Below are 225,077 nucleotides of genomic sequence, written 5' to 3' on the forward strand. Positions count from 1 at the left end.
TGTTCGGAAAGGACACGGCCAAGTGGCTGAAATACTTCCTTGTGGCCACCGTTTCCCTGATGGGTCTGGCGATTATTGACGCAATAACCACGCAGGCCTCGATCATGGCGCTGTTTGTTGCGTTGGCCGGGCCGTGGGCAATGGGCTGGCACATGGCGTGGCAATTGCGCGGGCTGGACACCGAGGACAACGCCAAGCTGCTGCAGCTGTTCCGCGCCAACCGCGACACCGGCCTTATTCCGCTGATCTTCCTGTGCGTGGCACTGTTGGTTTGATTGCACCTCGGCGCGGGGCTCTGTAAGAGTCCCCCCAACCACCCGAGGAGTCGTCTGCCCGCACATGCGCCTGCCCTATTTCTTAGCTGCTGCCCTGATTTTCCTCGTTTCGGCCGGGTTGTCCCTGCTGGCCGCTAGCTATGCGGTGACCGCGGTCGAGGAAGCATCGGAATTTACCGTCCGCCGCGCGCTGGACCTGAAAGGCCATGACTGGGCCGAGGTCGAATCGGACGGGTTGCGCGTGGTGCTGACCGGTACCGCGCAGGACGAGGCCACCCGGTTCAGCGCCCTGACCGCCGCCGGGACCGAGGTTGATACCTCGCGCGTCATTGATGACATGGAGGTGGCGCCGACAACGCAGCTGGCCCCACCGAAATTCTCGGCCGAGATTTTGCGCAATGACAGTGGCATCTCGGTTATCGGCCTAATCCCCGCCACCCAAGATCGCGAGGCGCTGATCGAGCGGTTGCGCCGCCTGGATGCCGACAACGTATCGGACCTGATGGAAACGGCCGACTATCCCACCCCTAAAGGTTGGGACGACGCGCTGGATTTTGCCATCGAAGCGCTGGTCCGCCTGCCCCGTGCCAAGATCTCGGCCAGTCCGGGGCTGGTCAAGATCACCGCCATCGCGGATAGTCGCCATGAAAAAGAGCGGCTGGAACAAGAGCTGACGCGCGCAGCCCCACCCAGCTTGCGGATAGGGCTTGCAATCTCGGCCCCGCGCCCGGTGATCACGCCCTTTACCCTGCGCTATTTGATCGGAGCCGAGGGTGGTCAGTTCGATGCCTGCTCGGCGCAGGATGAAGATGCCCGTACCACCATCATCGCCGCCGCGCAGGAAACCGGCATGACTGGGCCCTATAGTTGTACGATCGGACTGGGTGAGCCGTCTCCTCGGTGGTCCGAAGCAGCGATTCTCAGCATTCGGGCGCTGGCACAGATCGGTCAGGGGTCTGTCACCATGTCCGACGCAGATATCACGCTTGTGGCCGCAATGGGCACAGACCCAGGCACTTTTGATCGGGTAGTAGGCGAGCTTGAGACAGCCCTTCCCGACGTCTTTGCCCTGCATGCCGTGCTGCCCGAACCCGAAGAAGACGCCCCTGCTGGCCCGCCCGAATTCTCGGCCACGCGCAGCCCCGAAGGTTTGGTCCAGATGCGCGGACGTCTGGGTGACGAAACCCTGCGCGACATGGTCGACAGCTTTGCCCGCGCGGCCTTTGGCTCGGAACAGGTTTATACCGCCACAAGGATCGCACCGGACCTGCCTGCCGACTGGCCCGTGCGCGTGCTGGCTGGGCTGGAAGCATTGGCGCAACTACACAACGGCGTTCTGACGGTGACACCTGATGACGTCGCCCTGAGCGGCGTCACCCATGACCCCGACACACGGGCCGGGATCACCAGCCTTTTGTCGGACAAGTTGGGCGACGCCCAGGAATTTAACCTGTCGATCACCTATCAGGCCCCACCCGAACCCGAGGACACACTTCCTGACCCCGAACAGTGCGAAGAACAGATCGCGCAGGTCCAGTCCTCCAGCAAAATCGCCTTTGAACCTGGGTCTGCCACTGTCGCCGCTGACTCGCGTGATACGGTCAACCAGATCGCCGAAATCCTGCGGGACTGCGGCCCAATCCGGATGGAGATTCAGGGCCATACCGACAGCCAGGGCCGCGAGGAAATGAACCAGCAGCTTAGCCAGGCACGGGCGCAATCCATCCTGAACGAGTTGCGCGGCCGCCGGGTTCCAACCTCAAGCTATACCGCTGTGGGCTATGGCGAAACGCAACCCATCTCCGATAATGACACCGAAGAAGGCCGCGAGGAAAACCGCCGGATCGAGTTTCGCCTGATCCGTCCTGAACCCGTCGCTGCGACGGAAACCGGGCTTGAGGCAATGGAAACGGACGCCGAACCGACAGAAGACGCCGTAGATACCGGCGCGGGGGACCAATAAGTTGAACAGACTGGAATTCATCATCGCCACGGCCATCATCCTGTTCGGCGCGTTCTGTATGGGGTGGTTCGCCAATTGGCTGGCCCACCGTCTGTCCCGCGTGCGCCAAAGCGACGTGGCCGATCTGGACCGCATGAGCCAAGAGCTGCACGAGGCCGAGGAAACCCGCGATCAGGCCATAACCTATCTGCAGCAACGCGAGGCCGAGTTGACCAATCAACTGACCCAGACCGAGGCCGAGCTGTCCGCCGCAATGGAAGGCCTACGCGCCGCCCGGCAAGAGGCCGAGGAACTGCGCGGACGCATCAACAACGCGGATTAAGTCACCACCGGCTCAGCGCGTCTTCGTCTTCGTCCTTGGCGGCGACCCAATCGGCGCCTGCGTTGGTGATCTCTTTCTTCCAGAACGGCGCGCGGGATTTGAGGTAGTCCATCAGGTACTCGGCCGCCTCGAACGCATCTTTGCGGTGGGGCGAGGCGGTGGCCACCATCATGATCCGATCCCCCGGAGCCAACCGTCCGTGGCGGTGGATCACCAGCACATCGCCCAGCGACCAGCGCGATTGCGCCTCGGTCGCGATCTTGGTCAGGGCGCGTTCGGTCATGCCGGGGTAGTGTTCGATCTCCATCACGTCCAGATCGCCCGTGGCCAGGTCGCGCACAACGCCGGTAAAGGTCACGATGGCCCCGTTGGCAGCATCATCCCCAGCAGCAAAGGCGTTGGCTTCTGCCCCCATGTCAAACGGGGCTTCCTGTACGACGATCCGCATCTCAGCCGCCTGTCATGGGCGGAAAGAACGCAACCTCGCGCACGCCCGACAGCGGGGCGTCAAAGTCCGACAGTTCCTGATCCAGCGCCACGCGCAGGGCCGACAGATCAGCGAAGGCAGCAGCATAGCGGTCTTCGCGCGCGCTGAGTTCAGCGACCAGATCGCTGACCGTCGCGGCCTGCGTTTCGACCTTTTCCTTGGGCAGGCCGATGCGTTCGCGCACCCAGGCGAAATACAGCACGTCCATCGCTTAGCTCTCCTTCAGATGGGGCATGGCTTTACGTAGGTAGTCATAGCCCGTGATCAATGTCAGCGTCGCAGCAATCCACAGCAGCCACAGCCCAATACGGCCCGACCAGAACATGCCTTCCAAATGCCAGCGGAGGTGGTTGTGGTCCTCGACCTCGCCAGTCAGGACCTGATCTATGATCGTGGGGTCCATGCCGAAAGTGGCCATGACGAAATAGTGCTCGAATATCCCCTGCGAGAACAGGATGGCAATCGCCACCATCTGCGCCGTGGTCTTCCACTTGGCCAACTTGGTCACTTTCAAAGTTCCGGCTACATCGCCCAGATACTCCCGCAGACCCGAGACAAAAACCTCGCGGAACAGGATCACGGTAGCGGGCAAAACCAGCCAAGGCGTCCAGTGTTCTGTCGAATAGCCCACAAGGATCATCAGCGCGATCACCACCATCGCTTTGTCGGCAATCGGATCCAGCATCGCGCCAATCTTTGTTTCCTGCTTCCAAGCACGGGCCAAGTAGCCATCGAACCAGTCGGTGATGGCGGCGGACATGAACAGGATCAGGGCAAACCAATCGGCATAGGGCCGGGTGAAATACAAAAACATCACGGCCAGACCTGGCGCCGCCAATAGGCGAAGCACGGTCAGGATATTGGGCAGGTTCCACTTCATGGTTAAAACTTTACATCGCCGGTTCAGGACATGAAAGATGGCCCGTTGAAAATCTGCCCCGATCACAGGCGGTTGCAGTGATTGCGGTCAAAGGGTCGCAACCCCGTTTCCGCGACTTGGCGCGCACAGTGTTTGCGGCCAGATTGGCGACTGGTTCAGACAGAGCGAAACATGACAACCCACATTCAAACCGACCCACGATCGAACCTGATCGGCAGTGCATGGATGATCGCTGCGATGGCTCTGTTCGCGCTTGAGGACGCGCTGATCAAGGCCGCCTCGGCCGCAATTCCGATCTGGCAGGTGCTGGTGCTGTTCGGCGCAGGCGGCGCGGTGATCTATGCGGTGGTGGCCCTGCTGCGCGGCACGCGACTGTTTCAGCCGGATGTGTTGTCGCGCCCAATGAAAGTGCGCGTGGTGTTCGAAATACTCGGACGGTTGTTCTATGTGTTGGCCATCGCACTGACCCCACTATCCTCGGCTACGGTGATATTGCAGGCCACGCCTCTGGTCGTTGTTGCGGGCGCTGCTCTGGTCTTTGGCGAAACCGTCGGCTGGCGCAGGTGGAGCGCCATTCTGATCGGCCTTGTCGGCGTCGTCATTATCATCCAACCAACCGGAGACAGCTTCTCGGCCCTGTCCATCCTTGCGGTGCTGGGAATGTTGGGGTTCGCAGGCCGCGATCTGGCCAGCCGCGCCGCGCCCGCGTCACTGGGGACCGAGGTGCTGGGGTTCTACGGTTTCCTCTGCATCATCGTCGCCGGGCTGGCCTATCGGTTCTGGGAGGGCACACCGATGCAGCCCCTAAGCACGCAAGTCAGTCTGCATATGACCGGCGCAATCGTGATGGGCGTTATGGCCTATGCCTCGCTGATGAAGGCGATGCGAACGGGTGAGGTCTCATCCGTCACGCCTTTCCGCTATTCCCGACTGCTGTTCGGCATCGGGTTGGGTGTGGTCATGTTTGGTGAGCGGCTGGACCAGACCATGTGGATCGGGTCGGCGCTGATCGTGGCCTCGGGGCTGTATATCCTGTGGCGCGGGCGGCGGGCCTAGCCCTTGTCGTGGAAGAAATCATAGACCTTCTGCGCCAACCCGGCTGAGATCCCGTCCACCGCTTTCAGATCCGCCAGATTGGCCCGGCTGACCGCCTTGGCGCTGCCGAAATGGGTCAGCAAAGCGCGTTTGCGCGCCGCGCCCACGCCGGGGATTTCATCCAGAGGCGTCGCCCCAACCACCTTGGCCCGTTTGGCGCGATGGGTGCCGATGGCGAACCTGTGCGCCTCATCCCGCAGGCGTTGAATGAAGTACAGCACCGGATCGTTGCGCTTCAGCGCAAAGGCGCGTTGGCCGATACGGTGGAATTCCTCTTTGCCGTGGTCGCGGTCCACACCCTTGGCGACACCGACCATCGGGATGTCTTCGACGCCATGTTCGACCATGATCTCATGCACCGCACTCACCTGCCCCGCGCCGCCATCGATCAACAGCAGGTCGGGCCAATGACCCTTGTCTCGGTCTGGGTCTTCTTTTTGCAAGCGGGTGAAACGGCGAGTCAGAACCTCTTTCATCATGCCAAAATCGTCGCCGGGGGTCAGATCATCGCCCCGGATGTTGAACTTGCGATAGGCGTTTTTCATGAACCCCTCGGGGCCCGCCACGATCATGCCGCCCACCGCGTTGGTGCCCTGAATATGGCTGTTATCGTAGACCTCGATCCGCTCGGGTGGCGTGTCCAGATCAAACGCCTCGGCCACACCACGTAACAGTTTGGCCTGCGTGGCGCTTTCCGACATGCGCCGTGCCAGTGACTCGCGTGCGTTGCGCAGGGCTCCGGCGACCAGTTCTTGTTTCTCGCCCCGTTGAGGGACAAGAATTTCAACCTTGCGTCCGGCTTTTTCCGACAGCGCGTCCTGCATCAGATCGGCATTCTCGATCGCATCTGACAGGATCAACTGACGGGGCGGTTCCTTGTTGTCGTAGAACTGACCGAGAAACGCCTCCATCACCTCGGCAGGTGACACATCCGCCCCGACCCGAGGGAAAAAGTCTTTGTTGCCCCAGTTCTGGTTGGCCCGGATAAAGAACACCTGCACACAGGCCTGCCCACTATCCATATAGAGTCCGATCACATCCGCCTCGGCCACGCCGCGCGGGTTGATGCCTTGGGACGTCTGCACCTGCGTCAGCGCGCGAATACGGTCGCGCAGGCTGGCGGCGCGTTCGAACTCCATCGCCTCGGACGCGGCCATCATCTGTTTGGCCAGTTCTTCCTGCACCTTGGTTGACCGGCCCGACAAGAACCGTTCCGCATCCTTGACGCTTTCGCCGTAATCGCTTTCCGAGATCAACCCAACACACGGCCCAGAACAGCGCTTAATCTGATACAGCAGACAGGGCCGCGTCCGGCTGTCGAACATGGAATCCGAGCAGTTACGCAGCAGGAACGCTTTTTGCAGCTGGTTCAGCGTCCGGTTCACCGCTCCGGCGCTGGCGAATGGGCCAAAATAGGCGCCCTTTTCTTTCTTCGCCCCACGATGTTTCTTGATCTGCGGAAACCCATGATCCTTGGCGACCAGAATGTTCGGAAAACTCTTATCGTCGCGCAGCAGCACATTGTACTTGGGCTTGAGCTGCTTGATCAGGTTCTGCTCCAGCAGCAGCGCCTCGGTCTCGGTCCGCGTGGTCAGAAACATCATCGAAACCGTCGCGGCGATCATCTTCTCGATCCGCCCCGAATGTCCGGGCCGCGTATAGTTCGATACCCGCGCCTTCAGGTTTCGCGCCTTGCCCACGTACAGAACCCGACTGTCCGCATCCAACATCCGGTACACACCGGGCGAGCTGTCCAGCGTTTTCACATATCGCTGTATACATTCGTATCCAACGCTTTGGGTTTCGGAGTTCGATTCGTTCTGGACGGTCATGTGCCTGAAATATGATTCCCTCACCATGGCTGCAATCTTGAGCGCCTCAGATCAAGAGAAAACAAATCCACGGTTTCTGTGGATAAGTATGAAGATAAGTTTCCGGGTATCGCGATTTTCCCTTAATTCATTAAGGATTCCTTGATTTGCACAAAAAATAGGCAGTATATTAACTTCTTGTTTTTAATTGATATTTTTTCATACACAGGACAAGTGCATGAAAAACAATACATTTTTGTAACGCGTTGCTAACAGAAATGAGAGCGGTGCAAAACTTATCTGAGAATTACCTATTCAACGCCCAAAACATCCGGTGTTTGCCAACCAAGATGCTGCCCGCCATCCACGCATAAAAGCTGTCCGGTGACGGCGTGGGCATCCAGAAAATAGCCCAGCGCAGCGGTGATATCAGACGGGTTTGCGCCGCGTTCCAACACTGTGTTTCTTCGCTGCGCGCTAAAGTGATCGGCGCTTTGACGATGTCCCTGCATCGTCGGGCCGGGACCAATCGCATTGACGCGGATAGCCGGGGTCAGCGCCTGCGCAGCGGTACGAGTCAGCGCCCAGAGACCCATCTTAGCGATAGTGTAGGACATAAATTCGGGCGTCAGCTTACGCACGCGCATATCCACCATGTTGACGATCAGGCCGGTCGCCACCGGTTCTCCTGCATCGTCTTTTTCAGGTTCCAACCCTTGTTCAGCCATGGCCTGCGTCAGAACGAAGGGCGCGCGAAGGTTGCTGTCCATGTGGCGGTCCCAGCTTGTTCGAGTGGCCGTCTGAATGTTGTCATATTCAAAGATCGAAGCATTGTTGACCAGACATGTTATCGGTCCACCCAGCGCCTCAGCCGCGCGGGGCAACAAGGTCTGAACCTGCGTCTCATCCAGAACATCGGCCTGTAGGGCGATCGCGCTGCGGCCCATGGCTTGAGCCTTGGCCACAACATCCAGCGCTGGTTGTTCCGAGGTCGCATAGTGGATGGCCACATCATACCCGCGCTGTGCCAGATACAGGGCCATAGCCCGACCAAGGCGAATGCCTGCTCCGGTTACGAGGGCACGAGTCATGATTGGGTCTCCGTCAGGTTAGGCCAGCAATGTGACGATGTAGACCACATACAGCAGGGTCAACAACAGGCCCCACCCGCGGGTGATATCTTTCTTGAAAAAGACGAAGGGGATCAGCAGCAGCGAGGCCGCCAGCATCACCCACAAATCGAAATGCAAGAATTCGGGATCGACCGGGATGCGCCCGACAAGCGTGGCAATCCCCACAATGGCCAGCAGGTTGAACATGTTCGACCCGATGACGTTCCCCAAAGCAACATCCGCCTGACGGCGCAGCGCCGCCATCACGGTCGTCGCCAGTTCGGGCAGAGACGTCCCGACCGCCACCAGCGTCAACCCGATCACCGTTTCGCTGACCCCATAGGTGCGGGCAATGACCGTCGCGTTGTCGACCAGCAGATGCGCACCCATCGGCAATCCGATCAGACCCAGCACAAGATAGATCGAGATTTTCCAATAGGGCATATTCGGATCAGCCTCTTCCAGGCCGTCCAGATCATCATCGTCTGCGCAGGCGTCACCACAGGCTTTGCGGTGTGCATGCGCCTCGCGGAACGCGTTCCACAAGACTAAAGCCAGCGCCGTCAACAGGATGGCCCCGCTGAGCAAGTTGAACACGCCGCAAAAGGCCAACCCGATGAACAGCACCGTTGCCATGATCATGAAGACATAGTTCTTGCGGCTGTCACATTCGCTGGTGTGCAACGTGGCCAGCAGCGCAGGCAGGCCCAGCACCAACAGGATATTGGCCGTGTTTGAACCGACCACATTGCCAAGCGCGATCCCCGGTGCGTTTTCCTGAATCGCGCTGATCGCAATCAACAATTCAGGCGCCGAAGTGCCAAAAGCCACAATGGTCAGGCTGACGATCAGAGCAGGCACGCCCAAGCGCAGGCTGAGGTTCACGGCCCCACGCACAAGCGCATCACCCGCCAGCAGCAGGATCAGCAGCCCGAGCCCCGAAAGCAGCCATGCCGTCATGTACGGCCTCCTTTTTCGCAGGCGCAGGGGCCTTTGCCGATCCTGAACCGCCCGCAGCGCGGACACCGGGATGATTGCAGCCTCTTTTGACCCGGAAAGCGCAGCTTGCCGAACATGGCCAGCACGCCCATGGCAATCAGGAAGAGTGTGACAATCTTGATGATCACGTCACAGACCAAAACGCGCATAGGCCGCGCGCTCCTCAAGCCCTGCAATCGCGTCTTGCGCCACCGACGCACCAACCCGCGACAATAGCGGCTTGCGCAGGCCATAGCGGCGGAATTTGACCTTGTCGCCGAACCGCTCCTGCATCTTGGGTTTCAGATGCGCAATGCCGTCGATCAGACCCAATTCCTGCGCCCGCCGCGCCAGCCAGATCTCGCCAGTAAACAGGTCCTGGCTTTCGTCCAGCTTCCCTTCCCGCCGGGTTTTTACATGGGTGATGAAATTTTCGTGAATGTCGCCTAACAGACGTTCTAGACGAGCCACATCTTCTTTCTTTTCGGGCGAGAACGGGTCGAGCATGGACTTCGACGCTCCGGCTGTATGAACCCGCCGTTCGATCCCCTGCCGTTTCAGCAGCACATGCGCGCCAAAACCGGATGAAATCACGCCAATCGAGCCCAGCACCGAACTGTCGTCGGCATAAATTTCATCTGCAGCTGCCGCCAGCCAATACCCACCCGAGGCGGCGACATCTTCGACAAACGCTATGACAGGAACGTTCAATTCCTCAGATAATCGCCGAATCCGCGCCCCGATCAGTGAGCTTTGAACGGGCGATCCACCGGGCGAATTGACCTCAAGCGCGACGGCGGCTGGTTTGCCTTTTCGAAACGCTTTCTCAAGAACTGGCGCTAGCGATGTATCGGACATCGAGCCGCGCCCCGTCATTCCGATGGCGCCAGACAGGCGAATAACGGCCACACAGGGTTGTTTTTTGACGAAGGGCAGGCGCAGTTTCATGGGAGCCGATGTAGAGTGCGGCCCACCGGTAAACAAGGGACGGTTTGAACCTTGGATGCGGGAGGGTCACATTTCTCGGCGTCAATGGGCAAAAATGCAACGTCGATCATTGGCTAGCTCCGGATGCGCCAACCGGTTTTGAAAATCCACCAAATGATGCCAAGGCAAATACCTGTGAAGGCAAGAATGGCCAGCAGACTGAACACGATCGGAACGTCAGCCAAACCGTAGAACGACCACCTGAACCCCGAGATCAGATAGACCACCGGATTGAACAACGTGATCGTTTGCCACACCGGCGGCAGCATCGAGATCGAATAGAACGTCCCTCCCAGAAAGATCAGCGGCGTGACCACCAGTTGCGGCACCAGCGACATCTGCTCGAAGTTACTGGCCCAGATGCCGATGATGAAACCCAAGAGCGAGAAACTAAGGCAGGTCAGCACCAAAAAGGCCACCATGGCCAGCGGGTGTTCGATCCGTAAGTCCACAAAGAACGTCGCGGTGATCAAAATCACCACACCCACGAACAACGCCTTAGTTGCAGCCGCTCCCACATATCCGATCACGATCTCGATGAAATTCACCGGGGCCGAGAGCAGCTCATAAATCGTGCCAAGGAATTTGGGGAAGTAGATGCCGAATGACGCGTTCGATATACAAAGCATCACCACTGACAGCATGATCAGCCCCGGCACGATGAACGCCCCGTAGGACACGCCCTCGACCTCTTGAATACGACTGCCGATGGCGGTGCCGAAAACCACGAAATACAACGAGGTCGACAGGACCGGTGACAGAAAACTCTGCGCCAGAGTGCGGAAAAACCGGGCCATTTCGAACCGGTAGATGGCGGCGATGGCGGTCCAGTTCATGCAGGATCTCCTGACACAAGATTGACGAAAATCTCTTCCAGGCTCGATTGCCGGGTCTGCACGTCACGTAACACCAACCCCGCCTCGGCCACGTCGTTCAACAAGGTAGTGATCCCGGTACGGTCGGCATTGGTATCATAGGTATAGACCAGCGAGTCCCCATTGCCATTCAGCGTCAGGTTATGCGCGGCCAGACAATCTGGGATGGCCTCAATGGGTGCGGTCAGCATCACCTCGATCTGTTTCTTGCCCATCTGAGCCATCAAGGTTGCCTTGTCCTGCACCAGCAGAAGCTCGCCCTTGTCAATTACACCGACACGGTCGGCAATGGCCTCAGCCTCTTCAATGTAATGGGTAGTCAGGATGATTGTCACACCCGCTTGCTTCAACTCGGCCACGATCTCCCACATGTCTTTGCGCAGCTCGACATCGACGCCTGCGGTGGGTTCGTCCAGAAACAGCACGCGCGGCTCGTGGGCCAGCGCCTTGGCGATCAGCACCCGGCGTTTCATACCGCCCGATAATTCCTTGATGGCGCTTTTACGTTTGTCCCACAGCGACAGCTTGCGCAGAATTTCCTCAATCCGGGCATTGTCGGTGCCATAGCCAAACAGCCCGCGCGAAAACCGCACGGTGTTCCAAACCTTTTCAAACGGCTCCAGCGCGATCTCTTGCGGCACAAGGCCAATCATCCGACGCGCGGCGCGGAAATCCGTTTGAATGTCGTGACCGCCAACCGTCACACTGCCCGAGGTTGGAGTGGTGATTCCACAGACGGTGGAGATCAGCGTCGTCTTACCGGCCCCGTTGGGGCCCAACAGCGCCAGAATCTCGCCCTGCTCGATATCCAGTGACACGCCTTTCAGCGCCTCAAAACCTCCGGCATAGGATTTCCGCAAATCCCGGATCGACAGAATTGGTGTCATACATATTCCCCGTTCTGGCAGGGACAGTATCGCGCTGCGCCGGAACAGAACAGAGCCATTTCACAAGCGAGGTACAACCCTGCCCGCTCAAAATCCGCCTTGCAATTCTGCCCAGCCCCGGAAACCCTGCCCTGAAAGGGAAAACACCATGCTGACCGGAACACGCATCATCGAAATCGAAGGACTCGGCCCCGCCCCTTTCGCCGCAATGCTTCTGGCCGATCTGGGCGCCGACGTCATCACCATCCACCGCAAAGGCGGCGCAGTAACGCCAGGTATGCCCGAACAATCGCTTTTGGATCGAGGCAAGCGATCCATTGCGCTGGACTTAAAGGACCCCAACGACCTGAGCACCGCCAAACGCCTGATTGCCACGGCCGATGCCCTGATCGAAGGCTTCCGCCCCGGTGTGATGGAGAAGCTGGGCCTCGGCCCCGCCCCGTGCCATGAGGCGAACCCGACGCTGGTCTATGGTCGCATGACCGGCTGGGGCCAGAACAGCCCTCTAGCGCAGACGGCCGGACATGACCTGAACTACATCGCCCTGTCCGGCGCGCTCTGGTATGCATCCTCCCCCGGCGACGCACCGCAAACACCAGCCACCCTTGTGGGCGATATCGGCGGCGGCGCCATGTATCTGGTAGCGGGTCTTCTGGCCGGGCTGTTGAATGCGCAGAAAACCGGGCAAGGCACGGTCGTTGACGCCGCCATCTACGACGGCTCGGCCCATATGATGAACCTGCTCATGAGCTTGCGGCAGACCGGCAACCTGCATGACACGCGGGGGCAAAGCCTGCTGGACGGCCCACATTGGAGCCGCACATACGCGTGCTCGGACGCAGGATTCGCCACCGTCCAATGCCTGGAACCCAAGTTCTACGCCGAATTCTTGCGCAAACTGAACCTGTCTGACGACCCGGATTTCCAACAGCAATACAACAGGGAACTCTGGCCAATGCTCACCAATCGCCTGACCGACATTTTCGCCCAACACCCACGCGATCACTGGGCACACCTGTTCCATGGCTCCGATGCCTGCGTCGCCCCGGTCCTCAGTCCCGAACAAGCGCTCGACCATCCAATGAACCAAAGCCGCCAAACATGGACGGCGCAAGACGGCACGCTGCAAGCCATGGCCGCACCACGGTTTTCAACCCATGACTGGCGCCTTAGACCCAGCCCCAAACGCGGCGAACACAATGACGAAATCCGCGCCGAGATCGAAACACAGCCCGAATCCGCCCCTTCATCTGGCTAAAAATATCCCGGGGGATGAATTGGCCAAAGGCCAAGAAGGGGGCTGGCCCCCTTCCTCCCAACTTACCGCGCGCGCACCGTATCAATCATCAACTGAACATTCTCGGGATCCGCATCCGGCGTGATCCCATGCCCAAGGTTGAAAATATGCGGTCCCTTGGAAAACGCCTCTACGATCTTTCGCGTCTCATCCACCAAAGCCTGCCCACCTGTCACCATATGAGACGAGGCCAGATTGCCCTGCACGCAGCGATCCACTTGCACATTGGCCGCCGCCCAATCTGGCGCGACCGAGTTGTCCAGCGCCACACAATCCACGCCGGTGGCCTTGGCAAACCCAACATAGCCCTCTCCGGCCTCGCGCGGGAAACCGATGACCGGAATACCGGGATGGCGCTCCTTGATGGCCTGTGTGATCACTCGGCAGGGCTCAACCGCATATTTCTGGAATGCCTCGCCCTTCAGTGACCCGGCCCAACTGTCAAATATCTTAACCACCTCGGCCCCGGCCTCGATCTGGGCCGACAGATACTCGATCGTCGCCAGCGTGATCCGCTCGAGCACCGCCTCGAACAATGCCACATTCCCCTCGCGCAGCGCATGGGCCGGGCCTTGGTCCGGCGTGCCGCGCCCGGCGATCATATAGGTGGCCACCGTCCAGGGCGCGCCTGCAAAACCGATCAAAGTCGTCTCGGACGGCAATTCCCGCGACAGGATACGCACGGTTTCATAGACCGGCGACAAAGTCTCATGAATCGCATCCACGGGTTTCAGCGCATCAAACTCGGCCTGCTGGGTGATGGTCGACAAGCGCGGCCCCTCACCGGTGACAAACCACAAATCCGCGCCCAGCGCCTGTGGCACTAGAAGAATATCGGCAAACAGAATCGCCGCATCGAACCCATAGCGGCGGATCGGCTGCAACGTGACCTCGGCCGCCAGTTCGGGGTTATAGCACAGCGACAGGAAATCCCCCGCCTGCGCCCGCGTCGCGCGGTATTCGGGCAGGTACCGCCCGGCCTGACGCATCATCCAGATCGGCGGCACATCCTGCACTTCACCTGCCAATGCGCGCAGTATCTTCTTTGTCTCGGCCATCTTTGCCCCCAATCATCCGGTTTGCGCCACGGGTCGGCCCTCAGTGGCAATTTGTCAAGCTCTGCCCCCATTGTCAGGGCAATGTGACGCGATTAAAGCTTGCGCCATGACACTGACCCTGCCCTCCCCCGACTCACCGCTCAAGATCGGAACACGCGGATCGCCGCTGGCGCTGGCGCAAGCCCATGAGACCCGCCAAAGGCTGGGCACCGCATTTGATCTGCCCGAGGAGGCGTTCGAGATCGTGGTGATCAAGACCACCGGCGACAACCGCGCCATGATCGACGCGGACCGCCCGTTGAAAGAGATCGGCAACAAGGGGCTGTTCACCAAGGAAATCGAAGAGGCAATGCTGCGCGGCGATATCGACATCGCAGTGCATTCCACCAAGGACATGCCGGTGGAACAGCCCGCAGGTCTGGTGCTGGACACGTTCCTTCCGCGCGAGGATGTGCGCGACGCGTTCATCTCGCCAAGTTTGAATTCAATTCACGACCTGCCGCAGGGTGCGACCGTCGGCACCTCGTCCCTGCGCCGCCGGGCCCAGTTGCTGAACCGCCGCCCCGACCTGAACGTGGTCGAGTTTCGCGGCAATGTGCAAACGCGACTGAAAAAACTGGCGGACGGCGTGGCTGATTGCACCTTTTTGGCCATGGCCGGCATCCGCCGCCTGAACATGGAGGACGTCCCCGCCACCGCCATCGCGCCCGAGGACATGCTGCCCGCCATCGCCCAAGGCACGATCGGTATCGAGCGTCGCAGCGACGATTCCCGCGCAGCGTGTATGTTTGAGGCGATCCACGACGCCGAAACCGGACAACGTCTGGCGGCCGAGCGCGCGCTACTCGCGGCGTTGGACGGGTCCTGCGAAACGCCCATCGCGGGTCTGGCCGAACTTCAAGGCGGCCAATTGCGCCTGCGCGGCGAGGTGCTGCGCCCCGATGGATCCGAGGCAATTGCCGAGGAGATCTCCGGCGCGGTGGAGGACGGGGCCGAAATGGGCCGCGCCATGGCAAGTACGCTGCTTCAAAGGGCTGGCCCTGGTTTCTTCGACTGGAAAAATTGAGGAAAAATAGCGGTATGTGATCTAGTTCACTGCCAGCGCGCAGAAATCCGCGCATATTGGGATCACACCGATTGAGAGGTCGGGTTGGTCTCGAATAAGTCGAAGTTTTTTGTAAGTCTGTCCATTTTAAGTGGTATTCGAGGGGGCGAGACGCAACCCTGATATCCGATCAGTTAGGGCCGTTGTCAGCGATGACAGCGGCCCGTTTCCGTTCCATTAACCCGCGCGAAGGATCACCTCGACCGCCTTTCGCACCGCATCGCGTGTCAGCTCAAGATCGGCATCTGTCACGGCCAAAGACGGGTAAAGCTTACCCGGTGACTTGAAGACACCACTCGCCCTTAAACTGTTATTGTAGAGCGCGTTGCGCTGGGGGTCATCGTGACGGGCACTGCGATAATCACGGCAGGGGCTATCGGTGAAATAGATGTCGAACAGGGTTTCATCCCCGCAGATCTGATGTGGAATCCCCGCGTCGGTCAGGGCATCTGTCTGCATTTGCTGCAGGACAGCACCGGTCGCGCGCAGTCGGTCATAGACGCCGTCGCGCCGCAGTACCTCCATCGTTTTCAACCCTGCAACCGAGGCCACCGGGTTGCCCGACAGCGTGCCCAACTGCATCAGCCAGCCACCCTCGCCCACCTGATCTTTGTCGAAATGCTTCATGATCTCCGCGCTTGCACCCAACGCGGCCAGGGGGAAGCCGCCGCCGATGATCTTCCCCATGGTGCAGATATCAGGGGTGACGCCATATTTCTCCTGCGCGCCGCCGTAGGCTAGACGAAAACCGGTGACGATCTCATCGAAGATCAGCAGGACTTTGTGTTTGTCACACAGGTCGCGCAGCCCTTGCAGATAGCCCGGCAGAGGCGGGATGATCCGTTGCAGTGGCTCAACCATGATAGCGGCGATGTCGTCATGTTCGCTCAGCAACGCCGCGACAGCGTCCAAATCGTTGAAGGGCGCGATCAGCATCTGCTCGGCCACGCCAGCCGGAATACCCGCGCTGTCGGGCACCGCTTGCGGGAAGTTGACCTGTCGGCTGGGGGCGAGACTCATTTGCGCCTCGGCGCTCATGCCGTGATAGCCGCCCTCGAATTTCAGGATCTTGTCGCGCCCGGTATAGGCACGGGCCAAACGGATGGCGTACATATCCGCCTCACCGCCCGAAGCGACAAAGCGCACCTGTTCGCAACACGGCACGGCGTCGATGATCGCCTCGGCCAGTTCGATGCCTTTGGCGTTGTTGGCGAAAAAAGTCATGCCCTTGGGCAATTGTTCCAGCACCGCCTCCATCACCTCGGGGTGGCCATGGCCCAACAGCATGGGGCCGGATCCGATCAGATAGTCGACATATTCATTGCCATCCTCATCCCAGACACGGCTGCCTTCGCCACGGGCGATGATGATACCCGGGTCGAAATTGCCAAAACCCCCTGCGGGCAGAACAGCGTTGGCGCGGGCGATCCATTCGGATTGGGTGTTGATCTTGAGCATCTCAGGCGACCTCCAATATCGGGGAACCAAGGATTTCCAGGTCAGGCGTCACGCCCAATCCGGGGCCTTCGGGCGAGGCGATGCGACCGTCTTTGCGACTGGGGGCATCCGGGCAGAGGCGCGGGCCCACGTATGAGGACAGATCGCAGGTGTTCATCAGCGAGCCATGCGGGGTCGAAGCCGCGAAATGCAACGCGGCGGCGGTGACGATATCGGACCCCCAAGTGCATTCGGCGCAGATCACGGCCCCCAGATGCACGGTCAGATCGCGTGCGCGGCGCATTGCTGACAGACCGCCGAACTTGGACAGTTTCAACGCCACCGCATCCATGCAGCCCAGTTCATGCGCGCGGAGCAGCGAGGCCAAATCATGCGCGTTTTCGTCGATCTTCATCGGCAGGCCAGTGGCTTGCCGGACGGCGGCGCAATCCTCCAGCGTTTTGCAAGGCTGCTCCAACATCACATCCAGATGCGCCACGGCGCGGCCCGTGCGTGTGGCCTGCAAGCGCGATGCGCCGCAGTTCCAGTCTCCGTAAACGATAGGCCCTGGCCCCACAGCCTCGCGCACTTTGGTCAGGCGTTCGGCATCGGCCTGCCAGTCGGCTTCAACCCCCAGCTTGACCTGAAACTGGCGAATACCGGTCTGATAGGCGGTCTGCGCGATGCGGGCCATCTCATCGGGGTCTATGCAGGTAATCGAGTGATAGAGCGGCATGTCCTTGCGCGTGCGCCCGCCCAGCAGCGCATAGACCGGCTGGCCTGTGGCCTGGCCGAATAGGTCCCATATGGCAAGATCGACGGCGGATTTTGCGTAGCTGTGGCCCTGTAGAAATCCGTCGAGCTTGCGCATCGGGGCATCGGCCCCGAAGGGCGACATTCCGAGGATTTCCGGGGCCATTTCGGTGATCGCCGCTGGGACGCCATCGGCATAGGCGGGCAGATAGTGGGGAATCGGGCAGACCTCGCCCCATCCTTTAAGGCCAGTATCGGTTTCAAGGCAAAGCACATGGGTTTTGACGGTGGCGCAGGTTTTGCCCTCGGCCATGTGGTAGGTTTCGTGGCTGGTGAGGTCGATGGACCAGAGGGTGATGGCGGTGATTTTCATTCAGGCCGTCCTTGGGGTGTTGATGTCGTGCAGTCTGAGGGGCCAGCCCCTCTCTTGGCCTTCGGCCAATTCACACCCCGAGATATTTCTAGCCAGATGAAGGGGCGGATCATCGCGGGGCCTCGTAGGTTGCGATTGGGAGACCGAGGGTATCTTCGTCGGGGTGGACGCCAAGGCCCGGGGTTTCGGGCAGGTGGAGATGTCCGTTATTGTTGCGGGGACCGCGACCGTTGGCGATGTCGACGGTGATCATATCCTGGCAGGCCCAGACGGCATGGCAGTTCTGATCTGGGATGGTGGCGGCCAAATGCAGGGCCTCGGTATCGGCAAGAACGGTGCCTCCGGTGGCCATGACGAACATGTCGATCCCGTGGGCCAGGGCGATATCGCGCATTCGGGCTGCCTTGGTCAGGCCGCCGACGCGGTTGAGCTTGATGCCAAAGACCTCGGCCAGCCCGTCGCGGGCGATGCGGGCGGCGTCTTGCAGAGTGACGAGGCTTTCGTCCACCGACACCGGCGACGCGTGGCGGGGTGCGATCGCAGCGATGTCATCGAGGGATTCGCAAGGCTGTTCGAAGATCACCTGCAAAGGCTCGCAGGCCTTCATCACGCGCAGCGCCTGTTGGCGAGTCCAGCCCCGGTTCACGTCATAAAGGACAATTTCGCCGGTGCGGCGGAAGCTTTCAACATCTTGAATGCGGGCTATGTCGCGTTCGACGTCTCCGCCGATTTTGACCGAATGGGCGATGTAACCACGGTCGCGGTAGCGGGTCATCACCTCGCGCGTTTCTTCAGCGGTTTTGGCACCGACGGACGAGGCAATCGGGCGCGGGGTACGGGACCCGCCGCCCATCAGGTCGGCAATTGGCAGGCCCGCAGCCTGCCCGGCAATATCCCAACAGGCCATGTCGATAGGGCTTTTGGCATAGAGATGGCCGGGGAGCGCCGTATCCATGGCGCGTTCCACATCCAACACGCGACGTGGATCGAGGCCCATAATAAAGGGGGCCATGGTTTCAATCCCGGCACGGATGCCTGGGCCGTGGGCGGGGACGTAGGTATGGCCCCAGGGCGTGCCCTCGCCCCAGCCGATCAAGCCAGTATCGGTTTCAATCTTCACCAGCGTTGCGTCCAGCGTTTCGAATTTCAAACGCCCGCCAGACAACCAATAGGGATGCTCAAGCGGCAGGTCGATTTGGTAGACGGTGATGGTTTTGATCTTCATAGAGTGTACTCCGCCACGGGCGCGCCGAGGCTTTTGAAATCCGGGGTGACACCCAAACCTGGCGCATCTGGCGCGTAGAGTTTGCCGTTTCGCGACACAGCCCCGCCGCATCCGGTCGAGCGGGTGTTGTAGTTCATCAGGTCTGTGGTGTTTTGCAGGTATTCCTCGGGCGTGGAGGCGGCAAAATGGGCGACGGTGGCAGTGGTGATTTCACCGCCCCATGTATCCTCGGCCACCACTGGAATACGGTTTTCAATCAGAAAATCGCGCACCCGCCGAGCCTTGCTGAGCCCGCCGAGATTGGAAAGCTTCAGGCAGCAGATCTCGGCCCCCTGATCCGCGACGATCCGCTGCGCCATGTGCATTCCTGTCAGGCATTCATCCAGCTTCATCGGCTGTTCGGCCACGCGGCGGACCTGCTGGCATTCCTCGTACGTTCTGCAGGGTTGTTCGAGGATAAAGTCCAGGTCGCGCGTCGCCCGAGCCACCTGGATCGCGTTATCCACGCGCCAGCCCTGATTGGCGTCGGCCATGGCGATCTCACCCGGTTGCAGCAAAGGGACCGTGGCCCTGATGCGGTCGATATCCGTGGCCCAATCTGCGCCCACCTTGATCTGGAACTGACGGTAGCCCTGATCACGATAGGTGTTCATCTCGGCCACGGTCTCATCCACTGCCTTCTGAGGTGCCACCCGATACATCGGGGCACCGTCCGTCAGCTTGCCACCCAGCAACATCCAGATGGGCTGCACGCAGGCTTGCCCCAGAATATCCCAGCAAGCCGCATCGAACGGCGCCTTGGCATAGCCGTGTCCCTGCACCAGATGGTCCATCAGCTGCTCGATCCGTCCAACCTGCCGGGGGTCCTCACCCAGCAGAGATGGGGCCACCAAACGCGCCAGCGCGGGCACGCCTTGGGAATGCGCGACCATGTAGTTTTCGCCGCAAGGTGTGAACTCACCGCAACCCTGCAACCCAGCATCGGTGTCGATCACCACAATCGAGGCGATGGCCGTCTCAATCGCGTTGCCCGCACCCCAGACATAGGCCCCGCCGACATAGGGCAGCCCGGTCTGATAGATGCGGATGCGGGTGATTATCATGCGGCGTCCATTCGGGGCAAGGCGTCCAGCCCTTCGCCGCGCCACAGCACGTAGGTCAGGATGGGGCTGTCGGTGGTTGTCATGGCGTGGCTTTGCCGACTGGTGTGCAGACGAGTTTGGTTGGGTGTTAGTTCGGCGTCATTGCCAGCGACGTGAAACCTCGCACGGCCGGCGGCGATGAGGTACAGTTCTTCGGCCTGATGGCTGTGCCAATCATAGGCTAATCCCTCACCCCAAAAAGCCACGTAACCCCGCAGCTTTGTCGAGTGGAAATGGCCCGTGGGACCGAACAGTTCATAATAGCCAAAACGGTTCAGGAAGTCGGCACCGACTTCGTCTTCGGTGTAAGTCAGCTTCCAATTGGCGAGATGCGCGGTTGCGCAGATCGCCTTCGTAAGGGCTTGGGTCGGCCCGGCATCGGACTGGATCGCCTGCACGAGAGGAACCGCCGGGATCGCGTTTGGCGACACGTCAACAGCGCACAGATCATCTGGCCAATCACCGAACGCAGCCAGATCAGGATGCGTTTGGTGCAGCTGTCGCGCGGCGTTCAGCACATCAATCAAAGTCATGGGATCACCACGATATTGCCCGTGTGCTGCTTGGCGATGAAAGCTGCTTGCGCCTCGCGCAGCTCCTCCAGAGGATAAGTCGCGGCAAGAGCCGGTTTGATCTCACCCGCCTCGATATATTTCACGAGGTTCTGCATGACCTGCGGGTCAATCACGGTCGAGCCGGTAAAGGTCAGGTCGCGCAGATAGAAGGTGCGCAAGTCGAACTCAACCATCGGGCCCGCGATGGCTCCGGAGCAAGTATAGCGTCCGCCGCGCTCGAGGATGTCGATCAGGGTCGGCCAATAGGGGCCGCCTACTACGTCGGCGACTACCGTGATTTTTTCACCACCCAGCGCGGCACGCAGGTTTTCTGGTGCGCGCGGCAGGATCATGTCAGGACCAAGCTCAGCGACGTCGGCATGTTTCGCCTCGGACGCCATTGCGACAACGCGCGCGCCACGCCGTTTGGCCAGTTGCACCAAGGCGCCGCCGACACCGCCCGAGGCTCCGGGCACCAGAACCGTGTCTTTGTCGTTGACGTTAGCGCGGGTCAGCATCCCTTCGGCGGTTGAGTAGGAGCAAGAAAACGTCGCCAGTTCCGCATCCGACAAATCAGAGGTAATCGGCACTGCATTCACGGCCAGAGTGGTGGCATATTCGGCAAACCCTCCGTCCCGTTCCGAGCCGTAGTAGCCGGTTTTGTCCTTGTTGCCGGGATCATCCGGGTCCCGTAACCAGCCATCGGTGATTACGCGCTGGCCGATACGGGCGGGGTCGACACCTGCACCCACGGCTACGATATAGCCACAGATATCCGCCCCCTGGATGCGCGGGAAGGTGATCGGGTTGCCGCCCCAGGTGGGGTCTTCCTCACCCACCTCATCAAACGCGCCACCGGTTGTCGCGTCGGTGACTGTCTTGGAATACCAACCCGACCGCGTGTTGACGTCCGTGTTGTTCAGACCGCAGGCGGCGACCTTGATCAATACTTCATGAGCCGCAGGTTCGGGGCGAGGCCAGTCTGGGTGAAGCACCATCTGCTCGAGACCGCCATGGCCCATCGTGACCATGGCTTTCATTGTATCAGGCAGAGTCATTGTGCGGCCTCCAGTACGGCGTCGGTTCGTGGCAGCAGGCTTTGCGGATCATAGGCTGACTCACCCAATACGCGGGCCGCACGGGATTGACCGTGGATCACGACCTGCAATGCGGTGCCGGGCGTGGCGGCCTCGGGCTTGATGTAGGCAAAGGCGAGGATCTTGCCGACGGTATGCCCATAGACCACTGAAGCGGTCGAGCCGACCACGCGACCATTCAGCATCACTGCCTCACCGCCATGGCCGTCGATCTCACCATCCGGTTCGATTTCCAGATAGGCGCAAATCCACGGAAGGTCGGTGTTCAGGGTCATGTCCTTGCCCAGATACTCCTTGTCGGTGCGCGCAAAGCGCAGCACGTCCGCCTCGGCCAATGTGACTTCATTGGTTAGTTCACCCGCGCCTTTGAAGCCTTTCTCCATCCGCATCACGTTCATGGCAAAGCTGCCGTAGTCGGCGATGCCATGCGGCTCACCCGCACCCCAAAGTGCGTTGTAAACTTCGAGGCAAGCGGCGTTGGGCATGTGCAACTCCCAGCCCAGTTCCCCGGCATAGGACATGCGGAACGCCCAGACCTTGTGGCCTGCGATTGTGATTTCCTGCGCGGACAACCAGCGGAACCCGACATTGGTCAAATCGGCATCGGTGCAGCGCGCCAGTACGTCCCGCGATCGGGGACCGTTCAGCGACAAGGCTGACCAATCGGACGAGAGGGCGGTAATCTGAACATCCTCATCCGCCCGCTGTTGCGTCAGGTGATCCAGCAAGCGCTGTTCGAAGAACGCGGCGCATACCAGATAGAAGCGATCTTCAGCCATGCGGACAATCGTGGTCTCCAACTCGATCCGGCCCCGGCGGTTCAGCATATGGGTCAGCGTGATCGAGCCCACTTTTTGCGGCATCCGGTTGGCCGTCAGCCGATCCAGCAGGGCGTAGGCATCCGGCCCCGAAACCTCGACCTTAGTAAAGGCGGTGACATCCATGATGCCGACGCGTTCGCGCACCGCTTTGACCTCGGCCGCGACCATGTCGTCGGCGGGCGTGCGGCGGAAGGAATAATGGTCGCGCTGTTCAACCCCATCGCGGGCGAACCAGCGGGGGCGCTCGAACCCATAGACTTCCTCATGCACCGCGCCCTTGGATTTCAGCAATTCATACAGGGGCGATGGCTTGATCGGACGCCCTTCGAGACGGTTGAAATGCGGAAAGGGGATTTCGTGGCGCAGGCAGTAATCTTCCTCGGCCTTAATCACCTGCCAGTCCTTCGTGGCATAGCTGCCGAACCGGCGCGGATCGAACTCGCGCATAGAGATTTCGGCGGCCCCATGCACCATCCAGCGCGCCAACTCACGCGTCAGACCCGGCCCCCAACCAATGCCGATCTGCGTACCGCAGCAGCACCAGTAGTTCTGCACACCCGGCGCAGGCCCGATCAGCGGGTTGCCGTCCGGCGGGTGCGAGATCGCGCCGTGCACGTCACGCTGAATGCCCAGTTCGGCAAAGATCGGCATACGGTTCAGGCTTTCCTCAAGCCACGGCATCACCCGGTCGTAATCCGCGTCGAACAGCCAGTTCTCGTATTCCCACGGGCAATGATCATGCCAGACCGAGTTTGGGTTCTCTTTCTCGTAAATCCCGATCAGCCCGCGCTGTTGCTCCATCCGGATATAACCAGAGACCTTACGGTCGTCGCGGATCACCGGCAGTTCCTTGTCCAGATTCTGGAACTCGGGCACAGGCTCGGTCACGAAGTAATGGTGCGTCATCGAGGTCATCGGCAGTTGCAGCCCCGACCATTCACCCATCTGACGGGCGTAAGTGCCGCCTGCGTTCACCACATGCTCGCAGGTTATGGAGCCCAACTCGGTCTCAACTACCCACCCGCCATTCTCGGCCTGCGTGATGTTGGTAGCGCGGCAGTTGCGGAAGATGCGGACGCCTTTTTGGCGCGCGCCCGTCGCCATCGCCATGGTCACATTGGTCGGGTCCACATGGCCGTCGTCGGGTGTATGCAGCGCGCCCAACACACCGTCGAGATTGTAGAACGGGTGCAACTCGGCCACCTTCTCGGGGCCCACGAGTTCGATGTTGAACCCCAGCGACCGCCCCACCGATAGGGTATGGCGCAGCCAGTCCATCTCATCCTCGGTATAGGCCAGGCGGAAGGAGCCGCAGCCATGCCATGTCACCGGTTGACCCGTTTCGGCCTCCAGCTGACCGGAATAGAGACCGATATTGTAGTCCACGCATTTGCCCAGCCCAAAGCTTGAGGTCGAATGCGTGATCTGGCCCGCCGCGTGCCACGTGCTGCCGCTGGTCAGCTCGGCCTTTTCCAGCAGGACGGTGTCATCGCCCCACCCCTCATGCGCCAGATGATAGGCCAGACCGACCCCCATGACGCCGCCTCCAACAATGACCACGCGGGCGTGGGTGGGCAATTTCTTCTCGGACATGACATTTCCTCTTCCCGAGTCGCTTTTCTGCTCGACAGGCTAATTCCACATTTGTACCATCGTCAATCATGAATGACACAAATGTATCATCAATCGTTCTCGATCGCCTCACGGAGGAATGGGAGGCCCTGACGCCCGAGGCGCAAAAGGCCGCACGCTATGTGTTGGAAAACCCCACGGATGTTGGGGTTTCGACCGTGCGCGAGATCGCCGAGGCGGCAAAAGTAAAGCCCAACACTTTTGTCCGCATGGCCCGGCAGGTGGGGTTCGAAGGATACGAAGATTTCCGCGCGCCCTTCCGTGATGCGATTCGCCGGGGCGGCGTCTCGTTCCCCGACCGTGCACGTTGGCTGCAGGATATCGGCAAGTCGGGTGAGCTGGGCGGGCTCTATGCAGACATGATCGGTGCCGCGATCCGCAATATCGAAGAGACCTTTGCCGGAATTGACGCCGCCAACCTAAAGGCGGCGGCCGAGGATATCTGGACCTGTCGCCAGATTTTCACGCTGGGCGTGGGCGTTAATAACGCGAACGCACGGAACTTCACCTATCTAGCGTCAACGGGGATGAAGCAATTCCACGCTATTCCCCGCCCCGGATCAACCCCTGTGGACGATCTAGCCTGGGCTGATGAACAGGACGTGCTGATTGCCATCACATGCCATCCCTACCGGACCGAGGTGATCGACGCCATCAAACTGGCTCGGCAACAGGGAATGACTGTCGTAGGAATCTCGGACAGCCCGGCCAGCCCGGTCATTCTGAACGCGCAGCACGGCTTTGTCGTGGCAGCTGATACACCGCAATTCTTCCCCTCCTCCGTCTCGACCATCGCCTTGCTGGAAACGCTGCTGTCCTTTGTGGTGGCCGTCTCCAGCGACGAAATCGTCGAGAGGGTTGAGCGGTTTCATCAACGCAGACACCAACTTGGCCTCTACGCGGAGGAGCCCGAATGAACGCACCCCTGACCCATTCACTGGACGCGCGATACTATACCGACCCCGCGATTTTCGCGCAGGAGCTGCAGGGGCTGCTGGCCCGAACCTGGCAATTCGCGGGCCACGTGGCGCAGGTGCGCGAACCGGGTGATTACTTTGCGTTCGAGATCGCGGGGCAAAACCTCTTCTGCATTCGGGGTCGCGACGGGGAAATCCGCACATTCTACAATGTGTGCCAACACCGCGCGCACGAGATGGTCAGTGGCGCGGGTAATACCCGCGTGGTCGTCTGCCCCTATCACTCTTGGACCTATGAACTGACGGGCCAATTGCGCGCCGGCCCGAATATCAAATCGGTTCCCGGTTTCGACCGCAGCGCGATCTGCTTGACCTCGGTTCGGACCGAAGTGTTCAACGGTTTCATCTTCGTCAACCTCGACGATGACGCCGCACCCATGGACGACTGGTACCCTGGCGTGCGCGAGGAAATCCGCGCGTTTGTGCCGCATATCGACGCTCTGGAACCGCTGGAATGGGTCGAGATTCCGGAAAACTGCAACTGGAAGGTCAGTATCGAGAACTACTCGGAATGCTATCACTGCCCGACCAACCACCCGACTTTTGCCGAAGGCGTCGTCAAGCCCGAGACCTACGACATCCAGCCCGATGCCAGCGGCGGCTATGTCCTACGTCATACTACCGAGTGTCAGAGCCTCGACAAGATGACCTACCCTATCGACATGTCCGTGCCTCATGCGGGCGACTACCAGTCGTGGTTCCTGTGGCCGATGTTCTCGTTCCAGTGCTATCCGGGTAACGTACTCAACACCTATCACTGGCGCGCGAATGACGCCGATCACTGCACCGTCTGGCGCGGATGGTATACCGAGGGCGGATCGGAAAGCGCCGTCATCCGCCAACTGGCCGTGCAAGACCGCGAGACAACGGTCGAAGAGGATATCCGTCTAGTCGAATCCGTCCACCGCGGCCTGAAATCCCGCGGCTATCGCCCCGGACCGTTGGTGCTGGACCCCGGCTGTGGGGTTATGTCCGAACATTCAATCGCACGGTTGCAACAATGGATGCGCGACGCCATTGATGACTGACCTACCCGAGGGCGAAGAAAATTCGACGAATTTTCTCGGCTCAACACACAACAATTGTCCACGACTCCCGAGGTGAAAATGTCAGACCTGTTCAACGAAAACTTGTTTCTAAAAGGACTAGAACAACGCAAGAGCACTCTTGGCGTAGAATATGTGGAAAAGAACCTCGCGGCTGCTGACGACTTCACCCGCCCGTTCCAAGAAGCGATGACAGCCTGGTGCTGGGGTTTTGGATGGGGCGATGATGTCATCGACGCCAAAACACGGTCGATGATGAACCTGTCGATGATCGGCGCCCTGGGCAAGATGCATGAATGGGAGATTCACTGCAAAGGCGCGATCAACAACGGCGTTACGCCCGAAGAGATCCGCGCCATCATCCATGTGATCGGAATCTACTGTGGCGTACCCCAAGCCCTTGAATGTTTCCGCGTGGCGCGCAAAGTTCTGGGGCATACGTAAATCACGCCCCAAGCCCATGCGGATCCGAGCACGCGATGACCGACGAACCCCTGCCACCCGTCCTTTTGCTGACCGGAACAAATGCCGCTGCCTGGACGATGGCGCCCGTCCGCCAAGTCTTCGAACAAGCGGGTTATAGCTGTCACAGCCTGACCTATCGCCACCACGATCTGCCTCCGGGCCCGGATCGGGACGCCAAGCTGATCGGGCTTAGCATTGCCGACTATGTCGAAGATGCACGACGCGCCATCAATGAGATCGGACAAACCCCGATTGTCGTTGGCCATTCGCTCGGAGGCGTGGTCGCTCAGCTTTTGGCGGCACAAGGTCTGATACGTGCCGGAGTTCTGCTGAACAGCAGTATCGTCAATAGTGTCCTGCCCACCACCGACAGAGAGCGCGATCTTGGAAAACTGTTCATCTCTGCCGGAGCTTTCTGGGATCAAGCCTTGGGTCAGGATTTCGAGCTTTTGGCAACCTACGGGTTGAACACTCTGCCAGAGGCGCTGCAACACGACATCCACCAGCGGTTAGGCACCGAGTCCGGTCGGGTGCTGTTCGAATTCGTGTTCTGGATGTATGACAGCGCGCAAACGACCCTGATCGACCCGCACAATGTGACATGCCCGCTCTTGTTCGTTTCTGGCACGGAAGACAAGGCCGTGGCGACCAGCACGGCCAAGGCGATGGCGAACCGCTATGACTCAGCCGAGTTCATGCCCGTCGAGGGGGCCTGCCACTATATACAGTTTGACGCTCAATGGAACAAAACGGCGCAAACTGTGGTGGATTGGGTCGGGCAACTTGACGGAATTAAATGACTCTTTTCTCAGTAAGATGTTTTGTGTGCCGCGCACCAACGCGTAACCGGACTCCGGTAATCCGGTGCAACCCCAAATCGCTGACCAAAGGTATTTTTGGCCCCAATGTAAACAAATGGCGGAGACGAAGGGAGTCTAGACAAAGCGATAAAGTTCAATAATTTATATATAAAACAGATGTTTAACAAGTTACTGATCATTTTTCGCCTTAGAAGCTATGCGGGATTTAATGCGGGAAAATTTGGAAACTAAATCCGAGCACTTGGGGCCAATTAAGCTGGAAGCGTTCAAACGGCATGCCTCCAATGCCAACTGACAATAGTCGTCCTTTTAGTATTTGCTTGCCGTTCCTTCGCTACTGAAAGCTGCGATTTTGGCTCCTCTCGCGATGCGGTCTGTCAAACCGGAATTTGACCGCAGCTGCGAAGCTTGGGCGTAGATGAGCTCACACAAGGCGTACAAAGCTGTTTTTGACAGGCGCCCGATTTGCCGAAGCCCAGACTGGGGGGGCGTTTCCCGTTACAGCTGCGGGAACTTCTTTTCCTCATTTGGGGCATCGGCAGCACTGTTGAAGCGTTTGCGCCTTGCTATAGCTCTTTGGAATGTTAGGCTGAAGCCGCGCCGTCCGCTTATTGGTTGGCCAGAATATATTGTTTATTATACACGCCTGAAACCCAAGAGCTTGAGTCATGCAGCCGGGACGGCGGCAATCAAAAAAATAAGTCCAGAACCTAGCGCCAAATGTTCCGGGCAAAATTATTCTTCGCGTATGTTTCAAGCAAAGCCTGAGAAACAGTTTGCTGCCCATATCCATATATGGTCTTCAATTCACGCCTATAGCAACAAATGGGCCCCAAACTGCCGGATGTGCCAGCTGTTCTGGACCTTCGCGTTCAGCAATAGCTTTCATGGCAATTTGCAAAGCCTCAGCTGTTGAATAACCGCGCGAGTTGCCGCCAATCAGTTGCGGAGTAATAAGCAAAGACGACACGGAAAGGATGGTCCATTGGGTCGCGACGACAGATTGTGATCCGGCTTGAAAAAACGCACTTGCAAGCCCCGAGAAACCTGGCGCCCCCGCTCGTCCAGAAGACGCTCCGGTGTTGCATGCTGACAATACCACCAATCGCGCGCCAATTTTCAGCTGTGCTATTTCGCTAGCTAAAAGCAGACCGTCATCTTGCCTTGTTGGAGCGTCTGGCGGGGTCAGTATCAAAGCCGGTTCCAACAAGCCATCAAAATCGCTTGCAACGACTGCATGGGTAGCGAACACCAAAGTGTCGATGTCTTCAAATTCCATTTTCTTCAGCACGGCTTCGGAGGCTTTGTCGCCTAAGTATAATTCAGTGCTTTCGGAACCATGCATGCGTTCCATTTGCTCAAGCTCCCAGCGACTGTCCTCTAGTGGCTCAAACATCTCCTTTAGCACCGCAGGGTTGGCGAAGCCCCGAGTTGTATCGAATGCATCGTAGTAACCTCTCGCGCCAAACTCACCATCCCCACTCAGAACCGGATCTCCGAAACCGATTAACTTGTCTGCCTGCTCGCCAGCGGGAATGTTCGCGCCCATTAGCAGTTCAAGGTTTGGCAGCAAGGATATAGGGACAGTATGCCCCAAGAAATTTAGATCACGGTTACTGTTTTTGTTCTGAAGCGGACGCCCGTCCTTACGGTCAATTACCAATGTAGCAAGTGACACGGTCTGCATGGCGCCGTCCGGCATAGCATAGAGGTGCTTTGTTTCTGTCAGAGAGTCCGCAAACGCCCCGAAGTATTCCCTAAACAGGTGATGGGCGGGTTTACTCGCAAAATCTGGGAGCGGATTGTTGTTTGCAATGTCCAGGCTTTTTCGTATTTCAATAGCAAAGTCGTTTAGCTCGTCCGCGCCAATTCTTACGCGACGCATGTCTACGGTTTCCTGAGTTATCCAAAATACGTAGCTTTCATTGTCAAAAACAGCCTGCATCCAAATAGCCTGACCTTTATCCAGGGCTGCTTGGAGTTTTGATAGCGGTACGGTCTGCGGCGCGAGAAATGCCATGAGGTCGGGTCGCGAACTCCTGATTTTGGCATCTATTTCCGCAAGATCAGTTTTTCTTTTTGCAATTGAACCGGTTAGGTCAGCAACAATACTGTTGTTGATATGCTCTCGGCGATATTCATCATGAAGTCGTCTCTCAGCAGACCTGATTTCCTTGATCAACTCGTTTCGATTGAAAAGGTCTCCGTCTTGGCTGTGCATCCAGGCTCTTTTGGTCTGCATAGCCGCGCGTCCAGTTTCGTTGAGATGTAGCAACTGTGCTGCTTCAAACAATGTCGAGGCTGCCGACGATCCAGAAGTTTCCCAGACCAACCTAAAATACTGTCCGAGTTGTTGCCTCAATTGCCTGGGTTCGAATTCAGAGGTCACGCTTGACGCAAACGCTGCCTCCCTCATTTGATTTTCGGCATCGGCTTTGTTTTGTGACGCGAGTTCGAGGGCTTCGGGAATACGTTGCAAAGAAATGAGCGCTTCGGCCGTAATTCTGCGGGCTTCTGCGATGCGAGCGATGGTGGCTGCGCCAGTTTCAGTTAGTATTTTTTTAGACCTCGAAGCCAAGTCCAAAGCGTTTTCGTAGTTTCCGTGAACGATCTCTACTTGTGCTAGCGCGTTGAGCGTTGGCGGTGCATCAACCAGGCCGTAATGGCCTTCTGCCCATGCCTCAACTGCCTCTTGCAAGTGCGGCTTCGCTTGATCCAAGCGCCCTGCGCGGAAGAGATTCAGACCGAGCGCAGATACGGCTAGAAGCTTGCTTCGACCCTCCAACAAACTTGGGTCAACTTGCCGAATGGTTTCCAGCGCGTCATCATAAGATCCGGCCAAGGATTGGGCGGTGGACAGCTGAAGAGTTGTGGACAACCAAATTGGATGCTTGTTATCGAATACATTTTTTATGTGTCTTTGCGCAGCTTTGTACAAGGTTATGCTGTTCTCGAGATCTCCGGTCTCCTGAAGTAGTACAGCGCGACGGTGCGTGGTCTGCGCAATGACGTAATGGTCCGCACCCAAAGCAGCGACATAGGCGTCTTCTGCCAAAAAGTTTGTCGCTTCAGCGTTTTGGAAGTCACCAATCGCGAAGTAGACTTCTGATAAGTTGTACAGGGCGGACGCCCTAATCAATTTGGTTTCTTCATCTTGGCCGACTGCAGCGTCAGCGATTTCGCGCAAAGCGACTTCCGCTTCGTTTAACTCGCCGGTAACCAGCTGCAGGCGCGCGTTCAGCAGCTTTTCTTTCAAACCGCCTTCACCTAATTCCGCCAACTGTGAAAGCTCTTCAGAGGCCTCTGACAATTCGAACTCTTGCAAGCTCAAACCCGCTTTCAACTGTAAGATACGACGCAGTTGTTCAATTGTAGAAACTCTGGTGCGTGCCAAGACTTCTGCTTCGTTCCATGAATTTCTGGCGGCGGATGCTTCGCCTAATGATTGAAGCACAACACCATATTCCGTAAGGATGTGCATTTTGATTAAAGTAGTTTCAGCGCCTTCTAGTAATGCAAGACTTTCTATAAAGCTGAATTTTGCCATTTGGTATTTTCTTTGATCCGCGAATACAAACGCTTGATTGGCGAAATAGACCGCCAATGTAGATGCGCTTAAGTTGGAGCGGATTCCGTGAAAAATCGCGATCTCGGATGAAGTCTGGGCATACTCCAGGCGGCCCACTGCGCGGGCTTGAACGGAAATCTCATTATTCAAAAACGCAAGAAATTCATCACCTGCCAGATTGGAATTCGCGACAGATGCGAGCAAGTCCTCATAGATACCCAATGCGGTAGAGTTGTCTCCCTTTGCAGCAGCTTCTCTTGCTCTGGCAATTATCAATGCCGGATCTTCTGAGTTGGACTGTGCGTCCGCCGAAGCGCTGGAAACACTGCAAAAAAGACACAACAAAACCACCAAAAAATAACGCATAATGGCAACGTTGTTGCTTCAAATCGTAGGCACCCAGTAACATTTGAAAAAAATTTTCGTGGGGTCAAGGGGCTAATTTTCTATGCCAAATTTTCGTTTTTTCGGTCGTGCGACTGCAGTTTTGACATTAACTGCAGTGAGTTTTATGTCGCTGAACGTGCTCCCGGCCACGGCTCAAGAGAATAGAGCTTTTGAGCAATCATTGTCTCGCGTCCTCGCTAATCCGGCAGATCCCGAGGCTTCGTTTAATTTTGCTCAAGTTGCCTCACAAGAAGGTAGGTTTGACGATGCGATCGCTGCTCTGGAACGTGTTTTGATCCTCTTTCCAGAACTTGCAAACATTAAGTTAGAGCTCGGCGTGTTGTACTTGAGGGTCGGTCAAAATCGATTGGCGGAAAGCTTCATTACTGATGCATTGAATTCGCCCAGCGTCCCTCCTGAAGTGCGGCAGCGTGCACAAGAACTCCTGGCTACTGCGAATGACCGAAATGAGCGACTTACATTCAGTGGTATAGCGTCGTTCGGCCTCTCGTACGACACAAACGCAAACGCCGGACCGGAGTCTGGCGTTGTTCCTGAGGATGAAGGCGAGGAGTCTGCATCCGCGTTTTTCAGGCTTGGCGGCGAATTTTCTTATGACCTCGGTTTTCAAGCTGGCCACAGGCTCGTAGGTCAAGCGGAGTATTTTGGTCGTAGGTACAATGAAACCAGTGATATCAACTTGGATAGATACGTCGCGGGTTTAGGCGTTCTTTTTAATCTGCAGCCAACACGTGAACTACCCACAACCTTACGCCTTACTTTTGATGCCTTAAAATTTGACCGCGACGGCGAGAGTTTCCTGAATGAGTACGGTCCGACAGCGACCCTTTCATTTGCCTACTCCGCAAGCCACTTTGGCCAGGCTTTGGTGAGCTGGCGTGATCAAGACTTCAAGAACACTTCGACCGACCGTGTAAATGATTTACGCGATGGCGATCAGTTGTTCATAGGGTATTCTGGTAGATACGTTATTTCTGAGACACATTCCTTAAGATACGGAGCGTTTTATTCGCGTAAAACAGCTGAGATAGATTCAGAAGCTTATGATTTATTCGGAGTATCGTTGGGTTATACAATCTTAGGCCCGGCGCCGTTTAAACTAAGTGACAAACCGTGGGTTTATTCAATTAATGGCCGGTACGCGTGGCGCGACTACGATGGCTGCCTGCCTCAGGTGTGCGCAGCGCTCGGCATCGAAGAAACGAACAACTACAGGGTCGTTCTCAGTGCTCGTGTGCCTTTAGAGAACCGGTTTGAAGTTATAGGAGAAATCGGCACGAACGGCGCGGTATCGACTTACGACTTTAGAGAGTTTGACAATAATTTTGTGGCCGTAACGGTAAATCGCCGCTTTTGATCAAAGACTAAGTGCACGCCTTAAAAATCGCGCTCAATGGGCTCGAAAACTTAAGACTTGATTTCGAGACGCCTCAAAACCTATAATTTTAGGGAATTTTAAAAAATTAATAGCGCTAACGGATTCTAACGGCCGTTAGCCAATGAACGACTGTAAGTTCAAAAAAACAAAAGGACTTAAACAACTTAATAATTGATTTCACGGGGGATATATAATGTGTGGGTCAAAAGTACTGCGCTCCGTCTCGGCGGTGGCGCTTTTGGTTTCAATGGGCACTTCAACTCCGATTTTCGCGCAAGAGCGAGGTGAAGTCAGGCACATTGTTAATTCCTGCTATACGCCGTGCAACGTGTCGACCAACAGTGGTCAAACGGCTGAGATCATTCTACCCGATGGGACTTCGGTCATTTTCTCCCCCGGAAGTAAGGGGCGCGTATCGCGGGACGCAGACGGCAAGGTCATTGTTAACATCGAACAGGGGCTATTTCGCGTCGCGGGCGGCAAGCAGAATGATACGGTCCCCATCCTTATCAGCACGCCCCATTCAGAAATGGGGCTGTCAGATGGCTCAGCCATTATTGCCGTTGGACAGGAGGGCACGCGCAGTCATCTTTTGCATGGCCAGGAACTGGTCGTGGCAGCGGCCGGGCGCACGCAGCGGCTTTATCGTCCCGGCTTTCAGATCTTTTCGTCAGGCTCACGTGCCACATCGCCGCGTCGGATGGAGTCGTCAGCGGTCATTGCTGACCTAAAAGGCCTAAGTACCGGTTTGACCACAGGATTGCGGCCTCGTGTGACGTCTGGACGAGTGACGCCGACCGCCACTACCCCACGGGTTGCGTCGCTGCGCACAGAAGAGAACAACGCGGGGCCGGGCGAAAACCGAGACCTGCTGGCGCGTCGGGATCTCGATAACCGACCCACGCCAATACCTCCGCCTCCCGAACGGGTTCAGGTCTCATTTGGCACACCGGGCGCTGGAGCAATTGGGAACTTACCCGCCGCCTCCCTTGGTGGGAATCTTGTTTCAGTCGGCGAGTCAGAAACGTCGTCAAGTTTTGGAAACACTTACACAAGAATCCAAAACTACGATCCCCAAACGAATTTTAGAGACGGCGTACTTCCAAATGATGGCACGCCTTCTCCACTAGCAGTAGGGCCGAGCACAAATCGTATTTTGACTAAGGGAGATGGACTTTTTTCGGGGTCTTGGTCATCAGATGGCGCACTTCCGACACCTGGACAACTTCTTTACCCTTATGGTTTTTTCAATGAAGAAACCTCCGAGTTTGAATATATTGTCACTCCACAAGAAGTACGCGATGGTGATTATGACCCTGTGCCCCTCGCTTGGTTCACAAGTGGTGCTATCGATGCCCAGGGCAATGGTGGATATGGTATGTGGGGGTATCGCGCCAAGGACGCCAATGTAACATTCGGTTCCGGGGTTGATGGCGGGGTTGTGTTCGGCTTGATCACTGACGACTTAGTCAGTGACGGAGTTGGGACCACTCTGCCAAGAATTGTAACCGGGGATGGTACAAAAAAGTGGTACTTTTTTGATGCAACGAGCATCCGAGAACGTTTTCAAGACGACCCTGACGGTAGGTTAATAGGGTTTTCTCGTGTTGGTGACCCCGTAGATCTTCCTGGAATAATTTCACCGACGAATGAGCCACTAAGTAGCTTTGTCCCTGATGGGTATTTTGCGGCGATTAAACGCGAATTATCCAGCGGGAGCTCCGAAGAGACACCTGCTTTAGGTATCGGGGCCTTCGCCCAAGGGATCACTTCGTTTCGAGATGGTTCCGGTCGAGGCGAAGAGTTTTTTGACCCAAACAGCGACTATTTTCTGTTGACAGAAGTTGTACCCGCGGTCGCCATGCAGTTTTATATTTCCGACCTAGAGGCGCGATGCCTGGCGGACCCAGATTGCGGGAACTTTTCTGATCCAGAGGATCTTAGGAGAGAGTTGGAGAAGGCGCTTAACAACAGACCTGGCAATGCGGGATGGGTTACCGGCTTCGCTGATTTTGATTTTGAAGAAGGTATTTTGGTGCTTTCACGCTTTGAAGATCCAGGGTACCGCATTGTTCTCGCAACAGGCGATTTGAATGGTCTCCCCGTGTCGGGAGAAGTGGCGAATGTACTCGACGGCGCAAACACCGATCGTTTCGTTCTTGGCGGCAGCGTTGACGCTATACGAAATGCCGTTAGTGGCACGATTTTGGATCGAGCAACGCTCCCAAGTCCAACCTGGACGAACCTTGGCGGAGACAATGCGAACGCGATAAGCGAGCTTCAGGACAGCGGTGTTATCATCGCCTATCCGCAGGCCCCGGTGCTCGGCGACGGGTCCAAGCCCGTTCGGGTGTTGCATGCAGATTTTGGGCTGAAGACTGTTGGTGGGCGGCAAGTCTCATCGCTTTCAGCGACCATCGGCACGCTGAGATATGGCGCGGCGCCAACGGAAGATGGCTCTCGCGGCAGTGTCGACGGAATTATCGATGCGTATACGATCGGGACGTCTCAGGCTGGCGGAGCTTCTACAGTTTACAATGGGCCGCTGAAAAGCTCGGCAGTCGGCGGAGGCAACATCGCACTTGAAGGCGATATTGCAGGCCCTGCGTCCGATCCAACTGGTTTTGAGAGCGGTGGACGCGCCGGATTTTTTGTCTGGGAGAATGCGGGTATCATCGTCGATGACGTGAACGGAAATACCCCTCTTAACGGAGGCACAGCTGAGAACCTCAGAGGTGACACTCAGAGTTTTGGTCTGCTTCGCATAGGCGTTGGCGTAGATACGGATGACGCAAATCCACTGGGCGATAATGGAAATTTCAAGTTAACCAGTCGGACGATAGGCTATGCAACTGGCATGCTAGAGCGGTTGAACTCAGCCGGAAATGCCCAATTTTCGCGCTTCACAGTGCCATTTGGTACGACTCCAGTTCAAAGATTCAGCGATTTTCAAAGCGCGAACAGACAGGCCGCTGACGAGCAGAATATAAGCATATTGAGCTTTGCAGGAGATATCGCCGCCTTCAACAACCTCGGGCTTAAGTTTTCCAATCTGGATGTCACCGAAGTAAATCCGGAAAGCAGAACTTTCGGGATTGTGCTGGACTCGCCGGATGGCAGCAAGATTACGTTCGGCGCCGACAAATCAGCCTATGTGTCCGGCAAGGAATTTGGCGCTTGGTCCGAGGGCGAAAATGGTAACCTCGCATTGATTTCAGGCGAGGTCGGTTCGGGCGCCGACAGTGGCGGTGCGTCGATTAGCAACGCGCTCGAGGGTAAGTTCACGAAAACCAATAGTAGTGATCCAATACCCGTACCAAAGTCCTCCGAACACACCCAATGGGGCTTTTTCATGGGCGATCAAATTGTTGGCGGCGAAACCGGGCACATTCATGCCGGTGCCTTTACTGCGGGTGATCGTATCGACATGACAAATGTCACCATACCCAATGTAACGGCTGTGTATGAGGGGCATGCTGTTGGAACCGTTGTAGACAATGGATCGTCTCGCTTGGTGGTAGGAACCTACACGGACTCCTTTGACTTTGAAAACAACCAGGGCCGATTCAACATGGACTTTGACCAAAGGGTTTACTCTGGCGAAACATCCGCCTTCAACGCAGGCGCAGGGGGACTGTTGTATGGAGGAATAGGAGGAACCGCAAATGGATCTCATTCGGCAACAGTTTCGGGTGAATTCGTGCACAATTCAAACAGTTTGCCGGACAGCGGCAGCCTCGTTCCCGGTGGACTGATAGGTGCATTCGATATCACCAACGGTGTAGGAGGTTATGAAGCGACGGGATCCTTCGGTGCAAACATGATCGGAACAAGATGAACACCCCACAGCTGGCGCTATTCGAGAGGACGGCGCCAGTTTGGCCAAGATATTGCTTTGGATACTTGGCCCTCGCTTCAGTATTTTGCGTCGCTTTTGCTTGTTCCGCAGTGTTGGTCCACCCGTTTCTTCCATTAGTCCACAGGGCTTTTGAAATTCAAACTATTTTTTTGCATTACCACCTGGGGTAATCTCACCAATTCTTTAAGGAGTGAATGAGCAAATTAGAACGACTTTTCCCACCGAAGACCCGGACATGCGACAAATGCCCCAGCAAATAGTCCGTGCGCGACTGACAGGATTTGTTTTCTGCAGGGATAGAACGACGACTGTTGGACGCGCTTCGCGGCGGTGGGACTTAAGGCCAACGGCCTAACTTCTCAAGGGAGTTTTTCACTGAGTAATTTCGGAGGTGAAGATGTTAAAGGAATCAAAGGAAACAGATAAAAAGACGGCCAAAAGCAGAATAAAATTACAAGTTTCTACAGCAAAAATCTCAAATGGTTGCTACAAAATTAAATGCTCTGGCGGAAGTGTAGGATCAAAAATTGCGCTTTGTCTCGGCACAAATCGCGCGGTGATCGACATATCCAAGGGCTACAGTTATTCAAATTTGCCGAGTCTTCTGAAAGTCATTGATCAAAATAAACTCTGGTCTAAAACAGTAAATGCGTACGCGATAAACTACGAAAGCACAAAAGAAACTCCCGGAACTCGGTCGCTACCGGTTAAGATGGCACTTCCCGTGGAGCCATATAAAGGCGTTTTGTCACTTGAAGCAATCGGCAAGGACCGAAATCTTTCCTATACTGGAATTCAAACGGGCAGGATGCTTCATACAAAAAAAATCAACGGATGGCACCTTATTAAGTTTGGGGGTTTTGCAGAAACTAGCAATAAATTCCGAGGCCTGAATTGCATCACCTATGTTGGCGCTGCATTCGGCAAAGAAAATGGGATGAATGGTTATGGAACTAAGTTGGCCAATGCGCTCGGCGCCAAAAAATGTGAGATGGAATGCAAGTTCAAAAGTGAATTGATAGATTTCTTCAACTCAAAAGGAAAATCCGGCGCTTACATAATGTGGGATCAAGGACATGTCGTAGTTGTCAAAAATGGAATGGTTTACGAATTTACCAATAGAAAAGGCATCAACGGTTTCTCACGCACGCCTGTGAAAACATGGGGCTTCAGCAAGCGACCGTATTGGGTTCGAAAGCTATAGGCTTAGGACCCATTGATTTCCACAATGTGGCGTGATTCATCTCGTTCGAAACGAGCGGGGGACATGCCTGATCTTTTCTGGTTAAACGACGAGCAGATGGCGCGTCTTGAGTTCTTCTTCCCAAAGTCCCACGGCAAACCTCGCGTTGATGACAGGCGTGTCATACGAGGGATTATTGATCAATCGCAAAGGGTTACAGTAGTGCGATGCACCCAGGGAATATGGATCAAACAAGACGCTATACATTCGTTGGAAGCTACGGAGTGACAAAGGCATCTTCTTCCAGATGTTTGTCGGTTTGGCCACCAAGCGGAGCGAAGAAAAGAAGGTCTTGTTCGATGCAACGTACCTCAAAGGGCTTTGTCGCAGACTTCTCTGAAGAATAAAGGCGAGTTGGAAACTGCTGCGTTGAAGCGGTTAACTTCGCGAACTTTTTGAATGGGCAGTCTCCGACTCCGGATTGGCCCCGTCAGACAATCTGCGCAATATTTATCCCGTCAAGCGTTGCGTAGGCGACCGCAAACGATTTGAACCCGAGCATCGGGCGGACTCGACGTTTCATGAAACGGTGATCTTAGTCCACAAAATAGCTAAGGAACTTTCGTCCAACCATCTCAATCGGAACAGGACAACTAAAGCCCTTCAGCATCTTGTTGATAGTGGCCGAGTTGGCTCTGCTTTTGTCGATCACCTTCTTTCTCAAGAGCCTGTTTAGATCCAGTGCACGAGCGAAGCATTTTGTTGCTGCAGCTTTGTTCAGGCTCTCGGACAGCATGCAATCATGATTCTTTCCGTGTTTCTCGACCGCGCGATCCAGGTAGACTCACTGACCTTGGATCCGCACATAGGAATCGTCCATTCGCCGGGATCGATCGCATAAGCACTTCTTACGACGCACCCGGTCGGCGATCAGTGTCGCATACTTGACGACCCAACTGTTCATTGTCACATGATCGACCGAAAGGCCTCATTCAGCCAGGATTCCTCCGGCTCCCGGCACGGCACTAAATACCGAAGATAGAAGACGATCGCATGAAGGATCACGACTTTTCGGAAATGCACTCCCTTGAATGAAACTGTCACGGCATGCCCCTGTCTGTTTTGGGCACGCGTCTATCAAAACTTCATTCGACCTAGCAGGTATATTCAGAGTTTGCGACAAAGCCACGTGGCTGATAGACGAATGATTTAAGGGCTACCCTAATAATACTTGAATGATGACCATTTATTACATCTGTAGGCTATTGAAGCTCCCTGCCCATCCCAAGCTCTGTTCTACTAACAACACCTTGTTTCCTTAAATCCAGATTTTTGTTATGCTTGGAGCTGTTTCGTTTTTGAGTGGCTTGGAGTTCAAAATGGCTATTTCAGCAGAAATCGATGACCCGTTTGAAGGATTAATGGTATATTTGGCAAAGATTTCTTCAAAGATTAAGTCTGACAAGGCGGTTTTGTATCATGGAAAAATTAGTGGTGTCGAAGTCTGGAAGAAATTGGAAGGTATACCTACGAGAGGCTTCCCGGAGGTTGGACTTAAGCAGGGCGATAGAAAAAAAGTAGAAATGCTTTCGGACGTTTTGAGAAGAATAAAACCTCCATCCAACTCCGCTGTAAAATCGAAGAATTTGTTCGAGTACATTGAAACACTAGCTAAGAAAAACTCGAGAGGAGCAAGGCTTATTAGCCCAGATGAAGAAAAAACAATTTGGGCTTGGCTTTCGAAAAAATTCGCAGGAAACTCAAAACCTCTCATGATAATAATGGGGAACAACTTAAAGCTTCACAGCAACTTAATGGAAGTTGAGTTACCGTTGGTGTATGCAAAAAAAAACCTTAGTGAAGAAAAAAGAAAACGGTTAGGGGCAATTTTGAAAAAAAAGAATAAATTAGATAAAGAAGTAGCTGATTTTGATAAAGAGATTTATAATTTCTTGGTAAAAAGGGAGAAAATTTTAAAAAGGTATAGCATCTCTCCTAATTATGCCGGCCTCGGCAGTAGATACTGGAACTAGTTTTTCCTGTGAAATCAATCAGGCCTTGAGCGCCCAAAGTGGATTTTTGTTCCCTAATATTAACTTTCCCGCGCTCACAACTACTTCTCCGCCTTTTGATTTGGCGAAGCCGTGAGCTGTACCATTTATTGCATATCCCTGATGGTTCGCGCAGCAAATATGAAACTCGCCTGACCTCCTTCGCTTTTGACAAATTCAATAGATTCTTCTTCATCCACCAGACCTTTAGGCTGTGTTGACAATAGGGGTTCACATCGTTCAGCGGGTATAATTCAAGCTGGTATCGACGATGGAGACCAGCTTGACACGAGACTAGATCAGCTTTTGCGTTGGGCTTCCGCCTCGGCCACCTAGTCGGCGCGGATGAAATCGCGGAGCACAGCGACTAATAGCTTCGTTGTCCTCCCGTATATCAACAACCCCAATGAAAATGCCCACTCGTCAATTCCTCGAAACTGACTAACACAACACGGCGCAAACAAACCCACGTTACATCCACCGAGAAGGACCCAAACCGCTAGGCCCTCTCCTGGTATTCTTTCATCACCGTCCTAAACGCCTCCAATTCAGCTTCTTCCCTGGATAATCCCTGATCAAATTCTAGAATTGCAGCTCTCTCCTCGAATGCGTGAAGTGCAATCGGATCTAGAGCCATGTACTTTGCGACAAGCGACATTTGCGACTGGTGCTGCAAATGTCCTTGGTGATGGGCACTGTAACCGACTGTTGAGAGTGTTATCGCCGGTTTTGGGGAATTGAGTTCATTGTGAGTTTGACTGCGTACAGACGCTACACGTGGATCCAAAACATCTTCATCAAGGTCAAAGCTGAACAGCTTACTCATTGTGGCACAGCCCCCATGCTTCACGGGTCTCATGCCCATTAATCACAGTTCCGACCGGCAATTCACAAATGTGCCGATGCTCTGCCAGAATGCACAGCAGGCGTTTTACAGTCTTAGTATCCCTAATCGCGCCTGGTCCAAACCTTACGATCGTTCTCTTATCGAAAGGTTCAACTGGATACCGCGCCTTTAGCCAATCGAGCAGTTCCTGCGCCAGTTCCAAAGATTTATCGACAGGACCTGCATCCAAGAGTCGCTGAGCTTCTGCAATGTACCAAGAAGCAAGTTTGATACCGCATGCCATGTCGCGAATGGACAAAGACTCTGCGTCTGGATCAGAAAAAACCGCCAGAACACCGGCAATTCGTACTGCTTGCTCCGCTGCCTTAGATGCAAAGCCAGTTATGTGCGACAGAGATTCATTTGGAAGTTGTTGGGTTTCAACTTTGTTTGCAAATCGTATCAAGAGTGTCTTCGCATCAGGATCTAAAGGCAAAACTCTTGGCTCAAGCTCTAATTGATTTGCACCAGTATTTTTGGATCGGCGTAGAAGTGAAGCCAGCTGATTGTGGTATTTGGTAAGCTTACTTTCGGCCAAACGCCGTTTTTCTAGATAATCATCGGAAATGACAATGAGCCGTTTGCCAATTCGGCTTTGGGGCCAAACGATAAGCATGCGAGAAAGAAGCCCCTGATCTCGTAGAACGTCGTTTCGCAACACACTTTCCGCGATACCTGGTTGAATCATCAAATGAAGAGCTCCGCGCCTGCGCCGATATGTGACTTGCGGGGAACCGGCTCTGGTCCGGTTTAGGGGCGCTGCGTCCCAGAGTTTTGATAACCCGGCTGCGGTCTTGAGCTGATTGTCCTTGCCCATACCGTGTCCACCAAAGAACTGGCCACCTTCGTCGGCGAAGATACCAATCGAGGGATCGCCGTCCTCGAAATGGCGAAGAACGCCTTCAAACGTAATATCGGGCAGTAGCTTTCGAGGCACGACAGGTGGAACAGGCGATTGAGGGGCGGCGTTTTCGACGACGCAACCTTCCTCTGTCTGTGCCTTCAGCGCTTGTCGCTTCATGTTTTCGTATATGGACAACTCGAATTCGTATGCTCTTCGAGCGTCTTCATAGGCCGGGGCTTGAGCTTCTTCCCAGTCCTGAATCGGTTTGGATGCGAGTTTATCGCAAGTCGATTTTCTTTCCCCCGAGGATGCAATGGTAAGCAGAAATAGACTCAATGGAGCTGAACCAGCCAAGGTTTCTACGTCACGGATAGTCTGCGTCGCAAGTGATGCCATCGCCAAAACCGACTGGAACGCAATTTCGATTGGCGCATCAGTTAGGAATGCTATTGCCTCAGTAGCTTCCCGCAACGCACCAAGATGATCTTCGGGCAGAGCTAATCCTAGGTCTCTTTGACGTAGAAGGGGTTCCGGTGCTTCGTTTTTCGGGTGGTGTTTTGCGGCAGTCGCAAATTGGTTTGAAACAGAGGTTTCAGACACAGCTTCGCCCTTGCCTATTTTCATAGACATTTTTTGAATCCTTCAGTTTTATGCGTAGTTCGATGTGCGAATTACGTCAGCGCCCGCTGGCCACTTTGGGGAGGTGCTTTCGCCGAGACGTAAGTTCATTCAAGGTATAGACAAAACTTGAAGAACGATGCTCATCTAATGGAGAAACCAGACAGAAAGTCAGCAGGTCGATAATCGCAAGATTATTCGACTTCTGAGTTTTCTGGTCTGGGTGAGTTCTTTCGTTGCAAGTGGTGTCATGAGTGACCTCCGTGTATGTATGCAACAATCAAATAATAGCAGATTTTATTGATAATTTATTACAGTACGGTTCGTTGCCATTCTAATGGATGGCCTGATTTGACTGGTCCGACTTGATTGTTAGTGCATGACTGGCCTCGGGTCCATTTGGACGATGGTTTCAGGAGCTGGTGGCCGATAGCCGAGAGCGCTGTGGGGCCGCTTAGTGTTGTAGTGTTTCCGCCAGCCTTCGATGATAATCTGAGCCTCCCTCAGCGAGTAGAAGATCTCTCGGTTCAGAAGTTCATCGCGGAACCTGGCATTGAAGCTCTCCACATAGCCGTTCTCCCAAGGGCTGCCCGGTTCGATGAAGGCCGTCCTGGCTCCCACGGCTTCGATCCATGCTCGGACGTCTTTGGCAACGAACTCGGGGCCATTGTCGCTGCGCACAAATGCCGGCGGCCCTCTCAGGATGAAGAGATCGGTGAGAGCGTCGATCACGTCGGTCGAGTTTAGCTTCCGCTTCACTGTGATTGACAGGCATTCCCGGCTGAACTCATCGAGGATGTTCAAGGTACGGAACGCCTTGCCGTCGTCAGTGCGGCAATGCACGAAGTCGTAGCTCCAGACATGGTTGCGGTGCTCAGGCTTCAGGCGGATGCATGATCCGTCGTTCAGCCAGAGACGGCTCTTCTTTGGTTGCTTGCGTGGCACCTTCAGCCCCTCCCGCTTCCATAGCCGCTCAACACGGCCGACGCTGACCTGCCAGCCCGCATCTCTCAGCAGAACGGCGACGCGGCGGTAACCGTAGCTGCCGTATTGCCGGGCCAGTTCAATCATGTCCGCGACAAGCCGGTCTTCGTTTTCCCGGCCTCGGGGAGAGTACCTTTGCGTCGATCGATGCTGCCCCAGCACCCGGCAGATCCTGCGTTCTGAAACCTTCATCCTACTTCGGATCAGGTCGATGCAGGCACGCCGGCGGGCGGGGCTCAGAAGTTTCCCCGGGCTGCTTCCTTAAGGATTAGCTTGTCCAGGGTCAGATCCGACACGGCTTTCCGAAGCCGTTCATTCTCTTTCTGGAGCCGTTTGAGTTCCTTAAGTTGGTCGGTTCCCATACCGCCATACTGCTTGCGCCATCGGTAATAGGTCTGCTCGGTAATGCGCACTTCGCGGATCGCATCCACGCGCTGCATACCCTGGCCGACAAGCACATCAACCTGCCGTAACTTCTGAACTATCTCCTCGGGCTTGTGCCGCTTGTTTGCCATTCTCTGTCCTCCGTTCACTATACATAACGGTGGACCTAGTCAGATGAGGCATTCCACGGCCTTGGTTTCTTCGTCATTTGGCCCGAACTCTATCTTCACCACGACGATGACGGGGCGCTTATCCTCTTCCGGTGCGACCTTTGTCTTAGGCGACCAGTAAAAAAACCCTCGACCGGGTCGGGAATGTTTTTTAACTCGAGCAGCCCCGCGCTTTCGAATTGTGCTGCCAGACTGCCGCTAAGCTGTCGAAAGAGGTCTTGCGAAATCATGATGCCGCCAGGTGGTGCCTCGGCCTCGAGCCGGGCCGCAAGGTTGATCCCGGTGCCATAAAATTCGTCTTCATCCTCGGTAATTTCACCCAAATGGCCGCCGATACGTAACTTTTTCATTGGTTGTTTGGCCAGCTTACTCTGTATCTCAGTGGCACATTCCAGAGCCGCCATGATCGACCCGAATGCAATGATCCATCCGTCGCCCAAACGCTTGAGGATTTCGCCCCCATGGCGATCGCAGATCGGAACCAGCTTGGCGTCGTTGATCTCTTTGACTGTCGCTATCCCTGACTTTTCGTCGCGGGCCATCATCCCGGAATAACCGACAATGTCCGCTACGATGATCACTGCTAAACGGCTGCCCATGTTTCGTCCTCCATTTAGATGGTCGGGCTCAGCGTCAACCCACGCGGCAATTACTTATACAAATGCTGGTATGATCCAACAATCGTCGTAACCGCTTATCCAGGTCGCGGCAGGACAAAGCTGCCGTTCGCCGCTGCGCAGCGCTGGGATGTAACCTAAATATCTGGTTCGTGGACAAGGTGGCCGTTGGTTCTATAAACAAAACGGCCATTCTTGGGTTTAGAGAACCTGGATTTCGCAAAGCGGGCTGGATTACGTGTCTTCTCTTCCGTAAGCACAGTATCTCAATTGGCACCATTATTGGATGCTGAGGAGGTCGCTACCAATCGAATTTCCATCATATCTTTAGGTCCAGGCGCGGCTTCCAAAACGGGCGGAAGAGTTCAATCTTGGGGCATCGGTTCATCACGACTTTAAGGCCCGCCGCTTCGGCGAGTTGCGCTGCTTTGTCGTCGTACACACCGATTTGACCCCAAAGAACTTTTGCCCCGATTGCGATAGCCTTCTCGGCAAAGGCATAAAACTCTTCCTTCGGGCGAAAAACGTCAACCATATCAACATTTTTGTCGATCTCTTCCAGCGAGTGGTAGACCTTGAGCCCTCTAATTTCCGAAACATTCGGGTTAGGATTCACCGGTAGAATATCATAGCCGATTTCACTCAGCTGTCGCAGAACGCCATAGCTAAATTTCGTTTTGTCCGCGCTAGCCCCCACCATTGCAATGGTTTTAACCGACTGCAGGATGTCGGCGAGGTATTTGGGGTCGTAATCGTAGATGCGGTCAATATCTGCTTCGGGCATCGGTTAACCTTCCTTCGGCGTCGCAATGTCAGCCTTGAGTTCGTGGGGTTTGAGAGGGTCGAGAAACGGATTGCGGTACAGCTTGTCATGGCTCTCGACCCCGATCTCAAGCGTGATGTCGGATGTCGGACGCGCGACGCAAAGGATCACATAGCCGTTCGCGATTTGCCGATTATTCAGCGCAACCTGTCGGCGTTGATCGATCGCGCCAGTCTTTAGTTTTGCTGCGCAGGTAATGCAGCCGCCATACTTGCACCCAAAAGGCAAGTCGACGCCTTGTTCTCTCAGCGTTTCCAAAAGTGGACGCCGCGCATCCACACAGTATTGCGCGCCATCTCTGTTCGCGATCGTCACGGTATACATAGTCATAGCCAGATGTCGCTTGTGCAATCACCGCCTGGATACCGGCTCTCGTGACAGCGCGATGGACCATTCGGTTCTGCGCCAAAGTCCACAATGAAATCCTTATTGATCTTCATGCCACCGTTTTCAGGGTCGCAATCGATCATCACCATAACCCCGCCCTTTTCGCGGATCTCGGGATAGAACTGATTGTCCCAAGTCGAGAACAGCGAGGTCGTGACATAAAGCCTTCGTCCGTCGAGAGAGAGCTGGAACATTTGCGGACCACCCGCGACCTCGACCCCGTTAACGATCGGAGCTTTACCCAAAAGGCCCCCCATAAACACTTGGCCGGTCAGCTTGGGATTATGCGGGTCGGTGATGTCATACTGGCGCATATCTCCATGCAGCCAGTTGTTCAGGTACAAGTATTTGTCGTCCATCGAGATCAGGATCGCCGACATCACCCCTGGCAACGGGATCGGCCATTCGGGGTGCATCTCGTTTTCGACATCGATGATCTTTTCCCACTGCCACTTTTTAGCATCGTCTTGCCACCAATGGATCACATTGGTCGAAAGAGCTGCGCCACAGAACCCATGCGTGCTGTCGGGGTCATGGTGGAACTTGACTTCCAGTGGCAACAGCCCGTCTTCACCCAAATAGAAGCTTTCGACCGGTTCGCGCTTTTCAAAATCCCAAAAATGCAGCTCCCGCCCATATTTCAGATGGCCAACTTCTTCCAGATCGAAGCCTGGCATGAAGGTATTGGGCGCAGCCCATTCTGAACTGACCATCACGTTGTGGCGTGGTTGGTACCAGAAGTCATAGCCGAATTTGATATCGCCCATCGAGGCTTCCCAGCGACCGACGATGTTGAACTCTTTGTCGAGATGCAGATAGCCTCCAGGAGCCTCACCCTTGGCATTTCCAAGGAAGGAAATGATGATTTCCGAGCCCAAACAATGCACCGTATGCGGGCCCGATAAATCTGCCTTGGCCTTGATCTCGGCCCCGTCGATGATCTTATGCAACCGCGGCGCACGCGGGTCAGTGGCTGTATCAACGATGTGAAGGTTGTTAGAGCGTACGCCCGGCAAGATCAGGTATTTGCGGGACATCGAGCCGTCGTCGTGACAGGACGAACAGGCGTTCCACCCCATGTGGTGAAGCTCGTCCCCAATCCCCGGCATTTCCAGCCTATGTATTACCTGAGAATAGGTCGGGCTGTCAGAGTCGACATCCACTGTAGCAAGGTAATCAGGTTTCTGGATCCCTGTCCCGGTGTAGATGGCGATCGTGTAGAGTAGCTTTTCTCGGGGGGCTTTGATGGCTTCTTGCGGACTTTTGAAGCCCGGTCCACAGCATTGTCCATCCATCGAGTGCTCCTCCCTTGATTCCTCAAATTGTATCGTATATCGAAAACTTAGTTATCATAAAGTGAGAAAAATGCATCTCGGACGATTAGCGCTGATTTTGGAAATCGTGGGTCAAAAAGGACGTGCGTCCGTAGCGGATATCTGTGCTCAGTCCGATATACCTAAACCGACGGCCTACAGGCTGGTTCAAGACCTTGTTTTGTCTGGCCTCCTTGAATCACCAACCCGTGGTGAGTTCGCGATTGGGATTAGGCTAAAGCGTATCACGTTGAGCGATCACTCTGATCCCGCTCTTTTGCAAGTGATTGCGCCTGTCCTCTCTGGTGCCGCGAATGACTACGGCGCTGCGTTTTTCTTGTCTCGGCTACGGGGCCATTGGGTTGAGATTATTCATGTGGAGACACCGCAGACGGGCGTGTCTTTTCTTCATCCAGGTATGGGCAAACGACCAATGCACGCGTGCTCTTGCGCCAAGGCAATCGCCGCCGTGTCGCCTGAGCTGCTGTCTCTAGACCGATTGGATGGGCAGCTTAAGCGGTACACAGATCGCACGATTACAGACCCAAAGGAACTGGCCGCGGAACTCGATGTCATTCGAGCCAAAGGGTATGCCGAATGTGTTGAAGAGCTCGAGCGCGGAATCAGTTCTGTCGCAACAACGCTGACTAAAACTGGTGTCGGTGCGACGCTTTCAATCGGCGCTACGGCGTCTCTTCGGGTGTTTACACCTTCGAGGCGAGAAAAGATTGGGCAGACACTTACCACAATGTCACACGAACTTGCACGCGCGCTAGGATGGGGTGAAGCAGATAAAGAAAGGATACCCGCTTAGGTTCATGGGTATCGCAGTGCTGTAGGTTAACGCCATTCAGCAGGACAGGTGTGTTTTGCGACCTTCGCCGCTTTTAGATCAATGAGGGAGACAAATATGGAAGATGCAATGTTTGGTGGGTTCTTCGTGATCAACGTAAAACCTGAGTATCGGCAGCCCTTTTTGGACGCCAGCATCTTCCAAGCGCAAAATGTTGTCAGTGAAGAACCCGAAGTCTTTCAGTTTCATATTATGGTGGATGAAACAAACCCAAATCGTTTCTATTTCTACGAAGTGTTCAGGAACGAAGCCGCGGTCCAGGATCATTGGGAATCTGAAACTTTCAATAACTGGTTAAACACTGTCCGAAAGATGCTGGATGGTGAGATCGAACTTGTTGCCAGGATGCGCTCGCTTTTTCCGACGCCAAAAGGTTTCGAGGCGCAAAAAACAAGCCTGCTACTATGGTAAAACTGACCGACGTTTGAAGCTATCGCCGGTGCGAGAAAATTATGGATTTTGGTGCTGGTCTGCGTTGGGCTCGGTGCACTCGTACGCTGCATCTGGCGTGAACGACTGCTATGCGGACAAAGCCGTCGTCGTACATTGAGCACGGCGGCGATGGCTTCAGAAGTTACAAATTGCTTTTGCAAATTCTGTATGTTCCTCGCGAATTTCCAGAGTGAACCATCAGACAGGCTTGGAATGATTGGTTGGCATCCAGTCGATCTCCAGATTATTGTGGTTCGAACAGCTATGGCGCGGTTGGATGTCTCAGGAACGAGTTCGAAGAAGGCTATCGGCGATTCTTGCGGTCGACGTCGTTGGTTACGGCCGACTAATGGCGGCGGATGAAGTTGAAACATATGCCGCCCTGCTGGACTGCCAGAAGTCTATCCTGGATCCCTCGGTGTCAGGCCACAGTGGGCGCGTTGTCAAGCTGATGGGAGATGGCGCGCTCGTCGAGTTCCAAAGCGTAGTCGATGCCGTTGAGTGCGGAATTGATATCCAGGCGGGATTTTCAAGACGCAATGCCGATCTGCCCCAGGCCAAGGCCATCTTGGTTCGCATCGGCATCAATCTGGGCGACATCATCATCGATCGCGGCGACATCTTCGGCGACGGCGTCAATATCGCGGCCCGGCTTGAGGCAATCGCAGATCCGGGCGGCATATGCATCGCCGGTTCGGTCTACGACCAGGTCAAGAGCAAAGTCGACGTCAAATTCGAAGACCTCGGTGAACAGACTGTCAAAAACATCGCCGAGCCGGTCCGGGTCTATCAGGTGAAGCCAGCCGGAAGCATCACGATGCCGTTTGCGACTGCGGCGTCGGCCGTGACGGTCCGACCGTCGATCGCAATCTTGCCATTAGACAATCTGTCGGGCGATTCCGATCAGCGATATTTTTGCGACGGTGTCAGCGAGGATCTGACGACCGGGCTGTCGCGTTTTGACTGGTTGTTTGTGGCTGCGCGCAATGCCGCCTTCCGATATCAGGGCCAGCCTGTTGACGTGAAACGCGTCGGACGCGAACTTGGCGTTCGCTATGTGCTCGAAGGCAGCGTTCGCTCGGCCGACAAGCGGGCGCGGGTGAACGTCCAGTTGATCGAGACAGAGCGTCAGGGCCACGTCTGGGCCGACATGCTGGATGCAGACGTGGCAGATCCGTTCGAGGCTCAGGACGATGTCGTTACGCGTATCGCGTCGACGCTCGGACCGGAAATAATGCAAGCTGAAGTATCGAATGTCTTGCTGAAGCAAAACCAGGACCACACCGCATGGGACCGCTATCTGCTGGCACTGCGCGGCTATTTCACAATGACCAAGCAGGCGCTGGAGGAGGCGATCACACACCTCGACAAGGCAATCGAACTGGAGCCGGATTTCGTTATGTCCTATGGACTGTTGGCACTCTGCCATGGGCAGATGGCAACTCATGGCTGGACGCGGCCGGCGCGAGAGGGTTTCCGCCGGGCACTGGACCTCGCCAACAGAGCCATTCGGATGGCACCGGCAAGCCCCGAAGCGAACCAGGCACTTGGCTGTGTTCTGATGTACACTGGCAAGGCGAAGGACGCCGTGACCTCTGCCCGGCGCGCGATCGAGCTTAATCCTTACTATGCCGAGGGCCACGCCGTACTCGGACATTCGTTGATCATGTGCGGCGAACTCGAAGAGGGCATCAAGGCTTGTCAGACAGCGCTCAAAAGCACGCCACGGGACTTCCGGGGTAGCTGGTTGCTCGATGCGATTGGTCACGGTTATTTCTTCCGTGGCGAATACGAAAAGGCCATCGATCTCTCGAACCGGGGACTGCAAAGCGACCCCGGTTTATTCGGTGCGCTGGTCACTCTGGCCTGCGCGAACGCCCGGCTCGGTCGGATGGATGAGGCGAAGCGCGCCATCGACCAACTTCTGGCCGATATCCCCCGCTATTCGCTCAGTGCCGTTCGCAAGAACCCTATGTTCGTTGACCCAAAACTCGTCGACGAGTTGATTGACAGCCTTCACCTGGCTGGTCTTCCGGAATAGCGCTCAGGCCGATTGCACGCGCCCGTCCAGCCAGTCTGCCAAATGGGCAGCCAGATCGTACGCATCTTCCCCGGCCCCATCGATCAGAGAGGACTTACGTCGGCGCAGAAACTGCATTCCCATCAGGTACATTCCCGGCCAATCAACCACGCCACCGTTGTGTCGGACCCGGCCCTTGCGGTCGAAGACAGGGACATGCAGCCAGGAATAGTCGGGGCGGTAGCCTGTCGCCCAGACGATCGAGCGGATCCCCTCGGCACGCAGTTTCATGGTTAGCGGCGGACGATTCGGTACGCGGGTTGCCTCGAACCGGTGCGGAACGGGCATCGTGCTGTCCAGTCCTGCTTCGGTGGCCCATTCATCAACCGTCGTGAGAAGCCGGTTCATCTTGAGATCGGCCAACGCACAGACGTTATTAAGCGAACCGGAGAACAGCGCTGAGCCGTCGCGCAGGCCTGCAAGCTTGCCAACCAGCCTGACCCCTTCATCCGTCAGCGCATTCAGATCCAACGTGTCGCGCGTGTCTGTGCCCGTCAATTGCAGCGAGGGCACGGTGCGCGCGCGTTCGAGATCCTCGACCTCGAAATAGGTCTCGTCCTGCAGCCCGCAGGCATCCATCCACCACAGAATATCACGGCCCCGATAGACCCGTGGCAGACGTACATGTTCGCCAGTTGAAAGGACCACGGGCCGCCCGGAACGGTGAATCTCGCGGGCAAGCTGTGTGCCGGTCGCCGATCCGCCGACCACCATGACACCCCCGTCCGGCAGGTCTGAAGGTCTGCGGTAAGTCTTGGTGTCGATCGACAGGATATCATTGGGAAGGTCACCTGCCAGCTTCGGAACAGCCGGAAGGTTACAGGCGCCCGAAGCCAGGACAACGGCGCGACAGTGCCAGGCCCCGCGATCGGTCTCGACCCGAAAGCCGGGGTCTGCCTCCCGAACTGAGGTTACCGTCGTACCCGTCTCCACCGGGGCCGAGATTACAGTGGCATACTCGCCAATGAAGTCGATCACCTGAGCCATGTTCATGTAACCGTCGGGATCGTCGCCGCCATATGCGTAACCGGGCAGCCGGCTGCACCAGTTCGGCGTCAGCAGACGAAGCGAATCCCAGCGTTCGGTTCGCCAAGAATTCGCCACCTCGCCACGTTCAAGAACAACGTGATCGATACCGCGCTCGGCGACGCATCGGCTCATGGCAAGCCCGGCGTGGCCGGCGCCGATCACAACGACTGTGGTCAGGCGATCAGACATCGAATGCTTCTAAGGCCCGGCCCGCTACTTCACAGTCACCGAGACATTCGTCGGATTCGTGATGATGTCGAAGACTGCCGAGCGCTTTTGCGATTGCGCCACCAGCGCCTCGATATCCTCACGGCTTGCGTCGGCATCGATTTGATAAATCACATTGATGCCGTCAAAGCCATTTCGGACATCGGAATCGATCCCGAGAATACCCTGCACATCCATGTCACCTTCAAGTGTCGCCTTCACCGAGCGCAGCTGGATTCCTCGGTGTTGCGCAACCGCGGCTATGCCTGCAGTCAGGCAACTGGCAAGTCCCACCAGCACGTACTCAACCGGTGTCGCTCCATGGTCCTCGGAGGCGAACAGCTCCGGATGATCCGAATTGAATGTAAACACCTTGCGGTGCCGCTGCTCTTCGCCGAGGCCGAAGAAGCTTTCGACGCTTGAGTGGCTGTGCGTGCCATTCTTCCATTCGCAGTCGGCGCGCCACTTGAACCTTGCGGCTTCCGGCGTGGCAGTCAGTGCTTCACGTGCTTCGAGAAGTGCGCCAACGTTGACGCCGTTGTCCACAGTTTGCTCAATCGGTTCCATAGAGTTCCCCCGGCATTTGAAACATCCACAGTTAATAACACAAAAAACAATCTTTTGCGCGCCTTGACATTTGGATTCCGGAAGTGCGCTCGCCGACGCCACGACATGGCCCAGCAGAGCCGCAAATCTCCGGACAGCGAAATGCCTGAAGTCTGATGGGAAATGCTATGAATCGAGCATTGCAATTTACGCAACTTTTTTCTTGAATGACCGCTTCGAGCTCAGAGCAGCCGTTCGCTGCGTTCTGTCTTAATGACCGTTTTGCGGACTTTGCAGCCATCCGCATTCTTGCTCTAAAGGACCACAATCAGCCCAAAGCGGACCTTCAAAACCGAGTTTGCAATGTCCGAGAGGCGAACAAGTCCGTTCATTCGCATTTACCGCTGCAATACCCGTAACCGGCCCGGCCGGGCATTTTCGGCTAAAAGTCCATTCGAACAAACCTTAAAGCAGTTTGTTAATTGGGTTTTGAGACAAATACGCTGGTTTCAGGGTTCAGATCATCATTCGGGTCTGTCAGAATACCAGCCGGGAAAGACACCGAGATAGGTCGATCCTTTGTATCAAGGCAGAGCATGTGGTTATTGTCCCCGTCACCCAGATCGGCAAGCGCGGCGGGCGTAACTGTGCGTTGAGATCCTTCTTCGGCCTCTACGATGATACTGTACAGATCACGTTCCACATCGCCAGGTTCCTTGCCGTTCGCCAGCGTAACGCCACCCGCCCAAGTTACCCGAATGGCCTGTACGATGTTTTCACTTGGACAAAGGCTTCCTCTAGTTCGGCGTGGCCCCAAGTTTCCGACCAAAGTCCAATCCTCGACAACCTCGGCAAGGATCATTGACGGCCCGTCTTCCAGCGGAGTCACGGCGACAGTGGCACCGCGAAAATCAAGTGTTCAAACGATGGAATGAAGGTGTCCAATAACTTCGACTGCAACCGGTGGATCCTCGGAAACGTTCCCAAAATCCCCGATGAGAAGCACCGTGCGCAATTCACCGGGATCGGTAGCAGGCAACGCTGACGCGCAATGCATTGTTCCGATCTGGCCTGACTTTGTTACGACTCTGAAGTCGCCAGCCTGCAACGTTTCCAAATCTACCTCGGTTGTAAAGATGACAGGCATCCCGTCTTTGCTCCTAGAACCTCTGCAAATGAGATTTGCTACACGAGGCAACGCCTCGAGCCCGTGGAACGCGGAAAGCAACTCGGCATCTTGTCCTCCTGCTGAATTCGGCAATCCGAGGTTTGGGGTTGTATCTTCAAGTTCTCGACTTGAAACGTCTTGCGCGCGCGCAGCCGCTCCCGACAAGACAAACGCAGTGGCAAGTGCAAGCAATCTGATCGCTTGACTCCATTTCCTAAACTGCTTCAGCAATTAGGTTTTTCTCCATTTTTGGTCCGCGGTGCTGCGGGCTTTCGAGCTGTTACGTGTTGGAGTTTTACAAACACACGCAAACAAGTTTGGTCTAACTTGCTGCTATGCGGTCGCCAACAACGCATCGGAAAGCTCGTATTCCGAAAGGGCCCCTGGTGCACCTATTGCAACAAGCCTTGTTTCGGGTTTTCGGTGGCCCCATGCGCCATCCCTTGCGATGTCCATGCGTTTTCCGACGACCTGTACAAGAATGCGATGATCTGGATCCTCCTCGCTAAAAACAAAGCCCTTGAGGCGATAAACGTCGCCAGGAAGCTTTCGAATTGCGCTCCGAAGGGAAGACAAGCTTATCGGGCTTTCAGCTTTCATCATAGTTGTTGAGAAGCTGTCCGAGTGATCAGAGTGGTGGCAACCACAATCCGGTCGATGCTCGTGATGATCGGGTATTTTTGTTTCGAGCTGTTCGGCGGCAAAGCGGCCAACAGAAAGAAGAATATCCAATGGGACATCCGCGTTGACAGCTTCGACAAGACGATACCGACGGAAGCGAGACCCGAGCCAATCGTGGACCCTTTGAACAGCCGCCCTGTCGACTAGGTCGACCTTGTTCAAAATAACCATGTCCGAGAACGCGATTTGACGGAGCTTCAGTTCCATTTGTTCCGGCGCAGAAAAGAGCTGTTCCGCATCGACCAGGCACATAAGGCTATCCAAGCGGATCATGTCCCGAAACTTCTGATCGGTGAATGTCATTGCAATTGATGACGGGTCCGACACTCCGCTTGCTTCAAGCACGATGTATTCCGGTTTCTCAGGCCGGGCGAGAACGGCTTCCACTGTTTCGATCAAGTCATCTCGGATCGAGCAGCAAACGCAGCCATTTGCCAAACTCATCACATCATCTTCGAGACCGACGACCAAGTCGGCGTCTACGTTTATTGATCCAAAGTCATTCACCAGAACCGCAACCCGCAACCCGTGATTGCCTGTCAGGATGCGGTTCAAAAGTGTTGTCTTACCGGCTCCAAGAAAGCCGGTAAGGATTGTTACAGGGATTGCGGAAGTCGAACCGAATTCAATCATTGTTCAATCTCTCCTCAGTCTTCATCGCGCGAGCCGATTACATCCGAAACTTTGATGGTAAAGTCCTGTGGCCAGTCCCCGCCGGGCGCTCGAAAAACGTCGGTTGGGTAATACTCACGTGGATCAATCTCCATATCTCGATATTTCTGATCTTGCTGATCTGCTCGAGTGAGCCTTGGGTTCGGTAGTGTGACTTCATCAGGAAGCTCAATGCGCCCGGCCTCGGCTGCCGCAGCCAGTTCACGAAATGGTGGCACAGTACCGGATTTTCCGGGCAGTGCAGCTTTCCTGTACCAGATGGCATCCTTGGTCACGTTCACAACGGCTACATCGAGACCCCATTGGAACAGTCCGTCATAGTGGGCGCGAATTCCAGCCAGCATTTCAGCGTCGATGTCTTCGTCCTGAGTATAGTGTGTCACCATTCCCAAACGCGGCCTTGCGTCAGCAAAGAGCTTACCCACGGCATAGTGAGAGGTATGGTGTGTATCGATTGTGTAATTAAACAGATCCTGTGGGATACCGTATTTGTAGGTCATCAGATGACCAACATCCTGTCCCGACATTTCTGTTACAAAGACATCAACACCTTCGCCGTATTTCCGCGAAAGCTCGTCTGGTCGGCCATCGCCTGTCCATACAAAGCTCAGACCATTCCAATCCAGCCGATACCCAACTGCACCGTCCTTGGCGTGGCTGCGCGGCCAGGACCGAACAGTCACACCGTCTTGGTCGTATACGATGCCGCCTTCTTGTCGGAAATCGAACTCGTTGACCTCGATCTCATAGCCGTCACCAATTGGAAACACGTCGAATGCTTCAAGGTGCCATTTGAGCATCTGCTGCATGCCTTTGACCATCCCGGCCGTTCCAAGCTCGGGTGTCCGACCAGAGGGACCGTGAATGCGCAGCGGCGTGTACCCTCCTGACCAAGCCCGGAACGGGTAGATGTAAGGTATGTCGGCATAGTGGTCGACATGTAGGTGAGAGATGAAAATGTCGTTGATCAGCTGCCCCGGCACCTGCATGGCAATAATGTTACGGACACACCCGGATCCAAAGTCGAAAAAGAACCGTTTTCCATTTCCCAACTCCACCATGATACAAGTACCCGCCTGATCTTCGCGCGGCGGATAGGGTGTTGAACCACAGAATGAGATGCGCATCTCATCTGGCCCCAACTCCTCGCTAAGTGGGAAATAATTCGCGTTAGAACCCGTCATGTATTTCGTCGGGCGGAAGTATTCTGGCAAAGAGATGCCGCCTGCGGGCCGACCACCGTATGGGTTCCTGAGCGTTTCTCCCAGTGGGCCGTCTCCTTCATGGGCCTCGGCACTCCCCGCCGCAAACCCAGCTGCGCCCGTTGCAGCTGCTCCAGTGGCTAAACCCTTAAGAACATTCCGTCGCGAGGGGTCTTCAATTTGGTCTGTCGCTTGAACCTGTTTGTTCTCCAGGTCTTTCCCATTGTCTTCTTTTGTCATGACTGTGCCCTTAGTTGGAAATGCTACGAAGGTTGCGCTTCACCATCCGGCGAAGCTCGTTCACGAGTTCGGATCTGATGTGGGCCCATTCCGCGCGCTCTGAGGCTGTGATCGATACATCATCTAGCAACTCGGAAGCTTTCTTCAGGTCTTCGACAACCTCTTTGAGCAACGCATCCGTTTCGATACGCCCTGACAGCGCATCGGACAGTTCTGGAATCTCTTCTTTCAGGTCCACCGCCACTGGATAAATCCCGGCTCCCACTATCTATTCTCACATCGAGATGAGTGTGGTTGACCGCGCACGCCAAGTGAGTCACCGTGAGTTGGGGGTGAGTTTGCCTTGAACAAAGCTAATGAATTGCCGATAGATCAACATGTTGAGCAGCCATCGCCGGATCTTGTCCGGGAAGCTCTCGAGCGCGTTGTATCGAGCGACGAGTTTCAAGCTTCGCCCCGTCTCCAACAATTTCTTACATACGTAGTCGAGGAAGCTATCGCGGGTCGTGGTCCCCAGATCCGAGGCAAAGCTATTGCCGTAGAGGTCTATGGGCGGCGTATTGATGGCAGTGGCGGCCAAAACCTCGTTCGCGTCGAAGCAAGGCGACTGCGTCGGCTGTTGCGCGAGTTTTACGAAGATCAATGGGACGGCGAGGGTGTTCGCATTTTTGTTGATCCCGGCGGATACAAGCCGCGGTTTTCGCAAGGAAGAAACACAGGAAGCAACGACTCAACCGCTAAGGACAGCGATCTGATTGGCGAGAATCGACGTCTGGTACAACTGGTGCCAATTGGGCTGGGTTGCCTAGTGTTGATTGCGGTGACAGGCTTGTGGTTCACGCGGGATAACAAGGCGGTTTTGCCCACAACTCCATCCATCGAACAGGCTGAGCGAACTGCTCTTGGCGAGCAGTCTTTGACAAGGCTTCAAGCGGCTAATCTTGCGGATCAGGCCCGAGGCATGTTTTTTCCTGTTTTCGACGTCAAGCGCCAGCAAATAGCACTGGGAATGTTTCAGCACGCCGCGGAACTCGACCCCGCACTTTCGGACGGTTATGCCGGATCGGCACAGGTCCTGGCGACTTTGGCCATGCTGTCCCCTGATAAAGCGCAAAGAGACGACCTCTTTAGCCAAGCTTCCGAGATGTCGGAAAGAGCGCTTGATCTATCTCCCACTGATGCGTGGGCAAACGGTGCACATGGTTGGGTATTGGCTACCCAAAACCATCCAGTCGAGGCTATGAAATACGCAAGGCTATCGGTCGAGCTTGCGCCGAATGATGGTCATATTCTGGATCTTGTTGGCATCACTGCCATCATGGCGGGCACCCCAGATCTTGCGGCTGAGGTTAGCGATCCAGAAAGACTCAGGTCAGGATCGGGCCGCTTTGGCGCACGAAATATTTGGGGCGTATCGCAACTGATGCTCGGAAATTACGAAGGCGTTGTGGACGCCTTTAAAGGAGCGCCCGCAGCCGGTGCGCCTGTAAGTGCTCCTTCTCTCCTGTTCCAAGCCGTTGCGCAGGATCAGTTGGGACATACCGAAGAAGCTCAGCGACTTATCACCGAAATGCGCAAAACGTGGCCGGAGTTTCCATCTGAGTTTCTCGCCGGCAGGATCTTCCACAATAATGACGCAACGCGGCAAGCGATACTTGATACTCTGATCAGATACTGATGAAACGCGTCGCATGGTTGGGTATGCAAAGTCTGCTTTCTGCGCATTGCTGTCATTGGGGCATAGAGCAGCATCGGTCAAAGTGGGCTCGGCGCGATCTTTCGCTACGATCTGTCTGAGGGACCGCTATGCCGACAAAGCGGACTTTTGTGATTTGACAAGGCATATACGCTCAACGCCTATCTCCAACACTGGCGTCGGGGTATTTGACAGCGCGCTAAACTTAATTTGAGCTCATGTTTCCCAAGGAGGCTTTGCGCCAATCTCTGCGACGAGAAAGTCCATGAACACCCGCACTTTGGGGGACAGTACGTTGGACTTGGGATAGATCAGCCACAAGACATTGTCCTCTGCGGCTTCAAAGTTTGGAAGAACCCGTATCAAACGGCCTGATTTCAGTTGGTCATGCACGCTCCATAGAGCGTTCAAGGAAATACCGGCCCCGGCCAATGTGGCGCGGACCTGGCTTTGACCGTCGTCAATTATCAATTGACCTTTCGCCGATGCGGGGTCGAAAACCGCGTTCTCACCTTCCAGTCCTGTCAACAGGCGCGGTTGGCGGTTTTGGAAAGCAATCAAGTGGTGGTTGTTTAGATCATCAGGAGTTTTGGGCGTGCCGTGCGTGTAGAGGTAGCTTGGTGCGGCGCAAAGAATACGCTGGTCATCGGCCAGTTTGCGACCTTTGAGGCTAGTGTCGACGAGTGGCGCGTTCCTGAGTGCCAGATCATAACTTCCCTCGATCAAGTCGAACTGCACATCCGACAGACGCAGATCGATTGTGAGGTCGGGGTGCTGTTCAAGGAACTTGGGCAGAATTGGCGCGATATAGAGTTGTGCAAAACTGCTAGGCGCGGCGAAGCGCAACGTTCCTTTGATGGTTGTTCTTTGCTTGCCTAAAGCAGCAAGTGCGGCCTCTTCCTGCGCGATGATCTCTCGGGCGAAGGGCAGGAAGTCAGCACCTTCGACCGACAGTGACACTTTGCGCGTTGTGCGGTGGAGCAATTCGGAACCCAAGTTTTGCTCCAACTTGGCGAGTTTTGCGCTGGACACGGCCGGTGCCATGCCTAATGCGCGCCCCGCCGCGCTTATGTTCAGTATTTCTGCTGCCCTGACAAACAATCGCAGCGCATCTGTATCAAGTCCCATTATATAGCAAACCCGAATTATTATTCCATCGATGGGCAGTTTATATGCAAATAGATTGATGTTAAATCCCTGTAATCGATGCAACACAGCATAGACAGGAGGCGCACATGACGCGGACAGCCACAGTCAACTACCACGTCCATAAGCCCTATCGGCAAGCCTTTGAGTTAGATGCAGGCGGGATTGCAGGTAACCTGGTTTCCCCCGAATTGGGCACAACAAGCGTTACGTTGGTCGATAATCGCGCGACGACCAATACAGTTAAATTTGCGTCTGATTCTGTTGAATTCGTAGCGCTTATAACGCAGGTTCAGCACTTTACAGGAGCCGCCTGGAAACCGATATACGATGCCGAGTTGACGGCGATGCTTTCTGACAGGCTGGGCGCGCGCGAGGTTTTGGTTTTCGACCATACGGTTCGGAAAGACGACCCGAGTGCGACGCGCAAACCCGCACGTAACGTTCACAGTGACTACAGCAAGGACGGAGCGGAACAGCGGCTTGCTGACCTGCTGGGTGCCGAGGTCGCGGCGGAATGGGCGCGGGGTCACTACGCTTTTGTCAGTGTGTGGCGTCCTATTGAGCATCCGATCAATTCAGCACCTTTGGGCTTTGTTCGTCCGTCATCCGTTGATCCGTCCGACTGGATTCTGCTGGACCTGATCTATCCTGACCGCAAAGGGCAAATCATGGGGCTGGTGGGAAATCCCCGGCATGAATGGGTCTATCAATCCAAGATGACGCCTGAGGAAGTCGCGATCTTCAACATCTATGACAATCAAGGACTGCCATCAATTGCCCATAGTGCGCTGGACATGGTCGAAGATTCAAGCATCACGACCACTCGCAAAAGCATCGAGAGCCGCACTCTGGTTCGCTATTAAAGGGGTACTGACATGTTGGATGAAACGCAGCCCTCCGAGTTTGCCCAGATCAACGTAGCCTACAATCGGGTGTTCCGACCCAGGCGGTTGAGTATTGGTCTTGTGTTGCCGCTCGAAACATATGCAGTTGGCGCAGAGCCGACGCTGCGTGGGCATTTAGAAGCGGCTCATAGGGCAGAGGAACTTGGGTTTGCAGCACTTTGGTTGCGCGACGTACCCTTCAATGTCCCTAGCTTTGGAGATCCGGGCCAGATTTTCGATCCCTTTGTCTATCTGGGGGCGTTGGCAACTGCGACGGATCGGATTGCACTAGGAACGTCGAGTGTAGTCCTGCCACTGCGTCACCCCGCGCATGTAGCCAAGGCGGCGGCGACGGCGGATGTGCTCTCGGGCGGGCGGTTGTTGTTGGGCGTTGCGTCCGGTGACCGCCGCGAAGAGTACCCGGCGATGAACCGAAGTTACGATGACCGAGGTCAATGTTTCCGCGACGGCATTGATTACATCCGCGCGGTCGGGTCGGATTATCCCAAACATCAAAACGCTCAAGGTACTTTGTCTGGCGGAATTGACCTATTGCCCAAGCCGCATGGTACACGACTACCCGTGCTTATTACCGGTGGTAGCCAGCAATCCTCCGATTGGGTGGCGCAGAACGGCGACGGTTGGATGACCTATCCACGCAATACGTCTGCCCAGGGGCAGGTGATCGCGGATTACCGAAGGCGTGTGAAAGCGGCGGGCCAACCGGATAAGCCGGTCATGCAATCGCTCTACGTCGATGTCGTTTCCGACCCAGCCGCACCTCCGCGCCCGATCCACCTTGGGTTTCAGTCCGGCGCCGATTTTCTGAACAGCTACCTGCGCGAGATTGAAACGCTTGGTGTCAATCATGTTGCGCTGAACCTGAGGTTCAATCAAGCGCCGATCGACGCAACCCTTGAACACCTGGCGGACACCGTGCTGCCTGACTTTTCGTAAAGGATTCAACCGATGACCAAGACCATTCTCATCACAGGCTCAACTGACGGCATTGGCTTGCTAACGGCCAAGAAGCTGGCCGCCGACGGGCACAACGTGCTTTTGCATGGCCGCAGTATATCTAAACTGGAGAGCGCAGCTACCGCAGTCGGTGGCGATGTCGAAGTCTTTGCCGCTGATCTGAGCGACCTGTCCGCAGTGCGCGAACTGGCCGAGAACGTGCGTGCGAAACATGACAGGTTGGATGTTTTGATCAACAACGCGGGGGTGCTGAAAGCCGCGCAAACCGTACTTGAGAATGGGCAGGACATTCGCTTTGTCGTCAATACTCTTTCACCGTATCTGCTGACCGACTTGCTGTTGCCGATCATTCCGGCAAACGGGCGCGTCGTGAACCTGTCATCGGCCGCACAGGCCCCGGTGAACATCAAAGCCATGCAAGGCAAAGTGCCGCTGACGGATATGGAAGCCTATGCCCAAAGCAAATTGGCGATCACCATCTGGACCCGGGAATGGGCCAAATCCCATGCTGATGCGCCGGTGATGGTTGCGGTAAATCCCGGATCACTTTTGGCCTCGAAAATGGTGCAAGAAGGGTTTGGCCTCGCCGGGAATGACATGAATATCGGCGCGGATATCCTGATAGATGCCGCCTTGGGCGCGCGGTTCGCCGACGCGTCAGGGACCTATTTCGACAATGACAGTGCTGCTTTTGCAAACCCGCATGCCGCAGCATTGGACAAAGATCACGTTGCTGACGTCATGAACACAATCAAAGGCTTGATTGCCCAAACGGGCTAAGCAAAGCGGCGCAAAAACGCCGCGCACTTCCACCTTTAACGTTCCCCCACCCCTCGCGCATGCCGCGTCGAGGCCCAAGAAAGGACTGCCTTATGAAATACGAGAACTTTCAAACCTTCGATGTCGTCGTTGAAAATGGCATTGCCACGGTCACATTCAACTTTGGCACTGTGAATGTGCAAGGTCAGGAAATGCTGGCCGACCTGAACAGTTTGGCTATGCGGTTGGAGCGCGACCGCGACACTAAAGTCGTGATCTTTCAATCCTCCAATCCGGAAATCTGGGTCTGTCACTACGACACCGAGCTGCTCAAGGACATGTCGACCGAGGCGGTATCCCGTGAAGATGCACAGCTTTTGGACCTGCAATCGGTCTGTGAGCGGATCAGCAAGGTACCGCAGGCCACAATTGCAAAGCTGGAAGGGTTTGCCCGCGGCGGTGGACATGAATTGGCGTTGGCACTCGACATGCGCTTTGCCGCGCGGGGCAAGTACAAGTTCATGCAGATGGAGGTCGGCATGGGCATCTTACCCTGCGGTGGTGGCGCTTCGCGCATGGCGCGTCAGACCGGCCTGGGCAAAGCGCTTGAGATCATCCTGAGCGCACAGGACTATGACGCGGATGATGCCGAACGTCTGGGCACCATCAACAAGGCGCTGGAGCCGGATGAAATTGGCCCATACGTGAGCGCTCTGGCTGAACGGATCGCGCAATTCCCGGCAGAGTCGATCAATGCCTGCAAACAGATGGTCTACGAATCGATCGACAAACCAATTGATGAAGCGCTGAAAGCCGAAGCCTATTGGCTTTATCAGGCCACCAGCAAAACCCCGGCCGTCAAACGGTTCGCCATCGCGGATGAACAAGGTTTGGAGCACGACATCGAAAACCAGCGTAAATGGGGCGATCTGGTGATGCAGGTACAGGACATCAACTGACCTACCCCCAACACAAGTATCTAGTCAGGTGTGCGTTGTTTCGACGTGCCTCTGGCGTGGCGTTACAAAAGGAATACACCAATGAAAGCAATGGTTCTAAATTCATATGGACCCGAAGCACCGTTCGAGCTCGCAGAAATGCCTGATCCGGTGGCGACACCTGGACATGTGGTGGTCAAAATGGCCGCAGTCAGCGTTAATACCGTCGACACTATGATCCGAAGCATGGGTGCGGACCTGCCGCTGTCCCCCAAATTGCCCGCTTTGCTTGGCATGGATTTTGCAGGCACGGTTATCGCAATTGGTGAAGGCGTGACTAACTTTGCCATAGGCGATGAGGTGTATGGCTGCGCTGGAGGTTTGATGGATTTGCCTGGCTCTCTCGCGGAATACATTAACGCGGATTCCCGTCTGATCGCACACAAACCCAAGACGCTTAGCATGCGGGAAGCTGCAGCGCTGCCTCTCGTCGGTATCACCGCCTATGAAGGGTTGACACGCGCAGATGTGAGCGAAGGGCAAACCGTGCTCGTCCAGGGCGGCGCTGGTGGTGTGGGTCATGTTGCGGTTCAAATCGCACGCCACCTTGGTGCAACAGTGTGGGCGACAGGTCGCGGCGCAGATCAGATGTCACTGATCGAGGGTCTCGGCGCGCGCCCTCTGGATTTCACAACGCAGAGTGTCGAGGACTATGTTGCGGAGCATACCGGTGGCGTCGGCTTCGACGTAGTGTTCGACAGCGTAGGTGGGTCGAACATGACGAACTCTTTCGAAGCAGCCAAGCTTAATGGCCATGTGGCCTCAACGGTCGCGATGGTCGAGATTGATTTGACGCCTGTGCATTTCAAAGGTCTATCTCTGCATGTTGTCTTCATGCTGATCCCGATGATGCACGATGTCGGGCGGCAAACACATAGCGACATCCTGAGGATACTGGCAGATCTGGCGGAAGATGGCGCGCTCAAACCGATTGTTGACGAACATAAGTTTGGGTGGGCCGACGTCGGTGCAGCTTACGCGCATCTGACGAATGGATCTGCGGTCGGAAAAGTCGTTGTGGAATTGTGATCTGATCCGGTTGGACTTAGGGCGCGCATAATTACTTGGCACACCAAATCAGTTTTCGCTGCAGTTGACGTCGCCTATCATTGCATAGCTGGCTTTGGTGCAAATTGCAGAACAGGTTGCTTTTGGCTGGGAGCAGATGTTCGGTAGAATTCGTTGAACATCTGCTACGCGGAGCAGAGTAATCGATTAGGCGTAGGCGTGATAGCAGCTTGGATCGTCTGCTCTCAGTGCTTGGTTGAGTTCGTTTTGGCGTTATAACGCTCAACTCAGCATTCTTTCCGAAACGTCCTCAAGAAGGGTATTAAGATCGAACTCTTCGCCTTTCTCCGCAAGCCCTTTGTCATGCAGAATGAAAGACAGCCCGTGCACGAAACTCCACAACAAAAAACCACGGCGGCGAACTTCGCCTGTGATTCCCGGTTCACCGAGACACTTTGCTACCTCAGTCAAAAGAATCCCGAAGCTTTGCTGGCCGCCTTCCTCCAGCCGGAGGTCCGCGATACGGTCTGTGAAGCCGCCAAATTTCAGTCTGAAGATCCCCGGCTCATTTAACGCGAAGGCAATATACTCCATTCCTATGGCAGTAATGCGCTCGGGAGTTCCTTCAGGAACACCTTCCAGCGCAGCCAGCATTTTGTCTCGGTGCCGATCCATTCCTTCAAGGACAGTGGCAACCAGCATTTCTGTCTTGTCTTTGAAGTGCTTGTAAGGTGCCGCGGTTGATACGCCCGCGCGTCTGCACGCCTCGGATACAGAAAAACTCTCCGGACCTTTTTCTTCAACCAACTGTCGGGTTGCTTCGATCAGTGCAGCGCGGAGATCGCCGTGATGATAGGCTTTCTTGCTAACGGACAGACCAGCCGCTTGTCTGTTTGTCGGATGATTTTTTTCGGTGCTGCTCATGATCCAACATGTGCCAGATCACGTATCTCTTGTCAAAGTGAGAACTTCTAACATATGTTAGAAACGCTAACTTGATGAGGTCCCCAAATGCCGAATCCTGCAAATTCATCTACTGAAGCGACCAAACCGAGCCTACTTGCACGTGTGTTGCGCAGCACTGTGCGCCTGGGAGTAACCGTCAGTATTATGGCCGTTGCAGCGGCCGCCGTTTACTTTGGCGCATCCGAGCTCACCCGTAGAGCGGACGCCGTACCCGCACCAGATGCCGCTGCTGTGACACCGGTGTCCGTGACACCGATCACGTCCGAGAGCGCATACACAGTCGACCGTGTATTCATCGGGCAGGTCGAACCTCAGCGTTCGGCAGATATCTCTTTCGAACTGAACGGGACGCTGGATCAAATTCTGGTGGATGAGGGCGACGAGGTTGCCAAGGGTCAACTTCTTGCGACACTGGACATCGCACTGCTGGAGGTCGAACGCGACCGTCTGACAGCATCACGTGACGCCATTGCAGCCCAACTTTCATTTGCAAAGAAAACAGTCGAGCGAAACGCGAAACTCATCGAAGAAGGCTTTACCAGTCAAGCCCGTTTGGACGAGGCCGTTTCTCAGCAGGATGAATTGCTATCCAGGATTGGCGAGTTAGATGCCGCCTTGAGTGATGTGACCGTTCGGATCGAGAAATCCAGTATCGAGGCTCCGTTTGCCGGTCAAATAACCGCGCGACACGTGGATGGCGGTGAAACTCTGCGCTCGGGCGAGTTGGTTTTGGGTATGGTCGAGGTCGTGTCGCCGCAGGTTCGGATCGGTATCCCTCTCGATGTTGATCCGGCGCTGTTGACTGACGTTGAAATCGAAATTGCAGGTCAAAGCTATCAGGCTGAGCTTGCAACTTTGCGGCCCGATATTGACCCGGTGACCCGAACCCGCACCGCGCTGTTCGGTTTGAAGTACGCGCCGGACGTTGTTTTCGGACAAACCGCACGTGTGCATGTACTCGAACCCGTCCCAAGTGCGGGGACCTGGGTGCCTACAACATCTCTGAAGGAAGGAACTCGCGGGCAATGGACAATGCTCGTTGCCGATGCGCAAAAGACTGTGCGCCTGGCGACTGTCGAAGTTCTACATGCCGAAGATGACCGCGTCTTTGTGCGTGGCGCGTTTCCGAAAGGCACCGTCTTGATTGATCAGGGGCCGCAGCGAGTCAGCGTTGGTCAGCGCGTTGTCTTCAACACTGGCGAGTAACGGAGCGATTTGATGGAAACTCTTACCTTTCGCCATCCCCGACTGGTCGCCCTGATCATTTTAGTGCTTGTATCTGCAGGTCTGTCTTCGTTCCTATCACTTGGGCGGCAGGAAGATCCTACGATCACCAACCTCTTCGCAACTGTAACGACACAGTTCCCGGGTGCAGATCCAGAACGGGTTGAAGCGCTGGTGACTGCAGAAATCGAAGAAGAGCTGCGGAAAATCGCCGAGGTGGATGAGATCAGTTCTGTATCCCGTTCGGGCGTGTCGGTTGTTTCGGTAGAGTTGCTGGAAACGCTAGATGAAGCCACCATTGAGCAGGTTTGGGCCGAGGCTAGGGACGCCGTTGAAGATGCGCGCCAGATTTTTCCCACAGGAGTATTGCCACCGGAATTCGATGCCGAGGGCATTTCTGCCTATTCTGCGGTCATTGCAGTTGCGGCCGAGGATCCAGACTTTCCGTTAACTTTGCTGTCACGTCATGCCGAAGCACTGGGCGACAGATTGCGTGCGATACCTGCCACACGAGCAGTGGACTATTTCGGTCAGCCGGAAGAAGAGGTGCTCGTAAGTGTGGATATGGACAAGGCCGCTGCGCTTGGGCTTGGCGCTGCCGAGATTTCCCGGCGGATCACCGAAGCAGACGGAAAGGTTCAGTCTGGGCGGTTGCAATCTGATGTCGACCTGACCATCGGCGTCAGCGGAGAAATTGAGAGTTTGGATCGCATTCGGAGCATCGTCCTGCGTGAAAACGCAGGCGGTGCCGTGGTGAAGCTCGGAGATATTGCCAGCGTAGATCGTGGCGCACGCGAACCGCAGTCCTCAATCGCGTTCGCCAACGGAAAGCCCTCAGTTTTGGTCGGGATTCTGGCGCAGGACGGCGTACAGATCGACCGTTGGACAGGCTTCCTTCGGGATGAGCTTGATGCCGGCGCCGCGTCGGTTCCTTTGGGCATGCAGGAAATACTGCTATTTGATCAAAGCCAGTACACGACGGATCGTTTGTCAGAGGTTGGGGTCAACATGGCCATTGGCGTGGCTCTGGTCGTGGCAGTTTTATTTGTTACGTTAGGGGTTCGGGCAGCCGCGATTGTGGCTTTGGTTTTGCCGGTTGTCTCCTTGGCGACCCTGGCGACGATGAACATGATTGGATTGCCAATTCATCAGATGTCTGTGACCGGACTGATTGTTGCCCTCGGACTGCTCGTTGACGCAGCCATCGTGATGACCGATGAAATCCGACGTCGTCTGCAGGATGGGATGGAGCGACTTGCAGCCATGCGAGATGCTGTTCGCAGGTTGGCCGCGCCATTGCTGGCATCGACCGTGACAACGGCGCTTGCCTTCACGCCGATGATCTTGCTGCCAGGACCCGCAGGCGATTTTGTCGGCGCCATCGCCATCGCCGTGGTTCTTATGCTTGTCTGGTCCCTAGTTGTGGCCTTGACTGTGACTCCGGCAATTGCAGGCTGGCTACTGTCCGATCGCCCAGACGCAGGAATGCTGAGCCGCGGTATCAGCATCCCGCCACTTGCCCGTGTGTTCGAGGCCTCAATTCGATTGTCAGTCGCCAATCCGGTGCGATCTATCGCGTTGGCATTGATCTTGCCGGTGCTTGGCTTTGCCGCCTTTCCAACGCTGACCGCGCAATTCTTCCCGGGCGTCGACCGCAACCAATTCTATATCGAAGTCGACATGCCGGGTGGAGCGTCAATTGCCACCACCGAAGCAACCACCCGCCAGATCGATGAAATGCTGCTGGCTGACGACGGCGTCAAAAGCGTCTACTGGACCGTCGGAGAGTCCGGCCCGGCATTCTACTACAATATCGTTGGAAACCGCTCACGCGAGCCTGGGTTTGCACAAGCTATGATCACGACCGACACGGCCGACGACGCCGCCCGCCTTGTTGGAACGTTGCAGAGTCGTCTGGATACCGACTTTCCCGACGCGCAGATCATCGTTCGCAGTCTTGTTCAGGGCCCTCCGGTCGCCGCACCGGTTGAAGTCAAAATTCAGGGACAGGATATCACGGTTTTGCGTGATCTGGGCGACGAGGTGCGTTCAGTCATGGCCAATCTCGATCTGGTGACCCAGGCGCGCGCCAGCGTGAACGGCGGCAACCCTCAAATCCGGTTCGAGATTGATGAGGTCAAAGCGCGTCTGCTGGGACTGGACGTGGCCGATATAGCTGTTCAGCTGGACACGGCGCTTGTTGGCATCACCGGGGGATCACTGATCGAAGGGACTGAACAGTTGCCGGTGCGTGTTCGTCTCGGCGACGAGGTGCGATCAGACCTAAGCGCCATTGTCAGTATGCCGATCTTGCTGCCCAATGCTGCCTCCATATCCGCGATCGGAGTTTTCCCCGCTGTACCTTTGTCGGAACTAGCCAGACCGGTGGTCGAACCTGCGGAAAGCGTTATAACCCGAACGGATGGCGTGCGCGAAAACACCATACAGGCGTTTATCGTACCTGGTGTTTTACCCGAAGAGGCTTTGCAGGACATACTAGAAGCGCTTGATGCGTCCGGATTTGCGTTGCCGCTAGGCTATTCGATGTCCTTAGGCGGCGACAGTGATGCCCGATCCAACACCGTGGGCAATCTGCTTGCCTCTGTTGGTTTGATTGTCACACTCTCCATCGCGACCATCGTTCTGACCTTTAACTCGTTCCGGCTGACGCTCGTGACCTTGGTCGTGTGCGTTTTGTCTGCAGGCCTTTCAATGCTGTCGCTGGCCGTCATGCAATTCCCGTTCGGAATTACGGCGATCATCGGAGTCATCGGCTCGATCGGGGTTTCGATCAACGCGGCGATCATAATTCTGACCGGGTTGCAACAAGACGTTGACGCAAGCCAAGGTGACCGAGCGGCCATGGCGCGCGTCGTGACTGGTTCAAGTCGGCACATCATCTCGACAACGATCACAACCTTTGGCGGCTTCCTACCCCTGATCATAGCTGGGGGAGCATTTTGGCCACCATTCGCCGTTGCAATCGCCGGGGGTGTGCTGTTGTCGACTGTCGTATCGTTTTATTTCACCCCACCCGTGTTCGCGTTGGTGTATCGTGGAAAGTTCGACAAACGGCTTGACGCAAAAAACCAGCATTCCCAGCCTCATGAAGCTAGTGTTGCGCTTGTAGCAGAGTGAGGATCGAGACTACTTCTCCTTGCGAGTTGTTATGTTTCAAAGCCTTCGTTGTTCGAAGCAAGGTTCAATTTCTGCTATGGGTCGCACGCTGAACTTTGCAAAGTCTGATTTCTGCGCATAGCCGCCGTCGGTTGATCGCGCAGCATCCGTCACTATGAGCTCAAAGCTGACTTTCGCAGCTTAGTGCATCAATGACCGCTTTGGCGCCATGCATGCTGCGGACACTCCAACCTTGAACGGTAGACTTTGCTTAACCTGCGCATCTGGGCGCGTTCCTGAGCCGTCTGGTGTGGTCCATGAGTTTGTCGTTGCTTTTGTCATTGTGCCGCACCCTGTTTTGCACGTTGCCGAAAATGCCTGGCCACATTCTTTGACTTCCATACCTACAGACTTAGAAAAATCTGGCTAACTTGTGGTGCTATTCGTTGATCAAAGACCGCCTTCCATGAGAAAGCAGCCTCCAATCGTGGAAATACATAACGCTTTTGCTCTATGCGAACCGATCAAATGGATTGTGTTCCGCCTCTGCTTCAGGAACCTGAATATTGCTGCGGTTGGTTGGGCTCCCGCCCAATGCGCTGACGTGTAAACGAAGTTCTCTCAAAAGCGCCGCGCTGAGGTCCTGTTTGAGCTGTACTCGAGCCCTCAGGATACACGTCGATTCCAGCAAAGCACGGTCGCTATGAACCAACCAGGGCAATTCGTCTGCAAAGGCACGCCAGACAGCCTGTTCCGTCTCGTTGAGATAATCCGGTGGCACCCCGAGCTCGCCTAGACCTTCCGGTTCGTTCCGTCCTCTGTACCGCTGGGGGTCTTTCTTTGCGGCGCCTGTCAGGATCGCCTTGCCAAGTGGTGTCTTTGGTCTGGGCATTCTGTACCTCGAATTTCTGAATTGCGGATATGTGTAAACGGCGGGTGTGTCGGTATGCAGTGTGAAAGCGACGATGATTGACCTACCCCCTTGGGTTGGGATGCTCTGGCCTACTCCTTAGTCGACCTTCATTGTTCCTCCGTATGTCTCTTTGCTTCTCACAGAGTGGTTAGTATTAGTGTTCCAATTCAGAACCGACCGACCGGAGAGAAACCGGCCTGACGGGTTCTGATTTGGAACCATCAGAAGTCTTTGGGTTCTCAAACGGAACCACAGATGAAGGTGACGAGTCCGTCTCAGAACCGCTTTTTGTTTTTTGGGGCTGCCAGAACCGCCAATCATTGGTGGCGGCCTTCTTTCCAGATCGGGTCTGGGTCGCCTTGGTCGTCAACCGCCACTCGTGGGCTCGCCGGTGATACCAGTTGCCTTCCTGCTCCAGAACAAGGAAGCCCTTGTTCTGCAGATCCTCGAAAGCCCGCTGAACCGTGGCCTTGCCCAATCCCAGTATCTCTGCTGCTTCATTCATCGACAGAAAAACCTTGCCGTTGTTGCCGCCGTTGTAGCGGGAGTGAAGCTCCAGCCAGAGTTTCACTGCAGGTCCGGACAGAGCCCGCCATGCCGGGGACTTGATCATGGCGTAGGGCAGAGGGACGTATTGGCCCTCATCTGACCGTTTACCCTTGGGAGACCGCCGCCTACTCATCGCGACACCTCCGCTGGAAGTGCTCGGGAAGGGCATCCAACTCCGGAAGGTCGCAGCCGATATGCGCCCGGACGAGCCGGGTTAGGCCGGATTTGGACACACTGTACCCGAGTGTGTCCCAGGCCGCTCCCCCGGCCGGAAATTGCGGTCTCTGACGCTGAAACAACCATTGGATACCGTCCCGACAAACTGCGACGCGGTAAACACCATGGCGAAAGAGCTCGCCCCGGTAGTTCTCAGCGGTTTCTCGATGATCGGTCCGGGAAAGGGGGCTGTCTTCCAGTCCGACTTCATAGCTTTGATTGCGCGACTTGGAAAAGGACATATCAGCCATGCTCGACCCGTCCTTTCCCAATGATCGCCCGTTCGACTGAATGGCTCAAAGGCGACCAGTAGTACCGGCGTTCGTTTTGTCTTGTCGGCGCGGGGCATCCTGTGGCATCAACTGGACTTGCTAGGGTGGCAGTTGATGTCACTGGAAAAGCCCCATCTCCGCTCTTGGAGTTGGGGTTTTTCATTATGCAGCCTCGTTGTTGGGATCGGTGCGGCGCGCCGCCAGCCAAGCGTTCAGATCAGTGCCGTGATAGGCGATCCGCCGACCGATGCGGATAAAGGCCGGACCGCACATGCGGTGACGCCATTGAGCCAACTTTTCGCGGTTTCCCAGCAATTGCATTTCAGGGTCTTCTGGGAAATAGACCCGGTCGTCATTGAAGACATTTGCCATCGTTGAAATCCTCTTGGATCAGTTGCGATGGCAAAATAATGCATCTGGTTTAATCCGTTTGGCAGACACCTAAGCGGAAGGAATTAGAAGGAATTAATTCTTCAACTCCTCCGCGTATTTGTTGACCATTCGGCCGGAAATCGGAAAGCCAGCCTCCGTTAGCTCAGCCGCAATTGCGTCACCGCTAAGCCCTTCTGGTTTTCCGTTTGGATATCGGCGCAAAAACTCCAGCCTTGCACCAGTAGGTTTTGTGCCCCTCCTTTGTTTTGGACCAGTTGATTGTCCGGTTTTGCTAAGCAGCGCCGACAAACCCCAACGCTCTTCAATTGCACCGATGTTTTCCAAGAACTCTGCAAAACTATCAGGAAGGCCTGCATCGTTCCAAACAACCGCTCTGGAGATGAATGGGGACACATGCGCAGCAACATAACGCTCGCAGAATGCGTCATCAGAAAAGTGAGAGCTTCGGTTGAAACCAGCCCTTGAGTTGTTTTTCATTGCTAAGACGCCCATCGGAAAATCTAGAAAACAGTAGCGCTCTGCAAGGTCACCGCCATCGAAGGTTCCATTGTCGAAGTATTCTATAAACGTCTTGAGCTCAGTGTTGCTCCTCAAAGGCCAGCGAGGATAAACCCAATCCAACCTGTCCTCATGGACAAATACATAGTCATCTGGCTGGATAGTCTCTCCACTACTAGAAACCAATAAAGTGTTTGTTTTCATAAGAAGTTTAGCAAATATGCAATGGAACAAGATCGTGACAAAAAAATTGTCCTCATTGTTTTTTCTGGCGTGCTCCATCCAGGCCGCTTCGTTTTTTGATGGCCGAAAGTTAGGATCAATCTCCCGTAATTCGTCGCCCCTGTGTTTAATCAGAAGCAGGTTCTTATCGGTTTCTGACATTATGACTTCTAAGGGGTCGCCACCCTTTTCTTCGACCAAATAGGCCAAGTAAATTCCGTATGACCAATCGCGAATGTAGTCAGTCATTAGCCCAAAGCTAACGTATCCTTCTGGTGCAAACATATAGTGCCCCCAATTCTCCTAACTACATTTTTTCAAATAGTTAGACCAGCCTTCCATCAACACCATCCGCCTTTCCAACAAATCCGACCGCGCATAGGCCCGCTCTACATCGGACCCAACTTGATGAGCCAATGCCGCCTCTGCTACTTCCCGTGGCGCGTTTGCAGCCTCCGCTGCCCAATCCCGAAACGAACTGCGGAAGCCATGCACAGTGACGCCATCATGCCGCATCCGGCGTAGTAACATCAGCATGGACATGTTCGACAAGGGCTGATGCCGCTTTTGCCCCTCGAACACATAGTCGGAGGCCAGCGCACGCAGCCGCTCCAGAATTCCCAGCATTTCGTCGGTGAGAGGCACGCGATGGACCTGCCCGCCTTTCATGCGCTCCGCTGGAATGGTCCACAGGCGCGCATCGACATCAACCTCGGGCCATTTCATCTCCAGCACCTCTGAGGTTCGGCAGGCGGTCAGAATGGTGAACTGCAACGCCTTGGATGCCATGGCTGAACGGGTCTGCAACTCGGCATAGAACGCTGGCACCTCCTGCCACGGCATTGCGTCATGGTGCTGGACCTTGGCTTTGACGGTGGGCAGCACTTTGCCTTCGCGGATCGCGGTCACTGGGTTCTCGCCCGAGCGGAAGCCCTTGGACTTTGCCACATCGAGCACCGTCTTGATCCGCTGCGACAATCGCTTTGCGGTTTCGTGTTTCTCGGTCCAGATGGGCGATAAGCACATCAGTACTTCGGGCTGGCCAATACTGTCCACGGGCATACGGCCGATCTTGGGGAATGCATAGTCGCGTAACGTGTTGAGCCACTGCTGGCCGTGCTTGGCATTCTTCCATGTTGGCAGGCGGTCAATGTGAACCTGACGGCTGAGTTTTTCAAAGGTCGGGATTTCGCGCTGGGCGTTAAAACGCGGGTTCAACCCGGCTTTCGCCATTCTCCTGTATTCGAGCGCTCTTTCTCGGGCCTGGTTCAGAGTGACGACATCAGCGCCGCCCAAACCGAAGTCCGTTCTCAGCGGAGCGCCCTTGCGGTTCTTCTGTCCTTTGACCGTTACGCGCACGATCCAGCGCCGTGCGCCCGACGGATCGACAACAAGGTAGAGACCAGACCCGTCGCCATGACGACCCGGACCGAGATTCTCTACCAACTTCTTTGTCAGTTTCCCGCTTAACGCAGACAAAAAAATACCACAAAATGTACCACTCAATGAATCACACTAAAGGTAATTCAGCAAAATTCAAGATGGCACTAAGAGACAGTAAGCGCTGATTTTTTATGAATATACGGCATGTTAAACATGCCATACCAACTTATCATAATGGATGGATGGCGGAGACGAAGGGATTCGAACCCTCGAGACGGTTTCCCGCCTACTCCCTTAGCAGGGGAGCGCCTTCGACCACTCGGCCACGTCTCCGCTGGCCGGTATATCCTTGCCGGACGGCCAGATACAAGGCGATTTTCAAAGGGTTTCGCATTTTTCTTCCCAGCACCATCCGATTGCCGGGAACGACGACGAAAACCCAACCGCTCTGGGGTTGGGGTGGGTGCACAGACGACCCAGGATCCCCCCCCTCACCAACATCAATTTTAGAAAACTTGCCAAACATGTGCTGTTTAAGGCATATTTGATCAGACATAAACTTAATAAATTTAATATTTTGAATATATAGGGGGCACAAAACCGGGCAGTGAGCAATTTGCTCACCATACGAGCTATGGGGGAATGGAAGCTTGGCCTGGTTAAGAGTGCTATTCGTTTTAATGTGTCTATTGCTGGTGCCTGCACAGGTGCTGGCCAATATTGGAAAGGTGATTGGTGTCAAGCCAGGCGCGGAAATCACCCGAGGTGGAAAATCACAACCGTTGCTAGCCGGAATGGATGTCGCGTCGGGGGATTCGATCTCGACCGACGGGAATGGGCTGGTGCAACTGGTCTTTGTCGATGAAACCAAAATAGCCATCGGGCCGAATGCCAGTATGGTCCTGGACGTGACGATGCTGCGCGGCAATCGCAAGGCAAAATCATTTGCGGTGCAGGCATTGGGCGGCAGTTTCCGCTTCATTTCAGGCAAAAGCAAAAAGCGGGCCTATTCGATCAAGACCCCGACGGCGACGATGGCCGTGCGCGGGACAACGTTTGACATGTGGGTCATTCCGGGCGCTCAGAGCGCCATGTTGGTGCTCGAAGGCACGGTCCGCATGTGCGGAAATGGCGGTTTTTGCCACTCGGCAGGCAGACAGTGCAGTTTGTTTGCAACCAACCAGCGGGGTGGAGTCGGGCGTCCGGTGGATCAGGCACAATATGATCTGGCGCTACAAACCGGATTTCCCTTTATCCAATCTCAACAGGACCTGCTGAGCCCTCTGCAGGTCGGTATTGGTGGGTGCGCGGGCGAAGCGGCCCCCTTGCCCGTGCCCAAATCCGATCCGCCGCAGCCACCACAATTCGTGCAAGAATCAACGCCTCAACCGGTTGTGCTGCCTGAACCCCCGGCTCCCGAGCCACCCGTCCCGGATCCAGAACCGGATCCAGAGCCTGAACCTGAACCGGAACCTGAACCTGAACCGGAACCGGAACCTGAACCCGACGTGAAAGGCAACCGTTCCGGTCAGGCCGACGGTTCCAATCCCGGCGGGCAGAGCGGCAACACGGATGGGTTTGACAATCCGGGGAAAGCCAAAGGTAAAGGTAAAGGCCGAGGCAAGGGCAAACGCGCCTGAATAGAAACGACGCCAGATTTAGTCGGAGGCCGACTTGCGTTTGAAATCAAAAGAGAGAACGGGACGGCGACGGGCGTTTCGCCTGGTCGGGCTTGGCCTGATTCTGTTTGGATGCTTCATCCGGATCATGGACCCTTACCCAGTGCGGATGTCGCGGATGATCTATTTCGATTTGCTGCAACGGATGTCGCCCCGCGAATACACACCTGACCTGCCGGTGCGAGTCGTGGATATTGACGAAGAGTCTCTGGCCAATTGGGGCCAATGGCCCTGGCCACGCACATTGCTGGCGCAGATGGTCCAGAACCTGGGTGAGAATGGCGCAGCGGCTATTGCTTTTGACATGCTGTTTGTCGAACCGGACCGATACTCACCCGCCCGGTTGCTCAACGACCCTGCGCTGGACGGCGTTCTGACCGTGGAACGTCATGCACAGAAGGTGGACTATGACGTGCTTTTCGGGCTCGAAGCCGCCCATTGGCCGGTGGTGATGGGCACGGCGGCTCGTATCTCGCAGGAGGGCAGCAATGTTGCCCCCAAGGCCGGGATCATCGAGATCGGAGAAGCACCGACCTCCGGATTGATCTCGGTCCCTCATTGGACCCCGATCGCGCCTCCCTTGGATCGCAGCGCTGCGGGGATTGGCGGGGTAAACGTCTCGCCACTGGGTGGTACCGGGATCATTAGACGCGTCCCAGTTTTGTGGGGCGGTCCGAACGGTCCGATGCCCGGTTTGGGGATCGAAGCGCTGAGGGTCGCGCTGGACGCACCGTTCATTCTGACCGAGGGCTCGGCAGATGAGGAAGGGATCATGCTCGCGGTTGAGCTGGGAGATTTCCGCCTGCCGACCACCGAAAACGGTGAGGTCTGGGTCAGGTATCGACATGACCAGCCGGACCTTTACCTATCGGCCGACAGGGTCATGCAAACCCCAGGTGATCCCGCACTCAGGGCGGAGATCGAAGGACGGATTATCCTTGTCGGTACCTCGGCGGCGGGTCTGTTCGACATGCATCAGACCGCGCTGGGCGAGTCGGTGCCGGGCGTGTCGATCCACGCGCAGTTGCTGGAGCAGATTTTTACAGGTGAAATGCTAAACCGGTCGGATGTGACGGCAGCACTGGAGCTGGTGTCTTTCGTATTGCTAGGCCTGATCGTGATTGCAGTGATGTCCAGTTTTGGCGCGGTCGCCTCATTCGTTGCTGGCGGGGTGGCAGCGGCCGCGGTTTTGGGCACCAGCTGGCTTGCTTTTCAGAACCAGCTCACCCTGTTTGACGTGACCTTTCCGCTGCTGGGTGGAATGGCCAATTTCGGCTTACTGGCGGGGTACCTATTTGTCACGACCGAGCGGGAAAAGCGGGAAATCCGGCAGGTGTTCTCACACTACGTTGCCCCGGAAATTCTGGATGAGATGGAGGTTTCGGGCCATCGCCTGCAACTGGGTGGCGAGACGCAGGAAATCACCGTCATGTTCTCGGACATCAGAGGGTTTACGCCGCTGTCTGAATCCGTGTCGGCCACTGATCTGGTGGCATTGCTGAATGAGCTGTTCTCACAGGTCGGAGATCAGATCCTGCACGAACGGGGAACCATCGACAAGTTCATTGGCGATGCGGTCATGGCGTTTTGGAACGCGCCGCTGCCAGTCGAGGATCATCCCTGCCGCGCCGCCCATTCAGCGCTGTTGATGCGGCAGGCCTTGATCCGGTTCAACGCCTCCGATGTCATGAAGGGTCGCCCACCGATCGCATTGGCGACAGGATGCGCCACCGGTCTGGCTTGTGTGGGCAATATCGGATCGCGCAGCCGGTTCAACTATACGGTCATTGGCGATGTGGTGAATGTGGCCGCTCGGATCGAACAAAGCTGCCGCCACGTGGAATATGACATCCTCGTTTCCAGCTCCGTCTACAAGGCCGCGCGGCAGGATCTGGCGATGCTCGAAGCTGGATTTGTCGATCTGAAGGGCAAGTCCGAGCTTGAGGCTGTTTTTCTTCTGGTTGGTAACACTACGCTGCGCACTTCGCCTAGGTTTATGGAACTCGCGGCGGCGCATGGCGATATGATCGCAGCCATTCGACAGCGGCAATCCTATGTGCAGATCAAGAAGCACTGCAACCTGTGCGCAACGCTGGCGACCGAGGTCGAACCGGGGCTTCGCCGGTTCTATCAAGCTGTTCCGGGTCGGGCGGCTGATTTCCGGTCAGATGTACAATCGGACCAGATCATGTTCAGCCACCGCGCACAGGCGAACCTGCCTTCGGCTTAGATCCGACCTGGTTACATCAGGTCGTTTTCCACATCCTCGGCGGAAATGCCCAAAGCGTCCAAACCGTTTTCCAGATGATCCGACAGATGTGGCGTTCCGATCAGGTAATCCGCGCAGGGGGTCGAGGCCTCGGACTTGGCGGTGGCGATGGCTTCGGCCAGATCTTCGGCGAAAAAGCTTTCGCGCCCGATCCACATGACCGCAACCAATTCGGCCTGCTCATCTTCGCCCATCCGGTCGATGAAAGCGCGCAGCTCGCCCTCGGCCCGGTCCAACTCACGTCCCATCATGGCGACCTGAGCGATTTTTCTTGCCGAGATTTCCAACATGTCCCAACTCCTCGTGTTCGCGGTCTCTATAGTACCACAACCACCCTCGCCGGGCAGAGTCTTTGATCTTGCGCAAACTAGGGCCAGGAGCCATTAATCTTGCGCCACTGGTTTGACTGATTTTGGTTCTGACAAGGCACATCCTTGCTGGAATAGTGGTTCTATTTCTAAAGGATGTGACGCAGCTCAGAGGCAAAATCAGTCAAATCCTTCGGACGCGTGAACCACTGCAAAGCAGCGGCTTTGATCGCTTGAAATTGACACCGCCAGTCCCTGCGCGCCCAAAAGCACTGCTTTTTTGCCATTCGCGCGCCAGTGGCGCAAGATTAATGGCTCCTGACCCTAGGGCTCGCGAATGCGCGAAACCGGATGATTGGGCACGGGTGCATGGCGGAACGGACGAAAACGCGCCTTCTTCAACTTAAGCTTCAACGCCTGCCAAAGGATCAGGAAAAACGCGCGCCGCGCGCCGAAGGGACGCCGGACCAAGGACCATAGGATTGTCCGATCCGACAGCGGTGCGCGTGGGCCGCTGAGGGTCGCAATCAACCCGCCTTTCTCGCGGCCATAATCGATCCAGACACCCACCTTGTCAGGCCGATAGTCGAAGCGAAATGTATAAGATCCTTCGATTTTCTGGAACGGTGAGACATGCATCAACTTGTCCGCCACGATCCGGTCCGAGGGCTGAATGGGCGCGAAATTCGGGTTGTGGCACAGATAACTGTGCCGCGTGCCAAAGGTATTCGTTACCTCGGCCACGACAGCGTAAAGCTGATCATCCTCATCGAAACAGAACCAGAAGCTGACCGGGTTGAATACGTGACCCAGCACGCGCGGCTGCGTCAGCAGGGTCAGGGTTGCGGGTTGTGACACACCCAACTGTGTGAACTGATCGCGCAGCCAAGCAGCCCCCTGGCCTTTCCCCGGCGCACCGCCGTGATCGCGTTTGCGCCAGTTGACGATGTTCGCGCGGTCCAATGAAAACAAACGTGGCGTCTGAACCTCGGCCTCGGGGTTCAGCAGGATATAGTCGACCGAGTATCGGAAGGCATTTTCAATCGCCCCCTTCCGGCCATGATAAGTGTGGCCTGCGATATGGTCGATCCGGTTCATGCCACTTTTTCCAATCTGCCTGTAAACCGTTCAATCGGCGCTGTTTTCGCCCGTCCTTGGATATTCACATTACGCTGAAAACACTGCAACGGATTAAAATTATCTGTGAGAGTGATCCGACTTGGGACCTTCCACGTAATATGGTTATGTTTACCGAGAGCGATACCGCGCGCTTGGATGAACCGGTGGCCGATGGGCCCGTAGTGAGGCCATTGCGCGTCAAGCGACGCATCAAGGGACGACCGGTGAACCACGCAAACGGCAGTTGTGAGACCAGAACCGAATGGGTGGGCCATGTGGCCCGCATCCGGGACGCGCAGGATCAGGCGGCTTTTGCCGAGCTGTTTCAGCATTTTGCGCCTCGGGTTAAAGCGTTCCTGATCAAGTCGGGGTCGGATGCGGCCATGGCCGAGGAATGCGCTCAAGAGGTGATGGCGACCTTGTGGCACAAGGCGCATCTGTTCGACCCAACTCGGGCGACCGTGGCCACATGGGTGTTCACGATTGCACGGAACAAGCGCATCGATGTGCTGCGCAGGCAACGCCGCCCCGAGCCCGAAGATCTGGGATGGGGTCCCGAGGCCGAGCCGGATCAGCACGACGTCATGGCGCTGCAACAGGAAACCGCGCAGCTGCGCGACGCGTTGACCGCGTTGCCCGAGGCGCAAAGAGAGTTGATTGAAAAGGCCTATTTTGGCGACCTGAGTCATCGCGAGATCGCCTCGCAGACCGGATTGCCGCTGGGCACGATCAAATCACGTATTCGGCTGGCGCTGGACCGCTTGCGCCATGCTATGAACTGAGATGACGATGATGAGCAACAAGATCAAACATCACCTGACTGACGACCTGCTGATGGCCTATGCGGCAGGCACCCTTCCCGAGGCGTTCGACCTGATGGTCGCCACGCATCTGACCCTGTGCGACCATTGCCGCGCGCGGGCTGAAAGCTTTGATGCGGTGGGCGGGTGCGTGTTGCAGGAACAGGACGCCACCGTCAGCATGAACGACGGGTCGCTGGCCGCGACTATGGCGATGATCGCCCAAGGTGCCCCTGTTGCCAAGCCGGTGCGTCCGGGCTGTTCGGTCCTGCCGACTCCGTTGCAGGATTATGTAGGCGGCAACGTCAATGACATCAAATGGCGATCGATCGGCATGGGCGTGAAACAGGCGATTCTGCCGACCACCCATGAGGCGACTGCGCGTTTGTTGTTCATTCCCGCCGGGGCTGCCGTGCCGGATCACAGCCACAATGGCATGGAATTGACGATGGTGCTGCAGGGCGCATTTTCGGATGAGGTCGACCATTTCGCACGTGGCGACGTGGAAATCGCAGATGAAGACCTGCACCACACGCCGACTGCAGATATTTCTGAGGATTGCATTTGTCTGGCCGTGACCGATGCGCCACTGAAATTCAACAAGCTGATGCCGCGCCTGTTCCAGCCGTTTCTACGGATCTGAAGATAGGTGTGCATCGTGCTCAACTGACCTTGCTGAACGGAGGGTTCTTGTATGATGAAACACCTGATCTTTGTCGCAGCGACCTTGGGGCTGACCTTCCCGGTCTCGGCCCAGAGTGTTGCCGAGGTCAAATTCCAACCCGGCAACTATGGCACGATGGTCAGCGGCACCATCACCGGGAATGAATATTTCGACTATTTGCTCGGCGCGCAGGCCGGGCAGGAGATGTTTGCCGAACTCAATGTCAGCGACACAAATGGCAACGGTGTGATCTATTTCAACATCCTGCCGCCGGGCAGCGAGGGTGAGGCAATTTATATCGGTTCCATCGACGGCAACACGGCGCGTATCAATCTGCCTCAAAACGGAAACTATACGATCCGGGTCTACCTGATGGGCAATGACCGCGATACCGGCAAGACAGTTGGCTATAATCTGGATCTGTCGATCCAGTAGCGCCTACCCTTCGGTCTTACCCAGGGGCACCACGTTGGTGTGATCGTCCGGGGCCAGTTCCTCGAAATCGAAATTGTCCAGCCGCTGCGCCCGGCGGCCAGCCTTTTCGGCGCTTATTTTGATATCTGAGATATCCTTGGCGGCCTGCCCGAAGTGTCGATCAAGGTTCGAGACGCGGTCGCCCAGACGTTCGACATCCTTGTGTAGCATGCCCAGTTCCTTTCGAATGGCACCGGCCTGTTCGCGCATCCTGGCGTCTTTCAGGATCGCGCGCATGGTGTTCAGCGTGGCCATGCAGGTGGTAGGTGACACGATCCAGACCCGTTTGCTGAAACTCTCCTGCACCAATTCGGGGAACTTGGCGTGCAACTCGGCATAGACTGCCTCGGACGGCAGGAACATCAGCGCGCCATCGGCGGTTTCGCCGTCCAAGATGTATTTCTCGGCAATGTCGTTGATATGTTTGCGCACGGTGCTTCGGAACATCTGCACCGCCGCTTTTAACTCGGCATCATTGGTGGACCCGATCAGCGCCTCATAAGCCTCAAGCGGGAATTTGCTGTCGATCACGATGGGACCCGGCGGGTTCGGCAGGTTTATCAGGCAATCGGCGCGCCGCCCGTTCGACAGCGTGGCCTGCAATTGGAAACTGTCCGAGGGCAGCGCCTTCGACACGATGTCATTCAGCTGAATTTCCCCAAACGCGCCGCGGGTCTGCTTGTTCGACAGGATATCCTGCAAGCTCAACACATCGCCCGACAGTTTGGTGATATTGTCCTGCGCCTTGTCGATGGCGGCGAGGCGCTCCTGCAATTGCGTCAGCGAGGTAGCGGTCTGTTTCGACGAGCCATGCAGCGACTCCTTCATCCGCTCCTGCATTTCGGCCAGCGCACGGGCAGATTTCATCGCGTTATCCGCCAGCCGGTCATTCATCTGCTGCTGGACTGAGGACAGGCGCGACTCAACCGTCTGAATCACCTGCACCTGCGCATTGGCCTGCGTGTCTGACACATGCTGGAGCCCCCCGCGCAATTGTTCCTGCCCCTGCCCCAATTGCTGCACATGCTGACCCAAATGCGCCATCTGCCGCGCCAGCGGCTCGGCCATGCGTGCCGACTGCTGCGCCGCCCGCAGTGACAGAAACAGCAGCAGCAGGATCAGCGCCACCACGCCGCCCCCAATCAGGATCACGGGGTCGTTCAGGGCGATTTGGGTGCCAGCAATCTCGATCATGTCGCCTCGGGTGTTCTTGTTTTATTCTTCATATCGCGCGCACGCGGCGGGATCAACTGCGCCCGAACAGACGTTCGATATCAGACAGTTTCAGTTCCACATAAGTCGGCCGCCCATGGTTGCATTGACCGGAGTGGGGCGTCGCCTCCATCTCGCGCAGCAAGGCGTTCATTTCCTCGGCTCGCATCCGACGGCCCGACCGGACCGAGCCATGACAGGCCACCCGGCTGAGGATCGCCTCGATCCGCGCCTGCACAGTCTGGCTTTCGCCCTGATCAGCCAGCTCATCAAGGATATCCAAGATCATCGCGCGGGCGTCGACTTCGCCCAGAATGGCCGGGGTTTCACGCACGGCGATTGCCCCGCCGCCGAAGGGTTCCAACGTCAGGCCAAGTCGGGTCAGGTCGTCGGCCACGGCCAGCAGCCGCGCGCAGTCGCCGTCGGACAGTTCCACGATCTCGGGGATCAGCAGCGCCTGCGCGGCGACGCCGTTCTCAGCCATCTGGTGTTTGAGCTTCTCATAGACCAAGCGTTCATGCGCCGCGTGTTGATCGACGATCACCATGCCATCGGCGGTTTGGGCGATGATGTAATTTTCGTGCACCTGCCCGCGGGCCGCGCCCAAGGGCAAGTCCTGTGCCGGAGGTTCCTCCGCGGCGACCGGAGCGGGTTCGACAATGCTGCCGCTGTAATCCTGCGACAGTTCCGCAAAGCCCGGCGCCTGGGCCCGGTAGGCCGTGTGCCGCGCCGCTGCTGAGGGTCGATCCATTTGATACACCCGCGCCGGAGCGGGCTGCGCAGGCTGCGCCGCTTCCGGCCGCATCGCGCCCAAAGTCGCGTTTGCCACGGTTGAAGACGCCCGATGCCCTGCCTCGGCCAGCGCGTGGCGCAGGGCCGAGACGATCAGCCCCCGCGCCACGCCGGGATCGCGAAACCGGACCTCGGACTTCGCCGGATGCACGTTCACATCCACCAGCGTCGGGTCACAGTCTATGAACAGCGCCGCCGCCGGGTGGCGGTCACGGCTCAGGAAATCGAAATACGCCGCCCGCAGCGCCCCGGTCAGCATCTTGTCCCGCACCGGACGGCCATTGACGAACAGGTACTGCGCCACCGCAGCACCGCGCGAATAGGTCGGCAAGGCGGCGTATCCGTACAGCCTGATCCCCTCACGCGTAGCGTCGATCTGCAACGCGTTCTCGGCAAACTCGCGCCCGATCACGTGAGCCAGACGGGCGTGCAAGGCATCGAACAGATCGCCATTCTCTCGGTCGGCGCGGAAGGTTACGCGCCCCTCTCCCCCGCCCGAGACATCACGCAGGGTGAAGGTGATCGCGGGCTCTGCCATCGCCAGACGTTTCACGGTGTCGGTGATCGCCTGTGCCTCGGCCCGGTCGGTGCGCATGAATTTCAGCCGGGCGGGCGTGGCAAAGAACAAGTCGCGCAGCTCGACCACCGTGCCCGCGCGCAAGGCTGCGGGTTTCACCGCCTCCATTCTGCCACCCGATACGTGAACCGACGCGGCCTCGGCCCCCGGCACGCGACTGGTAATGGTTAGTCGACCTACGGCCCCCAGCGAGGGCAGCGCCTCGCCCCGGAACCCAAATGTGTGGATGTTCAGCAGGTCCGAGCCGTCGATTTTCGAGGTCGCGTGCCGCGACAAGGCCAGCGGCAGATCATCCGCCGCAATCCCGCAGCCATCATCGGTGACGCGAATCAGCGTCTTGCCGCCATCGGCAATATCAATGGCAATTCGGGTCGATCCCGCATCAATCGCATTCTCGACCAGCTCTTTCACAGCCGAAGCGGGGCGCTCAACAACTTCACCCGCCGCGATACGGTTGATCGCTGCGTCGTCCAATTGCCGAATTACGGGACGGGAATCGCTGATATTGGGGTTTGCCTGCGCCATACCCCCAGACCTAGCACAGGCACGCACGATTCTACCACTGGTTTGCAGAGGTCAATTTTCTGATTGAGGGGGCGTTCGGACAATCGTCGTGTCACCCAATAAAGCAACACAGAGGCAACGATTGTCCGAACGGTCCAATGTGAGTGGTGGTCGTTCGCTTGATGCGCCGTTCGTAGCACGAAACGGCTATTGAGGCTTGCGAACTCTGGCCAGTCAGTGGTGTTGGGCAAAGTTCAGCCGACATAAGCGCGCGTTTACGCCGATCCCGGTGCCCCGGCGCGCGTCCGGCATGGCCCCCAGATTGCCGCCACGGCCAGGATCAGCCCAGCTACCGTTGCGATCATGCCAGCCGCACTGACGGCATCCGCCATACCCAACCACAGGGGGCCATATCCGGCCAGCACATAGCCCAGCACGGCCGAGGTCACTGCAAAGGCGACGGACCAGGCGATTTGCGTTTCCAGCCGATTGGTCATCATCCGCGCGGCTGCGGGTGGGCAGATAAACATGGCGATCACGATGATCGACCCCACCGCATCAAACGCTGCTACGGCAGCGATGGCAGCGGTGATCACCAGCGCAAACCCAAGCGGGCCGGTCCGGATACCGATGGTGCGGGCAAAGCCCTCGTCGAAGGTAGAGATCTTGAGCGGCCGCCAGAACAGCCATGTAAACACAGACACCGCAGCCAGCGTCAGTGCGATGCGCAACAGTTCAGGCGGCAGGCCCGCCAGTGCGTCAATATCCAAAAGCGACGACCAACCCACTGCGTCCAGCCAGATCAGGCTTTCCAGATTGCCGTAAAGCGCATGTTCCACGTCCAGATGCACGGACGAAGTATCGGTCTGCTCCAGCAATAGCACCCCGGCGGCGAACATAGTGGTAAAGACCACACCCATCGCGGCACCGGATTCGATCTGGCCCAGCCGCCGGATCGCCTCGATCATCACCACGGCGACCACCGCAGCCCCCGCCGCACCCAGCATCATGGGCCAGGTCGAGATCGCTCCGGTCAGGATAAACGCTACCACAATCCCCGGCAGCACTACATGGCTGATCGCATCGCCAATCAGCGCCTGTTTGCGCAGCACCAGAAAGTTGCCCGGTAACGCGCAGGCAATCGCCGCAAAAGTGCCAATCAGCAAGGGCGTTAAGGACAGGGGTACAAACTCTTCACCGCTCATGCCACCACCCCCTGCGGGCCGCCGATCTGGCGATCGATCTCAGCGATCTGGTCGCGGGTCAAGACGGTCTCAATATCGCGCAACCCGTCATAGAGCGCGGCTGTCGCCTCATGCGCCTGATCGGCGCGGACGATTTCCCAGCGTTTTTCATCCCGCAGGGCCTTGGCCGCGCGGGCCTTGCCAGCCTCGGTCGCGACCCCATCGGCGCGGGCCAGGCCTGCGCGTTTCAACAGGCGCAGGGTCAGAGGTTCGTAGATCTTCTGCCCCTGCGCCAACGCCAGCAGGCCTTGACGAATATGAACCCGGCGCTGAAAGCGCAGATGACGCAGCACGGCGGCCAGAACGCCACGCACCGGAGCAAGCAACAGCGACAGGGCAAACAGGGCAAAGCTGACCAGCACGATGATCGGACCCGTCGGCAGGTTCGGGGCCGAGGCCGACAGCGCCGCGCCGACATAGCCCGAGACCCCTCCGGCGACCCCGGCCAACAGGACCACCCGGTCGGACCGTTCAGTCCAGAACCGTGCCGTGACGGCAGGGATGATCAACAATGCCACGATCAGGATCAGTCCGACGATTTTCAAGCCGACCACGGTGACGGCCATCACCAGCCCCATCATCGCAAGGTCGATGCGATGCACCGGCAGCCCTCGGGCGGCAGCATATTCAGGGTCAAAGGCCACCATCGTCATGGGTCGGCGCAGGATCATCACCAGTACCAGCGTCGCAGCGCCTCCGACAGCGATGATCAGTGCATCCGCCCACAGCATCCCGGCGGTCGAGCCCAACAGGAACCCTTCCAACCCCGCCTGACGACCCACGCCCATAGTCTGGATCACAGTCAGCAGTACGATACCGAAGCCAAAGAACACCGACAGAACCGCGCCGATCGCGGCATCCTCGGCCAACCGCGTGTGGCGGGTCAGCCAGTTCATGCACAGCAGGCCCACCCAAGCCGACAGGGCCGAACCAGCCAGCAGTCCCAGCAGGTTGCGTCCGTCGCCGCCAAAGGCAACCAGCACCATGAAGGCCAGACACACACCGGGCAGCGTTGCATGGCTGATCGCATCGCTGACCAGCGCGCGTTTGCGAAGAAACAGGAACGTGCCCGTCACCCCCGCCGACACGCCCAGCAGCGCAGCCCCAATGGCAACAAGCGAGGCGTTATAGCCCAGCTGAAGGGTCAGAGCGTCCCAAAGCATGGATTATCCCAGCGCGCGCGAAATCTGGTCGATCTGAGCGGTGGCCAGACGGCCCCCATAGGCGGCCTGCAAAGTCTCGGCTGTGAAAGCCTGATTCACAGGACCTTCCGCCACCTTGCTGGTATTGATCAGGAAGACATGGTCGAAATAGTCGGTGACGGTGGCCAGATCGTGATGCACGACGACCACGGTCTTCCCAGCCTCTTTCAGCGCTTTCAGCACTGCAATGATGGCCTTTTCGGTGGCCGCATCGACCCCGGCAAAGGGTTCGTCCAGTAGGTACAGATCAGCATCCTGCGCCAGAGCGCGCGCCAGAAACACCCGCTGTTGCTGACCGCCCGAAAGCTGACCGATCTGACGGTCCGCGAAATCACGCATGCCGACACGGTTCAGGCAATCCATCGCACAAGCCATATGCCGAGCACGAACACGGCCCAACAGACCCAACTCGCGCGAGAGGCCCATCAGCACCACGTCGATCACGCGGGTCGGGAAATCCCAATCCACGCTGGCGCGCTGCGGGACATAGGCGATGTGGGCGCGTTGGGACTCGAGCGGTTGACCGTTGACCGTTACCAGCCCCGAAAGCGGCGACACGATCCCCAGCGCGGCTTTCAACAAAGTCGACTTGCCCGCGCCGTTTGGCCCGATAATGGCCGTCATCGCGCCGGGCTGCACCGTCATATCCACCGAGAACACAGCGGGTTTCTGACCGTAGGACACAGTCAGACCGCGAATGGCCAGCGGACTTCGTTCAATCCCGTTGTCCTGAACGGATACGCCCTGATGTGCTGCAAGCTCCAGCATCGCTCAAAACCCCGCCGTCAGTTTGCCGTTCATGCCCAGCGCCGGCGCATCCGCACCCAATGCAGTGGCAATGACGGTGATATTGTGATCCAGCATTCCGATATAGGTGCCCTCATAGGTGCCCGGCTCGCCCATGGCGTCGGAATACAGCTCTCCGCCCACATCCACCTGATGCCCCTTGGCCGCGGCACCTTCGATCAGCGCACGAATGGATCGGTCCGAAACCGAGCTTTCCACGAACACCGCCGTCAATTTCTGATCAACCAGCGTATCGACCAGTTCGCCGATCCGGTTCAGACCAGCCTCGGACTGGGTCGAGATGCCCTGAATGCCCAGCACCGCATAGCCGTATTCCGCACCGAAATAGCCAAATGCGTCGTGGGCCGTCACCAGAATGCGGTTGTCCTTCGGGACGGCGGCCAGCATCCGTTTCCCATAGGCTTCCAACTGGGCAATCTCGGCAAGATGGGCCTGCGCATTGGCGGCGAAAAACTCGGCCGCTTCGGGGCGGGTGTCAGTCAGCGCATTTTGCACCTGAACTACAATGTCGCGCCACAGGGCCGGGCTCATCCACACATGCGGGTCGAATTTGTCGGCGTAATCATCATGGGCGCGCAGCTTGGACGTGTCGATCCCTTCGGCAACGGCCACCACGTTGCGCTTGCGAGACAGGTCGTGGAAGAAATCCTCCATTTGCGCTTCAAGATACAGGCCGTGCCATAGGATAAGATCTGCGCGGGTCATTGCGACGATATCGCTGCGGGTCTGGCGATAAGCGTGCGGGTCTACACCGGGGCCCATCAGGCCCTTGACCTCGACCTGGTCCCCACCGACCTGACGCACGGCATCTGCAATCATACCGGTTGTCGCCACCACTTTAAGCGGCGTTTCGGCCAGCGCCGAGATAGGCAGAGCAACGGCAAAAGCCAGCGCTGCAAGAAAGCTACGACGAATCATGTCAGACCCCGATCTGATATCCCCATGACCGTTAATATGCGAACCATTCGCAACTTAGTCAATGCTATTGCGAATTATTCGCAAAAAAGGCGGCCATATTTGTCCATTTGGTCAAAAAAATGGCAGAAACGCACTCGCTTGCCCTTTTCTTTAGACGCAACCCATGCGATTTTGGCGCAAATCTCCCAAAGGACGCGATGATGGAAACGCAGAGCCCCGTGCGCACCGCGCATCTGCCGCAAGTGACCGAACCCCGCAATCCGGGTATGGATCTGGATTTGGACTGGGTGCGCGCCGTGCAGGCCAACACCTCAGCCATTGAACGCCGTGCCGCCACCCTGCCCGGTCGTCGTTCTGTAAAGAAAGATTATCAGGCCGCTTGGCTGCTGAAGGCAATCACGATGATCGACCTAACCACTTTGTCGGGCGATGACACGGTGGGCCGCGTGCGCCGCTTGTGCGCCAAGGCGCGTCAGCCTGTAGCCCCCGCGCTATTGCAAGCGATGGACATGCCGCCGATCACCACGGGTGCGGTTTGTGTCTATCACGACATGATCGAACCAGCTGTTGCGGCGCTAAAAGGCACTGGCATTCCGGTGGCTGCTGTCTCGACCGGGTTCCCTGCGGGTCTGTCCCCCTTCCATCTGCGCGTGGCCGAGATCGAAGAAAGCGTAAAGGCCGGGGCCGAGGAAATTGACATCGTGATCTCGCGCCGTCACGTGCTGTCAGGCGACTGGCAGGCTCTGTATGACGAGATGAAGGCTTTCCGTGCCGCCTGTGGCGACGCCCATGTCAAAGCCATTCTGGCGACCGGAGAATTGGGCAGCCTGCGCAATGTCGCTCGCGCCTCGGTCGTGTGCATGATGGCGGGGGCGGATTTCATCAAGACCTCGACCGGCAAGGAAAGCGTTAACGCCACCCTGCCCGTCTCTCTGGTGATGATCCGCGCTATCCGCGACTACTATGACCTCACAGGATACCGCGTCGGCTACAAACCTGCGGGCGGGATTTCCAAAGCCAAGGATGCGCTGGTCTATCTGTCGCTGATCAAGGACGAGCTGGGCGATCGCTGGCTGGAGCCGGACCTGTTCCGCTTTGGTGCGTCCTCGCTGCTTGGCGATATCGAGCGGCAGTTGGAACATTATGTCACCGGGGCGTACTCGGCTGGCTACCGTCACTCCATGGGCTGAGGACAAGAACAATGACAGTCAAAGAGATTTTCGAAACCATGGATTACGGCCCCGCCCCCGAAAGCGCAGCCGAGGCGCTGGCTTGGCTGGTCGATCAGGGTGACAAATTCGGCCACTATATCGACGGGGCCTTTACCAAACCCGGCAAAGGGTTTGACAGCCGTAACCCGGCGACCGGAGAGGTGCTGGCCAAGCTGACCCAAGCCAAACTGACCGATGTGGATGCCGCGGTGGCTGCCGCCCGGAAAGCACAGCCCAAGTGGGAGAAACTGGGCGGCGCGGGGCGTGCGCGGTATCTCTATGCCATTGCGCGGCTGTTGCAGAAACATTCGCGTTTGTTTGCGGTGCTGGAAAGCCTCGACAACGGCAAACCGATCCGCGAATCGCGGGACATCGACATCCCCTTAGCCCAGCGGCATTTCTATTACCACGCAGGCATGGCGCAGTTGATGGAGAGCGAGTTGCCTGATGCACAAGCTTTGGGCGTGTGCGGACAGATCATCCCGTGGAACTTCCCGCTGCTGATGCTGGCGTGGAAGATCGCGCCAGCGCTGGCGATGGGAAATACGGTGGTCCTGAAACCTGCCGAGTATACCTCGCTGACAGCCCTGCTGTTTGCCGATATCTGCACGCAGGCTGGGTTGCCCAAGGGTGTGGTCAATATCGTCACCGGTGATGGCGCGGTGGGTGAGATGATCGTAAACGCTGACGTGGACAAGATTGCCTTTACCGGCTCGACCGCCGTGGGGCGGCGCATCCGCGAGGCAACCGCTGGATCCGGCAAGGAACTGACGTTGGAGCTGGGCGGCAAGTCCGCCTATATCGTGTTCGACGACGCCGATATCGATTCAGCTATCGAGGGGCTAGTCGATGCGATCTGGTTCAATCAGGGTCAGGTCTGTTGTGCGGGTTCGCGCCTGCTGGTGCAGGAAGGCATCGCCGATCGCTTCCACGCCAAGCTGCGCGCGCGGATGGACGGCTTACGCATTGGCAATCCGCTGGACAAATGCATCGACGTGGGCGCAGTTGTGGACCCGATCCAGTTGCAGACGATCAAAGGCATGGTCGACAGCAACACCGTAGGTGAGGTTTATCAGGCGGCCTGCGCACTGCCCGAAAATGGCTGTTTTTACCCGCCTACACTGATTTCCGGCCTCGAAACCTCGGACCCTTTGATGCAGGAGGAAATATTTGGCCCTGTTCTGGTCTCCTCGACATTCCGCACGCCTACTGAGGCGGTCGAACTGGCCAATAACACCCGCTACGGGCTGGCCGCGACGGTCTGGACCGAGAATGTGAACCTCGCGCTGGATATCGCGCCCAAGCTGGTTGCGGGCGTGGTCTGGGTGAATGCCACCAACCTGTTCGACGCCGCCGCCGGGTTCGGCGGAGTACGCGAAAGCGGCTTTGGCCGTGAGGGCGGATGGGAAGGCCTGGCCGCCTATACCAAACCCAAAGGCAAGACCAAGCCTCTGACCAAGGTCGAGGCCGCGACGGGTGAAGGCGCGCCGGTTGATCCCATTGACCGCACCGCCAAAATGTATGTTGGCGGCAAGCAGGCGCGACCGGACAGCGGATATTCAAAACCCGTCTGGGGCAAATCAGGCCTTCTGGGTCATGTGGGTCTGGCCAACCGCAAAGACGTGCGCAACGCGGTAGAAGCCGCGGCGGGCGCGAAAGGCTGGGCCAAGACCACCGGCCATCTGCGGGCGCAGATCCTGTATTATATCGGCGAAAACCTCTCGGCCCGCGCAGATGAATTCGCCGCGCGGATCGACGCCATGACCGGCGGCAAGACCGGCGCGGCTGAGATTGAGACCTCGATCCAGCGCCTGTTCACCGCCGCTGCATGGGCCGACAAATATGACGGTCAGGTGCATGGCGTTCCGATCCGGGGTGTTGCCCTTGCGATGAAGGAACCCGTTGGTGTGATTGGCGCGCTGTGCGCGGATGAGGCGCCTTTGCTGGGCCTGATCTCGGCCATGGCCCCGGCGATTGCGATGGGCAACCGGGTGGTGCTGGCGGCCTCCGAGCCCTATCCGCTGGCAGCAACGGATTTCTACCAGATCCTCGAAACTTCGGACGTGCCTGCGGGCGTGGTCAATATCCTGACCGGCAGCCACGCGGAGCTGGCCAAACCCCTGGCCGCGCATCTGAATGTGGATGCGGTCTGGTCATTCTCATCGACCGATCTGTCGGCCGAGATTCAGAAAGCCTCGGCGGGGAATCTCAAACGGACATGGGTCAACAATGGGGCCGCGACAGACTGGAACGCGGATCAGACGCGCCGCTTCCTGCAAGCCTCGACCGAGGTCAAAAACGTCTGGGTGCCCTACGGCGAGTAGGCCCCCAGAACCGAACCCAGTGGTGCATATGCGCGAAAACACGCGCATATCACCGATTAACATGTGAATTCGTTCATATACAGATAACCCCACGTCCCTCAGCGTGGACCCATTCCAGATGAGGGTGGGCCCGATCATGCTGAATATCCCGTTTGAAATTCCTGACTACATACAACTGACCACAATGGTCGGTGTCTTCGGCGCGGGGCTTTATATCCTGAACTATTTTCTGCTTCAGATGGGCATCGTGCGCGGCACTGGTGTGACCTATCCGGTGCTGGTGATTGTCGCTGCCAGTTGCGTGCTGATCAGCATGATGCGCGAGTTCAATCTGGCAGGCTCGATCATCCAGATGGCCTATATCTCGATCTCAGTTCTAGGCTTGCTGCGCGGGTACCTGTCACGTCATCTGGTGCGTTTTTCCGACGCCGAACAACAGTTCATCGCGCATCATCTGGAGACGTTGAAACCGCATCAAGCCCGGCGGCTGCTGAACACCGCAACTATTCAGGAGTTCCCGGCGGGCAGCAAGCTGATCGAAGAGGGCAAGACCACCGATTTTCTGGGTTTCGTCCTCAGCGGACAAACAACCATCCTGAAGGACGATCAGGTGATCAACCGCTGCGGGGCTGACGAAATACTGGGCGAGTTGACATTTAGCCTGGGATTGCCCGCAACGGCCACGGTAAAGGCCACCGAGCCCACCACCTGCCTAGTATTCGACAATATCCAACTCACGCGCTTGTTGCGCCGGAATCGCCATATCGACGATGCGTTGAAGGCCGCGCATTTCAGACATGCGCGGCAAAAACTGCTGAGCAGCAACAAACACACCCTTCGGGCGCAGAACAGCTCGGTCGCAGCCTAGGCGTTAGCCATCCAGCCCTTCGGGCTTACCAACGATGGTGAAATGCAGCCCCTCCGGGTCCAGCAGTTCCGAGGCAACACGATTCACATCCTCAAGCGTGACCGCGTTCACCTGATCGTTGCGGGTGGCGATATAGTCGATGGGCAAATCCTCCATCTGCATCCCGACCATGATCCCGGCGATCTGGCTATTGCCATCGAACCGCAAAGGATAGGCGCCCGTCAGATAGGTCTTGGCATCGTCCAGCTCTTTCTGGGTGAAGCCTTCATTGGCCGCACGCGCCCATTCATCCCGGATGACGGACACCGCGTCCGCGATCCGGTCATTCGAAGATGAGACCGAACCCAGATAGACCGAGGCCAGATCCTTGGGGACCAAGAAGGTCGACACCCCATAGGTCAACCCGCGTTTTTCGCGCACTTCCTGCATCAGACGGCTTTCGAACCCACCGCCGCCCAGCATGTGATTGAGGATGAAGGCTGCAAAGAAATCGGGATCGTCACGATCGATACCCGCATGACCAAACAGAGCCACAGATTGCGGCGTGTCAAACTCGACAACACTGACCCCGCCGGGGATGTTGACTTGCGCCGGTCCGGGGATCGGTTTGCCTGTTTCGGGCAGATCGGCCAGCAGGTGATCCAGCAACCTGCCGAGTTCTTCGGGCGTGATATCGCCCACAGCCCCTACATAGAGCCGATCTTTGGCAAAGACGTTCTCATAGGCATCAACCACGTCGTCTCGGGTCAGGGCGGTCACGCTTTCGATCGTTCCCTTGCCCTCGGTTCCATAGGGGTGATCCCCATAAGCCATTCGCGCAAAATTGCGTCCGGCGATATCGTTCGGGCTGGTCTGATCCGACCGCAAGCCGGACAGAACCTGCGCCCGCACACGATCCACCGCGTCCTGATCGAAACGCGGCTCGTGCAGGGTCACACGCAGCAGGTCGATCACTTCGTCCCGGTTTTCAGTCAGGAACTGCGCCGAGACCGAGACGGTATCGTCACTGGCGTTATAGCCAAACGATGCTGCCAGCGATTCAAGCTCACGCGCATAGGTTCGGGAATCCATGTCGCCCGCGCCTTCCTCGATCAGGCCGCTCATCAGATAAACGGCCCCTCGCTTGTCAGGGTCGTCCAGTGAAGTTCCACCACGGAACCGCAATTCCAATGCGGTGAACGGGATCGAGTGATCCTCAACCAGCCACGCAGTGATACCACCAGGCGATGTCACCTCCTGAATTTCGATCTCGGCCCAAGCGGGCAATGCGATCACGAATGCAATCAGGGTCGCGAAAATCCGTTTCATTGCGTCACCTCATCGTCGCGCATCAGCCAGCCCGTTACCGAGGTTTCCAGTTGCAGAACCTCGCGGGCGGCAGCGATGATTTCTTCTCCGGTTACGGCCTGCAGGACATCCGGCCAGGCCTGCACGTCCTCGACCGTCAATCCGCTGGTCAGGGCCCGGCCATAGCGATTGCCGATCCCGTCCACATTGTCGCGCGCATAGGTTTGCGAAGCGCGAAGCTGCATCTTGATCCGGTCCAGATCCTCTTGGTTAACACCGTCGGCAATGAACCCGGCCACGGCTGCATCCATGGCTTCTTCGGCCTCTTGCAGGGAAACGCCCTGCGCCGGAACGATAAATAGATCAAAGGTTGTGTCATCCAACGACACGCCGCGATAGAACGCCCCGGTGTAAACGGCTTTCTGTTGCTCGAATTGCAGTTTTTCGGTCAGGTATGACGTGTTCCCACCACCCAGCAATTCGGCCAACATGAACAGGGCTGCGGCCTTTTCCTGTTCGCCCGCGTTGCGTTCAGGCGCCAGATAGCTGCGCTGCACGTAGGGCTGCGATACGCGTGCGTCCTTGAAGGTCAGCCTCCGCGCGGCCGTCTGCGGCGGCTCTTGCGAACGGATGCGCTCGGGCAGGTCCGGGTTGGCGGGGATCACGCCATAGTATTTTTCGGCCAGCGCCTTGACCTCATCGGGCTCGACATCGCCTGTCACAACCAGAATGGCGTTATTGGGCGCGTAGTGCGTCTGGTAGAAGGACAGAGCGTCCTCCATGTCCAGCGTCTCCATCTCGTGCCGCCAGCCGATGATCGGAACCCCGTAGCGGTGGTTGAGGTATTGCGACGCGTTCATCTGTTCGCCGAACAGGGCGCGGGGGTTATTGTCGGTGCGCTGGTTGCGTTCCTCAAGGATCACATCACGCTCGGTCACGATATCATCCTCGGACAGGCGGATATTGCGCATCCGGTCCGCCTCCATTCGCATCATCAGTTCCAGCCGGTCGGCGGCGACGCGTTGGAAATAGGCGGTGTAGTCATACGAAGTGAATGCGTTGTCATTGCCGCCATTGGCCGCCACCGTGGCCGAGAACTCACCCGGTGCCAGCGTATCGGTTCCTTTGAACAGCAAGTGTTCCAGAAAATGCGCCACACCGGACGATCCGACGGGTTCATCCGCCGAACCTGCGCGATACCAGACCATATGCTGCACGACAGGGGCGCGGTGATCCTCGACCACGACGACATCCATGCCGTTTTCCAGCGTGAAGGTAGTGACCGCCTCCTGGCCATCTTCGGCAAAGACCGGGGTGGCAGCAATCAGGGCAGCCGACAGGGCAAGGGCCCGAACCATGGGGCATCCTCCGTTTGTTGTCTGAGTTTCAAACTACGGTGGCGCGGCGCAGGTTCAAGTGTGATGACGAAAAGTTAAGGATTATTCACCTGGCGGCGGAGCCGACGGAGTTTCGACCCCAGCCTGCCGTGCCTGTTCATTTACCTGCGACGAATCCAGCGCCCATCGTTTGTAAACTTGCGAATAGCGGTCCACGTTAAACAGACGCAGTCGGGTAAAACGGCTTTGCTTGCGGCGGAACTCAGCGTCTTCGGCATCGACCACCTGACGAGCATTCTCGGTCACGCCATACCGGTTCGAGGCCGTCACCAATGCGCCATCCGCCGCGGGAATCGCCGTGTTAGGATTCAGTGCATCCGGGTTGCCGCCCAGTGCCGCAATCGCATCCCCCTTGGGGGTCGGGTCGGTTAGATTCCCTGCGCCCGGTGTCGGCGCGGGCAGGAATTGATAATCTTCGGGCTGTGTCAGCGGCTTGACCGGCAGGACCGAGAATTCATCCGGTCCCGGACCCGGCGCCTGAAGGTGGCGCAGACCGATATCGGAACATCCCGCCACCGTGAAGGCAAGCGTCACTGCTATAATGGAACGCGGCAACCGCATCGTAGTCTCCAGCCTGTTTGAGGCGCTTTTATCGCATTTCCACCGGCGCGTCACGAGGGCTTTTTGCCGTCGAATAGGATCAACCCGATGGCACCGGCGAAAATAAACACATCGGCCAGATTGAAGACAAACGGGTTGTTGATACCGCAACAGGACATGTTCAGGAAATCCAGAACATAGCCGTAAAGCACCCGGTCCAGCACATTACCCAGCGCGCCGCCGATCAAAAGCCCGCCCGAAAGCAGCATGATTTTCGAGGGCGCTGACCGCACCAGCCAGATTAGCACGGCAGCCGAGATCGCAATGGAAACGCCGATCAACGCCCAGCGTGCCGCTTCGGTATTGCCCTGAAACAAGCCGAAGTTGATGCCGCGATTCTCGCCATATTTGAACATAAGCAAGGGCGGCAGGACGTCGATATCGCCGTCGGCCACGCGCATGACGTGAACGACCAGAACTTTGCTGATCTGGTCGATCGCAAACGCCGCCATCGCAGCCCAAATTAGCAACCGATAGCGCATCAGTGGCGGAAGTGCCGCATGCCGGTGAAGACCATGGCCAGACCGGCCTCGTCCGCCGCTGCGATCACTTCGTCATCACGCATTGAACCACCGGGCTGGATCACACAGGTGGCACCGGCCTCAGCGGCCTCCATCAGACCGTCGGGGAAGGGGAAGAACGCGTCCGATGCTACGGCCGAGCCGATGGTCAACGGTTGAGCCAAGCCCAACACATCGGCCATACGTTCGGCTTTCTTGGCTGCGATCAGCGCAGAGTCCACGCGGCTCATCTGTCCAGCACCCACGCCTACGGTCGCGCCATCTTTGACGTAGACGATGGCATTGGACTTGACGTGTTTCGCCACTTTCCACGCGAACAGCAAATCGCGCATTTGATCTTCGGTCGGAGCCTTTTTGGTGACGACCTTCAGGTCATCCATACCGATAAAACCATTGTCCTTGTCCTGTACCAACAAACCTCCGGCAACCTGACGGACGGTTTTACCACCGGCCATTACATCAGGTAAGCTGTCGGTGGTCAGCAGGCGCAGGTTTTTCTTGGCGGCGAAAATGGCTTTCGCCTCATTGGACGCGCCTGGGGCGATCACGACCTCGGTGAAGATGCCAGTGATTTCCTGCGCGGTTTCGGCATCCAACGGTTGGTTCAGCGCCACGATCCCGCCAAATGCCGAGGTGCGATCGCAGTCGAACGCCGCCTTATAGGCCTCGATCAGCGTGGCACCTGTCGCTACACCGCAGGGGTTGGCGTGTTTGATGATGGCACAGGCAGCACCCTGCGCCGGATCGAACTCGGCCACCAACTCAAACGCGGCGTCGGTGTCGTTGATGTTGTTGTAGCTCAGTTCTTTGCCCTGATGCTGCACGGCGGTGGCGACACCCGGACGATTTGTGCCATCGGTATAGAACGCTGCCTGCTGGTGGCTGTTCTCACCATAGCGCAGGGTCTGTTTCAACTCTCCTGCAAAAGCGCGACGCTTCGGAGCCTCTAGCTGCAGCGCGTCAGCCATCCAATTCGACACAGCCGTGTCGTAGGCCGCTGTGCGGGCATACGCCTTTTGGGCAAGCCATTGGCGGAAACCATACGACGTCTTTCCGTAATTCTCCTCCAACTGGTCCAGCAGTGAGGAGTAGTCTTCGACATCCACCACTACGTTTACAAAGGCGTGGTTCTTGGACGCCGCCCGGATCATCGCCGGGCCACCGATGTCGATATTCTCGATGCATTCGTCATAGCTTGCACCTTTGGCGACTGTGGCCTCGAACGGGTAGAGGTTCACCACCAGAAGGTCGATCGCGCCGATGCCATGTTCGGTCATTGCGGCAACGTGAGTGTCGTTGTCACGCAGCGCCAACAAGCCACCATGCACCATGGGGTGCAGGGTTTTTACGCGGCCGTCCATCATTTCGGGAAAACCGGTAATCTCGCTGACATCCTTCACATCCAGCCCCGCCTCGCGCAGCGCCTTTGCGGTACCACCTGTGGACAACAGCTCGACCCCGCGCTCGGCCAGCGCCTTGCCCAAGTCGATCAATCCGGTCTTGTCGGATACGGAAAGCAGCGCGCGGCGCACGGGGTGAAAGTCGGTCATGGGTCCAAAGGTCCTTTTGGCGTCAGTCGAAATCGGGCTCGTCCCGGTGCACATCGCGCACGGCATAGGCTGTATCCTGCGCCTTGCTCAACGTCCACCGGATGCGCGTCGCATACTCCATTGCGCAGCCAGATAGAACGATCTGTTTTGTCGCGCGCGGCTTTAGCCGCCCTTTTTCAAGGTAAACGCTTGGCTCGACACCCAATTTTCCAACGCCATCATGGCGAAACACCCAGATTTCACCGCTTTTGAGCGCCATCGACACCGCCGCACCGCCCAAATCCAGCGCCGCATCTACGTCGGGGTGCAGGTGAAAGCGGATATCAAAGCCCAGACCTTTCAACCCCGAGGCATCCATCGCCCGGTCAAACTGCCGCTTGGCCTTGTCACTTGTGGCCAGCAGAATATCTTCGCCGGTCAGTTCACGGCCATCAAAGCGCAGCTCGAAGGTACGGGCATGGGTCAGACCGAAAACCTTGGCATAGCCGTCATGCCCAGCCATGAAGCGCGCGCCTTCGAACGCCTCTTCAAACTCATTGGGTACCTCGCGCGGGGCATCCATCAGCGCCTCTTTCTCAGTCCCCGGAACCGGGTCCGCCAGCCGCGCGCTGGAATAACCGTCCAGGCACAGGGTCGAATGCGATGGGGTTGCCCGCCCTGCCCGACGCCACTCGACCCCGAATGTCTCACCCGATCCGCAATTCACGACCAATGGCCGCCGCCCCGAGGTCAGCTCGAAAGCCAGCGTCGATGCGTGGGCGTTGTAAGAATTGGCCCCCTTCGGCGGCGTTGCGGCGTCGATAATCACACTGGTCCGGGCCGCGTAAAGACGCCCGAACCCCATCGACAACCCCTTGGCGCGTTGCGGTTTTACCCCGCTTTGGGCAAGGGCCTGATCCAGCCGCCCTTCAACTCCGCGTCCGCCGCCGTGAAACCGGGCCAAACCGCCATCCGTGTGGCGCAAACTGCGCAGCGCCGGGGCGATGCGCTTGATCGCATTGGCCTGCGCGCCGGGCGTCCCCCGCCCCAGATCGCTGAGCGCAGCCGACGTCCAGGCCAACAAGGTGAAAACTTCCAGCAGTTCTTCGGGATTGCGCGTGGGAATGCCGCCTTGTGCGTCGATTTGGCTGTCGCATTCGCGGGCCAAAGCACGCAGGGCCGGGTCGGCCAATTGTTCGAGCCCCTGCAACGCCAGACCGGCCTGCACCAGACCAGCCAGTGCCTCGAACCGGGGCAAGCCGGGAGTGGCAGCTTTCCACCGCTTGGACAGAAACCATGTCTGCTGCGCCAGCGAACGAAAGAAGAACTGAGACTGCTTTTCATCCATTCCGCGCAGCAAAAAGGACGCGTGATTGATCCAGCGCATCACCCGCCGTCCGGTCAGATCGGGCACCCAGCCCGGCCCCTGCCCGCGGCCATGCGCCTCGATCCAGCCCCAGACCCATCGCTGGGCCTTGTCGCGTGCGCGCATATCACCAACAGCGGCCAGATCGTCCAGCCAGGCAAAGCCGTGGCGTTCGTGGTCAAAACCGGCGCTCGGGGCAGTCACGTCCCAAAGGCCGGTATCCTGCGCCTCGACCAGAAATCCGGCAAACAGCAGATTTCCCGCCACCAACTGCCGCCCACGTGCAAAAGAGCCAACCGTGCGCGGCTCGGGCTCTTTCACGAATCCCGCTGCCGCCTTGCGACGCTGGCTCAGCCGCGCATAAAGACGGTTCTGGAACCGGGTCCACCGGCTTGTCATGGAATCGGAGTTAGACATTGCGCTCGTTACTCTGCCCCTTGCGCTCTGTTGGCGCCTGAGACCCAACGATAGACCGCGCCGCACGTCAAGTCACCGAAAAGCGTTGGATTATTCCGATTTGTTCAGACAGGCGATGTAGAAGCCATCCATACCACCGCGATCAGACCAATAATCGGGCCGCAACCGCAACCCGCCCTCTTCAGTGATCCAGCCCTTTTCAACGCCGGTCACGGCCAGAGCCTGCCGGTTTACCTGCATGTCGGGGAACATAATCAGCGCCTCTTCGATCTGCACTTCGCCCTCATCCGGCAGCAAGGAACAGGTGCAATAGACCAGCTGCCCGCCAGGTTTAAGCAGACCCCACGCATGGGCCAGCATCTGCGCCTGCAATTCGATCAACCCGCCAAATTCCGCGCCATCCTTGGCATAGGGCAGGTCCGGGTGGCGGCGAATAGTGCCCGTGGCCGAACAGGGGGCGTCCAGCAGGATGGCGTCGTATTGGCCTTGATGGTCCAATGCGTCGCCTGCGATGACCTGCGCCGTCAGCCCCGTGCGAGCAAGGTTCTCGCGCACCCGTTCCAGCCGCGATTCCGAGATGTCCAACGCCGTGACCTGTGCTCCGGCGGCCGCCAGTTGCAGCGTCTTGCCCCCCGGTGCGGCACAGAGGTCGAGTATCTTCTCTCCGGCCTTCGGGGCCAGCACCTGCACCGGCAGCGCCGCCGCCGCGTCTTGCACCCACCAATCGCCCGCATCGAATCCCGGCAGGGCCGAGACCTGCCCCGCATCCTGCACCCGGCGCGAGCCCGTAGGCAGCGCCTCGCCAGGACCATTGGCACCGGGTTTGACGGTAATATCCAGCGGCGCACCTGCGAAATGGGCTTGTTCAATACCCGTGATCGCATCCGCGCCCCAGGCCATAGTCAGCGGGTCGCGCAGCCATTCGGGCAGGCGCGGCACGCGCATCTTGGGCCACGCATCCGGCCCTTCGGCGGCCACTTTGCGCAGCACCGCATTGACCAACCCCTTGAGGCGACCATGCTTGCGGGACCGGCCGACGATCTCGACCATCGAGTTCACTACACCATGCGCGGCCTCTCCGTGGCACAACTCAACCGCGCCGAGACGCAGAGCATTGTGGACGGTCAGCGCGGGCGTGCGGTTCAGGTGATTGTCCAGCAGACGGTCGGCGCGTTCCAACCCGCGCAGGGTTTCCAGCGTCAGGCGTTGCGCCCGCGCGCGGTCTTCGCGGTCCAACCGATCCAATGCGCCAGCCGCCAGGCATTCGGACAAAAGCCGCCCTTCGCCCAGAATCTGATCCAACAGATAGATCGCGCTGCGTCGCGCTGCTGTTGCGTTGTCGGACATGGAACCGCCGTTGATGTGACCCTCGCCCGCATTGCCAAACGCGGACGGGGGCGTATATCAAGCCCTAGCACGGAAAGGAACCCGATCTCATGAGCGACCAGCGCAAAGCCCTGCCGCCCGCCGCCCAACGCGCCCTGGCCGAGGCCGAGGACCGTCGCCGCAAGGCCGAGGCTGAGGCAAAGGAACAGCCCAAAGAACTGGGCGGGCGTGATGGCCCTGACCCCGCCCGCTACGGTGATTGGGAAAAGAAGGGCATCGCAATCGACTTCTGATCACTCAGCCCCGCAGCGCGGTCAGGAAATCGGCAATCAACGCGCGCTGTTTTTTGGATTTCGCCCGATCCTCGGGCCATGTCAGCCAATAGCCGTCTTTTGTTTTCAACTCGGGAAGATCCAGACGCCGTAAGCGCCCGGCCTGTAAATCGGCCTGCGCCAGAGGTTCAGACCCCAGCGCCACACCTATCCCTTGCCGCGCCGCCGACAGGGCGTGTTCCATCGAATCGAAACTGATCACCGAAGGCGGCAGATCGTCATGACCCGTCTTGCGCGCCCAGTCGCGCCAGGCGGGCCGCTCCCCACGCAGCTCGATCAGGGGCGCTCCCCACTCCACGCCCGGGGCGGCCAAGGGCACCAGAACCTCGGGCGCGATCCGTTCAGCCTCGCGCCCCGACCACGTGCCGCGCCCATAGCGGATTTGCAGCCAAGTCCGCTCTTCATCCAGCGATGACCGTCGCGCGACCGAATCCGTCATTACCCGCACTTTCGGGCGCATCCGCTGGAACCGGGATATCGCCGGAACCACAAGCGCATGGATGTTCGACGACAGCCCCGCAACGCGCAACTCACGCGGAGATTTGCCAAACAGATCCTCGGTATTTCGTTCCAGCGCCTGTAAGCTGTCCTGCACCAGCGGCAAATAGCTTTCGCCTTCGACCGTCAACGACACGCCACGTGCTTCGCGCACAAACAGGGTCCGGCCCAGCCACGATTCCAGGTTTCCAATCCGCTGACTGACGGCCGCTTGTGTCAAGCCGAACTCGCGCGCAGCAGCGGAAAACCCGCCCAGCCGACCGGCGGCCTCGAACACCCGTAGCCAGTCCAGAGGCGGCAATCCGATCTTCTTCTTAGCCATAAGATTTTCCAGCCCTCAGTCGCAATAAGGTTTAATTGTGGTAATGCCACGAGGCGCGTATCACCTCAAGCATAGCTCGCGCTGAACAGGAGAAGCCCCATGCTGCGCACTGCCACTCACACGGCCCAGATCGTGACTGTCGAATTTGCCGATGGCACCCAATCCCGATTTCACTCCATCTGGCTGCGCGACAACGCGTTGGACCCCGACACCCGCGCGCCGGGCAATGGTCAGCGCCTGATTACCATCGGTGACATTCCCGTCGATACCACGATAAGCGCCGCTGAGATGGAAGAGGGCGATCTTCGCGTCACCTTTCAGCCCGAAGACAAGACGGTCACCTTTCCCGCCGACTGGCTTGCCGCACACAGCTATGACCGCACCCAAAGTGCCGAGTTTGGACGCCTCGCCCCCGGCATCACCACGTGGGCGCAGAGCATCGAAGCCCCCGCCGGAGATTGGACGCAGGTTCATTCCAATCCCACTGCCAAGCGCAACTGGCTGGCCGCCGTCGCCGAATATGGCTTCGCCAAGCTGACAAACGGCCCGTCCGAGCCGGAATCGCTACTGCAAGTGGCCGACCTGTTCGGCTATGTGCGCGAGACCAATTATGGCCCTTATTTCGAGGTTCGGACTGAGGTGAACCCCACCAACCTTGCCTTTACCGGGCTCGGTTTGCAGGCGCATACCGACAACCCTTATCGCGACCCGGTGCCAACGCTGCAAATTCTCTACTGCCTTGAAAACAGCGCCGAAGGTGGCGAGTCAATCGTGGTCGATGGCTTCCGCGCAGCCGAAAAACTGCGTGATCAAAACCCCGAGGGCTTTGCCCTGCTGACCGGATACCCGGCGCGGTTTGAATACAAGGGCGAAGACGGGGTTTGCCTGCGGTCCCGCCGCCCGATGATCGAACTGTCGCCCGATGGCGAGTTGATTGGCATCCGGTTCAACAATCGGTCGTCTGCGCCGTTTGTTGACATCCCCTTTGACCAGATGGAGGCCTACTATGCCGCCTACCGTCAGTTGGGAGCCATCATCGACGACCCGGCCATGGGCGTGTCGTTCAAGCTGGAACCGGGTGAAAGCTTTATCGTCGACAACACCCGCGTGCTGCATGCGCGGCTGGGCTATTCCGGGGCCGGGTCGCGGTGGCTGCAAGGCTGCTACGCCGACAAGGACGGGCTGCTGTCCACGCTGGCGGCAATGGATGCCCCTCAGCCGGAGGCGGCGGAATGAAACCCGATTTCTCGACCCTGAACCGCGACAATATCGTGGCCTTCATCGGCGACATCTTCGACCGCCGCGGCGGTGAGGAATATCTGGGCGAACCCGTCACCATGGCCGAACATATGCTGCAAGGGGCCACGATTGCTGAACAGAACGGCATGCCCGAGGAAATCATCGTCGGCGCCCTGCTGCACGATATCGGCCACTTTACGTCCGAGTTCGGCACCTATCACCCCGACGACACCGAAGACCGCCACCACGAGGATGCAGGTGCCGAAGTGCTGGAGCAGTTCTTCCCGTCCGTCATCACCGATTGCTGCCGGTATCACGTGGCGGCCAAGCGCTATCTCTGCGCCACCAAGCCCGAGTATTTCAACCGGCTGTCCACCGCCTCGGTCCACACATTGGAGTTGCAGGGCGGCCCGATGAACCCCGAAGAGGTGGCCGCGTTCGAGGCCAACCCGAACCTGAAAGAGATCATTCAGGTCCGCTATCTGGACGAGGCCGGCAAACGCGCGGGCATGGAAACCCCTGATTTCGCCCATTTCGCCCCGATGGTGCAGCGCATGGTCGATAAGCATATGGAGGCCGCATGACCGCGCCTGAGTACATCTTTGAAGCCAGCGCCAAGCCGTCCTTGCCCTGGCACGAGGTGCCCCTGATCCGAGCCACCGATGCATCCGTCAAAGGCTACGGTTGTCTGGTCGATGACCCTCAAGGGTTCGAGATCGAGATCACCCGCTGGCCGCAGCAAGGCTGGCGGCCCATCGACGAGGGCACCGGTGACGAAGGCGGCTGGGTTGAAGGCACGTTCAAATGCGACTGGCAAGGCGACGTGCTCTATGGCGAGAACGAGGCGGTCAAAGGCCACTATGTTCTGGGCTGGTCCGCCGATCCGCAGCAGGCGCAAAAGGCACGCCAAACCGCGCCTCGTGATCAGGTCCTGCTGTGGCACATGAACTATCACCCGGATGGCGGTCAGATGTTCTGGCCCCTGGACAACAAGCCCTTCATCGTTCCTGCTGCCCTGCCCGGCGACAACCTGACGCCCGAGAAGGTCGTGGCCTTCTGGTGTGACGGCTCACGCGGGCTCTATATTCATCCCGGCATCTGGCACGAGGGAATTTTCCCGGTCGAAGACAGCCAGCGGTTTCTTGACCGTCAGGGCGCAGTTCATGCGCGCGTCAGCGCCGATATCGGGAAAGAGTTCGGCGTCTACCTGTCTTGCCCGTTGCGCGCGGACAAGATTAAGGACGTGTAGGCAAAGCCCCAGTATGCGCCCGTTGCTTGCGGGTGATCCATAGCTGAACGGCCATCAGATATGGCACGTAGAACGCAAAGTTTTGCACAAGGTCAAACGGGCCCGTGAAATCGGGCTCGGACCCCAGCCCACCGGTCAACAGATACCAGATCGTGTAGTGCACCCGATAAAGCCACGATCCCAGCGCCAGCCAGAACAGGCGCAGGCCCCAAGCCCAATGACCGGCACGGTCTTTGTTCAACGCCATACGCGCCACCATCAGCGCTGCCGTGAACAGGCAAAGCCCATAAAGGAAAAAGGCCGCCGACATGACCGACCCACCGATCGTGCCACGCAGGGGGATATAGGTCATTCCGGCCAAACCCGTGAACAACGCCAATGCGACCAGCACTCTGCCCAGCTGACGATGAAAGCCGGTGAACGTGCGCCGCACCCCTTTCAGCAGTTGCAAAGGAACAAGCGCGACCAAAACAGTTCCGGCGCAAATATGCAGCACCATCGCCAAATTGCCGACAGGCTGCCCATCTGCAAACAAATAGCTTTGCTGCGCAGCGGCTGCGGACAATCCGATACCGATCATACCTACGCCGTGTACAACGAAAGGCAGCAGAGTCAGATAGAACCCAATCAGCAACAGGCCCAAAAGTACTCGAGATCTTACGGTCTGCATAAGCTGACCATAGGGCCGTCGGTTAGCACGTCTATAGCTCAGAGCCCCAGAACATCCACCATATCATACTGACCGGGGGCTTTGCCCTGCCCCCACAGCGCCGCTTTCAGCGCGCCGCGGGCGAAGATGACGCGGTCGGTGGCCAAATGGCGCAGCACGATACGTTCGCCCGGAGCTGCGAACAAAACATCGTGTTCGCCCACGATGTCTCCGCCGCGAATGGCGTGGAAGCCGATATCGCCGCGTTTGCGCGCGCCCGTGATGCCGTCGCGGGCGCGATCGGACACGTCCGCCAGATTGACTCCGCGCCCTTCGGCTGCGGCCTCACCCAGCATCAAGGCAGTGCCCGAGGGCGCATCGACCTTGTGGTGGTGATGACCTTCGATCACTTCGATATCGAAATCCTCATCCAGCGCGGCGGCAACTTTCTTGGTCAGCTGCACAAGCAGATTGACGCCGAGGCTCATATTGCCCGCCCGCACGATCACTGCATGGCGCGCGGCAGGTTCCAGCGCGGCAATCTGCTCATCCGTCATACCGGTGGTGCCAATCACATGTACACAGCGCGCTTGTGCGGCCAGCGCGGCAAATTCCAGCGTCGCCTCGGGCGCGGTGAAGTCTATCACCGCCTGCGCCTGCGCGAATGCTTCCAGTGGGTCATCTGTGACAGTGACGCCCAACGCAGGGCCGCCCATCGCCGTGCCCACATCCTGACCGATCCAGTCATGGTCCGCACGTTCAACAACGCCGACCAGACGCGCCTGATCGCTCTCAGACACGGTCTTGATCAGCATCTGCCCCATACGGCCCGAAGCTCCTGTGATGACGATCCCCGGAATATGGGTCATGGCTTGCTTCCCTCATTGCAATCGGCTCAAAGCCTCCTACCCGGTTCGCGCCCGCTTGGCAAAGGTGGGATTTGGGCTTAGATCGAAGTCATGGCAAAGAACAAATTCCACGATGGCCCCGGCCCGTCCCAACGACAGCTGCGTGTCGGCGAACTGATCCGCCGCACCCTGTCCGAGGTTCTGGCGCGCGGAGATGTCCACGACCCCGACCTGAATCGCATGTCAATCACCGTGGGTGAGGTGCGCACCTCGCCCGATCTCAAGATAGCCACCGCCTATGTCCTGCCCTTGGGTGGCAAGGGGCAGGAGGACGTGATCGATCTGTTGGCCCGCAACAAGGGCGAGCTGCGCCGCATGATCGGCAAGAAGCTGAACCTGAAATTCTCGCCCGATCTGCGGTTCCGTCTGGATGACACGTTTGACCGTCTGGACGATACCCGCCGCATGTTCGAACAAGACGCGGTGCGCCGCGATCTGGACGAGTGATCCGCACGCTGGCCACATTGGGCGCGCTCCTGTGGGCCGCGCAGGCCGGTGCGGTGAGCTGTGAAAAAGTCACCCACGACGACAAGCGATACACTGTTTGTGAGGTGGACGCGGCAAACGAAGACCTGCGTCTATTTCTGAACGACGACAGCGGCGATCTGCTGGGGCATTTTTCCTCGGTGAATGAGGCGCTGGCCCCCGGCGGTGAACGCCTGGCCTTTGCGATGAATGCGGGCATGTATCACGACGACCGCTCGCCCGTGGGCCACTATGTCGAGAACGGCCAAGAGCAGATGCGCGTCATCTCCAACCCCGGCCCCGGCAATTTCGGCCTTCTACCCAATGGGGTGTTCTGCATCCGCGAGGGCCGCGCCGATGTGTTCGAGACGCTTGACTATGTGGATCAGGCCCCCGAGTGCCGCTTTGCCACCCAATCCGGCCCCATGCTGGTGATCGACGGAGAGCTGCATCCGCGTTTTCTGCCCGACTCGACCTCTCTGTTCGTGCGCAACGGGGTGGGCACTAGTGCTGATGGCACCCGCGCGGTGTTTGCGATCTCGGACGATTACGTCACCTTCCACGAATTCGGCAGCCTGTTTCGGGACGTGCTGAAAACCCCCAACGCACTGTTCTTCGACGGGAATATTTCACGCATGTATGACCGGGCCGGGGGCCGCTCAGATATCGGCTTTTCACTGGGGCCCATCGTGGGTGTGGTCGAAAGCGCACCTGTAAATTGACAGCGCCCATGTGATCCGCTACCCCGCGCGCCTCAGCATGAATCAAGGTGTAATATGGGACGCAAACGCAAGGGCCGCGACATTTCCGGTTGGCTGGTGGTGGACAAGCCTGCGGGCATGACCTCGACCGCCGTGGTCAACAAGGTGCGGTGGGCGATGGATGCGAAAAAGGCGGGCCACGCGGGTACGCTGGACCCCGAGGCGACCGGCGTTCTGGCCGTGGCGCTGGGTGAGGCGACCAAGACCGTTCCCTACATCACCGACGCCTTGAAAGCCTACACCTTCACCGTGCGTCTGGGTCAGGCCACCAACACCGACGATGCCGAGGGCGAGGTGATTGCACAAAGCGATGCGCGCCCCTCGGATGACGATATCAAACAGGCGCTGACCCCGTTTCTGGGTGACATCATGCAGGTGCCGCCCAAGTTTTCCGCCGTGAAGATCGATGGCCAACGCGCCTATAAACTAGCTCGCGATGGCGAGGATGTGGAACTCTCCGCCCGGCCTCTGTGGGTCGAAGAGCTGATCCTTGTCGACCGCCTGGATGACGATCATGTGGTGCTGGAAATGACCTGCGGAAAAGGTGGCTATGTGCGCTCCATCGCCCGCGATCTGGGTGCGGCGCTGGGATGTCACGGCCACGTCAAAGAACTACGCCGCATCTGGTCCGGTCCGTTCGAGGTCGAAGATGGACTGTCCGTCGACCAGATCGACGAAATGGCAAAGACCGAGGCTCTGGATGACTACCTCCACCCGCTGGAGACCGGCCTCGCCGACCTGCCCGAGTTGAAATGTACCCCCGAGGGCGCCACCCGTCTGCGCAATGGCAATCCGGGCATGGTGCTGGCCAGCGACGTGGAATATGGCGACGAGGCTTGGGCCTCACTTGACGGCAAAGCTGTGGCCGTGGGCATCTATAAATCCGGCGAATTGCACCCCAGTCGGGTGTTCGTCGTCTGAAACCCGTGTTAGGCGAGGGTATGATCACCCGAACGCATACCAAGGGCGACGCGCCCTCGACCGCCGTCTATTCCGATTGCGAGAAGTATCGCTATAGCCTGACCCGCGTGTGGGATGCGGGCGGGCGCAAGGCGCTGTTTGTGATGCTCAACCCTTCGACCGCGACCGAGGTGCAGAACGATCCCACCGTCGAACGCTGTGAACGGCGGGCGCGGGCGCTGGGGTTTGGCGCGTTTCAAGTGACGAACATCTTTGCCTGGCGCGACACCGACCCCCGCAAGATGCGCGCCGCCACCGATCCGGTGGGCCCTGCGAATGACGCGGCCATTCTCGACGGTGTCGAATGGGCCGATCAGGTCATCGCCGCATGGGGCACGCATGGAGAACATCTGAACCGCGGCCCGGCGGTCGAGACCCTGCTGCGCGGCACCGGGCATCCTCTGTTCCATCTGGGACTTACCAAGGCGGGGCACCCGAAACACCCGCTCTACATCGCCTATACCCAGCAACCCGAGCTATGGTGACAAAGGGTTAACCACAACCCCAAGCAGTCTTTGACCAACCACCTGAACGCATGGGATAAATCATCCTCGGGGCAATGCGTTCGCGGAGGGGTTCCATGTTCATGATCGGGTTTCTCAGCATCGCAGCACTGGGTGGCGCGGCCTATGCGATCAGCGATATTTTTGAACCCGAGGACGAGCCCGAAGAAGACGAAGTCATTGAAGATGACGCCGAAGAGATCTCGGAAGGCAATCTGCTTGAGATTGACGATGTGCCAGACGCACCGTCAACCGGAACTGTCATTTTCGAACACGAAGGCAATCTGATCCTTGCTGGTACTGAAGAGCAGGACATTCTGACCGGTCAAGATGGCGACGACCAGATCAATGGCTATGCCGGGGATGACACCGTGATTGGCGGCGCGGGCGATGATACCCTGCATGGCGGGGACGGGGACGACACGGTCTTGGGTGGGTTGGACGATGACGTTCTGCATGGCGAGGATGGCGATGACCTTCTGACCGGAGAGGACGGGGATGACACGCTCTACGGTTATTTCGGCGTGGATAATTTGGAGGGCGGCGTCGGGGACGACGATCTTTATGGCGGTCAGGACGACGACAGGCTGAGCGGGGGTGACGGGGATGACGCACTGCATGGCGGCTATGGCAACGACACGCTGAACGGCGGCGCGGGTGAGGATGCGCTGTTCGGGGACGACGGCGACGATGTTCTAATCGGACAAGACGCCGAAGGCGAGGATGAGGTCGATTTCCTCAACGGTGGCGAAGGGGATGACACCATTCTGGCCGACGGGGGTGACATTGTGACTGGCGGCAATGGCACGGATGAAATCATCGTTACCCCGGAAGAAGGCGACGACCCGGTCACAGTGATGGATTTCCAGCCCGGTCAAGACAAGCTGCTGATCTCGTGGACCGGCGAGGAAGACCCCGACATTCAGGTTGAACCCGATGCCGAAGATGACAACCTGACAAATGTCGTGATCAACGGGCAGACCACCGTGCAACTGCTGGCAGCCGAAGGATTGACCGCCGAGGATATCCAACTGATTGGCGAGGGCGCGCTGGCGCAATTGAACGCGCTGGGCTGATCGGTCAGAATCCCTTTGCTATCCACCGAAAATCCGCTTATACGCGCGCATCCGCATCGGAATCGGTGCGGTTTTCTCCATGGGCCTGTGCTGGACGACATCCCGGCCTGCGCCATTAACCTTAACCTTTTTACAAGGAGACCCCGATGTCGATTACTGCCGCTGAAAAAGCACGCGTCATGAAAGAATTCGCAACCAAGGACGGCGACACCGGTTCGCCTGAAGTCCAGGTTGCCATCCTGACCTCGCGCATCACCACCCTGACCGAGCACTTCAAGACCCACAAAAAAGACAACCACGGTCGCCGCGGTCTGCTGAAAATGGTCGCCCAGCGCCGTAAACTGCTGGACTACCTGAAGGGCAAGGAAGAAGCACGCTATCAGGACCTGATCAAAAAGCTGGGCATCCGCCGCTAAGCGCTTTTTCGTCCAATTCGAAACGCCCGCCAATTTGGTGGGCGTTTTTTTGTTCGGGACGATCTATCGAAGCTATTGTGCTGTCAGTCCGAAGCGGCGCGATCATATTCCATGCGCGCGGTCTTAACCTGATCCATCTGTTCGTGCGACCAGTAGACGAGCGGCCTGAGCAGTTCCAATAAGCTGCGGCCCTGAGGTGTCAGTGCATAAGACACTGCGACAGGCGGACCGGGATCGACAGTACGCGTTAAATATCCATCCCGCTGTAGCCCCCGCAGATTTTCGGTCAGCACCCTTTGCGTAACGTCACCGATACATCGCTTGAGCTCTCCGAACCGCTTCGGCTCATCTTCTAGCGCCAGAATGATGATCATCCGCCACTTGCCTGTGACGTTTGACAAAACGGATCGGATCGAACAGTTCGACGCTTCGGCTTTATTGCTAACGCCAATGGGAAGCATGACACCCTCAAGTTCATTATGAATACCAGAAACGACTACAATACCTTATACAACAAATGCAACATACTGTTTTTTCGCTAGTATCCTAAAAGTAACCCGGTGACTTTAAGGTGCGTAATTGCCCTTTGGTGCGTTTTTGATACCTACTATCAACGCAACACGAATCATCAGGAATTCACCATGACCCCCAAAGATCTTGTCCTCGCACTTTTTTCTGCCGCTTTCCTGGACCATGACCCCGAAGCTGCGCGTCAGATGGTAAGCATCGACTATGTTCAGCACAATCCGCAGGTACCGACCGGGGCCGAAGGACTGATGGGCCTGATCTCGTTGGTCGGTCAGGCTGGTATGACCGCGACCACCCATCGCGTGATCACCGAAGGTGATCTGGTCGTACTGCACAACACCTATGACAATGCCGACGCGTTCGGCGCGTCCTCGCTCGCTGCGTTTGACATCTTTCGCGTAGAAGACGGGAAAGTGGTTGAACATTGGGACAACTTGCAACCTATCCCCGAAACCACCGCGTCAGGGCGCGGCATGACGGATGGTGCGGTTGAGATCACCGATCTCGACAAGACCCAAGAAAACAAAGCCTTGGTTCTGGGTTTTGTACGCGACGTGTTAGGCGGGGCAGCACCAGAGAATGTCTCGAAATACATGGACCCCGAAGTTTACATGCAACACAACCCGTCAATCGAAGACGGCCTGTTGGGATTGATGGCCGCGATCGAAGCATTTGCTGCACAGGGAATGATAATTACCAAGTTTGAGCCTCAATTCGCCGTGGCCGAGGGCAATTTCGTCTTTGTCGCGACCGATGCTGTCATGGGCGGCGAACCCTGGGCCTTCTTCGATCTGTGGCGCGTGGAAGATGGCAAGATCGTAGAGCACTGGGACGTCGTCTCACCTATCCCGTCCGAAATGGCACATGGGAACGGCAAGTTCTGAGTAAGCTTGACCGCCCCTGAAGCGCCATGAGAAAGCGCCCGTCAAATCTGCGGGCGTTTTCCGCTTTCTTCAATCAGGAAGACCAGCATTCCGCCACCCGGCGCGCCAATTTTCCGAAGCATTTGTCATCGAAAACACAGGCAGTTTGGCTTGTTCGGTAGACGCGGTGATATCGGGCCGAAGCGCATTAAGGTCATTGACCGCAGACTTCGCCGCCGCTGTATCCGGCAGTTGCCCCAACGCGGCAATCAGCATCAAGTGGCTCATGACAAAACCGGACCGAACGGCCAGAGCCTCACGCGCGGCTGCGGCGGCTTCTTCGTACCGGGCAAGCTGGAACAAAGCGCTGCAACGGGCAATATGCGCGGCGTGTCGCATTGGGTCCTTGGGGCTGAGTTCAACGGATTGCGTCGCATGATCCAGTGCCTCGTCCGGTCGATTTAGCATGCACAGGTTGATCGAAGCCAGCATATGAACACTCGCGGCATTCGGATTCTCGGCCAGCGCCTGTTTGAAAGCAGACCGTGCGCGCGGTAAATCCCGCGCCAGCATCGAGATCGAGTGCGCCGCATAGGCCATTGCGATTCCGTCGGCCCGGTCGCTCATCAACACGCGTTCGGCGGCAGCTACGGCGGCCTTGGGGCCTTTGCCCACAGGTTCCAGACCCTGCACAAGGCGCTGGATGTGCAGCCATGCCAACAATCCGGCTGCGGCTGCGTAGTCAGCGTCGCGCTCCAGTGCCAGAGTGGTAAGCCGGATCGCTTCGCGATTGTCTTCATCGGTCAGCAAATGGAAATGCGACAGAGCCTGTAAATACAGCTCATACGCCTCCAGACTTTCGGTTGGCTTGGCGCGCGAGCGGGTGGTTTCAGCGTGACGCAGTGACGGCTCGATTGCTGTCACCACCTCTTGCGTGACCTTGTCCTGAAGATCGAAAATATCATCCAACACACCATCAAACCGATCTGCCCAAAGGTGGCTGCCGTTTTCCGCGTCAATCAACTGCCCGGTAATCCGAACACGTTGGCCCGCCCGACGGACCGACCCTTCCAGCACATAGCGAACGCCCAGGCTACGCCCGACCTCGCGGATATCAGTGCTTTTTCCTTTGAAAATAAAAGATGAATTGCGCGCCACTACCATCAGCCACCGAAACCGCGACAGCTCGGTGATGATGTCCTCGGTCATGCCGTCGGCAAAAAACTCCTGCTCGGGGTCGCCGGACATATTGTCAAAGGGCAGCACGGCGATCCCGGGGCGCGTGTCGGCCGAGGTCGACAGATTGGCCGACGTCCCCTTGGGCCAGCACCAGACACCGATGCGGCGTGTGATGTTTTTCAACTCGGTCTGCTCGCCCCCGTCGAACTGGGCCGCATCGCCCCGGTCCAGGCTGTTGTGCGACGTGTCCGAGATCAGGATCTGGTCGGGTTCAGCCAATGCCTCAAGCCGCGCGGCGATGTTGATCCCATCACCGAAGATATCGTCGCCATCCGAGATCACCTCGCCCGTGTGGATACCGATACGCAGCCGAATGGTGTCTGCCTTCGGTGCAGACTGGACCGCAATCGCGCAATCGGCGGCGTCAGATGTCGAGGGGAACTCGGCAATCCACCCGTCCCCCATGCTTTTGATCAGGCGCCCCTTATGCGCCTCAAGCAAGGACTTAAGCGTGTCTTCACGAAACGACCTGAGCGCGGCCAACGTGCCCTGCCGGTCCTGATCCATCAGCGCCGAGTATCCAACGACATCTGCCGCCAGCACCGTCGTAAGTCGTCTTTTCATTGACAGCCCCCCAACAAAGGCAACTTACCGCGCGGGAGACCGTCTGTCAGGTTATTTGCGTAGGACATCCGCGAAGTTTGTCCGTAGCCTTGGCACATTTCGCTTTCGTTCCAACCTGATTTCACGCGCGCGGTGTCAACTCCCAGTTTGACAAGCATGCAACTAAAGGTCGGTGCTTCGGTTTCGCTTCCCTTCCCCTTCAAACTCATGTATGCGCGCGAGTATCTGAGACGTTGTGCCCTGACCCTGGCACTCGAATGGAAGATAAATGGGGTCGGCGGCAATGGGGCCGCCATGCAAACCGGAGACCCGCAGGGGCGGGAGTGCTCCGTTCTAGGATACGCATATGTTTGATGTAACAAAGAAATCGATTCAGTGGGGCGAAGAGACGCTGACACTGGAAACCGGCAAGGTTGCCCGTCAGGCGGACGGCACCGTGATTGCCACGCTGGGCGAAACCAGCGTCATGGCCAACGTGACCTTTGCCAAAAGCCAAAAGCCCGGTCAGGATTTTTTCCCGCTGACCGTCCACTATCAAGAGAAATACTATGCTGCCGGTAAAGTTCCGGGTGGCTTTTTCAAGCGCGAGGCGCGCCCGACCGAAAAAGAGACGCTGACCGCGCGTCTGATCGACCGTCCGATCCGCCCGCTGTTCGTCGATGGCTTCAAAAACGAAGTTCTGGTCATGTGCACCGTGCTGAGCCATGATCTGGTCAACGATCCCGACATCGTTGCAATGATTGCTGCGTCGGCTGCTCTGACTATTTCCGGCGCGCCGTTCATGGGTCCGATCGCCGGTGCCCGCGTTGGTTTCGTGGATGGCGAATACGTCCTGAACCCGACCGTAGACGACATGCAGGACCTGCGCCTGAACCCTGAACAGCGTCTGGATCTGGTTGTCGCCGGCACCAAAGATGCCGTGATGATGGTGGAATCGGAAGCTTACGAGCTGTCAGAAGCCGAAATGCTGGGCGCCGTGACCTTCGCGCATGAACAAATTCAGCCGGTTATCGACCTGATCATCAGCTTGGCCGAAGAAGCTGCGAAAGAGCCGTTCGAGTTCGAAGCGCCCGATTACTCGGATCTCTATGCCGCTGTTGCCGCAGCCGGTGAAGAGCAGATGCGCGCCGCCTTCGCGATCACCGACAAGCAAGAGCGCACCACCGCCGTTGCCGCGGCCCGCGAAGCAATCAAAGAAGCGTTGACCGAAGAACAGCTAGAAGACGGCAACCTCGGTTCCGCGATGAAAAAGCTGGAAGCCGGCATCCTGCGAGGCGACGTCGTCAAAGGCGGCAAGCGGATTGACGGTCGCTCGACCACCGACATCCGTTCGATCGTTGCTGAAACTTCGATGCTGCCCCGGACCCATGGTTCCGCCCTGTTCACCCGTGGTGAGACTCAGGCACTGGCCGTAACCACGCTGGGCACCGGTGATGATGAGCAGTTCATCGACGCGCTGCACGGCAACTTCAAATCGAACTTCCTGCTGCACTACAACTTCCCCCCCTATTCGGTTGGTGAAGTTGGCCGCGTGGGTGGCCCCGGACGTCGTGAGATCGGCCACGGCAAGCTGGCATGGCGCGCCCTGCAGGCGGTTCTGCCTGCGGCGACCGACTTCCCCTACACGATCCGTATCGTGTCCGAGATCACCGAATCCAACGGATCGTCCTCGATGGCGTCGGTCTGCGGCGGCTCGCTGTCGATGATGGATGCGGGCGTTCCGCTGAAAGCACCGGTTGCCGGTGTGGCCATGGGTTTGATCCTGGAAGATGACGGCAACTATGCCATCCTGTCGGACATTCTGGGTGACGAAGACCACCTGGGCGACATGGACTTCAAGGTTGCGGGTACCGAAAACGGCATCACCTCGTTGCAGATGGACATCAAGGTTGCGGGCATCACACCCGAAATCATGGAGAAAGCCCTGGCGCAAGCCAAGGACGGCCGGATGCACATTCTGGGTGAGATGGGCAAAGCCCTGTCCGAGACCAACGAATTCTCGGTTCACGCCCCGCGCATCGAGACCATGAACATCCCCACCGACAAGATCCGCGAAGTCATCGGTTCGGGCGGTAAGGTCATCCGCGAAATCGTTGAGGTTTCGGGTGCCAAGGTCGACATCAACGATGACGGCGTGATCAAGATCGCCTCGCCGGACGGAGAGTCGATCAAGAAGGCTTACGAGATGATCCACTCGATCGTCGCAGAGCCCGAAGAAGGCCAGATCTACACTGGTAAAGTGGTCAAGATCGTCGATTTCGGTGCCTTCGTGAACTTCTTTGGCAAGCGCGACGGTCTGGTGCACGTCTCCCAGATCGAAAACCGTCGCCTGAACCATCCGTCGGATGTTCTGAAGGAAGGTCAGGAAGTGAAGGTCAAACTGCTGGGCTTTGATGATCGCGGCAAGGTTCGCCTGTCGATGAAAGTGGTCGATCAGGAAACCGGCGAAGAGATCGTTCCCGAAAAGAAAGAAAAGAAAGAAGACGCCGAATAATCAGCGCCTCTTTTCGAATTACCAAAGACCCCGGTTCTGGCCGGGGTCTTTTTTTGTGACCCTACAAGTCCTTGGCAAAGTAATGCAGATGCGGTCGCAACATCGGTTGGTCCTTGTAGGTTGTTGTCTCGATCGGTGTGTCCAGTTCCACAAACCCAAGCTTCGGATACAGGCTGCGCATCTCAACATTCGGGGTCAACGTATCGGCCACCAGCCGTTTCAACCCCATCTGTCTTGCGGCATTCTCTCGCGCCACGATCAACGCGCGCCCGGTTCCGGTGCCACGGGCACTTTCGGTGACAAAGACGCGCTTTAACTCACCGGTCTCTTGATCCAGACGCTTCAGCATCCCGCACCCCACAATCGCGGACTGCCCATCCCGCGCCACGACCAGGCAACCATTGGGTGGCAGGTAATCCTCGGGGCGCGCCCAGAATTCGGCTAAGGCGCTTTCCGGGGCGGATGGATCAATCTCGAACCCCATGGCGCCCATGCGTTCGACAATCAGGTCGTAATATTGCGACAGGATGCCATTCAGCTGATCCTTGGGCGGCAACGCGGCACAGTGTTCAATTTCAATCATCGGGTCACACCTCGCGGATCAGTTGACCCTGTTGCGGGTGTGACCACAAGCCATTGTTCAATGCGCAACACCGGACGGCCCATGTTTCATCACGTGCCACTGGCCATAGCTGTCGTTCAGATCAAGCTTGATCGCTGCATCCGCCTTGGTCGAAGCGCTACCGATCTCGGCCAGTGTGAATTCGATCCCGCCGGGAATGTCGATCCGAACGCGATGCTCGCCGCCGCCATGCGGGGCCTGAATTGGACGCCCCGTAGATTGCAGCACATCGCCCACTGTGACCTTGGCTTTACGCCCTTCTATGTCGATGTCGAAATCAATTGGCAGATACAGGGTCTCGTGTACGGTTTTGCACATGGCGCGGAAGACGAACCAATGGGTGGCCATTTCATCCGTTTCCTCACCGTGAAAGACCTTTTCCAACGCATCGCGCTGCGCGTCCGAGGCGCTGGGATCAATAATCACCTGCATCTCGCCGCCGCCTTCAAAGATCGGGCCGGGCCACGCGTAGATCAGAGCCGCTTTGGTGCCTGCCAGATCAGTGTCGCCGAAATGCCCCTTGGAGACCTCCAGCACTTCGAAGCCCCTGCAATTGCCATTGGTGGGTAATTCTTCGAACTGACAGGGGCAGGCGTAGCCGCAGTTGCAATTCCCGAAGGCTTCGCCCTCAACGTACCAATCTGTGAATGCCATCGTAACTCTCCTGATGTGAAAGCCCGATACCTGTCATCACCCGCCCCGATCGCGGCACCATAGCATATTTACGCCAAATCCCGAACCGCTACGGAAAATCGAATGGGAAAGACGCGCGAATGTGTCGAACTTCACAGTCAGAAGGCTTTCGGCATGACAATTTGCGCAAGGGTCGAAAGACCCGCGACCGAGCATGCAGGGCCGACGTCGCACAACCAATAAGTGTGTGCGAAGGAATGGGCCATGACATTAAGATCGTTCAGGGAACGAGTCATCCAAACATGTAGTTTCGAGGTGGTGGGAATCGCGTTCGTCTCGCCGGTTTATGCATATATCGCGGGGGCGTCGATGGTGCATGGGTTTGCGCTGATTTCCCTGCTGTCCATCGTCATTTTGATCTGGTCGCCCATTTTCAACACGTCGTTCGACTGGATAGAGCGGCACCGAACCCGCCGCCTGGCAAGCGCCCGCCCCCACCGGTTGCGGATCGTCCACGCAGTGCTGCATGAGGTCACCGCGATTATTATTACATGCCCGTTGCTGATGTATTTTGGCGGCCATTCCCTGCAGGCCGCACTGGCTTTCAATCTTGGTCTGACGATCACCTATTCGATCTACACCTATGTTTTTCATATCATTTATGACCGGTTACGCCCCGTAAGACCTGTCTCTGCGGTCGAGGGCACACCGCAATGCGATCCCGGCGCGGCGGTCTGCAATAACATCTGAACAAACCCGCGCTGCTTGTTCGATCACTCCACCCCAATAAGCTGTGAATCGAAGTGAAGCTCGCCTGTCTTTCATTTGCGGCGAGTTTGTCCACATGTGGGTTCATAACCATTTGGAACAAAGGACATGGACATGGTTAAGCGAATTATTCTCGCCTCGGCGGTGCTGGGCCTCAGCGCGTCAGCACCGGTTGCGCAAAGCCTCACAGATGACCTCTACGTCCACGGATTTGCTGGCTACAGCAATTTGCAGGACAGCGATTTCACCGGCACCGTCAATGGTGGCCCGGAATCCGTCGATACCGATTTTGACGGTGGGTTTGGACTGGGCATTGCCATCGGCAAAGAAATCCCACAGTGGAGCAATGACAGCATCGCCACTCGGGTCGAACTTGAACTCTCTTATCGGGACAATGACGTAGACGGAGTGAATTTTTCCGGCAACGGGCCCGCAAGCGAAGTCAACGTTTCGGGTGATGTGACCCAGACTTCCTTGTTTGCCAATGTTCTGGTCGACTTCAAAACCGCCAGCGCGCTCACGCCCTATGTCGGCTTGGGTCTGGGTGTCGCCTACACCGATCTGGATTTCTCATACGGACCGGGTGTGGAGTTGGATGACAGTGACACCAACTTTGCCGCTCAGATCATCGCAGGCGTTGCCTATGATGTCAGCGAAAACACGGCCCTGACACTGGATACGCGCTATTCGCGCGCCTTCAACGTTTCCTCGGACCGTCTGGCCCCGAACGGCGCGTTGACCGGCACCGTCGAAGATGACATCGACGCGTTCAGCATCAATTTCGGCGTGCGCCAAAGATTTTGATCGAATAGGGGAAGTGTTTCTCTCCGGTTTCCCTTCCCCCGCATGTCCGCGTGCTCTATGCACGAGGACATGCGATCTTTCGTCATCCATATGTCCTCTAGTGCCGCGCGGCGACCCAATGCCGAGAAACTTTGCAGCGACCTTCCGAACGCGGAATTATTCGAAGCGGTAAACGGTCGCGACCCGGCGCAGATCGCCGATGTTGCGCTGTTTCCCGGCAATTTGCACCATCCAGAATACCCGTTTAAATTGCGCCCTGCGGAGATCGGGGTGTTCGAAAGCCATCGTCGTCTTTGGCGCAAACTGGTGGACGAAAAGATCGATATGGCCATCATCACCGAAGATGACCTGCGCATTGACCCCATTCGCATGGCCAAAGCGCTAAAGATGTTGGCGGCCTTTGCTACGCCCGAGCACTATATCCGCATTCCCGTAAAACAACGCGAAGTTGCGGCGCAAGTGCTGGCCAAAACCAATGATCAGCGTCTGATCCTGCCAAAGGTGATCGGGTTGCAATGTGTGTGCCAGCTTGTCGGGCGCCGCGCGGCAGAACGGCTTTTGGCCGCAACTGACAAGATCGACCGCCCTGTGGATACGTTCCTGCAAATGCACTGGCTAACCGGCCAACCAATCCTGTCGCTTCAGGGCAGTGGCAATCAGGAAGTGGCTAGCGAAATCGGTGGGTCCACAATCCAGACTCGTCCTCCGCTGAGCGACAAACTGACCCGCGAGTTCAAGCGCGCAGCTTATCGCGCCTATCTGCACAGCCATCCGCAAAAGCCGGCTTGCTGAACGAAAAAGCGGGGCCTGATGCCCCGCTTTGTTGTTTCTTAGCTCGGCGCTTTGGTTTTGCGCAGATAAGGGAAGATCGTTTCGAACTCGCCAAATTTCTCCTTGGCCTCCTCGTTCGACACCGCAGGCGGGATGATCACGTCTTCACCGGGCACCCAGTTGGCCGGCGTTGCGACGCCCTTGCTGCTCATTTGCAGACCGTCCAGCGCGCGTAGGATTTCCGCAAAATTGCGACCCACGGTCATCGGATAGGTCATCGACAGCTTCAACTGCTTGTCCGGGCCGATGATGAACACAGAACGCACGGTGGCACTGTCCGCCGGGGTGCGGCCATCGGGCAGATAAGCTTCGGCAGGCAACATGTCGAAGGCTTTCGAGACCGCAAGTCCGTCGTCGGCAATGATCGGGAAACCGGGATTGGCATTGCCATAGGCCTCGATGTCTTTCTTCCACTTCTTGTGGTCTTCCACACCATCGACCGACACGCCCAAAACCTTGGTGTTGCGTGCCGCCCATTCGTCATTCAGTTGCGCCACGGCAGAAAACTCGGTGGTGCAGACAGGAGTGAAGTCCTTGGGGTGCGAGAACAGAATAGCCCAGCTGTCACCGATCCAGTCGTGGAACTGAATGGTGCCCTGATCCGTTTCTGCGGTGAAATTTGGGACGGTGTCGTTGATGCGCAAGCCCATAATGCGTCTCCTTCTCCTGTTGGTCAGCCTGGCAGGCTGATGCGAATTTAATCACTTTGTGTGTAAGTTAAACCGTTCTTTGAGGGATCGCTCAAAATTCACGTATCACGATATTATCCTGAAATTCAGGAATTCGCCCCAACAAAAACGCGGCGCGCCTGTCTCAGGCCTCGGCCTGCGCGGCCTCATAAGCCAGCATGGCGCGCTTGACGGGCAGGCCCCAATGATAGCCCCCTAGCCCGCCAGACTTGCGCAACGCCCGGTGGCATGGGATCAACCAACTGACCGGGTTGCGCCCAACGGCCGTACCCACGGCCCGCACCGCCTGCGGGGACCCCACCCGCTGCGCGATCTCGGAATAGGTCGTGACTTGCCCCGAAGGAATGTGCATCAGTGCCTCCCACACTTTGATCTGCAGCGGGGAACCGATCAGGTGCAGCGGCGTCTCGGACCGTTTCGCGCCAAACGACGCCTCGACCCATGGGCGCAGCTTTTCGGCGTTCTCGATGTAGCTGGCTTTGGGCCAGCGCGAGGTCATATCCTCCATTGCCGCCGCTTCGCCGGTTTCTGCGCCAAAGGCCATACCGCAAATCCCTTTGTCAGTGCCCATCACCAACGTCGGGCCGAAGGGGCAATCGAACCAGCCCCAGTAAATCGTCAGGCCCGCGCCTTTGCGGGCGTATTCGCCGGGGCTCATGGATTCCCATTTCAGGAACAGGTCATGCAGACGGCCGCTTCCGGACAGCCCCACGTTATGCGCGGTCTCCAGCGTGGTGAACCGCTCGTGCAGCAAGGCCTTGGCGTGGCCCAGCGTCAGATATTGCTGATAGCGTTTCGGCGATACCCCAGTCCAGCGTGAGAACAGGCGTTGAAAATGCGCGGGGCTCATGTCCATCTGGCGGGCCAGTTCGTCCAGCGACAGGGATTCGCCGCCCTGATCAATCAGCTCGATCGCGCGGCGCATGACGTTGTAGTGGTATCCGCTTTCGGGGGTCTGGACGTTCATAACTCACCTCATCTGCTGCCCCGGACCATATCCCGCGCGCCACGCCACCGCGACCCGAAACATGCGCATTGGCTTTGGGCTTGTGTCATGCGCCTGCGGGCGGCATTAAGGCCCGGATGGCAAAGCAACTCGATTACCACACGATCCGCGAGATCTTTACGCGTTTTCAGGACGCCGACCCCGAACCCAAGGGCGAGCTGGATCATGTGAACGTCTATACTCTGGTCGTGGCCGTGGCGCTATCGGCGCAGGCCACCGATGCGGGCGTTAACAAAGCCACGCGCGAGCTGTTCAAAATCGCCGACACACCGCAAAAGATGCTGGATTTGGGCGAAGAGGGCCTGACCGAGCATATCAAGACCATTGGCCTGTTCCGCCAGAAGGCCAAGAACGTCATCAAACTCAGCCGCATTCTGGTCGAAGACTATGGCGGCGAAGTGCCCAATTCCCGTGCCGCGCTACAATCGCTGCCCGGTGTCGGGCGCAAGACGGCCAATGTGGTTCTGAACATGTGGTGGCGGCAACCGGCGCAGGCGGTCGACACCCATATCTTCCGCGTCGGCAACCGCACCGGCATTTGTCCCGGCAAGACCGTAGATGCCGTCGAGCGCGCCATCGAAGACAATATTCCCGCCGATTTCCAACTGCACGCGCATCACTGGCTGATCCTGCATGGTCGCTATCACTGCAAGGCGCGCAAACCCCAATGCGGAACCTGTATCATCCGCGATCTCTGCGAATTTGAGGACAAGACCCTATGAAAACCTACCAGCTCACCGGTATCGGAAATGCCGTTGTGGACGTGATCTCCCAGGCCGATGACAGCTTTCTGGAACTGATGGGCATCGAAAAGGGCATCATGCAACTGATCGAGCAGGAGCGCGGCGAAGTGCTGTATGCCTCGATGGAGGGGCGCGTGCAGACGCCCGGCGGCTCGGTCGCGAATACCATCGCGGGTGCCGGGGCACTGGGACTGGATGCGGCATTCATTGGCCGGGTGCATGACGACGCGCTGGGGCGGTTCTATGCGGATGCGATGAACGAGGACGGCGTCGATTTCGTCAACCCGCCGGTGCCGGGTGGCGAGCTGCCGACCTCACGCTCGATGATCTTTGTCTCGCCCGACGGCGAACGGTCAATGAACACCTATCTGGGCATTTCCTCGGAACTGTCATCACAGGACGTGTCCGAGGATGTGTCAGGCAACAGCCAAATCATGTTCCTTGAGGGGTATCTGTTCGACAAGGAAAAGGGCAAAGCCGCGTTTCTTGAGGCCGCGCGCACCTGTCACAAGGGCGGCGGCAAGGCGGGGATCGCCATTTCCGACCCGTTCTGCGTGGAACGTCACCGGGTCGATTTCCTGCTGCTGATCGAGAACGAGCTGGATTTCGTGATCGGCAACGAGGCCGAGATCAAATCGCTGTTCGAAACCGATGATCTCGAGGATGCTCTGGCCAAAACCGCCGCGATTTGCCCTCTGGTCGTATGTACCCGGTCGGGTGATGGCGTAACGGTTTTGTTCGGCGGTCAGCGCGTGGATGTACCGGTGGAAAAGGTTGTGCCCGTGGACGCCACCGGCGCGGGCGATCAATTCGCCGCTGGGTTCCTGTTCGGTATGGCCACAGGGCGCGATTACGAGACCTGCGCCAAGATCGGAAATGTCTGCGCCCGCGAAGTGATCAGCCATATCGGCCCAAGGCCAGAAGCGAATATGCAGGAATTGCTGCGCGCCGAAGGCTTGCTGTAAGTCGCTGAGTAGCGCCGAGGGCGCCCAGATGACCTTGGCGCAGCTTTTTTACGACCCCGCCGCCGCGTCGTTCAGTGCCCAGTCATAACTATAGGCACTGACTCGGGACACATCTTGCAGCCGCGCTTCCAGATCGGGGTCGGCGACCGTTCGGACATAGGTTAGAACCGCCTGTTCGTTCGGTCCGAAATCCTCTCGGAACCAGATGAAGATCTTGGACAGGATCAGCCCGCCATTGTCATTAAACCGCACGCCACGCGGGTCGTTGATATAGGCGTGTTCGGCGGCGGCAAAATCACGCTCCAGCGTGTCGGCCTGCCAGGCGCGGTCCATGAGGTTGGGGCAGCCCACAGCGGCACAGTTCAGGGCATAATGAATGCGCGGCTCGTTGAATTCAGGGCGGATGATGCGGTGTTCGATCTCGTTCAGGGTTAAGCTCTGCCCGGCGACCGTCACTATGGGCCGGTTCCACGGCCCGATTGACAGCGGCCCGTCCTTGATGTCGCGGATCGAGGCGACGGGGTAGTTCTCAAGGATCACATCCACCGTCACCGCGTTATACATATTGATCCAATAGGCCAGCTGTTGATCACGGGTCAGCGCCGCAGGGTCAACTGTTTGCAAATCTTCGATATACCCGTCCAAACGTGCTTTGTCGTCGGCCGAGACCTGCCCGTAAGCCATCCGGTTCACACCCTGCGCATCAGGCGCGACATAGCGGTTCAGAAAGGTGGTCCAGTCGCGGTGATCAACACGCTCTCCGGGCGGTTGGGCGACGCGGGTCAGGGCGCTGTTCGCCAAAGGTTCGGGCGCGGGAAGGGCCAGTCGTTCGACACTGGCACAAGCCGCAAGCAGGGGCAGCAACAGCAGGATCAGCAGACGTCTCATGAGGCATCCTTTCGGGACTGGCGCAGGGCGCGCATCTGCCCTTTCAGCCGTTTCATCGGAGCAAGCGCCGGATCGCTCAGTTCGGGCAGGTCCGGGCCATTGGACAGACGCGGAACGGCAGCGTTCCACCAGCTTGGACCAGTCGGCCCGTCAATCCGGTCAGGGCTGGCCAGATGCATGTCGCGCTGCGCGTTATGGACACACATCGAAAGCGGCCCGTTCGCCGTAGCCACCATGAACACGCACGAGGCGCAGCGGTCTTCGTCCAACTGATCTGCCGCCATGAAATTGTGAATAAACACCGCTTGCCGCCGCACCGGGCCACGTAGCACGCCAGTACCCAGACGAGCGACGCTCAGCCCAAGTTGCCCCAACGCGCGCAGGGCCAGCAGCGGATGTCGTCGGATCATGCGCCCAACCTTGGGGCGAATACGGATATGGGCGTCCTGATTGTCGTCCACCCCTTCCAGCGCTGTCATCACCCGATGCACCAAGCTTTGGTTAGACAATAGCGAGACCGCGCGCCCTCCGGCCGTCAGGACGCTGGCGTAACGGTTGCATTTGGAATGGCCCACAGCCGCCGTGCCGAAATGCAGCGGAGTCCCATAGCCTTCCTCGACCGCGCGCGCGACACTGTCCTGCGTGATCATCTCGGGCCGTTCGCGCAACACGCCGCGCCCAGTATCGGCCTGCACTTGGAACGAGACAAACGCCACCTCGGGTCGATCCCGCAGATAACGCGCCAGCATGGGCAGTTCGTCGAAATTGCCGGCAAACACCGTGGTGTTGAACAGAATCCGCAGCCCCAACCCCCGCGCCCGCCGGATATAGGCGCGGCGGACAGTGTTCAGCTCTTCTTCCGAGGTGAACCCCTTGCGCTCTTGCGTCATGTCCACATGAAAGGCCACGTCGTCCAGCCCCGCCGCTGCCAACCGCATCAACTTGGCGCGGCTGGCACGAATCCCGTTTGTCATCAGACAGGACCGCATCCCCAAACGGCGGATTTCCCGGCACAGCGCCTCAAGATCCTCGATCTTGCGCAGGGTCGGATCACCGCCAGTCAACTGTACCGACACCCCGGTGCCATAGTGGCTTTGAATCGTCTTCAACCGCGCAAACAGAACCGACAGAGGAGGGTCATAGGTCATCTCGGCCCGATCCGAGAGGTAACACAGCGTGCAATCCAGATTGCACCTTTGCGTGACCTCCAGCGCAACGCATGCGATGGGATAGAACCGCCCCGCCGTTTGCCCGGCATGGTATTCGCCACAGCCCTGCAAACCCTCGCGCAGAGGCGCGCGGCGGTCGGAACCGATGAACTTGCGACCTGCAGGGACGATGGCGGGGGGGCTGTGCGCGGTATCTCTCATGCGGACCAAGCTAGAGATGCCGTGTGGCCCGAACTATGCCCCCTCACGGCAAGTTGTCGCAGGGTGAGTGAAGCGCGCTCCTACCGCAGAAATGCGCTGAATGCTGCAACCACCTGCGCGTAGACATCGCGCTTGAAGGGTACGATTTCTTCAACCAAGAGAGAGGGCTCCTGCCATTTCCAGCGGGTGAACTCGGGATGATCGGTGTCGATATTGATCTGATCGTCACGGCCCGTGAAACGCAGCAGGAACCATTTCTGCTCTTGCCCACGATAGCGGCCTTTCCAAATCTTGGGCACGATGTCATGGGGCAGATCGTAGGGCAGCCAGCCGGGAGTTTCGGCCACGACCTCGACCAGATCAGCGGTCACACCCGTCTCTTCCCACAGCTCTCGCAGGGCCGCATCGCGCGGGTCTTCGCCTTTGTCTACCCCACCCTGCGGCATCTGCCAGGCATCGGCGTGGCGGTCATTGCGCTGGCCGACAAAGATATGACCTTGAGCGTTCATCAGCATTAGCCCGACGCAGGGCCGATAGGGCAGATTGGCGATTTCATCGGGGGTCATGCGCGGCCTCTTTTTCCTGTCACGCCTTGTCTGTATCAAGTGCTGTCAGGACAGCAAAGACCGTGACGCAAGGTTTCGCGTGACAATGTTGACGCAAACGTCAATCTAACGACAAAGAATTCGGGAGGGAGAGTAACCATGACTGCGTACCCAAACATGCTGGCCCCGCTGGATCTGGGCTTTACCACTCTGAAAAACCGGGTCCTGATGGGCTCGATGCATACCGGTCTGGAAGAGACCGGCGACTGGAACCGCGTGGCAGAATTCTATGCTGACCGTGCCCGCGGCGAAGTAGGGCTGATGGTGACGGGCGGGATTGGCCCGAACCTCGAAGGCTCGGTCCTGCCCGGCGCGTCGATGATGACCACCGAGAAGGACGTCGAAAACCACTCCATCGTGACCCAGCGTGTGCATGAGGCAGGCGGCAAGATCGCCATGCAGATCCTGCATGCGGGTCGCTATGCCTATGGCCCCAAATGCGTGGCGCCCAGCCCGGTGAAATCACCCATCTCGCCCTTCCCGCCCAATGAGCTGGACGAAGACGGGATCGAGAAACAGATCAGCGACATCGTTAACGCCGCCAAGCTGGCCCAAAAGGCGGGCTATGACGGGGTCGAAATCATGGGATCGGAAGGCTATTTCATTAACCAGTTCCTCGTGACCCACACCAACAAGCGCGAAGATCGCTGGGGCGGCTCGTATGAGAACCGGATGCGCCTGCCGATTGAAATCGTGCGCCGCACGCGCGAGGCCGTGGGCCGTGATTTCATTATCATCTACCGCCTGTCGATGATCGACCTTGTGCCCAATGGCTCCACCCATGATGAGGTTGTCGAACTGGCGAAACGGGTTGAACAAGCGGGAGCCACGATCATCAACACCGGCATCGGCTGGCATGAGGCGCGGATTCCGACCATCGCCACATCCGTGCCGCGCGCAGCTTTTGCCTGGGTTACTAAAAAGCTGATGGGCAAGGTGAGCATTCCGGTGATTACCTCGAACCGGATCAACACGCCCGAAGTCGCCGAAGAGGTTCTGTCCACCGGCTGCGCCGACATGGTGTCACTGGCGCGCCCGATGCTGGCGGATGCGGATTTCGTCGCCAAGGCGATGGACGGCAAATCGGCACAGATCGCGCCCTGTATTGCCTGTAACCAAGCCTGTCTGGACCACACATTCGGCGGCAAGCTGACCTCGTGTCTGGTGAACCCGCGCGCCTGCCACGAGACCGAGTTGGTGATTGGCAAGGCCGACACACCAAAAACCGTGGCCATCGTTGGCGCGGGCCCTGCGGGTCTGTCCACTGCCATGACCGCCGCCCAGCGCGGCCATGACGTGACTCTATTTGACCGCGCATCTGAGATCGGTGGCCAGCTGAACATGGCCAAACAGGTGCCCGGCAAGGAAGAGTTCTGGGGGCTGGTCGACTGGTTCCGCACCATGATAGCCGATCTGGGCGTGAAGGTTGAACTGAACCGCGAGGTAACGGCTGACGACCTGACCGGCTTTGACGAGGTGGTCATTGCCACCGGCGTCACCCCGCGCGATCCGCAGATTCCGGGGCAGGATCGGGACAATGTGATCGACTATATCGACGTTTTGCGCCACAAGGCCGAGGTCGGCAAATCCGTCGCTGTGATCGGCGCGGGGGGCATCGGGTTTGACGTGTCCGAATTCCTGCTGGAGGACGGCCACAGCATCACCACTGACCTGCCTGCATGGATGAAGGAATGGGGCGTCACCGACCCGGCCGAGCATCGCTCGGGCCTTGCCCCCGAGGGCCCCCAACCGGCGGCACCCGCGCGCGACGTTACGCTGTTGCAGCGCAAAAAACAGGCGCATGGCAAGGGTCTGGGTAAAACAACCGGCTGGATTCACCGCGCTACGCTGAAGATGAAAGACGTCAATTTCGTCGGCGGTGTGAACTATGAACGCATCGACGATGACGGCCTACATGTCAGCTTTGGCGAAGAGCGCGCCGACCCAACCGTGATTGCGGCGGACACGATTGTTCTATGCTCGGGTCAGGTTTCCGAACGCAGCCTCGCGGATGCGCTGATCGAACGCGGTATAACTCCGCACGTGATCGGCGGGGCGGATGTGGCGGCAGAGTTGGACGCCAAACGCGCAATTAATCAAGGCACACGTCTGGCGGCGACTTTTTGAGGCATCGGGCCCGGTTCGCGCCGGGCCTGCGCTACAACGAAAAAATGGCTTTGGTGACACGTTCAACGGTCACAAATTTGCCATCCTCAGATTAACGTATGTGTAATGCTGCCGGTAAAACCCCATAGTTTTCGGGTTTGTGGCGAATTTAGAAACCACCGTTTCCACGTTTCCTATCCGCAAACGATCCAGATTAAATCCCTGATATTATCCCATGTCTGCCCAGTTTCCGCCCAGATTGAGCGCCAAGGTCAGTCAACGAACCAAGACTTGGGGTACGAGTATGGACAGACTGACCGAAATGGAAGCCTTTGCCAATGTGGTGGACCAAGGTGGCTTCACAGATGCGGCCAAGAAAATGGGCATCTCCAAATCGGCCGTGTCCAAGCACGTCTCGAGCCTCGAGGCGCGTCTGGGCGCCCGTCTTTTGAACCGCACAACGCGACGCGTGTCGCCTACGGAAATCGGTTTGGCCTACTATGACCGCGCGCGCCGTGTGCTGAATGACGCAGGCGAGGCTGATGCGCTGGTGACGTCGATGCAATCCGCGCCTTCGGGCCTGTTGCGCATCAGTGTGGCCACGGATTTTGGCGTGAATCATCTGTCTCCGGTCCTGTCAGAATTCCTGTCAGCCTATCCCGATATCACCGTGAACATGGTGCTGAACAACCGGTATGTTGAGCTGATCTCGGAAGGGTTCGACGTGGCCGTGCGTATTGGTGAGTTGGAAGACAGCACCCTGCGCGCCCGCAAACTGACCGAAACCGTGAAACGGATGGTCGCGGCCCCCAGTTACATCGACAAATATGGCCGCCCCCAAAAGATCGACGATCTGAACGAGCACAAGCTGCTGCATTACTCCAGCCAATCTTCCGGCAACGTGTGGAAACTGACCGCGCCATCGGGCGAAAAGCGTCAGGTCCGTACCGCCGGCTGGCTGAGCGTGAATGACGGGCAGTCCCTGCTGAACGCAGCGATCTCGGGCCTTGGGATCGCGCATCTGCCCAGCTATCTGTACGCTGACGCGCTGAAAAGCGGCAAGGTTCTGGATGCGATGCCGTCGCTGCCTGATGAGTTGCAGGGCGTCTATGCAGTGTACCCTCCGGGCCGTTTCACACAGCCCAAGGTGCGCGCATTCATTGATTTTCTGGTCGAGTCCTTCAACGACAAGGGCCCGATGGATTGGTAATTTCTCCCCGGTGAAGACTGAACGGCCCGCACACAATTGTGCGGGTCTTTTTTTATTCCATGAAGACCGACAGCCCCATGCCCTTGGCAACGGTGCGCAGGGATTGGATCAGGATGTTTTGTCCGGGCAGGGCGGCTTCCCCGCGCCGCGACAACAGCGCGATATCGCGGTTGGCGTTGGGGATCGTCAAAGGGCGCAGACGCACCTCGTCTCGGTAAATACCCTGCCGCCTTGCATAGAGATCGGGCAAAACCGCAGCCCCCACCCCCGAGGCTGCCATTAGCACGATAGAATCCAGTGTCGTGCCCTCGTATTCATCGGATACCACGCCTCCGCATTCCGCCGCCAGCGCATAGACGATCCGGGACAGACGGTGGCTTTGGTCCAAAGTCAGGATCAGACGGTCGCGCAAATCCTCGGCTGTGACCCCGTGCAGATCGCGCGCTAGTACGTCGTCCACGGCCACCCCAATCCAGAGCGTTTCGTTGAACAGGCGTTGTTGCAGCGTATTGGGGTGATCTTCGGGGGTTGAAATGATCATGTCGAACCGGCCGGATTTCAATCCCTGCTCAAGGTCTCGGGTGTTTTCTTCGCGCACGACGATGCGCAATCCGGGCCGTTCCTGGTGCACATGCTTGATGACTTGCGGCAACAGGTAGGGCCCAATCGACGGCAATACACCCAACCGCAGTCGTCCACCGACAGGGGTGTCGCTGGTCATCGCATGGCGCAGGTCCTGTACCTCGGCCAGGATTTTCTGAGCGCGGGCAATGAACTCCTCGCCCCGCGCTGTAACCTGTACCCCGCCCCGGTCCCGTTCAAAGATACGCAAGCCAAGCTCTTGTTCTACCGTCGCAATTTGCGCCGAGAGGCTGGGCTGACTGACATTGAGAACGTCAGCAGCCAGTCCGAACCTGCCCAAGCGACTGACCGTGACGATATATTCCAGCTGGCGCAGGGTGGGTCGCATTTCATAGTTCCAAACTATTCAGTTGTTAGAAAGATAATATTGGGCTGATTCAATTCTGCAAGGCACTAGGCCCCGGACCGCCGGAAAAGGAGCCGTATATGCCCAGCGTCCTAGAAACTCTGTCCAGCAATCTGCTGGTGCCCACCATTTTGTTTTTTGCCTTGGGGCTGGTGGCCGCGTTTGTGCGCAGTGATCTGTCCATCCCGGCGGGCGCGGCCAAGTTCATGTCGCTCTACCTGCTTCTTGCCATCGGGTTCAAAGGCGGAAGCAACCTAGCCGAGCACGGCATCCACATGGACCTGTTCCTGACGCTTCTGGGCGGGGTGGCGCTGTCCTTTGCCATCCCCTTCGTCGCTTTCGGGCTGTTGCGAGTGATGACACGGTTGGACAGCCTGAACGCAGCCGCGGTTGCAGGGCATTACGGCTCGATCTCGATCGTGACCTTCGTAACCGCGACCAGCCTGTTGGACCTTTTAGGACTTAGTCATGACGGGTTCATGGTGGCCGTCGCCGCCGCGATGGAGGTTCCGGCCATTCTGTCCGCGCTGTGGTTGGCGCACCGGTCCAATGGCAATGGCGTCAAGGATGACGGGTTGTGGCGTGATCTGTTGGCCAACGGCTCCATCGTTCTGCTGACCGGGGCGTTCCTGATTGGGGCTATAACCGGTGGTCAGGGGATGCAGATGATTGCGCCCTTCATCGTGACGCCATTTACCGGGATTTTGTGCCTGTTCCTGCTTGATATGGGCCTGTCGGCGGGGCGCAGCCTGCTGAGCAATCGCGACAAGCTGTCGGTCGGCCTGTTCGCCTTTGGGGTCCTGATGCCCCTGATCGGCGCGATGATGGCCTGGGCCGTGGGCGCGCTGATCGGTCTGTCCGAAGGCAGCCTGTTCCTGCTGATGGTTCTGTCCGCCTCGGCCTCGTATATAGCGGTGCCTGCGGCCATGAAAATCGCCCTGCCCAAGGCGGAATCCGGGATTTACCTGACCCTGTCTCTGGGCGTGTCCTTCCCGTTCAACATCACCGTTGGCCTGCCGCTTTATCTTTGGTGGGTGATGTAGGCAGGTCAGTTCACCAGCAGAACCGCCTCAACCCGGCGGTTCTGGTCGCGGCCCTCGGGCGTGGCATTTGAGGTCATGGGGGCCAGATAGCCAATGCCGCGCGCCTCAAGACGGTTTCCGGCAACGCCGTGCTGTTCGATCAACCGCACGCGCACAGCCTGCGCACGCCCCGTACTGACCGAAATGTTCGCCTCGAGCGTACCCGTATCGTCGGTATTGCCCACCAGCGCCAATCGGACGTTGGGATTGTCGGCCATATAAGACGCGATCAGCGCCAGCGAAGGAAACGGGCCTTCGCCCAGCGTGATCTCACCGGTTCTGAAATGCAGGTCTTCAAGGATAACGTGGCCATTCTGTTCCAGTGCGTCCAGTAGCCCGTCTGTCTGCTTCACCGTTTCCTCAACGACCAGAGGCGGCGGTTCGGGCGCGTCCACGGGCGTGACACGGATCATCTGCACATATCCGTCGGGCGGATTGCGGCTGACCAGCAGGCTCAGCGCCTCATCCCCACGGGAGGCCGAGAGAAAGCGATAGTCCTGAATGGCCACGTACATATCCGGGGTGGGCACGACCTCGGTTCCAAAACGGAAGTCGAAACCGCCGCAGGTGATCGCCTCGCATTCGAAGATGATGTCAAAGCCCTGATCCATGATCTGTTGACGCAGTGGGGCCAATAGCTGCAACGTGGTGCTGGACCCTGATTGCAGGCGCCATGTCAGGCGCTCGACGCGGCCCTCGACTGCGAGGGCAGGGACTTTGCCAGTCGCGAATCCGCCGGTGGGCAAGTCATAGCTGTCCAGCGGACTGACTCGTTCGCTGACCAGTCGCGAACCCGACGGCAAGGCCACATCCTGCGCCAACGCAGAACCAGCCAGACATAGCGATATCAGGCCCGCGCGCAGGATCATCGGGCCTGCGCGAAATAGGCGTCGTTTGGCACCATCGCCGTGGCGCTGGCGACCCGGTTCGACATGTTGAAAAAGCCGGCCACATTGACAATGTCCCAGATATCACGGTCGCTGAAACCCGCATCACGCAGGTTTTGGCGGTCCGGTTCTTCAATCTCAGCGCTGGCATGGGTCAACTTGGCCGCGAAATCCAGCATCGCCCGCTGCCGCGCATCCAGTGGGGCGACGCGATAGTTCATCGCCAACATCTCACCCAGTTGGGGATCACCCGACATCTGCCGCACGGCTGCCCCATGCGCCACAAGGCAATAAAAGCACTTGTTGATGGCCGAGACGACAACCGCGATCATCTCACGTTCCAGCTTGGTGATGCCGCTCTCGGCCAGCATCAGATCGTTGTACATGGTGGTAAAGGCGTTCAGCTTGTCGATGTCAAAGGCATAGGCCCGCAACACATTGGGCACAAAGCCCAGCTTCTCCACACAGATATCGAAATACCGCTGGGTTTCCGCTGGTAGGGGATCGACCATCGGCAGGTTCAATGCAGTCGGCAGAGAGGGATCGGTCACGTCAGGTTTTTCTCCTTAGATAAGCTGACGGTAATGGTATTCTCCGGCGATCTCCATCCCCAGCGCATGATAGAGACCGTTGGCCCCATCATTGACCTTGGTGCAAATCACACTGAGCGTCCGCGCCCCCTGTTCTTGCGCCCAGAAGGCCGCCGCTCGCATCGCCCATTGACCCAGCCCGTGACGGCGGTGTTCCGGCAGGATTTCCAGCGCGTGGACCATGGCGACACCGTCGTGGATAGCGACAAACGCCGTCCCGGCCGGTTTATCCACGCGGCGCATCAGCAGGCCAGTTTTCGGCCCCGGCGCGCGTTCCATGACCGCAAGCCGTTCTGGGCCGATGCCGCCTTTGGCCCAGATCTCGACCATGATGGCCAGCGGGTCCCAAATGGCAAAGGCAGTCACCCGCGGAACAGGGATGTCGGTCAGATGCGACACGGGGCAGGTGTAGATGTTGACCGGGTCCAGCACGTCGTACCCTCGGTCCGAGAGCTGCTGATCCAGCGCCTCATCCCCCGGTCGCAGGCAAAAGATGCGTTTCTGCCCCATCGCCAGCATCGCGGCTTCGGCAGCGTCGATCTGTGCTTCGGTCGCGGGTCCTCGCGCGCTGGCCGCCGACACGCGTGATCCACCGCCCTGCCCTCGGCGCAATTGGAATGGGCCCTGCTTCGTGTACTGCGCGGCGGGCCATGTGCCATCGACGATGTGGGCCCAATCGGTCAAAGCTCGAACTCTTTCGCCAACCGTGTGACCGCTGCATCAACCTGCGCCCCGTCGGTACCGCGCACCACGATATTCGCGCCAAAGGCCCCGTTGATCTGAAACGGATAGCTGCCAATGGCCAGATCGGGAAAATCCGCAGCCAACGCTGCCAGCGGCCCCGCGATATCGCCCTCGCCCCGATGCACGCGCAGGGTCTGCGACAAAAGCGGGCTGCCGCCGGTCAGGCCGGGCAGCACACTGGCCACCATCGCCTGAAAGACCGAAGGGACCCCGGCCATGACATGCACATTCGCAATCGTGAACCCCGGTGCGGTCGAGACCGGGTTGTCGATCAGCGTGGCCCCATCCGGGATGCGCGCCATGCGCAGGCGGGCCGGGTTCAACTCCAACCCGGAATTCTTGTAGTGCGCTTCAAGCAAAGCGCGCGCGTCGGCACGGATATCAATGGCCGCGTCAAAGGCCCGCGCGATGCAATCGGCGGTGATGTCGTCATGGGTCGGCCCGATACCACCGCTGGTGAACACATGGTCATGCGCTTGGGACAGCGCCTTAACGGCGGCTTCAATCGCCGGGGCGTCATCGCTGACGATACGCACCTCTTTCAGGTCGATGCCCTGCTTGGTCAGCTCACCCGCTAGATAGTGCATATTGGCATCGCGCGTGCGGCCCGACAGGATTTCATCTCCGATCACCAGCATTGCAGCGGTTGGATTGGCCATGGCGCATACCCCCTCTTGATCGACCGTTGGGGCAGGTATAGGCCCTAGGCCATGCGATTTGAAACCCCTCTTGTCCCCGCCCGCCTGATCCGCCGCTACAAACGCTTTCTGGCCGATTGCAAGCTGGAGGACGGGCACGAAGTAACCGCCCATTGCGCCAATCCCGGCTCAATGATGGGTCTGGCCGAACCAGGCCAGAAAATCTGGTTGGAGCCCAATGACGACCCCAAGAAAAAGCTGAAATATGGCTGGCGGCTGGTCGACCACGAAAATGGGCATTTTACCGGGGTGGACACATCGCTTCCGAACAAAGCCCTGCGCGCGGCATTTCTAGGGCGTGAAATCCCCGCGCTGGCCGCCTATGAAACCATCCGGCCCGAGGTCAAGTACGGCGAAAACAGCCGCATCGACTTTTTGCTGACCCAACCCGGCCTGCCCGATGCCTATGTCGAGGTCAAAAGTGTCACCCTGTCCCGCCAACCCGGTCTGGCCGAATTTCCCGACAGCGTGACCGCGCGCGGCACCAAACATCTGGGAGAGCTGGCTGCAACGGCAGCGCAAGGCCACCGGGCGATCATGCTGTATCTGGTGCAACGCACCGACTGCGACCGCTTTGCTCTGGCTGCCGATATCGACCCCGCCTATGCAGCCGCGTTCGAGGCCGCACAAGGGGTCGAGCGGCTGATCTGCGGTACCACGATCACGCCCGAAGGGGTCTGGGTCGACACCGACAAGATCTGGCACGTCGACGGTCGCCCTTAGTCAAGAATTTGGAAGTCGCCCAGATAAGACCCCGTGTCGGGGCTGAACGCCTGATAACCACCGCTTTCTGTCCGGTCCACCGTCGCGCACAGCTTTGCCCCCTGCCGGAACGCGGCCCATTGACTGCATATTGCATCGCCTTCCAGCCACCACGCGCCTGTGTCTTGCCCTAGCCGAGGCACCAGCACCGCGAACTGGCCATCGCGGCCAATCCGCGCGGAGCCCGAGATGTGAAACCGTTCGAATGTGATCCTACGATCCTGCGCCAAAAGCGCGGCCACATCGGTCGCGGACAGCGTCTGAACCTCTTCCCGACATCCCACAAGGGTCAAAACTGCAAGGATCAGACCCTTTTTCATATTCACCATCCTTTACGCGCCACACATGTCTGTACCGGCTTTCTGCACTTGCGCAGATCACAAGATCGCGCGCAAATTTACTTTTGACACGCCATGATTTAAGATCATAACCCATACTGAAGGTTGAATTTCCAGGCTTTGCGCCTCATCTGAACCATCGATCCCGCCGCGACCGGACGCCCTCTGGTACTTTCTGCACAAGCAGCGTAAAAGGAGCGCTGCGCGAAACATTTGGAGCCTCGCACCGATGAAAGAACATCGTGGCCGTCTGACCAAGGACGGTATCCGCATTTACGAACAGGGTGACTTTGCCGGGATGCACGCGGCAGGGGCCTTGGCTGCGCGGATATTGGATGACATCGCCCCGCATGTCTTTCCCGGCCAAACCACAGGCGCGATTGACGGGCTGATCACTCAGATGGTCGAAGACGCGGGCGCGACCTCGGCAACCATCGGCTACAAGGGCTATCAGCACGCCAGCTGTATCAGCGTCAATCACGTGGTCTGCCACGGCATTCCCGGTGACAAGCGGTTGAAAGAGGGCGATATCCTGAATATCGACGTCACGGTCATCGTGGATGGCTGGTTCGGTGACACCTCGCGCATGTATGTGGCCGGAAAGCTGCCCCGCAAGGCTGAGCGTCTGATCCAAGTGACCCATGATGCCCTGTTCAAGGGGATCGAGATGGTTAAACCCGGCAACACTTTCGGTGATATCGGCCACGCTATTCAGGCCTATGTCGAAGCGCACCGTATGAGCGTTGTACGCGATTTCTGCGGTCACGGTCTGGGACGTGTGTTCCACGCGCCGCCCAACGTGCTGCATTACGGCCGCCCAGGCACCGGCGCTGTGTTGGAAGAGGGCATGTTCTTCACCATCGAACCCATGGTCAATCTGGGCCGCCCCGAGACCAAGACGCTGGCCGATGACTGGACCGCTGTGACCCGCGACAAGTCTCTGTCGGCGCAGTTCGAACATTCGGTTGGCGTGACGGCAAACGGGGTTGAGATTTTCACCCTGTCGCCGGGTGATATGTTCCACCCGACCTATTCGTCCTGATCTTTGGCCTGATCGCGTAGAAGCTTCAGCAACAGGGTCTCGTCCCGCCACGGGATGACGGCGTCATGGATGAAAACCGGCGCGCGCAGCGGTTTACGCTCGGGGCCGGTGGCTGAGTCTGTGGCAGCATCCTGCTTGGGTGCCCAGAACAATGGGAGTAATGCGCGATCCATGCGGCAAGCCTAGCATGTTTGGCGATCAGAGTCCCAAAAGCTCGGGTAGTTGTGACATCTGCGTGAACACCTCGGCGCCCAAAGCGGACAATCCCGCGCCGTCATCATGGGCGGCATAAGCCAGACAGCGCATCTCGGCCCGGATCGCAGCAGTGACGCCATCTTCGCTGTCTTCGATGACAACCGGGCGGACAGCACCGAAATGCTGCGCTGCGGTCAGAAACAGGGTCGGGTCCGGCTTGGCGGTCCCCATTACCTGGGCCGAGAACATGACGTCCTTGAATCGATCCCAAAGCCCGTTCTGGCCCAGCGTGATCTGCATTTTCTCTGGGCGGCCATTCGAGGCCACGCAATAGGGAACACTGGCGGTCTCCAGCCGCCGCAACACGTTCCGAACACCGGGCACCAGAGGCGTTCCGGCGCGCAAGGCGGCGTAAACCTCGGTATAGATTTGCTCCACCCAGTCGTCGGGCAGGTCTGCCCCAAGGTTGCGCGCCTGTTGGTGGACGCCGCTCATGGTGCCGCCTACGAACAGCGACATGCATTCCGACAGCGACACATGCAAATCGTAACGTGCAAGGTTGTCGACCAGAACCTGATTGGTCAGCCTTTCGCTGTCCACCAGAACGCCGTCACAATCGAAGATGACCAGATCATGCATCGGCGCGGTCCTTCCACATCAGAGTGATATGCGTGTCGCCGTATTTGCGGGCGTCTTGCAGGATGAACCCCTCGGGCGGTTGCATCGGCGCGTTCTCCTCCCACACAATCAGCGCGTCGTCCGCGAACCACCCTTGGGTCAGAGCCGCGATGGCCTTCTGGCCCATCGACTTGCCATAGGGCGGGTCGAGGAAGAGCAAATCATAAGGCGCGTCGGTGTTTTCACCCAGCCGGGTCGCGTCGCGTCGGATCAACTGGGTGCGGTCTGCACTGCGGGTCAGGTCGATATTCTTTCGGATCAGACCCTGCGCCACGCGCCCGTCATCTACGAAGGTCACATGGGAAGCACCACGCGACAGTGCCTCAAGCCCCAGCGCACCAGTGCCTGCAAACACGTCCAGCACACGCAGCCCGTCAAAATCAATCTGATGGCTGAGGACGTTGAACAGGCTTTCGCGCACCCGGTCCGTGGTAGGCCGCAGATGCGCGCCCATGTCGCCTTTGCCGACCGAGGCCAGGGCTCGGCCTCGGAAATCTCCGGCGATAATCCTCACGCTTTGAGCAGCGGTTTCAGGTCCGCATTCGGGTCAGCCACAACGGCGGGATCGGCGGTTTTTCCTGCGTCGATCAGGCGTTTGCCGACCATATAAGCACGAGGGTCGTTCATCGCGTCCACCGCAATCAGTTGATCGCCTTTGTAGTACCAGAAGGACACGGTTGCGCCCTCACCTTGCCGGGTCACGACGCGGTCATAGCCCGTGTTCAGACCCGCGATCTGCAGCTTGACGTCATACTGGTCGGACCAGAACCACGGTGTAGCAGTGTAATCCTTGGCCGCGCCCAGCATGTTCTGGGCCACGATCTCGGCCTGATCAATGGCGTTGGGCACGCTTTCCAAACGAATGCGCCCTTCGCCATGCGGGAAAGACGCACAATCGCCTGCCGCCCAAATCGACGGATTGGATGTGCGGCCATGGGCGTCGGTCTTGATACCGTTATCAAGTTCCAGCCCCGCCATCTCGGCCAGTTGGGTCGCGGGCGCGATGCCCACTCCGACCACGACGAAATCAACGGCAATCTCGGTGCCATCGGTCAGAACCGCGCCCACCACATTGCCATCCTCACCCAGCAGACGGTCCAGCCCGACGCCTTCACGGATATCGGCCCCGTATCCGGAATGCAGCGCGCGGAAATAATCGCTGGTCTCAGGTGCGGCGACCCGTTGCAGGATGCGGTCGGCCATCTCGACCAAGGTCACCTTGACCCCACGCTTGGCGCAGACCGCAGCCGCCTCAAGCCCGATATAGCCGCCCCCAACGATCAACGCGCGGGCGCCGTCAGTCACGCGCGGCTCCATCTCGTCGATATGGGCCAGATCGCGCACCACATGCACGCCCGCCAGATCGCCACCAATCGCGGCAGGCAGGCGGCGCGGATCGGACCCGGTGGTCAGAGCCAGTTCGTCATAGGAAATGACCTCATCGCCCAGCGACACGGTCTTGGCTTGCGGATCAATCGCAGTCACGCGCTGGCCCAGACGCAGGGTGATGTTGTTCTCGGCATAAAAGCTCTCGGGGCGCAGGAACAGGCGCTCCAGCTCCATCTCGCCCAGCAAATAAGCCTTGGACAGGGGCGGGCGCTGATAAGGCAGATGCGGTTCGGCCCCGATCAGGGTGATGTCCCCTTCAAACCCGTCTTTGCGCAGCCGCGCCACCAGCGATGCACCCGCCTGCCCGGCACCGATCACGACAATATGGCTCATCTTCCCCTCACCCTGTCGAATTCCCGTGGTCTCCTCCACGCGACCACCTATATTGCGGCTAAGCCCGACTCTGCAAATCCAAACGACAGGAGCACAAAAATGATTTCAACAGGTGATACGCTGCCCGACGCCACACTGACCCAGATCGGTGCGGAAGGCCCCGAGGAGGTCCGGATTTCCGATAAAACAAACGGGCGCAAAGTGGTGATCTTTGCCGTCCCAGGCGCGTTCACGCCCACCTGCCATTCGGCCCATGTGCCCAGTTTCATGCGCACCAAGGATCAATTCGATGCCAGAGGCGTGGACGAAATCATCTGCCTGTCGGTCAACGACCCCTTCGTGATGAAAGCCTGGGGCGAGGCCACCGGCGCGTCAGATGCGGGCCTGACTATGCTGGCAGATGCCGCGTCCGAATTCACCAAGGCCATCGGCATGGATTTCGACGCTCCGCCGGCCGGGCTGATCGCGCGCTCGAAACGCTATGCGATGCTGGTCGAGGATGGCAAAGTCACCGCGCTGAACTTGGAAGAAAGCCCCGGCGCGTGCGAAATCTCGGCTGGTGAGGGTCTTTTGGACGTCATCTGATCCGGTTTGGCCCCGGTTCTGTCGGGGCCTTTGCCCTATTTAACTTGATAGATACCCCTGAACGGCAAATACTCGGCCTAGTTGTTCAGGGAGTCCTTTTATGAAGCTCAAGTCCATTACCCTATGTCTGGGCACAGCAGGCGCACTGGCCGCGTGTGGCCCGGCCCCCACACCACAACAACAAGCCGCCCGCCAACATGAGATCGCCTGCCTCAGCGGCACGGTCGGCGGCGCGCTATTGGGTGGCGTCATCGGCAATCAGTTTGGCGGCGGGTCCGGCAAGACGATCCTGACAGCAGCAGGGGCTGCCGTCGGCGGGATCGAAGGTCAGAAATTCGCGTGCTGAGGGGGACATCATGAAACTTGGGATTTTGACACTTGGCCTGACCCTTTTGGCTGGGTCCGTTGCGGCCGAAACGGTAGCAGAGCTGCATGAGAATGAATTGAAAGCCATCGACGCCAACAACGATGGATTTCTGTCAAAGGATGAGTTCAACGCTTTTTCCGACTATGCGTTTCAGGCGATGGACGAAGACAAGAACGGCACTCTGGGGTTAGACGAAGCCAAGCCCTTTCTGGACATAAAGCAATTCCAAAGCGTTGACCGCAATCAGGATAACATTATCTCTCGGTCAGAGTTCGATGCGCAGATGAACGACGACTTCACGTCTGCCGACAAAGACGGGAACGGCCAGTTGGACTAGGGCCGCCCGAACCCGACAGGAGCGTATGATGAACAAATGGATATCGCTGGGTGTTCTGGGTCTGCTAGCGGCTTGCGACGTGCCGCAGGCGCCGATTGTGACAGGACCAGACGGCCAGCAGCGGATTCAGATCAATACCAGCGGGATGACCTGCTATGATACGCGCTGTCTGTATATTGACCCGGCGGCGCGGTCGGTGCGGTCGAACGGCCTGCGCACGACGCGCATCCCCGGCAATATCGACGTCAGCAGCGGCACCGTCACGCCGGATGAGTTCCGTCAAATGGGCGTTGCCGCCTCGCTGGCGGGTGGCGTCGGCTCGGCAAGCGACCGGGGTTAAACCAGACTGTCCATCTTGCGGGCCAGCTTGGCGTCCAGCGCCGACAAACCGCCCACATCATGGGTGGACAGTGTCACCTCGACCCTGTTGTAGACATTGAACCATTCGGGGTGATGGTTCCATTTCTCAGCAAAGATGGCCACTTGGGTCATCCAGCCGAAGGCCTGGACAAAATTCTTGAACGTGAAGGTCTTGGTGATCGCATCCCGGCCTTCAACCATGGTCCAGCCGGTTTGAAACAACGGGTCCAGAAGGGGGCCGCGCGTTTCGGTCGACAAAAGTTCGGTCATTGCTGTTCCTCCGGGTTCGCTTTTCTGAACGGGCCGTAATCCGTCAGAATCTCGATCTCTTCTCCCACTGCGTGGGCCTCGGCGTCCAGATATTTTCGGATCGCGTCCGCAAAGCCAGGGTCGTTGACCCAGTGTAGGCTGTGCGTGCGCGTTGGTAGATAACCGCGGGCCAGCTTGTGTTCCCCCTGCGCCCCGGCCTCGACCCGAGACAAACCCTGCGCGATGGCGAAGTCGATCGCCCTATAATAGCACAGTTCGAAATGCAGGCACGCATGGTGCTCGACACAACCCCAATAGCGGCCATAAAGCGTTTCGCGTCCGATGAAGTTCAACGCGCCGGCAATCGGGTATCTGTCACGCTCGGCCAGAACCAGCGCCATGTCGTCGGCCATGGTTTCATGGGCAATGTCAAAGAATTGTCGTGTCAGGTATGGCATCCCCCATTTGCGCGAGCCGGTGTCCTGATAGAACCGCCAGAACGCGTCCCAATGTTCGGGCCGCAAGTCGTCACCGGTGAGCGTGCGGATTTCTCCACCAAACCCGCAGGCCTGCGCGCGCTCCTTGCGGATATTCTTGCGTTTGCGCGACGAGAGGGCCGCCAGAAACCCGTCGAATTCCGAGTAGCCATCATTCAGCCAGTGAAACTGCTGCGAATGGCGCACCATCAGACCCATTTCTTCACCCGCTTCGGCCTCGGCCTCGGTGCAGAAGGTCGCGTGGATGGATGAGACTTGATTATCCGCCGCCAGTTGCACCGCACCTTGTACGAGGGCCGATAGCCCGACGCCCTCATAGCCCGGCCGAACCAGAAACCGTCGCCCCGTGGCGGGCGTAAAAGGCACCGCAATTTGCAGCTTGGGGTAATAGCGTCCACCCGCATTTTCGTAGGCATGCGCCCAGTTGTGGTCAAAGATATACTCGCCCTGAGAATGCGACTTGGCATACATCGGTGCCGCCCCGATCAGCATCCCGTCCAGATAAGCGGTCAGATATTGCGGCTGCCAACCCGTGCCCCGCCCGACCGAGCCGCTATTTTCCAGCGCCAACAAAAACCGATGCGTGGTAAACGGGTCCATTGGACGACCACCATCCGCAGCCTCGGGGCAGGCACAGCTGTCCCACTCTGCCGCAGGGATTTGCGAGAGCGACCCCAGTACCCGAACCTCGATTTGCGCCTGATCCATGTGCCCTCCGCGTCTTGTCTTTATCTGTGACGGATGGGGTAGGGTTCAACCCGGGCGGGCGGCCAAATACCCTTCAAAGGTCACATTATCGGCAACCTTGCGGGCCTCTGCCTCTTGTTCGGGCGAGCGGATGGTCCAGCACAGGATCGGCACGCCCTGCGCCTTCAGCGCAGCCACGCGGGGGCGCGACAAGTCTGCGGCCTCATGGCTGATAAAGCCGGCCCCCACCCGATCGAAATCGGGGATGTCGCGCAGGTGGTCACAGACCGCTTGCGGCAAATGCTCGACTTCGGGCTGGTAGGAACAGGTAGTGATCCCACGCGGCAGATGCGGTGCCAGCCGTGCCAGTTCAGCGACCGAGTTGGGGTTGAACGACATCAGCGCCACCGGCCCGTCATAGCCTTGCAACGCGCGCACCGTATCCGCCTCGAGCGGGCCGACATTAGGGCCCATCGCCCCATCCTGATCCTTCAGCTCGATCAACAGCGGGACCTTGCCCGAAACGATCTGCAACACCTCGTCGAAGGTCGGAATGCCGTCCTCGCCGTGCAATAGCCGCGTGGCTTGCGCCTCATCCGCCGTGATCTGCTGGATCGGACCGGATCGGCCGGTCAGCCGTGTCATGTCGTAGTCATGAAATACCATGGCCCGGTTATCGCGGCTGCGTTGCAGGTCGATCTCGATCCCGTAACCGGCCTCGACTGCAGCGCGAATGGCCGCCCGGCTGTTTTCCGGGCGGTTGTCCGAGTGGTCATGCAGGGCTCGATGCGCAATCGGGGTCTGCAATAGCACATCAGGTAGGGCAGGTATCATGCGACCTCGAAGATGCCTTCGATCTCAACCGCTACACCCAGCGGCAACGCAGCGGCACTGACAGCCGAGCGCGAGTGGCGGCCCGCTTCGCCCAGCGCCTCGACCAGAAAATCCGAGGCCCCGTTGATCACCTGCGGCTGCGCAGTGAAATCTGCGGTCGAGTTCACGAACCCGGTCAGCTTGATCACGCGTACCAGCTTGTCGATATCGCCACCACAGGCCGCCTTGACCTGCGCCAACAGGTTGATTGCACAGACCTTGGCCGCCGCGGCACCCGCTTGGACATCCATGTCATCACCCAGCTTGCCGGTGATCATCGTGCCGTCGTTCGAGATCTGGCCCGAGACATAGACGATATTGCCCACGCGCACGAAGGGCACATAGTTGGCGGCAGGCGCAGGTGCGTCCGGCAGGGTGACGCCTAGGCTGTCCAGTTTGGCTGCGATGCTCATGTGATACTCCTCAACTAAATTCGACTCGGACGGACGCTAACCGGGATAGCGCGGATCGAAAAGCATGAAACCGGCAGTTTTACGGTTGCCCGCGCAGTAAGCATAACTTCTCTTATTCGGGACTGTTGAAGTTGGGTCACTTTACGTTGACCACTTGTCCGGGTTACACGCTGAGTGTTTCAATCTATTTGAGAAACACCTATGTGACATTGAATTGCGCCGCTTGTTGCGGTCGAAGATAGTATTGATTGAACGTCCAGGCATTTTCATTCCTGACGTGTTGGAGTGGCAAAGACCGTGTTGAGCAAAGTCAGCTTGAAGCCTCTGATCCTTGTGTCCCTGGTGGCAACTCTTGGTGCCTGCGCCACGCGCCCGCCTGCTGACGCCCCTCCCGGAGAGGTCTTTGACCCCTATGAAAAGACCAATCGGGGTATTCACGACTTCAACCTCGGCGTTGACCGCTTTCTGTTCCGACCCGCGTCAAAAGGCTATGTGAAAATCTTCCCCGATCCGGTCGTGACCAGCTTCAGCAATTTCGCCGAGAACCTGACCTTGCCGGGACAGGCGCTGGACTATCTGTTGCAGGGCAACCTGAAACAGTCGGGCAACGCTTTGCTGCGCTTTGCCATCAACAGCACTGTAGGCGGGGCCGGGTTGTCCAAACCCGCAGACGAGCTGAACCTGCCGCCTGTCGATACCGATTTCGGCGAGACCCTGCATGTCTGGGGCGTGGGCGAAGGCGCCTACGTCGAATTGCCGTTCTATGGTCCCTCGACCCAGCGTGATGCGATTGGTGTTGTGTTCAACCTGTTCTCGAACCCGATCAACTTTTCCCCGGTGCGCCCGGTCGACAATATCGGTGTTTATGCCGAGGTGGTGCGCCGCATGGGCGATCGAGGCCGGTTCTCGGACACGGTGGACTCGATTCTGTATGAAAGTGCCGACAGCTATGCGCAGGCACAAACCATCTACCTGCAAAACCGCCGCTTTGAACTGGCGCGTGATGACGAAGACGCCTATCTGGGCCTGTATGACGACCCCTATTCCGTAACCGGGACCGACCCGGTCAGGGACCCCTATCTTGACCCTTACGAGGACCCCTATGCCGAGTAATCTGATTAACCGACGCAGTTTCGTCGCCACCGGCCTGGCCGGGGCGCTGATGACCGCCCTGCCCGCCTACGCCCAGACCGAGGCCAGCGCAAAGGCGCTGGTGGTCAGCGTGGTGGATGACATCAACCGCGTGATCGCTTCGGGCAAATCCGAAAACGCGATGATCCGCGATTTCGAGAAGATCTTTACCCAATATGCCGACGTGCCAATCATGGCGCGTTACGTACTGGGTGCCGATGGCCGCTCGGCCAGCCCGGCGCAGTTGCGACAATTCACCAAAGCCTTTCAGGGCTATATCTCGAACAAATATGGCCGCCGCTTCCGTGAATTCATTGGCGGCCAGGTTACAGTTCGCAACGCCCGCAAAATCAAGGCTGGGTACGAAGTACGCACCTCGGTCAAGCTGCAGGGCTCGTCCCCGTTTGAGGTGACTTTCCTTGTATCCGACAAATCGGGCCGAGACCGGTTCTTCAACATGTTCATCGAAGGGGTGAACATGCTGCTGACCGAACGGACCGAGATTGGTGCGATGCTGGATGCCCGTGGTGGCGATCTGAACCGGTTGATCAAGGACCTGAACAAAGTCGGTTGAGCGTCTTTAAAAATGCAAGCAGCGCCGCGCAACCTTTTGGTCGCGCGGCGCTGTGCGTTTAGTTCAGGCGTTCACCGGTTTCCTGAGCAAAGTAAGACACTTTGCTCATGTCGAAGGCCAGATTCAGCATCTTGCCCGCCTGCGCGCTGGTTTCCGCGTGTAAACGCGCCGTGACCTGCTTGCCGCCCAGCTCCGAGACCACATAGGTGTCGGCCCCCGCGGGTTCGACCATGTCGACCAGGCATTCGGCCTCTTGCACGCCGTCGCCTGCGCGGAACCCGGCTTCGGCGATGTCTTCGGGACGCAGGCCCAGGATGACATCCTTGGGCAGCGCCAGATCGCGAGCGTCGTTCAGCACCAGTGTCTCACCACTGTCGCGCGCGATGGCGATCTGGGTCCTCGCTCCGTTCTTGTGCGCCTGCGCCGGGATCAGGTTCATCGCGGGCGAGCCCATGAAGTCAGCAACAAACAGGTTGGCCGGGTTGTTATAGATCTCGGCCGGTGTGCCGATCTGCTGAACGACTCCACCTTTCAGCACGACGATCTTGGTCGCCAGTGTCATCGCCTCGATCTGGTCATGGGTCACGTAAACGATCGAGGCATCCAGCGTTTGGTGCAGCTTCTTGATCTCGGTCCGCATCTCGACCCGCAGCTTGGCGTCGAGGTTGGATAGCGGTTCATCGAACAGGAACAGCTTGGGATCGCGCACCAGCGCCCGACCCATTGCCACACGCTGACGCTGACCGCCCGACAATTGGCTGGGGCGGCGGTTCAGCAGAGGTTCGATCTGCAACAGTTGGGCGACCTCTTTCAGCTTGGCATCCTGCGTCGCCTGATCGACGCCGCGCACTTTCATGCCAAAGGTGATGTTCTTGGCCACGGTCATGGTCGGGTACAAAGCGTAGGACTGGAACACCATCGCGATGTCGCGGTCCTTGGGGCTGACATGGGTCATGTCATTGCCCCCAATGGACAGGGTGCCGCCGGTGATCTCCTCCAACCCGGCAATGCAGTTCAGCAGGGTGGACTTGCCGCAGCCCGAGGGGCCGACGAGCACCAGGAAATCGCCCGGCTCGATCGAGATGTTGATGTCCTTCAGAATCTCGGTCGCACCGTAATTCTTATAGAGTTTGTTGATATCAAGGATGGGTGCCATGGGTCTTATCCCTTCACAGAACCGGCGGTCAGGCCGCGTATGAAATACTTACCGGCAACGACATAGACGAGCAGCGTCGGTAGCCCCGCGATAATCGCGGCGGCCATGTCGACGTTGTATTCTTTGACGCCGGTGGTGGAGTTTACGATGTTATTGAGCGCCACTGTCACGGGTTGCGTACCCGCCTGGCTGAACGATACGCCGAACAGGAAGTCGTTCCAGATCTGCGTGAACTGCCAGATCACGGTCACAACGATGATCGGCAGCGACAGCGGCAGGAAGATCGACCAGAAGATCCGCAGGAACCCGGCCCCATCAACGCGTGCTGCCTTGGTCAGCTCGGACGGGATGGTGACATAGTAGTTACGGAAAAACAGCGTGGTGAAGCCCAACCCGTAGATCACATGGACAAAGATCAGGCCCGGAATGGTCCCGGCGATCCCCATCATGCCCAACAGGCGCGCCATCGGCAGCAAAACCACCTGAAACGGGATGAAGCAGCCAAACAGCATCAGCGAGAAAATGATGTTCGCGCCTTTGAACCGCCACTGCGCCACGACATAGCCGTTCAACGCGCCGAGCAGGGTCGAGATCGCCACCGCAGGCACCGCGATGAGGACCGAGTTCCAGAAATAGGGGCGCAGGCCTTCGCACTGAATGCCGGTACAGGCACCGGACCAAGCTGTCTTCCAGGCGTCGAAGCTGACCTCACGCGGCAGCGATATCAGAGACCCGGTGCGGATTTCCTCAAGGCTTTTCAGCGATGTGGTCAACATCACGAACAGCGGCATCAGGTAATACAGCGCAAAGAGACCCAGCAGGACGTAGAGCAACCAACGCAGGGCAATCTTGCCAACGGCACTTTGGCTACGGGTTTGGGTTTGGGATTGGGGCATCGACAGATCAGTCATTTTTCGCCCTCAGCTCTGAGTAAAGATAGGGAACGACGATGGCAAAGACGACCAGCATCATGATCATCGCGGACGACGCCGCCTGACCAATATCGCCGCGCGAAAACGCCATGGCGTACATGTATGTGGCTGGCAGATCGGTTGCGTAACCGGGGCCACCACCCGTGAGGGCGATGACAAGGTCAAAGCTCTTGATCGCAAGGTGGGCCAGCACGATGAAGGCGGACAGGAAGATCGGGGCCATCGACGGGATGATGATCGCCGTGTAGATGCGCCATGTGGGGATACCATCGACCTGGGCTGCCTTGATGATCTCACCATCCACCGAGCGTAGACCAGCGAGGAACAGCGCCATGACGAAGCCTGAGCTTTGCCAGATCGCGGCCATCACGATGGTGTAGATCGCGTAATCGGGGTTCACCAGCCAGTCGAACTCGAAATTGGTAAAGCCCCAGCCCTGCACCATGGACTCAATGCCCAGACCCGGGTTCAGGATCCACTTCCACGCGGTGCCAGTCACGATCATCGACAGCGCCATCGGGTACAGATAGATCGTCCGGATGGCCCCTTCGACGCGGATTTTCTGATCCAGCAGGATCGCCAGCAACAGGCCCAACACCATCGCAATCACGATGAACAGCGCGCCAAAGATATACAGGTTGTTGATTGCCGTATCCCAGCGGGGTGAGTCAAACAGGCGTTCATACTGGATGAATCCCTTGATCTCGTATTTCGGCAACAGTTTCGATCGGGTCAGCGACACCCAGGCCGTCCATCCGATAAAGCCGTAGACAAAGATCAAAACGGCAATGAACGACGGTGCCAGCACCACCTTGGGCAGGTGGTTTTCCAGCCATTCGGACATGATTTCCTCCGGGGAAAGATGCTCTGCCCCGTCAGTATAGGGGGCAGAGCGATTTGGATCAGTAGCTGTTGGCCACTGCCGCCGCCAATTGCTGAACCGCGTCAGCCGACGACATATCCGAGTTGAAATGCGCGGTCACAACATCCGTGATCGCACCAGACTGCGACCCGCGCAGCGCCATGCCGTGGGCATAAGACGGCAGCAGCGAGCCTGCGTCCGAGGTCGAACCCATATCTTCGGCCGACAAGTTGGCGCAGATGTCAAAGTCATCCAGTGCCACGTCGGTCCGTGCCGGGATCGAGCCTTTGTTCAGATTGAACACTTTCTGGAAGTTCGGTGCCACGATCAGCTTGGCCAGCAGGTCCTGACCGGCTTTCTTGTCGTCACCTTCCACGTCGAACATGGCAAAGCTGTCGACATTGTACAGATAGCCATCACCGGGGGTCGAGGCGCACAGGAAGTCCTCACCGGGCTTTTTGCCCGCCGCCAGGAACTCACCCTTGGCCCAGTCGCCCATGATTTGGAACGCGGCCTCACCGTTCATGACCATCGCCGTGGCCAGGTTCCAGTCGCGGCCCGAGAAATTCTCGTCCACGTAGCCGCGCATTGTGCGCATCTGGTCAAACACCTGCACCATCGTGTCCGAGGTCAGCGCCTCGGGGTCCAGATCAACCAGCGCTTTCTGGAAGAACTCGGGACCGCCAATGCCCAGTACTACGGTTTCAAAAACGGTCGCGTCCTGCCATGCCTGACCACCATGGGCCAGAGGGATCACACCTGCGGCTTGCAGCTTATCCGCGGCGGCGTTGAATTCGTCCCACGTGGTCGGCATCTCGATGCCATTTGCGGCCAGAACGTCGGCGTTGGCCCAGATCCAGTCAACGCGGTGTACGTTCACCGGCGCAGCGCACCACGTGCCCTCGCATTTCATATGGCCCGCGATCGAGGCGGGCAGAACGTCGGCCCAGCCTTCGGCCTCGGCCACGGACGAGATATCGGCCAGCACGCCCTCTTCATACCATTCCTGAATGGCGGGGCCTTTTAGCTGAACAGCAGTCGGCGCGTTGCCCGACAGAACGCGGGCGCGCAGCGCGGTCATCGCGGCATCACCGCCACCGCCGGCCACGGGCATATCGGTCCAGCTACCACCATTGGCCGCGAATTCCTCTTGCAGGACGGCAACTGACTTGGCCTCACCACCCGATGTCCACCAATGCAGAACTTCGGCCTGGGGGCCCGCCAACACCGACGATCCGGCCACAACAGCCAGCGTCGATACGGTGGCAAATGCAAAACGTTTCATTTCTTGTCTCCTCCCTGAGAACCTAAGAGGCTGCCGCAGCAGCGATGTCGGCCATACTGGGGCGCACGGGCCGTCTGGCAACTTGGAATCCGCGCCAAACCCGTGCATCAGACCAATTTTTCACCGCTTCTGTTACAGCGTGTTACGTTGACATTGAATCTGTTTCCGTTCGTTACAATTGACGATGTCAGAGGGGCCACAACCGGGGAGGACAGACATCATGAGCATTCCGCGACTGTTGGTGGTGGATGACGACCCAGAGATGCGTTCGATGATGACTCAGTTCATGCAGCAAAACGGGTTCATCGCCTTGCCCGCCCGATCGGAATCGGAAATCCGTGGACATCTGGGGGCGGGCCGCATTGACCTGATCTTGTTGGACGTGATGCTCGGCGATGAAAACGGCGTCGAGATCTGCGCCCGCCTGCGCGCCGAACAGGATGTGCCGATCATTCTGGTCTCGGCCCTCTCAGCCGACCATCAGCGCATGGCGGGGTATGAGGTCGGGGCCGATGACTATATCGCCAAGCCTTTCAACCCGCAGCTTCTGCTCGCTCGCGTGCGGGCGGTGATGCAACGGGCGCGGCGGTCATCGTCGCTTGCCTACCGCCGCCGCATCCACAGCTTCCGCTTTGACGGCTGGCTCTATGACGGCAAACGCGATGAGGTGCATTCGCCCGAAGGCTATTTGGTGGCGCTGTCCCAGCGTGAGACGGCGTTGCTCAAGGTTTTGCTGGCCAATCCGCATATCCCCCTGACAAGGGATGAGATCGTCGCCGCGTTGGATGTCACCGGCGGCTCCGACAAACCCGAGGCGCAGGGCCGCGCCATCGACATGCTGGTGGGACGGCTACGGTCAAAGATCGAAGTCAACCCGAAGGACCCGCAGATGCTGCGCACCGAACGCGGCGTCGGCTATGTTTTTGCCGCTGACGTGTCGGTGCAAGAGGAATGACACTGCGCCTGCGCAATCTTGGTTGGCTCTGGGTGATCTCAGCGTTCGCAACGGGGCTGGTATCGGCCAGCCTGTGGTTTGCTTCGGCCCGCGCCTGGAATCAGTTCCTGACGCAATCCTTCGTCGCAGGGTTTACCGTTTACGAAGACCTGCGCACCGGGATCGCTCCGGCCGCTCCGCTGTCCATTTCGCTCTTGTCACCGGCGGATACCGTGCTGGCCGATATGGGAGAGTTCCAGCAATTGCCTGGGTCTTCGGGCCGTCGGTTCCTGACCAACCTTTCGATCCTGACCGACAGTTCAGCGCCGCTCAACGGGCGTGAATTGACGCTGGCGATCCTGTCCGATCGTCTGGTCTATCCGGTGTCAGATATCGTCTCGCGCAGTGATCAGACCGGGCCTGAAAAGATGGGTAACCTGACCCGGCTGCTGGCCACCTATTGCAGCGAACCGATCCTGATTGCGCAATTCGGACGCGGGCCGTGGTACCGCGTGGATGGCACCGGGATCTGGGGCTGTGGCGCGGCGCCAACCGATCTGCGCCTGCCTGCGATATTGCTGGGCATCGTGGCGCTGGCGGTCATTCTGACCTCGGTCGGCAACGTGTCCGATACATTCACCCGGTTTGCCCATGCCCTGCGCGACCGTCGGAGGCGCGGAGGCCCCGACAGCTATGACGCCGACGGGCCAACCGAGCTGCGTGATATCGTGTCTGCGGTGAACGCCCATCTAGACGCCGAACGCGCCTTGCTAGAGCAACGTGCCACGGTCTTGTCGGGCGTCAGCCACGATCTTGGCACCCCCGCTACCCGCGTCCGGCTGCGCGCCGCGTTGATCGTCGATGACGAGCTGCGAGAAAAGCTGGAAGCGGATGTGGACCAGATGACCGGCATGATCGAAAGTGTTCTGACCTACACGCGTTCAGAACTGAGCGTCGAGGAACCGCGTCAGATTTCCCTGACATCCTTGGTCGAATCCGTCGTCGCCGATTATCAGGACATGGACCTGCCGGTGACGCTTCAGAATGTCGACCCGGTCGCGGTCGAGGGTGCTCCGTCCGTTTTCATGTCCCGCCGCGGGCATGGGACGTTGCTGGAAACCCGGCGCATGTTGGTAACGGGTCGGCCCATTTCGCTGAAACGGGCACTGACCAACCTAATCGACAATGCGCTGAAATATGGCCGTCACGCCGATGTCCAGTTGGAAACCGACGCGCGAACCGCAACGATCACGGTCGAAGACAAGGGCAATGACCTGTCCGTTCATGAGATCGAGGCCCTGATGGCCCCGTTTCAGCGCGGATCAAATACAGGCTCGTCAGACGGGTTTGGCCTGGGTCTGACAATTGCTGCCACAGTGGCTGACCAGCATGGTGGCGGGCTGCATTTCGAGGCCGGAGATCAGGGGCTGCGCGCCCGATTGACGATCACGCGGCAGTAATCTGTCAGCCCATGTAGCTTCGCACCAAAGCGCTGGCGATCAGGGACCACCCATCCGCAATGACAAAAAAAGCCAGTTTGAACGGCAGTGAAACCGTTGCAGGTGGCACCATCATCATCCCCATCGACATCAGCACCGCAGCTACCACGAGGTCGATGATCAGAAAGGGCAGGAAGATCAGAAAACCGATCTGAAAGGCCCGCGCAATCTCGGACAACATGAAAGAGGGCATCAGGATCGACAACGGCGCATCCGGCGACACGTCCACCGCATTGCCTTCGGGGCGCAGTGCAGCCATGGCGTAGAACGTGTCAGGGTCTAGTCGCGCGGCCATGAAGGCGCGAAACGGTTGAAGGGCGCGTTCCAAAGCGGGCTCGACCTCCATCGTTTCGTCGACCATGGGTTGGATGCCAGTGGTCCAGGCTTCGTTAAAGACGGGCTCCATTATGAAATAGGTCAGAAACAAAGCCAGGCTGACGATCAGCATGTTGGGGGGCGATTGTTGCAACCCAATCCCTTGCCGAAGGATGGCCAGCACGGTGATCAGAAAAGGAAAACAGGTGATCATGATCGCCAGCCCAGGTGCGAGGCTGAGCACGGTAATCAACAGGATCAATTGGATCGTCCGCGCCGAGATGGAACCCCCGTCACCCAGCGACAAGGACACATCCTGCGCTTCTGCAAAAGACGGTGTCAGCAGCAGCGCCACGATGATCCAGGGCAGAACGCGCATCAACCGATCCCGTTTTGCAGATCGGCAATCTCGGTCAGGCGCACGGCCAGTTGTCCGGTCTGATCGCCTTCCATCTCTTCCAGCAAGCCGCGGGCCACCAGCTGGTCCCCTACATAAAGATCCACTGGATCCTCGATCCGTTTGTCCAAAGTCAGCACCGCATTTTCACCAATATTCAACAGATCGCGGATCAGTGGGCGGGCGCGGCCGACCGAGACCGTGACCTCGATCGGGACCGATTCAAACGGGTTGGATTTTTCGCTTTTGGGACTTTGGGGATCACTCATTGCTTAATGCCTCTTTTGCCTCGAATACATACGCGTCGAACGCGGCGCGGATCGACGTCAGCAGGCCGCCGCAATCCACCTCGCGCCGCGAGATACCGACCTGCAATCTAGCCTGGCCGGGTTTGATCTGCGGGTCTGAGATGACTTGCGCCATCTTGGCCATCCCCTCGGGCAGCATCTCTTTCACCTCAGCCGCGAGGCCTTCGGGGACGAAAACCTGTATCGGCTCATTGATCTGTTCGCGAGCCATGTCGGTCAGTTGTTCGGCCAGCCGGATGATATAACCTCGCTCCAAAGTTTCGGGCAGAACCGCGAGCATCAGGCTGTTGAACATCGGTTCCAGCGACAGTGTCATCCGTGTTACCGCCTCATGATAGGTGAAGGACATGTCCTCAAGCGACTTGGCCAACTCGGTCGAGATCCGGCCTCGGTTTTGCTCCTGTGCCTGAACGGCATCTTCCCAACCGGCGGCATAGCCCTGTTCGAACGCCGCCAGACGCTGTTCCTCCAACCCGTCCTCATCCAGCAAGTGCAGCTTTCCACCGCCAGCCTGCAACGTGAAATCTTCCAGCAAATGGGCGATCGACATCAGACCTTTTCCTCGCCTTCTTCAAGCCAGCTGCGCAGGATTTCGACCGTTTCCTCCTGCTTGTCGCCAATCATCGCCCGCAGCCGATCTACCGGGTCCGCCCCGGGCTGAGCCGACAGTGCTGGAACATCCCCGCCGGTGGCCTGACCCGCGATCGGTGCGAATTGCCCGCCTTCTTCGGTCGCAATCTCACCCGTCAAAACCGAGCCTGGTTCGGGTAGACTTCCGGTAGGTAGTAGTGCCGTGGTCACAACCGGCTTGGTCAAAATAGGCCGGATCACGAACAACCCAAGGATCAGAGACACAATCGCCAGAACTGCCATCTGGATCAGCGACATTGCGTCGAAATGCACCTTCTGCCAGATCGAAGCCGAGGCCAGCGTGCCCTGCGGTTCAACAACCGGCAGGTCCATGGATTTCAGCGTGATCACGTCGCCGCGTTCCGCATCAAACCCCACAGCCGAGGCGACCAATTCCTTCAAGGCCTCCATCTCTGTTTCGGGCATGGGGGCAAAACCTTCCGTGCCCGTCGCATCCACACTGCGCGTTCCATTCACCAGTACGGCCACAGTCAGACGTTTGATCGCGCCGGGGGCGTTGTGAACCTCAAGCTCCGTCTCGGACACCTCGTAGTTTACCCGCTCGCGCGTCTGGGTGGCGTTCGAGTTCGACTCGTCGCCCCCCGCGCCGTCACCATCCGGCAGGTTCGACGCAACGGTGACATCGGCGGATTGATTGCGCGCGCTGTCTGAACGTTCTTCGACATCGGTGCTGATTGCCACACGACCGTTGGGGTCAAAGCGACGCTCGCGAATGGATTCGGTTTTCGTCACCGTATCTACGCTGACTTCTACAACGGCATTGCCCGTACCTACGCGGGCTTCGACCAAACGCAGGACCTTTTCCCGCAATTGCCGCGACTTGTCATCCGCCGTATCGGCGGCAACGGCGTTTTCCTGCGCGCCAATCACAGCCCCGTTCGAATCGATGATCGCCACATTCTCGGGCGCAAGACCACTGACCGCGGATGAGACCAGAAACCGGATCGCCTTGGCCTGATCTGACGTGATATCCGCCCCCGAAGACACCAGATAAACCGAGGCAGTCGGTGCAACGCTGCGCTGAAATGGATTGGTTGAACCCTTGGCGATGTGCACTCGCGCCTGGCTGATATGGGGTGCCCCTACAATCGTGCGGGCCAGTTCACCCTCTTTGGCGCGCCAATAAGCGGCGTCAAACATTTGCGAAGTGGTCCCGAACCCGCTGAGCGTATCCAGCAGATCGTACCCCCGGTTTCCATTCGCAGGCAAACCCTCGCTCGCCAGAGTCATGCGCAACTCATCCCGCTGCGACCCCGGCACGTAGATCGAGCCGCCCCGAATCTCAAAGGGCACGCCGCGCTGATCCAGTGACCGAACGATATCGCCCGCCGCCCCACTTTCCAGCCCGGCATAAAGCAAGGTCATCGACGGTGCCGTTATCAGCCGCGACATCGCAAGGACCCCAAGAAATACCAGCATAACCGCACCGGCAACGATGATTTGTTTTCGCCTGTCCAAACTTGTCCAGACAGTTCCAATCTGCTGCACGCTCACCTCCGACTCGCCGACATTCTGCTTGGCGCATCCCTTGTTTGACCGATTGCCCTTAATAATCGGTTAGTCCCTACCGGGTTATGACGATTGCAGAACGGATGGATGAGGACGTCATGACTGACGCAACTGCAGAACAGGCAGAAGCCCCAGAAAAGCCTGGGAAAAAGGGGTTGATACTAGGTGTGATTCTAGCCCTGTCCGGCGCGGGTGGAGGGTATTTTGTAACCACGTCCGGGCTGTTGCCAATAGGCGCCATGCCCAAGGCGCAAGAGGCGGTTGAAAAGGCGGAAAAAAAGCCTGCAAAAGCATTGCCTGACGTTGGATTCGTCGATCTTCCGCCGCTGATCCTGTCGCTGAACTCGGGCGATTCGCGGCACCTGAAATTTCACGCTCAGCTTGAGGTGAACTCGAACTATCTGGGCGATGTCGAAAAGATGAAGCCGCGAATCATGGATGTGCTGAACGGGTATCTGCGGGCGGTTGAAATCTCGGATCTTGAGGATTCGTTGGCCCTGGTGCGCATTCGCGGGCATCTGCTGCGGCGCATCGGCATTGTAGTTGGCGAGGATCGCGTTCGCGATGTCCTCGTGATGGAATTCGTTTTGAATTAGGAGGCGAAGTTGGAACTGATCGCAGATATTTTCCTAGTCGCAGGCGCCTTCGGCGCAGGTCTCTATTGCTTTGTTCTGTCTCGACGCCTCAAGCGATTCACCGATCTTGAAAAGGGCGTTGGCGGGGCCGTTGCCGTTCTTTCGGCACAGTCGGATGAATTAAAGAAATCGCTGGAGTCCGCGCGTGCGGCGTCGGACCGCTCCGGGGACACCTTGAAGCAATTGACGCAACGGGCGGAGACGGTCGCGCAGCGGTTGGAGCTGATGATGGCGTCGATGCATGACATCGTGCCGGATCAGGAAGCCCCAAAGGATACAGCCTCGCCCGCGACCGAGCCTACGGTGCCACCAGAGCCTGAGGTTGCAAAGGTTGAAGCTGCGGAAGCGCCCGAGCAAAAGGAGGAACCCGTTCCTGAGCCTGCGGAAAAACGAACGGCTGGTCCGATGTTTATGCGGCATGGTCGCAAGAGGCGTGAGGCCACGGCATGAAAACAAGGCAGAGCAACAAACCCAAAGGCGGCGTGCTTGCTGTGATCTCTTTGCTGATGATCGGATCGGCTGCGATTCGCGTCGGGTTGGAGGCTGGTCCGGCACTGGCCAAGAACGCCGAACCGACGGTCAAGCAAGCCAAGCCAGAAGGTATGGAAAAGCCCGGCGCACAGGAATTGTTGACAGAACTTCTGCGACGCGAAGCGGCGTTGGAAAAGCGCGAAGCCGCCGCAATCGACAAGGAAAAGGCGTTGGAAATCGCCGAGCAAGCCATCGAAACCCGAATGGTCGCTATGCAAGCGGCCGAAGAGAACCTGCGCGAAACGCTGGCCTATGCGGAAAAAGCGGCCGAGACCGACCTGACCCGGCTGACGGATGTGTATCAAAGCATGAAACCCAAAGACGCAGCCGCCTTGTTCGAGACGATGGATCCAGGTTTTGCCGCCGGTTTCCTGTCACGGATGCCTGCGGATGCCGCTGCTGGCGTGCTGGCGGGGATAAGCCCTGAGACCGCCTATACAATCAGCGTCATCATGGCGGGGCGCAACGCTGCCGCGCCACAGGAATGACGTCCATGTTCACCAAAGCCGCGTTTGAGTTTGCTGGAGGCCCCTCATGATCGGACTAGTCGGAATTGTCGTCATCTTCGTCATGGTGTTCGGTGGCTATCTGGCCGCTGGCGGCAAGATGACCATCATCATGAAATCTCTGCCGTTCGAAATGATGATGATCGGGGGCGCAGCGGTCGGAGCGTTTTTGATCAGCAACGACATGAGCGCGGTGAAGCATACGCTCAAGGACATGGGAAAGGTGTTCAAAGGTCCGAAATGGAAACCCGATGACTACCGCGACCTGTTATGCCTTCTGTTTTCCCTGATCCGCATCGCCAAAGCCAACCCGGTCGAGGTCGAGCAACATATAGAAGACCCCGAAAATTCCGCGGTGTTTTCGGCCTATCCGAAGATTCAATCCGACAAAGAGGCCGTGGATCTGATCTGTGACACGATGCGGTCGGCTTCGATGAACTACGACGACCCCCATCAGGTCGAAGAAGTTCTGGAAAAGCGGATGGAGGCGAATTTTCACCACGCCATGCATTCCAGCCATGCATTGCAGACGGTTGCGGATGGCTTGCCAGCCCTGGGGATCGTGGCTGCGGTTTTAGGGGTGATCAAGACCATGGGATCGATCGACCAGCCACCCGAGGTGCTGGGTAAACTGATCGGGGGGGCTCTGGTTGGGACCTTTCTGGGCGTGTTCCTGGCCTATGGTCTGGTCGGGCCATTCGCAGGAAAACTGAAGGCCGTGGTTGAGGAAGACAACCATTTCTATCAACTGATCAAAGAGGTTCTGGTCGCCAATCTGCACAACCACAACCCCGCGATGTGCATTGAAGTCGGTCGCCAGAACACGCCGACCCATAACCGCCCTGGTTTTTCGGAACTGGAAGAGGCGTTGAAAGAGCTGAAACAGGCGGCGGCATGATCCGACTTGGTCTTTTTCTTGCAGTGTTGCTTGCAGCAAACGGTGCCACTGCGCGTGAAGCCACCGTGCGCTCGGGAGAGCATGAGGACTACACCAGGCTGGTCATTCAGGTGCCGCCTGGCACCGGCTGGGTCCTCACCCAAACCAAGTATGGTGCGCGTCTGAACGTCACCCTGGAGGATGTTCATTTCGAAACCACTTCGGTCTTCCGCAGGCTGTCTCAAAACCGTTTGTCCGCCATTTCTCAGACCGAACCGGGCGGGCCATTGGAAATGCAATTCGGGTGTGACTGCGCGGCTTCGGCGTTTTTATACCAAGACACCATGATTGTGGTCGATATTGCCATTGCGCAGGCCCTGCCACCGATAGGTGCGGACATTCCTCCGCCCATCTTGCCGCAAGCAAACCGCGACACCGGGCTGCTGGCGGCCGCTCAGAACCGCAACGTCTTGCCAATGCCTGCGCTTCCGACGCCATTGCTTGGGTTTGAGGATCGCCTGTCAGAACGTCTATTACAAGGTGCAGACCGGGGCATCGTTGACCTTGAGCTTGCCCAGGTTGGCCCGCGATCGTCGATCTTTGACGGTGCCACGGAAGGGCCAGCAGACCCGACAGGGAATATCAGCGTATCGACGGTGCTCGATGAATTGAACGGTCTACTGGGGCCCGATTTGATCGGGTTTGAACAAGAACCTGCCTGCATATCCGATACAGAGTTGGGGTTCGGGACGTGGGGTGGCTCAGCCGAATTCCCTCAGCAAATAGCTACCTTAAGATCAGGTTTGTTTCAGGAATTCGATCGGGTTGATCAGGACACAGCGCTGTCTCTGGCAAAGCTGTACGCATTCTATGGCTTCGGCGCCGAGGCGATGCAGGCTTTGGCATTGGTGGAAGATCCCGATGCTGACGTAAACCGGGTTGCAGCAATTGCGCAGTATTTGGACGCAGGGCATGCGGCAGACGACAATCCGTTTGGTGGCTTGCAACGATGCGGGGGTGACGTTGCACTTTGGGCTGTTCTGATGGCCGGGGAATTATCCGCTGAAGCAAACTTGGACAGGGTAGAGCAATCATTTTCACGGCTGCCAACGCATCTAAGACGGCAATTTGGACCTGATCTATCCGAAATTTTGGTCGATGCAGGTCGGTTAGAAGCCGCTCGACGCGTATTGCGGTCTGTTGACCGGGCGGGAATTCAAAACGCCTCGGACACAACACGGGCCAGAGCTAAGGTCGCAGCCGCCGAAGGTGACGCTCCAAAAGCCGAGGCGTTGCTAAACGACGTGGTTGCATCCTCCGGCCCCAATCTGGACGCTCCGCTCGCTTTGGCGCGGCTGATCGAAAACCGATGGGTTGATCGAGGCGCCGCTTCACCCGAAGAAGTCGCCCTTGCGGCGTCTTTTTCGAACGAGTTTCGTAAATCCGAGATCGAGCCGCAGTTAAAACGGGCTCATGCTGTGGCCCTAAGTCTGACTCAGGAATTCGACCTAGCATTTGATGCTGCCTTGGAAATACCTGCAGGGCAAGAACGCCTGGCCACGTTGAACCGGATTTCTCACATTCTGGTGGAGAGGGCGGATGACATAACATTTCTACGTCGGGCGTTGGAATTTGCATCCGGTGATACGCAGGACCTGAGCACAGATACGGCTGTCGCGTTGGCAAACCGTCTGGTGAAGCTTGGGTTCCCTGGACCAGCGCTGGCTTTGTCGAACAGACCCCAAGATACGGTGCAACGGTCAGAGCGTGCACGGATCAGGGCACGCTCTGCCTTGCAAACGCAACGCCCTCACCAAGCTATGCTTGAACTGGAAGGGGACAGTTCGGAAGAGGCATTGCGTATCAGGCACCAAGCGATGCAAGCCCTTGGCGATTTCGATACAGCCGGAGAGCTATCGCGCACATTAGGGCAGGCGGAGCAGGCTGACCGAAATTTTTGGCTGGCCGACCGCCCCGAAGCCATTGATCAAGAGGAAGAAACGCAATTTGGTTTGGTTAGCAAGGCGACACAGGTCCTGATCACTCCTCCTGTTTCGCAACCTGACAAGCCTTTGGCCGAGGCGGCGGATTTACTTCAGGATAGTGTCGAAGCTAGGGAAAAAATCACCCAATTGCTTACTATTCTCGAGCAGTGAACCGTATCAATTGGGGCCCGATTCCCCGCGAGACTGCTATCGCGGGGGTGAAGAAACCAGCGACGCCAGATCGGCATATCTAGAATGCGGTTCAATCCAGGACAAGATCGCATCGCGGATCGCGTTAGCCCGATGCGCTCCGACAACTGGTTCTGCGAACTCGGAATATTTCGCCAAAACCTCATCGCGCGACATAGGCGCCTCAGGGCCACCGCGGGCGTGGATATCGCCCGAATGCAAAATGCGCCCGTCCGTTGTCTCAATTGATACATCTGCCCAGCGCCCACCCGGGAACCGTTGCGAATGCCTCTCTTCCTCGCTCACGTGTATACGAGAAATCAGGCCCGCGATCCGGGGGTCGGACAGTCCGGGCCCTGAGATATGCTCGGCTCCGATACGGCCATACAGAACCTGAACTGCAACAGCGAAGGGCAGAGAGTACTGTGCTTGCGAAGTGGTCGCGGGCATTCCAGAAAACAGTCGCACGGCCTCACAAAAAGTGTTGATCTGGATCGAATGGATCTGGTCACCGACCAAACTGTGGTTCGACATCAGCGCGCGGACCCCATCTATCGCGGCGTGGGCCCAGCGGCAGATCGGGTACGGCTTCACATATTGATACTCAACCTGCCAAAACCTGCCCAAATCCGCCCAATGCGGGGCGGCAGCCTCGGCTTCGATCGTGATGGCAGGTGCCCCGGTAAAACCCCGCTCGGCCAGAATCGCCGCGGACAGGCCGACCATCGCACCCCATCCCGAACCATCATGCAGCATCGTGGGATTGGCGATCTCGCGCATCATCTGGCTGCGCGGCCCATGATATTCGGCGATCCCCAGCGCCTGCCGCAACTGGTCTGGAGTGAGCCCGCGCAATCGGGCCGCCATTGCGACCACGCCCAGCGCATTCCAGGCCCCAGAGGTGTGATAATCGCTGACCGACGCGTGCAGCGAAATCCCCGCGCGGCCCGCGATTTCATAGCCAGAGATCACAGCAGCCAAGGCCTGCGGGCCAGTCAAATTCGGGCAATGCGTGGCAAGCGCAACCAACGCAGGCAGCACAACCACGCCGATATGGCCTTTGGTCGGGTTATACCCGTCATGCCCGTCCAGATTGTCTGTCTGTGTCGCCGCCGCATAGGCAGCGCCAGCCATACTGACGGGTCGCCCGTCAAACATCAGCCTAGCACTGAAGGCAGAATCCGTGCTGGCGTAGAGCAATGCTGCCGTATCCCGCGCGATCACGCCCGCTTCCATCGGGCCGGAGGCAATCAGGATGCCCATAGTGTCCACCATCATCAGCGCCGCTGCCTCTTTGGCGCTGTCCGGCATATCCTCGGGCGGACGTTTTAGGACGAAATTTGCAACGCGGGCGAACGTATCGGTCATTCGGCAGGCTCTATAGCGGGCTTAGAGACGTCACGCAGCCGATATCCCGCAGGATCAAAAGGAGGTTCAGCCAGAATAGTTGCGCGATGCGGTTTGCCGAGGATGAACACCTCAACCCTATCACCGGGTTTTGCGACTTGCGGGTTTGCGAACCCAAGGGCCAGCGATTTACCGACCGAATACCCGAAGCCACCCGATGTCACGCGCCCGACCGAATGACCATCTGGTGTAAAGATCGGCTCACCGCCCGAGGCGTCGGCGGTGTCCACCTCAATTTCGAACATCGACAAAACCTCACGCACAGGGTTGTCCTTGATGGCCAGATAGGCCTGCTTGTGCAGGAAATCCTTGTCCAGCTTGATGAGGCCGTCCAGCCCGACTTCTTGCGGCCAGTATTCCTGACTGTACTCTCGCCCCCACGAGCCGTAGCCCTTTTCGATACGCAGACTACCCAGCGCACGGCCGCCAACTGGGCCGCCGCCTTGCTCTTTCGCGGCCTCCAGCAAGGCCGTGTAAAGCGCAACCTGATCGCTCTCAGCGCAGTGCAGCTCCCACCCAAGGTCGCCGGTAAAACTGACACGGATGGCGAGGCAGGAAACGCCCGCCACGTCTATCTGACGTGAACGCATGAAGCGGAACCCTTCGTTGGACAGATCCGCATTGGTCAGCCGTTGCAGCACATCGCGCGATTTCGGGCCGGCGACGTTGAACCCGGCGATACGGTTTGTGGCAACCTCGAAACGGGTACCTTCAGGCAGATCAACCATGTTGAAGAACCGCTGGTGATAGCGCTCGGCCATGCCCGAGCCGATCATCATGTATTCGTCATCGGCGACTTTGGTGATGGTAAAGTCCCCGGCCACGCCTCCGCGCACTGAAATCAACGGGGTCAAACACGACCGGCCAACCTCGGTCGGTACCCGGTTGGCAACAAGACGATCAAGCCAATCATGCGCCCCTGGCCCCTTGATCACATAGTTGGCGAAGTTCGAGATGTCGATCACACCCACATTGTCGCGCAACATCTGCACCTCTCGGCCAACGGGTTTCCACCAATTCTGGCGGGTGAAGCCGTTGGTTTCGACCACACCTGGTTGATCAGCGAACCAGAGGGGGTGTTCCCACCCGCAGTTCAGGCCAAAGACGCTGCCCATCTCCTTTTGCATCTGATAGGCCGGGCGGAGGCGCGCGGGGCGTCCGGCGCTGCGCTCTTCGTTCGGGAAATGGATGGCGAAGCGGTGCGTATAAACGTCCTGCACCCGCGCCTTTGTGAAGGCCTTGTCGGCCCAGTCGCCGAACCGCGCCAGATCCCAGGCGAGCATGTCGTATTGCGGCTCGCCCTCGATCATCCATTGCGCCGACAACAGGCCAAGCCCACCCGATTGCGAAAATCCGGGGATGATCCCCGTGCAGCAGAAATAGTTCTGCAACTCGGGCACAGGCCCCCAGATTGCATTCGAATCCGGCGACCAGATCATCGGGCCATTGATTACCCGCTTCACCCCCGCAGTTGCCGCAACGGGCACGCGTTCGGTGGCCCGGATAACGTTTTCCATGATGCGGTCCAGATCGTCGGGGAACAGATCGTGGGCGAAATCCAGCGGTGTGCCGTTTTCGGCCCAAAACCGCATGTCCTTCTCATAGGCCCCGATCAGCAAGCCATTGCCCTCTTGCCGGAAGTAGTACTCGCCATCCCGGTCGGCGATGGACGGCAAGCGACGGCCCAACGCGGCGACTTCATCAATCGCTTCGGTGACAAAATACTGATGTTCAGTCGGTTGCAGGGGCAGTTCGATCCCAGCCATCGCGGCCACTTCACGCCCCCACAATCCACCGGCATTGACCACCCACTGTGTGTGGATATCGCCCTTTTCGGTGCGTACGATCCACGTTCCGTCAGGCTGTTGATCAGTCCCTAACACGGGACAAAACCGTTCAATACTGGCGCCCATCGCGCGTGCTCCAGCGGCATAGGCATGTGTTACACCCGAGGGATCAACATTGCCGCCATCGGGTTCGAACATGATGCAGCGGATGTCATCGAACTGCGCTAGCGGGTGCAGTTCCATCGCCTGTTCGCGGCTGATCTCGTGGAAGTTCAGGCCGTAGAAACGCGCCTTGGCCTCTTGCAGACGCAGTTGGTGTTCGCGGTCCTCGGTTTGCGCCAGATAGAGCGACCCGGATTGAAACACGCCGCAGCCCTGTCCGGTTTCCTTCTCTAACTCTTTGTACAGGTTCATCGTGTAGTGCTGAATGCGCGTGATGTTGTTGTTGTCATGCAGCCCGTGGATATTGGCCGCTGCGTGCCACGTGGACCCACTGGTCAACTCATCGCGTTCCAGCAGGACAACGTCAGTCCAGCCCAGCTTGGCCAGATGATACAGGATCGAGCAGCCGACCAGCCCCCCTCCGATGACAACGGCCTGAGCATGGGTTTTCATTGGCGCACCTCCTACAGAGCTTGCACGAAAGTCAGCCACAGGTCAGGGGCTACTGATGCTCTGTTCCCGACGCAAAATGTCGGTAATGACGATCAAAGCGCCGGAAGCAAACACCGCGTCGGCGAATCATCGCCCGGTGACACCAAACGCGCGATGTCGTGAGCGTTTGTGTCTTGAAATGAGACGCACTGATTCTTTGATTAAATTAGGAAGCACGAAAATACGTGCCGAATAGGTCGAAACGCGACGGGACAGGCTGGTTTGAAACACGGTGAAGACCGCGTGGATCAGCAGAAATCTTGAAAAGTTCCTAAAATGTTCTATATTTGTTCCACATGAATGTCTGAGGTGGAACGGAGGTATTCGAGCTATGGCCAACGCTGCCCGTCAAAGCTGGTACGACGCACCCAGCAACGACTATCACATGCTGCCCGTCACGGACCGGCAGATGCGCTATGCGCGCGCGATTGCCCAGCAGTCGGCGCTTGAAATCCCGGTCGAGGCACAACGCGACCGCAGGGCCATGTCCCAGTGGATTTCGGCGCATAAACAGGATGACCCGTCACCATTCGCCAATTACCCGACCGGCAAACAGGTCGCTTTTGCCGAACGGATCTCGCGTTCCAAACGCAGACCGATACCGTCTGAGTGTTTCCGCGACAAGCAAATGATGTCCCGGTGGATTAACACCAACAAATAGGCTCTAGTCCGAGTGGTTTCGGGCATAAAGTGCCACGGCAGCGGCGACGAAGAGGCCCAGCAGGATGTAGCCTGTCACCGCTTCTGACACAGCCAACGCGCGGCACAGGCCGGTTGGGGCCATGTCGCCATATCCAACGGTGGTGAAGGTGACATATGAGAAATACAGGATGTCCCCCGGTCCGCTGGCACCGACCACGCAGTTGTCTTTATAGCCGAACGCACCATAGACGGCGGCGAACAGGAAGGGGACGACCTGAATAAAGGATACGCCCATCAAGAACAGCACGCGGCGCGGGGATTTCACCTGTGTCATATAGTACCACGATTGCGAGACGATCCACAGGAACAGGCCCACGGATGCAAACGTGCCCAACGTATCGCCCGCCGTTGATTCACTAAGGCGGGAAAGGCCGAACCAGGCAAAGAAGCTGGCCAAAACCATACCGCCTGCGGCAAGCAGGGTCGATTTCCATTCTTCCAACGTTGTCGGCTCGCGGCGCATGTCGTCTCCGTCTTTAACGGGTGCGATGATCGGGGTTTCGCCCCGCCCGTGCAACCGAGTGGTTTAGTCTGCGCCCAAATGTTCCTGCCCGCGTTGGCGCGCCAGCCCGATCTGCTTCTGCCGCTCGCGGAAGCGCTTCTTGTCAGCTTCCGAGGTTTCATCCACACATTGATGGCACGAGACGCCGTGTTCATATTCAGGGCGTTTCATATCCTCGGGCAGGATCGGACGGCGGCAGCCATGGCACAGGTTGTGGGGCCCCTCGACCAGCCCGTGCCCCACGGACACGCGATTGTCGAAGACGAAACACTCACCCTGCCAAGTGCTGTCCTCGGCGGGCATTTCCTCAAGATATCGCAGGATACCGCCTTTCAGGTGATAGACATCCTCGACCCCCTGACCCAGCAGGAAGTTGGTGGATTTCTCGCACCGGATACCGCCGGTGCAGAACATGGCAACACGCTTGTTGTGAAAGCGGTCCTTGTTTTCCTCCCACCAGGCCGGGAATTCGCGGAAACTGGCTGTTTCAGGGTCTATTGCTCCTTTAAACGTACCAATCGCCACCTCATAATCGTTGCGGGTGTCGATCACCACCACATCGTCGGAACGGATCAGGTCGTTCCACTCCTCCGGCTCGACATAGTTGCCGACACGGGCGCGCGGATCGACATCCGGCTGGCCCATGGTCACGATCTCTTTCTTCAGGCGCACCTTCATCTTGCCGAAAGGCGGATGGTCGGCGGTGGCCTCTTTCCATTCCAGATCGGCGCAACCCGGCAGCGCTTTGATATGCGCCAGCACGGCGTCAATCCCGGCGCGCGGGCCCGCGATGGTGCCGTTGATCCCCTCTTGCGCAAGCAGCAGCGTGCCTTTGACCGATTGTGCACGACACAGGTCCAGCAAGGGTTCGCGCAGGGCGGTGTGATCAGCGAAACGGGTGAAGTGATAGAGGGCAGCGATGGTATACATGCGCGCGGTCTAGCCCCACGCGCGCAGAGTCGCAAGGGATCGGATTGACGCCCCCCGCTCGCCCCCTTACCGATAGCTGAAAAGGAGAACGCGATGACCCATGCCCTGATCGTAATCGACGTCCAGAACGATTTCTGCCCCGGCGGTGCGTTGGCCGTTCCCGGCGGCGATGAGATCGTCGCCCCGATCAACGCGATTATGGATGAGTTCGACGCGGTGATCCTGACGCAGGACTGGCATCCGGCAGGGCATTCCTCATTCGCCAGCTCGCATGTAGGAAAGAACCCATTTGACGTAGCAGAAATGCCCTATGGCCCGCAGGTGCTCTGGCCGGATCATTGCGTGCAGGGAACGCAGGGCGCAGCGTTTCATCCCGATCTGCGCATCGAAGGCGATTTGATCATTCGAAAAGGGTTTCGCAGCGCGATTGACAGCTACTCAGCCTTTTTCGAGAACGATCAGACTACGCCAACCGGGTTGGAGGGCTATCTCAACACCCGAGGCATCCGCAAACTGACGATGGTGGGCCTGGCCACGGATTTCTGCGTTCATTTCTCAGCCGTGGACGCGGCGCGGTTGGGTTTTGAGGTGACGGTGAATATGGGACTGTGCCGCGCGATTGATCTGGACGGCTCGCTGACGGCAGCAGAAACAGCGATGAAGGCTGCCGGTGTGACCTTGGCTTAGGGCGCGGAGCCCGAATCCAACAGATATTTCAGGATCACAAAAATAATAACCGCCAGCCCAAGAGCCACGCCAATGCGGGCGGGCAAGGTGCGGCGTTCCGGCGTTGCCGGGGATTTATAGCGCGGGTTCGGGGTCCAATCAGCGGTGTTACGTCGCTGACCGTTGCGCGGGCGGGCCGATTTGACGTCCCGAAGGAATTTCCAAAAGTCGAATTCGCCGCAATATTCGCCCTGAACACCCATTTCCCGAATGTTGGCAAACAGCGCTTTCAGAATCCGCTCTCGCTCGGCCTCGTCACGGGGTCGGTAAAAGCCATGCATCAACTGGCTGCCGGTCGCGTCCAGACCGAAACCTGCATCCTGAAAGATCTTGCGGATTTTCGGAGAAGCCGCCCGCAGCGCGTCCGCCGTTTTCACATTGCGGAACATTGCGCGCAAAACGGGCTTTTTCGAAGCCCCCTCCGCGCCTTGCTCGCCTTCTCCGTCCCCCGGATCGACAACAACGATGTCAAAATCGTACTCGAGAACCATTCACTAACTTAACCTCGACTTCCCAACCCCTCTTCTCACTAACCGGTGAAAAGATCACACAATTTGCTCGCTTTGTGACCTGAGCTTGTCATTGTCACCAAACCAGCGACTCTTGCCATTCCACACACCGATTGATCTAACAACGGAAATCGCAGGAGTTCCTCATGGTCGATATTGCGGCACGTGTGTACAATCATAAATGGCAGATTGACCCAATTATACGGTCTTTAATCGACACAGATTTCTACAAACTGCTGATGTGCCAGTCAGTGTTTCGAAATCGGCCCCAAACGGAAGTGGTGTTTTCGCTGATCAATCGGTCGAATCACATCCCCCTCGCCAAGCTTATTGATGAGGGCGAACTGCGCGAACAGCTCGATCATATCCGTTCCCTCAGCCTCAGCCGCGGCGAAAGCACATGGCTGCGGGGCAACATGTTCTACGGCAAGCGGCAGATGTTCCGATCCGATTTCATGGAGTGGTTCGAGAACCTACGCCTGCCGCCCTACCATCTTGAACGCAAGGGCGATCAGTACGAACTGACCTTCGAAGGCAAATGGCATGAGGTCATGTTGTGGGAAATCCCGGCCCTGGCCGTGTTGATGGAATTGCGGTCCCGCGCGGTTCTGAACGACATGGGCCGGTTCGAGTTGCAGGTGCTCTATGCCCGCGCCATGACGCGCGTTTGGGAAAAAATTGAGCAACTGCGTGACATTGATGGGCTGGGCATTGCTGATTTCGGAACGCGTCGCCGGCATTCCTTTCTATGGCAGGACTGGTGCGTGCAGGCGATGATCGAAGGCTTGGGACCCGCATTTACCGGCACGTCAAACTGCCTGATCGCCATGCGGCGCGAGGTTGAGGCCATCGGCACCAACGCGCATGAGCTACCCATGGTCTATTCCGCGCTGGCCAACACGGACGCCGAATTGGCGCAAGCGCCCTATGATGTTCTCAGCGATTGGCATGATGAGCATGAGGGCAACCTGCGTATCATCCTGCCTGACACCTATGGCACTCAGGGCTTTTTGGATCGCGCGCCCGACTGGCTGGCAGGCTGGACTGGCATCCGCGTGGACAGTGGTGATCCGGCGACGGGGGCGGAAACCGCCATCAACTGGTGGAAATCACGCGGCGAGGATCCGCGCGAGAAGCGCGTGATCTTTTCCGACGGGCTGGATGTTGACAAGATCCGCGAGTTGCACGGCCAGTTTGCCGGACGGACCAATATTTCCTTTGGCTGGGGTACATTGCTGACCAACGATTTTCGCGGGTTGGTGCCGGATGACGCGCTTGCACCGTTTTCTCTGGTCTGCAAAGCGGTCTCGGCCAATGGGCGCCCGACGGTCAAATTGTCGGACAATCCCGAAAAGGCGATGGGTCCGGCGGATGAGATCGAACGTTACAAACGCGTCTTCGGGGTTGGTGCGCAACAGGCGATCGAAGTGATCGTTTAGACCCTAACCATGGAAAGTCGCCACGGTTTTGAGCTGTGAAAAGCCATAGAGCGCCTCGAAACCCTTTTCGCGGCCATGGCCAGATTTACCGACGCCACCAAAGGGCAGCTCGACGCCGCCGCCTGCCCCGTAATTATTGACGAAAACCTGCCCCGCATGCAGCCGTTTCGCCAGTCGCATCTGCCGCGCGCCGTCGCGGGTCCAGATGCTGGCGACAAGCCCATAGTCGGTACTGTTGGCGATCTCTGCGGCTTCGTCCTCGGTGTCGAACGGGATCAACACCTGCACTGGGCCGAAAATCTCATCCTGCGCCAACGTATGATCAGGCGGCACATCGGCGAACAGGGTTGGCCGCACATAAGCACCTTGAGCCGGAGCATCCTCAACGATTTGTCCCTGCGCCACGATGGTCAGATCTTTGCCTTTGGCCAGAAATCCTTCGACACTCTGTTGTTGCCGAGCCGAGATTAAAGGCCCCACCCGCAAATCCTGCACCGCAGGTCCAACGGTCAGATCAGCATAGGCCGCAACCATGCGCGCCTTGACTTGGCTATAAACCCCACGCTGCACCAGAATGCGGGACGAGGCCGAACAGGTCTGCCCCGCGTTCTGAATACCCGCATTCACCAGAAATGGAAGGGCCGCGTCCAGATCGGCATCATCAAACACCAGTTGCGGGGATTTTCCGCCCAATTCCAACGTCACTGGTACAACATTGCGACCCGCCGCCTGCTGCACCAAGGCTCCTGTCGCGACCGACCCCGTAAACGAGATATGGTGGACGCCCGGATGCGCCGACAGTGCGGCTCCAGCCTCGGCCCCTAAACCCGGCACCACGTTCAACGCACCAGCTGGCAAACCCGCTTGTTGGGCCAGATGGGCAAAGGCCAGCGCGGTCAGGCAGGCCTCTTCCGCCGGTTTCAGCACGCAGGCATTGCCCATCGCCAGTGCCGCCCCGACCGAACGCCCGATGATCTGCATCGGGTAATTCCACGGCACGATATGGCCCGTCACCCCATGGGGTTCGCGCAGGGTATAAACGGTGTAGCCGTCCAGATAGGGAATCGTCTCGCCCATAACCTTATCCGCCGCGCCGCCGTAGAATTCGCAATACCGCGCCAAGGCCACCGCATCCGCGCGCGCCTGAGTCAGCGGTTTGCCCACATCCATCGCCTCCAACGCGGCCAGATCGTCCACGCGTTCAAGTACCAACTGACCCAATCGGGTCAGGATCCGCCCGCGTTCCATTGCGGTTTTACGGCCCCAATCCTCATCTAGTGCTGCCTGCGCAGCCGCGACCGCCGCGTCGACATCAGACGAATCCCCCCGCGCGACGCGACAGATTTCCGTACCGTCCGAGGGGTTGATCAAAGGCAGGTCGACGCCAGCAGAGGGCGCGATCCACTCTCCACCAATCAAACAAAGTGCGGGGTTGAACCAAAGAGGATTGGGCATGTTTCTCTCCATTCAGGCTCTTATCATACATATCAGCCAGCAAGCGCCCCGATATCAGGCAGCACCGGCGCGGCGTCGATCAGGGTACGGGTATAGGCGTGCTGCGGATTGGCGAAGACCTGATCGGTCTCACCTTGTTCCACGATCTTGCCCGCCTGCATGACCATCACCCGATCAGTGATCGTGCGCACCACGCTTAAGTCGTGGCTGATGAACAGATAGGTCAGGTCATAGGTCGCGCACAGCTCGGCCAGCAGATCCAGGATTTGCGCACGAACTGAAACATCAAGGGCCGAGACCGCTTCATCAAACAGGATCAATTCGGGGCGAATGATCAAGGCACGGGCAATGGCGATACGCTGACGCTGCCCGCCCGAGAACTCGTGGATGTATTTCCCAGCGTCATCGGGGCTGAGGCCCACAGCGGTCAGCATTTCTGCGATCCGGTCCTGCCGCTCGGTCCCAGTGGGCGGCGTGTCCAGCAAATGAAACGGTTCGGTGATCAAACGCGCGACTTTGTGGCGGGGGTTGAAGCTGCCATAGGGGTCCTGAAACACCACTTGCATTTTACGACGTACCGCAGGGTTTGGTTTGTGGCCCGTGAAAACGGGTGCGCCATCCAGACGGATTTCCCCCGCTTGCACCTCTTCCAAGCCCATAATCGCACGCGTTAGGGTCGATTTTCCACATCCAGACTCACCTACCAAACCCAGTCGTTCACCACGATTGAGCGTAAAGCTGACCTGATCCACCGCGCGGTGGTGGCCCGGCTTGTCGAACAGACCCTTGCGCGGTAAGCGATAGTCGCGGACGACCTGAGTGACCTCTAACAACGGGCGATCCGCCGCTGTGTCGGGCAAGGCCACCTGATGACCCGAGGCCTCAAACAGCATACGGGTATAAGGGTGCTGCATGTTTCGCAGCAGATCGTCGGTGGGGCCAGCTTCCACGACCTCGCCGTGCCGCATCACGACGATCTGGCCTGCCATGTCAGCGACCACGGCCAGATCATGGGTGATCATCAGCAGACCCATGCCGTATTCGCGCACCAACCCCTTCAGCAGATCGAGGATTTGCGCCTGCGTTGTTACATCCAGCGCGGTTGTCGGCTCATCCGCGATCAGCAGCTTAGGCCGCAAGGCAATGGCCATGGCAATGACAACGCGCTGGCGTTGCCCGCCTGACAGCTCATGCGGATAGCGAGACAGAGGAAAGCGGTCCGGGGGGAGGCCCACGCGGCGCAACACTTCCTTCGCGCGGTCCAGAGCTTGCGTGGCAGGCATGGCCTTATGGATCAGGATCGTTTCCATGACCTGATCGCCGATGGTCTTCACCGGGTTCAGGGCTGTCATCGGCTCCTGAAACACCATCCCGATCTTGGCACCACGCAGGGCACACATCCCGGCTTCGGGAGTGGTCAGCACGTCGCGCCCTTCCAGCCGGATCTCGCCCTGCGTCTGCGCCCCGTTGGGCAACAGCTGCATCACGGCCAAAGCGGTCATCGACTTGCCCGAGCCGCTTTCACCTGTCACGGCGACGATCTGGCCGGGATCAATGGACAGGTTAATCTGCTTCAGGATCGGCGCCCCGTGGATGGACAGCGACAGGTTTTCGACCTCAAGCAAACTCATGCGCGCGCCACCCTAATCCGAGGGTCCAGCCAATCGCGCAGCCCGTCGCCCAGCAGGTTCAGACCCAGCACCGTGACAATGATCGCCAGCCCTGGTATCAGAGCCAAATGCGGGGCAAAACTGACCATTGTCTGCGCATCGGCCAGCATGCGGCCCCAGCTAGGTGTGGGCGGTTGCGCACCAAGTCCAACGTAAGACAGCCCGGCTTCGGCCAGTATCCCCAGCGAGAACTGGATGGTGCCCTGTACGATCAGCAGATTGGCGACATTGGGCAGGATATGTTCCGCCGATATGCGCGCAGCACCCTTGCCCGAGACACGGGCGGCGAGGATGAACTCACGCTCCCACAGGGACAGCGCCGCGCCGCGGGTGATACGGGCGAAGACGGGGATGTTAAAGATACCGATGGCGATAATCGCGTTGATCGCCCCTGCGCCGAATACGGCTGTGATCAGGATCGCAATGACCAGCGAGGGGAAAGCAAAGACCAGATCATTACCGCGCATGATCACCTCATCCAGCCAAGACCCCTTGCGCGCCGCCGCCGTCAGGCCCAATGGCACGCCCAGCGCCATACCGATCCCCACGGCAACCAGAGCAACCGCAATCGACGTGCGCGCACCGACCATAATCATCGAGAACATGTCGCGGCCGAAATGATCCGTGCCAAACCAGTTCTGCGCGCTTGGCGTCTTTAGCTTGCCGGGAATATCCAACGCGGCGTGGTCGTAAGGTGTCCAGACAAAGGACACCAAAGCCGCCAGCAGAACCACCGAGGACAGCAATGCGCCAAGGATCAGGTTGCGGCTCATGTCCGGCTCCTGAGGCGGGGATCGACGGCAGCATAAGCCAGATCGACCAGGAAATTCACGGTGATGACCGCAAAGACCAGCAACATGACAACCGATTCCACCACAATCAGATCACGGGCCGAGATCGCCTGAAACACCAAGCGCCCAAGGCCGGGCAGATAGAAGACCTGCTCGATAATGATCGACCCAGCCAAGAGGAATGAAAACTGCAGCCCAATGATGGTCAGCACCGGGATCAGCGCGTTGCGGACGCCGTGCCGCCACAGGGCCTGACGGCGCGACAGACCCTTGGCGCGAGCAGTGCGCATGAAATCCTCGCCCAGAATATCCAGCAAAGATGACCGCATGACCCGCGCCAGAATCGCTGCTTGCGGCAAGGCCAGCGCGACGGCGGGCAACGTCAACGAATGCAACCCGGTCCAAAACCCCTGATCCCAACCTGCGAACCCTCCGGCGTTGAACCAGCGCAGGTTTATGGCAAAGATCAGCACCAGCATCATGGCAAACCAGAAATTGGGCACCGCAATGCCCAGCTGCGTCGCACCCATCACGGTCAGATCGCCGGGCTTGCCCCGACGCGCAGCAGCGTAAATCCCGGCAGGGAAGGCAATCAGTGTCGACAAGGTCAATGCATAGAGCGCCAGCGGCAAAGACACCCAAAGCCGATCCTGGATCATCTGCGAAACTGGCGTGCGATAGGTATAGGAGGTGCCGAAATCACCCGCCAGCATTCCGCTGACCCAGTTGAAGTAGCGCTCAAGCTTTGAGCCATCCAAGCCCAACTCAGCCCGTAGCGCAGCTAGCGTGTCCTCTTGCGCGTTTACGCCCAGCATGAAGGATGCCGGATCGCCCGGTGCAACCTCGATCACTGCGAAGATCACGACCGAGGCAACGGCCAGGCTGATCATCAGCGATATCAAACGTTTGAGAGCGTAGCGCAGCATAGATCGCACGTTAGGGTCACAGGCGCCGTTGGTCCAGCGTCTAAGGTATCAGCAAATAAGCAGAAACCGCGTAGCCGACGATCGCGGCATAGCCCAGAGGATAGATCCACTTAACCGCGTAATTGTCCAACTTGCGCGCCGTGTCTTCGCGCCCGGCGACCTTGAGTCTGCGCAAGGCGACGTTGAAAACGATCAACGCTCCGGTCATCAGGAACATCCATTGCAGAACGAAATCCAGAAAGGTCAGATAGCCCAGCTTGGGCAGATCAGCAGAAATAGCCCAGTTGAAAGCAACGAAGACCAGCAGGTTGCCCCCCGCGATCTCAATCCGTTTTCGGTATTCGTCCAGAAAGAACAGCGCCCAGCCAACAGCAACGAGTACCAGCATGGGCATGAACACCCTGATCATGTAGTAGGTCTGATGCCTGCTGCCCTGAAAGGCCAGCGCCAACTGATCGCTATCTTGCCCCGACAGACCCTGAACCTGGGTTTTCACCATTCGCGCGTTGCCCAGAACCCATTCTTCCTCGCCCAGCAGATCGCCCAGACCCGAAAAGTCTTCCAGCGGGTAATACGTCACGTAGTCCGAGGGAAAGACCGAAACGACCTCGAAATAGAAATCCTGCGTGTCGAACGGGTACTTGCGGAAATCGAAATGAGGGGCCTGCAAGGTCAGCGAGGATTTTTCGACATAAACCACCCGCCCGTCGCTGCGCAGCGAGGCGGCGGCCTCGTGTATCCATTTGTTGGATTGCTGATTGTGGATCACGAAGGCGGGCATGACGGCGCCAATCTCGGCCGCGTGGTCCGCCAAGTCAGACGGGTTGAAGACCCGAATATCCCGTCCCGTCTTCTCTGCGTCAAACGCCAGCAGAGGGTCCGTCCATTCGAACCGCAAAACCGCCACCGCCCCATAGTTTTCCGCCTTTTGATCGACGCTTGTAATCTGGTTGATCCTAATCCCGACGCCCACATTCAACGGATTTTCGGGGGTGCCGGCCAGCGCATCCAACCGGGTGCTAAGCGCATTTTGCGCACCCGCCATCGAGGCCAGCCCGCAGAGCGTACACACGCATAGCAAAAGAACACGGAAAGACGTCATGATACTGCTCACCCTGACCCTGGCAAAACTTGGAGCCGCGCAACACGGCCCCAGTTCCGGTCATTCAGACCAACTGATCTGCGTCAGATCGATGGCAGCCGTGGGCGCGTTCTCCCACAGGCCCTGCACACCTGCTTTGGCAACACCCAGCTTGGCCAGCTGGAACAGGTAGCCATTGACGAAATCAGTGGCGATCAGGCGTTGCGCATCGCCCAGCAATTTCTTGCGCTGATCCGGATCGGTGGTTTCGTTCAACAGTTCCATCAGAGCCTGAAAATCGCTGCTGTCATATTGGAAGTAATAGTCGGGCCGCGCATAGATGCCGATATCCATCGGCTCGGTATGGCTGACGATTGTTAGGCCGAAATCCTTGCCCTTGAACACCGATTCCAACCATTGCGCCCATTCAACATTGATGATCTCGGCCTTGATCCCGACCTCGGCCAGTTGCGCCGCGATGATCTCACCGCCGCGACGGGCGTAAGAGGGGGGCGGCAGGTGCAACGTGGTTTCGAACCCGTCAGCATAGCCTGCATCAGCCAGAAGCTGCGCGGCTTTCTTGGGGTCATAGGCCGAATTGCCGGTCAGATCGACATAGGCCGGATTGTGCGGTGCGAAATGAGTGCCGATGGGCGTGCCATAGCCGAACATCGCTCCGTCAATAATCGCCTGCCGATCGATCGCATGGGCCAAAGCCTGCCGCACGCGGATATCGTCAAAGGGCGGCTTTTTGTTATTCGTGGACAGGATCGTCTCGCCCTCGGTCGAACCGACCAGCACCTGAAACCGCGAATCCGCCTCGAACTGAGGCAGGTTTTCGGGGGCCGGGAAATTGTCGAACACATCCACATCATCGGCCATCATCGCAGCAAATGCAGCGGTCGGATCCGAGATAAACTTGAACGTAGCGGTCTCCAACGCGGGTTGATCGCCCCAATAGTTCGGGTTGCGGTTCAGCGTGATGCTGTCGCCCTGCACCCAGTCGCCAAAGGTATAGGCCCCGGTACCAACCGGGTTGGTCTTGATGTTCTCGATGCTTTCAGGCGCGACAATCACCGCATCGCCCCACGCCATGTTGAACAGGAAGTTCCCGTTCGGTGCAGACAACGTGACCTTGACGGTCAGAGGATCGACTACTTCGACACTGTCGATCCCGGCAAACAGGGCTTTCTGCGCGTTGGCGCTGTCTTCGGCGCGGGCGCGGTCAAGGCTGAACTTGACGTCCTCGGCATCCATGGTCGAGCCATCGTGGAAGGTCACACCATCATGCAGCTTGAAAGTGTAGACAGTGCCGTCATCCGAAATCTCCCAGCTTTCCGCCAGCCCCGGCACGACCGAGCCATCGCCCATAAAACGGGTCAACCCTTCGAAGATATTAGTATAAACGACCGAATCGATGGCCTGCGCGGCGGCGCTTGTCGGGTCCAGATGCGGAGGCTCCAACTGCATCGCAATGGTAATATCGGATTTGGCCCAAGCCTGCCCAGCGAAGAGGCTGGCTCCCACGGCCAACACCGACGCAAAGGACCGAAACGTCTGCTTTGTCATGTAAATCACTCCCCACTGAAAATGTGTGACCCTTCGTTTCCGAGGGTCGTTCTGAGACCAATGTCCCCATAAACCCAAGGTCAATCAAGGAAATGTTCGCGCAACCGGGGTTTCTATGGCCCCTGTCGATCTGTTATGCCGCGCTGCAACATGAACCCCGGAGCAACGATCATGAGTGCCACCGCCCGCAAAAAAGCCCCAAACGCCCAGGATATCCGCGACCTCAAAGGCGGCGAGCCCATCGTCAGCTTGACCGCGTACACCACGCCGATGGCGCGGTTGATGGATGCCCATTGCGATTTCGTACTGGTGGGCGACAGCGTCGGCATGGTGCTGCACGGGCTGGAATCGACGCTGGGCGTGACGATGGAGATGATGGTGATGCACGGGCAAGCCGTCGCCCGGGGGCTGAGCAGCGCGATGATGGTCATCGACATGCCGTTCGGTAGCTATGAACACTCGCCGGCCGACGCCTTTCGCAATGCCGCGCGGCTGATGGCCGAGACCGGCGCGGGGGCCGTCAAACTGGAGGGTGGGGTCGAAATGGCCGAGACCATCCGCTTTCTGGTCCAACGCGGCATTCCGGTGATGGCCCATATCGGCCTGACCCCACAATCGATCAACACGCTGGGTGGCTACAAGGTACAGGGCCGCGATGATCAGGCCGAGGCGGTTCTGGCCGACGCCCACGCCGTCGCAAGCGCAGGCGCGTTTTCGGTCGTGTTAGAGAAGGTTCCGCAAGGCCTGGCCGATCGCATCACAGCAGAGGTTGCGATCCCCACCATTGGCATCGGTGCATCTGCGGGCTGTGACGGGCAAATTCTTGTGGTCGACGACATGGTGGGCTTTTTCACCGCCTTCAAACCGAAATTCGTCAAACGCTATGCCGAACTTGGCCCGCTGGCCGAAGCCGCCATCGCCGAATACGCCGCCGAAGTGCGCGCCCGCAGCTTTCCGGCGGACGAACATGTCTTTGCCGATCAGGCCCCGTCCAAAGGACCAAAGACATGACAGCCCCCATCTTGCGCCGCCTTGCAGATCTGCGCGCGCTGACAACCGAATGGCACCGCAAGGGTGAAGTCATCGGCGTGGTCCCCACCATGGGCGCGCTGCATCAGGGGCACCTGTCACTGGTTGAGGCCGCCAAGGCCGGGGCCGACCGCGTGATCGTCACGATCTTTGTGAACCCCAAGCAGTTCAACAACCCCGAAGACTTGGCCAATTATCCGCGCACGGAACATGAGGACGCGCAGAAACTGGGCCCATTTGACGTGGATGCGATATATGTGCCCGATCCTGATGAGATCTATCCGCAGGGCTTTGCCTCCACCGTTTCCGTCACCGGCCTGACCAATGTGATGGAGGGTGAATTCCGCCCCGGTCATTTCGATGGCGTCGCCACTGTCGTCGCGAAGCTGTTCCTGCAGACGCAGGCAGACAGAGCCTATTTCGGGGAAAAAGACTATCAACAACTGATGGTCGTGCGCCGTATGGCCCGCGATCTGGATATCCCGATTGAGGTTGTTGGCTGTCCCACGGTGCGCGAACCCTCGGGGCTGGCGATGTCCTCGCGCAACCTGCGTCTGTCGCCAGAGGGGTTGGAGGTTGCTGCCCACAAGCACCGGATCATGATCGAACTGGCCACCTCGCTGAAAGATGGCGCGGCATTCGACGCCTTGGCCGCGCGGGCACAGACCGATCTGCTGGCAGCGGGCTTTACGCAAGTCGAATATATCCAACTGCGCTGCGCCGAGACGCTGGATCCGCTGACCCATGCCGACCGCCCCGCCCGGCTGTTTGTGGCCGCTTGGGCGGACGGCGTGCGACTGATCGACAATATTCCGGTCTGATCGCTCTGGCCCCAGCCACGCTGTTTGCGCTAAAGTCCTGCAAAACCAATACCGGAGGGGGGCGCAGGGCATGACCTATATTCTCGCCATTGATCAGGGCACCACATCATCGCGGGCCATTCTGTTTGACGCTGAAATGCAGCGCGCGGGCACCGCACAGCACGAATTCACCCAGCATTTCCCGCAGGAAGGCTGGGTCGAACACGACCCCGAGGAAATCTGGGACAGCGTTTTGCGCGTCTGCCGCGAAGTGATGGACACCAACGGCGTCACCTCCGACCAGATCGCCGGCATCGGCATCACCAACCAGCGCGAAACCACGGTGGTCTGGGATCGCGCCACCGGGAAACCGATCCACAACGCCATCGTCTGGCAGGACCGCCGCACCGCCGAGATTTGCGCGCGCTACAAACAAGCCGGGTGCGAGGATGATGTGACCGCCCAGACCGGCCTGCTGCTGGACCCATATTTCTCGGGCACCAAGGTGAAATGGCTGCTGGATACCGTCCCCGGCGCGCGCGAAAAGGCCGAAGCCGGAGAGCTGCTATTCGGCACCATCGACAGCTTTCTGATCTGGCGTCTGACCGAAGGCCGCAGCCATGCCACTGACGCCACGAACGCGGCACGCACCCTGTTGTTCGACATCCACAAAGGCGAATGGAGCACGGAGATCTGTGATCTGCTGGACGTGCCGATGAATATGCTGCCGCAGGTCCATGATTGTGCCTCGGACTTCGGAGAAACGACTCTGTTTGGAGGAAATATCCCAATTCTGGGTGTGGCGGGCGACCAACAGGCCGCCACCATTGGGCAGGCGTGTTTCCAACCGGGCATGATGAAATCCACCTATGGCACGGGCTGTTTTGCGCTGCTGAACACGGGCGACAAACCCGTTGAGTCGAAAAACCGCCTGCTGACTACCATCGCCTATCAGCTTGACGGCAAGCGGACCTATGCGCTTGAGGGTTCGATCTTTGTGGCCGGGGCTGCGGTGCAATGGTTGCGTGATGCGTTGCAGATCATCGAAACGGCCCCCGAAAGCGGCGACTTGGCGCAACAAGCAGACCCTAATCAGCATGTCGTGCTGGTGCCCGCTTTTACCGGGCTGGGCGCGCCTTACTGGAAACCCGATTGCCGGGGCGCAGTGTTTGGTCTCACCCGCAATTCGGGCCGAGCCGAATTCGCCAAAGCCACTTTGGAAAGCATCGCCTACCAGACCCGCGATCTGTGGCACGCCATGCAAGGCGATTGGGGCGCGGATACCGATGTGACGCTGCGCGTTGATGGTGGCGCCAGCGCCTCGGATTGGGCGATGCAAGGGTTGTCGGATTATCTGGGTGCTGAGGTTGACCGTCCGGTGATGCAGGAAACGACTGCCTTGGGCGCGGCGTGGCTGGCCGGAATGCGCGCGGGGGTCTATCCCGATCAGCAAGGGTTCTCGGAGACCTGGGCGCTGGATCGCCGATTCAAACCAGAGATGTCGCAAGAGGATCGCGACGCCGCCTATGATCGATGGAAACGAGCTGTGTCAGCTGCGATGGCGTTCTGAACCCGGTGAGGGATCAGCTATGATCCTTCATCAACCGCTGCTTCTGACGTGACCAGTCGCGTTTGGCCTGCGTTTCGCGCTTGTCGTGCAGTTTCTTACCCTTGGCGATGCCGATCTTCAGCTTGGCCCGACCCTTGTGGTTGAAATACAAAACCAGCGGCACCAGAGTCATGCCCTTGCGCTGGGTCGCATTCCACAGATTTGACAATTCCTTGCGCGATACCAACAACTTACGGCGGCGGCGTTCTTCATGCTTGAATACCTTCGCCTGCTCATAGGGCGCGATATAGCTGTTGATCAGCCACAGCTCTCCGTCATCGACCGAGGCATAGCTTTCGGCAATGTTCGAACCACCCGCGCGCAGAGATTTGACCTCGGAGCCTTCCAGTACAATGCCGCACTCAATATCCTCTTCGATCGCGTAATCGAAACGGGCCCGCCGGTTTTCGGCGATGACTTTGTAATTCGGGTCGGTCTTCTGCTTTTGCTTGGCCATGACGCGTTGATTTAGGCGGCTTGGCGCGGCCTTGCAAGCCCTCAGGTCTTGGCGGAGATGATCAGGTCGGGGCCGAAAATCGTGTCGGCGTGGTTGTGCAGATAAATCTTGAGCCAGGGCGTGAATCGCGCGGGGTGGCGCTGCACCTCGGCCAGAAGGTCGTGATAGTCGATCCAGCGGATATCCATCACTTCATCTGGGTTCGGTTCGATCTGCAATGGCCCACGTACATGGGCGAGGAACACGTCCACCACCTCATGCTCGATCATCGAATTGCCCACATCGGCGTGGTATTCCAGCCGGTGGCGATATTCTGGATAAAGCCCGGTAATCCCCAACTCTTCGCGCAGGCGGCGCACTGCGCATTCCGAGGGCGTCTCACCCCAGTCGGGATGGGTGCAGCAGGTATTCGCCCACAGGCCCGGCGTGTGGTATTTGCCCATCGCCCGACGTTGCAGCAAAATCTCGGTCCCGCGCACGACAAAGACCGACACCGCCTTGTGCCGCAAACCCTTTTCATGCGCTTCAAGCTTGTCCACGGGGGTCAACTCGCCATCGACCCAGGCCGGGATCATGATTCCCATCTTTCAACTCCTGCTGCCTGCCCGACGGACAGGTCGGACTCGTTCGGCTGCGTATTTCCAAGGTGGCGATGTTGAGCACTCATATCAATCGCACGAAAGGCCGCAGGGGGACTGCGGCCTTTCGATGAATCACAGTAGATCGGTGTCAGATATTATTCGCCCGAAACGCTGACGATATAGGCATAGACGTCTTCACCGCCGGATTTCAGCCGGAAGGTCATTTTCGACTTGGCCGCTGTGTCATCCAGATAGGTTTTCAGGAAGGCTTTGGGGTCCTGAACATATCCAACGAAAGTCGTTTCATCCCAGACCAGGCCATTTTCACCTGCAGCGACAAGGCTGTCGCCATATTTGAATCCATCAACGGTACCAGCGGTACGGCCTGCGATGGCGTAGAGGTTCGGACCGGTCTTGCCGCCTTTGACGATGGCTTCACCGGAGGCATCGGCGATCTGGTGGCAGGACTTGCATTTGTTGAACGCTTTCTTGCCCGCTTCGGCGTCACCTTCTGCATAGGCAGGAAGGGCCAGAAGACCGGCAACTGCGGTGGCGAGGATACGATTCATAGCTTTTGCTCCGATACGAATTGGCTGCACTGAATGGATCGTCAGTGTAGATGAGAGTCAACGCGCAGATTGCCGCGCGATGGCACTGTGTCACAGCCCGACTTTGGTCGTCCTTAACTTAAGTCATGTATCTGTGACCAACAGGGTAACAGATCCTCTGTCTGTGGCGTCGCCTCAAAGATGGCGCGACCTATGGCGCGGGCCAGACAGACGGCCGCTGCGTGTCCCAGCGCTCCTATCTGCATCGGGTCACCCCCAAGCGGGCGGGTCCCCGTGCTGACTGCAAAGACCAGGTCCCCGTCGCCCGGCGCATGGGCGGGAACGATGGCGCGGGCAATACCATCATGGGCGGCAACCGCCATTCGATGACATTGCGACTTGGACAGTTTGGCGTCGGTGGCGACAATCGCGATGGTGGTATTTGCTTTGTCCGGCGCCGCCGGGTGCATGGCCTGCGCCTTGCGGCTGGGGGCGGGGTGTCCCAGGCCCGAGGACGGGTCTGGGCCGAGCCCTCCGAATTCATTACCCACTTCGAACGGAGCGGCCCAGAAATGGCGATCGCCCGGCGTGGTGACGCTGCCCAGTGGATTCGCCGCCACCAAAGCGCCGACCGTGACGCCATTGGGAAGAACGGCTGAGGCCGAGCCCAGCCCGCCTTTTTGCATCGCTGCCAATGCGCCGGTGCCAGCCCCGATGCTGCCGAGTTCAAATTGATCTGAGGCCGAGAGATACGCTTGATGACCCAAGCTGCGATACGGGTTTTCCACCCATGCCTTTTCACCGCCGTTCAGCAAGTCAAACAGGATGGCGCCCGGAACGATGGGGACCACAGCCGCGCCAACGGCGAAGCCCCGACCCTGCGCGCGCATGGCATCTGAGACGCCGGAGCAGGCATCTAACCCGAAGGCCGATCCCCCGGACAAAACGATGGCGTCGACTCGGTCCACGGATTTGTCCGGGGCGAGAAGGTCCGTCTCACGCGTGCCCGGAGCGCCGCCCATCACATGGACCGATGCGGTGAATGGGCTGGCGCAGGTCAGGACTGTGGTGCCGGATTTCAGCACGGCGTCCTGCGCGTTACCAACCAGCAGGCCGGGAACATCGGTGATGAGGTTTTTGGATCCGGGGGTCACGATTGGCTGGTCCGTTGGGGGTGGGAAGCGCGCAGGCGCGCTGCCTCCGGCGGGGATATTTTTGGCCAGATGAAGGGCGGATCAGATACAGCGGCCACCATCGACCTCCAAAGCTGTGCCGGTGATCATGCTCGCCTCATCCGAGCAAAGGAACAGGGCGGCGTTTGCCATGTCTTGCGGGGTTGAGAAGCGGCCAAGCGGGATAGTTGAGAGGAATTTGGCACGGATTTCCGGGGTGTCTTCGCCCATGAAGGATTTCAGCAGTGGAGTTTCACCGGCCACCGGGCAGATGGCGTTGACGCGCACGCCGGATGGGGCCAGTTCCACAGCCATGGTTTTGGTGGCCGTGATCATCCAGCCTTTGGACGCGTTGTACCAATTCAGGTTCGGGCGCGGCGACAGGCCCGCCGTGGAAGCCACATTGAGGATCGCGCCTGTGCCGCGTGCCTTCATCGCAGGGACAAAGGCGCAGGCGGTCAGGTAGACAGATTTCATGTTCACTTTGAAGACGCGGTCGAAATCATCCTCAGTCACGTCCTCTAGCGGAGTTGGCAAGTGGGTAACGCCCGCATTGTTGACCAAAATATCGAGGGTTCCGAAGGTTGCGGCTGCGGCGTCGGCCATGGCCTGAACCGAAGCTCGATCAGCTACATCCACCTGTTGCGCGATGGCTTGGTCGCCAAGAGACGTGACCATGTCTTGTGCCGCGTCGCCGTTGATATCTGCAACCATCACGCGGGCACCTTCGGCTATGAATGTCTGCGCGATGCCTGCACCGAAACCGGATGCACCGCCGGTTACGATTGCCGTTTTACTCTTAAGCCTCATAGCCTTGCCCTCCCGTTTGGTGGTCAGACTAGCAAGGCGCGGGGAAACTGCCAGTTCAATCTTCGTTAACCCGTCCGCGCAGTGCCTTGACGTCAGAGCGCGCCTTTTTCGCTGCCAGCCGCCGTTTAACCGAGCCATAGGTGGGTTTGGTGGCGATGCGCCGTTTGGGTTTGACCAGCGCGCGGGAAATCAACTCGGCCAGACGGGCGTGGGCCAATTCTCGGTTCCGGGCTTGTGACCGAGTTTCCTCGCACTGGATGATGATCGCACCGTCTTTGGTCCAGCGCCGTCCGGCCAACCGTTTCAGCCGCGCCTTGACCGGATCGGGCAGGGATGGTGAGCGCGCGGCCTCGAACCGCAACTCGACCGCGGTCGAGACCTTGTTCACATTCTGCCCACCGGGGCCGGAGGACCGAACAAAGGTCTCGGTCATTTCCCAGTCTTGCAGGATGATATCGTCGGTGATGCGCAACATGAGGCGGACCTTAGCGGGCGCGGGCGGAAACAAAAAGGGCCGCCCCGGTGGGACGGCCCTTCGAAAGTACAGGAGGTTGGGTCGGTTAGATCAATCGACCAGCCGGGGTAAACACCCCGCCAAGGGCTGCCCTAGCAGGCGATCCCCCCGGTTGTTCCGACACCTCTCTCCAATCTCTTTCTCGACACTGGATCACCTCCTTTTCTATCTGTTGCGGTTGATAAGGATGGTGACACAAGATGCGCTATTCTCAAAGCACTTTTTTATGCGGGCTGTGCAGTCAATCGACCAACGATCACTTTGAACGGGATCAGGGCGATCAGGGCCAGCGACAGTTTTACCAGCCAATCCGCAAAGGCCAGCGTCACCCACAAGGGTGCCATCGGGCCGGTCAGCATGAAGGGCACGGGCTCCCACGCCCAATTGATCGCGGCGTCCGCATTGGCGCCGAAGAACGTGACCGAGGCCGAGAAGGCCAGCGTAAAGAAGATCGCCGTATCCAGCGCAGATCCAACCAGTGTCGATACCAGTGGCGCGCGCCACCAGCGTCCGCCGCGCAGCGAATTGAACACGGTGACGTCGGTCAACTGCGCGATCAGGAAAGCGGTGCCCGAGGCTACGGCGATGCGCAGCGGGACGGCGGCATAGGTGAACCCGTCACCTTGCAACATGATCTGGCTGCCGATCAGCGAGCAGATGATGCCGGTGACAAACCCGGCGAACACGACCTTGCGGGCCGGGCCCACTCCGTAGACGCGGTTCATGATGTCCGTGACCAGAAAGGCCAGCGGATAGGTAAAAGCACCCCAGGTCAACAGCCCGTCTAGGATCAGGAACTGAACCAGAAAGTTCGAGGCCACGACAATGGCGGCCATGGCAAAAATGCCGGGAATAAAGCTGCGTTGCATATTTTGATGCCCGTTTTGTCAAGGTAGCGGCGACTTGGCCAAGGGACAGCCCCAAGGCAAGCCGTGCGTTTAAACCCTTGGGCCGTGTGTGTCAATCAGGCAGCAGATACTCGACCAGTTCGGTGCGTTGCAGCGCCAGAAAGTTGTCATCCGAGATCATGGTGGCCCGCAAACGGTCTTGGTCATCGCGCCAGATAGACAGACCTTCGAGGTTGTCATGCGCACCGGTACCTGTCTCGAACAGGGTCTCTTCGCCGTTCGGGTCTTTGCCATTCAGGTGCCAACGGCGCAGACGTGAACGAAAGCCAGTCCAACCCACTGCACGTTCCAGCAGGTAGAACCGACCGTCTGGGCCAAAATCAGCGGCAACGGGCAAAAACTTACCGCGTTGCGGCAAGACAAAGGGGGTCGCCCAACCCTGACCATCCCAACGGTAGACGGGAATATCACCCTGCGCGGTGCGGTTCTTTTCCGGCAAGGTATAGAGACGACCGCTGGAATCCATCGCCAGCGCCTCGAACGACCCGTTGCCATTCAATGCGTCGAACGCTTTGGGGCGCGGCAGAACACGGGCTTTGGCCTTTAATCCTGTGTAATGCGCGACACGGTGGATACCCTCGAAAGAGACGTAAAAGCTGCCATCCGGGGCAACGGCGATCCCTTCGGAATCGCCCGCTGTGCCAGACATGGCGCGCCCAGTGCTGGACAAAAGCCGCGCGTGGTCGGTCAGGGTGACGCCGGTGATCTGGCCCCTGTCGCGCTCGATCCGAGCCTCGATGACCGTGGACCGATCGCTAAGCGCGATTATGCGCTGCCCCTGATCATAGACATGAACGGCAGAAAATCCGCCGAACCACGCGGCGGGGTGTTTCCAGGTGTAGCTGCTCAGGTGCGAGGCCGTTTTTGCCTCAACTGCCCAAACAGCACCTGCGACCAGAGACGCGGTGATCAGTTGGATTGCAGAACGGCGGCGCATTGTTGGGGCAGATCGGCAAGTCGGTATTCTCGCCGGGGCTTCGGCGCAGGCGCATTCGGGTCCGGTGGCGGCGGGTTGAGGATGTTGTTCACCCATTCCTGCGCCTGTGCGCAGCCGTCACCCTTGGGGGGTGGGTCCTGATTGACACAGCCGCGCGACCCTCTCGGGCAAGCCAGGCGAACGTGGAAGTGATAGTGATGCCCCCACCAAGGCCGGATCTTACGCAGATAGGAACGGTTGCCTTTCTCATCCTTGCACATTTGCACTTTGGCACCGGGGAAGACAAAAATCCGAGCGACGCGCTTGTCCTTTGCAGCTTCGCGCAGCACCGCGTGGTGTTGCTTGGTCCAATTGCCGTTTACAAAGGCCCCGTTTTCACGGCGCAGGGAGATGGACGAGATATTCTCGCGCGCCTTGCGGGACAGGCGCATATTGTCACCGGGCAGCATCCAGATGTCGATATCCAGACCCAACTGGTGCGAGCGGTGCCCCGAGGTCATCGGCCCGCCCCTCGGCTGGCTGATATCCCCGATATAGAGACCATTCCACCCCGGCTGTTTCGCCGCAAACCGGCTGAGGTCCTGCACGAAGTCGATCGCCTGCGGATGCCCCCAATTGCGGTTGCGCGACAGGCGCATGGCCTGCCAAGTCGGACCGGTTTCGGGCAGCTGCACCGACCCGGCCGCGCATCCGCGCGAATAACTGCCGAAAGCGGCCGGTTTTTGAGCCGAGCTTTGCTTTTGCGCGCCAAATAGCTGCTTGGCCAGAGGTTGCGCCCCGGCCGTGCCTGCCAGTGTCAATGCGGCCAGAACGGCCAAAAAACGTAATAAAATCATCTGCTCTGATCCCCTTCCGGTTTCACCCAGCGCATCAGGACTAGACCCAGAATAAACAAAGCGATGATTGGTGACACCCCCAGACGCGCACTGCCCGTCGCAGTTGTTGCAATTCCGATCAGCATGGGCGCGGCAAAGGCGGTTGCGCGCCCTGACAGACCATATAGGCCAAAGCTTTCCACCGGAGCCGTAGGATCGGTATGACGCACCATCAGCGACCGGCTGGCCGATTGCAGAATACCCCCCATACCGCCGATCAGAACGCCACAGCCGAAGAACACCATGTCCGGCAGGCCTGACCCTTCGGGCAATGTGATCCCGTAAATCTGTGTCCGGTCCATCGACACCACCGTGACGCAGACAAAGATCAGTACCCAGATGGCGACCAAGATCACTGGTTTAGGGCCGTATTTCTTGTCTGCCTTGCCCCCAATCCACGCAAAGATGGCCGAGGCCAGAACGCTCACAATTCCAAACACGCCGATCTTGATAAGGCCCCATTCCAGCACCAGCCGCGCATAGACCCCGCCAAAGCTGTAAAGCCCGTTCAACGCGTCACGGTAGAACATGGACGAGCCCAGATAAGTCGCCAGACTGACCCGGTGGCGCAAGTCCGAGATGGATTTGCCCAGCAGTTTCAGCGCATCCCCGACCGAGCCCTGTTTTCCGCTGTCAGGATCGTCCTTTACCCACAGGAAATAGGGCACCATGAACAGGATGAACCAGATCGCGGTAAAGGGTCCGACGAACCGCGTGCCCTCCTGATTGGCCGCATCCAGCCCTAGGATCGGTGCAATCCCAATCAGCGTCTTGCCGTTGGGTTGTTCGACAAACAGCGTCAGCATGATCGCCAGCGAGATCAACCCGCCAAAATAGCCAAAGGCAAAGCCCGAGCCTGAAATCTCACCCACTTCATTATCATCGCCCAGTTCGGGTAGTTGCGAGTTGATAAAGATCAGCGCGTATTCAGCGCCCACAAAGCCTAGACCAAAGGCCGACAGCATCAGCCACATGTTTGACCCATCAGGCAGCGTGTACCACAGCGCGGCGGACCCCACGGCATACATGACCGAGAAGGCAAAGATCCAAGGGATGCGCCGCCCCGACACATCGGCCATTGCTCCCAGCAACGGCGCACCAAACGCGATGATCAGCCCAGTGATCGTCAGGCAATTTGCCCAAACCGTCTGCGCCCGCGCTGCGGCGGCTTCGGCATCCAGCCCGGTGCCGCTGAAATACCCCGCCGCAATCCCTGCGAAATAGGGGCCAAAGACAAATGTCACCAGCAATGTATGAAAAGGTTGCGACGCCCAATCGAAAAACCACCAGCCCCAGATGCGCTTGCGCTTGGAAATCTCTGCCATGACCGCCCCTGTTTTTTTCTTGCGTCAATAAGACGGGGCTTTGGGTCAATTCGCAAGCGTTCTGTGGGCGCGGGCTTGCTCTTTGACGCAAGGGCGCTTAGGTCTCAGGCAATCGACCACCCGGAGGCCCCATGCTGTCGTTGATCCAAATTCTGCTGCTGATCCTGGACATTGTCTGGTTCATCATTCTGGCCCATGTGATCATGAGCTGGCTGATCAACTTTCAGGTGCTCAACCTGCATCAGCAACTGGTGGCACAAATCTGGTACGGCCTGAACCGGATACTCGAACCGATCTATGGCCCCATACGGCGTTTTTTGCCCAATATGGGCGGTCTGGATCTGACACCTCTGGTCGTGCTGATCGGCGTCTATGCGCTGCGGATCATTCTGATCAACAACATGGTCTATTTCGTCTGACCTCTTGTTCATCGAATCTTAGTATGTGATTGTCCTGTCTTAAGAGCAGAAAAACCTTAAAACAGGGCAACCCCGCAGATGTTCGACTCCGCGCCTTTGCTGCGAGATGTCTTTGGATTCGACGACTTCCGACCCGGTCAGGAAGAGATCGTCGACGCCGTGACGGCAGGCGAGAACGTGCTGGCCATAATGCCCACGGGCGGTGGCAAATCCCTGTGTTTCCAACTACCTGCCCTGTTGCGCGACGGAGTGACGGTGGTGATTTCCCCCCTGATCGCCCTGATGCGCGATCAGGTGCGCGGGCTGCAAGAGGCCGGGGTTGAGGCTGGCGCGCTGACCTCGGGCAACACCCCCGAAGAAACCGATGCGGTGTGGGAGGCGCTGGAGGCCGGGCGGCTGAAGCTGCTCTACATGGCTCCCGAACGTCTGGCCGCCGGGTCAGCTCTGGGCATGCTGCGCCGGATCAATGTCGGCCTTATTGCGGTGGACGAGGCGCATTGCGTCAGCCAATGGGGCCATGATTTCCGCCCCGATTACCTGCGGATCGGAGAGCTGCGGCGCGCACTGAACGTCCCCTTGGCGGCTTTTACCGCCACAGCGGATGCGGAAACGCAGGATGAGATTGTCGAGAAACTGTTCGACGGCACCGCACCCCGCAAATTCCTGCGCGGCTTTGACCGACCCAACATCCATCTGGCCTTTGCTGCCAAAGACGGGCCACGCAAACAGGTGCTGGATTTCGCCGCCGCGCGCAAAGGGCAATCCGGCATCGTTTATTGCGGCACCCGCAACAAGACCGAGGTGCTGGCGCAGGCCCTACGTGCCGAGGGCCATTCGGCCTGTCACTATCACGGCGGTATGGACCCCGAAGATCGCCGCATTGTCGAAACCCGCTTTGCGCGCGAAGATGGACTGATCGTGGTCGCGACCGTCGCCTTTGGTATGGGCATCGACAAACCCGATATCCGCTGGGTCGCCCACGCGGACCTGCCGAAATCCATAGAAGCCTATTATCAGGAGATCGGGCGCGCCGGACGTGACGGCGACCCTGCGGAAACGCTGACCCTTTTTGGCCCCGATGACATCCGCCTGCGCCGCGCGCAAATTGACGAGGGGCTGGCCCCACCGGAACGCCGCATGGCCGATCATGCCCGTCTGAACGCCTTGCTTGGGTTGGCCGAGGCGCTGGTCTGCCGCCGTCAAACCCTGCTGGGTTACTTCGATGAACAGGCCGAACCCTGTGGCAAATGCGATCTGTGCGATGCCCCGCCCGAGGTATTCGACGGCACCACGCCGGTTCGCATGGCCCTGTCTGCCATCTTGCGCACCGAGGAATGGTTCGGCGCAGGCCATCTGATCGACATCCTGCTGGCCAACGAAACCGACAAGGTCCGCGCGCGGCGGCATGATGCGCTGTCCACATGGGGCATTGGAAAAGACTGGTCCCGCCCGCAATGGCAGGCAATTTTCCGGCAGATGATGGGGCATGATCTGGTCCGCCCAGACCCCGACCGCCATGGCGCGCTGCGCATGACCGAAGCCGCCAAACCGATCCTGAAGGGCGAGGCGCAGATCAACCTGCGCAAGGACACGATCCGCAAAGCCTCCCGCCGCCCCGCCGTCAAAGCGATGGTGGCTGAAGAAGACGCGCCGCTGCTGTCCGCGCTCAAGGCCAAACGCCGCGCGCTGGCGGAATCGCAGCGGGTGCCCGCTTACGTCATTTTCCCCGACCGCACCCTGATCGAAATGGCCGAGACCCGCCCTATGACTTTGGACGAGATGGCTCGGATCGGCGGCGTCGGTGCAAAAAAGCTGGAACGCTATGGCGACACCTTCCTTGAGGTGATCGCAGGTGAGGCCGCCGCGCTGCACCCTGCCCGGCGCAAACTGGCCGGGCGCGATCAGGGGGACATCTACGACCAGCTTTTGGCCGTTCAGAACGATCTGGCACGTGGGCCTGACGGGATCGACAAACCGCTGACCTGCTCTGCCTCGCAATTGGCCAAGGTCGCGCAATTGCGCCCCGGTGATCAGCGCGGGCTGGAACAAGTGCTGGGCGATCGTCGTCACGAAAGGTTTGGGGCCGCTTTTCTGGACGTCTTGCAACAAGCGGGCTAGATACCCCGAACAGGCAAGCGAAGAGGGCGGATATGCTGGTAGTGATTTCCCCGGCCAAACGGCTGGACTGGGCCGAGCGCGACGTGACGGTCACGCAACCGGATTTTCAGGATGACGCGATCCGGCTGTCGAAAACCGCCCGCAACCTGACGCTGGGCGATCTGAAAAAGCTGATGGACCTGAGCGATGATCTGGCCCGCCTGAACCGCGACCGCTATCGCGCCTTTTCTGATGCGCCTGAGGCCGATCTGACCCGCCCCGCAGCGCTGGCCTTTGCTGGAGACACCTATCAGGGGCTTGAGGCTACATCTTTGGATGCAGATGAAATGGCATGGGCACAGGATCACCTGCGCATTCTGTCGGGGCTTTACGGTGTATTGCGTCCGCTGGACGCCATTCAGGCCTATCGGCTTGAGATGGGCAGCAAGCTGAAAACCCGGCGCGGCAAGAACCTGTATGAATACTGGCGCGATCAGCTAAGCAAGGCTTTGAACGCGCAGGGCGTGCAGATCGGATCGGACGTGCTGGTGAACTGCGCCAGTCAGGAATATTTCGGCGCGGTTGATCCCAAAGCGCTCAAAATGCGGGTGATCACTCCTGTGTTCATGGAGGACAAGGCGGGCACCCCCAAGATCGTCAGCTTTTTCGCCAAGAAAGCGCGCGGGGCCATGGCGCGCTATGTCATCCAGCACCGCCTGACCGATCCTGCGGGGCTGTTGGACTTTGACAGCGGTGGGTATGAATACCGCCCCGACCTGTCATCCGAGGACAAACCCGTCTTTGTGCGCCCCTATCAGGCCTGATCCTGCATCGAAGTGTCATAGGCCACCAGCTCGACCGTATTGCCTTCGGGGTCTTCGGTGAAAATACCGCGCCAACCGATCCAGCCGAACTGCTCGACGCGGTAAGGCTGGCCCAACTGGTCATACCAGCGCAGGACGGCCTCTTGCTCCTGAAACGGCAAAGACAAAGCAATGTGATGCAGCGATGACCCGGCTCCGGTCGTGGGGCGGCCTGCACCTGCGGGATGCAAACCGGGGCGCGGAGCGGCCGTGTGGTGGAACAAGGCCAATACCTGCGTGTGGCCGCCAAATCCTGGGCCAATTCGAAAGATTGTGATGGCGCTGTTGTGGTCGCCGCTCAGGCGCTCCAACCCGATGACATTCTCATAGAATGCCACCATTGCGCGCATGTCTGCGCACCGAATGGCAATCTCGCCCAATGCGCGCGGTTGAAATCCACGGTCCGACATGGGTACAACCTAGGTGGGTTCCTTTGCGCTATCAATCACCGGCTGTGCGTCATCAGGCTCATGATCCAAGATCATCTGATGAATTTTCCGCTTTTGCAGCGGCTTGGTCAGGTAATGATCCAACCCCGCAGACAGGATACCCTGATCATCGCCCGCCATCGCATGCGCCGTCAGCGCAACGATTGGCACAGCGCGCCCGGTCTGGATCTCATGCCGCCGAATCTCACCCGTAGCCTGTTTTCCATCCATTCCGGGCATCGAGATATCCATGAAGATCAGGTCGGGGTTAAAATTCATATAAGCCTCAACCGCCTCGGCCCCGTTATTAGCAAAGCGCAGGTCAATGTTCAGCGTCTTGACCATCTTTTGCAGGATCAACTGGTTCGTCCTGTTATCCTCAGCCGCCAAGACGCGCATCAGGCGCTGATCCAAGGTGTCTGTGGCGGGCGCTGGCTCGGTTTCCTGTTGGGCGGGGGCATCCACCTTTTGTTGACCCAATGCAGTCAGGCGCGCGTAAAGCTCGGATCGCGGGATGGGTTTTTGCAAGACCCCTTCGATCAGGTGACGGGCGGGATTGGCATGTATAGTGCCGGGATTGGCAGACATGACCACAATCGGCAACTCACCCCAGCCCCGTTCCTTCAATGTGGTGGCAAGTTCCAACCCATCCATATCCGGCAGGTCGTGGTCGCACAGCACTAGATCGACCGATGAGTCGATAGCCGCCAACGCCTCACCCCCAGAGGTGCAGACAGTGACCCGAGACCCCAGCCGCCCAAGTTGTTTGGACAATATCGCGCGGTTGACCGCCAAATCCTCAACCACCAGCACATGGTTGAGCCTGCCTTCAAGATCAGGTGGTTCGGGCTGAGGACCTTCGGCCGTGGGCAGTGATATCCGAAACCCAAAGCACGAACCCTGCCCCGGATCGCTTTCCACCCAGATCGTTCCGCCCATCAACGTGATCAGACGCTTGGTGATAGCCAGACCCAGCCCGGTTCCTTCGAACTGGCGGTTTTTCTCATCTTCGACCTGATTAAACTCTCCAAAGATGTGGTCAATTTTCGCCTGCTCGATCCCGATGCCGGTATCTTCGATTGCCACGTGAATATCGCAGCTTTGCGCCTCGGCATTGGGGACGCCGGTGACGCGGATCAGCACATGGCCATTGGCAGTGAATTTGACAGCGTTGCCCACCAAATTGGTCAGAACTTGCCGCACCCGCCCCGGATCGCCAACAAACAGTGTGGGCAGGAACAAGTCATAGTCGACCAGCAAGGTCAGCCCCTTGTCCCGCACACCCGGTTGCAGCAACATCGCGACCTCAAGGATACAGCGTTCGAAATCGAACTGCTCGGGGTGCAGGACCAGCTTGTCAGCCTCGATCTTCGAATAGTCCAGAACATCGTTGATGATGACCAGCAACGCCTCGCCCGAATTGCGAATTGTATTGAGATAGAGCCTTTGTTCCTCATCCAAAGGTGTCTCGTCCAGCAATTCGGTCATGCCGACGATCCCGTTCATTGGGGTTCTGATCTCGTGGCTCATATTCGCCAGAAAGGCCGACTTTGCCCGATTGGCCGCTTCGGCCCGTTCTCGCGCTGATCGCAATTCAGCCTCATGCCGGACTGAAGCCGAAATATTCAGCGCTAGACTAACCACATCGCCGCCGTTGCCACGCTGATCGATGAGTTTGAAGTAGTGACCGTTCCATAGACGAATGACTTCGGGTTGCGGGTTGGCTTGCGTCCACCGTACCTTCATTCTTTCTATCCAGTCCGGGGCAGCCTCATCTCCAAGGTCGATCAGGCCCTCGGCTGTGAGAATTTCCAGAATACGGGGATAGGCAATGCCCGGCGCCACTTCTTCAATTCCGTCAAAGACGCTCAGATAGGCCGTATTGGCGCCGATCAGACGGTTATTACTGTCGAAAAACGCAAACCCGTCATGGAAGGTTTGAATCGAGTGCCACAGCCGCCGCTCGGCCACTTCAATCTTTGCATTGGCCAGTGTGAGGTCCGATTTGACCTTCTCATTCTCACCGCGGACGGTTTCAACCTCGGCCTGCGTCTCGCCAATTCGTTTGGTCAGAGCTATGGCGTGCAGGCCAAGCTTGCGGTTGGCCGCCGATAACTCGGCCTGTTTCATTTCAAGCAAGCGCTCAGCGGCAAGCCGCGCACGCCGTTCTTGTGCCAGTTTAGTTGCAAGACTCATCGTGGGCGATCCTCGGGCCATTCCGTCCCAGCATCCGGGCAGAGAGTGAAGAACTGCTTAAGCCGTTGCTTGGAAGCCAGGGCTTGTGTCAGACTTTTTGCAAACCGGAGGCTACCTATGACAAATGCACGCTATTTTTCTGCCGTCTGGCTGTTCTGCGCGGCAACGCAGCCCGCTTGGGCCGAATGCGCCACGGATGCGCAGGTTGACCGGTTTGTTCAGGATTATCTTTCCAACACGCCGACTGTGGCACTGTCCGCCGATGGAACGATGCAAGACGCATTATGTACGCAGGCCAAAATTTCTACTGCGTTAGAGCCTTATATGGGCCCAATCATCGGCTACAAAGCGGGTCTGACCAGCAAGCCCGCGCAGGACCGGTTTGGCGCGGATGAACCGGTGCAGGGTGTCTTGTACCGCGACATGATGGTCGCGGATGGCGCGACTGTTCAGCTGAACTGGGGCGCACGCCCGGTGTTCGAAGCCGATCTGGTTCTGGTCGTGGGAGACGCTGATATCAACATGGCCACGACGCCGCTGGAGGTGATGCAAAACATATCAGCCATTCGCCCATTTATGGAACTACCGGACCTGACCCTCGCCGAAGGCGAACCGATCACGCCGATTACGTTGACTGCAATTGGGGTGGCGCCAAAATTGGGCGTTTTAGGGTCTGATATTTCTGTCTCCGACCCTGCCGCGATGTCCCAGGCCCTGCCAGATATGACCGTCACTTTGCGGGCGGCGGATGGGGAGGTGTTGGCAGAGGCTCCAGGCGCTACAGTCATGGGGCACCCAGCCAATGCAGCGTTGTGGCTGATCTCGAAAGGAATCGAGTTTCAACCCGGCGATCTGATTTCGGTCGGCTCTTTCGGCCCGCTGGTCCCGCCTGCAAAGGGTAAAGGTGGCGCGTCGGTCAGCTATGACGGATTGCCCGGTGATCCCACAGTCAGCGTTGTGTTCGAATAGTCAGCGCCGCCCTTCGCGCAGCCACCCGCCGACAAGAAATCCACCGGCCAGCAAGAGCACCAACCACGGCGGCAACAGCCCAGCCTGCGTGACATCGCGCGTTTCATAAGCGTCGCGTGGTGTTAGGCCGATCCATCCTCGTCCCGAGGCCGGTCGTCCGGCCCGCACATTTCGGATCGACGGCAAACCCTCCTCGACCCGGATGGTGCCACCGCGCAATCCCGCCAGAATAGGGTCCAGTACTTCCGAGGTCGCGATCGTGCGCTCGAACTCTTTTGGCGCGGCGGGGCCAAGGCCGATCACCGCCGAGTGCTCACCCTCCTGCAAACGATAGAGGCCAATCTCGGGCCCGTAATACTGCGCTTCGAACCGACCGGGCGAGACCTCGTCCAATGTCACCTCAAGCGTTTCGCCGTTGGGAAGCGTGACGGTCACGGGGCCGACCTCATCTTCAAGGGTCTGGCGAATGATGCGCATGATTTGACCGTTGGCTTCGGCCCACAGCGCCTCTTCCTCTAGCTCGGGCTCTTTCATCATCCAATGCGCCAGACGGCGCAGCAGTTCCAATTGCGGTCCGCCGCCTTCGAACCCGCGGCTCCACAGCCACGCGTGATCCGAGGCCAACATCGCCACGCGCCCCTCACCCACACGGTCCAGCACCAGCAAGGGGCGGTCGTCCACGCCGGTCATCAGCATCTCACCCCGGCGCTGGTTCACGTCGATCTGCCGCAGCCACGCGCCCCAGTTTTCAGGATCACCCAGATCGGTCGTCACCGGATGGCGCTGACCCAGATCCGTCACCATAGGGACAAAGCGTTCTTCGATCACCCGTGCAGTTGGCTGCGCCGGAAGGATTGAGGCCAAAGGCGACCGGAAAATACTATCAGCGCTGGCAAAATCCGGCCCCGCCGCGATCAGAACTGCACCACCTTCATTGATGTAGTTACTGACATTGTCCAGATAGATGGCGGGCAGGATTCCGCGCCGTTTGTAGCGATCAAAGATGATCAAGTCGAAATCGTTGATCTTTTCCAAAAACAACTCACGCGTGGGGAAGGCGATCAGCGAAAGCTCATCCACCGGCACGCCGTCCTGTTTCTCGGGTGGACGCAGGATGGTGAAATGCACCAGATCGACCGAGCTGTCGGATTTCAGCAGGTTCCGCCATGTCCGCCCGCCGGGATGCGGCTCGCCCGAGACCAGCAACACACGCAGGCGATCCCGCACGCCGTTCATCTGGATCAAGGCGGTGTTGTTGCGATCGGTCAGCTCACCTTCGGCCTGCGGAACGGTGAATTGCAGCACATTGCGCCCGCCATGAGGCAGCGTGACGGGCAATTCCACATCTGTGCCAATGGGAATGGTGAATTGCTCGGGCTCGGCCCCGTCGACCGAGATTTCAAGCGGCGCCGTAGTTGCACCGGCAGGGGCAGCGCCGCTATCCTCGACCCGCAGGGTCAGGGTCACGGGCTCGCCGATAATGGCAAAAGCCGGGGCGTTGCGGACAATCAGGCGGCGGTCCCAGTCGCTGGAGCGCCCGGTCTGCAACAGATGCATCGGCGCTGGCAGGTCCGGGGCCTGATCCGCGTCATGCACGATCCCGTCCGAAACGACAACGATACCCGCGATCCGGGCGCGGGGTTCTTCGGCCAACGCCTCATTCAACGCGGCCATAACCTGGGTGCCCTCGTCGCCGTCGCCATCGCCGACCTTGATGCGGCGCAGCTCGGTATTGTCGCGGGATTCGATCTCATCCGCCAGGGCATCCGCCGCTTGCGCTGTTTGTTCAGCCCGGTCCGACAAGGTCTGACTGGCGCTTTCGTCTTCGATCATCAGCACGATGTCGGTCAGAGGCGCACGGTCCTCGACCTGATAGACCGGCCCGGATAACGCCGCAATCACCACCAGGGCCGCCAGCCCACGCAATGCCCAGCCCGACAGACCACGCCACAGGGCAACAGCCACCCCGGCCAACGCAATCGCGCCCACCACAGCCAGAACGAGCCACGGGATCAGCGGATCAAAAAGTACGGTTCCCGTCATTGTCCCAACCTGTCCAGCAGAGCAGGCACATGCACCTGATCCGATTTGTAATTCCCGGTCAGCACATGCATCACCAGATTGACCCCGAAACGATTGGCCAGTTCGCGCTGCCGCTCTCCGGCATATCCGCGCCCGACGGGCAGAAGTGCCTGACCATTGCGATCCACCGCCCAGGCTGCTGCCCAGTCATTGCCACCAATCACCACCGGCGTCACATTGTCATTGAGGTTGCGGAAGGGCATCCCCTCGATCTGTTCCGCATCCAGCGGCGCGGCTTCAACCCACACATCCGCTCCGGCATGGCGACCCGGAAAATCCTGCAACAGGTAGAATGTCCGCGTCAGCACATGGTCACGCGGGATCGGCTCTAACGAAGGGATATTCAGCGGCGCGGCCAGTTGCTGTAGCTTGCGTCCATTGGGGCTGGCAGCCCCGAACCGCGCCACGTTGGAATCGCGCGTGTCAAACAGGATCATGCCACCCGAGCGCAGATAGGCGTTCAGCTTGGAATACGCCTCGACCGAGGGTTGCGGTTGATCCGGCGTGATCGGCCAGTAGAGCAGCGGGAAAAACGCCAGTTCATCACGCTCCAGATCAACGCCCACAGGCCCGGCCGGTTCCACCGACGTGCGGTAGAACAGGGTCTGCGCCAACCCGCGCATCCCGGCCTCTGCGATCTCATCCACGTCGGCATTTCCGGTCAGCACATGGGCCAACACCAGTTCAGTCGTTGCGTTCAGGGCAAACTCGGTCTCGTCGGGCGTTTGCGCCTGCACCTCGGGTGCGATCAGCACTGCGCCCAGCGCAATCGCCGCCGCGCGCGCAAGACCAAGCCGCCCCGACAACGCCAACGAGGCGATCACGTCCACGGTCAACAACAGCAGCGCAAGACTGAGCAATATGCCTCCAATCGGGGTTTCAGTGCTGATTTCCTGCCCTTTGATCGGCACATCCGAAGGCCAAGAGACCGGCGTCAGAACGGTATCTTCAGCCAAGACGTTCAACGCCAGCTTCTGTTTGCCGCTTTCATAGAGACCGGGGCGCAAGTCAGGACCGATCGTGCCCGTCACCAGATCAACCCCGTCGACACCGGCAAGATTCCCTGCATCCATCAAACCGCCAAAACCGTCCATGACTTGCACTGGCGCCCAGGTGGTGCCCTGCAACTGAGACTCTTGCCGCGACTTAGCGGCCGAGGCGACAGCCAGACGATCCAACATTTCGACGAACAAACCGGACAGAGGCAAGCTGGACCATTCCGCATCTGCCGTTACGTGAAACAGCACCACCTGCCCCAGACCCAGCGCTTTGCGCGTGACCAGTGGCGTCCCATCCGACAGCGATGCAATCACTCGATCCGCCAGATTAGGGTCAGGTTGCGCCATCACCTGCGTCGTAACGGAAACGTCCGACGGCACCCGTAAGCCATAAAAGTGCGAGCCTTCGGGGAAGGGGGCAAGCCCCTTGGCCTCACCCCAGCTCATCGCACCACCGACCGAGCGGCCACCGCTGCGCAGCCGTACCGGCAACAGCGTATCCTCGGCATCGCGGCCCAGATCGCTGGCAGCCATACGCGGTCCGGCAAAGCGCAACAGCAACCCGCCTTGTTCCACCCATTCGACAACAGCTTCTTGCTCACCCGCAGAAAGTTTCGCCACATCGGCCAGCACGATCACATCTGGGTTCGCGGGCAGAACATTCATCAACCCGCCTTCGACAAAATCCGCCGTAGGGGTCAAAACCTGCGTCAAGTAATGCAGCGGCGACAACAGCTCCAGCCCTTCGCGGTTCAGGGTTCCCGCGATCAGCGCAACCTCGCGCCTGCGCAGGCTGTCATCAGTCAAGGTCATCGCGCCCGCCGAGCGCTGGCCCTGAATTTCAAACCGAGTGATCCGTGCGCGCAGCTCGGACGGCAAGGCCAGTTCGACCTGCGCCTGCGTTTCGCCGCTGGCAAATTCCATCGCCGCGGATTGCAGAACGCGCATCACTCCAGCCGGGTCACGGCCCTGCGCCAAAACAGTGATCTGCTGGGCTGGGCCAGGTTCGGTCCGCTGCGCTGTCAGTTGGATCAGCCCGTCCTGATATGTGGCAGGCAAAAGGGCAACAACCGCTGAGGCCGCCTGATACACCGTGACCTCACCCCGCCCTTGCAATGTCGCTAGGATTATATCCTGGCCATCAAAATCGAGACGATCACTGAACCAATGCGTGTCGAAGCCCCCGTCCAACTGATCCAGCGCAGCCAGAGTCTGTTCTATCTGCACCTCGGTCGGTTGCCAGGGTGTCGGCGCCAGCCCCGGTAACCTGCCGCGCCAGTCTTCGGCGGATTGGAACACCGGTGCTTCGGGTTCGGTCAGGCTCAGGATCGCAACGGTGCGCCCGGCGCGTCCAGCCTCGGCCAGTTGCGCGTCAATCTGATCCAGCGTTGCGGACCAGCGGGTGGCCCCGGCCCAGCTGGCATCCAGCACCAGCATCAGCGGGCCTGACCCCGCTTGATCACGCGAGGGGTTCAGTACCGGCCCTGCAAGCCCGATGATGATCGCCGCCGCCGCCAGCATCCGCAGTAAAAGCAGCCACCACGGCGTGCGGTCCGAGACGCTTTCTTCATCCTTCAGCCCCAGCAACAGAGTCACCGCCGGAAACAGCCGTCGGATCGGCGCTGGCGGCACGGCGCGCAGGATCAGCCACAGGATCGGCAGGGTCAGCAGACCCAGCAACACCCATGGCGCGGTAAAACCGATGCCTGCCAAAATCGTCATACAGACCCCCGATCCAACGCACGATAAAGCCACAACAGAGCCGCCTGCGCGCTGTCACCCGTATGATGCAGCCCAAGTTGCCAACCGGTCGCGCGGCACAACTGCGTCAGCGCATCCTTGCGTTTGGCAAGCCGGTCCAGATAGCGATCGCGCAGCTCTCCGGCCTTCAATGTCTCGTGGCGGGTCGTGCCGCCGACGCTTTCGAAAATGGTCCGGCCACGATAGGGAAAGCTCTCCTCGGTCGGATCCAGAATCTGCAACAGAACGCCGCGAACGCCCCGGTCCGCAGCTTTGGTCAGGGCCAGTTCGACCTCGTCCATGGGCCCCAGAAAATCGGAAATGAAAACGGCCCGCGCATGCGGGATCATGGCGCGGTGCTCGGGTGGAGCATAGTCGGCCTCGGCATCCTCGGACCAGGCTTGCGCCAGCCGCACGATCTGTGCGTTGCCGCGCCGAGGCGGCAGTGTTGTTCCCGTCAGGCCAACACGTTCGCCACCCCGTACCAGCAGGATGGCCGTGGCCAGACCCAGCAAGCGCGCCCGGTCGGCCTTGGTCGGGTGGTTCTTGTCAGACGCAAACCGCATCGAGGCGCCCTGATCGACCCACAGCATCACCGATTGCGCGATCTGCCATTCGCGCTCGCGCACAAATTGCTGATCCCCGCGCGCCGAGCGGCGATGGTCGATCATCCGACGACTGTCACCGATCTGCGCCGGGCGGTACTGCCAGAAATCATCACCCAGACCCGACCGCCTGCGCCCGTGATCGCCCAGCAGAACCGTTCCGGCCAGATGTTCAGCTCGCGCCAAAAGGGGCGGCAGCCGGGACGCCTCGGCCTCGGATCTTTCACGAAGGGTCAGCGCGGCATTCACGCCGCAGCCTCGGTGCGGATCAACCCGGCAGCGGTGCTTTCGATCAGATCAGCAAGGCTGTCCCCGCGCGCGCGCGCCGCGAAGTTCAGTGCCATCCGGTGGCTGAGCACAGGGCGCGCCATATCCAAGACGTCCTCGGCATTCGGGGCCAGCCGCCCTTGCAGCATCGCCCGCGCCCGCACGGTCATCATCAACGCCTGCGCCGCCCGCGGACCGGGGCCCCACGCAACGGTTTCGGCCACACGTTCAGACACGCCCGCCTCATCCGGGCGGAAGGCGCGCACCAGATCGAGGATCAGCTCAACCACCGAATCTCCGACGGGCATGCGCCGCAACAGAACCTGAGCGGCCAGCAATTCCTCTTTGGTGAAAATCTCATGCGCATCATCTTCTTCGACGCCTGTTGTGGCCAACAGAATATCCCGCTCGGTCTGACGATCAGGGTATTCCACGTCGATCTGCACAAGGAAGCGGTCCAACTGCGCCTCGGGCAGCGGATAGGTGCCTTCCTGCTCAATCGGGTTCTGCGTCGCCAATACGTGAAATGGCGTCCCCAGCGAGCGATCCTCGCCCGCCACTGTCACAGTGCGTTCCTGCATCGCTTGCAGCAGCGCCGATTGCGTCCGGGGGCTGGCGCGGTTGATCTCATCCGCCATCAGCAGCTGGCAAAAGATCGGGCCCGAAATAAAGCGGAAATGGCGGCTGCCATCTTCGGCGGTATCCAGAACCTCGGACCCCAGAATATCGGCAGGCATCAGGTCCGGCGTGAACTGGATGCGGTTGCCGTGCAGGCCCATCACTGTCGACAGCGTCTCGACCAATCGCGTCTTACCCAGACCGGGCAGACCGATCAGCAACGCATGCCCGCCGCACAGCAGAGCGGTCAGGGTCAGGTCCACGACCCTCTCCTGTCCGATAAAGCGACGGGTGATCGAGGACTTGGCCTCTTGCAGTTTGGTTTCCAGCGCTTCGATCTCGGACACGAGGTCGGCAGGTTCGGTCATGACTTTCCCTTCCGTGGACTAATATGGTTGAAGTGTATCGCGCGAAAAGGAAATGGCAAAAGTAATGAGCGGACAAAAACCTGTGACACCTTCCCCTGATGGCATTGCGGCATCAGTCAATGCCGCCAAAACCAAGGGCCTACCCCCGGTTCATCTGTGGAATCCTCCGTTTTGTGGCGATCTGGACATCCATATCGCCAAAGATGGCTCTTGGACTTATCTAGGGTCGCCGATCAACCGGTTCGAGCTTGTGAAGCTATTTTCGTCAATTCTTAAGAAGGAAGACGGGAAATATTACCTCGTTACCCCGGTCGAGAAGGTGGGAATCACTGTCGAGGACGCACCTTTCGTGGCGGTCGATTTCGATGCGACGGGCAAGGGCACGGCGCAGACGCTATGTTTCACCACCCATGTGGGGGATGAAGCCGTCGCAGGGCCCGACCATCCAATCCGCATTGTCATCGACCCCGAATCCGAGGAACCCGCGCCCTACATCCTGATCCGCGCAAATCTTGAGGCGCGGATCGACCGCAAGAGCTTTTACCGGATGGTCGATATCGCCGAACATAGCGACGGGTGGTTCGGCGTCTGGTCGGGCGGGCAGTTTTTTCCCTTAATCCGGTCCGAGGAGTTGCCGGATTAGACCCGGCGCATCACGCGACGGTCCTGCGCCAACAGCACGGCGATTGCAACGATCCCCGCGCCCAGCGCGCGGGTCCAGTTCCAGTCCTCGCCCATTACCAGCATGATCAACATCACGTAAAACGGCGCAATGTTGATGTGGAATGCGGCCAGCGCCACGCCGATTTTGCCAACGGATGCGATGAAAAAGACCTGACTCAGCCCCATTGAGATCAGCGCATACATCACAAGCATGCCCATCTGTTGCATATCGACCGGCGCTGTCGGTGCAACGCTGACACCCATTTGCGCGGCGCAGAAAAACAGAACCGAGGCCGTTACCAGCCCGCCGACAAAAGTGATCGTACTGCGCCCTGTCTGGCTAAGCGCCGGGAAATCCCGCGCCGTCGCCATACTGGCCCAGCAAAACAGGGCCGTGGACGCAATGGCGCAGGCCGCACCCAAACCTAATTGCGCCGGGGCCAGCGCGCTGGTTGCAATCAGCCCTCCGATGATCGACACGACCACGCCCAGTGCAAAATTCCACCGCAAGCGCCGCGTACCTGTCGCCAGTTCCAGCAGAGTTGCAAACAAGGGCGCGCCGGACGCAATAATCGCAACCGTCACCGGGTCAGTCAGCTTTTGCGCCAGAATGATCAGGAACATCCCCGACCCCAGCGCAGCGCCGACAAACATCGCGTGCCCCCAACGCGCGCGCAACACCCGCGCGGGCCCATCCATCAACACCCAGACCGGCACCATCACCAGCACTGCCAACGCCAACCGCGCCAACAGCAACGTAATCGGAGGCCAAGTTTGCAGCAAAACCTCGGCCGCAGGAAACCCGGCTGCCCATGTCAGCATGGACGCCACTGCCAGACCATTGCCGGATACAGCCGAGCGGCGCCCCGCAGACACAGAAAGAGTGTTCCCGCGCACGGGGTCAGGGCTCATCGCCATGGTGTCAGACCTTCTGTTGGAACGGTGGCCGAAAATGATCCACCGTGATGGCTGAAGGCTGGCTGATTCGGGCCGATGGTTCTGGCCGGTTTTCGACAAACTGTCGTTTTCAGTCTCTTTCGTTGAAATCGCCCCAAGGCTAAGGTCCGGCCAGCATCACGTGGGACCTCTTATGCCGAAATTCGCCGCCAACATCTCGCTGCTCTTTACCGAGCTGCCCTATCTCGACCGGTTTCAGGCCGCGGCGGAGGCCGGGTTTCAGGCAGTCGAGATCCTGTTTCCCTATGAGCCGGCTGCCAAGGAAACCCGCCGCGCACTGCTGGCCAACGGGCTAGACCTGGTGCTGATCAACGCCCCTCCGCCCAACTACACCGGTGGCGAGCCAGGCTATGCTGCGGTCCCAGGTGGCGAAGCGCGGTTTCAGTCCGATATCCGCCGCGTCATGCGCTACGCCGATGTTTTGAAACCAGGGCTGATCCATATCATGTCGGGGTATTGCGCGGGACCAGATGCACTAAAAACCATGGTTGAGAACCTGAAATGGGCCGCCGATTTCGCCCCCAAACAGCACTTTACGATCGAGCCGCTGAACCCTGTCTCACAACCCAACTACTTCCTGAACGATTATTATCTGGCTGCCAAAGTTCTGGCCTTGGTGGACCGGCCCAATATCGGCCTGCAATATGACAGCTTCCACGCTCATATGATCCACGGTGACGCGCTGGACGTCTGGCACCGCTTTCACCACATTGTCACCCATGCTCAGATCGGTGCCGCCCCAGACCGGTCCGAGCCCGGACGCGGGCCAACAGACTTTGCTGCGCTTTTCGAGGCCTTTGACGAAATGGGCTATTCCGGCTGGGTCAGTGCCGAATATACCCCCTCAACAGCGCAAACTTTCAACAGTCTGGACTGGGTAGAGTTCTGATATCTGGCCTTTTCAAAAAAAATCGCGCAGACATCACCACAATGACTTGAAGGAACTGTGATGATCCCTGCCCGCTTTTCGCGCATTGTGTTCTGTCTGATCATGTCGGGGCTGATGTCCTGCATCGTCACAGGAATTGCCACTGTCAAGGCCATAGGATTTGGGCCCACCACATTCGGCGATTGGATGTCTGCTTGGGGGTTTTGCTGGCCCATCGCCTTTACGGTCATCTTTATCCTGGGACCCACCGTACAACAGTTGGTGAACCGTCTGGTCAAGACGCAGGATTGACCCGCTGCGAAGAGGGCCCGCCGGGCCTGATGAGCAGCGCTTCTTAGTGCGCCTCGGCCCAATTCGCGCCTTGCCCTGCATCCACGCTTAGCTTCACGTCCAGCTTCACCGCGGGGTCCGATGCCCCCTCCATCACATCGCGCGCCACACGAATCACCTGATCCACTGCATCCTCAGCCACTTCGAACAGCAATTCGTCATGCACCTGCAATAGCATCTTGGCAGGCAGCCCGTTGATCGCATCCGGCATCCGCACCATCGCGCGCCGGATCACATCTGCTGCCGTGCCCTGAATCGGCGCGTTTATCGCCGCCCGACGCGAGAACCCGGCATGCGGCCCCTTGGCATTGATCTCAGGCGTATGGATTTTGCGGCCGAACAGCGTCTGCACGTATCCGTTCTCTTTCGCAAAAGCGATGGTGTCGTCCATATATGTCCGTATACCCGGAAAGCGTTCGAAATAGCGGTCAATGAACCCCTGCGCCTCGGACCGAGGAATGCGCAGATTGCGCGCCAGACCAAAGCCCGAAATCCCGTAAATCACACCAAAATTGATCGCCTTAGCCTGGCGGCGGATTTCAGGTGTCATTTCATCCAGCGGCACTTCAAACATCTCGGAGGCAGTCATGGCGTGAATGTCCAACCCATCGGAAAACGCCTGTTTCAGGGTCGAAATGTCAGCGATATGAGCCAAAATCCGCAATTCAATCTGGCTATAATCGAGGCTAACCATCACATTGCCCGGCTCGGCAATAAACGCCTCACGAATGCGACGCCCTTCTTCGGTGCGCACCGGGATGTTCTGCAGGTTCGGATCGGTCGAGGCCAGACGCCCCGTATTCGCCCCCGTGATCGAGTAAGACGTATGCACCCGGCCTGTATCCGGGTTGATATGGGTTTGCAGCGCATCGGTATAGGTCGATTTCAGCTTGGAAAGCTGCCGCCAGTCCAACACCCGGCGGGGCAGTTCGTGTTCGGTGGCAAGGTCTTCCAGAATGTCCGCCCCGGTCGAATACTTCCCAGTCTTGCCTTTCTTACCGCCCTCAAGCCCCATCTTGTCGAACAGGATCTCACCCAGTTGCGCGGGCGATCCCACATTGAAATTCGCACCGGCCAATTCGTGAATTTCAGCCTCTAACCCAGCCATTTTTTGCGCGAAGGCGTTGGACATGCGGCTCAGGACATCGCGGTCCACCTTGATGCCGTGCATCTCCATTTCCTTGAGGACCGGCACCAGAGGCCGCTCCAGCGTCTCATACACGGTCGTCACCTGCACCTGATGCAGTTGCGGCTTGAACAGTTTCCAAAGGCGCAGCGTGATATCCGCATCCTCAGCGGCATAGGCAGTGGCCTCGTCAATCGGCACCTTGTCGAAAGTGATTGCGGATTTGCCGGACCCCAGCAGCGGTTTGATCGGAATGGGCGTGTGGTTCAGGTAACGCTCGGACAGCGTATCCATCCCATGCCCGTGTTCGCCGCCATGCATGGCGTAAGACATCAGCATCGTGTCGTCGATTGGCGCCACGTTCACGCCATAGCGCGCGAAAATCTTGGCGTCGTATTTCATGTTCTGGCCGATTTTCAGGATCGAGGCGTCCTGAAGCATCGGTTTGAGCAAAGTTAGAGCCTCATCCAGCTGCATCTGCCCCTCGGCCAGCGCGTCTGAGCCGAACAAGTCATCCGATGCCCCATCGCGGTGAGTTAGCGGGATGTAACAGGCCGAACCCGCCTCAACACTTAGCGAAATACCCACCAGATCGGCGATCATTTCGTTCAATCCGGTGGTCTCGGTATCGACGGCCACCCAGCCGGTCTGATAAGCGCGGTCGATCCACGCCTGCAGCGCGGTTGCATCGCGCACGCATTCGTATTTCGAGGCGTCGAAAGAGATATCCTCAGCCTCGGTCACAACTTCGGGCGCAGGCGCATCAGCAATCACCGGGGCCTCGGCCCCCAGCTTGTCGGCAATTCGCTTGGTGAGGGTGCGGAACTCCATATCCGCCAGGAACCCCAGCAAGGTCTCAGCGTCGGGGTCCTGAACCTCAAGATCATCCAGCGTGAAATCCAGCGGGGTGTTTTCGTCCAACTGCACCAGTTTTTTCGACAGCTCAATCTGGTCGCGCTTTTCGATCAGGGTCTGGCGGCGTTTGGGCTGTTTGATCTCTTCCGCGCGGTCCAGCAGGGTTTCCAGATCACCGTATTCATTGATCAACAGGGCCGCCGTTTTCACCCCAATCCCCGGCGCACCGGGTACGTTATCGACAGAATCCCCCGCAAGCGCCTGCACATCCACCACCCGTTCAGGCCCCACGCCGAACTTCTCAACCACGCCGTCGCGGTCGATACGCTTGTTCTTCATCGCGTCCAGCATTTCGACGCCGCCGCCCACCAGCTGCATCAGGTCTTTGTCCGAGCTGACAATGGTCACGCGCCCGCCTGCCTCACGCGCCTGGACGGCCAGCGTGGCGATGATATCGTCGGCTTCATAGCCTTCCAACTCTTTGCAGGCGATGTTGAAAGCGCGGGTCGCTTCGCGAGTCAGGGGCATCTGGGGGCGCAGGTCCTCGGGCATGGCCTCGCGGTTGGCCTTGTAGAGGTCATAGAGGTCATTGCGGAACGTGTGCGAGCCCTTGTCAAAGATCACCGCCACGTGGGTCGGCGCATCCGGTCCCGCGTTCCCTTCGACATATTTCTGCAGCATGTTGCAGAAGCCCGATACAGCGCCGATGGGCAGCCCATCGGATTTGCGCGTCAGCGGGGGAAGCGCGTGATAGGCCCGAAAAATAAAGGCTGATCCGTCGATCAGATGCAGATGACACCCTTTTCCGAAATTGCTCATGCGCGCTCTCCCTGTCGGTCAGGGATCGTTCTGCCACAGGGGCAGACGGGTGACCAGTCAGGAACGTGCCCTAACCCCCAAAGAGGCCGCTGAAAAAGTCCGAAAAACTATGCACCAGAGCCATTATGACCAGCACACCGAGGAACGCAAAAAACGCAAAGGCGAAAAACTGAAACAGAATGGCACCAACACCGATAACCATTCCGGCGATGGCCGGGCGACGCCTTTCGTGACGCAGAAGGCCAATGACCGAAACAACAATCGCCAGCCCGCCAAGCATCGCCACACCGATTTGCAAAAAATCATCCAGATCGCGGGTTCGGGCTACAGGCTCGGGTTGCTCTGCCCCCGTAGCGGCACGCAGGGTAGATTTCCCGATCTCGGCCGCCAGTTCGCCAAGCGTGACGCCTGTAGATTGCTGAGGCGCAAACGGTCCCGCCCAAAACACAAACAAGGCGGCGAACAACGCCATAGCAGCGAAACAGAATCCGACCCAGCCAAAAACCGGGCTTGCGCTGTCCGTTTGAGTAATCTCAGTCATCACACTCACCTAAGACGAATGCGGCACAGCGTATCACGCAAATATGGGCGCATTTTGGGAAAAAATGACTATTGGAGCAGTTGAAGCCGATCTGTGTTTAAAAAAACATAGATGCACAAGACACCCGCTCAGGATAAATCACGCGATACTGAAGGCGCGGTTCGTCTTGTCCCAGTTCATCCCGGATTGCTGCGCAATGTGCTGCATCTGCTTGTTCAATGACCGATCATTCAGCCTGCGACTTAACGAGCGTAACGGCACAAGGTTTCGTTCCCCGTACCCATCGATCAGAAAGAACATACGTATGTCGTCACGCAATCCATAGACGATGTTTTTCCCATGGATGTCCCGACCCACAATTTGGAACTCAAAAAGCTTTCGGACAAAGATGTTCAGATCATCCAATGTCTCAGCCGTCATTTCCTGCCGCGCGCACATCGACAGCAAGTTCTGCGCTAATGCGCCATCTTCGGTGCTGATCCTCTCGACCACGACGCCGGGCCCGACATCTGTCTGCACGACACCAAAGGACCGCGCCAGTGGCAGTCTGGAAATGTCCAGACCACTTTTCAGCGCCGCCTTCATCTCGCACTCCAGCTCTTTCAAGGCGTTTCGGAATGCTGAATCGGGCAGCAGACGACGCACAGCGCGTTTCATGATGGATCTGTTGCGGCGGATTCTGGGACGCGTCACTTTGACCAGCAACTCTGGCTGGTTGGGGCAGGCATAAACGTTCCGGTGGCCGCCCTTGGCCACAATATCCCGGTCTGAAAGGTGCATGACCTGCACGGAAAAGAGCATCTTCGCGCCCTGGAATCATAAAGCTATTTCGTCAGGATATAGAGTCTTCACTCGGGCGGAAATAGGACGCGTAACAGTTTTGTGACGGGCCTACTGATCCTGATCCGCCAGCACATATTTGCAATCGCAATAGGGGCACTCAACCCAGCCGGTATCCTCGGGGATCTGCAGCCAGACCCGCGGATGGCCCAGCGCACCCTCGCCGCCGTCGCAGGCAACACGAGAGGTTTCGACGATCTTGGTTTCCGGCGCTTCGATGGTCACGGCTGGCGATCCTTCTTCGGTTGTCGGCCTCGCGGGCATGGTTTAGGTGCGTTTATGAGCGATGAGCAAACCGGGGGCAAGAGCCACATGAGCGATGCGGCAATCAGGATCGAAGGGCTGCGCAAGACCTATCGCGTTGGTAAGGGTCAGCCTGAAAAGCACGCGCTGAAGGGCATTGATCTGACCGTCTCGCGCGGCTCGGTCTTTGGGCTATTGGGGCCGAACGGGGCCGGGAAATCGACTCTGATCAACATTCTGGCCGGTCTGGTGGTGAAATCGGCGGGTTCAGTGTCGATTTGGGGGTTTGATCAGGACCAACACCCCCGTCAGTCCCGCGCTGCCATTGGCGTGATGCCGCAAGAGCTGAACCTGGACCCGTTCTTCACCCCGCGCGGCGCATTGGAGGTGCAGGCCGGGCTCTATGGCGTACCCAAGTCGCAGCGCCGCAGCGATGAAATTCTCGAACTTGTGGGCCTCAGCGACAAGGCCGAGGCCTATGCCCGCACGCTATCGGGCGGCATGCGACGACGGCTTTTGCTGGCCAAGGCACTGGTGCACCACCCCAAGATTCTGGTTCTGGATGAACCCACGGCAGGCGTGGATATCGAACTGCGCCAGATGCTCTGGACCAATGTACGCAAGCTGAACGAACAGGGCATGACGATCATCCTGACCACGCATTATCTGGATGAAGCGCAAGAGATGTGTGACGAGATCGCCATCATCAACCACGGCGAAAAGATTGCGCAGGACAGCACCGCCAACCTGCTGGGTCGGATGGACAGCCGGACGATGGTGATCCTTCCCGACAGCCCCGTGGTGGATCTGCCCACAACCGATGGTGTCGAAGCCGCTTTGCGCGATGATGGCAGCCTTGTCCTGCAATATCGCAGCTCCCAGACCAGCGCTGAACAGGTGCTGGAGGCCGTGCGCGCCGCAGGCATCCGCATCCGCGACGTGCGCACCGAAGAGGCCGATCTCGAGGATGTGTTCCTCGCCCTGACCTCATCCCGTGCCGATGATGGCCCAGCGGATGATCTGGATCAGCCGCGCCGGGGGATGCACCGGGTCAAGCTTTAAGACCGGTCGATTCGCGCTTGATAGCAGTTGTTTCGGGCGGATCGCACGTGGACATAGGCGATGTCCGCACGGGCAAAGATGTCCTTTACCGCCGCACCAATCTGATCTGTCGGGGCGATCACCCCGGTGCCATAGACGATCCGGTCATCCAATCCATACCCCTTGATCAGATAGTCCGGAGAGGTGGTCAAAATCTCGGGCAGCTCCGTGCCCTCATATCGCTTACACGGGCTGGCACATAGAAAGATCGGACCCGTTTCCGCGTAAGGTTGTGCCTCTGGAAAAGGGCGATGCGCCAATATCAGCATTTCTTGGCCTTCTGGTATGTTTTGTAGGCAATGTCGGCAGGGATTGCCCGCACCTTTGGAAACGGCGTGCTCGGGTGAGGCGCCATATGCGTCCGGCCCTCCGGCCTGAAGCGCGCGGACTTGGGGGGTGGGAAGGGCAGTGATCTTGAACATCTCGGGTCTCCTTTTTCTGCCACCCTGCCCAGAGGGGAAACTGCAATCGACCCGTTTCCTGCGCAAAGGACTCGAAAAAGAACAAAAGGTGAATATAATGTGGAATCGCCATGTATGCCGAGCTGTCGATCACGTCGAATTTCACCTTTCTCACCGGGGCCTCGCACCCCGAGGAATACATGCAGCGTGCCGTCACACTTGGTCTGCCCGCCATCGCGATTGCCGATGACAACTCGGTCGCCGGGATCGTGCGTGCCCATACCCAGGCGCGCGAGATTGCCCGAAAGGTGCGCGAACGTGTGGAATGGGAGGGGCAGAACACGCCCATCGGCCCGCCCTGCCCCGATCACATTCCCAAACCGCCCTCCTACCCAATCCACGCGGTGCCACGCCTGATCCCTGCGGCACGGCTGATCTTCACCGACGCGCCCACCGTCACCGCCCTGCCTCTCAACCGGCAGGGCTGGGGCAACCTGTGCCGTATCCTGTCGGCGGGTCGCCTACGGGCCGAGAAAGGTGACTGTATCCTGCACCTGTCCGACCTGATGGAATTCTCCGACGGTCTGCACCTGCTGCTCTGGCCACAAGCGACCCGACCGCAGGGCGGCGCGAGTGCTTGGCGGACACAGGCGCAAAAGCTGACGCGCCGCTTTTCCGGGCGGATGCATCTGGTGATGCACCCCAGATATGATGGCGCAGACAGTGAGTATTTCTCTGTATTAGAGACTGAATCACAACAACTCAACCTCCCCACCCTCGCCAGCGCTGCGCCGATAATGCACCATGGTACCCGTCGCAAACTGGCCGATGTGCTGACCGCCATCCGACTGCGCCGCAAGGTCGACGATCTGGGCCGCGACGCTCTGGCCAATGGAGAGCAGCGCCTGCGCTCGGAAACCGAGATGCTGCGCATTTTCAAAGGCCATGAAGGCGCTGTGACCCGCGCCCATATGGTCAGCGAGCAGCTACAATTCTCGCTGGATGAGCTACGCTATGAATACCCCAACGAAGGCAGCGACCAGGAAACCCCGACCCAGCGCCTGCACCGTCTGGCCCATGAGGGGTTGAACTGGCGTTATCCGGCGGGCGCGTCCGAGAAGGCCAAGAAAATGCTGGCGCATGAACTGACCCTGATCGGCAAGCTGAAATATGAACCCTATTTCCTGACCGTCCGTGACATCGTCACCTTCGCCCGATCCCGCGATATCCTGTGTCAGGGGCGCGGCTCGGCGGCCAATTCGGTGGTCTGCTACTGCCTTGGCATCACCGAGGTCAGTCCAGAACTGGGCACGATGGTCTTTGAACGCTTTGTGTCCGAGGCGCGGGACGAGCCGCCCGATATCGATGTCGATTTCGAACATGAACGCCGCGAAGAGGTGATCCAGCACATCTATGACCGCTATGGCCGGGAACGCGCGGGCCTCTGCGCCACGGTCGTACATTATCGCGGCAAACGCGCCATCCGCGAGGTGGGGCGAGCGATGGGGTTGACCGAGGATACGATCTCGGCGCTCTCGTCACAGCTATGGGGGTTCTTCTCGGCCAAAGGTCTTGAAGCCGAACGCATGCGCGAGATTGGCCTTGATCCCGACGATAAACGCCTGAAACAGACTCTAATGCTGGTCTATGAGATTGACGGCTTCCCCCGCCATCTGTCTCAGCATGTGGGTGGGTTCATCATCACCGAAGGGCGGCTGGACGAACTTGTCCCCATCGAAAACGCCACGATGGAGGATCGTACGGTTATCTGCTGGGATAAGGATGACATCGATTCCTTAGGTATTCTGAAAGTCGATGTGCTCAGCCTCGGGATGCTGACCTGTATCCGCAAGGCGTTCGATCTGATCAGCCAGCACCACCAGACGGGCTATAGCCTCGCCACCCTGCCGCCCGAGGATCCGGCGGTGTATGACATGCTGTGCAAGGCGGACAGCGTCGGCGTGTTTCAGGTGGAATCGCGGGCTCAGATGAACTTTCTGCCCCGCATGCGACCGCGCAATTTCTATGATCTGGTGATCGAGGTCGCAATCATCCGCCCCGGCCCCATTCAGGGCGACATGGTCCACCCCTATATCCGCCGCCGGAACGGAGAGGAGGAGGTCAACTTCCCCTCGGATGCGTTGGGTGAAGTGTTGGGCAAAACGCTGGGCGTGCCGCTGTTTCAGGAGCAAGCCATGCAGATTGCCATCGTGGGCGCGGGGTTCACCCCGGAACAGGCGGACCGGCTACGGCGCTCGCTGGCGACGTTCAAGAAACATGGTAATGTCAGCGAATTCCGGGCCCTGTTTCTGCGCGGGATGGAGCGGAACGGCTATGAACAGGATTTTGCCGAGCGCTGTTTTTCGCAGATCGAAGGCTTCGGCTCTTACGGTTTTCCCGAAAGTCACGCGGCCAGCTTTGCGCTACTGGTTTATGCCTCAGCCTGGATCAAATGCCACCATCCGGGGATTTTCGCCTGCGCGCTGCTGAATTCGCAGCCGATGGGCTTCTATGCCCCCGCCCAGATCGTGCGCGATGCGCGCGAACATGGTGTTCAGGTGCGCCCGGTCTGTATCAATGCCAGTTTCTGGGACAATGTGATGGAACCCGACGGTCACGGCGGGTTGGCCCTGCGGCTGGGGTTCCGTCAGATCAAAGGCCTGAGCGAGGAAGATGCCAGCTGGCTGACCGCCGCGCGCGGCAATGGCTACCATCAGGTGGATGACGTGTGGCGTCGTGCCGGGCTTGGCCCCACGGTAATCGAACGGTTGGCTGAGGCCGATGCCTTCTCCGCCTGCGATCTGACAAGGCGCGAGGCGTTGTGGCAGGCCAAAGCGATTGCCACCGCCAAGCCCCTGCCGCTGTTTTCGCAGGATCTGGAAGGCGAGGCGCTGGACGAGCCTGCAGCCTATCTGCCGCAGATGACGTTGGGCGAGCAGGTGGTCGAGGATTACGTGGCCACCCGCCTCAGCCTCAAGGCGCATCCGGTGGCTCTGATACGGCATCTACTGACGCCAGAGCCGCGCGACAAAACCACACCTGTTGCGTGACGTCTGAACCGGGTATCCGCCCGGAACAGAGTCGAAAACGGACCAAATATGACCCGCCCCACCCTGCCGCCGCGCTTTCCCGCGACCCCGGACCAAATCAACGCGCAGGTCCGTGCCTTTTACGCCCGCGTACGCGAGGATGCGGTGCTGGGGCCGGTCTTCAACGCACATGTCCACGATTGGCCAGCACATGAGGACAAGATCGCCGCCTTCTGGAGCAACGCCATCCTGTATGAGCGTAGCTATGACGGCAATCCGCAGCGGGTCCATATCGAGCGGCCCGACGTGCAGCCCGACATGTTCGCACATTGGCTGGATTTGTTCGAAGAGGTCGCCACCCAGACCTTACCCCCGGAAACCTCCACACCATGGGTCGCGCTGGCCCGAAGAATCGGCGTGGGAATGAAGGCCGGTGTGCAATCTGCACGCCAACCCAAAGACGCACCTCCCATCCTGCGTTGATCCCAGGGCATGGCAGCTTTGCCATGTTAGCGGTAAAATAAGGGCTATGCGGGTCGGCCAAATGGGTTTACTCAGGGGTACGACAGCCCCAATGCGCTGCGCCCCTACACCGACACATCACCCGAGGCCGCCTCATGAGCACTCAGAACACCACCCTTCGGGGGCTTGGCTATGCGTTTGCGGGCTTTGCGGTTTTTGCCAGCCATGATGTGCTGATCAAAGTGCTGGGTAGCACCTATTCGGTGATGCAGATCATCTTTTTCGCAACGCTGTTTTCCTTTGTGCCGATGGCGGTGACGATCCTGACCGACCGGACCACGGGCAATTTCCGACCACATCATCCGTGGCTGGTCCTGCTGCGCTCGGCCCTGATGGTGACGTCCATGGTCTGCGCCTTCTACGCTTTCTCGGCGCTGCCGCTGGCCGAGGTCTATTCGCTGCTATTCGCCTTCCCTCTGTTCGTCACTGTCCTGTCGATCCCAATCCTGGGGGAAGTCGTGCGCGCACAGCGTTGGGCCGCCGTCGGCTGTGGCCTGATCGGAGTTCTGATCGTCCTGCGCCCCGGTGCAACGGACATCACTCTGGGCCACCTCGCGGCCCTGACTGCAGCGTTTTCCAGCGCGTTAGGGTCTGTTTTGGTGCGCAAGATCGGGAATGAGGAACGCTCGGCCGTGCTGATCCTATATCCGATGCTGCTGGCCATTGTGGTCATGAGCTTGATGCAACCCGCCGTTTACCAACCTCCCTCGCTGCTGCATCTGGCGATGATGGCGCTGGTGGGCGTGTTCTCGGTCGTCGCACAACACTTGATCATCCTTGCCTATCGAGCCGCGCCCGCTGGGGTCGTCGCCCCCAGCCAATACAGTCAGATCATCTGGGCCACATTGTTCGGCATGGTCTTTTTCAACGAGCGGCCCGATGGCTGGGTCGCCGTTGGGGCCAGCATCATCATCGCCTCAGGCGTCTATGTGGTCTGGCGCGAAAGCCGGGCGAACACCTCGTCGGTCAATACCCCGGTTCTGCGGGTCCGCTCGCCACGCTCTGACACCGGCGCAAGCCGTCCCGGCAAATAAAAACGGCGCGCCATTCACAGCGCGCCGTCCTCAAAATCGCAGATTGAGGGCCCTAGTAAACCACGACCGAGCGGATGCTTTCGCCCTTATGCATCAGGTCGAAACCGTGGTTAATGTCGTCCAGACCCATGGTGTGGGTGATCATCGGGTCGATCTCGATCTTGCCTTCCATGTACCAGTCGACAATTTTCGGCACATCGGTCCGCCCCCGCGCACCGCCAAAGGCCGTACCGCGCCACGAGCGGCCCGTGACCAGCTGGAACGGACGGGTCGAGATTTCGGCTCCCGCAGGCGCCACGCCGATGATGATCGATTCACCCCAGCCCTTATGCGCCGATTCCAATGCGGCACGCATCACGCCCACATTGCCAGTGGCGTCAAAGGTGTAATCCGCGCCACCTTTGGTCAGGTTGACCAGATAGGGCACCAGGTCGCCTTCAACTTCGGTCGGGTTCACGAAATCGGTCATGCCAAACTTGGTCGCCATCTCGACCTTGGCGGGGTTCAGGTCAACGCCAACGATTTGATCGGCCCCGGCCAGACGCAGGCCCTGAATGACGTTTAACCCGATACCGCCCAGACCGAACACGATGGCGCGGCTGCCGATTTCCACCTTGGCAGTGTTGATCACAGCGCCGATCCCTGTGGTCACACCGCATCCGATATAACAGATCTTGTCGAAGGGCGCATCCTCACGCACCTTGGCCAGCGCAATTTCCGGCAGAACCGTGTGGTTCGAGAAAGTCGAGCAGCCCATGTAGTGCAGGATTGGATCACCATCCAAAGTCGAAAAGCGCGAGGTCCCATCCGGCATCAGGCCCTGCCCCTGCGTTTCACGGATCGCCTGGCACAGATTGGTCTTGGGGTGCAGACAGTATTCGCACTCCCGGCATTCCGGGGTGTAGAGCGGGATCACGTGGTCGCCCGGTTTCAGGCTGGTCACACCGGGGCCGACCTCGACCACGATGCCTGCGCCTTCATGGCCCAGAATCGCGGGGAACAGCCCCTCGGGATCCGCGCCCGACAGGGTGAATTCATCGGTGTGGCAGATGCCGGTGGCCTTGATTTCCACCAGAACCTCACCCGCCTTGGGGCCTTCGAGGTTCACATCCATCACTTCCAAAGGTTTGCCTGCCTGAACGGCGACGGCGGCACGGGTGCGCATATTCGGTGTCTCCCTGTCACTTTTGCCTCGACCCTGCGTCAATTGCCGGGCGTTTTCAACTGCGCTTTGATGCCAGCTTTGCTAAACATCTGATATTGCAGAAACGACATTGCCGGAAAGAGGAACGCCAATGCACCGTTTTATTCCCACGCTGGCCCTGCTGACCGCCTGTGCCCAGCCCCCCGCGCCCGAGGATGCGCCCCTGTCGCCCGAACCCGCCCCGGTCGATCTGGCCTTTTGTCAGGGCGAAGCTGTTGCAGGCTCTGTCGGTCAACCGGTTTCGACCATTCAGGCCCAGTTGCCCGAACGGTCCCGCGTTCTGGGGCCGGGTGATCTGGCCACGCAGGATTACCGCATCGACCGGCTGAATGTTTTTGTAGATGAGACCGGGATCATCCAACGCCTGACCTGCGGGTAAGCGTGGACTCGGCGGGCGATTCTACGATAAGAACAAAATGGGAACATTTTGATGTCTGCCAATGCCAAAACGCCGAATACTCTCGCTCTGGTTTCCCCGTCTGGGGGCTGAACGGCTGATCCGCGCTGCGCGGGGGCTGCAAGATGGGCCTTTGGCTGTGGTGACTGAGCAGTCGAACATGCAGGTGATCACATCCCTGAACGCGGATGCGCAGACCGCTGGTCTGCGCGTGGGCCAACCAGTGCGCGACGCTCATGCCATGTGCGCCAATCTGGTGACACGCCCCCGCAACGCCCCGGCCGAGGCTGCGTTTCTGACCGCCCTGCGCCGGTGGGTGGGCAAATTCAGCCCATGGGTGGCTGAAGAAGCGCCAGACGGATTGATCGTGGACCTGTCAGGCTGCGCGCATCTGTTCGGCGGGGAAGAAGCGTTGTTGAACGTGATCGAAACCGACTGCGCCGATATGGGGCTCAGCGTGCAGATGGGCATCGCCGACACGCTGGGTGCGGCCTGGGCGCTGGCACGCTACGCGGGACAAGAGGCCACCTCCGACCGCAATGGCGACGCCATCAGCCAAGAGGCCCGCGCCACCCGCGCCCGCGCCACCAAGCGGCGGCACTGGACCAAGGGCGGGGCCGCACCGCAAATGGTGGCTGTGGGCAGTGGCGCGCGGATCACAGCGCCGGGGCAATCCTATGGCGCGCTCAGCCCGCTTCCCATTGCAGCGCTGCGGCTTGAGGATCAGGTGGTCGCACAGCTGAACCGTCTGGGCCTGCGCAGGATCGGCGACCTACTGGGGCAGCCGCGCGCGTCGCTGGCGCGGCGATTTGGGCGGGGACTGGTGCTACGGCTGGATCAGGCGATGGGCAGCGCGCCCGAGCCGGTCTCGCCCGCCCGACCGCCGCATCACTTTGCGGTGCGGATGACCCTGCCCAACCCGATCGGTCTGACCGAAGACGTCATGGCCGCCATCGACCGCGTTCTACCGACGCTCTGCACCAAGCTAGAGGAGAAAGCGCGCGGGGTGCGGACTCTGCGGCTGGAAGCCCATCGCGCCGATCAGGCGGCTGAGATCATCGAGGTCGGGCTGGCCCGTCCAACCTATGATAAACACCGCATTCGCCCTTTGTTAGAGATGAAAATCGACCAAATCGATGCGGGCTATGGCATCGACATGCTACGACTTGAGGCGGTGCAGACGGAACCCATCCACGCCCGCACCATGGCCGGTCATGCCGAGGCGCGCCGCGTCGCCCGCAACCGATTGGACGGTAACACCGCTGTCGAAGACCTGATCGGAAAACTAGGTGCGCGGGTCGGGCTGGAGGCGATCACAAGGCGGCACCCGGCGGCCTCGCATATCCCCGAGAAAACCGCACAGGTGCTGGCTGCTGCGTGGTCCGAACCCGCGCAAGACTGGCCTGCACCACCGCGTCCGCGTCCCTTGCAGATGTGGCAACCCGAGCCAGTAGCCGCTCCAGATACCCCAGACGTGCCAGACACATTTCGCTGGCGCGGGCGAAACTGGCAACTGACACAAGCCACCGGGCCGGAACGGATCGCACCGGAATGGTGGCTGGATGACCCTAACTGGCGCAGCGGCGTGCGCGATTACTGGGTGGTTGTGACCGAACAGGGCGAGCGGCTGTGGCTGTTTTACGGCCACGGCGGCACCATGTCGGCGGGCTGGTTTTGCCATGGTCAGTTTGGATAAACCCCTGATTAGAGTCTACTTACCGCGATACACCAGCCAATCCGGCAGGTAATCAATCAGCCGGATCACCCAGGAAAACGGCGCAGGGAAATCGGTGCGGAACCGGCGACGCGCCATGGCTTTGGCCACGCGATCCGCCGCGTCCTCGGGCGTCATCAGCATGGGCATTTTGAAACTGTTCTTCTCGGTCAGCCGGGTCTTGATGAACCCCGGATTGACGATCCGTACGGTTACACCCGATCCGGCCAAATCATGTCGCATCGTCTCGGCCAGCGACACCAGCGCCGCCTTGCTGGACGCATACCCAATCGCCGCTGGCAGACCGTGATAACCAGCCAAAGACCCGATCAGGGTGATATCCCCGCGCCCTGTCTGGACGAACCCCGGCACGGTTTCCCCCAGCACCCGCATGGCCCCAAGATAGTTCACATCGACCATCCTCAGCGCGCGTTCCGTATTCCAGTCACCACTCCGCATGGGATCATAGGCACCAGCGTTATAGACCAGCCCATCGACTGAGCCGGCCTCGGCCGCTGCCGCACAAACAGACTCTAAATCAGTCACATCCATCGCAATCGCACGGGCGTTGGGCAGGGTATCGCAAATCTCGGCCAGACGCTCTGCGTTGCGAGCGGACAGGATCAGATGCGCGCCCTGGCGGCTGAGGGTCTCGGCCAGAGCCCGCCCCAGCCCTTCACTGGCGCCGATGATCCAATATGTCTTTCCGTCAAAGCTGCTCATTCCGGGACCGTTTCATATGCTTTTCTGTTTTACGACCGCCGAGGGGTGCCGGATCACAGGCGGGACAGATAACGCATCTTGTAACCCGATGTCACAACCTAGTGCATTTTCGAAATTCTTCTAACCCGATTGATCCACCCAAGCCTATTCTGCGTATCTTATTGTAATACGTTACAGAACGAGGCTTGAATGTTCGACGAAACCCGGAGCGGTCGGAAAAAAATCGCAGTAATAGGCGCAGGCATCTCGGGTCTCTCCGCAGCTTACTACCTGTCAGAAAACAATGACGTAACCGTCTTCGAGGCCGAACCCCGGCTGGGCGGTCACGCGCGCACGGTTATGGCGGGAAAGAACGGCGATCAGCCGGTCGATACGGGTTTCATCGTATTCAACTACGTGACCTATCCTTATCTGACCGCCTTGTTTGATGAACTGAACGTGCCGGTTATCAAGTCGGAAATGAGCTTTGGTGCCACCATCGACAATGGCCGCATCGAATACGGGCTGAACAATCTGCGCACCCTGACCGCGCAGAAACGCAATCTTGCGCGCCCCGCATATTACAAGATGATCGCCGACATTCTGCGGTTCGGCAAAGAGGCCCCCGAGGCCGCACAAGACGACGACACCACGATCGGAGAACTGGTGGATCAGCTGCGCCTTGGCCATTGGTTCCGCCACAATTACCTGATGCCCATGTGCGGCGCGATCTGGTCGACTCCGGTTGAGCTCGTGGACCAGTTCCCCGCCCGCTCATTGGTGCAGTTCTTCCGAAACCATGCACTGCTGGCCAGCGGACGCGCCAAGCAACATCAGTGGTATACAGTCAAAGGCGGTAGTATCGAATATGTGCGTCGCATCGACGCCGCGCTACGCGCACGTGGGTGCGACATCCGTCTTGACGCGCCAGTGGATCACGTGAAGCGCGATGATGTTGGCGTCACGGTACACAGCCAAGGGCATGCGGACCAGTTTGACGAGATCATCCTGGCCACACACTCCGATCAATCGCTGGCTATTCTGGGTGACAGCGCGACCCAGGGCGAACGCGCCGCACTTGGTGCAATCCGGTATCAGCCGAACACAGCGATCCTGCATTGCGACGAGCGCCAGATGCCCCGCCGGCGCGCCTGCTGGTCCAGTTGGACCTATCGGTCGCAAGCCGGAAATGTTGGCGTAACCTATTGGATGAACCGTCTGCAGAACATTCCCGACAGCGATCCGCTGTTCGTGTCGCTGAACGCTTCATCAGAAATTCCCGCGGATAAAATCTATGATCAGGTGGAATTTGCGCACCCGGTCTTCGACAAAGCGGCCCTGAAGGCACAAGGGCAAATCCGCGCGATGCAGGGACAGAACCGAACTTGGTTTGCCGGCGCCTATAACAGGCACGGCTTTCACGAAGATGGGATTGCCAGCGCGATGCATGTGGTCGAGCGCTTGAATGGCACCCAACACACTTTCGGAGCTGACAATGAGACTGATGCAGAAAACGCAGCCATCGTGGCCTCGGCAAGCGTCTGACTTCTGTCGGGCGACGCTCTTGTCCTTGGCCCTGCTGGTGCCGGGCGGCCTGCTGGCCGCTACCGGACTGAATGAGCTTGACGATCCGCAACTGCGCGGCACGGCTACCTATCGCTATCTTGGGCTGCCGCTTTACAACGGGCGGCTTTTCACGCCGGGCGGCGGGGCGTTCGACTGGAACAAGGACTTCGCGCTGGAACTGCAATACCGTCGTAACGTGTCGAAAAAGGTGCTGATCAACTCGACCCTGGACGAGATGGACCGCATCGGGCGTCCCGCCCCTGTGCGTGATCAGCTTGAGGTCTGCTTCAAGGCCGTAAAAAAGGGCGATCGGTATCTGGCAGTTTCGGATGGGCCAAATGAGGTGTCCTTCTGGCTGAACGGTGCAAAAACCTGCACCATGCGCCATCCGGGCATCAAGCGCAGTTTCATGTCGGTGTTTCTGGGCGAGAAAAGCCGCTCGGCCGCGTTCACGCAGAAGCTCAAAGGTCAGTAATGCTGTATCCGAGGGTCAGCCTCTATGCGCTGATGCTCGCGGCGGCGGGCATCCCGCTTTACATCCACCTGCCGCGCTTTGCTGCCGTCAATCTGGGTATAGGGTTGGGGGTGATCGGGACGGTTCTATTGCTGATCCGCCTGATTGATCTGGTGCAGGATCCGCTGATCGGATGGGCCATCGACCGCTGGCCGGGGGCGCAGCTTGCATTCGCCGCTGCCGCCGCGCTTGGGTTGGCCATCGGGTTTCCCTTGCTGTTCGGTCTACCCGAAGGGGCAAGTATCCCTGCATTAGTGTCTGTGTTAATCCTTCTATTCTCTGCCTACAGCCTAGGCACGATTCTCCTCTATGGGCGCAGCGCTACGCTTGCCAAGCGAGCCGACGCCCAGGAATTGATGACCCTGGCTGCGTGGCGCGAGGGCGGGCAACTGACGGGCGTCATTCTGGCAGCCATCGCCCCGGCTGTGTTCGTAGCGCTTGGCGCCGGGGCGCAAGGCTATCCCGCTTTTGGGCTGTTTCTGGGGGTGCTGGCCCTTCTCGCCCTTGCGATGACCATTCCAATCTGGCGGCGCGCGCCGATCACCGGACAAGGGATATCTCTGGCGGGGCTTGGACAAGCTGGTGCGTTGCGTCTTTTGGTTCTGGCGCTGGTGAACAGCCTTCCTGTGGCCATCACCTCAACCCTGTTTCTGTTCTTTGTTGAAGACAAGCTGCAACTGCCGGGCAAAGCGGGCCCACTGCTGATCCTGTTTTTCCTCAGCGCAGGCGTCAGCGTTCCGCTTTGGGCACGGCTGAGCAAGCGAATTGGCCCAAAACAGACTCTGATTATAGCCATGCCCCTGTCTATCGCGGGCTTTATTGGAGCGGCCATGCTGTCGGCTGGAAACCTAGCTGGCTTCGCCGCGATCTGCATCGCTTCGGGCGCGGCGTTGGGTGCCGATATGGTGGTGCTGCCTGCCATGTTCTCGGTTGTGCTGACGCGTGCAGGGCTGAATGCCTCAACCGCCTTTGGCATCTGGTCCTTTGCGGGCAAGCTGGGCCTTGCGCTGGCTGCTTTTTTCACCCTGCCGCTGCTGGAACGCAGCGGGTTCACTCCTGGTCAGGAGAACACGACCGAGGCGCTGAAAACGCTCACCCTCGCCTATGCCGTTCTTCCCTGCATCCTGAAACTCGGCGCGTTCGGACTGGTTCTGACGCTGCCTACTGAGGTCTCTGCCAAATGAAACTGCTTGTTGTTCTGCTTTTAGCCGTCTTGGCTCTGTTCGTCGCAAAGGGTCGATTTCTGAGCTTCCGATCGCAATCCCCCGCCGATTACACTGGAACCGGCCCTGCCTTCAAAATGAAAGAGAACCTGAACGGAGAGATCCTTTCCGAAGGTCTGATCTATGGCCCCAACGGCAAGATGACCAACAGCTTCGTCGCCCGCATGATTGGGGAATGGGACGGCAACACCGGGACGCTGGCCGAGTACTTTACCTATTCCAACGGCAAACAGATGACACGTAAATGGTATCTAACACTGGGTGCCGGCAACACATTCACGGCCACAGCCGACGATATCGTAGGCGAAGGGCAAGGCACGATTTCGGGTTCGACCGTCAAACTGACCTATCGGATTATCCTGCCCGAGGACTCGGGCGGGCATACACTGGATGTTACAGATTGGATGTATCTGACCGAAAGCGGCGTGATAATGAATCGCTCGGAAATGCGCAAATTTGGCATCAAAGTCGCCGAACTCGTCGCCACAATGCGCCCCGCGCCTGAGGTCAAAGCCGCGCATCTGAACGGGGCCAACGGGTATGACTCAGACAGCGAAGCAAGGCCCCTGCAATGACCCTGCGCAGGTTTCTGATCACCTTACTTGCCATCGCTGGCGTCGCTGCGCTGGCGTCATGCTCGGCCAAACCGCGGGTGCCCAAATCGTTCCTGTCAGACCGGCAGTTGAATCTGGAAGAGTTCTTTGAGGGTAAAACCGTCGCCTATGGCCAATTTCAGGATGTTCTGGGCAATGTCCCACGCCGGTTCACGGTGGATATCGACGGAACATGGGACGGCACAAACCTGACTCTGGTCGAAGATTTCGTCTATGATGACGGCGCGACCGAGCAGCGCATCTGGACCCTGACCAAAACCGGCGAGGATACTTGGACGGGCACGGCTCCGGGTGTGCTGGGTACGGCTAGCGGGATTGAACGCGGCGATACGTTCAATTGGAAATACAAGATCGATCTGCCGATCAAGGACGGCACCATGCGGGTGAATTTCGATGACTGGATGTGGTTGCTGACCGATGACCGGTTGCTGAACCGCGCCTATGTCTCGCGCTATGGTGTGCGCCTGGGCGAAGTCGTACTGTTCTTCGAAAAGAAATAGAAAAAGGGCAGGCGCAAGGGCCCGCCCCAAAATCAGAATTGCCTAGGTCGACTTAGAAGTTGAAGCGCGCACCAAAATCGGCACGGATAAAGCCATCTTCGTCGCCTTCTTTGATCTCGCCGATACCGCCGCGCAGCGATGCGCCGTTGCCCAGATCGTAGATTGCGCCAACACCGATGTTGCGCTCGTCATCATCCGCGTTGCCGTCACCATAAGCGACCAACAGCGTTGTCGCGGCTCCAACGTTATACGAGGCCGAGAAACCATAGGCGGTGCCATTCTCGGCATCGTCCGCGACGTCATCGTCAGCCAGGAACAAAGTACCGTAGAAATCACCCAATTCTGCACCAAGTGTCAGAACAGTAAGGCTTTCGTCGTCGCCATTCGCCAGATCTTTTTCACCATAGGCGACCGAAGCGGTAAAGGCGTCAAACGAGTATGACGCAAAAATATCCCAGCGGTCGGTGCTTTCATCAGACCCGTTCAGAGCAACAGTTTCCTGATCATATGAACCGCCAAAGCTCAGGTCGCCAAGCTGGTACTGAGCGAACACCGCGTTCGCGCCCGAACCCGTCGAACTGTATTCGAGGAACTCGTAGTTGACGCCAACATACTGACCCAGAAATTCTTCCAGGCCCGGTTCATTGCCGAAGTAGTCATCCAGGTTGTCAAACGAACCTGCCACGTTTCCGGCATCGACACGCAGCCCACCGTAGAGAACTGAGAAACGCGCGCCGTTCAGGCCCGCCTCAGTGGCTTCGCCATTGCCGTTGTCTTCGTCGGCTTGCAACCGGACGCGTGCCTGAAATTCAACGCCGCTGTCCGTTTCGACAATCCCGTCGATGTTCAGACGGAACCGCGAGATCAGGATCGTGTCGTCAGTGTCAACATTTGCAGTGTCCGTCGAGGTAACGACGCCACCAGCGGTGTTGAAATTGGTAACGTCGCCAGAGCGATCTTCTTCGTAGCCGATACCAAAGCGGGCGAAGCCGCTGAACTTTATTTCCGCCGAGGCGGCACCTGTGGCCGCAATCAGTGCAGTTGATGCGATGAGGAGTTTTTTCATGGTAAATCCATAAATTTCGAGAGGAGGATGGCCTCAAAGCTGCGCCCGACGCTCCTTTCGTGGATTTACAAAAAATACGCAATATGTAATTTTTGTCCAAATACCAGCATATCGTGCTCTGTTGCATCTATGCATCCATCTGCTTCTGGCGATGCAGCGTGTGTCCCCTACTTATGAGGGTTTTGCGCATTCTCCAGACTGATAACGCAGCTGTGATCCACAAAAATCATCCTGACTTCTTGCAAATCAATCGCGTCACTCATGTTGGAAAAATCAACCTGGCACCTTGGATGTTTGACCTGCCTTGCGACGGAAATCCGATTCGACGATTGGGCAAGGCGTCAATTGCTGGTGTAGAAGAAAGACAGCTTGCGGCTTACGCCTCCCGGCGGTCGGGGGAAAGGTTCAGCGGCGCGTACCTGTTCGCGGGCAGCGCGGTCCACTTCGCGTGAGCCCGAGCTGTCAACCACTTCGACAAATTCCAGCGTGCCGTCGGGGTTGATCTGGAAAAACACCTGCGCGAACCCTCGGGCCGACACAAAGACAAGCGGTGCTCGGTTCAGATGCACCAGTACCTGCCCTTCGTAATTGGTTTCATTCGCATTGCCCGGCCCGCGACCGCCTGATCGCGTACCGCTATTGCCGGATGTGAACGCGTCGACGCCCCGGCGACGATAGGCCGTCAAAGGCGACTCGATCTCTTGTGCAGGGAAGCGCAGGTTGCTGAAATCACGTGCGCCGTTGGCGATACCCCGTCGTTGAGGAACAGGCTGCCGTTCCGGGCGCTGCGGGCGGATCGAGGTTTTGACAGCCAATTCGGTCGGCGCGTCGTTTTCAACCGGCTCCAGCGCCGTTTCGGGCAAGTCCGGTTCAATCGCCTCACTTTCCAACGGAACAACCGGAATCGCCGTCGCCTCGGGAACTGGCGCAGCTTCAGTCGGGGGCAAAGCAGCCAGTTGTTCATGCGCCGGCTCGACAGGCTGCGCCTCTTCCAGAGGTTCAGTCGATTCTGCCGCAGCATCCGGATCGCCCTCGGGCGTTTCGGCACGTTCGGCCACCTCAACAGGCGGAGTTTCGTCGGCCTCTTCGCTGGCGGACTGATCGCCATCGGTCCCGTCTACACTTTCAGCCACGTTTGGCTCGACTGGTTCAGTGGCCTCGGGCTGCACGACTTCGGCCTCTCCCAGATCCGGGGCAAAACTTTCTTCGGGGTTGTCCGACGCGACCAGCGCCTCGCTGATGGGAACCTCGGGGGTTTCGGGAATCTCTTCTTCGACCGTCTCTTCCTCGGCGGGGGGCTCGGGCGCTTCGGCCTGTTCCGGCTCAACGGCTTCTTCAGCCTCCTCGGCGAGGTCTTCGAAACTACTGCCCAGCTCAACTGAGTTCTGCGCAGCCGCCTCGCTGCCGTCTTCGGCCAGTCGCGGCGCAGTATAGAGCAACCCCATCAGGTGCAGGATCAACGACACCAGAATGGCTACGACGGCGATGAC

Annotated in this window: 217 protein-coding genes, 1 tRNA gene and 2 pseudogenes (2 of these 220 only partly in view); 93 read left to right on the forward strand and 127 right to left on the reverse strand. The window is 58.4% G+C overall.

Annotated features, from left to right (window positions below; genetic code table 11):
- The 3 genes from ubiA to ACR3E7_RS11700 all read left to right on the forward strand — a co-directional run.
- On the forward strand, nt 1-275 hold the final stretch of the coding sequence (gene ubiA / locus ACR3E7_RS11690; protein ID WP_480504435.1) for a 4-hydroxybenzoate octaprenyltransferase. It extends 688 nt beyond the left edge of the window; 275 of the gene's 963 nt are visible here — the last part of the coding sequence; the start codon falls outside the window, past its left edge; the stop codon is at nt 273-275.
- Between the two features lie 64 nt (nt 276-339).
- On the forward strand, nt 340-2,238 hold the full coding sequence (locus ACR3E7_RS11695) for an OmpA family protein (RefSeq protein WP_480504434.1): 1,899 nt from the start codon (nt 340-342) through the stop codon (nt 2,236-2,238).
- Nucleotide 2,239: 1 nt separating this feature from the next.
- Complete coding sequence (locus ACR3E7_RS11700) at nt 2,240-2,560, forward strand: hypothetical protein (RefSeq protein WP_170772712.1); 321 nt, start codon at nt 2,240-2,242, stop codon at nt 2,558-2,560.
- Between the two features lies 1 nt (nt 2,561).
- On the opposite strand, the gene ACR3E7_RS11705 is transcribed toward ACR3E7_RS11700, so the two are convergent.
- Genes ACR3E7_RS11705 through pgsA form a run of 3 tightly spaced genes read right to left on the reverse strand, consistent with a single transcriptional unit; the run spans nt 2,562 to nt 3,927 of the window.
- Nucleotides 2,562-3,008, reverse strand: a complete 447-nt coding sequence (locus ACR3E7_RS11705; RefSeq protein WP_170772713.1) for a molybdenum cofactor biosynthesis protein MoaE — start codon at nt 3,006-3,008, stop codon at nt 2,562-2,564.
- A 1-nt stretch (nt 3,009) separates the two neighbouring features.
- Nucleotides 3,010-3,255 (reverse strand): molybdopterin converting factor subunit 1, encoded by a 246-nt coding sequence (gene moaD / locus ACR3E7_RS11710; RefSeq protein WP_170772714.1) that lies wholly within the window; start codon nt 3,253-3,255, stop codon nt 3,010-3,012.
- Nucleotides 3,256-3,258: 3 nt separating this feature from the next.
- The gene (gene pgsA, locus ACR3E7_RS11715) at nt 3,259-3,927 is read right to left on the reverse strand and encodes a CDP-diacylglycerol--glycerol-3-phosphate 3-phosphatidyltransferase (protein ID WP_170772715.1); all 669 of its coding nucleotides are present in this window, start codon (nt 3,925-3,927) and stop codon (nt 3,259-3,261) included.
- 171 nt (nt 3,928-4,098) lie between these two features.
- Between pgsA and ACR3E7_RS11720 the strand changes: the two genes are divergently transcribed.
- Entirely contained in the window at nt 4,099-4,983 is an 885-nt protein-coding gene (locus tag ACR3E7_RS11720; RefSeq protein WP_480504433.1) for a DMT family transporter, read from the forward strand.
- Here ACR3E7_RS11720 and uvrC read toward each other — a convergent pair.
- The 7 genes from uvrC to ACR3E7_RS11755 form a co-directional block, all read right to left on the reverse strand.
- Nucleotides 4,980-6,854 carry an excinuclease ABC subunit UvrC gene (uvrC, locus tag ACR3E7_RS11725; protein WP_480504432.1) on the reverse strand — a complete coding sequence of 625 codons (1,875 nt, stop codon included), beginning with the start codon at nt 6,852-6,854 and terminating at the stop codon, nt 4,980-4,982. The genes ACR3E7_RS11720 and uvrC overlap by 4 nt on opposite strands.
- 290 nt (nt 6,855-7,144) lie before the next feature.
- Complete coding sequence (locus tag ACR3E7_RS11730; protein WP_170789637.1) at nt 7,145-7,924, reverse strand: SDR family oxidoreductase; 780 nt, start codon at nt 7,922-7,924, stop codon at nt 7,145-7,147.
- An 18-nt stretch (nt 7,925-7,942) separates the two neighbouring features.
- Nucleotides 7,943-8,905, reverse strand: a complete 963-nt coding sequence (locus tag ACR3E7_RS11735) for a calcium/sodium antiporter (RefSeq protein WP_170772722.1) — start codon at nt 8,903-8,905, stop codon at nt 7,943-7,945.
- The gene (locus ACR3E7_RS11740; RefSeq protein ID WP_170789458.1) at nt 8,902-9,093 is read right to left on the reverse strand and encodes a hypothetical protein; all 192 of its coding nucleotides are present in this window, start codon (nt 9,091-9,093) and stop codon (nt 8,902-8,904) included. Before ACR3E7_RS11740 ends, ACR3E7_RS11735 begins: the two co-directional genes overlap by 4 nt.
- On the reverse strand, nt 9,074-9,871 hold the full coding sequence (locus ACR3E7_RS11745; RefSeq protein ID WP_480504431.1) for a S49 family peptidase: 798 nt from the start codon (nt 9,869-9,871) through the stop codon (nt 9,074-9,076). Before ACR3E7_RS11745 ends, ACR3E7_RS11740 begins: the two co-directional genes overlap by 20 nt.
- Before the next feature lie 113 nt (nt 9,872-9,984).
- On the reverse strand, nt 9,985-10,746 hold the full coding sequence (locus tag ACR3E7_RS11750; protein ID WP_170772727.1) for an ABC transporter permease: 762 nt from the start codon (nt 10,744-10,746) through the stop codon (nt 9,985-9,987).
- On the reverse strand, nt 10,743-11,672 hold the full coding sequence (locus ACR3E7_RS11755) for an ABC transporter ATP-binding protein (protein WP_480504430.1): 930 nt from the start codon (nt 11,670-11,672) through the stop codon (nt 10,743-10,745). Before ACR3E7_RS11755 ends, ACR3E7_RS11750 begins: the two co-directional genes overlap by 4 nt.
- Before the next feature lie 148 nt (nt 11,673-11,820).
- Between ACR3E7_RS11755 and ACR3E7_RS11760 the strand changes: the two genes are divergently transcribed.
- The gene (locus tag ACR3E7_RS11760; protein WP_480504429.1) at nt 11,821-12,930 is read left to right on the forward strand and encodes a CaiB/BaiF CoA transferase family protein; all 1,110 of its coding nucleotides are present in this window, start codon (nt 11,821-11,823) and stop codon (nt 12,928-12,930) included.
- A gap of 62 nt (nt 12,931-12,992) precedes the next feature.
- Here ACR3E7_RS11760 and hemE read toward each other — a convergent pair whose 3' ends face one another.
- On the reverse strand, nt 12,993-14,027 hold the full coding sequence (hemE, locus tag ACR3E7_RS11765; protein ID WP_480504428.1) for a uroporphyrinogen decarboxylase: 1,035 nt from the start codon (nt 14,025-14,027) through the stop codon (nt 12,993-12,995).
- Nucleotides 14,028-14,133: 106 nt separating this feature from the next.
- Between hemE and hemC the strand changes: the two genes are divergently transcribed.
- Nucleotides 14,134-15,093 carry a hydroxymethylbilane synthase gene (hemC, locus tag ACR3E7_RS11770; protein ID WP_480504427.1) on the forward strand — a complete coding sequence of 320 codons (960 nt, stop codon included), beginning with the start codon at nt 14,134-14,136 and terminating at the stop codon, nt 15,091-15,093.
- A 216-nt stretch (nt 15,094-15,309) separates the two neighbouring features.
- Here the strand turns inward: hemC and ACR3E7_RS11775 are convergent, their stop codons facing one another.
- From ACR3E7_RS11775 to ACR3E7_RS11805, 7 genes are all read right to left on the reverse strand, one after another.
- On the reverse strand, nt 15,310-16,590 hold the full coding sequence (locus ACR3E7_RS11775) for an aspartate aminotransferase family protein (protein ID WP_480504426.1): 1,281 nt from the start codon (nt 16,588-16,590) through the stop codon (nt 15,310-15,312).
- A 1-nt stretch (nt 16,591) separates the two neighbouring features.
- Nucleotides 16,592-17,695, reverse strand: coding sequence for a mandelate racemase/muconate lactonizing enzyme family protein (locus tag ACR3E7_RS11780; protein ID WP_480504425.1), 1,104 nt, complete (start codon nt 17,693-17,695; stop codon nt 16,592-16,594).
- A 109-nt stretch (nt 17,696-17,804) separates the two neighbouring features.
- A complete protein-coding gene (locus ACR3E7_RS11785) occupies nt 17,805-18,920 on the reverse strand; it encodes a mandelate racemase/muconate lactonizing enzyme family protein (RefSeq protein WP_480504424.1) in 1,116 nt (371 codons plus the stop codon).
- Nucleotides 18,917-20,023 carry a mandelate racemase/muconate lactonizing enzyme family protein gene (locus ACR3E7_RS11790; protein WP_480504423.1) on the reverse strand — a complete coding sequence of 369 codons (1,107 nt, stop codon included), beginning with the start codon at nt 20,021-20,023 and terminating at the stop codon, nt 18,917-18,919. The genes ACR3E7_RS11785 and ACR3E7_RS11790 overlap by 4 nt, the downstream gene beginning before the upstream one ends.
- The gene (locus ACR3E7_RS11795) at nt 20,020-20,595 is read right to left on the reverse strand and encodes a dimethylsulfonioproprionate lyase family protein (protein WP_480504422.1); all 576 of its coding nucleotides are present in this window, start codon (nt 20,593-20,595) and stop codon (nt 20,020-20,022) included. The genes ACR3E7_RS11790 and ACR3E7_RS11795 overlap by 4 nt, the downstream gene beginning before the upstream one ends.
- Nucleotides 20,592-21,674: an alcohol dehydrogenase family protein gene (locus ACR3E7_RS11800; RefSeq protein WP_480504421.1), complete on the reverse strand. Its 1,083-nt coding sequence runs from the start codon at nt 21,672-21,674 to the stop codon at nt 20,592-20,594. The genes ACR3E7_RS11795 and ACR3E7_RS11800 overlap by 4 nt, the downstream gene beginning before the upstream one ends.
- Nucleotides 21,671-24,127 carry an FAD-dependent oxidoreductase gene (locus ACR3E7_RS11805; protein ID WP_480504420.1) on the reverse strand — a complete coding sequence of 819 codons (2,457 nt, stop codon included), beginning with the start codon at nt 24,125-24,127 and terminating at the stop codon, nt 21,671-21,673. The genes ACR3E7_RS11800 and ACR3E7_RS11805 overlap by 4 nt, the downstream gene beginning before the upstream one ends.
- A 68-nt stretch (nt 24,128-24,195) precedes the next feature.
- On the opposite strand from ACR3E7_RS11805, the gene ACR3E7_RS11810 reads away from it, so the two are divergent.
- The 4 genes from ACR3E7_RS11810 (at nt 24,196) to ACR3E7_RS11825 (ending at nt 27,454) form a co-directional block, all read left to right on the forward strand.
- Nucleotides 24,196-25,083 (forward strand): MurR/RpiR family transcriptional regulator, encoded by an 888-nt coding sequence (locus tag ACR3E7_RS11810; RefSeq protein WP_170772749.1) that lies wholly within the window; start codon nt 24,196-24,198, stop codon nt 25,081-25,083.
- A complete protein-coding gene (locus ACR3E7_RS11815) occupies nt 25,080-26,171 on the forward strand; it encodes an aromatic ring-hydroxylating oxygenase subunit alpha (RefSeq protein ID WP_170789625.1) in 1,092 nt (363 codons plus the stop codon). Before ACR3E7_RS11810 ends, ACR3E7_RS11815 begins: the two co-directional genes overlap by 4 nt.
- A 78-nt stretch (nt 26,172-26,249) precedes the next feature.
- Nucleotides 26,250-26,633 carry a carboxymuconolactone decarboxylase family protein gene (locus ACR3E7_RS11820; RefSeq protein WP_480504419.1) on the forward strand — a complete coding sequence of 128 codons (384 nt, stop codon included), beginning with the start codon at nt 26,250-26,252 and terminating at the stop codon, nt 26,631-26,633.
- Nucleotides 26,634-26,668: 35 nt separating this feature from the next.
- Nucleotides 26,669-27,454: an alpha/beta hydrolase gene (locus ACR3E7_RS11825; RefSeq protein WP_480504418.1), complete on the forward strand. Its 786-nt coding sequence runs from the start codon at nt 26,669-26,671 to the stop codon at nt 27,452-27,454.
- Between the two features lie 823 nt (nt 27,455-28,277).
- On the opposite strand, the gene ACR3E7_RS11830 is transcribed toward ACR3E7_RS11825, so the two are convergent.
- Nucleotides 28,278-31,409 carry a CHAT domain-containing protein gene (locus ACR3E7_RS11830; RefSeq protein WP_480504417.1) on the reverse strand — a complete coding sequence of 1,044 codons (3,132 nt, stop codon included), beginning with the start codon at nt 31,407-31,409 and terminating at the stop codon, nt 28,278-28,280.
- Nucleotides 31,410-31,491: 82 nt separating this feature from the next.
- Here ACR3E7_RS11830 and ACR3E7_RS11835 point away from each other — a divergent pair, with 82 nt between their 5' ends.
- From ACR3E7_RS11835 to ACR3E7_RS11850, 4 genes and pseudogenes are all read left to right on the forward strand, one after another.
- Nucleotides 31,492-32,808 carry a tetratricopeptide repeat protein gene (locus ACR3E7_RS11835; RefSeq protein ID WP_480504416.1) on the forward strand — a complete coding sequence of 439 codons (1,317 nt, stop codon included), beginning with the start codon at nt 31,492-31,494 and terminating at the stop codon, nt 32,806-32,808.
- Nucleotides 32,809-33,022: 214 nt separating this feature from the next.
- Entirely contained in the window at nt 33,023-36,667 is a 3,645-nt protein-coding gene (locus tag ACR3E7_RS11840) for a FecR family protein (protein WP_480504415.1), read from the forward strand.
- A 418-nt stretch (nt 36,668-37,085) separates the two neighbouring features.
- A complete protein-coding gene (locus tag ACR3E7_RS11845; RefSeq protein WP_480504414.1) occupies nt 37,086-37,892 on the forward strand; it encodes a hypothetical protein in 807 nt (268 codons plus the stop codon).
- A gap of 63 nt (nt 37,893-37,955) precedes the next feature.
- Nucleotides 37,956-38,247: pseudogene (locus ACR3E7_RS11850) on the forward strand (transposase); the annotation flags it as partial.
- A 64-nt stretch (nt 38,248-38,311) separates the two neighbouring features.
- Here ACR3E7_RS11850 and ACR3E7_RS11855 read toward each other — a convergent pair.
- Nucleotides 38,312-38,975: pseudogene (locus ACR3E7_RS11855) on the reverse strand (IS6 family transposase); the annotation flags it as partial.
- A gap of 275 nt (nt 38,976-39,250) precedes the next feature.
- Between ACR3E7_RS11855 and ACR3E7_RS11860 the strand changes: the two are divergent.
- A complete protein-coding gene (locus ACR3E7_RS11860; protein ID WP_480504413.1) occupies nt 39,251-39,904 on the forward strand; it encodes a hypothetical protein in 654 nt (217 codons plus the stop codon).
- 517 nt (nt 39,905-40,421) lie between these two features.
- Here the strand turns inward: ACR3E7_RS11860 and ACR3E7_RS11865 are convergent.
- The 7 genes from ACR3E7_RS11865 to ACR3E7_RS11895 all read right to left on the reverse strand — a co-directional run bounded on the left by ACR3E7_RS11865 (nt 40,422) and on the right by ACR3E7_RS11895 (nt 46,930).
- Nucleotides 40,422-40,748, reverse strand: coding sequence for a hypothetical protein (locus tag ACR3E7_RS11865; RefSeq protein ID WP_480504412.1), 327 nt, complete (start codon nt 40,746-40,748; stop codon nt 40,422-40,424).
- Complete coding sequence (locus ACR3E7_RS11870; RefSeq protein WP_480504411.1) at nt 40,741-42,282, reverse strand: YfjI family protein; 1,542 nt, start codon at nt 42,280-42,282, stop codon at nt 40,741-40,743. The genes ACR3E7_RS11865 and ACR3E7_RS11870 overlap by 8 nt, the downstream gene beginning before the upstream one ends.
- Nucleotides 42,283-42,642: 360 nt before the next feature.
- Nucleotides 42,643-43,769 (reverse strand): IS3 family transposase gene (locus tag ACR3E7_RS11875; protein WP_170790453.1). Its coding sequence is split into 2 segments (ribosomal slippage): nt 42,643-43,505 and nt 43,505-43,769, totalling 1,128 coding nucleotides; the frame shifts between segments, so codons are not numbered across the junction.
- A gap of 95 nt (nt 43,770-43,864) precedes the next feature.
- Nucleotides 43,865-44,407: an adenylate/guanylate cyclase domain-containing protein gene (locus ACR3E7_RS11880; protein WP_170789617.1), complete on the reverse strand. Its 543-nt coding sequence runs from the start codon at nt 44,405-44,407 to the stop codon at nt 43,865-43,867.
- Between the two features lie 337 nt (nt 44,408-44,744).
- Nucleotides 44,745-45,209 carry a CoA-binding protein gene (locus tag ACR3E7_RS11885; protein ID WP_170789616.1) on the reverse strand — a complete coding sequence of 155 codons (465 nt, stop codon included), beginning with the start codon at nt 45,207-45,209 and terminating at the stop codon, nt 44,745-44,747.
- A 3-nt stretch (nt 45,210-45,212) separates the two neighbouring features.
- The gene (locus ACR3E7_RS11890) at nt 45,213-45,578 is read right to left on the reverse strand and encodes a 2Fe-2S iron-sulfur cluster-binding protein (protein ID WP_170377340.1); all 366 of its coding nucleotides are present in this window, start codon (nt 45,576-45,578) and stop codon (nt 45,213-45,215) included.
- The gene (locus ACR3E7_RS11895) at nt 45,575-46,930 is read right to left on the reverse strand and encodes a selenium-binding family protein (RefSeq protein ID WP_480503371.1); all 1,356 of its coding nucleotides are present in this window, start codon (nt 46,928-46,930) and stop codon (nt 45,575-45,577) included. The genes ACR3E7_RS11890 and ACR3E7_RS11895 overlap by 4 nt, the downstream gene beginning before the upstream one ends.
- Before the next feature lie 70 nt (nt 46,931-47,000).
- On the opposite strand from ACR3E7_RS11895, the gene ACR3E7_RS11900 reads away from it, so the two are divergent.
- The 3 genes from ACR3E7_RS11900 to ACR3E7_RS11910 all read left to right on the forward strand — a co-directional run bounded on the left by ACR3E7_RS11900 (nt 47,001) and on the right by ACR3E7_RS11910 (nt 50,274).
- On the forward strand, nt 47,001-47,762 hold the full coding sequence (locus ACR3E7_RS11900) for an IclR family transcriptional regulator (protein WP_480503373.1): 762 nt from the start codon (nt 47,001-47,003) through the stop codon (nt 47,760-47,762).
- 96 nt (nt 47,763-47,858) lie between these two features.
- Nucleotides 47,859-48,212 carry a putative quinol monooxygenase gene (locus tag ACR3E7_RS11905; protein ID WP_170789612.1) on the forward strand — a complete coding sequence of 118 codons (354 nt, stop codon included), beginning with the start codon at nt 47,859-47,861 and terminating at the stop codon, nt 48,210-48,212.
- Nucleotides 48,213-48,510: 298 nt separating this feature from the next.
- Nucleotides 48,511-50,274, forward strand: coding sequence for an adenylate/guanylate cyclase domain-containing protein (locus ACR3E7_RS11910; RefSeq protein ID WP_480503374.1), 1,764 nt, complete (start codon nt 48,511-48,513; stop codon nt 50,272-50,274).
- Nucleotides 50,275-50,277: 3 nt separating this feature from the next.
- On the opposite strand, the gene ACR3E7_RS11915 is transcribed toward ACR3E7_RS11910, so the two are convergent.
- The 6 genes from ACR3E7_RS11915 to ACR3E7_RS11940 all read right to left on the reverse strand — a co-directional run bounded on the left by ACR3E7_RS11915 (nt 50,278) and on the right by ACR3E7_RS11940 (nt 56,302).
- Entirely contained in the window at nt 50,278-51,531 is a 1,254-nt protein-coding gene (locus tag ACR3E7_RS11915) for an NAD(P)-binding domain-containing protein (RefSeq protein WP_480503375.1), read from the reverse strand.
- A gap of 24 nt (nt 51,532-51,555) precedes the next feature.
- Nucleotides 51,556-52,116 carry an OsmC family protein gene (locus ACR3E7_RS11920; protein WP_480503376.1) on the reverse strand — a complete coding sequence of 187 codons (561 nt, stop codon included), beginning with the start codon at nt 52,114-52,116 and terminating at the stop codon, nt 51,556-51,558.
- A 457-nt stretch (nt 52,117-52,573) separates the two neighbouring features.
- Nucleotides 52,574-52,984: a hypothetical protein gene (locus ACR3E7_RS11925; RefSeq protein ID WP_480503378.1), complete on the reverse strand. Its 411-nt coding sequence runs from the start codon at nt 52,982-52,984 to the stop codon at nt 52,574-52,576.
- 612 nt (nt 52,985-53,596) lie between these two features.
- Complete coding sequence (locus tag ACR3E7_RS11930; RefSeq protein WP_480503380.1) at nt 53,597-54,577, reverse strand: CobW family GTP-binding protein; 981 nt, start codon at nt 54,575-54,577, stop codon at nt 53,597-53,599.
- Between the two features lie 14 nt (nt 54,578-54,591).
- Nucleotides 54,592-56,058 (reverse strand): guanitoxin biosynthesis MBL fold metallo-hydrolase GntH, encoded by a 1,467-nt coding sequence (gene gntH, locus ACR3E7_RS11935; protein WP_480503381.1) that lies wholly within the window; start codon nt 56,056-56,058, stop codon nt 54,592-54,594.
- A 10-nt stretch (nt 56,059-56,068) separates the two neighbouring features.
- Nucleotides 56,069-56,302 (reverse strand): hypothetical protein, encoded by a 234-nt coding sequence (locus tag ACR3E7_RS11940; protein ID WP_170790544.1) that lies wholly within the window; start codon nt 56,300-56,302, stop codon nt 56,069-56,071.
- Between the two features lie 99 nt (nt 56,303-56,401).
- Between ACR3E7_RS11940 and ACR3E7_RS11945 the strand changes: the two genes are divergently transcribed.
- A complete protein-coding gene (locus ACR3E7_RS11945; protein WP_170790545.1) occupies nt 56,402-57,736 on the forward strand; it encodes a hypothetical protein in 1,335 nt (444 codons plus the stop codon).
- Between the two features lie 234 nt (nt 57,737-57,970).
- Here ACR3E7_RS11945 and ACR3E7_RS11950 read toward each other — a convergent pair whose 3' ends face one another.
- A complete protein-coding gene (locus tag ACR3E7_RS11950) occupies nt 57,971-58,882 on the reverse strand; it encodes a LysR family transcriptional regulator (protein ID WP_170789599.1) in 912 nt (303 codons plus the stop codon).
- A gap of 107 nt (nt 58,883-58,989) precedes the next feature.
- Between ACR3E7_RS11950 and ACR3E7_RS11955 the strand changes: the two genes are divergently transcribed.
- From ACR3E7_RS11955 to ACR3E7_RS11975, 5 genes are all read left to right on the forward strand, one after another.
- Complete coding sequence (locus ACR3E7_RS11955; RefSeq protein ID WP_480503382.1) at nt 58,990-59,766, forward strand: CmcJ/NvfI family oxidoreductase; 777 nt, start codon at nt 58,990-58,992, stop codon at nt 59,764-59,766.
- Between the two features lie 12 nt (nt 59,767-59,778).
- Nucleotides 59,779-60,744, forward strand: a complete 966-nt coding sequence (locus ACR3E7_RS11960) for a TIGR03571 family LLM class oxidoreductase (RefSeq protein WP_480503383.1) — start codon at nt 59,779-59,781, stop codon at nt 60,742-60,744.
- A gap of 12 nt (nt 60,745-60,756) precedes the next feature.
- Complete coding sequence (locus ACR3E7_RS11965; RefSeq protein WP_480503384.1) at nt 60,757-61,545, forward strand: SDR family NAD(P)-dependent oxidoreductase; 789 nt, start codon at nt 60,757-60,759, stop codon at nt 61,543-61,545.
- 92 nt (nt 61,546-61,637) lie between these two features.
- Nucleotides 61,638-62,483 carry an enoyl-CoA hydratase/isomerase family protein gene (locus ACR3E7_RS11970; protein ID WP_480503386.1) on the forward strand — a complete coding sequence of 282 codons (846 nt, stop codon included), beginning with the start codon at nt 61,638-61,640 and terminating at the stop codon, nt 62,481-62,483.
- An 81-nt stretch (nt 62,484-62,564) separates the two neighbouring features.
- Nucleotides 62,565-63,551: a zinc-dependent alcohol dehydrogenase family protein gene (locus tag ACR3E7_RS11975; protein ID WP_480503388.1), complete on the forward strand. Its 987-nt coding sequence runs from the start codon at nt 62,565-62,567 to the stop codon at nt 63,549-63,551.
- Between the two features lie 261 nt (nt 63,552-63,812).
- Here ACR3E7_RS11975 and ACR3E7_RS11980 read toward each other — a convergent pair whose 3' ends face one another.
- Nucleotides 63,813-64,454, reverse strand: coding sequence for a TetR/AcrR family transcriptional regulator (locus ACR3E7_RS11980; RefSeq protein ID WP_480503389.1), 642 nt, complete (start codon nt 64,452-64,454; stop codon nt 63,813-63,815).
- Between the two features lie 186 nt (nt 64,455-64,640).
- Here ACR3E7_RS11980 and ACR3E7_RS11985 point away from each other — a divergent pair, with 186 nt between their 5' ends.
- Both ACR3E7_RS11985 and ACR3E7_RS11990 read left to right on the forward strand, forming a co-directional pair.
- Complete coding sequence (locus ACR3E7_RS11985) at nt 64,641-65,702, forward strand: efflux RND transporter periplasmic adaptor subunit (RefSeq protein WP_480503390.1); 1,062 nt, start codon at nt 64,641-64,643, stop codon at nt 65,700-65,702.
- Between the two features lie 12 nt (nt 65,703-65,714).
- A complete protein-coding gene (locus tag ACR3E7_RS11990; protein WP_480503391.1) occupies nt 65,715-68,858 on the forward strand; it encodes an efflux RND transporter permease subunit in 3,144 nt (1,047 codons plus the stop codon).
- 490 nt (nt 68,859-69,348) lie between these two features.
- Here the strand turns inward: ACR3E7_RS11990 and ACR3E7_RS11995 are convergent, their stop codons facing one another.
- From ACR3E7_RS11995 to ACR3E7_RS12020, 6 genes are all read right to left on the reverse strand, one after another.
- A complete protein-coding gene (locus tag ACR3E7_RS11995) occupies nt 69,349-69,729 on the reverse strand; it encodes a hypothetical protein (RefSeq protein WP_480537166.1) in 381 nt (126 codons plus the stop codon).
- Nucleotides 69,730-69,904: 175 nt separating this feature from the next.
- Nucleotides 69,905-70,321 carry a helix-turn-helix domain-containing protein gene (locus ACR3E7_RS12000; protein WP_480503392.1) on the reverse strand — a complete coding sequence of 139 codons (417 nt, stop codon included), beginning with the start codon at nt 70,319-70,321 and terminating at the stop codon, nt 69,905-69,907.
- A 628-nt stretch (nt 70,322-70,949) separates the two neighbouring features.
- The gene (locus ACR3E7_RS12005; RefSeq protein WP_480503394.1) at nt 70,950-71,159 is read right to left on the reverse strand and encodes a MerR family transcriptional regulator; all 210 of its coding nucleotides are present in this window, start codon (nt 71,157-71,159) and stop codon (nt 70,950-70,952) included.
- A 93-nt stretch (nt 71,160-71,252) separates the two neighbouring features.
- A complete protein-coding gene (locus ACR3E7_RS12010; RefSeq protein ID WP_480503395.1) occupies nt 71,253-72,185 on the reverse strand; it encodes a hypothetical protein in 933 nt (310 codons plus the stop codon).
- Between the two features lie 18 nt (nt 72,186-72,203).
- Nucleotides 72,204-73,346, reverse strand: coding sequence for a tyrosine-type recombinase/integrase (locus ACR3E7_RS12015; RefSeq protein ID WP_480503396.1), 1,143 nt, complete (start codon nt 73,344-73,346; stop codon nt 72,204-72,206).
- A 180-nt stretch (nt 73,347-73,526) separates the two neighbouring features.
- Nucleotides 73,527-73,616, reverse strand: a tRNA-Ser gene (locus ACR3E7_RS12020).
- A gap of 347 nt (nt 73,617-73,963) precedes the next feature.
- Here ACR3E7_RS12020 and ACR3E7_RS12025 point away from each other — a divergent pair.
- Nucleotides 73,964-74,923 carry a FecR family protein gene (locus tag ACR3E7_RS12025; protein WP_480503397.1) on the forward strand — a complete coding sequence of 320 codons (960 nt, stop codon included), beginning with the start codon at nt 73,964-73,966 and terminating at the stop codon, nt 74,921-74,923.
- A gap of 157 nt (nt 74,924-75,080) precedes the next feature.
- Nucleotides 75,081-77,192 carry a CHASE2 domain-containing protein gene (locus ACR3E7_RS12030; RefSeq protein ID WP_480537165.1) on the forward strand — a complete coding sequence of 704 codons (2,112 nt, stop codon included), beginning with the start codon at nt 75,081-75,083 and terminating at the stop codon, nt 77,190-77,192.
- An 11-nt stretch (nt 77,193-77,203) separates the two neighbouring features.
- Here the strand turns inward: ACR3E7_RS12030 and ACR3E7_RS12035 are convergent, their stop codons facing one another.
- Together ACR3E7_RS12035 and ACR3E7_RS12040 are read right to left on the reverse strand one after the other, a co-directional pair.
- Entirely contained in the window at nt 77,204-77,521 is a 318-nt protein-coding gene (locus ACR3E7_RS12035) for a DUF3775 domain-containing protein (protein WP_170408475.1), read from the reverse strand.
- Between the two features lie 342 nt (nt 77,522-77,863).
- Nucleotides 77,864-78,637, reverse strand: coding sequence for a DUF1365 domain-containing protein (locus ACR3E7_RS12040; protein WP_170789585.1), 774 nt, complete (start codon nt 78,635-78,637; stop codon nt 77,864-77,866).
- A gap of 146 nt (nt 78,638-78,783) precedes the next feature.
- Here ACR3E7_RS12040 and ACR3E7_RS12045 point away from each other — a divergent pair, with 146 nt between their 5' ends.
- From ACR3E7_RS12045 to ACR3E7_RS12055, 3 genes are read left to right on the forward strand one after another with little or no spacing between them, the layout of a single operon-like run.
- The gene (locus ACR3E7_RS12045) at nt 78,784-79,440 is read left to right on the forward strand and encodes a sigma-70 family RNA polymerase sigma factor (protein ID WP_170773067.1); all 657 of its coding nucleotides are present in this window, start codon (nt 78,784-78,786) and stop codon (nt 79,438-79,440) included.
- 10 nt (nt 79,441-79,450) lie between these two features.
- Complete coding sequence (locus tag ACR3E7_RS12050) at nt 79,451-80,101, forward strand: ChrR family anti-sigma-E factor (RefSeq protein WP_170789584.1); 651 nt, start codon at nt 79,451-79,453, stop codon at nt 80,099-80,101.
- 51 nt (nt 80,102-80,152) lie between these two features.
- Nucleotides 80,153-80,557, forward strand: coding sequence for a hypothetical protein (locus tag ACR3E7_RS12055; protein WP_480503400.1), 405 nt, complete (start codon nt 80,153-80,155; stop codon nt 80,555-80,557).
- Nucleotides 80,558-80,560: 3 nt separating this feature from the next.
- Here the strand turns inward: ACR3E7_RS12055 and ACR3E7_RS12060 are convergent, their stop codons facing one another.
- From ACR3E7_RS12060 to ACR3E7_RS12085, 6 genes are all read right to left on the reverse strand, one after another.
- On the reverse strand, nt 80,561-81,790 hold the full coding sequence (locus ACR3E7_RS12060) for a DNA recombination protein RmuC (RefSeq protein WP_480503401.1): 1,230 nt from the start codon (nt 81,788-81,790) through the stop codon (nt 80,561-80,563).
- Nucleotides 81,791-81,842: 52 nt separating this feature from the next.
- The gene (mutL, locus tag ACR3E7_RS12065) at nt 81,843-83,702 is read right to left on the reverse strand and encodes a DNA mismatch repair endonuclease MutL (protein WP_480503402.1); all 1,860 of its coding nucleotides are present in this window, start codon (nt 83,700-83,702) and stop codon (nt 81,843-81,845) included.
- Between the two features lie 254 nt (nt 83,703-83,956).
- On the reverse strand, nt 83,957-84,886 hold the full coding sequence (locus ACR3E7_RS12070) for a metal ABC transporter permease (RefSeq protein ID WP_480503403.1): 930 nt from the start codon (nt 84,884-84,886) through the stop codon (nt 83,957-83,959).
- Nucleotides 84,883-86,088 carry a metal ABC transporter permease gene (locus ACR3E7_RS12075; protein ID WP_170785091.1) on the reverse strand — a complete coding sequence of 402 codons (1,206 nt, stop codon included), beginning with the start codon at nt 86,086-86,088 and terminating at the stop codon, nt 84,883-84,885. Before ACR3E7_RS12075 ends, ACR3E7_RS12070 begins: the two co-directional genes overlap by 4 nt.
- A gap of 3 nt (nt 86,089-86,091) precedes the next feature.
- Nucleotides 86,092-86,895 carry a metal ABC transporter ATP-binding protein gene (locus ACR3E7_RS12080; protein WP_480503405.1) on the reverse strand — a complete coding sequence of 268 codons (804 nt, stop codon included), beginning with the start codon at nt 86,893-86,895 and terminating at the stop codon, nt 86,092-86,094.
- Between the two features lie 3 nt (nt 86,896-86,898).
- Entirely contained in the window at nt 86,899-87,852 is a 954-nt protein-coding gene (locus tag ACR3E7_RS12085; protein ID WP_480503406.1) for a metal ABC transporter solute-binding protein, Zn/Mn family, read from the reverse strand.
- A gap of 200 nt (nt 87,853-88,052) precedes the next feature.
- Between ACR3E7_RS12085 and deoC the strand changes: the two genes are divergently transcribed.
- The 3 genes from deoC (at nt 88,053) to ACR3E7_RS12100 (ending at nt 92,255) form a co-directional block, all read left to right on the forward strand.
- Nucleotides 88,053-89,042, forward strand: coding sequence for a deoxyribose-phosphate aldolase (gene deoC, locus ACR3E7_RS12090; RefSeq protein WP_480503408.1), 990 nt, complete (start codon nt 88,053-88,055; stop codon nt 89,040-89,042).
- 11 nt (nt 89,043-89,053) lie between these two features.
- The gene (locus ACR3E7_RS12095; RefSeq protein WP_480503410.1) at nt 89,054-91,387 is read left to right on the forward strand and encodes an aldehyde dehydrogenase family protein; all 2,334 of its coding nucleotides are present in this window, start codon (nt 89,054-89,056) and stop codon (nt 91,385-91,387) included.
- A gap of 136 nt (nt 91,388-91,523) precedes the next feature.
- Entirely contained in the window at nt 91,524-92,255 is a 732-nt protein-coding gene (locus ACR3E7_RS12100; RefSeq protein ID WP_480503411.1) for a cyclic nucleotide-binding domain-containing protein, read from the forward strand.
- A 3-nt stretch (nt 92,256-92,258) separates the two neighbouring features.
- Here ACR3E7_RS12100 and ACR3E7_RS12105 read toward each other — a convergent pair whose 3' ends face one another.
- The 7 genes from ACR3E7_RS12105 to ACR3E7_RS12135 form a co-directional block, all read right to left on the reverse strand.
- Nucleotides 92,259-93,563: a M16 family metallopeptidase gene (locus tag ACR3E7_RS12105; protein WP_170772782.1), complete on the reverse strand. Its 1,305-nt coding sequence runs from the start codon at nt 93,561-93,563 to the stop codon at nt 92,259-92,261.
- The gene (locus tag ACR3E7_RS12110; protein ID WP_170789575.1) at nt 93,560-94,900 is read right to left on the reverse strand and encodes a M16 family metallopeptidase; all 1,341 of its coding nucleotides are present in this window, start codon (nt 94,898-94,900) and stop codon (nt 93,560-93,562) included. Before ACR3E7_RS12110 ends, ACR3E7_RS12105 begins: the two co-directional genes overlap by 4 nt.
- Before the next feature lie 81 nt (nt 94,901-94,981).
- A complete protein-coding gene (locus tag ACR3E7_RS12115) occupies nt 94,982-95,500 on the reverse strand; it encodes a DUF3035 domain-containing protein (protein WP_480503413.1) in 519 nt (172 codons plus the stop codon).
- A gap of 50 nt (nt 95,501-95,550) precedes the next feature.
- A complete protein-coding gene (gene lspA / locus ACR3E7_RS12120; protein WP_480503414.1) occupies nt 95,551-96,021 on the reverse strand; it encodes a signal peptidase II in 471 nt (156 codons plus the stop codon).
- A complete protein-coding gene (gene purH / locus ACR3E7_RS12125; protein ID WP_480503415.1) occupies nt 96,021-97,610 on the reverse strand; it encodes a bifunctional phosphoribosylaminoimidazolecarboxamide formyltransferase/IMP cyclohydrolase in 1,590 nt (529 codons plus the stop codon). Before purH ends, lspA begins: the two co-directional genes overlap by 1 nt.
- Nucleotides 97,611-97,632: 22 nt before the next feature.
- On the reverse strand, nt 97,633-99,372 hold the full coding sequence (locus ACR3E7_RS12130) for a heparinase II/III family protein (RefSeq protein ID WP_480503417.1): 1,740 nt from the start codon (nt 99,370-99,372) through the stop codon (nt 97,633-97,635).
- A 90-nt stretch (nt 99,373-99,462) separates the two neighbouring features.
- Nucleotides 99,463-100,719 carry an RsmB/NOP family class I SAM-dependent RNA methyltransferase gene (locus tag ACR3E7_RS12135; RefSeq protein WP_480503418.1) on the reverse strand — a complete coding sequence of 419 codons (1,257 nt, stop codon included), beginning with the start codon at nt 100,717-100,719 and terminating at the stop codon, nt 99,463-99,465.
- Nucleotides 100,720-100,808: 89 nt separating this feature from the next.
- Between ACR3E7_RS12135 and ACR3E7_RS12140 the strand changes: the two genes are divergently transcribed.
- Complete coding sequence (locus tag ACR3E7_RS12140) at nt 100,809-100,991, forward strand: DUF1674 domain-containing protein (protein WP_480503419.1); 183 nt, start codon at nt 100,809-100,811, stop codon at nt 100,989-100,991.
- Nucleotides 100,992-100,995: 4 nt separating this feature from the next.
- On the opposite strand, the gene ACR3E7_RS12145 is transcribed toward ACR3E7_RS12140, so the two are convergent.
- Nucleotides 100,996-101,850, reverse strand: coding sequence for a LysR substrate-binding domain-containing protein (locus ACR3E7_RS12145; protein WP_480503420.1), 855 nt, complete (start codon nt 101,848-101,850; stop codon nt 100,996-100,998).
- Nucleotides 101,851-101,949: 99 nt separating this feature from the next.
- Here ACR3E7_RS12145 and tmpA point away from each other — a divergent pair, with 99 nt between their 5' ends.
- From tmpA to ACR3E7_RS12160, 3 genes are read left to right on the forward strand one after another with little or no spacing between them, the layout of a single operon-like run.
- A complete protein-coding gene (gene tmpA, locus ACR3E7_RS12150) occupies nt 101,950-103,086 on the forward strand; it encodes a 2-trimethylaminoethylphosphonate dioxygenase (RefSeq protein ID WP_480503422.1) in 1,137 nt (378 codons plus the stop codon).
- Nucleotides 103,083-103,673: a (R)-1-hydroxy-2-trimethylaminoethylphosphonate oxygenase gene (tmpB, locus tag ACR3E7_RS12155; protein ID WP_170772794.1), complete on the forward strand. Its 591-nt coding sequence runs from the start codon at nt 103,083-103,085 to the stop codon at nt 103,671-103,673. The genes tmpA and tmpB overlap by 4 nt, the downstream gene beginning before the upstream one ends.
- Nucleotides 103,670-104,338 (forward strand): ureidoglycolate lyase, encoded by a 669-nt coding sequence (locus ACR3E7_RS12160; protein WP_480503423.1) that lies wholly within the window; start codon nt 103,670-103,672, stop codon nt 104,336-104,338. Before tmpB ends, ACR3E7_RS12160 begins: the two co-directional genes overlap by 4 nt.
- On the opposite strand, the gene ACR3E7_RS12165 is transcribed toward ACR3E7_RS12160, so the two are convergent.
- Both ACR3E7_RS12165 and dapB read right to left on the reverse strand, forming a co-directional pair.
- Nucleotides 104,325-105,008, reverse strand: a complete 684-nt coding sequence (locus ACR3E7_RS12165) for a DUF2306 domain-containing protein (RefSeq protein ID WP_480503424.1) — start codon at nt 105,006-105,008, stop codon at nt 104,325-104,327. The genes ACR3E7_RS12160 and ACR3E7_RS12165 overlap by 14 nt on opposite strands.
- A 38-nt stretch (nt 105,009-105,046) precedes the next feature.
- The gene (gene dapB, locus ACR3E7_RS12170; RefSeq protein ID WP_170772800.1) at nt 105,047-105,856 is read right to left on the reverse strand and encodes a 4-hydroxy-tetrahydrodipicolinate reductase; all 810 of its coding nucleotides are present in this window, start codon (nt 105,854-105,856) and stop codon (nt 105,047-105,049) included.
- Nucleotides 105,857-105,946: 90 nt separating this feature from the next.
- On the opposite strand from dapB, the gene rbfA reads away from it, so the two are divergent.
- The 6 genes from rbfA to rpsO all read left to right on the forward strand — a co-directional run bounded on the left by rbfA (nt 105,947) and on the right by rpsO (nt 110,076).
- Nucleotides 105,947-106,342, forward strand: a complete 396-nt coding sequence (gene rbfA / locus ACR3E7_RS12175) for a 30S ribosome-binding factor RbfA (protein WP_170379347.1) — start codon at nt 105,947-105,949, stop codon at nt 106,340-106,342.
- The gene (locus tag ACR3E7_RS12180; RefSeq protein ID WP_480503425.1) at nt 106,339-107,082 is read left to right on the forward strand and encodes a phosphodiester glycosidase family protein; all 744 of its coding nucleotides are present in this window, start codon (nt 106,339-106,341) and stop codon (nt 107,080-107,082) included. The genes rbfA and ACR3E7_RS12180 overlap by 4 nt, the downstream gene beginning before the upstream one ends.
- A gap of 54 nt (nt 107,083-107,136) precedes the next feature.
- On the forward strand, nt 107,137-108,042 hold the full coding sequence (gene truB / locus ACR3E7_RS12185; RefSeq protein ID WP_480503426.1) for a tRNA pseudouridine(55) synthase TruB: 906 nt from the start codon (nt 107,137-107,139) through the stop codon (nt 108,040-108,042).
- Nucleotides 108,043-108,062: 20 nt separating this feature from the next.
- A complete protein-coding gene (locus tag ACR3E7_RS12190; RefSeq protein WP_170789565.1) occupies nt 108,063-108,566 on the forward strand; it encodes a DUF1643 domain-containing protein in 504 nt (167 codons plus the stop codon).
- A 95-nt stretch (nt 108,567-108,661) separates the two neighbouring features.
- Nucleotides 108,662-109,660 carry a calcium-binding protein gene (locus ACR3E7_RS12195; RefSeq protein WP_480503428.1) on the forward strand — a complete coding sequence of 333 codons (999 nt, stop codon included), beginning with the start codon at nt 108,662-108,664 and terminating at the stop codon, nt 109,658-109,660.
- A 146-nt stretch (nt 109,661-109,806) separates the two neighbouring features.
- Nucleotides 109,807-110,076: a 30S ribosomal protein S15 gene (rpsO, locus tag ACR3E7_RS12200; RefSeq protein ID WP_008757925.1), complete on the forward strand. Its 270-nt coding sequence runs from the start codon at nt 109,807-109,809 to the stop codon at nt 110,074-110,076.
- Nucleotides 110,077-110,159: 83 nt separating this feature from the next.
- Here the strand turns inward: rpsO and ACR3E7_RS12205 are convergent, their stop codons facing one another.
- Nucleotides 110,160-110,537, reverse strand: a complete 378-nt coding sequence (locus ACR3E7_RS12205; protein WP_170772810.1) for a winged helix-turn-helix transcriptional regulator — start codon at nt 110,535-110,537, stop codon at nt 110,160-110,162.
- Between the two features lie 180 nt (nt 110,538-110,717).
- Between ACR3E7_RS12205 and ACR3E7_RS12210 the strand changes: the two genes are divergently transcribed.
- Nucleotides 110,718-111,488, forward strand: coding sequence for a nuclear transport factor 2 family protein (locus tag ACR3E7_RS12210; RefSeq protein ID WP_480503430.1), 771 nt, complete (start codon nt 110,718-110,720; stop codon nt 111,486-111,488).
- 69 nt (nt 111,489-111,557) lie between these two features.
- On the opposite strand, the gene ACR3E7_RS12215 is transcribed toward ACR3E7_RS12210, so the two are convergent.
- On the reverse strand, nt 111,558-113,270 hold the full coding sequence (locus tag ACR3E7_RS12215) for an adenylate/guanylate cyclase domain-containing protein (protein ID WP_480503431.1): 1,713 nt from the start codon (nt 113,268-113,270) through the stop codon (nt 111,558-111,560).
- A gap of 346 nt (nt 113,271-113,616) precedes the next feature.
- On the opposite strand from ACR3E7_RS12215, the gene pnp reads away from it, so the two are divergent.
- The gene (pnp, locus tag ACR3E7_RS12220; RefSeq protein ID WP_480503432.1) at nt 113,617-115,764 is read left to right on the forward strand and encodes a polyribonucleotide nucleotidyltransferase; all 2,148 of its coding nucleotides are present in this window, start codon (nt 113,617-113,619) and stop codon (nt 115,762-115,764) included.
- A gap of 61 nt (nt 115,765-115,825) precedes the next feature.
- On the opposite strand, the gene ACR3E7_RS12225 is transcribed toward pnp, so the two are convergent.
- Together ACR3E7_RS12225 and ACR3E7_RS12230 are read right to left on the reverse strand one after the other, a co-directional pair.
- Nucleotides 115,826-116,347, reverse strand: coding sequence for a GNAT family N-acetyltransferase (locus ACR3E7_RS12225; RefSeq protein WP_480503433.1), 522 nt, complete (start codon nt 116,345-116,347; stop codon nt 115,826-115,828).
- Nucleotides 116,348-116,404: 57 nt separating this feature from the next.
- Nucleotides 116,405-117,040 (reverse strand): DUF1326 domain-containing protein, encoded by a 636-nt coding sequence (locus ACR3E7_RS12230; RefSeq protein WP_170772820.1) that lies wholly within the window; start codon nt 117,038-117,040, stop codon nt 116,405-116,407.
- A gap of 243 nt (nt 117,041-117,283) precedes the next feature.
- On the opposite strand from ACR3E7_RS12230, the gene ACR3E7_RS12235 reads away from it, so the two are divergent.
- From ACR3E7_RS12235 to ACR3E7_RS12245, 3 genes are all read left to right on the forward strand, one after another.
- Nucleotides 117,284-117,769 (forward strand): PACE efflux transporter, encoded by a 486-nt coding sequence (locus ACR3E7_RS12235; RefSeq protein ID WP_170789559.1) that lies wholly within the window; start codon nt 117,284-117,286, stop codon nt 117,767-117,769.
- Nucleotides 117,770-117,901: 132 nt separating this feature from the next.
- Nucleotides 117,902-118,591, forward strand: a complete 690-nt coding sequence (locus tag ACR3E7_RS12240; RefSeq protein ID WP_480503435.1) for an outer membrane protein — start codon at nt 117,902-117,904, stop codon at nt 118,589-118,591.
- Nucleotides 118,592-118,660: 69 nt separating this feature from the next.
- Complete coding sequence (locus tag ACR3E7_RS12245) at nt 118,661-119,383, forward strand: glycosyltransferase family 25 protein (protein WP_480503437.1); 723 nt, start codon at nt 118,661-118,663, stop codon at nt 119,381-119,383.
- 38 nt (nt 119,384-119,421) lie between these two features.
- Here ACR3E7_RS12245 and ACR3E7_RS12250 read toward each other — a convergent pair whose 3' ends face one another.
- Both ACR3E7_RS12250 and ACR3E7_RS12255 read right to left on the reverse strand, forming a co-directional pair.
- Nucleotides 119,422-120,072 carry a peroxiredoxin gene (locus tag ACR3E7_RS12250; protein WP_170355987.1) on the reverse strand — a complete coding sequence of 217 codons (651 nt, stop codon included), beginning with the start codon at nt 120,070-120,072 and terminating at the stop codon, nt 119,422-119,424.
- A gap of 163 nt (nt 120,073-120,235) precedes the next feature.
- A complete protein-coding gene (locus ACR3E7_RS12255; protein ID WP_170772828.1) occupies nt 120,236-121,078 on the reverse strand; it encodes a bifunctional helix-turn-helix domain-containing protein/methylated-DNA--[protein]-cysteine S-methyltransferase in 843 nt (280 codons plus the stop codon).
- 116 nt (nt 121,079-121,194) lie between these two features.
- Between ACR3E7_RS12255 and nth the strand changes: the two genes are divergently transcribed.
- Nucleotides 121,195-121,839 (forward strand): endonuclease III, encoded by a 645-nt coding sequence (gene nth, locus ACR3E7_RS12260; protein ID WP_170772829.1) that lies wholly within the window; start codon nt 121,195-121,197, stop codon nt 121,837-121,839.
- The gene (locus tag ACR3E7_RS12265; RefSeq protein ID WP_170355980.1) at nt 121,836-122,825 is read left to right on the forward strand and encodes an adenosine kinase; all 990 of its coding nucleotides are present in this window, start codon (nt 121,836-121,838) and stop codon (nt 122,823-122,825) included. The genes nth and ACR3E7_RS12265 overlap by 4 nt, the downstream gene beginning before the upstream one ends.
- A gap of 48 nt (nt 122,826-122,873) precedes the next feature.
- On the opposite strand, the gene ACR3E7_RS12270 is transcribed toward ACR3E7_RS12265, so the two are convergent.
- The 3 genes from ACR3E7_RS12270 to ACR3E7_RS12280 all read right to left on the reverse strand — a co-directional run bounded on the left by ACR3E7_RS12270 (nt 122,874) and on the right by ACR3E7_RS12280 (nt 125,649).
- The gene (locus ACR3E7_RS12270) at nt 122,874-123,713 is read right to left on the reverse strand and encodes a DUF547 domain-containing protein (protein ID WP_480503438.1); all 840 of its coding nucleotides are present in this window, start codon (nt 123,711-123,713) and stop codon (nt 122,874-122,876) included.
- On the reverse strand, nt 123,710-125,083 hold the full coding sequence (locus ACR3E7_RS12275) for a radical SAM protein (protein ID WP_480503439.1): 1,374 nt from the start codon (nt 125,081-125,083) through the stop codon (nt 123,710-123,712). The genes ACR3E7_RS12270 and ACR3E7_RS12275 overlap by 4 nt, the downstream gene beginning before the upstream one ends.
- Nucleotides 125,084-125,163: 80 nt before the next feature.
- Nucleotides 125,164-125,649: an RNA pyrophosphohydrolase gene (locus ACR3E7_RS12280; RefSeq protein ID WP_480503440.1), complete on the reverse strand. Its 486-nt coding sequence runs from the start codon at nt 125,647-125,649 to the stop codon at nt 125,164-125,166.
- A 138-nt stretch (nt 125,650-125,787) separates the two neighbouring features.
- On the opposite strand from ACR3E7_RS12280, the gene ACR3E7_RS12285 reads away from it, so the two are divergent.
- The gene (locus tag ACR3E7_RS12285) at nt 125,788-127,815 is read left to right on the forward strand and encodes an NADPH-dependent 2,4-dienoyl-CoA reductase (protein WP_170785154.1); all 2,028 of its coding nucleotides are present in this window, start codon (nt 125,788-125,790) and stop codon (nt 127,813-127,815) included.
- Between the two features lie 283 nt (nt 127,816-128,098).
- Nucleotides 128,099-129,004 (forward strand): LysR family transcriptional regulator, encoded by a 906-nt coding sequence (locus ACR3E7_RS12290; RefSeq protein ID WP_170772843.1) that lies wholly within the window; start codon nt 128,099-128,101, stop codon nt 129,002-129,004.
- A gap of 52 nt (nt 129,005-129,056) precedes the next feature.
- Here ACR3E7_RS12290 and ACR3E7_RS12295 read toward each other — a convergent pair whose 3' ends face one another.
- Entirely contained in the window at nt 129,057-129,974 is a 918-nt protein-coding gene (locus ACR3E7_RS12295; RefSeq protein WP_480503441.1) for a hydrogen peroxide-inducible genes activator, read from the reverse strand.
- Nucleotides 129,975-130,072: 98 nt separating this feature from the next.
- On the opposite strand from ACR3E7_RS12295, the gene ACR3E7_RS12300 reads away from it, so the two are divergent.
- On the forward strand, nt 130,073-131,035 hold the full coding sequence (locus tag ACR3E7_RS12300) for a sodium-dependent bicarbonate transport family permease (protein WP_480503442.1): 963 nt from the start codon (nt 130,073-130,075) through the stop codon (nt 131,033-131,035).
- 5 nt (nt 131,036-131,040) lie between these two features.
- Here ACR3E7_RS12300 and ACR3E7_RS12305 read toward each other — a convergent pair whose 3' ends face one another.
- Genes ACR3E7_RS12305 through ACR3E7_RS12320 form a run of 4 tightly spaced genes read right to left on the reverse strand, consistent with a single transcriptional unit; the run spans nt 131,041 to nt 133,954 of the window.
- Complete coding sequence (locus ACR3E7_RS12305) at nt 131,041-131,943, reverse strand: OmpA family protein (protein ID WP_480503443.1); 903 nt, start codon at nt 131,941-131,943, stop codon at nt 131,041-131,043.
- A complete protein-coding gene (locus ACR3E7_RS12310; protein WP_170789547.1) occupies nt 131,940-132,512 on the reverse strand; it encodes a peroxidase-related enzyme in 573 nt (190 codons plus the stop codon). The genes ACR3E7_RS12305 and ACR3E7_RS12310 overlap by 4 nt, the downstream gene beginning before the upstream one ends.
- Nucleotides 132,513-132,527: 15 nt before the next feature.
- Nucleotides 132,528-133,235 carry a GNAT family N-acetyltransferase gene (locus ACR3E7_RS12315; RefSeq protein WP_480503444.1) on the reverse strand — a complete coding sequence of 236 codons (708 nt, stop codon included), beginning with the start codon at nt 133,233-133,235 and terminating at the stop codon, nt 132,528-132,530.
- Nucleotides 133,232-133,954 (reverse strand): competence/damage-inducible protein A, encoded by a 723-nt coding sequence (locus ACR3E7_RS12320; protein WP_170772855.1) that lies wholly within the window; start codon nt 133,952-133,954, stop codon nt 133,232-133,234. Before ACR3E7_RS12320 ends, ACR3E7_RS12315 begins: the two co-directional genes overlap by 4 nt.
- Nucleotides 133,955-134,005: 51 nt before the next feature.
- Between ACR3E7_RS12320 and sfsA the strand changes: the two genes are divergently transcribed.
- The gene (gene sfsA / locus ACR3E7_RS12325) at nt 134,006-134,716 is read left to right on the forward strand and encodes a DNA/RNA nuclease SfsA (RefSeq protein WP_480503445.1); all 711 of its coding nucleotides are present in this window, start codon (nt 134,006-134,008) and stop codon (nt 134,714-134,716) included.
- Here sfsA and ACR3E7_RS12330 read toward each other — a convergent pair.
- Nucleotides 134,713-135,075, reverse strand: a complete 363-nt coding sequence (locus ACR3E7_RS12330; protein ID WP_480503447.1) for a hypothetical protein — start codon at nt 135,073-135,075, stop codon at nt 134,713-134,715. The two genes, sfsA and ACR3E7_RS12330, sit on opposite strands and share 4 nt — an antisense overlap.
- 247 nt (nt 135,076-135,322) lie before the next feature.
- Here ACR3E7_RS12330 and map point away from each other — a divergent pair, with 247 nt between their 5' ends.
- Nucleotides 135,323-136,135 carry a type I methionyl aminopeptidase gene (gene map / locus ACR3E7_RS12335; protein ID WP_170772862.1) on the forward strand — a complete coding sequence of 271 codons (813 nt, stop codon included), beginning with the start codon at nt 135,323-135,325 and terminating at the stop codon, nt 136,133-136,135.
- Here map and ACR3E7_RS12340 read toward each other — a convergent pair.
- The 4 genes from ACR3E7_RS12340 to ACR3E7_RS12355 are packed head-to-tail and all read right to left on the reverse strand — an operon-like array spanning nt 136,123 to nt 138,730.
- Complete coding sequence (locus ACR3E7_RS12340) at nt 136,123-136,308, reverse strand: hypothetical protein (protein ID WP_170772864.1); 186 nt, start codon at nt 136,306-136,308, stop codon at nt 136,123-136,125. The two genes, map and ACR3E7_RS12340, sit on opposite strands and share 13 nt — an antisense overlap.
- Nucleotides 136,309-136,333: 25 nt before the next feature.
- A complete protein-coding gene (locus tag ACR3E7_RS12345; RefSeq protein ID WP_480503448.1) occupies nt 136,334-136,969 on the reverse strand; it encodes an HAD family hydrolase in 636 nt (211 codons plus the stop codon).
- Complete coding sequence (gene rsmD / locus ACR3E7_RS12350; RefSeq protein WP_170789540.1) at nt 136,962-137,522, reverse strand: 16S rRNA (guanine(966)-N(2))-methyltransferase RsmD; 561 nt, start codon at nt 137,520-137,522, stop codon at nt 136,962-136,964. Before rsmD ends, ACR3E7_RS12345 begins: the two co-directional genes overlap by 8 nt.
- Nucleotides 137,519-138,730: an NAD(P)/FAD-dependent oxidoreductase gene (locus ACR3E7_RS12355; RefSeq protein ID WP_480503449.1), complete on the reverse strand. Its 1,212-nt coding sequence runs from the start codon at nt 138,728-138,730 to the stop codon at nt 137,519-137,521. Before ACR3E7_RS12355 ends, rsmD begins: the two co-directional genes overlap by 4 nt.
- A gap of 99 nt (nt 138,731-138,829) precedes the next feature.
- On the opposite strand from ACR3E7_RS12355, the gene ACR3E7_RS12360 reads away from it, so the two are divergent.
- From ACR3E7_RS12360 to ACR3E7_RS12375, 4 genes are all read left to right on the forward strand, one after another.
- Nucleotides 138,830-139,315, forward strand: a complete 486-nt coding sequence (locus tag ACR3E7_RS12360; RefSeq protein WP_480503450.1) for a redoxin family protein — start codon at nt 138,830-138,832, stop codon at nt 139,313-139,315.
- A 100-nt stretch (nt 139,316-139,415) separates the two neighbouring features.
- Entirely contained in the window at nt 139,416-139,661 is a 246-nt protein-coding gene (locus ACR3E7_RS12365) for a glycine zipper 2TM domain-containing protein (protein ID WP_170772870.1), read from the forward strand.
- A 10-nt stretch (nt 139,662-139,671) separates the two neighbouring features.
- Nucleotides 139,672-140,019 (forward strand): EF-hand domain-containing protein, encoded by a 348-nt coding sequence (locus ACR3E7_RS12370; protein WP_170789538.1) that lies wholly within the window; start codon nt 139,672-139,674, stop codon nt 140,017-140,019.
- Between the two features lie 28 nt (nt 140,020-140,047).
- Nucleotides 140,048-140,359 carry a hypothetical protein gene (locus ACR3E7_RS12375; RefSeq protein ID WP_170772872.1) on the forward strand — a complete coding sequence of 104 codons (312 nt, stop codon included), beginning with the start codon at nt 140,048-140,050 and terminating at the stop codon, nt 140,357-140,359.
- On the opposite strand, the gene ACR3E7_RS12380 is transcribed toward ACR3E7_RS12375, so the two are convergent.
- The 4 genes from ACR3E7_RS12380 to ACR3E7_RS12395 are packed head-to-tail and all read right to left on the reverse strand — an operon-like array spanning nt 140,356 to nt 143,098.
- Nucleotides 140,356-140,649, reverse strand: coding sequence for a 4a-hydroxytetrahydrobiopterin dehydratase (locus tag ACR3E7_RS12380; RefSeq protein ID WP_170785182.1), 294 nt, complete (start codon nt 140,647-140,649; stop codon nt 140,356-140,358). The genes ACR3E7_RS12375 and ACR3E7_RS12380 overlap by 4 nt on opposite strands.
- Complete coding sequence (locus ACR3E7_RS12385; protein ID WP_170789536.1) at nt 140,646-141,833, reverse strand: GNAT family N-acetyltransferase; 1,188 nt, start codon at nt 141,831-141,833, stop codon at nt 140,646-140,648. Before ACR3E7_RS12385 ends, ACR3E7_RS12380 begins: the two co-directional genes overlap by 4 nt.
- Nucleotides 141,834-141,878: 45 nt before the next feature.
- Nucleotides 141,879-142,646 carry a glycerophosphodiester phosphodiesterase family protein gene (locus tag ACR3E7_RS12390; protein WP_480503452.1) on the reverse strand — a complete coding sequence of 256 codons (768 nt, stop codon included), beginning with the start codon at nt 142,644-142,646 and terminating at the stop codon, nt 141,879-141,881.
- Nucleotides 142,643-143,098 (reverse strand): RidA family protein, encoded by a 456-nt coding sequence (locus tag ACR3E7_RS12395; RefSeq protein ID WP_480503453.1) that lies wholly within the window; start codon nt 143,096-143,098, stop codon nt 142,643-142,645. Before ACR3E7_RS12395 ends, ACR3E7_RS12390 begins: the two co-directional genes overlap by 4 nt.
- A gap of 285 nt (nt 143,099-143,383) precedes the next feature.
- Here ACR3E7_RS12395 and ACR3E7_RS12400 point away from each other — a divergent pair, with 285 nt between their 5' ends.
- Both ACR3E7_RS12400 and ACR3E7_RS12405 read left to right on the forward strand, forming a co-directional pair.
- On the forward strand, nt 143,384-144,211 hold the full coding sequence (locus ACR3E7_RS12400) for an MlaA family lipoprotein (protein ID WP_408015516.1): 828 nt from the start codon (nt 143,384-143,386) through the stop codon (nt 144,209-144,211).
- A complete protein-coding gene (locus ACR3E7_RS12405; RefSeq protein ID WP_480503454.1) occupies nt 144,201-144,803 on the forward strand; it encodes an MlaC/ttg2D family ABC transporter substrate-binding protein in 603 nt (200 codons plus the stop codon). The genes ACR3E7_RS12400 and ACR3E7_RS12405 overlap by 11 nt, the downstream gene beginning before the upstream one ends.
- Before the next feature lie 58 nt (nt 144,804-144,861).
- Here ACR3E7_RS12405 and ACR3E7_RS12410 read toward each other — a convergent pair whose 3' ends face one another.
- Genes ACR3E7_RS12410 through ACR3E7_RS12425 form a run of 4 tightly spaced genes read right to left on the reverse strand, consistent with a single transcriptional unit; the run spans nt 144,862 to nt 149,038 of the window.
- Entirely contained in the window at nt 144,862-145,959 is a 1,098-nt protein-coding gene (locus ACR3E7_RS12410) for an ABC transporter ATP-binding protein (RefSeq protein ID WP_480503455.1), read from the reverse strand.
- 5 nt (nt 145,960-145,964) lie between these two features.
- Nucleotides 145,965-146,870 (reverse strand): carbohydrate ABC transporter permease, encoded by a 906-nt coding sequence (locus tag ACR3E7_RS12415; protein WP_170755212.1) that lies wholly within the window; start codon nt 146,868-146,870, stop codon nt 145,965-145,967.
- A complete protein-coding gene (locus ACR3E7_RS12420; RefSeq protein WP_170387762.1) occupies nt 146,863-147,735 on the reverse strand; it encodes a carbohydrate ABC transporter permease in 873 nt (290 codons plus the stop codon). The genes ACR3E7_RS12415 and ACR3E7_RS12420 overlap by 8 nt, the downstream gene beginning before the upstream one ends.
- Nucleotides 147,736-147,793: 58 nt before the next feature.
- Nucleotides 147,794-149,038, reverse strand: coding sequence for an ABC transporter substrate-binding protein (locus tag ACR3E7_RS12425; RefSeq protein ID WP_480503457.1), 1,245 nt, complete (start codon nt 149,036-149,038; stop codon nt 147,794-147,796).
- A 220-nt stretch (nt 149,039-149,258) separates the two neighbouring features.
- Between ACR3E7_RS12425 and ACR3E7_RS12430 the strand changes: the two genes are divergently transcribed.
- Both ACR3E7_RS12430 and ACR3E7_RS12435 read left to right on the forward strand, forming a co-directional pair.
- Complete coding sequence (locus tag ACR3E7_RS12430) at nt 149,259-149,993, forward strand: response regulator transcription factor (protein ID WP_480503458.1); 735 nt, start codon at nt 149,259-149,261, stop codon at nt 149,991-149,993.
- Nucleotides 149,990-151,432 carry a sensor histidine kinase gene (locus ACR3E7_RS12435; protein ID WP_480503459.1) on the forward strand — a complete coding sequence of 481 codons (1,443 nt, stop codon included), beginning with the start codon at nt 149,990-149,992 and terminating at the stop codon, nt 151,430-151,432. Before ACR3E7_RS12430 ends, ACR3E7_RS12435 begins: the two co-directional genes overlap by 4 nt.
- Before the next feature lie 4 nt (nt 151,433-151,436).
- Here ACR3E7_RS12435 and fliP read toward each other — a convergent pair whose 3' ends face one another.
- Genes fliP through fliF form a run of 4 tightly spaced genes read right to left on the reverse strand, consistent with a single transcriptional unit; the run spans nt 151,437 to nt 154,630 of the window.
- On the reverse strand, nt 151,437-152,165 hold the full coding sequence (gene fliP, locus ACR3E7_RS12440) for a flagellar type III secretion system pore protein FliP (protein ID WP_480503460.1): 729 nt from the start codon (nt 152,163-152,165) through the stop codon (nt 151,437-151,439).
- Nucleotides 152,165-152,452, reverse strand: coding sequence for a FliM/FliN family flagellar motor switch protein (locus ACR3E7_RS12445; RefSeq protein WP_480503461.1), 288 nt, complete (start codon nt 152,450-152,452; stop codon nt 152,165-152,167). Before ACR3E7_RS12445 ends, fliP begins: the two co-directional genes overlap by 1 nt.
- The gene (locus ACR3E7_RS12450; RefSeq protein WP_170789528.1) at nt 152,445-153,041 is read right to left on the reverse strand and encodes a FliH/SctL family protein; all 597 of its coding nucleotides are present in this window, start codon (nt 153,039-153,041) and stop codon (nt 152,445-152,447) included. The genes ACR3E7_RS12445 and ACR3E7_RS12450 overlap by 8 nt, the downstream gene beginning before the upstream one ends.
- Entirely contained in the window at nt 153,041-154,630 is a 1,590-nt protein-coding gene (gene fliF / locus ACR3E7_RS12455; protein ID WP_480503462.1) for a flagellar basal-body MS-ring/collar protein FliF, read from the reverse strand. Before fliF ends, ACR3E7_RS12450 begins: the two co-directional genes overlap by 1 nt.
- A gap of 119 nt (nt 154,631-154,749) precedes the next feature.
- On the opposite strand from fliF, the gene ACR3E7_RS12460 reads away from it, so the two are divergent.
- The 5 genes from ACR3E7_RS12460 to ACR3E7_RS12480 are packed head-to-tail and all read left to right on the forward strand — an operon-like array spanning nt 154,750 to nt 159,356.
- Nucleotides 154,750-155,247 carry a flagellar basal body-associated FliL family protein gene (locus tag ACR3E7_RS12460; protein ID WP_480503463.1) on the forward strand — a complete coding sequence of 166 codons (498 nt, stop codon included), beginning with the start codon at nt 154,750-154,752 and terminating at the stop codon, nt 155,245-155,247.
- Nucleotides 155,248-155,256: 9 nt separating this feature from the next.
- On the forward strand, nt 155,257-155,736 hold the full coding sequence (locus ACR3E7_RS12465) for a hypothetical protein (RefSeq protein ID WP_480503464.1): 480 nt from the start codon (nt 155,257-155,259) through the stop codon (nt 155,734-155,736).
- Nucleotides 155,733-156,305: a MotE family protein gene (locus ACR3E7_RS12470; RefSeq protein WP_480503465.1), complete on the forward strand. Its 573-nt coding sequence runs from the start codon at nt 155,733-155,735 to the stop codon at nt 156,303-156,305. Before ACR3E7_RS12465 ends, ACR3E7_RS12470 begins: the two co-directional genes overlap by 4 nt.
- Before the next feature lie 46 nt (nt 156,306-156,351).
- Nucleotides 156,352-157,221 carry a flagellar motor stator protein MotA gene (gene motA / locus ACR3E7_RS12475; protein WP_170772900.1) on the forward strand — a complete coding sequence of 290 codons (870 nt, stop codon included), beginning with the start codon at nt 156,352-156,354 and terminating at the stop codon, nt 157,219-157,221.
- Entirely contained in the window at nt 157,218-159,356 is a 2,139-nt protein-coding gene (locus ACR3E7_RS12480; protein ID WP_480503467.1) for a hypothetical protein, read from the forward strand. Before motA ends, ACR3E7_RS12480 begins: the two co-directional genes overlap by 4 nt.
- Before the next feature lie 36 nt (nt 159,357-159,392).
- On the opposite strand, the gene ACR3E7_RS12485 is transcribed toward ACR3E7_RS12480, so the two are convergent.
- Nucleotides 159,393-160,742: an MmgE/PrpD family protein gene (locus tag ACR3E7_RS12485; protein ID WP_480503468.1), complete on the reverse strand. Its 1,350-nt coding sequence runs from the start codon at nt 160,740-160,742 to the stop codon at nt 159,393-159,395.
- A complete protein-coding gene (locus tag ACR3E7_RS12490; RefSeq protein WP_480503469.1) occupies nt 160,739-163,183 on the reverse strand; it encodes a GcvT family protein in 2,445 nt (814 codons plus the stop codon). Before ACR3E7_RS12490 ends, ACR3E7_RS12485 begins: the two co-directional genes overlap by 4 nt.
- A gap of 370 nt (nt 163,184-163,553) precedes the next feature.
- Between ACR3E7_RS12490 and ACR3E7_RS12495 the strand changes: the two genes are divergently transcribed.
- Complete coding sequence (locus tag ACR3E7_RS12495) at nt 163,554-163,883, forward strand: hypothetical protein (protein ID WP_480503470.1); 330 nt, start codon at nt 163,554-163,556, stop codon at nt 163,881-163,883.
- A 3-nt stretch (nt 163,884-163,886) separates the two neighbouring features.
- Here the strand turns inward: ACR3E7_RS12495 and ACR3E7_RS12500 are convergent, their stop codons facing one another.
- Both ACR3E7_RS12500 and trhO read right to left on the reverse strand, forming a co-directional pair.
- Nucleotides 163,887-164,387: a potassium channel family protein gene (locus ACR3E7_RS12500; RefSeq protein ID WP_170772909.1), complete on the reverse strand. Its 501-nt coding sequence runs from the start codon at nt 164,385-164,387 to the stop codon at nt 163,887-163,889.
- Between the two features lie 63 nt (nt 164,388-164,450).
- Complete coding sequence (gene trhO, locus ACR3E7_RS12505; RefSeq protein ID WP_170789519.1) at nt 164,451-165,356, reverse strand: oxygen-dependent tRNA uridine(34) hydroxylase TrhO; 906 nt, start codon at nt 165,354-165,356, stop codon at nt 164,451-164,453.
- A gap of 93 nt (nt 165,357-165,449) precedes the next feature.
- Here trhO and pncA point away from each other — a divergent pair, with 93 nt between their 5' ends.
- Entirely contained in the window at nt 165,450-166,043 is a 594-nt protein-coding gene (pncA, locus tag ACR3E7_RS12510; RefSeq protein ID WP_170789518.1) for a bifunctional nicotinamidase/pyrazinamidase, read from the forward strand.
- Here pncA and ACR3E7_RS12515 read toward each other — a convergent pair.
- Complete coding sequence (locus ACR3E7_RS12515; protein WP_170772915.1) at nt 166,040-166,573, reverse strand: hypothetical protein; 534 nt, start codon at nt 166,571-166,573, stop codon at nt 166,040-166,042. The genes pncA and ACR3E7_RS12515 overlap by 4 nt on opposite strands.
- A 164-nt stretch (nt 166,574-166,737) precedes the next feature.
- Between ACR3E7_RS12515 and pncB the strand changes: the two genes are divergently transcribed.
- Nucleotides 166,738-168,030 (forward strand): nicotinate phosphoribosyltransferase, encoded by a 1,293-nt coding sequence (pncB, locus tag ACR3E7_RS12520; protein ID WP_480503471.1) that lies wholly within the window; start codon nt 166,738-166,740, stop codon nt 168,028-168,030.
- 3 nt (nt 168,031-168,033) lie between these two features.
- Here pncB and ACR3E7_RS12525 read toward each other — a convergent pair whose 3' ends face one another.
- Genes ACR3E7_RS12525 through ACR3E7_RS12550 form a run of 6 tightly spaced genes read right to left on the reverse strand, consistent with a single transcriptional unit; the run spans nt 168,034 to nt 175,522 of the window.
- On the reverse strand, nt 168,034-169,485 hold the full coding sequence (locus ACR3E7_RS12525) for an aldehyde dehydrogenase family protein (protein ID WP_480503472.1): 1,452 nt from the start codon (nt 169,483-169,485) through the stop codon (nt 168,034-168,036).
- 32 nt (nt 169,486-169,517) lie between these two features.
- Complete coding sequence (locus ACR3E7_RS12530) at nt 169,518-171,116, reverse strand: ABC transporter ATP-binding protein (protein WP_480503473.1); 1,599 nt, start codon at nt 171,114-171,116, stop codon at nt 169,518-169,520.
- Entirely contained in the window at nt 171,113-171,928 is an 816-nt protein-coding gene (locus ACR3E7_RS12535) for an ABC transporter permease (protein ID WP_170789514.1), read from the reverse strand. The genes ACR3E7_RS12530 and ACR3E7_RS12535 overlap by 4 nt, the downstream gene beginning before the upstream one ends.
- Nucleotides 171,925-172,872, reverse strand: coding sequence for an ABC transporter permease (locus tag ACR3E7_RS12540; RefSeq protein WP_170789513.1), 948 nt, complete (start codon nt 172,870-172,872; stop codon nt 171,925-171,927). The genes ACR3E7_RS12535 and ACR3E7_RS12540 overlap by 4 nt, the downstream gene beginning before the upstream one ends.
- A gap of 40 nt (nt 172,873-172,912) precedes the next feature.
- Nucleotides 172,913-173,974: a ligand-gated ion channel gene (locus ACR3E7_RS12545; RefSeq protein WP_480503474.1), complete on the reverse strand. Its 1,062-nt coding sequence runs from the start codon at nt 173,972-173,974 to the stop codon at nt 172,913-172,915.
- A 60-nt stretch (nt 173,975-174,034) separates the two neighbouring features.
- On the reverse strand, nt 174,035-175,522 hold the full coding sequence (locus ACR3E7_RS12550) for an ABC transporter substrate-binding protein (RefSeq protein ID WP_170785238.1): 1,488 nt from the start codon (nt 175,520-175,522) through the stop codon (nt 174,035-174,037).
- A gap of 171 nt (nt 175,523-175,693) precedes the next feature.
- On the opposite strand from ACR3E7_RS12550, the gene panB reads away from it, so the two are divergent.
- From panB to glpK, 3 genes are all read left to right on the forward strand, one after another.
- Complete coding sequence (panB, locus tag ACR3E7_RS12555) at nt 175,694-176,533, forward strand: 3-methyl-2-oxobutanoate hydroxymethyltransferase (protein WP_480503475.1); 840 nt, start codon at nt 175,694-175,696, stop codon at nt 176,531-176,533.
- The gene (gene panC / locus ACR3E7_RS12560; RefSeq protein WP_170785243.1) at nt 176,530-177,372 is read left to right on the forward strand and encodes a pantoate--beta-alanine ligase; all 843 of its coding nucleotides are present in this window, start codon (nt 176,530-176,532) and stop codon (nt 177,370-177,372) included. Before panB ends, panC begins: the two co-directional genes overlap by 4 nt.
- Before the next feature lie 70 nt (nt 177,373-177,442).
- Entirely contained in the window at nt 177,443-178,921 is a 1,479-nt protein-coding gene (glpK, locus tag ACR3E7_RS12565) for a glycerol kinase GlpK (RefSeq protein ID WP_480503476.1), read from the forward strand.
- A 13-nt stretch (nt 178,922-178,934) separates the two neighbouring features.
- On the opposite strand, the gene smpB is transcribed toward glpK, so the two are convergent.
- From smpB to ACR3E7_RS12615, 10 genes are all read right to left on the reverse strand, one after another.
- Nucleotides 178,935-179,417 (reverse strand): SsrA-binding protein SmpB, encoded by a 483-nt coding sequence (gene smpB / locus ACR3E7_RS12570; RefSeq protein WP_170382128.1) that lies wholly within the window; start codon nt 179,415-179,417, stop codon nt 178,935-178,937.
- A 41-nt stretch (nt 179,418-179,458) separates the two neighbouring features.
- On the reverse strand, nt 179,459-180,001 hold the full coding sequence (gene idi, locus ACR3E7_RS12575; RefSeq protein ID WP_170355873.1) for an isopentenyl-diphosphate Delta-isomerase: 543 nt from the start codon (nt 179,999-180,001) through the stop codon (nt 179,459-179,461).
- A gap of 152 nt (nt 180,002-180,153) precedes the next feature.
- A complete protein-coding gene (locus ACR3E7_RS12580) occupies nt 180,154-180,567 on the reverse strand; it encodes a c-type cytochrome (protein ID WP_170772938.1) in 414 nt (137 codons plus the stop codon).
- 113 nt (nt 180,568-180,680) lie between these two features.
- Entirely contained in the window at nt 180,681-181,700 is a 1,020-nt protein-coding gene (locus tag ACR3E7_RS12585) for a P1 family peptidase (RefSeq protein WP_480503477.1), read from the reverse strand.
- 81 nt (nt 181,701-181,781) lie between these two features.
- Nucleotides 181,782-182,528, reverse strand: a complete 747-nt coding sequence (locus ACR3E7_RS12590; protein WP_480503478.1) for an SDR family oxidoreductase — start codon at nt 182,526-182,528, stop codon at nt 181,782-181,784.
- Between the two features lie 55 nt (nt 182,529-182,583).
- On the reverse strand, nt 182,584-183,003 hold the full coding sequence (arfB, locus tag ACR3E7_RS12595) for an alternative ribosome rescue aminoacyl-tRNA hydrolase ArfB (RefSeq protein ID WP_480503479.1): 420 nt from the start codon (nt 183,001-183,003) through the stop codon (nt 182,584-182,586).
- A gap of 263 nt (nt 183,004-183,266) precedes the next feature.
- Nucleotides 183,267-183,911: a queuosine precursor transporter gene (locus tag ACR3E7_RS12600; protein WP_170772946.1), complete on the reverse strand. Its 645-nt coding sequence runs from the start codon at nt 183,909-183,911 to the stop codon at nt 183,267-183,269.
- Between the two features lie 91 nt (nt 183,912-184,002).
- On the reverse strand, nt 184,003-184,887 hold the full coding sequence (locus tag ACR3E7_RS12605; RefSeq protein WP_480503480.1) for an esterase-like activity of phytase family protein: 885 nt from the start codon (nt 184,885-184,887) through the stop codon (nt 184,003-184,005).
- The gene (gene mepA / locus ACR3E7_RS12610; RefSeq protein ID WP_480503481.1) at nt 184,860-185,723 is read right to left on the reverse strand and encodes a penicillin-insensitive murein endopeptidase; all 864 of its coding nucleotides are present in this window, start codon (nt 185,721-185,723) and stop codon (nt 184,860-184,862) included. The genes ACR3E7_RS12605 and mepA overlap by 28 nt, the downstream gene beginning before the upstream one ends.
- Complete coding sequence (locus ACR3E7_RS12615) at nt 185,720-187,087, reverse strand: MFS transporter (RefSeq protein WP_170789502.1); 1,368 nt, start codon at nt 187,085-187,087, stop codon at nt 185,720-185,722. Before ACR3E7_RS12615 ends, mepA begins: the two co-directional genes overlap by 4 nt.
- A 131-nt stretch (nt 187,088-187,218) precedes the next feature.
- On the opposite strand from ACR3E7_RS12615, the gene ACR3E7_RS12620 reads away from it, so the two are divergent.
- The 3 genes from ACR3E7_RS12620 (at nt 187,219) to yaaA (ending at nt 190,427) form a co-directional block, all read left to right on the forward strand.
- A complete protein-coding gene (locus ACR3E7_RS12620; RefSeq protein WP_353008684.1) occupies nt 187,219-187,506 on the forward strand; it encodes a YggT family protein in 288 nt (95 codons plus the stop codon).
- Between the two features lie 78 nt (nt 187,507-187,584).
- The gene (gene recQ, locus ACR3E7_RS12625; RefSeq protein ID WP_480503482.1) at nt 187,585-189,624 is read left to right on the forward strand and encodes a DNA helicase RecQ; all 2,040 of its coding nucleotides are present in this window, start codon (nt 187,585-187,587) and stop codon (nt 189,622-189,624) included.
- Nucleotides 189,625-189,656: 32 nt separating this feature from the next.
- A complete protein-coding gene (gene yaaA / locus ACR3E7_RS12630; RefSeq protein ID WP_480503483.1) occupies nt 189,657-190,427 on the forward strand; it encodes a peroxide stress protein YaaA in 771 nt (256 codons plus the stop codon).
- On the opposite strand, the gene ACR3E7_RS12635 is transcribed toward yaaA, so the two are convergent.
- Both ACR3E7_RS12635 and ACR3E7_RS12640 read right to left on the reverse strand, forming a co-directional pair.
- Nucleotides 190,418-190,876 (reverse strand): VOC family protein, encoded by a 459-nt coding sequence (locus ACR3E7_RS12635; protein ID WP_480503484.1) that lies wholly within the window; start codon nt 190,874-190,876, stop codon nt 190,418-190,420. The genes yaaA and ACR3E7_RS12635 overlap by 10 nt on opposite strands.
- 9 nt (nt 190,877-190,885) lie before the next feature.
- Nucleotides 190,886-193,090 (reverse strand): response regulator, encoded by a 2,205-nt coding sequence (locus ACR3E7_RS12640; RefSeq protein ID WP_480503485.1) that lies wholly within the window; start codon nt 193,088-193,090, stop codon nt 190,886-190,888.
- A 117-nt stretch (nt 193,091-193,207) separates the two neighbouring features.
- Between ACR3E7_RS12640 and ACR3E7_RS12645 the strand changes: the two genes are divergently transcribed.
- Nucleotides 193,208-194,059: a 2-keto-4-pentenoate hydratase gene (locus tag ACR3E7_RS12645; RefSeq protein WP_480503486.1), complete on the forward strand. Its 852-nt coding sequence runs from the start codon at nt 193,208-193,210 to the stop codon at nt 194,057-194,059.
- Here ACR3E7_RS12645 and ACR3E7_RS12650 read toward each other — a convergent pair whose 3' ends face one another.
- From ACR3E7_RS12650 to ACR3E7_RS12665, 4 genes are read right to left on the reverse strand one after another with little or no spacing between them, the layout of a single operon-like run.
- Nucleotides 194,060-196,102, reverse strand: a complete 2,043-nt coding sequence (locus tag ACR3E7_RS12650) for a hypothetical protein (protein ID WP_480503487.1) — start codon at nt 196,100-196,102, stop codon at nt 194,060-194,062. It lies immediately after the preceding gene.
- Nucleotides 196,099-198,861 carry a DUF4159 domain-containing protein gene (locus tag ACR3E7_RS12655; protein WP_480503488.1) on the reverse strand — a complete coding sequence of 921 codons (2,763 nt, stop codon included), beginning with the start codon at nt 198,859-198,861 and terminating at the stop codon, nt 196,099-196,101. The genes ACR3E7_RS12650 and ACR3E7_RS12655 overlap by 4 nt, the downstream gene beginning before the upstream one ends.
- The gene (locus ACR3E7_RS12660; RefSeq protein ID WP_480503489.1) at nt 198,858-199,733 is read right to left on the reverse strand and encodes a DUF58 domain-containing protein; all 876 of its coding nucleotides are present in this window, start codon (nt 199,731-199,733) and stop codon (nt 198,858-198,860) included. Before ACR3E7_RS12660 ends, ACR3E7_RS12655 begins: the two co-directional genes overlap by 4 nt.
- Entirely contained in the window at nt 199,730-200,737 is a 1,008-nt protein-coding gene (locus tag ACR3E7_RS12665; RefSeq protein WP_170789493.1) for an AAA family ATPase, read from the reverse strand. The genes ACR3E7_RS12660 and ACR3E7_RS12665 overlap by 4 nt, the downstream gene beginning before the upstream one ends.
- A 64-nt stretch (nt 200,738-200,801) precedes the next feature.
- Here ACR3E7_RS12665 and ACR3E7_RS12670 point away from each other — a divergent pair, with 64 nt between their 5' ends.
- Nucleotides 200,802-201,380 carry a DUF1285 domain-containing protein gene (locus ACR3E7_RS12670; protein ID WP_170789492.1) on the forward strand — a complete coding sequence of 193 codons (579 nt, stop codon included), beginning with the start codon at nt 200,802-200,804 and terminating at the stop codon, nt 201,378-201,380.
- Here ACR3E7_RS12670 and ACR3E7_RS12675 read toward each other — a convergent pair.
- On the reverse strand, nt 201,377-202,318 hold the full coding sequence (locus tag ACR3E7_RS12675) for a DMT family transporter (RefSeq protein ID WP_237217990.1): 942 nt from the start codon (nt 202,316-202,318) through the stop codon (nt 201,377-201,379). The genes ACR3E7_RS12670 and ACR3E7_RS12675 overlap by 4 nt on opposite strands.
- A gap of 172 nt (nt 202,319-202,490) precedes the next feature.
- Between ACR3E7_RS12675 and ACR3E7_RS12680 the strand changes: the two genes are divergently transcribed.
- Both ACR3E7_RS12680 and ACR3E7_RS12685 read left to right on the forward strand, forming a co-directional pair.
- Nucleotides 202,491-203,246: a hydroxypyruvate isomerase family protein gene (locus ACR3E7_RS12680; RefSeq protein ID WP_170789491.1), complete on the forward strand. Its 756-nt coding sequence runs from the start codon at nt 202,491-202,493 to the stop codon at nt 203,244-203,246.
- Between the two features lie 60 nt (nt 203,247-203,306).
- Nucleotides 203,307-203,537 (forward strand): DUF2798 domain-containing protein, encoded by a 231-nt coding sequence (locus ACR3E7_RS12685; protein ID WP_170789490.1) that lies wholly within the window; start codon nt 203,307-203,309, stop codon nt 203,535-203,537.
- Between the two features lie 43 nt (nt 203,538-203,580).
- Here the strand turns inward: ACR3E7_RS12685 and polA are convergent, their stop codons facing one another.
- The 4 genes from polA to ACR3E7_RS12705 form a co-directional block, all read right to left on the reverse strand.
- A complete protein-coding gene (gene polA / locus ACR3E7_RS12690) occupies nt 203,581-206,376 on the reverse strand; it encodes a DNA polymerase I (protein WP_480503491.1) in 2,796 nt (931 codons plus the stop codon).
- Between the two features lie 70 nt (nt 206,377-206,446).
- A complete protein-coding gene (locus ACR3E7_RS12695) occupies nt 206,447-206,917 on the reverse strand; it encodes a hypothetical protein (RefSeq protein ID WP_170789488.1) in 471 nt (156 codons plus the stop codon).
- A gap of 138 nt (nt 206,918-207,055) precedes the next feature.
- Nucleotides 207,056-207,718, reverse strand: coding sequence for a YrbL family protein (locus ACR3E7_RS12700; protein ID WP_480503493.1), 663 nt, complete (start codon nt 207,716-207,718; stop codon nt 207,056-207,058).
- Nucleotides 207,719-207,808: 90 nt separating this feature from the next.
- On the reverse strand, nt 207,809-207,982 hold the full coding sequence (locus ACR3E7_RS12705; protein WP_170772979.1) for a zinc-finger domain-containing protein: 174 nt from the start codon (nt 207,980-207,982) through the stop codon (nt 207,809-207,811).
- Nucleotides 207,983-208,069: 87 nt separating this feature from the next.
- On the opposite strand from ACR3E7_RS12705, the gene ACR3E7_RS12710 reads away from it, so the two are divergent.
- Nucleotides 208,070-209,062, forward strand: coding sequence for an ABC transporter ATP-binding protein (locus ACR3E7_RS12710; protein WP_480503615.1), 993 nt, complete (start codon nt 208,070-208,072; stop codon nt 209,060-209,062).
- Here the strand turns inward: ACR3E7_RS12710 and ACR3E7_RS12715 are convergent.
- Nucleotides 209,059-209,523 carry a DUF1203 domain-containing protein gene (locus tag ACR3E7_RS12715; protein ID WP_480503494.1) on the reverse strand — a complete coding sequence of 155 codons (465 nt, stop codon included), beginning with the start codon at nt 209,521-209,523 and terminating at the stop codon, nt 209,059-209,061. The two genes, ACR3E7_RS12710 and ACR3E7_RS12715, sit on opposite strands and share 4 nt — an antisense overlap.
- A 110-nt stretch (nt 209,524-209,633) precedes the next feature.
- On the opposite strand from ACR3E7_RS12715, the gene ACR3E7_RS12720 reads away from it, so the two are divergent.
- From ACR3E7_RS12720 to ACR3E7_RS12730, 3 genes are all read left to right on the forward strand, one after another.
- On the forward strand, nt 209,634-212,552 hold the full coding sequence (locus tag ACR3E7_RS12720; protein WP_480503495.1) for an error-prone DNA polymerase: 2,919 nt from the start codon (nt 209,634-209,636) through the stop codon (nt 212,550-212,552).
- Nucleotides 212,553-212,600: 48 nt separating this feature from the next.
- Nucleotides 212,601-213,014 (forward strand): group III truncated hemoglobin, encoded by a 414-nt coding sequence (locus ACR3E7_RS12725; protein WP_170772985.1) that lies wholly within the window; start codon nt 212,601-212,603, stop codon nt 213,012-213,014.
- Nucleotides 213,015-213,148: 134 nt separating this feature from the next.
- Nucleotides 213,149-214,087 carry a DMT family transporter gene (locus tag ACR3E7_RS12730; RefSeq protein ID WP_170785291.1) on the forward strand — a complete coding sequence of 313 codons (939 nt, stop codon included), beginning with the start codon at nt 213,149-213,151 and terminating at the stop codon, nt 214,085-214,087.
- A gap of 52 nt (nt 214,088-214,139) precedes the next feature.
- Here the strand turns inward: ACR3E7_RS12730 and ACR3E7_RS12735 are convergent, their stop codons facing one another.
- Nucleotides 214,140-215,252 carry an S-(hydroxymethyl)glutathione dehydrogenase/class III alcohol dehydrogenase gene (locus ACR3E7_RS12735; RefSeq protein ID WP_170789483.1) on the reverse strand — a complete coding sequence of 371 codons (1,113 nt, stop codon included), beginning with the start codon at nt 215,250-215,252 and terminating at the stop codon, nt 214,140-214,142.
- A gap of 130 nt (nt 215,253-215,382) precedes the next feature.
- On the opposite strand from ACR3E7_RS12735, the gene ACR3E7_RS12740 reads away from it, so the two are divergent.
- On the forward strand, nt 215,383-215,670 hold the full coding sequence (locus ACR3E7_RS12740) for an I78 family peptidase inhibitor (protein WP_170785295.1): 288 nt from the start codon (nt 215,383-215,385) through the stop codon (nt 215,668-215,670).
- 61 nt (nt 215,671-215,731) lie between these two features.
- The gene (locus ACR3E7_RS12745; protein WP_480503496.1) at nt 215,732-217,384 is read left to right on the forward strand and encodes a Y-family DNA polymerase; all 1,653 of its coding nucleotides are present in this window, start codon (nt 215,732-215,734) and stop codon (nt 217,382-217,384) included.
- 15 nt (nt 217,385-217,399) lie between these two features.
- Here ACR3E7_RS12745 and ACR3E7_RS12750 read toward each other — a convergent pair whose 3' ends face one another.
- Nucleotides 217,400-218,125: an SDR family NAD(P)-dependent oxidoreductase gene (locus ACR3E7_RS12750; protein ID WP_170785299.1), complete on the reverse strand. Its 726-nt coding sequence runs from the start codon at nt 218,123-218,125 to the stop codon at nt 217,400-217,402.
- A gap of 189 nt (nt 218,126-218,314) precedes the next feature.
- Here ACR3E7_RS12750 and ACR3E7_RS12755 point away from each other — a divergent pair, with 189 nt between their 5' ends.
- The 5 genes from ACR3E7_RS12755 to ACR3E7_RS12775 are packed head-to-tail and all read left to right on the forward strand — an operon-like array spanning nt 218,315 to nt 222,521.
- Entirely contained in the window at nt 218,315-219,649 is a 1,335-nt protein-coding gene (locus ACR3E7_RS12755) for an NAD(P)/FAD-dependent oxidoreductase (RefSeq protein WP_480503497.1), read from the forward strand.
- Between the two features lie 19 nt (nt 219,650-219,668).
- Nucleotides 219,669-220,145 (forward strand): hypothetical protein, encoded by a 477-nt coding sequence (locus ACR3E7_RS12760; protein WP_480503499.1) that lies wholly within the window; start codon nt 219,669-219,671, stop codon nt 220,143-220,145.
- A complete protein-coding gene (locus tag ACR3E7_RS12765; RefSeq protein ID WP_480503500.1) occupies nt 220,145-221,368 on the forward strand; it encodes an MFS transporter in 1,224 nt (407 codons plus the stop codon). The genes ACR3E7_RS12760 and ACR3E7_RS12765 overlap by 1 nt, the downstream gene beginning before the upstream one ends.
- Nucleotides 221,365-221,982: a DUF3833 domain-containing protein gene (locus tag ACR3E7_RS12770; protein WP_480503501.1), complete on the forward strand. Its 618-nt coding sequence runs from the start codon at nt 221,365-221,367 to the stop codon at nt 221,980-221,982. Before ACR3E7_RS12765 ends, ACR3E7_RS12770 begins: the two co-directional genes overlap by 4 nt.
- A complete protein-coding gene (locus tag ACR3E7_RS12775) occupies nt 221,979-222,521 on the forward strand; it encodes a DUF3833 domain-containing protein (RefSeq protein WP_480503502.1) in 543 nt (180 codons plus the stop codon). Before ACR3E7_RS12770 ends, ACR3E7_RS12775 begins: the two co-directional genes overlap by 4 nt.
- Nucleotides 222,522-222,573: 52 nt before the next feature.
- Here the strand turns inward: ACR3E7_RS12775 and ACR3E7_RS12780 are convergent, their stop codons facing one another.
- Together ACR3E7_RS12780 and ACR3E7_RS12785 are read right to left on the reverse strand one after the other, a co-directional pair.
- Entirely contained in the window at nt 222,574-223,587 is a 1,014-nt protein-coding gene (locus ACR3E7_RS12780) for a porin (RefSeq protein ID WP_170773006.1), read from the reverse strand.
- 341 nt (nt 223,588-223,928) lie between these two features.
- Nucleotides 223,929-225,077 carry the 3' portion of an energy transducer TonB family protein gene (locus tag ACR3E7_RS12785; protein ID WP_480503503.1) on the reverse strand. It continues 18 nt past the right edge of the window, so only the last 1,149 of its 1,167 coding nucleotides appear in the window; its start codon lies beyond the right edge, outside the window — the gene reads right to left on this strand; the stop codon is at nt 223,929-223,931.

Source organism: Ruegeria sp. BK1, assembly GCF_056535645.1.

Bases quoted from the DNA above. Each gene is read 5' to 3' on its own strand.
- ACR3E7_RS11695 (WP_480504434.1), top strand. From the start codon at position 340: ATGCGCCTGCCCTATTTCTTAGCTGCTGCCCTGATTTTCCTCGTTTCG.
- ACR3E7_RS11705 (WP_170772713.1), bottom strand. From the start codon at position 3,008: ATGCGGATCGTCGTACAGGAAGCCCCGTTTGACATGGGGGCAGAAGCC.
- moaD (WP_170772714.1), bottom strand. From the start codon at position 3,255: ATGGACGTGCTGTATTTCGCCTGGGTGCGCGAACGCATCGGCCTGCCC.
- pgsA (WP_170772715.1), bottom strand. From the start codon at position 3,927: ATGAAGTGGAACCTGCCCAATATCCTGACCGTGCTTCGCCTATTGGCG.
- ACR3E7_RS11720 (WP_480504433.1), top strand. From the start codon at position 4,099: ATGACAACCCACATTCAAACCGACCCACGATCGAACCTGATCGGCAGT.
- uvrC (WP_480504432.1), bottom strand. From the start codon at position 6,854: ATGACCGTCCAGAACGAATCGAACTCCGAAACCCAAAGCGTTGGATAC.
- ACR3E7_RS11730 (WP_170789637.1), bottom strand. From the start codon at position 7,924: ATGACTCGTGCCCTCGTAACCGGAGCAGGCATTCGCCTTGGTCGGGCT.
- ACR3E7_RS11735 (WP_170772722.1), bottom strand. From the start codon at position 8,905: ATGACGGCATGGCTGCTTTCGGGGCTCGGGCTGCTGATCCTGCTGCTG.
- ACR3E7_RS11740 (WP_170789458.1), bottom strand. From the start codon at position 9,093: ATGCGCGTTTTGGTCTGTGACGTGATCATCAAGATTGTCACACTCTTC.
- ACR3E7_RS11745 (WP_480504431.1), bottom strand. From the start codon at position 9,871: ATGAAACTGCGCCTGCCCTTCGTCAAAAAACAACCCTGTGTGGCCGTT.
- ACR3E7_RS11750 (WP_170772727.1), bottom strand. From the start codon at position 10,746: ATGAACTGGACCGCCATCGCCGCCATCTACCGGTTCGAAATGGCCCGG.
- ACR3E7_RS11755 (WP_480504430.1), bottom strand. From the start codon at position 11,672: ATGACACCAATTCTGTCGATCCGGGATTTGCGGAAATCCTATGCCGGA.
- ACR3E7_RS11760 (WP_480504429.1), top strand. From the start codon at position 11,821: ATGCTGACCGGAACACGCATCATCGAAATCGAAGGACTCGGCCCCGCC.
- hemE (WP_480504428.1), bottom strand. From the start codon at position 14,027: ATGGCCGAGACAAAGAAGATACTGCGCGCATTGGCAGGTGAAGTGCAG.
- hemC (WP_480504427.1), top strand. From the start codon at position 14,134: ATGACACTGACCCTGCCCTCCCCCGACTCACCGCTCAAGATCGGAACA.
- ACR3E7_RS11775 (WP_480504426.1), bottom strand. From the start codon at position 16,590: ATGCTCAAGATCAACACCCAATCCGAATGGATCGCCCGCGCCAACGCT.
- ACR3E7_RS11780 (WP_480504425.1), bottom strand. From the start codon at position 17,695: ATGAAAATCACCGCCATCACCCTCTGGTCCATCGACCTCACCAGCCAC.
- ACR3E7_RS11785 (WP_480504424.1), bottom strand. From the start codon at position 18,920: ATGAAGATCAAAACCATCACCGTCTACCAAATCGACCTGCCGCTTGAG.
- ACR3E7_RS11790 (WP_480504423.1), bottom strand. From the start codon at position 20,023: ATGATAATCACCCGCATCCGCATCTATCAGACCGGGCTGCCCTATGTC.
- ACR3E7_RS11795 (WP_480504422.1), bottom strand. From the start codon at position 20,595: ATGACTTTGATTGATGTGCTGAACGCCGCGCGACAGCTGCACCAAACG.
- ACR3E7_RS11800 (WP_480504421.1), bottom strand. From the start codon at position 21,674: ATGACTCTGCCTGATACAATGAAAGCCATGGTCACGATGGGCCATGGC.
- ACR3E7_RS11805 (WP_480504420.1), bottom strand. From the start codon at position 24,127: ATGTCCGAGAAGAAATTGCCCACCCACGCCCGCGTGGTCATTGTTGGA.
- ACR3E7_RS11810 (WP_170772749.1), top strand. From the start codon at position 24,196: ATGAATGACACAAATGTATCATCAATCGTTCTCGATCGCCTCACGGAG.
- ACR3E7_RS11815 (WP_170789625.1), top strand. From the start codon at position 25,080: ATGAACGCACCCCTGACCCATTCACTGGACGCGCGATACTATACCGAC.
- ACR3E7_RS11820 (WP_480504419.1), top strand. From the start codon at position 26,250: ATGTCAGACCTGTTCAACGAAAACTTGTTTCTAAAAGGACTAGAACAA.
- ACR3E7_RS11825 (WP_480504418.1), top strand. From the start codon at position 26,669: ATGACCGACGAACCCCTGCCACCCGTCCTTTTGCTGACCGGAACAAAT.
- ACR3E7_RS11830 (WP_480504417.1), bottom strand. From the start codon at position 31,409: ATGCGTTATTTTTTGGTGGTTTTGTTGTGTCTTTTTTGCAGTGTTTCC.
- ACR3E7_RS11835 (WP_480504416.1), top strand. From the start codon at position 31,492: ATGCCAAATTTTCGTTTTTTCGGTCGTGCGACTGCAGTTTTGACATTA.
- ACR3E7_RS11840 (WP_480504415.1), top strand. From the start codon at position 33,023: ATGTGTGGGTCAAAAGTACTGCGCTCCGTCTCGGCGGTGGCGCTTTTG.
- ACR3E7_RS11845 (WP_480504414.1), top strand. From the start codon at position 37,086: ATGTTAAAGGAATCAAAGGAAACAGATAAAAAGACGGCCAAAAGCAGA.
- ACR3E7_RS11860 (WP_480504413.1), top strand. From the start codon at position 39,251: ATGGCTATTTCAGCAGAAATCGATGACCCGTTTGAAGGATTAATGGTA.
- ACR3E7_RS11865 (WP_480504412.1), bottom strand. From the start codon at position 40,748: ATGAGTAAGCTGTTCAGCTTTGACCTTGATGAAGATGTTTTGGATCCA.
- ACR3E7_RS11870 (WP_480504411.1), bottom strand. From the start codon at position 42,282: ATGTCTATGAAAATAGGCAAGGGCGAAGCTGTGTCTGAAACCTCTGTT.
- ACR3E7_RS11880 (WP_170789617.1), bottom strand. From the start codon at position 44,407: ATGGGCAGCCGTTTAGCAGTGATCATCGTAGCGGACATTGTCGGTTAT.
- ACR3E7_RS11885 (WP_170789616.1), bottom strand. From the start codon at position 45,209: ATGCCCGAAGCAGATATTGACCGCATCTACGATTACGACCCCAAATAC.
- ACR3E7_RS11890 (WP_170377340.1), bottom strand. From the start codon at position 45,578: ATGACTATGTATACCGTGACGATCGCGAACAGAGATGGCGCGCAATAC.
- ACR3E7_RS11895 (WP_480503371.1), bottom strand. From the start codon at position 46,930: ATGGATGGACAATGCTGTGGACCGGGCTTCAAAAGTCCGCAAGAAGCC.
- ACR3E7_RS11900 (WP_480503373.1), top strand. From the start codon at position 47,001: ATGCATCTCGGACGATTAGCGCTGATTTTGGAAATCGTGGGTCAAAAA.
- ACR3E7_RS11905 (WP_170789612.1), top strand. From the start codon at position 47,859: ATGGAAGATGCAATGTTTGGTGGGTTCTTCGTGATCAACGTAAAACCT.
- ACR3E7_RS11910 (WP_480503374.1), top strand. From the start codon at position 48,511: ATGTCTCAGGAACGAGTTCGAAGAAGGCTATCGGCGATTCTTGCGGTC.
- ACR3E7_RS11915 (WP_480503375.1), bottom strand. From the start codon at position 51,531: ATGTCTGATCGCCTGACCACAGTCGTTGTGATCGGCGCCGGCCACGCC.
- ACR3E7_RS11920 (WP_480503376.1), bottom strand. From the start codon at position 52,116: ATGGAACCGATTGAGCAAACTGTGGACAACGGCGTCAACGTTGGCGCA.
- ACR3E7_RS11930 (WP_480503380.1), bottom strand. From the start codon at position 54,577: ATGATTGAATTCGGTTCGACTTCCGCAATCCCTGTAACAATCCTTACC.
- gntH (WP_480503381.1), bottom strand. From the start codon at position 56,058: ATGACAAAAGAAGACAATGGGAAAGACCTGGAGAACAAACAGGTTCAA.
- ACR3E7_RS11950 (WP_170789599.1), bottom strand. From the start codon at position 58,882: ATGGGACTTGATACAGATGCGCTGCGATTGTTTGTCAGGGCAGCAGAA.
- ACR3E7_RS11955 (WP_480503382.1), top strand. From the start codon at position 58,990: ATGACGCGGACAGCCACAGTCAACTACCACGTCCATAAGCCCTATCGG.
- ACR3E7_RS11960 (WP_480503383.1), top strand. From the start codon at position 59,779: ATGTTGGATGAAACGCAGCCCTCCGAGTTTGCCCAGATCAACGTAGCC.
- ACR3E7_RS11965 (WP_480503384.1), top strand. From the start codon at position 60,757: ATGACCAAGACCATTCTCATCACAGGCTCAACTGACGGCATTGGCTTG.
- ACR3E7_RS11970 (WP_480503386.1), top strand. From the start codon at position 61,638: ATGAAATACGAGAACTTTCAAACCTTCGATGTCGTCGTTGAAAATGGC.
- ACR3E7_RS11975 (WP_480503388.1), top strand. From the start codon at position 62,565: ATGAAAGCAATGGTTCTAAATTCATATGGACCCGAAGCACCGTTCGAG.
- ACR3E7_RS11980 (WP_480503389.1), bottom strand. From the start codon at position 64,454: ATGAGCAGCACCGAAAAAAATCATCCGACAAACAGACAAGCGGCTGGT.
- ACR3E7_RS11985 (WP_480503390.1), top strand. From the start codon at position 64,641: ATGGCCGTTGCAGCGGCCGCCGTTTACTTTGGCGCATCCGAGCTCACC.
- ACR3E7_RS11990 (WP_480503391.1), top strand. From the start codon at position 65,715: ATGGAAACTCTTACCTTTCGCCATCCCCGACTGGTCGCCCTGATCATT.
- ACR3E7_RS11995 (WP_480537166.1), bottom strand. From the start codon at position 69,729: ATGCCCAGACCAAAGACACCACTTGGCAAGGCGATCCTGACAGGCGCC.
- ACR3E7_RS12005 (WP_480503394.1), bottom strand. From the start codon at position 71,159: ATGGCAAATGTCTTCAATGACGACCGGGTCTATTTCCCAGAAGACCCT.
- ACR3E7_RS12010 (WP_480503395.1), bottom strand. From the start codon at position 72,185: ATGTTTGCACCAGAAGGATACGTTAGCTTTGGGCTAATGACTGACTAC.
- ACR3E7_RS12025 (WP_480503397.1), top strand. From the start codon at position 73,964: ATGTGTCTATTGCTGGTGCCTGCACAGGTGCTGGCCAATATTGGAAAG.
- ACR3E7_RS12030 (WP_480537165.1), top strand. From the start codon at position 75,081: ATGATCTATTTCGATTTGCTGCAACGGATGTCGCCCCGCGAATACACA.
- ACR3E7_RS12035 (WP_170408475.1), bottom strand. From the start codon at position 77,521: ATGTTGGAAATCTCGGCAAGAAAAATCGCTCAGGTCGCCATGATGGGA.
- ACR3E7_RS12040 (WP_170789585.1), bottom strand. From the start codon at position 78,637: ATGAACCGGATCGACCATATCGCAGGCCACACTTATCATGGCCGGAAG.
- ACR3E7_RS12045 (WP_170773067.1), top strand. From the start codon at position 78,784: ATGTTTACCGAGAGCGATACCGCGCGCTTGGATGAACCGGTGGCCGAT.
- ACR3E7_RS12050 (WP_170789584.1), top strand. From the start codon at position 79,451: ATGAGCAACAAGATCAAACATCACCTGACTGACGACCTGCTGATGGCC.
- ACR3E7_RS12055 (WP_480503400.1), top strand. From the start codon at position 80,153: ATGATGAAACACCTGATCTTTGTCGCAGCGACCTTGGGGCTGACCTTC.
- ACR3E7_RS12060 (WP_480503401.1), bottom strand. From the start codon at position 81,790: ATGATCGAGATTGCTGGCACCCAAATCGCCCTGAACGACCCCGTGATC.
- mutL (WP_480503402.1), bottom strand. From the start codon at position 83,702: ATGGCGCAGGCAAACCCCAATATCAGCGATTCCCGTCCCGTAATTCGG.
- ACR3E7_RS12070 (WP_480503403.1), bottom strand. From the start codon at position 84,886: ATGAGCGGTGAAGAGTTTGTACCCCTGTCCTTAACGCCCTTGCTGATT.
- ACR3E7_RS12075 (WP_170785091.1), bottom strand. From the start codon at position 86,088: ATGCTTTGGGACGCTCTGACCCTTCAGCTGGGCTATAACGCCTCGCTT.
- ACR3E7_RS12080 (WP_480503405.1), bottom strand. From the start codon at position 86,895: ATGCTGGAGCTTGCAGCACATCAGGGCGTATCCGTTCAGGACAACGGG.
- ACR3E7_RS12085 (WP_480503406.1), bottom strand. From the start codon at position 87,852: ATGATTCGTCGTAGCTTTCTTGCAGCGCTGGCTTTTGCCGTTGCTCTG.
- deoC (WP_480503408.1), top strand. From the start codon at position 88,053: ATGGAAACGCAGAGCCCCGTGCGCACCGCGCATCTGCCGCAAGTGACC.
- ACR3E7_RS12095 (WP_480503410.1), top strand. From the start codon at position 89,054: ATGACAGTCAAAGAGATTTTCGAAACCATGGATTACGGCCCCGCCCCC.
- ACR3E7_RS12100 (WP_480503411.1), top strand. From the start codon at position 91,524: ATGCTGAATATCCCGTTTGAAATTCCTGACTACATACAACTGACCACA.
- ACR3E7_RS12105 (WP_170772782.1), bottom strand. From the start codon at position 93,563: ATGAAACGGATTTTCGCGACCCTGATTGCATTCGTGATCGCATTGCCC.
- ACR3E7_RS12110 (WP_170789575.1), bottom strand. From the start codon at position 94,900: ATGGTTCGGGCCCTTGCCCTGTCGGCTGCCCTGATTGCTGCCACCCCG.
- ACR3E7_RS12115 (WP_480503413.1), bottom strand. From the start codon at position 95,500: ATGCGGTTGCCGCGTTCCATTATAGCAGTGACGCTTGCCTTCACGGTG.
- lspA (WP_480503414.1), bottom strand. From the start codon at position 96,021: ATGCGCTATCGGTTGCTAATTTGGGCTGCGATGGCGGCGTTTGCGATC.
- purH (WP_480503415.1), bottom strand. From the start codon at position 97,610: ATGACCGACTTTCACCCCGTGCGCCGCGCGCTGCTTTCCGTATCCGAC.
- ACR3E7_RS12130 (WP_480503417.1), bottom strand. From the start codon at position 99,372: ATGTCTAACTCCGATTCCATGACAAGCCGGTGGACCCGGTTCCAGAAC.
- ACR3E7_RS12135 (WP_480503418.1), bottom strand. From the start codon at position 100,719: ATGTCCGACAACGCAACAGCAGCGCGACGCAGCGCGATCTATCTGTTG.
- ACR3E7_RS12140 (WP_480503419.1), top strand. From the start codon at position 100,809: ATGAGCGACCAGCGCAAAGCCCTGCCGCCCGCCGCCCAACGCGCCCTG.
- ACR3E7_RS12145 (WP_480503420.1), bottom strand. From the start codon at position 101,850: ATGGCTAAGAAGAAGATCGGATTGCCGCCTCTGGACTGGCTACGGGTG.
- tmpA (WP_480503422.1), top strand. From the start codon at position 101,950: ATGCTGCGCACTGCCACTCACACGGCCCAGATCGTGACTGTCGAATTT.
- tmpB (WP_170772794.1), top strand. From the start codon at position 103,083: ATGAAACCCGATTTCTCGACCCTGAACCGCGACAATATCGTGGCCTTC.
- ACR3E7_RS12160 (WP_480503423.1), top strand. From the start codon at position 103,670: ATGACCGCGCCTGAGTACATCTTTGAAGCCAGCGCCAAGCCGTCCTTG.
- ACR3E7_RS12165 (WP_480503424.1), bottom strand. From the start codon at position 105,008: ATGCAGACCGTAAGATCTCGAGTACTTTTGGGCCTGTTGCTGATTGGG.
- dapB (WP_170772800.1), bottom strand. From the start codon at position 105,856: ATGACCCATATTCCGGGGATCGTCATCACAGGAGCTTCGGGCCGTATG.
- rbfA (WP_170379347.1), top strand. From the start codon at position 105,947: ATGGCAAAGAACAAATTCCACGATGGCCCCGGCCCGTCCCAACGACAG.
- truB (WP_480503426.1), top strand. From the start codon at position 107,137: ATGGGACGCAAACGCAAGGGCCGCGACATTTCCGGTTGGCTGGTGGTG.
- ACR3E7_RS12190 (WP_170789565.1), top strand. From the start codon at position 108,063: ATGATCACCCGAACGCATACCAAGGGCGACGCGCCCTCGACCGCCGTC.
- ACR3E7_RS12195 (WP_480503428.1), top strand. From the start codon at position 108,662: ATGTTCATGATCGGGTTTCTCAGCATCGCAGCACTGGGTGGCGCGGCC.
- rpsO (WP_008757925.1), top strand. From the start codon at position 109,807: ATGTCGATTACTGCCGCTGAAAAAGCACGCGTCATGAAAGAATTCGCA.
- ACR3E7_RS12205 (WP_170772810.1), bottom strand. From the start codon at position 110,537: ATGCTTCCCATTGGCGTTAGCAATAAAGCCGAAGCGTCGAACTGTTCG.
- ACR3E7_RS12210 (WP_480503430.1), top strand. From the start codon at position 110,718: ATGACCCCCAAAGATCTTGTCCTCGCACTTTTTTCTGCCGCTTTCCTG.
- ACR3E7_RS12215 (WP_480503431.1), bottom strand. From the start codon at position 113,270: ATGAAAAGACGACTTACGACGGTGCTGGCGGCAGATGTCGTTGGATAC.
- pnp (WP_480503432.1), top strand. From the start codon at position 113,617: ATGTTTGATGTAACAAAGAAATCGATTCAGTGGGGCGAAGAGACGCTG.
- ACR3E7_RS12225 (WP_480503433.1), bottom strand. From the start codon at position 116,347: ATGATTGAAATTGAACACTGTGCCGCGTTGCCGCCCAAGGATCAGCTG.
- ACR3E7_RS12230 (WP_170772820.1), bottom strand. From the start codon at position 117,040: ATGGCATTCACAGATTGGTACGTTGAGGGCGAAGCCTTCGGGAATTGC.
- ACR3E7_RS12235 (WP_170789559.1), top strand. From the start codon at position 117,284: ATGACATTAAGATCGTTCAGGGAACGAGTCATCCAAACATGTAGTTTC.
- ACR3E7_RS12240 (WP_480503435.1), top strand. From the start codon at position 117,902: ATGGTTAAGCGAATTATTCTCGCCTCGGCGGTGCTGGGCCTCAGCGCG.
- ACR3E7_RS12245 (WP_480503437.1), top strand. From the start codon at position 118,661: ATGCGATCTTTCGTCATCCATATGTCCTCTAGTGCCGCGCGGCGACCC.
- ACR3E7_RS12250 (WP_170355987.1), bottom strand. From the start codon at position 120,072: ATGGGCTTGCGCATCAACGACACCGTCCCAAATTTCACCGCAGAAACG.
- ACR3E7_RS12255 (WP_170772828.1), bottom strand. From the start codon at position 121,078: ATGAACGTCCAGACCCCCGAAAGCGGATACCACTACAACGTCATGCGC.
- nth (WP_170772829.1), top strand. From the start codon at position 121,195: ATGGCAAAGCAACTCGATTACCACACGATCCGCGAGATCTTTACGCGT.
- ACR3E7_RS12265 (WP_170355980.1), top strand. From the start codon at position 121,836: ATGAAAACCTACCAGCTCACCGGTATCGGAAATGCCGTTGTGGACGTG.
- ACR3E7_RS12270 (WP_480503438.1), bottom strand. From the start codon at position 123,713: ATGAGACGTCTGCTGATCCTGCTGTTGCTGCCCCTGCTTGCGGCTTGT.
- ACR3E7_RS12275 (WP_480503439.1), bottom strand. From the start codon at position 125,083: ATGAGAGATACCGCGCACAGCCCCCCCGCCATCGTCCCTGCAGGTCGC.
- ACR3E7_RS12280 (WP_480503440.1), bottom strand. From the start codon at position 125,649: ATGACCCCCGATGAAATCGCCAATCTGCCCTATCGGCCCTGCGTCGGG.
- ACR3E7_RS12285 (WP_170785154.1), top strand. From the start codon at position 125,788: ATGACTGCGTACCCAAACATGCTGGCCCCGCTGGATCTGGGCTTTACC.
- ACR3E7_RS12290 (WP_170772843.1), top strand. From the start codon at position 128,099: ATGGACAGACTGACCGAAATGGAAGCCTTTGCCAATGTGGTGGACCAA.
- ACR3E7_RS12295 (WP_480503441.1), bottom strand. From the start codon at position 129,974: ATGCGACCCACCCTGCGCCAGCTGGAATATATCGTCACGGTCAGTCGC.
- ACR3E7_RS12300 (WP_480503442.1), top strand. From the start codon at position 130,073: ATGCCCAGCGTCCTAGAAACTCTGTCCAGCAATCTGCTGGTGCCCACC.
- ACR3E7_RS12305 (WP_480503443.1), bottom strand. From the start codon at position 131,943: ATGATCCTGCGCGCGGGCCTGATATCGCTATGTCTGGCTGGTTCTGCG.
- ACR3E7_RS12320 (WP_170772855.1), bottom strand. From the start codon at position 133,954: ATGGCCAATCCAACCGCTGCAATGCTGGTGATCGGAGATGAAATCCTG.
- sfsA (WP_480503445.1), top strand. From the start codon at position 134,006: ATGCGATTTGAAACCCCTCTTGTCCCCGCCCGCCTGATCCGCCGCTAC.
- ACR3E7_RS12330 (WP_480503447.1), bottom strand. From the start codon at position 135,075: ATGAAAAAGGGTCTGATCCTTGCAGTTTTGACCCTTGTGGGATGTCGG.
- map (WP_170772862.1), top strand. From the start codon at position 135,323: ATGAAAGAACATCGTGGCCGTCTGACCAAGGACGGTATCCGCATTTAC.
- ACR3E7_RS12340 (WP_170772864.1), bottom strand. From the start codon at position 136,308: ATGGATCGCGCATTACTCCCATTGTTCTGGGCACCCAAGCAGGATGCT.
- ACR3E7_RS12345 (WP_480503448.1), bottom strand. From the start codon at position 136,969: ATGCATGATCTGGTCATCTTCGATTGTGACGGCGTTCTGGTGGACAGC.
- ACR3E7_RS12355 (WP_480503449.1), bottom strand. From the start codon at position 138,730: ATGAGCCATATTGTCGTGATCGGTGCCGGGCAGGCGGGTGCATCGCTG.
- ACR3E7_RS12360 (WP_480503450.1), top strand. From the start codon at position 138,830: ATGATTTCAACAGGTGATACGCTGCCCGACGCCACACTGACCCAGATC.
- ACR3E7_RS12365 (WP_170772870.1), top strand. From the start codon at position 139,416: ATGAAGCTCAAGTCCATTACCCTATGTCTGGGCACAGCAGGCGCACTG.
- ACR3E7_RS12370 (WP_170789538.1), top strand. From the start codon at position 139,672: ATGAAACTTGGGATTTTGACACTTGGCCTGACCCTTTTGGCTGGGTCC.
- ACR3E7_RS12375 (WP_170772872.1), top strand. From the start codon at position 140,048: ATGAACAAATGGATATCGCTGGGTGTTCTGGGTCTGCTAGCGGCTTGC.
- ACR3E7_RS12380 (WP_170785182.1), bottom strand. From the start codon at position 140,649: ATGACCGAACTTTTGTCGACCGAAACGCGCGGCCCCCTTCTGGACCCG.
- ACR3E7_RS12385 (WP_170789536.1), bottom strand. From the start codon at position 141,833: ATGGATCAGGCGCAAATCGAGGTTCGGGTACTGGGGTCGCTCTCGCAA.
- ACR3E7_RS12390 (WP_480503452.1), bottom strand. From the start codon at position 142,646: ATGATACCTGCCCTACCTGATGTGCTATTGCAGACCCCGATTGCGCAT.
- ACR3E7_RS12395 (WP_480503453.1), bottom strand. From the start codon at position 143,098: ATGAGCATCGCAGCCAAACTGGACAGCCTAGGCGTCACCCTGCCGGAC.
- ACR3E7_RS12405 (WP_480503454.1), top strand. From the start codon at position 144,201: ATGCCGAGTAATCTGATTAACCGACGCAGTTTCGTCGCCACCGGCCTG.
- ACR3E7_RS12410 (WP_480503455.1), bottom strand. From the start codon at position 145,959: ATGGCACCCATCCTTGATATCAACAAACTCTATAAGAATTACGGTGCG.
- ACR3E7_RS12415 (WP_170755212.1), bottom strand. From the start codon at position 146,870: ATGACTGATCTGTCGATGCCCCAATCCCAAACCCAAACCCGTAGCCAA.
- ACR3E7_RS12420 (WP_170387762.1), bottom strand. From the start codon at position 147,735: ATGTCCGAATGGCTGGAAAACCACCTGCCCAAGGTGGTGCTGGCACCG.
- ACR3E7_RS12425 (WP_480503457.1), bottom strand. From the start codon at position 149,038: ATGAAACGTTTTGCATTTGCCACCGTATCGACGCTGGCTGTTGTGGCC.
- ACR3E7_RS12430 (WP_480503458.1), top strand. From the start codon at position 149,259: ATGAGCATTCCGCGACTGTTGGTGGTGGATGACGACCCAGAGATGCGT.
- ACR3E7_RS12435 (WP_480503459.1), top strand. From the start codon at position 149,990: ATGACACTGCGCCTGCGCAATCTTGGTTGGCTCTGGGTGATCTCAGCG.
- fliP (WP_480503460.1), bottom strand. From the start codon at position 152,165: ATGCGCGTTCTGCCCTGGATCATCGTGGCGCTGCTGCTGACACCGTCT.
- ACR3E7_RS12445 (WP_480503461.1), bottom strand. From the start codon at position 152,452: ATGAGTGATCCCCAAAGTCCCAAAAGCGAAAAATCCAACCCGTTTGAA.
- ACR3E7_RS12450 (WP_170789528.1), bottom strand. From the start codon at position 153,041: ATGTCGATCGCCCATTTGCTGGAAGATTTCACGTTGCAGGCTGGCGGT.
- ACR3E7_RS12460 (WP_480503463.1), top strand. From the start codon at position 154,750: ATGACTGACGCAACTGCAGAACAGGCAGAAGCCCCAGAAAAGCCTGGG.
- ACR3E7_RS12470 (WP_480503465.1), top strand. From the start codon at position 155,733: ATGAAAACAAGGCAGAGCAACAAACCCAAAGGCGGCGTGCTTGCTGTG.
- motA (WP_170772900.1), top strand. From the start codon at position 156,352: ATGATCGGACTAGTCGGAATTGTCGTCATCTTCGTCATGGTGTTCGGT.
- ACR3E7_RS12480 (WP_480503467.1), top strand. From the start codon at position 157,218: ATGATCCGACTTGGTCTTTTTCTTGCAGTGTTGCTTGCAGCAAACGGT.
- ACR3E7_RS12485 (WP_480503468.1), bottom strand. From the start codon at position 160,742: ATGACCGATACGTTCGCCCGCGTTGCAAATTTCGTCCTAAAACGTCCG.
- ACR3E7_RS12490 (WP_480503469.1), bottom strand. From the start codon at position 163,183: ATGAAAACCCATGCTCAGGCCGTTGTCATCGGAGGGGGGCTGGTCGGC.
- ACR3E7_RS12495 (WP_480503470.1), top strand. From the start codon at position 163,554: ATGGCCAACGCTGCCCGTCAAAGCTGGTACGACGCACCCAGCAACGAC.
- ACR3E7_RS12500 (WP_170772909.1), bottom strand. From the start codon at position 164,387: ATGCGCCGCGAGCCGACAACGTTGGAAGAATGGAAATCGACCCTGCTT.
- trhO (WP_170789519.1), bottom strand. From the start codon at position 165,356: ATGTATACCATCGCTGCCCTCTATCACTTCACCCGTTTCGCTGATCAC.
- pncA (WP_170789518.1), top strand. From the start codon at position 165,450: ATGACCCATGCCCTGATCGTAATCGACGTCCAGAACGATTTCTGCCCC.
- ACR3E7_RS12515 (WP_170772915.1), bottom strand. From the start codon at position 166,573: ATGGTTCTCGAGTACGATTTTGACATCGTTGTTGTCGATCCGGGGGAC.
- pncB (WP_480503471.1), top strand. From the start codon at position 166,738: ATGGTCGATATTGCGGCACGTGTGTACAATCATAAATGGCAGATTGAC.
- ACR3E7_RS12525 (WP_480503472.1), bottom strand. From the start codon at position 169,485: ATGCCCAATCCTCTTTGGTTCAACCCCGCACTTTGTTTGATTGGTGGA.
- ACR3E7_RS12530 (WP_480503473.1), bottom strand. From the start codon at position 171,116: ATGAGTTTGCTTGAGGTCGAAAACCTGTCGCTGTCCATCCACGGGGCG.
- ACR3E7_RS12535 (WP_170789514.1), bottom strand. From the start codon at position 171,928: ATGAGCCGCAACCTGATCCTTGGCGCATTGCTGTCCTCGGTGGTTCTG.
- ACR3E7_RS12540 (WP_170789513.1), bottom strand. From the start codon at position 172,872: ATGCTGCGCTACGCTCTCAAACGTTTGATATCGCTGATGATCAGCCTG.
- ACR3E7_RS12545 (WP_480503474.1), bottom strand. From the start codon at position 173,974: ATGACGTCTTTCCGTGTTCTTTTGCTATGCGTGTGTACGCTCTGCGGG.
- ACR3E7_RS12550 (WP_170785238.1), bottom strand. From the start codon at position 175,522: ATGACAAAGCAGACGTTTCGGTCCTTTGCGTCGGTGTTGGCCGTGGGA.
- panB (WP_480503475.1), top strand. From the start codon at position 175,694: ATGAGTGCCACCGCCCGCAAAAAAGCCCCAAACGCCCAGGATATCCGC.
- panC (WP_170785243.1), top strand. From the start codon at position 176,530: ATGACAGCCCCCATCTTGCGCCGCCTTGCAGATCTGCGCGCGCTGACA.
- glpK (WP_480503476.1), top strand. From the start codon at position 177,443: ATGACCTATATTCTCGCCATTGATCAGGGCACCACATCATCGCGGGCC.
- smpB (WP_170382128.1), bottom strand. From the start codon at position 179,417: ATGGCCAAGCAAAAGCAGAAGACCGACCCGAATTACAAAGTCATCGCC.
- idi (WP_170355873.1), bottom strand. From the start codon at position 180,001: ATGGGAATCATGATCCCGGCCTGGGTCGATGGCGAGTTGACCCCCGTG.
- ACR3E7_RS12580 (WP_170772938.1), bottom strand. From the start codon at position 180,567: ATGAATCGTATCCTCGCCACCGCAGTTGCCGGTCTTCTGGCCCTTCCT.
- ACR3E7_RS12590 (WP_480503478.1), bottom strand. From the start codon at position 182,528: ATGAGGCTTAAGAGTAAAACGGCAATCGTAACCGGCGGTGCATCCGGT.
- arfB (WP_480503479.1), bottom strand. From the start codon at position 183,003: ATGTTGCGCATCACCGACGATATCATCCTGCAAGACTGGGAAATGACC.
- ACR3E7_RS12600 (WP_170772946.1), bottom strand. From the start codon at position 183,911: ATGCAACGCAGCTTTATTCCCGGCATTTTTGCCATGGCCGCCATTGTC.
- ACR3E7_RS12605 (WP_480503480.1), bottom strand. From the start codon at position 184,887: ATGCGCCGCCGTTCTGCAATCCAACTGATCACCGCGTCTCTGGTCGCA.
- mepA (WP_480503481.1), bottom strand. From the start codon at position 185,723: ATGATTTTATTACGTTTTTTGGCCGTTCTGGCCGCATTGACACTGGCA.
- ACR3E7_RS12615 (WP_170789502.1), bottom strand. From the start codon at position 187,087: ATGGCAGAGATTTCCAAGCGCAAGCGCATCTGGGGCTGGTGGTTTTTC.
- ACR3E7_RS12620 (WP_353008684.1), top strand. From the start codon at position 187,219: ATGCTGTCGTTGATCCAAATTCTGCTGCTGATCCTGGACATTGTCTGG.
- recQ (WP_480503482.1), top strand. From the start codon at position 187,585: ATGTTCGACTCCGCGCCTTTGCTGCGAGATGTCTTTGGATTCGACGAC.
- yaaA (WP_480503483.1), top strand. From the start codon at position 189,657: ATGCTGGTAGTGATTTCCCCGGCCAAACGGCTGGACTGGGCCGAGCGC.
- ACR3E7_RS12635 (WP_480503484.1), bottom strand. From the start codon at position 190,876: ATGTCGGACCGTGGATTTCAACCGCGCGCATTGGGCGAGATTGCCATT.
- ACR3E7_RS12640 (WP_480503485.1), bottom strand. From the start codon at position 193,090: ATGAGTCTTGCAACTAAACTGGCACAAGAACGGCGTGCGCGGCTTGCC.
- ACR3E7_RS12645 (WP_480503486.1), top strand. From the start codon at position 193,208: ATGACAAATGCACGCTATTTTTCTGCCGTCTGGCTGTTCTGCGCGGCA.
- ACR3E7_RS12650 (WP_480503487.1), bottom strand. From the start codon at position 196,102: ATGACGGGAACCGTACTTTTTGATCCGCTGATCCCGTGGCTCGTTCTG.
- ACR3E7_RS12655 (WP_480503488.1), bottom strand. From the start codon at position 198,861: ATGACGATTTTGGCAGGCATCGGTTTTACCGCGCCATGGGTGTTGCTG.
- ACR3E7_RS12665 (WP_170789493.1), bottom strand. From the start codon at position 200,737: ATGACCGAACCTGCCGACCTCGTGTCCGAGATCGAAGCGCTGGAAACC.
- ACR3E7_RS12670 (WP_170789492.1), top strand. From the start codon at position 200,802: ATGAGCGGACAAAAACCTGTGACACCTTCCCCTGATGGCATTGCGGCA.
- ACR3E7_RS12675 (WP_237217990.1), bottom strand. From the start codon at position 202,318: ATGGCGATGAGCCCTGACCCCGTGCGCGGGAACACTCTTTCTGTGTCT.
- ACR3E7_RS12680 (WP_170789491.1), top strand. From the start codon at position 202,491: ATGCCGAAATTCGCCGCCAACATCTCGCTGCTCTTTACCGAGCTGCCC.
- ACR3E7_RS12685 (WP_170789490.1), top strand. From the start codon at position 203,307: ATGATCCCTGCCCGCTTTTCGCGCATTGTGTTCTGTCTGATCATGTCG.
- polA (WP_480503491.1), bottom strand. From the start codon at position 206,376: ATGAGCAATTTCGGAAAAGGGTGTCATCTGCATCTGATCGACGGATCA.
- ACR3E7_RS12695 (WP_170789488.1), bottom strand. From the start codon at position 206,917: ATGACTGAGATTACTCAAACGGACAGCGCAAGCCCGGTTTTTGGCTGG.
- ACR3E7_RS12700 (WP_480503493.1), bottom strand. From the start codon at position 207,718: ATGCTCTTTTCCGTGCAGGTCATGCACCTTTCAGACCGGGATATTGTG.
- ACR3E7_RS12710 (WP_480503615.1), top strand. From the start codon at position 208,070: ATGAGCGATGCGGCAATCAGGATCGAAGGGCTGCGCAAGACCTATCGC.
- ACR3E7_RS12715 (WP_480503494.1), bottom strand. From the start codon at position 209,523: ATGTTCAAGATCACTGCCCTTCCCACCCCCCAAGTCCGCGCGCTTCAG.
- ACR3E7_RS12720 (WP_480503495.1), top strand. From the start codon at position 209,634: ATGTATGCCGAGCTGTCGATCACGTCGAATTTCACCTTTCTCACCGGG.
- ACR3E7_RS12725 (WP_170772985.1), top strand. From the start codon at position 212,601: ATGACCCGCCCCACCCTGCCGCCGCGCTTTCCCGCGACCCCGGACCAA.
- ACR3E7_RS12730 (WP_170785291.1), top strand. From the start codon at position 213,149: ATGAGCACTCAGAACACCACCCTTCGGGGGCTTGGCTATGCGTTTGCG.
- ACR3E7_RS12735 (WP_170789483.1), bottom strand. From the start codon at position 215,252: ATGCGCACCCGTGCCGCCGTCGCCGTTCAGGCAGGCAAACCTTTGGAA.
- ACR3E7_RS12740 (WP_170785295.1), top strand. From the start codon at position 215,383: ATGCACCGTTTTATTCCCACGCTGGCCCTGCTGACCGCCTGTGCCCAG.
- ACR3E7_RS12745 (WP_480503496.1), top strand. From the start codon at position 215,732: ATGCCAAAACGCCGAATACTCTCGCTCTGGTTTCCCCGTCTGGGGGCT.
- ACR3E7_RS12750 (WP_170785299.1), bottom strand. From the start codon at position 218,125: ATGAGCAGCTTTGACGGAAAGACATATTGGATCATCGGCGCCAGTGAA.
- ACR3E7_RS12755 (WP_480503497.1), top strand. From the start codon at position 218,315: ATGTTCGACGAAACCCGGAGCGGTCGGAAAAAAATCGCAGTAATAGGC.
- ACR3E7_RS12765 (WP_480503500.1), top strand. From the start codon at position 220,145: ATGCTGTATCCGAGGGTCAGCCTCTATGCGCTGATGCTCGCGGCGGCG.
- ACR3E7_RS12770 (WP_480503501.1), top strand. From the start codon at position 221,365: ATGAAACTGCTTGTTGTTCTGCTTTTAGCCGTCTTGGCTCTGTTCGTC.
- ACR3E7_RS12775 (WP_480503502.1), top strand. From the start codon at position 221,979: ATGACCCTGCGCAGGTTTCTGATCACCTTACTTGCCATCGCTGGCGTC.
- ACR3E7_RS12780 (WP_170773006.1), bottom strand. From the start codon at position 223,587: ATGAAAAAACTCCTCATCGCATCAACTGCACTGATTGCGGCCACAGGT.